General features: G+C 54.7%; 205 protein-coding genes, 3 tRNA genes, 6 pseudogenes and 1 riboswitch (2 of these 215 only partly in view). Of the genes and pseudogenes, 116 read left to right on the top strand and 98 right to left on the bottom strand.

The window, feature by feature from the left end; translation table 11 throughout:
* The 14 genes from AC1XYH_RS08105 to AC1XYH_RS08040 form a co-directional block, all read left to right on the top strand.
* Window positions 1-628: the 3' portion of a trypsin-like peptidase domain-containing protein gene (locus tag AC1XYH_RS08105; protein WP_483326085.1), read on the top strand. Its footprint begins 509 nt before the window's first position; the window shows 628 of its 1,137 coding nt (coding positions 510-1,137); its start codon lies off the left edge, out of view; it ends in the stop codon at window positions 626-628.
* Between the two features lie 73 nt (window positions 629-701).
* Window positions 702-1,835, top strand: coding sequence for a phosphoribosyltransferase domain-containing protein (locus AC1XYH_RS08100; protein ID WP_096346770.1), 1,134 nt, complete (start codon window positions 702-704; stop codon window positions 1,833-1,835).
* Entirely contained in the window at window positions 1,825-2,583 is a 759-nt protein-coding gene (locus AC1XYH_RS08095) for an HAD family hydrolase (protein ID WP_096346769.1), read from the top strand. Before AC1XYH_RS08100 ends, AC1XYH_RS08095 begins: the two co-directional genes overlap by 11 nt.
* 10 nt (window positions 2,584-2,593) lie before the next feature.
* Window positions 2,594-3,670: a cysteine protease StiP domain-containing protein gene (locus tag AC1XYH_RS08090; protein ID WP_174959119.1), complete on the top strand. Its 1,077-nt coding sequence runs from the start codon at window positions 2,594-2,596 to the stop codon at window positions 3,668-3,670.
* The gene (locus tag AC1XYH_RS08085; protein WP_096346767.1) at window positions 3,671-4,612 is read left to right on the top strand and encodes an HpcH/HpaI aldolase/citrate lyase family protein; all 942 of its coding nucleotides are present in this window, start codon (window positions 3,671-3,673) and stop codon (window positions 4,610-4,612) included. It abuts the gene before it with no gap.
* Window positions 4,613-4,786: 174 nt separating this feature from the next.
* Window positions 4,787-5,395, top strand: coding sequence for a TerD family protein (locus tag AC1XYH_RS08080; RefSeq protein ID WP_096346766.1), 609 nt, complete (start codon window positions 4,787-4,789; stop codon window positions 5,393-5,395).
* Window positions 5,395-6,600: a TerD family protein gene (locus AC1XYH_RS08075; RefSeq protein WP_483326084.1), complete on the top strand. Its 1,206-nt coding sequence runs from the start codon at window positions 5,395-5,397 to the stop codon at window positions 6,598-6,600. Before AC1XYH_RS08080 ends, AC1XYH_RS08075 begins: the two co-directional genes overlap by 1 nt.
* 48 nt (window positions 6,601-6,648) lie before the next feature.
* Window positions 6,649-7,098, top strand: coding sequence for a tellurite resistance TerB family protein (locus tag AC1XYH_RS08070; protein WP_096346764.1), 450 nt, complete (start codon window positions 6,649-6,651; stop codon window positions 7,096-7,098).
* 10 nt (window positions 7,099-7,108) lie between these two features.
* A complete protein-coding gene (locus AC1XYH_RS08065; protein ID WP_096346782.1) occupies window positions 7,109-8,158 on the top strand; it encodes a TerC/Alx family metal homeostasis membrane protein in 1,050 nt (349 codons plus the stop codon).
* A 19-nt stretch (window positions 8,159-8,177) separates the two neighbouring features.
* Window positions 8,178-8,753 carry a TerD family protein gene (locus AC1XYH_RS08060; protein ID WP_096346763.1) on the top strand — a complete coding sequence of 192 codons (576 nt, stop codon included), beginning with the start codon at window positions 8,178-8,180 and terminating at the stop codon, window positions 8,751-8,753.
* Window positions 8,754-8,780: 27 nt separating this feature from the next.
* On the top strand, window positions 8,781-9,359 hold the full coding sequence (locus AC1XYH_RS08055) for a TerD family protein (RefSeq protein ID WP_096346762.1): 579 nt from the start codon (window positions 8,781-8,783) through the stop codon (window positions 9,357-9,359).
* A gap of 259 nt (window positions 9,360-9,618) precedes the next feature.
* Entirely contained in the window at window positions 9,619-10,755 is a 1,137-nt protein-coding gene (locus AC1XYH_RS08050; RefSeq protein WP_096346761.1) for a lysozyme inhibitor LprI family protein, read from the top strand.
* A 134-nt stretch (window positions 10,756-10,889) separates the two neighbouring features.
* Window positions 10,890-12,074 (top strand): DUF4236 domain-containing protein, encoded by a 1,185-nt coding sequence (locus tag AC1XYH_RS08045; protein WP_483326083.1) that lies wholly within the window; start codon window positions 10,890-10,892, stop codon window positions 12,072-12,074.
* Window positions 12,075-12,163: 89 nt separating this feature from the next.
* Window positions 12,164-12,532: a hypothetical protein gene (locus AC1XYH_RS08040; protein ID WP_096346759.1), complete on the top strand. Its 369-nt coding sequence runs from the start codon at window positions 12,164-12,166 to the stop codon at window positions 12,530-12,532.
* 294 nt (window positions 12,533-12,826) lie between these two features.
* On the opposite strand, the pseudogene AC1XYH_RS08035 reads toward AC1XYH_RS08040, so the two are convergent.
* Window positions 12,827-12,992 (bottom strand): annotated as a pseudogene (locus AC1XYH_RS08035) (integrase); the annotation flags it as partial.
* A pseudogene (locus AC1XYH_RS08030) lies at window positions 12,993-13,196 on the bottom strand (3-oxoacyl-ACP reductase); the annotation flags it as partial. It lies immediately after the preceding pseudogene.
* Window positions 13,197-13,288: 92 nt separating this feature from the next.
* Here AC1XYH_RS08030 and AC1XYH_RS08025 point away from each other — a divergent pair.
* Window positions 13,289-13,525, top strand: coding sequence for a DUF4113 domain-containing protein (locus tag AC1XYH_RS08025; RefSeq protein ID WP_483326082.1), 237 nt, complete (start codon window positions 13,289-13,291; stop codon window positions 13,523-13,525).
* Window positions 13,526-13,616: 91 nt separating this feature from the next.
* Here the strand turns inward: AC1XYH_RS08025 and AC1XYH_RS08020 are convergent, their stop codons facing one another.
* Window positions 13,617-14,993 (bottom strand): tyrosine-type recombinase/integrase, encoded by a 1,377-nt coding sequence (locus AC1XYH_RS08020; protein ID WP_096344917.1) that lies wholly within the window; start codon window positions 14,991-14,993, stop codon window positions 13,617-13,619.
* A 432-nt stretch (window positions 14,994-15,425) separates the two neighbouring features.
* Between AC1XYH_RS08020 and AC1XYH_RS08015 the strand changes: the two genes are divergently transcribed.
* From AC1XYH_RS08015 to AC1XYH_RS08005, 3 genes are all read left to right on the top strand, one after another.
* Window positions 15,426-15,770 (top strand): 50S ribosome-binding protein YggL, encoded by a 345-nt coding sequence (locus tag AC1XYH_RS08015; protein ID WP_483326081.1) that lies wholly within the window; start codon window positions 15,426-15,428, stop codon window positions 15,768-15,770.
* Between the two features lie 169 nt (window positions 15,771-15,939).
* The gene (locus AC1XYH_RS08010) at window positions 15,940-16,398 is read left to right on the top strand and encodes a DUF2147 domain-containing protein (RefSeq protein ID WP_483326080.1); all 459 of its coding nucleotides are present in this window, start codon (window positions 15,940-15,942) and stop codon (window positions 16,396-16,398) included.
* 6 nt (window positions 16,399-16,404) lie between these two features.
* Window positions 16,405-16,902 carry a M48 metallopeptidase family protein gene (locus AC1XYH_RS08005; RefSeq protein ID WP_483326079.1) on the top strand — a complete coding sequence of 166 codons (498 nt, stop codon included), beginning with the start codon at window positions 16,405-16,407 and terminating at the stop codon, window positions 16,900-16,902.
* A gap of 86 nt (window positions 16,903-16,988) precedes the next feature.
* Here the strand turns inward: AC1XYH_RS08005 and AC1XYH_RS08000 are convergent, their stop codons facing one another.
* Both AC1XYH_RS08000 and AC1XYH_RS07995 read right to left on the bottom strand, forming a co-directional pair.
* Window positions 16,989-18,167: an MFS transporter gene (locus tag AC1XYH_RS08000; RefSeq protein WP_483326078.1), complete on the bottom strand. Its 1,179-nt coding sequence runs from the start codon at window positions 18,165-18,167 to the stop codon at window positions 16,989-16,991.
* Between the two features lie 141 nt (window positions 18,168-18,308).
* A complete protein-coding gene (locus tag AC1XYH_RS07995; protein WP_483326077.1) occupies window positions 18,309-19,241 on the bottom strand; it encodes a LysR family transcriptional regulator in 933 nt (310 codons plus the stop codon).
* An 84-nt stretch (window positions 19,242-19,325) separates the two neighbouring features.
* Here AC1XYH_RS07995 and AC1XYH_RS07990 point away from each other — a divergent pair, with 84 nt between their 5' ends.
* From AC1XYH_RS07990 to AC1XYH_RS07980, 3 genes are all read left to right on the top strand, one after another.
* The gene (locus tag AC1XYH_RS07990; RefSeq protein WP_483326076.1) at window positions 19,326-19,754 is read left to right on the top strand and encodes a DMT family transporter; all 429 of its coding nucleotides are present in this window, start codon (window positions 19,326-19,328) and stop codon (window positions 19,752-19,754) included.
* A gap of 15 nt (window positions 19,755-19,769) precedes the next feature.
* Window positions 19,770-20,240, top strand: a complete 471-nt coding sequence (locus AC1XYH_RS07985) for a DMT family transporter (protein WP_483326075.1) — start codon at window positions 19,770-19,772, stop codon at window positions 20,238-20,240.
* A 163-nt stretch (window positions 20,241-20,403) separates the two neighbouring features.
* Complete coding sequence (locus AC1XYH_RS07980; protein WP_483326074.1) at window positions 20,404-22,272, top strand: carboxylesterase/lipase family protein; 1,869 nt, start codon at window positions 20,404-20,406, stop codon at window positions 22,270-22,272.
* Between the two features lie 75 nt (window positions 22,273-22,347).
* On the opposite strand, the gene AC1XYH_RS07975 is transcribed toward AC1XYH_RS07980, so the two are convergent.
* From AC1XYH_RS07975 to AC1XYH_RS07965, 3 genes are all read right to left on the bottom strand, one after another.
* Window positions 22,348-23,160, bottom strand: a complete 813-nt coding sequence (locus AC1XYH_RS07975) for an alpha/beta fold hydrolase (protein ID WP_483326073.1) — start codon at window positions 23,158-23,160, stop codon at window positions 22,348-22,350.
* A gap of 157 nt (window positions 23,161-23,317) precedes the next feature.
* A complete protein-coding gene (locus AC1XYH_RS07970; protein ID WP_483326072.1) occupies window positions 23,318-23,836 on the bottom strand; it encodes a hypothetical protein in 519 nt (172 codons plus the stop codon).
* Window positions 23,837-23,916: 80 nt separating this feature from the next.
* Window positions 23,917-26,220 carry a bifunctional diguanylate cyclase/phosphodiesterase gene (locus tag AC1XYH_RS07965; RefSeq protein WP_483326326.1) on the bottom strand — a complete coding sequence of 768 codons (2,304 nt, stop codon included), beginning with the start codon at window positions 26,218-26,220 and terminating at the stop codon, window positions 23,917-23,919.
* Window positions 26,221-27,051: 831 nt separating this feature from the next.
* On the opposite strand from AC1XYH_RS07965, the gene AC1XYH_RS07960 reads away from it, so the two are divergent.
* On the top strand, window positions 27,052-27,873 hold the full coding sequence (locus tag AC1XYH_RS07960) for an alpha/beta fold hydrolase (protein WP_483326071.1): 822 nt from the start codon (window positions 27,052-27,054) through the stop codon (window positions 27,871-27,873).
* 152 nt (window positions 27,874-28,025) lie between these two features.
* Here AC1XYH_RS07960 and AC1XYH_RS07955 read toward each other — a convergent pair whose 3' ends face one another.
* Both AC1XYH_RS07955 and AC1XYH_RS07950 read right to left on the bottom strand, forming a co-directional pair.
* Entirely contained in the window at window positions 28,026-28,958 is a 933-nt protein-coding gene (locus tag AC1XYH_RS07955) for a formate/nitrite transporter family protein (RefSeq protein WP_483326070.1), read from the bottom strand.
* A 173-nt stretch (window positions 28,959-29,131) separates the two neighbouring features.
* Window positions 29,132-29,761 carry a glutathione S-transferase family protein gene (locus AC1XYH_RS07950; RefSeq protein WP_483326069.1) on the bottom strand — a complete coding sequence of 210 codons (630 nt, stop codon included), beginning with the start codon at window positions 29,759-29,761 and terminating at the stop codon, window positions 29,132-29,134.
* 211 nt (window positions 29,762-29,972) lie between these two features.
* On the opposite strand from AC1XYH_RS07950, the gene AC1XYH_RS07945 reads away from it, so the two are divergent.
* Entirely contained in the window at window positions 29,973-31,025 is a 1,053-nt protein-coding gene (locus AC1XYH_RS07945; protein ID WP_483326068.1) for a DNA topoisomerase IB, read from the top strand.
* On the opposite strand, the gene AC1XYH_RS07940 is transcribed toward AC1XYH_RS07945, so the two are convergent.
* Complete coding sequence (locus AC1XYH_RS07940) at window positions 31,022-31,924, bottom strand: LysR family transcriptional regulator (protein WP_483326067.1); 903 nt, start codon at window positions 31,922-31,924, stop codon at window positions 31,022-31,024. The two genes, AC1XYH_RS07945 and AC1XYH_RS07940, sit on opposite strands and share 4 nt — an antisense overlap.
* 115 nt (window positions 31,925-32,039) lie before the next feature.
* Between AC1XYH_RS07940 and AC1XYH_RS07935 the strand changes: the two genes are divergently transcribed.
* The 9 genes and pseudogenes from AC1XYH_RS07935 (at window position 32,040) to AC1XYH_RS07895 (ending at window position 39,525) form a co-directional block, all read left to right on the top strand.
* Window positions 32,040-32,468: a VOC family protein gene (locus tag AC1XYH_RS07935; RefSeq protein ID WP_483326066.1), complete on the top strand. Its 429-nt coding sequence runs from the start codon at window positions 32,040-32,042 to the stop codon at window positions 32,466-32,468.
* The gene (locus AC1XYH_RS07930) at window positions 32,465-33,052 is read left to right on the top strand and encodes a glutathione S-transferase family protein (RefSeq protein ID WP_483326065.1); all 588 of its coding nucleotides are present in this window, start codon (window positions 32,465-32,467) and stop codon (window positions 33,050-33,052) included. Before AC1XYH_RS07935 ends, AC1XYH_RS07930 begins: the two co-directional genes overlap by 4 nt.
* Window positions 33,053-33,110: 58 nt before the next feature.
* Window positions 33,111-33,370: pseudogene (locus tag AC1XYH_RS07925) on the top strand (YtoQ family protein); the annotation flags it as partial.
* Window positions 33,371-33,663: 293 nt separating this feature from the next.
* Complete coding sequence (locus tag AC1XYH_RS07920) at window positions 33,664-34,146, top strand: restriction endonuclease (RefSeq protein ID WP_483326064.1); 483 nt, start codon at window positions 33,664-33,666, stop codon at window positions 34,144-34,146.
* Window positions 34,143-34,499: a restriction endonuclease gene (locus tag AC1XYH_RS07915; RefSeq protein WP_483326063.1), complete on the top strand. Its 357-nt coding sequence runs from the start codon at window positions 34,143-34,145 to the stop codon at window positions 34,497-34,499. The genes AC1XYH_RS07920 and AC1XYH_RS07915 overlap by 4 nt, the downstream gene beginning before the upstream one ends.
* Before the next feature lie 90 nt (window positions 34,500-34,589).
* Entirely contained in the window at window positions 34,590-35,846 is a 1,257-nt protein-coding gene (locus AC1XYH_RS07910; RefSeq protein ID WP_483326062.1) for an SIR2 family protein, read from the top strand.
* Window positions 35,839-37,713, top strand: coding sequence for an ATP-binding protein (locus AC1XYH_RS07905; protein WP_483326061.1), 1,875 nt, complete (start codon window positions 35,839-35,841; stop codon window positions 37,711-37,713). The genes AC1XYH_RS07910 and AC1XYH_RS07905 overlap by 8 nt, the downstream gene beginning before the upstream one ends.
* Window positions 37,714-37,723: 10 nt before the next feature.
* Window positions 37,724-37,933 (top strand): KTSC domain-containing protein, encoded by a 210-nt coding sequence (locus tag AC1XYH_RS07900; protein WP_483326060.1) that lies wholly within the window; start codon window positions 37,724-37,726, stop codon window positions 37,931-37,933.
* Window positions 37,934-38,115: 182 nt separating this feature from the next.
* Window positions 38,116-39,525: a DUF2130 domain-containing protein gene (locus AC1XYH_RS07895; protein WP_483326059.1), complete on the top strand. Its 1,410-nt coding sequence runs from the start codon at window positions 38,116-38,118 to the stop codon at window positions 39,523-39,525.
* 322 nt (window positions 39,526-39,847) lie between these two features.
* Here AC1XYH_RS07895 and AC1XYH_RS07890 read toward each other — a convergent pair whose 3' ends face one another.
* Complete coding sequence (locus AC1XYH_RS07890) at window positions 39,848-40,657, bottom strand: hypothetical protein (protein ID WP_483326058.1); 810 nt, start codon at window positions 40,655-40,657, stop codon at window positions 39,848-39,850.
* A gap of 244 nt (window positions 40,658-40,901) precedes the next feature.
* Between AC1XYH_RS07890 and AC1XYH_RS07885 the strand changes: the two genes are divergently transcribed.
* The gene (locus tag AC1XYH_RS07885; protein WP_483326057.1) at window positions 40,902-41,957 is read left to right on the top strand and encodes a flavin monoamine oxidase family protein; all 1,056 of its coding nucleotides are present in this window, start codon (window positions 40,902-40,904) and stop codon (window positions 41,955-41,957) included.
* 221 nt (window positions 41,958-42,178) lie between these two features.
* Here AC1XYH_RS07885 and AC1XYH_RS07880 read toward each other — a convergent pair whose 3' ends face one another.
* A complete protein-coding gene (locus tag AC1XYH_RS07880) occupies window positions 42,179-42,760 on the bottom strand; it encodes a hypothetical protein (RefSeq protein WP_483326056.1) in 582 nt (193 codons plus the stop codon).
* Between the two features lie 226 nt (window positions 42,761-42,986).
* Here AC1XYH_RS07880 and AC1XYH_RS07875 point away from each other — a divergent pair, with 226 nt between their 5' ends.
* Window positions 42,987-43,598, top strand: coding sequence for a LysE family translocator (locus tag AC1XYH_RS07875; protein WP_483326055.1), 612 nt, complete (start codon window positions 42,987-42,989; stop codon window positions 43,596-43,598).
* 127 nt (window positions 43,599-43,725) lie between these two features.
* Here the strand turns inward: AC1XYH_RS07875 and AC1XYH_RS07870 are convergent, their stop codons facing one another.
* Complete coding sequence (locus AC1XYH_RS07870) at window positions 43,726-44,124, bottom strand: RidA family protein (protein ID WP_483326054.1); 399 nt, start codon at window positions 44,122-44,124, stop codon at window positions 43,726-43,728.
* Between the two features lie 142 nt (window positions 44,125-44,266).
* Here AC1XYH_RS07870 and AC1XYH_RS07865 point away from each other — a divergent pair.
* The 5 genes and pseudogenes from AC1XYH_RS07865 (at window position 44,267) to AC1XYH_RS07845 (ending at window position 47,524) form a co-directional block, all read left to right on the top strand.
* Window positions 44,267-45,201, top strand: a pseudogene (locus AC1XYH_RS07865) (LysR family transcriptional regulator).
* 3 nt (window positions 45,202-45,204) lie between these two features.
* Window positions 45,205-45,558, top strand: a pseudogene (locus AC1XYH_RS07860) (DUF1810 domain-containing protein); the annotation flags it as partial.
* A gap of 75 nt (window positions 45,559-45,633) precedes the next feature.
* A complete protein-coding gene (locus AC1XYH_RS07855; RefSeq protein ID WP_483326325.1) occupies window positions 45,634-46,260 on the top strand; it encodes a class I SAM-dependent methyltransferase in 627 nt (208 codons plus the stop codon).
* Between the two features lie 170 nt (window positions 46,261-46,430).
* Window positions 46,431-46,832, top strand: coding sequence for an antitoxin Xre/MbcA/ParS toxin-binding domain-containing protein (locus tag AC1XYH_RS07850; RefSeq protein WP_483326053.1), 402 nt, complete (start codon window positions 46,431-46,433; stop codon window positions 46,830-46,832).
* On the top strand, window positions 46,826-47,524 hold the full coding sequence (locus AC1XYH_RS07845; RefSeq protein ID WP_483326052.1) for an RES family NAD+ phosphorylase: 699 nt from the start codon (window positions 46,826-46,828) through the stop codon (window positions 47,522-47,524). Before AC1XYH_RS07850 ends, AC1XYH_RS07845 begins: the two co-directional genes overlap by 7 nt.
* 155 nt (window positions 47,525-47,679) lie before the next feature.
* Here the strand turns inward: AC1XYH_RS07845 and AC1XYH_RS07840 are convergent, their stop codons facing one another.
* Window positions 47,680-48,300: a DUF4142 domain-containing protein gene (locus tag AC1XYH_RS07840; RefSeq protein WP_483326051.1), complete on the bottom strand. Its 621-nt coding sequence runs from the start codon at window positions 48,298-48,300 to the stop codon at window positions 47,680-47,682.
* Window positions 48,301-48,425: 125 nt separating this feature from the next.
* A complete protein-coding gene (locus AC1XYH_RS07835; protein WP_483326050.1) occupies window positions 48,426-48,875 on the bottom strand; it encodes a hypothetical protein in 450 nt (149 codons plus the stop codon).
* Between the two features lie 188 nt (window positions 48,876-49,063).
* On the opposite strand from AC1XYH_RS07835, the gene AC1XYH_RS07830 reads away from it, so the two are divergent.
* Together AC1XYH_RS07830 and AC1XYH_RS07825 are read left to right on the top strand one after the other, a co-directional pair.
* Window positions 49,064-49,225 (top strand): hypothetical protein, encoded by a 162-nt coding sequence (locus AC1XYH_RS07830; RefSeq protein ID WP_483326049.1) that lies wholly within the window; start codon window positions 49,064-49,066, stop codon window positions 49,223-49,225.
* A 137-nt stretch (window positions 49,226-49,362) separates the two neighbouring features.
* Entirely contained in the window at window positions 49,363-50,664 is a 1,302-nt protein-coding gene (locus tag AC1XYH_RS07825; RefSeq protein WP_483326048.1) for a serine hydrolase domain-containing protein, read from the top strand.
* Between the two features lie 65 nt (window positions 50,665-50,729).
* Here AC1XYH_RS07825 and AC1XYH_RS07820 read toward each other — a convergent pair whose 3' ends face one another.
* Window positions 50,730-51,425, bottom strand: a complete 696-nt coding sequence (locus tag AC1XYH_RS07820) for a DUF4197 domain-containing protein (RefSeq protein WP_483326047.1) — start codon at window positions 51,423-51,425, stop codon at window positions 50,730-50,732.
* A gap of 91 nt (window positions 51,426-51,516) precedes the next feature.
* Between AC1XYH_RS07820 and AC1XYH_RS07815 the strand changes: the two genes are divergently transcribed.
* The 3 genes from AC1XYH_RS07815 (at window position 51,517) to AC1XYH_RS07805 (ending at window position 56,405) form a co-directional block, all read left to right on the top strand.
* A complete protein-coding gene (locus tag AC1XYH_RS07815) occupies window positions 51,517-54,027 on the top strand; it encodes a membrane-bound PQQ-dependent dehydrogenase, glucose/quinate/shikimate family (protein ID WP_483326046.1) in 2,511 nt (836 codons plus the stop codon).
* Between the two features lie 325 nt (window positions 54,028-54,352).
* Window positions 54,353-54,619, top strand: a complete 267-nt coding sequence (locus AC1XYH_RS07810; RefSeq protein WP_483326045.1) for a DUF4212 domain-containing protein — start codon at window positions 54,353-54,355, stop codon at window positions 54,617-54,619.
* A gap of 16 nt (window positions 54,620-54,635) precedes the next feature.
* Entirely contained in the window at window positions 54,636-56,405 is a 1,770-nt protein-coding gene (locus AC1XYH_RS07805; RefSeq protein WP_483326044.1) for a sodium:solute symporter family protein, read from the top strand.
* 73 nt (window positions 56,406-56,478) lie between these two features.
* Here AC1XYH_RS07805 and AC1XYH_RS07800 read toward each other — a convergent pair whose 3' ends face one another.
* From AC1XYH_RS07800 to AC1XYH_RS07790, 3 genes are all read right to left on the bottom strand, one after another.
* The gene (locus AC1XYH_RS07800) at window positions 56,479-57,720 is read right to left on the bottom strand and encodes an OmpP1/FadL family transporter (protein ID WP_483326043.1); all 1,242 of its coding nucleotides are present in this window, start codon (window positions 57,718-57,720) and stop codon (window positions 56,479-56,481) included.
* Between the two features lie 142 nt (window positions 57,721-57,862).
* Entirely contained in the window at window positions 57,863-58,579 is a 717-nt protein-coding gene (locus AC1XYH_RS07795; protein WP_483326042.1) for a 3'-5' exonuclease, read from the bottom strand.
* Window positions 58,576-60,510, bottom strand: coding sequence for a DUF294 nucleotidyltransferase-like domain-containing protein (locus tag AC1XYH_RS07790; protein ID WP_483326041.1), 1,935 nt, complete (start codon window positions 60,508-60,510; stop codon window positions 58,576-58,578). Before AC1XYH_RS07790 ends, AC1XYH_RS07795 begins: the two co-directional genes overlap by 4 nt.
* Before the next feature lie 299 nt (window positions 60,511-60,809).
* On the opposite strand from AC1XYH_RS07790, the gene uvrY reads away from it, so the two are divergent.
* The 7 genes from uvrY (at window position 60,810) to AC1XYH_RS07755 (ending at window position 64,964) form a co-directional block, all read left to right on the top strand.
* A complete protein-coding gene (gene uvrY / locus AC1XYH_RS07785; protein WP_483326040.1) occupies window positions 60,810-61,454 on the top strand; it encodes a UvrY/SirA/GacA family response regulator transcription factor in 645 nt (214 codons plus the stop codon).
* Window positions 61,455-61,456: 2 nt separating this feature from the next.
* A complete protein-coding gene (uvrC, locus tag AC1XYH_RS07780) occupies window positions 61,457-63,286 on the top strand; it encodes an excinuclease ABC subunit UvrC (RefSeq protein WP_483326039.1) in 1,830 nt (609 codons plus the stop codon).
* Between the two features lie 30 nt (window positions 63,287-63,316).
* Complete coding sequence (gene pgsA, locus AC1XYH_RS07775; RefSeq protein ID WP_483326038.1) at window positions 63,317-63,886, top strand: CDP-diacylglycerol--glycerol-3-phosphate 3-phosphatidyltransferase; 570 nt, start codon at window positions 63,317-63,319, stop codon at window positions 63,884-63,886.
* Between the two features lie 368 nt (window positions 63,887-64,254).
* Window positions 64,255-64,330, top strand: a tRNA-Gly gene (locus AC1XYH_RS07770).
* A gap of 49 nt (window positions 64,331-64,379) precedes the next feature.
* Window positions 64,380-64,453 (top strand) — tRNA-Cys (locus AC1XYH_RS07765).
* Between the two features lie 20 nt (window positions 64,454-64,473).
* Window positions 64,474-64,560, top strand: a tRNA-Leu gene (locus tag AC1XYH_RS07760).
* 227 nt (window positions 64,561-64,787) lie between these two features.
* A complete protein-coding gene (locus tag AC1XYH_RS07755; RefSeq protein ID WP_483326037.1) occupies window positions 64,788-64,964 on the top strand; it encodes a hypothetical protein in 177 nt (58 codons plus the stop codon).
* Between the two features lie 76 nt (window positions 64,965-65,040).
* On the opposite strand, the gene AC1XYH_RS07750 is transcribed toward AC1XYH_RS07755, so the two are convergent.
* Both AC1XYH_RS07750 and AC1XYH_RS07745 read right to left on the bottom strand, forming a co-directional pair.
* Window positions 65,041-67,173: a TonB-dependent siderophore receptor gene (locus AC1XYH_RS07750; RefSeq protein WP_483326036.1), complete on the bottom strand. Its 2,133-nt coding sequence runs from the start codon at window positions 67,171-67,173 to the stop codon at window positions 65,041-65,043.
* Between the two features lie 149 nt (window positions 67,174-67,322).
* Window positions 67,323-68,222, bottom strand: a complete 900-nt coding sequence (locus tag AC1XYH_RS07745) for a GyrI-like domain-containing protein (RefSeq protein WP_483326035.1) — start codon at window positions 68,220-68,222, stop codon at window positions 67,323-67,325.
* A 164-nt stretch (window positions 68,223-68,386) separates the two neighbouring features.
* Between AC1XYH_RS07745 and AC1XYH_RS07740 the strand changes: the two genes are divergently transcribed.
* From AC1XYH_RS07740 to AC1XYH_RS07730, 3 genes are all read left to right on the top strand, one after another.
* Window positions 68,387-69,757, top strand: a complete 1,371-nt coding sequence (locus tag AC1XYH_RS07740) for a UDP-glucose dehydrogenase family protein (protein ID WP_483326034.1) — start codon at window positions 68,387-68,389, stop codon at window positions 69,755-69,757.
* 71 nt (window positions 69,758-69,828) lie between these two features.
* Window positions 69,829-71,193, top strand: coding sequence for a glutathione-disulfide reductase (gene gorA, locus AC1XYH_RS07735; protein WP_483326033.1), 1,365 nt, complete (start codon window positions 69,829-69,831; stop codon window positions 71,191-71,193).
* A gap of 26 nt (window positions 71,194-71,219) precedes the next feature.
* The gene (locus tag AC1XYH_RS07730) at window positions 71,220-71,858 is read left to right on the top strand and encodes a trimeric intracellular cation channel family protein (protein WP_483326032.1); all 639 of its coding nucleotides are present in this window, start codon (window positions 71,220-71,222) and stop codon (window positions 71,856-71,858) included.
* On the opposite strand, the gene AC1XYH_RS07725 is transcribed toward AC1XYH_RS07730, so the two are convergent.
* Window positions 71,852-72,331: a copper chaperone PCu(A)C gene (locus AC1XYH_RS07725; protein WP_483326031.1), complete on the bottom strand. Its 480-nt coding sequence runs from the start codon at window positions 72,329-72,331 to the stop codon at window positions 71,852-71,854. The genes AC1XYH_RS07730 and AC1XYH_RS07725 overlap by 7 nt on opposite strands.
* Window positions 72,332-72,597: 266 nt before the next feature.
* Here AC1XYH_RS07725 and AC1XYH_RS07720 point away from each other — a divergent pair, with 266 nt between their 5' ends.
* A complete protein-coding gene (locus AC1XYH_RS07720) occupies window positions 72,598-72,897 on the top strand; it encodes a PilZ domain-containing protein (RefSeq protein ID WP_483326030.1) in 300 nt (99 codons plus the stop codon).
* Window positions 72,898-72,972: 75 nt separating this feature from the next.
* Here the strand turns inward: AC1XYH_RS07720 and AC1XYH_RS07715 are convergent, their stop codons facing one another.
* The 4 genes from AC1XYH_RS07715 to AC1XYH_RS07700 all read right to left on the bottom strand — a co-directional run bounded on the left by AC1XYH_RS07715 (window position 72,973) and on the right by AC1XYH_RS07700 (window position 78,039).
* Window positions 72,973-74,094, bottom strand: coding sequence for a DUF1513 domain-containing protein (locus tag AC1XYH_RS07715; RefSeq protein ID WP_483326029.1), 1,122 nt, complete (start codon window positions 74,092-74,094; stop codon window positions 72,973-72,975).
* A gap of 4 nt (window positions 74,095-74,098) precedes the next feature.
* Window positions 74,099-75,124 (bottom strand): imelysin family protein, encoded by a 1,026-nt coding sequence (locus AC1XYH_RS07710; protein WP_483326028.1) that lies wholly within the window; start codon window positions 75,122-75,124, stop codon window positions 74,099-74,101.
* A gap of 13 nt (window positions 75,125-75,137) precedes the next feature.
* Window positions 75,138-76,553 (bottom strand): di-heme oxidoreductase family protein, encoded by a 1,416-nt coding sequence (locus tag AC1XYH_RS07705; RefSeq protein WP_483326027.1) that lies wholly within the window; start codon window positions 76,551-76,553, stop codon window positions 75,138-75,140.
* 118 nt (window positions 76,554-76,671) lie between these two features.
* On the bottom strand, window positions 76,672-78,039 hold the full coding sequence (locus AC1XYH_RS07700; RefSeq protein WP_483326026.1) for an imelysin family protein: 1,368 nt from the start codon (window positions 78,037-78,039) through the stop codon (window positions 76,672-76,674).
* A gap of 180 nt (window positions 78,040-78,219) precedes the next feature.
* On the opposite strand from AC1XYH_RS07700, the gene AC1XYH_RS07695 reads away from it, so the two are divergent.
* Window positions 78,220-78,435 (top strand): dodecin, encoded by a 216-nt coding sequence (locus AC1XYH_RS07695; RefSeq protein ID WP_483326025.1) that lies wholly within the window; start codon window positions 78,220-78,222, stop codon window positions 78,433-78,435.
* A gap of 17 nt (window positions 78,436-78,452) precedes the next feature.
* Here AC1XYH_RS07695 and AC1XYH_RS07690 read toward each other — a convergent pair whose 3' ends face one another.
* The gene (locus AC1XYH_RS07690; protein ID WP_483326024.1) at window positions 78,453-78,938 is read right to left on the bottom strand and encodes a 6,7-dimethyl-8-ribityllumazine synthase; all 486 of its coding nucleotides are present in this window, start codon (window positions 78,936-78,938) and stop codon (window positions 78,453-78,455) included.
* 82 nt (window positions 78,939-79,020) lie between these two features.
* Window positions 79,021-79,175, bottom strand: a riboswitch (FMN riboswitch).
* Window positions 79,176-79,294: 119 nt separating this feature from the next.
* Here AC1XYH_RS07690 and AC1XYH_RS07685 point away from each other — a divergent pair.
* The 3 genes from AC1XYH_RS07685 (at window position 79,295) to AC1XYH_RS07675 (ending at window position 82,517) form a co-directional block, all read left to right on the top strand.
* Complete coding sequence (locus AC1XYH_RS07685; RefSeq protein ID WP_483326023.1) at window positions 79,295-79,741, top strand: hypothetical protein; 447 nt, start codon at window positions 79,295-79,297, stop codon at window positions 79,739-79,741.
* Between the two features lie 227 nt (window positions 79,742-79,968).
* Window positions 79,969-81,168, top strand: a complete 1,200-nt coding sequence (locus AC1XYH_RS07680) for an alpha/beta hydrolase (RefSeq protein WP_483326022.1) — start codon at window positions 79,969-79,971, stop codon at window positions 81,166-81,168.
* A gap of 122 nt (window positions 81,169-81,290) precedes the next feature.
* A complete protein-coding gene (locus tag AC1XYH_RS07675; RefSeq protein ID WP_483326021.1) occupies window positions 81,291-82,517 on the top strand; it encodes an MFS transporter in 1,227 nt (408 codons plus the stop codon).
* Window positions 82,518-82,539: 22 nt separating this feature from the next.
* Here the strand turns inward: AC1XYH_RS07675 and AC1XYH_RS07670 are convergent, their stop codons facing one another.
* Together AC1XYH_RS07670 and AC1XYH_RS07665 are read right to left on the bottom strand one after the other, a co-directional pair.
* Window positions 82,540-84,042, bottom strand: a complete 1,503-nt coding sequence (locus tag AC1XYH_RS07670; protein ID WP_483326020.1) for a flavin-containing monooxygenase — start codon at window positions 84,040-84,042, stop codon at window positions 82,540-82,542.
* A gap of 160 nt (window positions 84,043-84,202) precedes the next feature.
* Entirely contained in the window at window positions 84,203-85,591 is a 1,389-nt protein-coding gene (locus AC1XYH_RS07665) for a sodium:solute symporter family transporter (protein WP_483326019.1), read from the bottom strand.
* Window positions 85,592-85,887: 296 nt separating this feature from the next.
* Between AC1XYH_RS07665 and AC1XYH_RS07660 the strand changes: the two genes are divergently transcribed.
* From AC1XYH_RS07660 to AC1XYH_RS07650, 3 genes are read left to right on the top strand one after another with little or no spacing between them, the layout of a single operon-like run.
* Window positions 85,888-86,757 (top strand): D-hexose-6-phosphate mutarotase, encoded by an 870-nt coding sequence (locus tag AC1XYH_RS07660; protein WP_483326018.1) that lies wholly within the window; start codon window positions 85,888-85,890, stop codon window positions 86,755-86,757.
* 56 nt (window positions 86,758-86,813) lie between these two features.
* The gene (locus tag AC1XYH_RS07655; protein WP_483326017.1) at window positions 86,814-89,180 is read left to right on the top strand and encodes an ammonia-forming cytochrome c nitrite reductase subunit c552; all 2,367 of its coding nucleotides are present in this window, start codon (window positions 86,814-86,816) and stop codon (window positions 89,178-89,180) included.
* 5 nt (window positions 89,181-89,185) lie between these two features.
* Window positions 89,186-89,674: a GNAT family N-acetyltransferase gene (locus AC1XYH_RS07650; protein WP_483326016.1), complete on the top strand. Its 489-nt coding sequence runs from the start codon at window positions 89,186-89,188 to the stop codon at window positions 89,672-89,674.
* Window positions 89,675-89,772: 98 nt separating this feature from the next.
* Here AC1XYH_RS07650 and AC1XYH_RS07645 read toward each other — a convergent pair whose 3' ends face one another.
* Window positions 89,773-91,800 carry a hypothetical protein gene (locus AC1XYH_RS07645; RefSeq protein ID WP_483326015.1) on the bottom strand — a complete coding sequence of 676 codons (2,028 nt, stop codon included), beginning with the start codon at window positions 91,798-91,800 and terminating at the stop codon, window positions 89,773-89,775.
* A 57-nt stretch (window positions 91,801-91,857) separates the two neighbouring features.
* Window positions 91,858-93,084: an ATP-grasp domain-containing protein gene (locus AC1XYH_RS07640; RefSeq protein WP_483326014.1), complete on the bottom strand. Its 1,227-nt coding sequence runs from the start codon at window positions 93,082-93,084 to the stop codon at window positions 91,858-91,860.
* 275 nt (window positions 93,085-93,359) lie between these two features.
* Between AC1XYH_RS07640 and AC1XYH_RS07635 the strand changes: the two genes are divergently transcribed.
* Window positions 93,360-93,572, top strand: coding sequence for a hypothetical protein (locus tag AC1XYH_RS07635; protein ID WP_483326013.1), 213 nt, complete (start codon window positions 93,360-93,362; stop codon window positions 93,570-93,572).
* A 14-nt stretch (window positions 93,573-93,586) separates the two neighbouring features.
* On the opposite strand, the gene AC1XYH_RS07630 is transcribed toward AC1XYH_RS07635, so the two are convergent.
* A complete protein-coding gene (locus tag AC1XYH_RS07630) occupies window positions 93,587-93,916 on the bottom strand; it encodes a globin domain-containing protein (RefSeq protein ID WP_483326012.1) in 330 nt (109 codons plus the stop codon).
* An 805-nt stretch (window positions 93,917-94,721) separates the two neighbouring features.
* Here AC1XYH_RS07630 and cyoA point away from each other — a divergent pair.
* From cyoA to cyoE, 5 genes are read left to right on the top strand one after another with little or no spacing between them, the layout of a single operon-like run.
* Complete coding sequence (gene cyoA, locus AC1XYH_RS07625; RefSeq protein WP_483326011.1) at window positions 94,722-95,651, top strand: ubiquinol oxidase subunit II; 930 nt, start codon at window positions 94,722-94,724, stop codon at window positions 95,649-95,651.
* A gap of 1 nt (window position 95,652) precedes the next feature.
* The gene (gene cyoB / locus AC1XYH_RS07620) at window positions 95,653-97,665 is read left to right on the top strand and encodes a cytochrome o ubiquinol oxidase subunit I (protein ID WP_483326010.1); all 2,013 of its coding nucleotides are present in this window, start codon (window positions 95,653-95,655) and stop codon (window positions 97,663-97,665) included.
* Between the two features lie 3 nt (window positions 97,666-97,668).
* On the top strand, window positions 97,669-98,289 hold the full coding sequence (locus AC1XYH_RS07615) for a cytochrome o ubiquinol oxidase subunit III (RefSeq protein WP_483326009.1): 621 nt from the start codon (window positions 97,669-97,671) through the stop codon (window positions 98,287-98,289).
* On the top strand, window positions 98,286-98,624 hold the full coding sequence (locus AC1XYH_RS07610; RefSeq protein WP_483326008.1) for a cytochrome o ubiquinol oxidase subunit IV: 339 nt from the start codon (window positions 98,286-98,288) through the stop codon (window positions 98,622-98,624). The genes AC1XYH_RS07615 and AC1XYH_RS07610 overlap by 4 nt, the downstream gene beginning before the upstream one ends.
* Window positions 98,621-99,511: a heme o synthase gene (cyoE, locus tag AC1XYH_RS07605; protein WP_483326007.1), complete on the top strand. Its 891-nt coding sequence runs from the start codon at window positions 98,621-98,623 to the stop codon at window positions 99,509-99,511. Before AC1XYH_RS07610 ends, cyoE begins: the two co-directional genes overlap by 4 nt.
* A gap of 63 nt (window positions 99,512-99,574) precedes the next feature.
* Here the strand turns inward: cyoE and AC1XYH_RS07600 are convergent, their stop codons facing one another.
* A complete protein-coding gene (locus AC1XYH_RS07600; RefSeq protein WP_483326006.1) occupies window positions 99,575-100,543 on the bottom strand; it encodes an alpha/beta fold hydrolase in 969 nt (322 codons plus the stop codon).
* A gap of 185 nt (window positions 100,544-100,728) precedes the next feature.
* Between AC1XYH_RS07600 and zigA the strand changes: the two genes are divergently transcribed.
* A complete protein-coding gene (zigA, locus tag AC1XYH_RS07595) occupies window positions 100,729-101,928 on the top strand; it encodes a zinc metallochaperone GTPase ZigA (protein WP_483326005.1) in 1,200 nt (399 codons plus the stop codon).
* A gap of 391 nt (window positions 101,929-102,319) precedes the next feature.
* Here the strand turns inward: zigA and AC1XYH_RS07590 are convergent, their stop codons facing one another.
* Window positions 102,320-104,218 (bottom strand): putative bifunctional diguanylate cyclase/phosphodiesterase, encoded by a 1,899-nt coding sequence (locus tag AC1XYH_RS07590; RefSeq protein ID WP_483326004.1) that lies wholly within the window; start codon window positions 104,216-104,218, stop codon window positions 102,320-102,322.
* A 379-nt stretch (window positions 104,219-104,597) separates the two neighbouring features.
* Here AC1XYH_RS07590 and AC1XYH_RS07585 point away from each other — a divergent pair, with 379 nt between their 5' ends.
* Window positions 104,598-107,177, top strand: a complete 2,580-nt coding sequence (locus AC1XYH_RS07585) for a hybrid sensor histidine kinase/response regulator (protein WP_483326003.1) — start codon at window positions 104,598-104,600, stop codon at window positions 107,175-107,177.
* A gap of 54 nt (window positions 107,178-107,231) precedes the next feature.
* Here AC1XYH_RS07585 and tpx read toward each other — a convergent pair whose 3' ends face one another.
* The 3 genes from tpx to AC1XYH_RS07570 form a co-directional block, all read right to left on the bottom strand.
* Window positions 107,232-107,729, bottom strand: coding sequence for a thiol peroxidase (gene tpx, locus AC1XYH_RS07580; protein WP_483326002.1), 498 nt, complete (start codon window positions 107,727-107,729; stop codon window positions 107,232-107,234).
* A gap of 96 nt (window positions 107,730-107,825) precedes the next feature.
* Entirely contained in the window at window positions 107,826-111,530 is a 3,705-nt protein-coding gene (locus tag AC1XYH_RS07575; protein WP_483326001.1) for a translocation/assembly module TamB domain-containing protein, read from the bottom strand.
* Window positions 111,530-113,236 carry an autotransporter assembly complex protein TamA gene (locus AC1XYH_RS07570; RefSeq protein WP_483326000.1) on the bottom strand — a complete coding sequence of 569 codons (1,707 nt, stop codon included), beginning with the start codon at window positions 113,234-113,236 and terminating at the stop codon, window positions 111,530-111,532. Before AC1XYH_RS07570 ends, AC1XYH_RS07575 begins: the two co-directional genes overlap by 1 nt.
* 148 nt (window positions 113,237-113,384) lie before the next feature.
* Between AC1XYH_RS07570 and xthA the strand changes: the two genes are divergently transcribed.
* A complete protein-coding gene (gene xthA, locus AC1XYH_RS07565; RefSeq protein ID WP_483325999.1) occupies window positions 113,385-114,200 on the top strand; it encodes an exodeoxyribonuclease III in 816 nt (271 codons plus the stop codon).
* Window positions 114,201-114,255: 55 nt separating this feature from the next.
* On the opposite strand, the gene clpA is transcribed toward xthA, so the two are convergent.
* Together clpA and clpS are read right to left on the bottom strand one after the other, a co-directional pair.
* A complete protein-coding gene (clpA, locus tag AC1XYH_RS07560) occupies window positions 114,256-116,523 on the bottom strand; it encodes an ATP-dependent Clp protease ATP-binding subunit ClpA (protein WP_483325998.1) in 2,268 nt (755 codons plus the stop codon).
* 37 nt (window positions 116,524-116,560) lie between these two features.
* The gene (gene clpS / locus AC1XYH_RS07555) at window positions 116,561-116,905 is read right to left on the bottom strand and encodes an ATP-dependent Clp protease adapter ClpS (RefSeq protein WP_483326324.1); all 345 of its coding nucleotides are present in this window, start codon (window positions 116,903-116,905) and stop codon (window positions 116,561-116,563) included.
* Window positions 116,906-117,157: 252 nt separating this feature from the next.
* Here clpS and cspD point away from each other — a divergent pair, with 252 nt between their 5' ends.
* Entirely contained in the window at window positions 117,158-117,427 is a 270-nt protein-coding gene (cspD, locus tag AC1XYH_RS07550) for a cold shock domain-containing protein CspD (RefSeq protein ID WP_483325997.1), read from the top strand.
* Between the two features lie 102 nt (window positions 117,428-117,529).
* Here cspD and icd read toward each other — a convergent pair whose 3' ends face one another.
* Window positions 117,530-118,786 carry an NADP-dependent isocitrate dehydrogenase gene (gene icd, locus AC1XYH_RS07545; RefSeq protein WP_483325996.1) on the bottom strand — a complete coding sequence of 419 codons (1,257 nt, stop codon included), beginning with the start codon at window positions 118,784-118,786 and terminating at the stop codon, window positions 117,530-117,532.
* A 352-nt stretch (window positions 118,787-119,138) separates the two neighbouring features.
* Here icd and AC1XYH_RS07540 point away from each other — a divergent pair, with 352 nt between their 5' ends.
* The 10 genes from AC1XYH_RS07540 to AC1XYH_RS07495 all read left to right on the top strand — a co-directional run bounded on the left by AC1XYH_RS07540 (window position 119,139) and on the right by AC1XYH_RS07495 (window position 129,393).
* Complete coding sequence (locus AC1XYH_RS07540) at window positions 119,139-119,573, top strand: NUDIX hydrolase (RefSeq protein ID WP_483325995.1); 435 nt, start codon at window positions 119,139-119,141, stop codon at window positions 119,571-119,573.
* A gap of 1 nt (window position 119,574) precedes the next feature.
* Entirely contained in the window at window positions 119,575-120,708 is a 1,134-nt protein-coding gene (gene mnmA / locus AC1XYH_RS07535; protein WP_483325994.1) for a tRNA 2-thiouridine(34) synthase MnmA, read from the top strand.
* Entirely contained in the window at window positions 120,705-121,325 is a 621-nt protein-coding gene (gene hflD / locus AC1XYH_RS07530; RefSeq protein WP_483325993.1) for a high frequency lysogenization protein HflD, read from the top strand. Before mnmA ends, hflD begins: the two co-directional genes overlap by 4 nt.
* 34 nt (window positions 121,326-121,359) lie before the next feature.
* Complete coding sequence (locus AC1XYH_RS07525; RefSeq protein WP_483326323.1) at window positions 121,360-122,196, top strand: DMT family transporter; 837 nt, start codon at window positions 121,360-121,362, stop codon at window positions 122,194-122,196.
* Between the two features lie 54 nt (window positions 122,197-122,250).
* Complete coding sequence (purB, locus tag AC1XYH_RS07520) at window positions 122,251-123,621, top strand: adenylosuccinate lyase (RefSeq protein WP_483325992.1); 1,371 nt, start codon at window positions 122,251-122,253, stop codon at window positions 123,619-123,621.
* 143 nt (window positions 123,622-123,764) lie between these two features.
* On the top strand, window positions 123,765-124,937 hold the full coding sequence (locus AC1XYH_RS07515) for a JmjC domain-containing protein (protein WP_483325991.1): 1,173 nt from the start codon (window positions 123,765-123,767) through the stop codon (window positions 124,935-124,937).
* A complete protein-coding gene (locus tag AC1XYH_RS07510; protein ID WP_483325990.1) occupies window positions 124,927-125,934 on the top strand; it encodes a GNAT family N-acetyltransferase in 1,008 nt (335 codons plus the stop codon). Before AC1XYH_RS07515 ends, AC1XYH_RS07510 begins: the two co-directional genes overlap by 11 nt.
* Window positions 125,931-126,752, top strand: a complete 822-nt coding sequence (locus tag AC1XYH_RS07505; RefSeq protein WP_483325989.1) for a secretin N-terminal domain-containing protein — start codon at window positions 125,931-125,933, stop codon at window positions 126,750-126,752. Before AC1XYH_RS07510 ends, AC1XYH_RS07505 begins: the two co-directional genes overlap by 4 nt.
* Window positions 126,753-127,200: 448 nt before the next feature.
* Entirely contained in the window at window positions 127,201-128,799 is a 1,599-nt protein-coding gene (locus tag AC1XYH_RS07500; RefSeq protein ID WP_483325988.1) for an isocitrate lyase, read from the top strand.
* 147 nt (window positions 128,800-128,946) lie between these two features.
* Complete coding sequence (locus AC1XYH_RS07495) at window positions 128,947-129,393, top strand: acyl-CoA thioesterase (protein ID WP_483325987.1); 447 nt, start codon at window positions 128,947-128,949, stop codon at window positions 129,391-129,393.
* A gap of 72 nt (window positions 129,394-129,465) precedes the next feature.
* Here AC1XYH_RS07495 and AC1XYH_RS07490 read toward each other — a convergent pair whose 3' ends face one another.
* The 6 genes from AC1XYH_RS07490 to ppsA form a co-directional block, all read right to left on the bottom strand.
* Entirely contained in the window at window positions 129,466-130,425 is a 960-nt protein-coding gene (locus AC1XYH_RS07490) for an OmpA family protein (RefSeq protein WP_483325986.1), read from the bottom strand.
* Between the two features lie 90 nt (window positions 130,426-130,515).
* Window positions 130,516-131,103, bottom strand: a complete 588-nt coding sequence (sigX, locus tag AC1XYH_RS07485) for an RNA polymerase sigma factor SigX (RefSeq protein ID WP_483325985.1) — start codon at window positions 131,101-131,103, stop codon at window positions 130,516-130,518.
* A 39-nt stretch (window positions 131,104-131,142) separates the two neighbouring features.
* Entirely contained in the window at window positions 131,143-131,964 is an 822-nt protein-coding gene (locus tag AC1XYH_RS07480; RefSeq protein WP_483325984.1) for a mechanosensitive ion channel family protein, read from the bottom strand.
* A 9-nt stretch (window positions 131,965-131,973) separates the two neighbouring features.
* Window positions 131,974-132,231 carry a CrfX protein gene (locus AC1XYH_RS07475; RefSeq protein ID WP_483325983.1) on the bottom strand — a complete coding sequence of 86 codons (258 nt, stop codon included), beginning with the start codon at window positions 132,229-132,231 and terminating at the stop codon, window positions 131,974-131,976.
* 93 nt (window positions 132,232-132,324) lie between these two features.
* Window positions 132,325-132,810 carry a ribonuclease E activity regulator RraA gene (gene rraA, locus AC1XYH_RS07470; protein ID WP_483325982.1) on the bottom strand — a complete coding sequence of 162 codons (486 nt, stop codon included), beginning with the start codon at window positions 132,808-132,810 and terminating at the stop codon, window positions 132,325-132,327.
* Between the two features lie 33 nt (window positions 132,811-132,843).
* Window positions 132,844-135,213 carry a phosphoenolpyruvate synthase gene (gene ppsA / locus AC1XYH_RS07465; protein WP_483325981.1) on the bottom strand — a complete coding sequence of 790 codons (2,370 nt, stop codon included), beginning with the start codon at window positions 135,211-135,213 and terminating at the stop codon, window positions 132,844-132,846.
* A 157-nt stretch (window positions 135,214-135,370) separates the two neighbouring features.
* Here ppsA and ppsR point away from each other — a divergent pair, with 157 nt between their 5' ends.
* A complete protein-coding gene (ppsR, locus tag AC1XYH_RS07460) occupies window positions 135,371-136,189 on the top strand; it encodes a posphoenolpyruvate synthetase regulatory kinase/phosphorylase PpsR (RefSeq protein WP_483325980.1) in 819 nt (272 codons plus the stop codon).
* A 28-nt stretch (window positions 136,190-136,217) separates the two neighbouring features.
* On the opposite strand, the gene AC1XYH_RS07455 is transcribed toward ppsR, so the two are convergent.
* Window positions 136,218-137,249, bottom strand: coding sequence for an AraC family transcriptional regulator (locus tag AC1XYH_RS07455; RefSeq protein WP_483325979.1), 1,032 nt, complete (start codon window positions 137,247-137,249; stop codon window positions 136,218-136,220).
* The gene (locus AC1XYH_RS07450) at window positions 137,246-138,169 is read right to left on the bottom strand and encodes a GGDEF domain-containing protein (protein WP_483325978.1); all 924 of its coding nucleotides are present in this window, start codon (window positions 138,167-138,169) and stop codon (window positions 137,246-137,248) included. Before AC1XYH_RS07450 ends, AC1XYH_RS07455 begins: the two co-directional genes overlap by 4 nt.
* Window positions 138,170-138,499: 330 nt before the next feature.
* Here AC1XYH_RS07450 and AC1XYH_RS07445 point away from each other — a divergent pair, with 330 nt between their 5' ends.
* From AC1XYH_RS07445 to AC1XYH_RS07415, 7 genes are all read left to right on the top strand, one after another.
* Window positions 138,500-141,010 carry a TonB-dependent receptor gene (locus AC1XYH_RS07445; protein WP_483325977.1) on the top strand — a complete coding sequence of 837 codons (2,511 nt, stop codon included), beginning with the start codon at window positions 138,500-138,502 and terminating at the stop codon, window positions 141,008-141,010.
* Between the two features lie 55 nt (window positions 141,011-141,065).
* Entirely contained in the window at window positions 141,066-143,024 is a 1,959-nt protein-coding gene (locus AC1XYH_RS07440) for a phytase (protein WP_483325976.1), read from the top strand.
* Between the two features lie 83 nt (window positions 143,025-143,107).
* Window positions 143,108-143,791, top strand: a complete 684-nt coding sequence (gene tolQ, locus AC1XYH_RS07435) for a protein TolQ (RefSeq protein ID WP_483325975.1) — start codon at window positions 143,108-143,110, stop codon at window positions 143,789-143,791.
* Window positions 143,792-143,796: 5 nt separating this feature from the next.
* A complete protein-coding gene (gene tolR, locus AC1XYH_RS07430) occupies window positions 143,797-144,234 on the top strand; it encodes a protein TolR (protein ID WP_483325974.1) in 438 nt (145 codons plus the stop codon).
* A 9-nt stretch (window positions 144,235-144,243) separates the two neighbouring features.
* Complete coding sequence (locus AC1XYH_RS07425; protein WP_483325973.1) at window positions 144,244-145,074, top strand: energy transducer TonB; 831 nt, start codon at window positions 144,244-144,246, stop codon at window positions 145,072-145,074.
* Window positions 145,071-147,044 (top strand): PhoX family protein, encoded by a 1,974-nt coding sequence (locus AC1XYH_RS07420; RefSeq protein WP_483325972.1) that lies wholly within the window; start codon window positions 145,071-145,073, stop codon window positions 147,042-147,044. Before AC1XYH_RS07425 ends, AC1XYH_RS07420 begins: the two co-directional genes overlap by 4 nt.
* Window positions 147,045-147,123: 79 nt before the next feature.
* Window positions 147,124-147,282 carry a YqaE/Pmp3 family membrane protein gene (locus AC1XYH_RS07415; protein ID WP_483325971.1) on the top strand — a complete coding sequence of 53 codons (159 nt, stop codon included), beginning with the start codon at window positions 147,124-147,126 and terminating at the stop codon, window positions 147,280-147,282.
* A 118-nt stretch (window positions 147,283-147,400) separates the two neighbouring features.
* Here the strand turns inward: AC1XYH_RS07415 and AC1XYH_RS07410 are convergent, their stop codons facing one another.
* Window positions 147,401-147,751, bottom strand: coding sequence for a YkvA family protein (locus AC1XYH_RS07410; RefSeq protein ID WP_483325970.1), 351 nt, complete (start codon window positions 147,749-147,751; stop codon window positions 147,401-147,403).
* 136 nt (window positions 147,752-147,887) lie between these two features.
* On the opposite strand from AC1XYH_RS07410, the gene AC1XYH_RS07405 reads away from it, so the two are divergent.
* Window positions 147,888-148,178, top strand: coding sequence for a hypothetical protein (locus AC1XYH_RS07405; protein WP_483325969.1), 291 nt, complete (start codon window positions 147,888-147,890; stop codon window positions 148,176-148,178).
* Here AC1XYH_RS07405 and AC1XYH_RS07400 read toward each other — a convergent pair whose 3' ends face one another.
* The 19 genes from AC1XYH_RS07400 to AC1XYH_RS07310 form a co-directional block, all read right to left on the bottom strand.
* Window positions 148,179-148,634, bottom strand: coding sequence for a GGDEF domain-containing protein (locus AC1XYH_RS07400; protein ID WP_483325968.1), 456 nt, complete (start codon window positions 148,632-148,634; stop codon window positions 148,179-148,181). It lies immediately after the preceding gene.
* A 75-nt stretch (window positions 148,635-148,709) separates the two neighbouring features.
* Complete coding sequence (locus tag AC1XYH_RS07395; protein WP_034396199.1) at window positions 148,710-151,697, bottom strand: Tn3 family transposase; 2,988 nt, start codon at window positions 151,695-151,697, stop codon at window positions 148,710-148,712.
* Between the two features lie 56 nt (window positions 151,698-151,753).
* Window positions 151,754-153,088 carry a site-specific integrase gene (locus AC1XYH_RS07390; protein WP_003118403.1) on the bottom strand — a complete coding sequence of 445 codons (1,335 nt, stop codon included), beginning with the start codon at window positions 153,086-153,088 and terminating at the stop codon, window positions 151,754-151,756.
* Between the two features lie 79 nt (window positions 153,089-153,167).
* Entirely contained in the window at window positions 153,168-153,914 is a 747-nt protein-coding gene (locus AC1XYH_RS07385) for an EamA family transporter (protein WP_483325967.1), read from the bottom strand.
* Between the two features lie 96 nt (window positions 153,915-154,010).
* Window positions 154,011-154,778, bottom strand: a complete 768-nt coding sequence (gene phnP / locus AC1XYH_RS07380) for a phosphonate metabolism protein PhnP (protein ID WP_003118405.1) — start codon at window positions 154,776-154,778, stop codon at window positions 154,011-154,013.
* The gene (phnN, locus tag AC1XYH_RS07375) at window positions 154,769-155,338 is read right to left on the bottom strand and encodes a phosphonate metabolism protein/1,5-bisphosphokinase (PRPP-forming) PhnN (RefSeq protein WP_003118406.1); all 570 of its coding nucleotides are present in this window, start codon (window positions 155,336-155,338) and stop codon (window positions 154,769-154,771) included. The genes phnP and phnN overlap by 10 nt, the downstream gene beginning before the upstream one ends.
* A 13-nt stretch (window positions 155,339-155,351) precedes the next feature.
* Window positions 155,352-156,506, bottom strand: a complete 1,155-nt coding sequence (locus AC1XYH_RS07370; RefSeq protein WP_003118407.1) for an alpha-D-ribose 1-methylphosphonate 5-triphosphate diphosphatase — start codon at window positions 156,504-156,506, stop codon at window positions 155,352-155,354.
* A complete protein-coding gene (phnL, locus tag AC1XYH_RS07365) occupies window positions 156,503-157,228 on the bottom strand; it encodes a phosphonate C-P lyase system protein PhnL (RefSeq protein ID WP_003118408.1) in 726 nt (241 codons plus the stop codon). The genes AC1XYH_RS07370 and phnL overlap by 4 nt, the downstream gene beginning before the upstream one ends.
* Before the next feature lie 13 nt (window positions 157,229-157,241).
* On the bottom strand, window positions 157,242-158,072 hold the full coding sequence (locus AC1XYH_RS07360; protein WP_034396209.1) for an ATP-binding cassette domain-containing protein: 831 nt from the start codon (window positions 158,070-158,072) through the stop codon (window positions 157,242-157,244).
* Window positions 158,069-158,974 (bottom strand): alpha-D-ribose 1-methylphosphonate 5-phosphate C-P-lyase PhnJ, encoded by a 906-nt coding sequence (locus tag AC1XYH_RS07355; protein ID WP_003118411.1) that lies wholly within the window; start codon window positions 158,972-158,974, stop codon window positions 158,069-158,071. The genes AC1XYH_RS07360 and AC1XYH_RS07355 overlap by 4 nt, the downstream gene beginning before the upstream one ends.
* Window positions 158,971-160,092 carry a carbon-phosphorus lyase complex subunit gene (locus tag AC1XYH_RS07350; protein WP_003118412.1) on the bottom strand — a complete coding sequence of 374 codons (1,122 nt, stop codon included), beginning with the start codon at window positions 160,090-160,092 and terminating at the stop codon, window positions 158,971-158,973. The genes AC1XYH_RS07355 and AC1XYH_RS07350 overlap by 4 nt, the downstream gene beginning before the upstream one ends.
* Window positions 160,092-160,679 (bottom strand): phosphonate C-P lyase system protein PhnH, encoded by a 588-nt coding sequence (phnH, locus tag AC1XYH_RS07345; RefSeq protein WP_079263529.1) that lies wholly within the window; start codon window positions 160,677-160,679, stop codon window positions 160,092-160,094. Before phnH ends, AC1XYH_RS07350 begins: the two co-directional genes overlap by 1 nt.
* On the bottom strand, window positions 160,669-161,148 hold the full coding sequence (gene phnG / locus AC1XYH_RS07340; RefSeq protein ID WP_003118414.1) for a phosphonate C-P lyase system protein PhnG: 480 nt from the start codon (window positions 161,146-161,148) through the stop codon (window positions 160,669-160,671). The genes phnH and phnG overlap by 11 nt, the downstream gene beginning before the upstream one ends.
* Before the next feature lie 26 nt (window positions 161,149-161,174).
* Window positions 161,175-161,288, bottom strand: a complete 114-nt coding sequence (locus tag AC1XYH_RS07335; protein WP_483325966.1) for a LysR family transcriptional regulator — start codon at window positions 161,286-161,288, stop codon at window positions 161,175-161,177.
* 4 nt (window positions 161,289-161,292) lie between these two features.
* Window positions 161,293-162,294: a phosphonate dehydrogenase gene (locus AC1XYH_RS07330; RefSeq protein WP_026485313.1), complete on the bottom strand. Its 1,002-nt coding sequence runs from the start codon at window positions 162,292-162,294 to the stop codon at window positions 161,293-161,295.
* Window positions 162,291-163,115: a phosphonate ABC transporter ATP-binding protein gene (gene phnC, locus AC1XYH_RS07325; protein ID WP_233752591.1), complete on the bottom strand. Its 825-nt coding sequence runs from the start codon at window positions 163,113-163,115 to the stop codon at window positions 162,291-162,293. The genes AC1XYH_RS07330 and phnC overlap by 4 nt, the downstream gene beginning before the upstream one ends.
* 33 nt (window positions 163,116-163,148) lie before the next feature.
* Window positions 163,149-163,997, bottom strand: coding sequence for a phosphonate ABC transporter, permease protein PhnE (gene phnE, locus AC1XYH_RS07320; RefSeq protein WP_013743895.1), 849 nt, complete (start codon window positions 163,995-163,997; stop codon window positions 163,149-163,151).
* Window positions 163,998-164,120: 123 nt separating this feature from the next.
* Window positions 164,121-165,017, bottom strand: coding sequence for a phosphate/phosphite/phosphonate ABC transporter substrate-binding protein (locus tag AC1XYH_RS07315; RefSeq protein ID WP_483325965.1), 897 nt, complete (start codon window positions 165,015-165,017; stop codon window positions 164,121-164,123).
* A 24-nt stretch (window positions 165,018-165,041) separates the two neighbouring features.
* Window positions 165,042-165,902: a phytanoyl-CoA dioxygenase family protein gene (locus tag AC1XYH_RS07310; RefSeq protein WP_003118418.1), complete on the bottom strand. Its 861-nt coding sequence runs from the start codon at window positions 165,900-165,902 to the stop codon at window positions 165,042-165,044.
* Window positions 165,903-166,219: 317 nt separating this feature from the next.
* On the opposite strand from AC1XYH_RS07310, the gene AC1XYH_RS07305 reads away from it, so the two are divergent.
* From AC1XYH_RS07305 to AC1XYH_RS07290, 4 genes are all read left to right on the top strand, one after another.
* A complete protein-coding gene (locus AC1XYH_RS07305) occupies window positions 166,220-166,447 on the top strand; it encodes an SRPBCC domain-containing protein (RefSeq protein WP_121739573.1) in 228 nt (75 codons plus the stop codon).
* A 399-nt stretch (window positions 166,448-166,846) separates the two neighbouring features.
* A complete protein-coding gene (locus AC1XYH_RS07300; protein WP_023121726.1) occupies window positions 166,847-168,352 on the top strand; it encodes a class I SAM-dependent methyltransferase in 1,506 nt (501 codons plus the stop codon).
* Window positions 168,353-168,466: 114 nt separating this feature from the next.
* On the top strand, window positions 168,467-171,382 hold the full coding sequence (locus tag AC1XYH_RS07295; RefSeq protein WP_003049965.1) for a Tn3-like element IS1071 family transposase: 2,916 nt from the start codon (window positions 168,467-168,469) through the stop codon (window positions 171,380-171,382).
* 162 nt (window positions 171,383-171,544) lie between these two features.
* Entirely contained in the window at window positions 171,545-171,832 is a 288-nt protein-coding gene (locus AC1XYH_RS07290; protein WP_003118420.1) for a hypothetical protein, read from the top strand.
* Here AC1XYH_RS07290 and AC1XYH_RS07285 read toward each other — a convergent pair.
* The 9 genes from AC1XYH_RS07285 to AC1XYH_RS07245 all read right to left on the bottom strand — a co-directional run bounded on the left by AC1XYH_RS07285 (window position 171,829) and on the right by AC1XYH_RS07245 (window position 179,458).
* Window positions 171,829-172,419, bottom strand: a complete 591-nt coding sequence (locus AC1XYH_RS07285) for a hypothetical protein (RefSeq protein ID WP_483325964.1) — start codon at window positions 172,417-172,419, stop codon at window positions 171,829-171,831. The genes AC1XYH_RS07290 and AC1XYH_RS07285 overlap by 4 nt on opposite strands.
* Window positions 172,420-172,639: 220 nt before the next feature.
* The gene (locus AC1XYH_RS07280; protein ID WP_483325963.1) at window positions 172,640-173,059 is read right to left on the bottom strand and encodes a SufE family protein; all 420 of its coding nucleotides are present in this window, start codon (window positions 173,057-173,059) and stop codon (window positions 172,640-172,642) included.
* 100 nt (window positions 173,060-173,159) lie between these two features.
* Window positions 173,160-173,693, bottom strand: coding sequence for a putative Fe-S cluster assembly protein SufT (gene sufT / locus AC1XYH_RS07275; RefSeq protein ID WP_483325962.1), 534 nt, complete (start codon window positions 173,691-173,693; stop codon window positions 173,160-173,162).
* Window positions 173,694-173,711: 18 nt separating this feature from the next.
* Entirely contained in the window at window positions 173,712-174,068 is a 357-nt protein-coding gene (locus tag AC1XYH_RS07270) for a HesB/IscA family protein (RefSeq protein ID WP_483325961.1), read from the bottom strand.
* An 11-nt stretch (window positions 174,069-174,079) separates the two neighbouring features.
* Window positions 174,080-175,321, bottom strand: coding sequence for an aminotransferase class V-fold PLP-dependent enzyme (locus tag AC1XYH_RS07265; RefSeq protein ID WP_483325960.1), 1,242 nt, complete (start codon window positions 175,319-175,321; stop codon window positions 174,080-174,082).
* Entirely contained in the window at window positions 175,314-176,621 is a 1,308-nt protein-coding gene (sufD, locus tag AC1XYH_RS07260; RefSeq protein ID WP_483325959.1) for a Fe-S cluster assembly protein SufD, read from the bottom strand. Before sufD ends, AC1XYH_RS07265 begins: the two co-directional genes overlap by 8 nt.
* Window positions 176,622-176,625: 4 nt before the next feature.
* A complete protein-coding gene (gene sufC / locus AC1XYH_RS07255) occupies window positions 176,626-177,375 on the bottom strand; it encodes a Fe-S cluster assembly ATPase SufC (protein ID WP_483325958.1) in 750 nt (249 codons plus the stop codon).
* Window positions 177,376-177,432: 57 nt separating this feature from the next.
* Window positions 177,433-178,869 (bottom strand): Fe-S cluster assembly protein SufB, encoded by a 1,437-nt coding sequence (sufB, locus tag AC1XYH_RS07250; RefSeq protein WP_483325957.1) that lies wholly within the window; start codon window positions 178,867-178,869, stop codon window positions 177,433-177,435.
* A gap of 106 nt (window positions 178,870-178,975) precedes the next feature.
* Window positions 178,976-179,458, bottom strand: coding sequence for a Fe-S cluster assembly transcription factor (locus AC1XYH_RS07245; protein WP_483325956.1), 483 nt, complete (start codon window positions 179,456-179,458; stop codon window positions 178,976-178,978).
* A gap of 229 nt (window positions 179,459-179,687) precedes the next feature.
* Here AC1XYH_RS07245 and AC1XYH_RS07240 point away from each other — a divergent pair, with 229 nt between their 5' ends.
* A complete protein-coding gene (locus tag AC1XYH_RS07240) occupies window positions 179,688-181,124 on the top strand; it encodes an aldehyde dehydrogenase family protein (RefSeq protein WP_483325955.1) in 1,437 nt (478 codons plus the stop codon).
* An 82-nt stretch (window positions 181,125-181,206) separates the two neighbouring features.
* On the opposite strand, the gene AC1XYH_RS07235 is transcribed toward AC1XYH_RS07240, so the two are convergent.
* The 4 genes from AC1XYH_RS07235 to AC1XYH_RS07220 all read right to left on the bottom strand — a co-directional run bounded on the left by AC1XYH_RS07235 (window position 181,207) and on the right by AC1XYH_RS07220 (window position 185,013).
* Window positions 181,207-182,634: an NAD(P)(+) transhydrogenase (Re/Si-specific) subunit beta gene (locus AC1XYH_RS07235; RefSeq protein WP_483325954.1), complete on the bottom strand. Its 1,428-nt coding sequence runs from the start codon at window positions 182,632-182,634 to the stop codon at window positions 181,207-181,209.
* Window positions 182,635-182,637: 3 nt separating this feature from the next.
* Window positions 182,638-182,964: an NAD(P) transhydrogenase subunit alpha part 2 gene (locus AC1XYH_RS07230; RefSeq protein ID WP_483325953.1), complete on the bottom strand. Its 327-nt coding sequence runs from the start codon at window positions 182,962-182,964 to the stop codon at window positions 182,638-182,640.
* A complete protein-coding gene (locus tag AC1XYH_RS07225; protein WP_483325952.1) occupies window positions 182,964-184,097 on the bottom strand; it encodes an NAD(P) transhydrogenase subunit alpha in 1,134 nt (377 codons plus the stop codon). The genes AC1XYH_RS07230 and AC1XYH_RS07225 overlap by 1 nt, the downstream gene beginning before the upstream one ends.
* 76 nt (window positions 184,098-184,173) lie before the next feature.
* Window positions 184,174-185,013 carry a metal-dependent hydrolase gene (locus AC1XYH_RS07220; RefSeq protein WP_483325951.1) on the bottom strand — a complete coding sequence of 280 codons (840 nt, stop codon included), beginning with the start codon at window positions 185,011-185,013 and terminating at the stop codon, window positions 184,174-184,176.
* Window positions 185,014-185,201: 188 nt separating this feature from the next.
* Here AC1XYH_RS07220 and AC1XYH_RS07215 point away from each other — a divergent pair, with 188 nt between their 5' ends.
* On the top strand, window positions 185,202-186,614 hold the full coding sequence (locus tag AC1XYH_RS07215; protein ID WP_483325950.1) for an alanine/glycine:cation symporter family protein: 1,413 nt from the start codon (window positions 185,202-185,204) through the stop codon (window positions 186,612-186,614).
* Window positions 186,615-186,679: 65 nt separating this feature from the next.
* Here the strand turns inward: AC1XYH_RS07215 and AC1XYH_RS07210 are convergent, their stop codons facing one another.
* Genes AC1XYH_RS07210 through AC1XYH_RS07200 form a run of 3 tightly spaced genes read right to left on the bottom strand, consistent with a single transcriptional unit; the run spans window position 186,680 to window position 190,520 of the window.
* Entirely contained in the window at window positions 186,680-187,453 is a 774-nt protein-coding gene (locus AC1XYH_RS07210) for an SDR family NAD(P)-dependent oxidoreductase (protein ID WP_483325949.1), read from the bottom strand.
* A 14-nt stretch (window positions 187,454-187,467) separates the two neighbouring features.
* Complete coding sequence (cysS, locus tag AC1XYH_RS07205; protein WP_483325948.1) at window positions 187,468-188,853, bottom strand: cysteine--tRNA ligase; 1,386 nt, start codon at window positions 188,851-188,853, stop codon at window positions 187,468-187,470.
* Window positions 188,853-190,520, bottom strand: a complete 1,668-nt coding sequence (locus AC1XYH_RS07200) for a glutamine--tRNA ligase/YqeY domain fusion protein (RefSeq protein WP_483325947.1) — start codon at window positions 190,518-190,520, stop codon at window positions 188,853-188,855. Before AC1XYH_RS07200 ends, cysS begins: the two co-directional genes overlap by 1 nt.
* Before the next feature lie 163 nt (window positions 190,521-190,683).
* Here AC1XYH_RS07200 and AC1XYH_RS07195 point away from each other — a divergent pair, with 163 nt between their 5' ends.
* Together AC1XYH_RS07195 and AC1XYH_RS07190 are read left to right on the top strand one after the other, a co-directional pair.
* A complete protein-coding gene (locus AC1XYH_RS07195; RefSeq protein ID WP_483325946.1) occupies window positions 190,684-191,178 on the top strand; it encodes a peptidylprolyl isomerase in 495 nt (164 codons plus the stop codon).
* 14 nt (window positions 191,179-191,192) lie between these two features.
* Window positions 191,193-191,942 carry a UDP-2,3-diacylglucosamine diphosphatase gene (locus AC1XYH_RS07190; RefSeq protein ID WP_483325945.1) on the top strand — a complete coding sequence of 250 codons (750 nt, stop codon included), beginning with the start codon at window positions 191,193-191,195 and terminating at the stop codon, window positions 191,940-191,942.
* 74 nt (window positions 191,943-192,016) lie between these two features.
* On the opposite strand, the gene AC1XYH_RS07185 is transcribed toward AC1XYH_RS07190, so the two are convergent.
* Window positions 192,017-192,946 carry an electron transfer flavoprotein subunit alpha/FixB family protein gene (locus tag AC1XYH_RS07185; RefSeq protein WP_483324157.1) on the bottom strand — a complete coding sequence of 310 codons (930 nt, stop codon included), beginning with the start codon at window positions 192,944-192,946 and terminating at the stop codon, window positions 192,017-192,019.
* A gap of 1 nt (window position 192,947) precedes the next feature.
* Complete coding sequence (locus AC1XYH_RS07180; protein ID WP_483325944.1) at window positions 192,948-193,697, bottom strand: electron transfer flavoprotein subunit beta/FixA family protein; 750 nt, start codon at window positions 193,695-193,697, stop codon at window positions 192,948-192,950.
* Between the two features lie 292 nt (window positions 193,698-193,989).
* Between AC1XYH_RS07180 and AC1XYH_RS07175 the strand changes: the two genes are divergently transcribed.
* Window positions 193,990-195,654 (top strand): electron transfer flavoprotein-ubiquinone oxidoreductase, encoded by a 1,665-nt coding sequence (locus AC1XYH_RS07175; protein ID WP_483325943.1) that lies wholly within the window; start codon window positions 193,990-193,992, stop codon window positions 195,652-195,654.
* A gap of 354 nt (window positions 195,655-196,008) precedes the next feature.
* Here the strand turns inward: AC1XYH_RS07175 and AC1XYH_RS07170 are convergent, their stop codons facing one another.
* The 4 genes from AC1XYH_RS07170 to AC1XYH_RS07155 form a co-directional block, all read right to left on the bottom strand.
* Window positions 196,009-198,135, bottom strand: a complete 2,127-nt coding sequence (locus tag AC1XYH_RS07170; protein WP_483325942.1) for a TonB-dependent receptor family protein — start codon at window positions 198,133-198,135, stop codon at window positions 196,009-196,011.
* A gap of 234 nt (window positions 198,136-198,369) precedes the next feature.
* Window positions 198,370-199,272, bottom strand: a complete 903-nt coding sequence (locus tag AC1XYH_RS07165; protein ID WP_483325941.1) for a transglutaminase family protein — start codon at window positions 199,270-199,272, stop codon at window positions 198,370-198,372.
* Window positions 199,273-199,284: 12 nt separating this feature from the next.
* Window positions 199,285-201,876: a circularly permuted type 2 ATP-grasp protein gene (locus tag AC1XYH_RS07160; protein WP_483325940.1), complete on the bottom strand. Its 2,592-nt coding sequence runs from the start codon at window positions 201,874-201,876 to the stop codon at window positions 199,285-199,287.
* 60 nt (window positions 201,877-201,936) lie between these two features.
* Window positions 201,937-205,272, bottom strand: coding sequence for a transglutaminase family protein (locus AC1XYH_RS07155; protein ID WP_483325939.1), 3,336 nt, complete (start codon window positions 205,270-205,272; stop codon window positions 201,937-201,939).
* A gap of 239 nt (window positions 205,273-205,511) precedes the next feature.
* Between AC1XYH_RS07155 and AC1XYH_RS07150 the strand changes: the two genes are divergently transcribed.
* Genes AC1XYH_RS07150 through AC1XYH_RS07140 form a run of 3 tightly spaced genes read left to right on the top strand, consistent with a single transcriptional unit; the run spans window position 205,512 to window position 209,204 of the window.
* Window positions 205,512-206,966, top strand: coding sequence for a circularly permuted type 2 ATP-grasp protein (locus AC1XYH_RS07150; RefSeq protein WP_483325938.1), 1,455 nt, complete (start codon window positions 205,512-205,514; stop codon window positions 206,964-206,966).
* Between the two features lie 3 nt (window positions 206,967-206,969).
* Complete coding sequence (locus AC1XYH_RS07145; protein WP_483325937.1) at window positions 206,970-208,001, top strand: alpha-E domain-containing protein; 1,032 nt, start codon at window positions 206,970-206,972, stop codon at window positions 207,999-208,001.
* Between the two features lie 12 nt (window positions 208,002-208,013).
* Window positions 208,014-209,204 carry a zinc-binding metallopeptidase family protein gene (locus AC1XYH_RS07140; RefSeq protein WP_483325936.1) on the top strand — a complete coding sequence of 397 codons (1,191 nt, stop codon included), beginning with the start codon at window positions 208,014-208,016 and terminating at the stop codon, window positions 209,202-209,204.
* On the opposite strand, the gene AC1XYH_RS07135 is transcribed toward AC1XYH_RS07140, so the two are convergent.
* A complete protein-coding gene (locus tag AC1XYH_RS07135; RefSeq protein ID WP_483325935.1) occupies window positions 209,191-209,568 on the bottom strand; it encodes a YkgJ family cysteine cluster protein in 378 nt (125 codons plus the stop codon). The two genes, AC1XYH_RS07140 and AC1XYH_RS07135, sit on opposite strands and share 14 nt — an antisense overlap.
* A 203-nt stretch (window positions 209,569-209,771) precedes the next feature.
* Between AC1XYH_RS07135 and AC1XYH_RS07130 the strand changes: the two genes are divergently transcribed.
* The 4 genes from AC1XYH_RS07130 (at window position 209,772) to AC1XYH_RS07115 (ending at window position 215,632) form a co-directional block, all read left to right on the top strand.
* Window positions 209,772-210,989, top strand: coding sequence for a serine hydrolase domain-containing protein (locus AC1XYH_RS07130; protein WP_483325934.1), 1,218 nt, complete (start codon window positions 209,772-209,774; stop codon window positions 210,987-210,989).
* 799 nt (window positions 210,990-211,788) lie between these two features.
* Window positions 211,789-212,835: a DUF2817 domain-containing protein gene (locus tag AC1XYH_RS07125; protein ID WP_483325933.1), complete on the top strand. Its 1,047-nt coding sequence runs from the start codon at window positions 211,789-211,791 to the stop codon at window positions 212,833-212,835.
* An 88-nt stretch (window positions 212,836-212,923) separates the two neighbouring features.
* Window positions 212,924-214,675, top strand: a complete 1,752-nt coding sequence (locus AC1XYH_RS07120) for an alkaline phosphatase D family protein (protein WP_483325932.1) — start codon at window positions 212,924-212,926, stop codon at window positions 214,673-214,675.
* Between the two features lie 99 nt (window positions 214,676-214,774).
* Complete coding sequence (locus tag AC1XYH_RS07115; protein ID WP_483325931.1) at window positions 214,775-215,632, top strand: PA4780 family RIO1-like protein kinase; 858 nt, start codon at window positions 214,775-214,777, stop codon at window positions 215,630-215,632.
* A 96-nt stretch (window positions 215,633-215,728) separates the two neighbouring features.
* Here the strand turns inward: AC1XYH_RS07115 and AC1XYH_RS07110 are convergent, their stop codons facing one another.
* Entirely contained in the window at window positions 215,729-216,349 is a 621-nt protein-coding gene (locus tag AC1XYH_RS07110; protein WP_483325930.1) for a TetR/AcrR family transcriptional regulator, read from the bottom strand.
* 82 nt (window positions 216,350-216,431) lie between these two features.
* On the opposite strand from AC1XYH_RS07110, the gene AC1XYH_RS07105 reads away from it, so the two are divergent.
* The 5 genes from AC1XYH_RS07105 (at window position 216,432) to AC1XYH_RS07085 (ending at window position 220,622) form a co-directional block, all read left to right on the top strand.
* On the top strand, window positions 216,432-217,907 hold the full coding sequence (locus AC1XYH_RS07105; RefSeq protein WP_483325929.1) for a flavin-containing monooxygenase: 1,476 nt from the start codon (window positions 216,432-216,434) through the stop codon (window positions 217,905-217,907).
* Window positions 217,908-217,920: 13 nt separating this feature from the next.
* Window positions 217,921-218,736 carry an SDR family NAD(P)-dependent oxidoreductase gene (locus AC1XYH_RS07100; RefSeq protein ID WP_483325928.1) on the top strand — a complete coding sequence of 272 codons (816 nt, stop codon included), beginning with the start codon at window positions 217,921-217,923 and terminating at the stop codon, window positions 218,734-218,736.
* Between the two features lie 28 nt (window positions 218,737-218,764).
* Window positions 218,765-219,715 (top strand): alpha/beta fold hydrolase, encoded by a 951-nt coding sequence (locus AC1XYH_RS07095; protein WP_483325927.1) that lies wholly within the window; start codon window positions 218,765-218,767, stop codon window positions 219,713-219,715.
* Between the two features lie 230 nt (window positions 219,716-219,945).
* Window positions 219,946-220,164, top strand: coding sequence for a YgdI/YgdR family lipoprotein (locus tag AC1XYH_RS07090; RefSeq protein WP_483325926.1), 219 nt, complete (start codon window positions 219,946-219,948; stop codon window positions 220,162-220,164).
* A gap of 239 nt (window positions 220,165-220,403) precedes the next feature.
* A complete protein-coding gene (locus tag AC1XYH_RS07085; protein WP_483325925.1) occupies window positions 220,404-220,622 on the top strand; it encodes a YgdI/YgdR family lipoprotein in 219 nt (72 codons plus the stop codon).
* 218 nt (window positions 220,623-220,840) lie between these two features.
* Here AC1XYH_RS07085 and AC1XYH_RS07080 read toward each other — a convergent pair whose 3' ends face one another.
* Window positions 220,841-222,451, bottom strand: coding sequence for a putative bifunctional diguanylate cyclase/phosphodiesterase (locus AC1XYH_RS07080; RefSeq protein WP_483325924.1), 1,611 nt, complete (start codon window positions 222,449-222,451; stop codon window positions 220,841-220,843).
* A gap of 160 nt (window positions 222,452-222,611) precedes the next feature.
* Between AC1XYH_RS07080 and AC1XYH_RS07075 the strand changes: the two are divergent.
* Window positions 222,612-222,726: pseudogene (locus AC1XYH_RS07075) on the top strand (IS3 family transposase); the annotation flags it as partial.
* A 43-nt stretch (window positions 222,727-222,769) separates the two neighbouring features.
* Complete coding sequence (locus AC1XYH_RS07070; RefSeq protein ID WP_483325923.1) at window positions 222,770-223,093, top strand: DUF1428 domain-containing protein; 324 nt, start codon at window positions 222,770-222,772, stop codon at window positions 223,091-223,093.
* Between the two features lie 168 nt (window positions 223,094-223,261).
* On the opposite strand, the gene AC1XYH_RS07065 is transcribed toward AC1XYH_RS07070, so the two are convergent.
* From AC1XYH_RS07065 to AC1XYH_RS07050, 4 genes are all read right to left on the bottom strand, one after another.
* Window positions 223,262-225,721, bottom strand: coding sequence for a TonB-dependent siderophore receptor (locus tag AC1XYH_RS07065; protein WP_483325922.1), 2,460 nt, complete (start codon window positions 225,719-225,721; stop codon window positions 223,262-223,264).
* A 111-nt stretch (window positions 225,722-225,832) separates the two neighbouring features.
* Window positions 225,833-226,828, bottom strand: coding sequence for a FecR domain-containing protein (locus AC1XYH_RS07060; protein WP_483325921.1), 996 nt, complete (start codon window positions 226,826-226,828; stop codon window positions 225,833-225,835).
* Window positions 226,807-227,319 carry a sigma-70 family RNA polymerase sigma factor gene (locus tag AC1XYH_RS07055; protein WP_483325920.1) on the bottom strand — a complete coding sequence of 171 codons (513 nt, stop codon included), beginning with the start codon at window positions 227,317-227,319 and terminating at the stop codon, window positions 226,807-226,809. The genes AC1XYH_RS07060 and AC1XYH_RS07055 overlap by 22 nt, the downstream gene beginning before the upstream one ends.
* A gap of 313 nt (window positions 227,320-227,632) precedes the next feature.
* The gene (locus AC1XYH_RS07050; RefSeq protein ID WP_483325919.1) at window positions 227,633-228,451 is read right to left on the bottom strand and encodes an HDOD domain-containing protein; all 819 of its coding nucleotides are present in this window, start codon (window positions 228,449-228,451) and stop codon (window positions 227,633-227,635) included.
* 387 nt (window positions 228,452-228,838) lie between these two features.
* Here AC1XYH_RS07050 and AC1XYH_RS07045 point away from each other — a divergent pair, with 387 nt between their 5' ends.
* Both AC1XYH_RS07045 and AC1XYH_RS07040 read left to right on the top strand, forming a co-directional pair.
* Window positions 228,839-230,539 (top strand): sensor domain-containing diguanylate cyclase, encoded by a 1,701-nt coding sequence (locus AC1XYH_RS07045; protein WP_483325918.1) that lies wholly within the window; start codon window positions 228,839-228,841, stop codon window positions 230,537-230,539.
* A gap of 9 nt (window positions 230,540-230,548) precedes the next feature.
* Window positions 230,549-230,686: the beginning of a hypothetical protein gene (locus AC1XYH_RS07040; RefSeq protein ID WP_483325917.1), read on the top strand. Its footprint extends 294 nt past the window's final position; 138 of the gene's 432 nt are visible here — the first part of the coding sequence; its start codon is at window positions 230,549-230,551; its stop codon lies beyond the right edge, outside the window.

Genomic DNA, 230,686 nt, shown 5'->3' with positions numbered 1-230,686 from the left:
GACACAGCGGACAGAAGCTACGAAATCTGAGACGGCTACCGGAACAGGTTTTGCCGTCAGCCCAGTGCACATTATGACTTGCGCCCACGTTATCGATAGGATGAGTGCCATATCGATCGCTTCTTTCGAGGGTCGATACCGGGCGGAGCCGGTGGTTGTGGATGAGCGGAACGACATCGCTTTGTTACGAGTCGATGGCGCAAAGCCACTGTTTCCAGTTACGTTCCGAGAAGGAAAAGGGTGCGAACTGGGCGAGACGGTCGTTGCGCTGGGTTACCCTTTGTCCGGGCTGGCTGGCCGAGGACTACACGTCACGAAGGGGGGTGTTTCGGCACTCTTTGGTATTCGTGACGACTCCAGTCTCCTCCAGTTTACGGCAGCGATCCAGCCTGGCTCAAGCGGTAGCCCGTTGTTCGACAGTTCGGGATTAGTAGTAGGTCTGGTCAAATCTTCCATGGCTGACGCGCAGAGCATGAATTTTGCTGTAAAGGCAGCACTGGTGTTGGCATTTCTAGACGCATCAGGCACGGGGGCATTGCGGAAGGTAGCCAGTACGCAGAGGTCCACTACGGAAATAGCCAGGGATGCGCAAGCGTCGTTATGGCGCATTGAGGCAAGTGCTTTTTAAGGCAGCTCTTTGATTTAAAAAAGTATCGGCAGGCTGTTAAGGCCCCCTGCCTCAACAAACAGGGAAGAGTGCTATGAATAACGGTACTACGGCAGACGTTCAGACGCTGCAAGCAGAACTCACGCGCGGCCGACTCGAAGTTAGAATTGAGCAAACAGACGTCGATCCCAATTCCTTATTTGGTTTCGCAGAGCGTTGCAATCCAAAGCGTGCGTTTCTTTTTGTCTCAAAAGTCCTTGGGCGCCACATCCCAGCACGGCCCTCCGTTATTTCAGAAAATTTTGACAAACTCGCCGCGCAAATCCCCGAAGACTTGCCGGGGCCGGTTCTCGTGATGGGCATGGCTGAGACCGCAGTCGGGCTTGGCGCTGGTGTACACCGGGCGTTGAGTCGAACTCGTACAGACTCCGTTTACATTGTGAGCACGCGCCACCCCGTCGGCACCGAAATCTTCGCTCGGTTTGAGGAAGAGCACAGCCATGCCAGTGCGCACCTCGTTCACCTCCCAGTAGATTTAAATGCTCGTGAAATGATGCTAAATGCCAGATCTTTGGTAATGGTGGATGACGAAGCCTCGACGGGCAGAACGTTTGTCAACTTGCATAAATCGTTGGTTGATGCTGGCCTGACACAAATAGAACGTGTTGTTACCGCGACCCTTACCGATTGGTCTTCGGGTGCGGTTATCAAAAGTATGGGTGCTACCGCGGTACAAGTTTCACTACTTGAAGGCTCGTACGCATTTCATACAAACCACGATGCCAAGCTACCAGAGATGCCAAAAGTTGGCACTGTGGCAGCTGGTGAATGGCCGATTCACGCAGAACGGGACTGGGGACGACTTGGCGTCCGTGGTGACAAAGACACGCTGGGTCTGGACCTAGTGGTGAGCCCTGGTGAGCGCGTCTTGGTAGTTGGGAACAGCGAGTTCGTCTGGCGTCCATTTCTGCTTGCGGAACGCCTTGAACGCGCTGGCGCTGACGTGCATTTTAGCTCCACCACCCGATCGCCGATTGCTTTAGGGCATGCGATAAAACATGCCCTTTCATTCTCTGATAGCTACGGCTTGGCGATACCGAATTTTCTTTACAACGTGGCTCCAGGTCAGTTTGATCGCGTCCTGATCTGTAGCGAGACCCCTAGTGATGCAGTGGATAAAACTTTGATCCAAGCTCTCAATGCCGAGGTGATTGTTGATGCCTCCTAATCGTCCCCTTGCCTTCGTAGATCTCGATGACACGCTTTTTCAGACAGCCCGTAAAATGATCGACGGAGCGCCACGTCATGTTGCAACCGTAGACATGGAGGGCAAAGCCAACGGTTATATGTCGCCTGTTCAGAAAGCATTTGTCGAATGGCTGCTAGCAACTGCTGATGTGGTGCCGGTGACGGCACGCAGTGTTGAGGCCTATAGTCGGGTGCAGCTGCAATTTACGCATGGCGCCATCTGTGCCCATGGTGGTGTGCTTCTTGCCCCGGATGGATCGCCTGATGCCGACTGGCATGCCTTGATGACGACATCTTTGGATGATTTCCAAACTCGGCTAGTCGATCTCAGCGAGGCGACGCTTGCGATTGGTAATGAACTCGGTATTTCGCTGCGAGGTTGGGTTGTTGAGGAGGCGGGATTGCAAAATTATGTTGTGACCAAACACAACGGTAATGACGACGATGTGCTTATTCAAATTCTCGAGGCTGTTCAGGCACGAGCTTTACTTGAAGGTATGTATGTACATCGCAACAGCAACAATCTTGCTTTTATACCCCTGGGTCTTGAGAAGCGCTTGGCAGTTCAGGAGTGGTTGCGCCGCGACCGTGCTGTGAATGGCGAGCGGCCGGTCCTTGGCTTCGGGGACAGCATTTCAGATCTCGGCTTCATGAGTGACTGCCATTTCTGGGGCGCGCCTGGTAACAGTCAGCTGACGAAGGTTGTCAAAGGTGTCGCTCTTGCATAGCTCCTTTGCCATGATGGAGACCGTCGGGAGCGGAAGTTACGACGCAACGGATGTTCATTTCCTACTACGCAAAGTCGACATTGAGCCGACAGATGTGATGGAAAAGGAGCGACTGATTCAAAGTCGACGGCGTCACTATTCTGAGATGATCAGCCAAGAGAAAGCTCCCAGCGACGTACACAAGCAGCTGTACGCGAGTGCTATGCTGCAAAATAGCAGGCGCATGGCGACAGACGTTCAAGCCTTGGCCCTTGCGCTGGATCGTGAATACAACGGTCCTTCAGTAGCGCTTGTCTCATTCGTTCGTGCCGGAATACCGCTTGGTGTCCTCCTGCGGCGGGCGCTCGCGGATTTAGGTCGCGAAGCGCATCATTACGGTATCAGCATAATCCGGGATCGTGGGATTGATAAGATTGCCTTGGAGGCCGTGATAGAAGCGCATGGCGCCGAGAACATCGTTTTCGTTGATGGCTGGACCGGAAAAGGGGCGATATCCGGTGAGGTCAAGCGCAGTCTTCAAGGCGATGCCCGTTTCCCTGAGCAGCCGCGGCTTGTGGTACTAGCAGATCCGTGCGGTAAGGCATGGCTATCAGCCTCCGCGGACGACTGGGTCATTCCTTCAGGTATTCTTGGAGCAACCGTTTCGGGCCTTGTATCTCGCTCGATTTGGCCGACTAACGGTGGGTTGCACGGTTGCATTGTTTACGAGCACTTGCGTGAGCACGACGTAACCCGGGCTTTCGTTGACAAGATAAACAACCTGCGAATTAATGTCTGCGGTATCGAGGCGGCAACGCCGTGGTCCGAGTCGCAACGCGGGGTATTGCAAGAGGCTGCTTTTGGGGTGATCCACCAAATTGCAAAGAAATTGAGCATCTCTGATCTAAATCATTTGAAACCAGGTATCGCGGAAGCGACCCGCGCAGTGCTGCGGCGGGTCCCGGAACATGTTTTAGTCAGGGACAAGAGCGATAATGATGTTCAGCTTTTGATGCACCTGGCAGAGCAAGCAGGCGTTCAAGTGGAAGAGGGCGGGGCTTCTTTAGGGCCTTACCGAGCTGTGACGGTGATAAGGAGTGTCAGCTAAATGAATTTGCTCTCGCCGTATGCGCTTGGGGCTACTTTGTATATGCCTGCAACTCGACTGGACATCTTGGATGTCGTTTATGGCGGAAAATTGCCAGAACTGCGGTCGCTTGTCGTTTGTTTGGAAGATGCAGTTTCTTCAACTGACGTGCATGTTGCTCTACACAACTTGGATCGATTGCTAGTGAATATCCAGGCGCGGGGAGGTCGTTCTGCACATGGTCCGTTGCTATTTGTCAGGCCCCGGGATTCAAAAATGGCAGCAATCTTGAATGATTGGCCACTGATTGGCTTGGTGGATGGCTTTGTTGTTCCTAAGCTGACTTTAATTAACCTATCAACTTGGGAAGCAGCGGTGACTAATCCTGGGATCGCTTTAATGCCAACCCTGGAAACACCTGATGTCTTCAACCCGGCGGTGATGGCGGAGTTAGCCCAAGCACTGAAGGGGGAGTTCGATCAACGCATTATCGCGCTCCGTATTGGTGGAAACGACCTGATGGGCTGCTTAGGCTTGCGCCGCAGTCCATCGATGACCCTATACAAAAGCCCGATGAGCTATGTTATTCCGATGCTCGCCGGTGTAATGGGTGCGGCAGGATTCTCTCTGACGGCACCTGTCTTCGAGCAGCTTTCCAGTCCTGCTCTATTAGAGGAGGAGCTGGAGCTTGATATCGCGCACGGCCTCGTTGGTAAAACTGCCATTCACCCTTCACAGATCCCTATAATCCATAGAGCATTGCGGGTGAGCGTAGACGATCTCAATAGCGCGCGAAGCATCGTCGACGAATCTGCGCCTGCGGTGTTTCAGTTCAACGGCGCAATGTGCGAACCTGCTACACATTACAAATGGGCGCAAAACATTCTGGAGCGAGCAAAATGGCACGGTGTCCGCCAAGAGATAACCGAGGCCAGCTTGCGCTTAGCTGAAGCAGTTCAATAGGTATTTCGGCCGCCCTGTTCGAAGCCAATCATACAATGGCTTCGGCAATGGACAGCCAAAGCAAGGTTCGACTGCGCCGCTGTCTGGTGACGCTGATGGGAAGTACAGAGACAACTGCCGTTAGGTGGGCCTCGTGCAATAAACGAAAAAAAATTTACCGACAAGGAGTGTAACATGGCGCTTTCACTGGCTAAAAACCAAACGATTTCACTTGAGAAAACGGCCGGCAATGGACTGAAGAAAGTTCGCATGGGAGTGGGCTGGGACCCCGTTCAGAAAGCGAAGTCTTCCGGTGGCTTCCTAAGCCGCATGCTGGGCGGCGGCGGTAGTAGCGACTCTATCGACCTCGACGCTTCCTGCATCATGATGGATGAAAACAAAGCAGCGATCGATGTTGTAATGTTCTCCCAGCTCAAATCGAAAGATGGATCGATCAAGCATTCTGGAGACAATCTGACCGGAGAAGGTGACGGTGATGATGAAACCATCTTTGTCGACCTGCTGAAGTTGCCTACTGCGGTAAAGTACCTGGTGTTCACCGTCAACTCATTCCGAGGCCAGACGTTTAACGAAGTTGAAAATGCATATTGCCGCATCGTTAACGAGGAAGGGGATGAAGAGCTCGCTCGCCTAACGTTGTCCGAGAAAGGTAGCCACACAGGGATGATAATGGCTTACCTCACGCGTACTACTGGGGGCTGGGACATGACTGCGGTGGGCCGAGAAGCAAACGGGCGTACTGCTCGTGATCTCGCTACCGAGGCTGCTGGAGTTATCGTCTGATGACCACTTTGACTCCAGGGGCAAACGCCCCTCTATCTACCGCATCTATATCGGTGACCGTCAGCTACTCACCGGACGTGGGTGCGGATATCGACGTGTCCGCATTCCTTCTTGGCAGCGACAGCAAGGTTCGTAGCGACGAAGATATGTGTTTTTACGGCCAGAAAACCATTAGCAACGGGCTGGTGCAGATGACTGAGGCAAGCGCCGGTCGAGCGGTTTTTACACTGGACCTTTCACGGATTGAAGCTGCGGTGGAGAAAGTTGCGCTAACCGCAACGATCCATGAAACTAAAATTAGTTTCGCCTCAGTTTCACATCTCTCCGTGAGCGTTACCGGGGGCATTGAAGCACCAATCCCGACAGCAGGCATGCGTGAATCAGCCTTGATCCTTGGCGAGTTCTATCGCCGTCAGGGCGCATGGAAATTTCGTTGTGTGGCACAGGGTTTTGAAGGCGGTTTGGAACCACTGGCAAAACACTTCGGTGTAGAAGTTGCCGCAGCTCCATCTCCATCTCCAGAACCCAAGCCGGCTCCGGCTCCGGCTCCGGCTCCGGCGCCATCTGGCACACCAGCTTCGACCCCGACCCCGTCTCGTGTGAATTTGAACAAGATTACTCTCGACAAATCACGCTCCAGTATTAGTCTCGAGAAGAAGGCTGGTGGTCAATATGGACAGATTCGAATCAATCTGAATTGGGCTCAGCAGCAAACCAGTGGCTTTCTGGGTTTTGGTAAGAAAGCTTCGGTCGATCTTGATCTGGGTTGCTTGTTCGAGTTGCAAAATGGTCGTAAGGGTGTAGTCCAAGCTCTCGGCAAAGGCTTCGGCGCGTACAACCAGGCACCGTTCATTCAGCTTATGGGCGACGACCGCACGGGCTCGGTTAGCGACGGTGAGTGGCTGCATATCAACGGTGACCGTTGGAGCGAGATCAAGCGAATTGCGGTTTTTGCGTTCATCTATGATGGCGCACCTAACTGGTCGGCAACCGACGGCGTTGTCACACTGTTCGCACCAAACCAAGCCCCGGTTGAAGTACGAGTTAGCGAGGAGGGCGGAAAGCTTGGATGTTGTTGTATTGCTCTTCTTGAAAATATCGGAGGCGACGTTAAGGTCACCCGTAGAGTCGACTTTCACCGGGATCAGGAAAAGCTCGACCATGCCTATCAGTGGGGACTGTCCTGGCGCGTAGGTTCCAAGTAAACAAATGGCTGTGCCTTACCGGCTCGCCTTCATCAAAAGGAGTGCTCAATGCTCGACTGGCTAAAGAAAAACGCTACAGAAGCACGTGAACGGTTGGCAACTGAAGTGACTAAATTCAAGAATCGAGAATTTATGGAAGCCGTTGTCGCCGGTTGTGCCCTGGTGGCCGCTGCTGATGGAAACATCAGCGCGGAAGAAAAACAAAAGATGATCGGCTATATCCAGAATTCGAAGGAGCTCAAGGTTTTTGACACAAAGGACGTGATTCAGTCATTCAATGAGGTCTGCAGCAACTTTGATTTCGATCCTGCGATTGGACGAGCTGAAGCTCTGAGTATCGTGGGCAAGCTCCGTAAGAAAGAAGATGCTGCGCGTCTGCTGGTGCGTGTATGTTGCGCCATAGGCGGTGCAGATGGGGATTTCGATCAAAGCGAGCAAGCTATCTGCCGAACGATTTGCAACGAGCTCGGCTTGAAGCCGAGCGAATTTGATCTTTGAGGGTATTACCTTGGAAAACACAGTAATCGGCTTTCCTCCGCTCACTATGGCAGTTTTCGCTGGCCTTGCGATATTCGCGCTGGCAGTCGACCTGTTTACCCACAAAAACGACAAGCCAGTAACGTTGCTCAACGCTTCGCTCTGGTCGATCTTCTGGGTAGTTATCTCGCTCGCATTTGCGGGCTTCCTGTACTTCGATCATGGCCCTGAGGTCGCTAGTCTTTTCATCACGGGTTACGCTCTTGAGAAAGTACTAAGCGTCGACAACCTCTTCGTCTTTATGGCTATCTTTGCTTGGTTCAAAATACCAGACGCCCTTCGACATCGTGTCCTTTATTGGGGCATCATCGGAGCGATCGTTTTCCGTATGATATTCGTCGCGATCGGCACCGGTCTGTTGGCTTTCGGACCGTGGGTAGAAATCGTGTTCGCACTGATCGTTGCCTGGACGGCGGTGATGATGCTGAAAAGTGGTGGTAACGATACTGAAGAGGAAGACTATTCCAAGCACATTGCTTATCGTTTCGGGAAAAAGCTGTTTCCCGTTTGGCCAAAGCTGTATGGCCATAACTTCTTCGTCCGTCGTGAGGTTTTAGAGGACGAGCTTAAGAAGCCAGAGAATAAGGGCATGTCCCTGGCGACCAAGGGTACCGTGTTTGCCACGCCGCTATTTTTATGCGTATTTGTCGTCGAGATCTCTGACGTTCTGTTTGCATTCGACTCGGTACCTGCAGTTATTGCGGTGAGTCGTGAGCCACTGATTGTCTATTCGGCTATGATATTTGCAATTCTTGGTCTACGGACGATGTATTTCGTCCTTGAAGCATTGAAGCGGTACTTGGTGCACTTGGAAAAGGCTGTTGTAGCTCTGTTGTTCTTCATCGCTGGTAAGCTGGCTTTGAACGCAACCAACCATCTGTTCCACCATGGATACGATATCGACCCCAATACCAGCCTGATTATAGTGCTGTTTGTACTGATGATCGGTATCGTAGCTAGCGTCATCTTTCCCGAAAAAGAAGACGACTCGAACGTAAGTAATCCCAACGAAAACGTTTAACCATAAAAGGATTTGTCAAATGGCTCTCTCATTGCAAAAAGGCGGAAACCTGTCCCTCTCGAAAACAGACCCAGGGATGACTAAGACTCTGATTGGTCTGGGCTGGGACCCTCGCGCGACTGATGGCGCTGAGTTCGATCTTGATGCCAGTGCCTTCCTTATAACTGCTAGTGGCAAGGTTCGTGGCGAAACCGATTTCATTTTTTACAACCAACTGAAGAGTCCGGATGGCTCCGTAGAACATACTGGTGACAATCGTACGGGCGAAGGCGATGGCGACGATGAAATTCTGAAGGTCGACCTGTCCCGCGTGCCGGCTGATATCGACAAAATAGCTTTCACAGTTACCATCCATGAAGGCCAAGCGCGTAACCAGAATTTTGGCCAAGTTGCCAACGCGTACATTCGTATTGTTAACGAAGTATCCGGGTCCGAAGTCGTGCGCTATGACCTGGCTGAAGATGCCAGTGTCGAGACTGCAATGATCTTCGGCGAGCTTTACCGTAATAACGGTGAATGGAAGTTCCGGGCGGTTGGTCAAGGTTACGCTGGCGGCCTGAAAGCGATGGCTAATCAGTTTGGAATCAACATCTGACGCATCACCACGACAAGGAATATCGCAATGGCTGTAAGTCTAAGCAAAGGCGGCAACGTTTCTTTATCCAAAGAAGCCCCGGGCTTGTCCGAAGTACTTGTTGGATTGGGCTGGGATCCAAGAGTGACCGACGGTGCTGAATTCGACCTCGATGCTTCAATTTTCGTTTGCGGCGAGAACGGCAAGGTATTGAACGATTCTTCATTCATCTTTTACAACAACAAAATGTCGCAAGACGGTACTATCGAACATTTGGGCGACAATCGCTCCGGTGCTGGCGAAGGTGATGACGAACAAGCTGCGATAAAGCTGACCGGGCTGGCTGCCGACGTGAAAAAGCTCGTGTTCGCGGTAACAATTCATGAAGCTGAATCCCGCAAGCAGAGCTTTGGCCAAGTTTCAAACGCGTTTATTCGTGTGGTCAACAAGGCTGACGGTAAAGAAATCGCTCGCTACGATCTTTCGGAAGACGCGAGCACCGAAACCGCAATGGTGTTCGGCGAACTGTATCGCCACGGCGATGAGTTCAAGTTCAAGGCAATCGGCCAGGGCTTTACGGGTGGTTTGAAGCCGCTGGCTGAAGCCCATGGCGTAGCCATCGGCTGATCTATAGCAGCATGAGACCCCTGTCCCTTGGCAGGGGTTTTTTATGGACAAAGGAATGTACCAGTGGAAAAAAACCATGATTGCCGCCATAGCTTATCTTTGCGCAAGGCTCGTCTATATGAGCAATGTTGATCGTGTTGCGTGCCTTTCGGGACCGATGTGCGATGACAAGCTGCTCGATTCGCTAACCAAGCACTACTAAAGGGCCCAGCCATCCGCAGACCAACGGGACTGTGGACGGGGTTAAAGAAGAATAAAGATGAGAATGAATCTTATAGTAGGTCTAATGGTACTGTGTGGTTTGCAAGCCGCCCAAGGGGCGAGTTTCGATTGCGGGAAAGCATCCAATTTTGCGGAGAGAACAATTTGTACGGTGGAGAGCTTGTCTTTAATCGACGATCAATTAGCCAGCATTTACCAAGAGTCGCTTTTGTACTCATCGGACCAGGAAGCATTGAGACAGGAGCAGCGCGATTGGTTGAGGTCGCGCGACGCGTGCGAGGCGGATGCAATTTGTCTACAGCGAGAAATGAGCGATCGGCATATCGCTTTACTTGGTATCGTTCAACAACAAGGGGAAGATCAGCAACGGGTGGCTCCAGCGGTATCAACACAATCCAGCAGTCACTCCCTAAGTCCTGCTACGGCCGTAATTGAGCAGCCGCTTGTAAATCCGCCCGGTCATAACGTAACAACTCAAGACCTAATCCCAGAATCGAATTCGAGCCAATTGGGCAGTCTTGCGGCTGAACCAATTATTCACACTGCGGCATATGTGCCACCCATGCGGGGATCTGATTCACCTGTGCCTAACTTCGACGTGCCGATTGAAGCGACGTCGAATGGAAACGATCAGTCGATGCTGTTGAAGCTTGCTTTGAAGCTCACTGCAGTCGCGCTTTTATTGATCGTGCTGGTGTCGATTTGGCTGCACCATGACGGGCGCCTGACCATCTATAGCGACTACACTGATGCAGCATACACAAGCGCAGCGCCTCTCATTGGGCTTTTAGTTTATTGGCTAGCATCGTGGCTTGAAGTGCCGGAAGCACCAGCTAAGATCACTGGCATTGTTGTATTCGCTGGACTAATGGTTCAAGTAGTGAAATCTACATACCAGCAGAATGGAATGTCAGGACGTTTTGTTCTTGCCCTGGTCACCAAGATGGCGGTCATAGGGGTTTACTACATCATCATGGCTGTGCTGCTGGCAGGGATGTGTAGTAATGGTCGGAAGAAAGGAGAAAGCCAGCGCGCTTACGAGGCGAGGTGCCGGCGAGAGGCGAGGGAGGCTAGAGCGGGGATGGTAGCCGTCACTACAGGGTTCGTTTTTCTCTCCGGCTGGATCTGCAGAGATAAGCAATTTACTGACTTCGGAAGATACCTCAAACCCTGAGTTTGTAATTTCAATCAGGTGAGCGCGTATTTGGCTTCAACGATCTTGTACGAAGCGGCCAAGGTAACTGTCGCTTTATAGCGCGTCTGACTCGGCGCGCACATTGGCCTATGAATATATGGACAGGAAGTCTTATGGGATTTCGATTTCAAAAGCGAATCACGATCGCACCTGGGATTCGTCTCAACATCAGTAAGAGTGGGGTAAGTACGTCATTTGGGCCAAGAGGCTTAAGCGTGACCGCCGGAAGGCGAGGCACCTATCTGAATATGGGTGTGCCTGGGACTGGACTCTCCTATAGGGAGAAGCTTGATAATCAGTTAACCGGTATTTTGGTTCGAGGTGGCGGCGGCTATTCAGGCGTGGTGAATATCGATGTGGACTCGGGTGGAGTTCTTCGATTCACCGACGGTTCAGGTAATGACCTGCCGGCTTCGGCGGCGAAGAGGGTCAAAGCAGAGCGCGCGACCGAGATTGGAGAGCTACTCATCAGGGCGGCTGAGAAAATCAATAGCGATCTCGAAGCTTGTGTAGATATTCACCTCAGCACCCCATCGCCAACTTCTTCACCGCTTGGCCTGCCAGCTTTTGATAAAGCTCCGCCACGATCGCCGATTAGGGAATCTATTTCGCTGATGGATAAACTGCTGCTCCGGTCAGATAAGATCGAGCAGGCCCATGCTGCAGCGGTCGCCAAGTATCAGATTGATGTGTCAGCCTGGCGAGCTGAGCGAGAAACACACAATACTAAGAAAGCTGAAGTGGAAAAAGTGTTCCGTCTTGCTTCGAAAGGTTTTAGCGCCCAAATGGAAAATGCACTAGATTTCGTTCTGAGCAGAATGAAATGGCCAAAGGAAACCCAGGTTACGTACATATTCAGCCACGACAACACGGGGATCGCCGTGGATGTGGACCTTCCTGATGAAGATGAGACGCCCAGAACCTCTGCTGAGGTGCGTGCTACAGGCAAACTAGCGATAAAAAGGCGCTCAGATGCCCAGTGCCGCAAGGATTTTATCGCATTAGCTTTTGGGAGTTTGTTCAGAGTTGCAGGTGAGGTTTTTACGGTGCTGCCAGGTATTCAGAAGGTCTTAGTCTCTGGCTACATTCAACGTACTGATCTAGCGACGGGCAACGAATACAATGAGTACTTGATATCTGTAGTTATTGGCCGGGAAAAATGGTCCCAAATTGATTTTGAATGCTTGGAGAAGGTTGACCCAGCAGCAACTTTCAGGGGCTACAATGCGGGTTTCAAGCTTGACCGTTCATCAAGATTAAAAGGTATTGAACCTTACAACATTAGTGACCTAGGCTAAGCCAGATACTATCGGAACCCGCCATAAGGTATTGGAAAGTAAATAAAATCTCTGCATCGCCAGGCAATTGAGTACAGGAGCCATTGGGAATGAATAAATCAATCAAGGTAAATTCGGTGCGAGGCTTAATGATCCTCTTTTTTGCTGGCGCCGTAGCCTCACAAGCGTTGGCTCAAACCTATGTGATTCCGCCATCTGATAGCACCACGCGTCACGTGCCTGTTATCTCCGATTTGGCCATGGAACAGTGCGTCAGCGATTACAATGAATCCAATTGGCTTGAGCAAGACATCAAACGCACGACTATTGATGAATACAGCCAAGCGTCAGTGGATGCCTATAACGCCAAAATTGAACGGCTTAATAACATGACCAGCGCCTTCAACCAAAACTGCGCTGGAAAGCAGTCAGCATCAGCAGCAAAGGCCGCCGAGAAGCTCAATCAGTCCAGACGGTAGGTTTTGCTCTCTAATCCTGAACTAGGCTGACGCCTATTTCATTATAAAACGCCTGACGCATCGCATCTTAGTAAATCAATGAATTGCGCTCCGTCTGGTAATGTCTGCGACCCAAACCTGATTCGGTCGATAGGCCACCACTTCCGGCGGATCCGCTGCCTACTTATCCATGACGCCTTCACGTCACATGAAGTAGTTTCTATCACCTGATAGCCACAACCTTCTTTGAATACCCTCGTTGCTGGCAGTCACGGATAGGCTGGCGTTAGCTGCCTAGTCAATGTGTTGACTTCACCACTCCATCATCGACCGGCGTCGCTCAATATAGTCGGCACGGTTGTAAGCGCTTCGTACCTTATCTTTATCCACGTGCCAGAGCTACTTCAATCAGCTCTGGCTCAAACCCATGCTCGTTGAGCGTGGTGCTGGCATTGGAGCGCATACAGTGGCTGACCAGTCGACCAGCGTTGTTTACCAGGCCATCGAACGTAGTTACACCCCAGGTTGTCTGCAGGGTCAGTCTTACCGATTCTCGAAACGCGTCGAAACAGCTTACGTCGGCCACGTCCAGTTCAAGCGCCACGGCCTTGCCTCCTGATGCCGCAATACGACGAACAACCGCGGCGGCTGCCTCAGCATTCCTCTTGTAAGTCAGGATGACACCAGGTTGATCGTCCGTGCTGCCATGCAGGGGCTGGAAGCGATATTCTGGCCTGGCCTGGCCTGGCCTGCCATGCCTACGCCAAGGCAGAGATCATGCTGCTGGATCTGCGGCAGCAGGGCGAGTTTACCGATGACCTGTTCGCCGAGGTGCAGCCCGCTGCAGCTGAGAAGGTGATGAGTGTGCTGGATGAGATCAACGGGCGGTGGTGCAGGGGTACGCTACGGCGGGTGCGTGTGCCGGTGACGCCGGGGTGGGGGATGAAGCGGGAGCTGAAGAGCCCGAGCTATAAGACCAAATGGGCTGAGTTGTGGGGGGTGGGGTGCAGGTGAGCCTGAGCCCGGACGGTTGGGAGACCCATTTGCCGAGCGGTAACAGACTCAGCAATACGACTGCCGAGCGTGCAAAGCCGATATATCGAGATCAATTACCTCGGTTGATCATCACCACATTATCAATATCAGGTCTGGATAAAAGCTCCAGTCTTTCCCCGAGCAGGCTCCATGCGGCGGCCATTTCCTTCGCGTAGGTGTGGTGTTGGTAGATGCGCTTGAGCTTATTCTCTTCGGTGTGGTTGAGGCACCGGTCGGCAACCTCAGGTAAGACACCTAAGGCTGTCATTATCGTTGCGCCTGTGCGCCGAAGGTCGTGAGGAGTCCATTTGCCTCCAGGTAAGAGCAGGGCTGAGGACTTTGAACTCCGGTTTGTAATGATCGTTTGATCTGACTTTCTTTGTCGGTCGCCAAGCTGCTTGGTAACAGTTTTGGATGATACGGTCCCGCTCTTGTGCCGGTTTGGGTAGCACCATTGGGTACCGCCATTTACTTCCCGCAGTCGCTGGAATTGCCGAGCTGCAAAGGGTGATAAATAGACCGTAAGGGGTTTTCCGTTCTTGCTGTTTTCGGCCGGTATTAGCCAGATACCCTTGTCCAAATCTAGATGTTCCCAATGAGCACCAAGTAGTTCGCCAATGCGGCAGCATGTAGATAGCGCAATCCAGACAGCTGCTTGCGTTGTGACCAGAAGGCCTGCATCTGGAATCATTTTGACTAAGTACGTGATTTCGTCTTCGCTAAGCACTCGATCTCGCTCCGTATCCTTGCCGCCTATCTTAGCTTTGCGAATACTGGCGCTTGGGTCGTGTTCAATAAGGTCTCTATCGACCGCGAAGCGAAACATCTGGCGGATCAGCGAAAAAATCTGCTTTGCCATTCTGTTGACACCTCTGGCAAGAAGGGCATCGGTTACCTCAACAATATGGCCCTTTTTGACATCTGCTACCGCTAGCTTCCCAAGCGTCGGTAATACATCCTTCTTGAACATGCGGCGGACTTCTGCTCCACCGTCCTTTCTATTAATCAAATCTATTTTTGCCCAGTGCTCAAACAGGTCGTTCACTGACTTCCGTGCAGCCTGGTAGTGGGCTTCAGCTACCGATTTGGCTTTATTTGCAGCCAACCGTGCCATTTCGGCTTCACGCCCGGCTATTCGAGCGGCTTCTTCGGCTTCAAGATGTTCGCGTAAATCGGTTGTGCCAGCCAGATATAGAGTGGCTAACTCCCTTGCACGTTGGCGAGCGACCTTTAGCGTGATACCTGAGGTCCCATCCCGATCATAGGCGCCTATAGGTAACCGTATGCGCTTGCCTTCGGAGGTGGTGTAGCGGAAATAGAACAGCCGGTCACCGGATGGCATTATCCGAGCAATGAAACGGCCATGCCCTTTCGGGGCGGACTCATTTATCCAGATATCCTTATCGGAAGGTTTCACGTTCATTTGTCTGTCAGTTATTTCGCCCATCATTCCCTCGCTGGTGACCGTTTAGAATCTGCCGTGACCGTTTGGTGACCGTTTGAGCGTAGCTTAAGGCGGAACGCCATAGACGTCTATAGACATCAATCTTACGTAAGCTACTGTTAATAATGTAAATGACTAAAATTGACGAGCAACGGTAGACCCCAGGAGACAAGCATTTACCTATATGGGGTGCAAGGGGTCGAGTGTTCGAATCACTCCGTCCCGACCAAACAATTAAAAATCCAGTCACTTTGAGGTGGTTGGATTTTTTTGTGCGCGCTTGTTTTTCCATCGACAAGACTGCTCGGTTTCAGTGCTGAGATATATTCGTATGGATATCAGTATTGCCCATTCGGCGGCTTGATCAGCAATAGGCAGGAAGCCTCACCCGTTGGCTGCTACAATCCGCGCTAACATCATCCAAGAGGAACTTTCATGGCTACTAATCGCTCGCGTCGTTTGCGCAAAAAACTCTGTGTTGACGAATTTCAGGAATTGGGTTTCGAGCTAAATCTGGAATTTAAAGATGATTTGGAAGTTGAGGACGTTGATAATTTCCTCGATCAATTTTTGACTGAAGCTATGGACGCCAATGGGCTGGATTACGTTGGCACTGAAGGCTTCGGCATAGTTTGCCTAGATGAGCGTGGCTCTGTCAGTGAAGAGCAGCGTGCATCCGTCGAAGCTTGGCTGAAGGGCCGCAGTGAACTGGCAGTTGTCGAAGTAAGCCCGCTGCAGGATGCTTGGTATCCAGAAAAGCCGATTTCTCCGGCAGCATGAAGTCATTCCAAGGCCATCCACTGAGATGGCCTTTTTTATGAGTCTAAACAAATGCTTGGCGGAGCGATCCAATAAATTTCCGTCTCCTGCCTCTCACGGTAATCTGCGATAATTCCAGCACCTGTTTATATTAGTTCGACGGTCTTTGAACCAAAGCGAGATGCATACCATGCTGAATACATTCCAAATCCTGCGAGCCATTTTTGCGCTAATGATCGTACTCGCATCTTCGTTGGCTTGGCCGGGCGGCGACTCGCCTGTTGGCCTATGGAAGAGTATCGATGATGTCAGCGGCAAGCCGAGGGCCCTGATACGCATAAGCGAAGAGAGCGGCGCTCTACAAGGCACTATCGAACAGGTATTTCCCCAACCCGGTACAGAGGCAAGCCCCACATGCAAGGCATGTGAGGGCGAAAACAAAGATATGCCCGTGGTCGGGCTGACCATATTGACTGGTTTGGTTAGGGAAGGTGAGGAATATACCGATGGCCATATTCTCGACCCAGAGAATGGCAAGGTGTATCGCAGTAATGCTCGACTGATCGAGAACGGCAATAAGTTAGAAGTGCGCGGCTATATCGGTATGCCTGTACTCGGTCGCTCCCAAACCTGGATACGGCAGGACTAAACGCCAGTGACCGCACCTACGCTCAAATATCTCAGCGGTTACAGCCCCAGCCTGCAACAGCAGGTGCAACAGCTAGTTGAACGCGATCAGCTCAGTACCTGGCTTGAGCAGCGTTACCCAGCACAGGATCAGCACCCGATCCAAACCGATGCCGCACTCTACGACTACACTCAGCGCCTGAAGCAAAGACACATGCGCAGTAGCGATCCGGTCAGTAAGGTGTTTTTTGATACCCGCATGCACGTCATCGATAACGCACTGGGCCAGCATCAGTTTGTCAGCCGAGTGCAGGGCGGTAAGCTAAAACGCAAGAATGAGATCAAGGTATCGGCGCTGCTCAAAACCTTGCCGGAGCCTTTGCTGCGCATGGTCGTGGTACATGAACTGGCACACCTGCGCGAGAAGGAGCACAACAAGGCCTTCTATAAGCTGTGCCAGCACATGGAGGTGGACTATCACCAACTGGAGCTGGATCTGAGGTTGTTTCTAACGCTGCGGGGCTAGAGGGAGCATTACATTCAGTGTCTTGAATGGAGATTCATCCTCTCTATGCGCACCAGCATCTTATCGTAGATATCGCTGCAAATGCCTCATACACAAGCCTCGACCTTCGGCCTAAATACCACTGGACGCCAAACGCTGAGCAAACCAACAAAGGCGATGGCGGCTCCCACCCAGAGTGGGGCGCGCAAACCATAACCCTGTTCGATAACGGCACCGCCGGCCCAGCTACCAAATGCCAGACCTGCCGTGATCACCGATGTATGTAAGGTATTGACCATCGCAATAGGCTCGGCAGCTTTCATCACTCGCGCTGCCATGGCTGGGTTCAGCGCTACACCGGTCAAGCCCAACGCAATAAAACAAACTAGGTTGAGCCAAGTGTGTTCACCGGCCAGGGCAAAACCAGCTAGCACCAAGACCATCAATGCTAAACCCCAGCCTAGGGCAGACATGGTATGACGATCGGAAATTCGGCCAACAAGCGTGTTACCCAGCAAATTCGCTACGCCATACAACGCGAGCAACGGGGCCACATGGCCGGGCTTTACGCCAACTTCTTCGATCAAAATGGGCGTGCAATAACTAAATGCTGCGAATGTGGCACCGATGATCAGGCCGCTAGTGAGATAAGCACCCCACAAACTGCGGTTCTTTAACTGAGCCCACTGGCTACTCAACGGCGGTTCGCCGCCAGGAGTAGCAGTAGGGAGGCGTAAAGCGGCGATTGAAGTGCAAATTACCGCCAGTAGCACGACGATCCAGGCGCTGACACGCCAGCCAAAATGTTGCTCAACCCAGGCCGTCATCGGAACGCCAGCGACGGGAGAAAGCATCAGGCCGGCCAGTACCACTGAGATGGCGCGGCCCCGTTCATGTTTTGCCACTAGGCCCGCACATATCGTAATGGACAGGCCAATGCAGGCTGCGCTGGACACCCCCATAACTACTCTCGCTACTGCCAGGATCAAGTAGCTCTGCGCCGCAGCCCCCAGTGCGCTAGCGCAAACATAAAGAACCAATAGCCCAACCAATGCGCGCTTATTGCTCACGCGCCGAGCCAGCAACATTATAGTGACCGGCGGACCACCTAACGCCATACCCACGGCATAGAAGGCAATCAGGTTACCGACCTCGGCAAGGCTTACCGAAAAGGCCTCGGCCAGGGCGGGCATCATGCCCGCTACCATAAACTCGGCAGTGACCAACGAGAAGATAGTTAACCCTAACAGATAGACTGTAGAGGGCAGTTTAGAGCGGTGGGTCATGGATGCCTCGGGGAGAATTTCGCCCGCCACCCTAGGCAGTGATAGCTTCAGGGTCAAGCGACTTTTGGTGTTATTGGTATTTGGGAGTGGGGCTTTAGACAACCGACCGAGAGGTCGGGTGCTTGCTTAACATCTGACGGTTCAACTATCCCAGTAAGGACGCTCGCCAATTGTCTGGAAAAGATGCTGCAGAAACGCGGCGACCTTTGAGGAGCGCAGGCGATTTTCTGGATAAATCACGTGTATGCCTTCCAGTGTCGGTTCGCCAGACGCTTCAAACTCAACCAGTATGGGCAGCAAAGTACGTTCACGCAGCGCCTCATACAGCAGCCATGTAGGAAACAACACAATACCTTGACCCTGTAGCGCCGCCTCAACCAGGCTCTGGGCGTTATTGCCATAGAGATTACCCTTAACGTCATAACGTTGAAACAGCTCAGGGTCTGCAGGCTGGCGAAAGTACCAGGGCTGGATGCCGCGGGTGCCTTTGTAAACCAGGCAGTTGTGTTGCGCCAATTGGTCTGGGTGCGATGGCTCACCGTGCCGCTCGATATAGGCCGGCGCAGCACAAGCAACAAAGCGTTGGGGTGCTAGCTTCCGCGCAACCAAACTGGAATCCCTTAACGCACCAACACGTATAACCACATCTGCGCCTTCTTGTACCGGGTCGATAAAGGCGTCGCTTAAGGTCAGCTCGACATCCAGTGCCGGGTGCTGCGATTGCAACTCGGCCAGCAACGGGGCGATATGCCGGTGACCAAAGGCCACAGGCGCGTTGATACGCAATAACCCGCGCGGGCCGCTTGCGCCGCTGCTGACCTGCTCATTGGCCAGCTCCAGATTCTCCAGTATCTGCCTCACATCCTGGTAGTAGCGCTCACCGGAATCGGTCAGGCGCACGGCGCGGGTATGCCGGAACAGCAGGCGCTGGCCTAGGTGCTTTTCCAGGTTGGCAATATGCCGCGATACCGAAGAGGCGGGCAGGCTGAAGAATCTTGCGGCCTCAGCGAAGCTTCCCGTCATGGCGACACGTACAAACAGGCGTAGCGCGAGCAAGCTGGGCGAGTTGTCCAAAATGCAATAGTCCTTTGTGATTTGCACGGATTGTAGCAACAACAGCTGCGCATTACGCTTGCGGGCTTAAGTAAAGGAGGCGGTATGCAACAGGCAATTATTTTGCTGATGGTGTTGGTAGCAGGCATGGGGCTGTCGGTGGAGGCAGGACTGCTGGGTCCGCTTGGCGAGCAGGTTGGTCATCTTTCCGCCACCTTGTCGATTTTTCTGGTCGGTGCACTGCTGCTGTCGCTTGTGTTGGTATTCACTCGGCGGCGCCTGCTTGGGCAGCTTTTCACGCAGCCTCGGTGGATGTTGACCGGCGGCATTCTTGGGCCGATCTACGTCATTATTCTGACCATCGCCACGCCGCTGGTGGGCGTCGGTATGACCATGGTCGGCATCCTATGCGGGCAGGTCGCAGCCAGTCTGCTGATTGATCATTTCGGTCTACTCGGCAGCGAAAAGCGTGCGGTAGATGGTTATCGCGGCTTGGCACTGGTGATGATTTTTGCTGCACTTTGGTTAATGTAAAAGGAGAGATAACGCATGTTACCCATTGTTTTTGCGTTGCTATTATTAGGCGGCGCTGTACTCGCAGCACAATCTTCGATCAACGGAAAACTCGGCGCGCAGACAGGTGTGGTCGAAAGCGCCTGGCTGACTTTCGCTATGGGGGCGGTTATCACCTTCCTGTTGATGTTCTTCTTTGAGTCACCGAAGGAAGCGACCTTGTTTAGCGTGCCCAAATGGCAATTGATTGGTGCGCTGTTTGGCGTGGTCTACATGTTGGCCATTGTTTTTGCTGTGCCTCGCGTGGGCACCGCAGCGGCGACTGTGGCGGTGATTTCAGGCCAATTGCTGATGAGTCTGCTGATTGATCATTTTGGCTGGCTCGGCAACAACCGTTTGCCGCTAGATCCATCGCGTTATCTGTCGATGGCCCTACTGATAGGGGCGCTGACGCTGATTTATCTGAGCCATCGCAGGCGGGCGTTTCGGCTGGCCGCTGCTGAGTAAAACCAAAGCACTAAGTAACAACCAAACATCAGCATAAGCTCACAACCATGCAGGACATAGGCGTCGCTTATGTCTCATGCGGTATCGCATCCCAGCACTACACTGAGTTCTGCCCGACTGGGCGCAAGTATTCAAACAATAATAAAGACTCAGGAGATAGCGAATGCGTTCTGGCACCCATAAACAAGGTAGTAACGCTTCATCACGTCCTATTTTCACAACCCTTGCGCTTGCTATTGCTGGATCGCTCGCACTGAGCGGGTGTTTTAGCAGTGACAGCGACGATGATGATGAAACCAACGAGCCTACCAGCGCCAAAATCACCCTCGCCAATGGCGAAGTTCAAGGCATAGTCGAAGACGACACACTAATCTGGCACGGCCTGCCCTACGCCAAACCGCCCGTAGGTGATTTGCGCTGGAGAGCTCCGCTGCCACCTGAAAACTGGACGGGGACTCGCGATGCCACGCAGCGTCACGCGGAATGCGTGCAAGCGGAAACCACCACACGCTGGCAGCGCACCTCTACCATGGTTGGCGACGAAGATTGCCTGATCGCCGATGTGTATCGGCCCAACCGCGCCGACTACCAAAGCGAGAAGCTACCCGTCTACGTTTGGATCCATGGTGGCTCAAACAACTTTGGTACCGCCAAGCAGTACGATGGCCGGGCCCTGGTAGAGAACTCTGATGTGGTGATGGTGGTGTTGCAATACCGCCTCGGACCCTTGGGCTGGTTCTTCCATCCTGATGTGCAAACCGGCGGCGCGGACCCGTTATCTGACTCAGGTAACTTCGGTACGCTGGACACTATTCAAGCATTGAAGTGGGTTAAAGCAAATATCGCCGACTTTGGCGGTGATCCCGATAACGTCACCATCACAGGCGAATCTGCCGGCGCACATAACGTGCTTAACTTACTGGTATCGCCTGAAGCAGACGGCGGTCTGTTTCACCAGGCGGTATCGCAGAGTGGTGCGATGACAACACGCAGCACCAGCAATGCGCGCACTGCGACGAATAACCATATCGAATGGCTGATTCGTTTGATTGAGGATCGCAAGACGCCCGCTACGCCAATCAGCCCAGCGCAAGCAACTCAGATGCGCCAGGATATGGAGGTTGCCGGCACACTGAACGCCTACCTGCGCGCTGCTCAAGGCCGCGACCTTTACCAGGCCGTATTCAACTACAGCCAGTTGAGTTCATACGGCGGTATAGAAGACGGCACCGTTATCCCTGTTGGTGGCTGGTTACCCGCGTTCACCTCCGGGGACTTCAACAATGTGCCGGTGATACTCGGCGCAAACGAGTACGAGCAGAAGTCGTTCATGCCACTGTATGGCGGAGCACTAAAGGCAACCGTAGGCGGCACTATCCCGTCCGCTGCAGGTAAGAGCTGGCTCGACCTCTTAGATGTCGCCTTTGAAGGTACTCAGACACTTGATGATGTTCTGCCCACCCAAAAAGACAAAGACACCTACGAAGTCACTGGCTATAACGGCGGCCGTGCTTGGCGCGCGAAGTATGTAGATGAACTAGCGCGCGTGATTACCACGCATCAGCCTGCTACGTACGCTTATGACTTCCGCTGGGGCACTCAGTCTGGTCCGGCACCATTCAATTTCATCTATGGCGCGGGACATGCCTCGGAAATTTCGTTCTTCCATGGTGCCGGTGAGGGGCTGTTCAATCTACCCTTTACCACACAGAACGAACCTGGCCGCAAGGACTTGCAGAACGCAATGATGGATTATCTTGCGGACTTCGCGCGTGGAGGTAATCCAAACGGCGAGTTCAGCAAAAACGAGCTGGCTTGGCAGCCCTGGTCCAATACGGCAGGCGCCGACAAGGTCATCGTGTTTGATGCCACCGACTCAGCCACCGATATCAGCATGTCCAACGAAGGTCTGACCTTGGATGGCGTCAACACCGCTTGGATCGCGGCAATGACCACCCTCGGGCTAACGCCGACCGAACAAGGTGCACTGCGTACTTTCTTTGGGCAGTCGGCGAGCTACTCCAACCCCTAATCAGCAACGCCAAAAGCAAAACGGGACCCTAGGGTCCCGTTTTTTTTGAAACTGATCTAAGGGCCTATAAACCCTTCAGCGACCCGCAGCTTCCGCCCGTTTGAAGTGAGCTTCCAGCGCTGTATTAACTGGCTCCGGGGCTTCGAGGCTAGCTGAGTGTCCGGCGGCCTTGATGACAACGCAGCGGCCGTCGGCAGCGCCCGCTGCTATCTGCTCCGAAAGGTCGATGCTGTAAGCGTGGTCTTCCTCGCCCGCAATCGCCAAAACCGGCGCCTTGATGAGATGCAGTTCATCGACCACGCTCTGACGCTCGACTACCGCTTCGGCTGCAGCGCCAATTTCGTGCGGTAGCGCGCCCATTCGGCTGCGCCAGGTTGATCGCAGAGTGGCCTGCGACTCGGCAGCAAGCGTAGCATCGCCAAACATGGTGTACATGAGTTGATCCATTACCGCCCCCGTACCGTGATCCTTCAAGGCCTGAACCAAGGGACGATATTGCTCGGTGTTGTGCTCTTTATCGGCGGACGAACCCACGGTCGTCACCGAGCGTACTAGCTCCGGATACCGTGCACCCAAGCGCAACGCAACAAAGCCTCCCATGGAATTACCGACCATATGCACAGGGCCCAACTCCAGGCTTTTGATCAGTGCTGCTGCATCATCGGCAAGCGCATCCATGCCGTATTCGCCGTTTTTAGGATTGGATGTAAAACCGTGACTGCGCTGGTCATAAGCGATCACACGGTAGTGCTCGGAAAAACGCTCTACCTGATGTTCAAACATGCGATGGTCAAAGAACAGCGAATGCGCGAGTAGTATTGCCTGGGCGCCGTGGGGGCCAGTGTCTTGGTAGGCGATCTCTACGCCATTTAACTCAATCATCGGCATAACATAAACTCCCTGATGCGAAGAAGGAGAGAGCAGCGATCATAATCGGCACGCGGACTCTCTGGCCGGTATATATGTGACAACGGCATGACCCCGTTCGTTTCGAGCGCCCAGGCAGAGCGAATAAAAGTTTGGAGGCATTCGCCCACGCTGTTAGCTACTGGATTACGCTGACAGCGCGTTCAACCTGGCTTATTTTGGCGGCATTTGGGTTGCCCTGAACGCGGGCAGCAATCTGCCCCTGTGTGTCCAAAACAAACACGAACGCATTCGTACTGTCACGCGGAACGTCCAAAGCGGCTTCAAGGCTGGACTCATTTAATAGCCAGGTCTGGTCATGATACCGCTCTGGTATTTTTGCCTTGGCGCGGCCAATCGCATCTTCCTCGCTCATAAAGAATGGCAGATCGATCGCCAATACATCACGGATGCGCACCATGCTGGGATCAATGTTTTCACGCAACGCGTTGGCCCATAAGCGGGTGTCTTCGGCGGCATCCTTGCTCGGGGTGACGATAAGGATGGTTGGCTGGCCGATCAGTTGCGTTGACTTGATTTGTGCGCCTGTCAGCACGGTCGCCGTGAATTCGGGAATAGGAGTGCCTGACAATTGTGACCAAACCTGCAGGGGAGCCAGTGCTAACAGTGTGAGGGTAAGGGTAAGGGAATGCTTCATAGGGTTTTTGCCTTTGTATTTGCCACAGGCAGCTTACGCTAACACGTGAGGCACCAATAACTAGCCGAGGCCGCTCAGGGCTAAGCTATAGGTGGCAAGTCTGTTTCAGCAAGCAGGGCACTAAACATTTGCGTATCCAATGGGCGGCTTAAAAAATAACCCTGCCCTTCATCGCAGGAGACAGTTCTCAGCCACTGCAAATGTTCAGCGGTTTCGATGCCTTCGGCAGTTACCGTAAGAGACAGCGCACGGCCCAGGCCGATCATCGCTTCAATGACAGATTTATCTTCCTCGCTGTTGGCTAGCCGGTTGAGAAAACTCCGGTCAATCTTGAGGCCGTCAAACGGGAACGTACGCAGGTTATTGAGTGACGAGTATCCTGTACCAAAGTCATCCATGGTGATGCGTATACCTAGCGCCTTCAGGGCTTTCATGGTCTCGAGGGTGCCCGCCGCATCTTCCAGCATGGTGCTTTCGGTAATCTCAAGCTCCAGCCGAGTAGGATCTATGCCCGTTTTCACCAGGTTGTTTTGAATACGCTCTACAACGTTGCTGCGCTTGAATTCGATCGGCGAGAGGTTAACGGACACAAACAGCCCTTCAGGCCAAGTTGCCGCGTGATTGCAGGCTGTTTCAAGTACCCAGTCGCCTAGTGGAACAATCAGACCGCTGTCTTCGGCAATAGGAATGAACATATCCGGCGGTATAAGCCCTCGAACTGGGTGCTGCCAGCGCACTAACGCTTCAGCACCCACCATCTCACCGTCAGAAATGCGGTAGCGCGGCTGAAAGTGCAGGCGTAATTCGCCGTGCTTGATCGCAAAGCGCAGATCACTCTCCATACGCCGACGCTCAATGATCTTTTCATTCATGTCACCGGCGTAAAAGCGCCAAGTACTGCGCCCGGCAGCTTTAGCTTCATACAGGGCAATATCGGAGTAGCGGAGCAGCTCAGCTACCTCGCGGCCATCATTGGGCGCTAGCGCGATGCCAAAACTGGCTCCTACGAAGACCTCTTGCTCTTCGACTTTAATTGGCTGCTCGATAGTCTCCATAATGCGGGCGCACAAATCTTCAATTTCTTCTTGTGAGCCCATGGCATCCAGCACCAGGATAAACTCGTCGCCGCCCACCCGTGCCACCAGATCTCCGTTGCGTACACAGCCAGACAGACGCTTGGCTACTAGATCCAGGACTAGGTCGCCGACCGCATGCCCCAGCAGATCATTCACCGGTTTGAACCGATCTAGGTCCAGGCTAATGACCACCAGTGGGTCATCTGCTGCGCTCAGAGAAGACAGTTTTTGCTCCAGGAAGGCTTGCAGGCGTGTACGGTTGGCTAAACCGGTCAACGGGTCGTGCTGAGACAGAAATTCAATTCGGCGGCGAGATTCTACCTCTTCGGTTACATCCGTTGCGGTGCCGCGAAGGCCGCCGCTCGCGATGGCGCGTGCAGAAAGGCGGGTTATACGCTCACGCCCCTGGTCATCAAAATAATGACACTGCAAAGCAAGACGGGATTTACGGTTAGGCGTGCTCAACCAATGTGAGATGGTTTCTACCTCGGTGTGCAGCAAATCATCAATTACTTTACCAATCCAACTGACTTTTGCCAGACCGGTTACGGTTTCGAAACGTTCGGACAGATAGGTAAAGCGACCGTCGCGATCCACCTCCCAGACCCAGTCTGAACTGGCTTCGACTACATCGCGAAATCGCTCTTCGCTAGTTGCAAGCGCAGCTTCGCTGCATTTGAGAGCCGCGTACCCAGCATCAAAAGCCTTGGCGGCAATAGTGGTACGACGCAGGATGACCCATGTCATCAGACACACAATCAAAGCTGCGAAGATGACCAAAGGCAGGGCTAATTCCAGTAAACGTGTGCTGGGTTTTTCTGGTGTCCAGTAAAGGCTGCCTGCCGCACCGCTTTTTCCCAGCGCCAGAGTAGATCCCGCGCTGACTTCTGCAGCGGTGGCGATGTGCAGGTTTTCAACGCCATACGTTGTACCGAGTTGCTCGAGCATGGCGTTGTCGAGGAGGGTAACGAAAATCAGCACCGAAGGACGCCGATTGTCGGGCAACACCATGGGGTCAGAGCCCGGGCCAATCGCAATTGCCGCGAGCAGGGCTGGAATACCATCGATAGTGATAAATTCGCTTATTGGCGTTTCAGCATCTGCAACGCTTCTCGCGCGCTCAACAAATGGCAAAACTGACTGGGCCAGCCATTGTGAGGCCTCAACAGGTGCCATCTCGCCCTTGATCACCGTGTAAACGGTGCGGTCCAGATCGTCTATTACGAAGAGGCCATCAATGGCAAAGTCAGTGTAGAGCGTAGGCCCTATGTTTTCTCGCACGAACGCCCAATCGGAATCTACTTGCAGGTGAAGGTGCGTATAGGCTTCGCCCTAAATGCCGTAGTCGCTGAGTATCGTAACCAAGGATTTTTCTAATGATTTAACCGCTGTTTCTGTATGAAACTCGCTCTCTTGGGCCTCAATACGGTCCAGGTCCTTGGCGATGTAAACCAACAAATAGCTGGTGAGTACAAATATCGCCACCAGTAGAAATACAAACTTGAAGAGTGAGTGCCGTATTAGCGTTGCGCTTGATTGAGTAGGCGGGGCAGTAGAATTATAGGGGGGAGGGCTCGGCATCTGGGTTCACTCGTAAAACAAGGGGCGATAATCCGGTTATCGGCCGAATCCGCGTGATATTAAGGTGCTACTTACTACATTCATCGGCTGTTGACGCGAAATGCAGCTAAAAGCGTTCTCACAGCTGGCGCCGACGCTAAAAATTGCGCGCCAAATGCTCCACGGTGACGGTACCCAATCGCTCGATCAGCAGGGCAAGAGTCACATCAATATGGTGAGGGCAAAGGAATGCTTTATAGGGTATTTTGCCTTTGTATTTGCCATAGGCAGCTTACGCTAACACGTGCGTTACCGACCAAGTAATTGACTCTACAGGAGTGAAACCCAAAATACGCTTGCGCGTGGCCAGGCTGTCGCGGACAAGCTTATTCAAAGCAACAGCATCGGCGATTGCCAAAATGTAACACCTCTCCCAACTGGGTCTTCGTAACCGTTTGCTCGTGAACTTCTGAAAGCTAAGGTCCTCCTAGTCTTTACACGCATAAATGACGATATCTCGTCATCGCCTTATTTCTATAAGACGTCACGATCTCTAATTCGTGTTTTTAGGAGGAATAAATGGCCACGCAAATGATCCAAAACCATACGTATATCGACGGTAACCAAATTGCGTTTTATGAGCAGGGTTCTGGTAGCGCTGTAATTCTGATTCACGGTATTCCGACGAATAGCCTCATGTGGCGCAACATCATTCCTCAACTTGCGAAAACTCATCGCGTCATCGCGCCTGACCTTCTCAATTACGGCGAATCCGCAAAGCCTGAAAATGCTGATGTGTCGATCAATGCCCAGAGCCACATGCTGGCAAAGTTCATGGACTCTATAGGTGAACGGAACGCTGACATCGTAGGTCATGACATCGGCGGCGGTATCGCTCAGCTTCTGGCGGTCAATTATCCAGAGAAGGTTAGCAAACTCGTTTTGATGGACAGCATCTGTTTTGACTCATGGCCCATACCCGAATTTGAGCCTCTACAAGAGTCAGGTGCAGAGTCAGAAATGAGCTTGAATGATTTCCTGGACATGATGCGTGGCTTCCTGCCGAAAGGCGTTAATGACAAAAGTGTCATGACTGAGGAACTCATTGATCAATACCTCAAGCCCTGGTCATCTGAAACTGGGAAAAAAGCGTTTTTCAGGAACCTAAGGCGTTTGAATAAGGAATACACGCTCGCCGTATCTGACCAACTGAAACAGCTGCCGCACAAAACGCTGGTGATGTGGGGCGAAAAGGATCCATTCCAAAAACCTGAATATGCTCCGAAATTGGCAGCAGAAATTCCGAACTCGGACCTTATTTGGGTTGCGGACGCGGGGCATTGGTTGATAGACGAAAAGCCTACTGAAGTAGGAGAGAACCTTATACGCTTTCTTGGGTAACCCTAGACGGGCGAGGTGGTGAACCCATCCCAGATACCTCAATGGAAGGTTCCACCTCGTGAATTAGCGTCATTTATTGGTATAGATCGCCCGCTCATCAACTGTGTTATGCCAACCCCTTAGGGTAAATAACATAGCTTGAGCGGGCTCTATCACATCTCTTCTCGTACCTGGCCGTGGGCGAGCATCGCGAACAGTCCGGTACCACCCAGCACGTTGCCGATGAGTACTGGGGAGATATGGTAAATCAGGGCTGTCAGCATATTCATATCCCCATTGAGCACTAACAAGAAAATCTCGTTCGACCCGGCGATCACATGAGTGAAACCACCTACCGCGATCAGCCACGTAAACATGACGATAACCAAGACCTCCGATCCCTTTGCCGAAGGCAGCATCCACACCAGTGCCGCGATAAAAAAGCCTGCAGGAATAGCGCGCAAAAAGGATTCGGCGGGCGTTAGCGTTGCCACGTGTTGTGATAATTCGAGTACTGCGCCCAGCGTGTCTGCGGGGATAACGCCTCCATAGAGGCTAATGGCAGCCGTCATGAAGGTGCCAAACAAATTGGCCGCCAGCACCACCCCCCATAGGCGAGCAGTGCAATAAAACCGACGCCGAGAAGGCTGAGCCAGCATAGGCAGCACAACGGTGATGGTATTTTCAGTAAACAATTGCAGACGGCACAGAATCACCAGCACAAAACCAAAGGAGTAACCCAGGCTTTGGATCAAGACCAGGTAGGGGTGATCCGCGCCCAGCTTGGCTTGGATAATTCCCTCGGTGAGCACTGATGTCGAAATCCCAACCCCTGCTGCCACACCGGACCACCAGAGTGACGTGACCGGGCGTTTTAGCTCACCTTCACCCTCGCGCAAGATAACGGCGTATACCGACAGCGCAGACAAACTGCCATGTTCGGTTACGGCTTCCCGTTCGCCCTCAGTCAGTGACTCTTCGCTGGGATTCTGGGGTCGGTTCCTGGCCTCGCGTTCGCTAACCGGCTCGCGAGGCTCATGTTGGTCTGGCGACGACTCGGAGGGTTTGTTCCGAGCGTCACTCTGATCAACTTCGTCATGCTTCATTCAAGCGTTCTCCTGCTACCCAATACGGGTATAAATTGTTGCCGGCTCTGGCCGTATTGATCGGCAAAACCGGTTATTACAACCGTTATAGAACTGCAGAGAAGCAAGCGCCGAGGAGTCTCTTCATACTACCCTCGTTGCCTAAACGCAGGGTTAGCGTGCGTTCAGACAAATCAACTTGGGTCTTTATCATGCTCTCGTTCCAGCGCCTCAGCTTTTTGCGCAGCAGGTCGTGCCAGAATACGCTGTAAATAGGATTCAATATGGGGGAACTGGCTTAGGCCGCGGGTTTCACTGATTTTCTCAAACACGAAGGAGTTTAGTATGTCTGCGCCGGAAAACTGCGCCCCGGTCAGATAATCTTTGTTAGCCAACTCGTCATTCACGTAGGTCAGCACGTCCAGCATCTGCTCGCGCGCAAAGTCACCTAAGAAGCATTTCTGACTGCTGTCGGCGCTCAACAGATAAAGGGTAATCAGCGGATAGGCGGCCGTGCCTTCGGCAAAATGCAGCCATTGAATATAGCGCCCGTGCTCAGGCGTATTCACTGCAGGCGCCAACGTGTCTGCACCGTAACGGCTGACCAGATAATCAACAATGGCGCCGGATTCCGACAGCACAAGATCGCCATCCTGAATCACCGGCGATTTAGCCAAGGGATGTACTGCTTTGAGCGCAGCGGGGGCACGGCGAGTGACACTGTCGCGTTGATAGGCAACCAGTTGATACTCGATGCCGAGCTCTTCGAGCAACCAGATAATGCGCTTGGAACGAGATTGGTTCAGGTGATGTAAGGTGATCATATTGGGCGCTTCCGCTGTTTTCTAAGGGAGGTGGGGCATGGATCAAGCTTTCATCGTATCTACATTTGCCTGCTGTTGAATACCTATGTTGAGCCAAGACGCGACACCCAAATATGATTTTCTTATTTTGGCTACGCTCTCTGGCACCACTGCAGCAGCTTGCGGTCAATCAGATAGTTGCACCCTGATTGGTTACCAAGGAAGCCGCCCAATGTCCGATGCCGAGCTACACGCAGACCTGCCGCCCGACCTGCATTATGTTGACGACAGCCAGCCCGGCATTAGTCGCAAAAAATGGCGGGATACGTTCAGGTATTTTGATGCCAAGGGCGAGCGCATTACAGACAAAGCCGAGATCAGTCGGCTCGACTCGCTCGCCGTACCACCTGCGTATACCGACGTGTGGATATGCACTGACCCGCGTGGCCACCTGCAAGCCACCGGCCGGGACGCCCGAGGCCGCAAACAGTACCGCTATCACCCACGCTGGCGCGAGGTGCGCGACGCGGACAAATACGCGCGTCTGCAGGAGTTTGGTAACGCGCTACCTAAGCTGCGTAAACAACTGGAAGCACAACTCGCCGAACGAAAATTCACCCGCGAAAAGGTCTTGGCTACCGTGGTGATGCTGCTGGATGCTACGCTGATTCGCGTTGGCAACACCCAGTACGCCAAGGCGAATAAGTCTTACGGCTTAACGACCCTGCGCAACCGTCATGTGGATATCAAGGGCAGTGAGATCCAATTTCAGTTTCGGGGCAAAAGCGGCGTAGAGCACCAAATCACCGTGAAAGACCGGCGCCTGGCAAACGTGGTCAAGCGTTGCCTGGATTTGCCGGGGCAGGACCTTTTTCAATATTTGGACGAAGAGGGCAATCGTCACACTGTCAGCTCCTCCGACGTGAACGACTACCTGCATAGCCTCACCGGGGCCGACTTCACCGCCAAGGACTACCGCACCTGGGCCGGCACCGCTATGGCGTTGGCCGTTTTGCGGGAGTTGGAATGGCAGCCAGAATCCGACGCCAAACGGCACGTTGTTACCATGGTCAAAGACGTTGCCAAACAACTGGGCAACACCCCGGCAGTCTGCCGCAAATGTTATATCCATCCAGCCGTACTGGAGCATTTCAACCTAGGTGAATTGACCAAGCTTCCCAAGCCTCGCGTGCGTAAAGGCCTCAAAGCCGAAGAAGTAGCGCTGGCGATGTTTCTGGAGCAGCTGAATGAAGAACTGCCAAAGAAAAAGTCGAAGGCGAGTTAGGTTTCATCCGGATCAGGTATTACCTTTTCTAGTTGCGGATATGCCCATTCAACAAAAGCCCGCATGCGTGGTGAGAGCTGCAGCGAATGCGGGTAAACCAGGTGAATCGGCAAGTCTGCCGGTTCAAAGTCTTTGAGCACCCTGACCAAGCGCCCATCGGCTAACTCATCGATCACTTGATAATGCATAAAACGCGCAATGCCAACGCCTTGCACGCAAGCCTGGCTGGCGGCGCGGATCTGGTTGCAAATCAGCCTTGGGGTAACTTCTGCAGCCAGTTGTTTGTCGTTGTGCCGGAAGTACCAGTGTTTACCTTGGGATGCCACCGTGATGCAGGCGTGGTCTTGCAGCGCTGCAGGGTTATCTATCGCGGTAGTAGTGCTGAGGTATTCGGGGCTCGCACAGGTCACCAGCCGGGTGGCACCTACCTTGCGCGCAACCATGGCAGAATCGGGCAAATGGCCGATGCGCAGGGCAAGGTCCAGCCGCTCATCCAGCAGCGGTAGCAACTGGTCGTTCAAGCTCAGCTCAACGCTCAACTCGGCATGCGTTCTGAGAAATTCATTCACCAGCGGCGCAAGGTAGCGTTGGCCAAACTCAACCGGCGCGGTCATGCGCAGCAGGCCGCGAATATGGCCGTCCTGCGCCTCCAGACGCTGCTCCATATCGTCAAAGTCCGCCAGCATGCGGCGGGTCCAGGCCAGGTATTGAGTGCCTTCGTCGGTCAGCGCCATGCGCCGAGTGGTGCGGTTCAACAAGCGTACGCCCAGGTAACGCTCCAACCCGGCAAGAGAGCGCACCAGCGAGGCCACCGACTGTCCAGTCGCATCGGCAGCCGAGCTCAAGCTGCCGTGATCGACAATACGAACAAAATTGGCCATTGCCTTGAGCCTATCCATCACCACCTTCCGATTTGTGCATTTAGTGCATAGGTATTGTCAGGCTCACACCATAGGTCAAACACGTTACCGAGCGGACACTGCAGCGACTGATGTCAACTGGAGTGCCCAACCCATGAATCACCCAGCAAACCCCGCGCGTATTCTTGCCTACGACCATATCGGAATTCGCGTCAGCGACAAATCCCGCGCGATCAATTTTTACCAATCACTTGGCTTTGTCGAGAGCGCAAGCTTCCCGCAGTTTGAAGCCAACGAAATGCTCAGCGTCGATGGCGTGCGCATCAACCTCATCTTTAACGGCACACGCACCGCCAACGCACACAACGCATTGCTGGATGAGCCCATAAAGCTGCCGGGTATCACGCACCCTGCCTTTATCGTCGACGACCTGCAGCGGCTGCAAACCTGGCTGGGCGAGCAGGGCATCACCATTACCGAAGGCCCACACCCCATCGGCCTCAGACGGGTCGCGCTCTTTATCCGCGACCCCGACGGCAACGTTCTTGAATTCAACCAACTCATCACCGGGGACGCCCAATGAAACTCTATGACCTAGAACCTTCAGGCAACTGCTACAAAGTGCGGCTGTTTGCCTCGCTGATAAACCTAAACCTTGAATTAGTCGCGGTAGACTTTGTAAACGGTGAGCACAAAAAGCCGCCGCTCTTAGATCTCAACCCACTCGGCCAACTGCCAGTGCTGCAAGACGGCTCGCTTGTGCTGAGAGACTCACAAGCGATTCTCGTGTACCTCGCCGGCACCTATGGCGGCTTAGCTTGGTGGCCCGCGCACCCCCAGGGTCAGGCAGAGATCATGCAGTGGTTGTCTTTCGCCGGCAATGAAGTAGAGCACAGCGTATGCGCCGCACGTCTGGTCACCCAGTTTGGTAATGACCTGGACAAGCCCGCTGCATTAGCGAGGGCCGCGGTAATTCTGCCAATACTGGACGCGCACCTTGCCCAGCACGACTGGCTAGCGATTGGTCGCCCCACCATTGCGGATTGCGCGGTGTACCCCTATGTAGCACTGGCACCGGAGGGTGATGTTGATCTAACGCCTTATCGCCATATTGCGCGGTGGCTTAAAAGGGTAGAGGCGTTGCCGGGGTATTTGGCTAAGCCTTGAACAAACACGCGTCTTTTTAAATGGCAAAAGTTGGTTAAAAAAGCAAGCAAGGCTATAGTCCGCCAAGGTAAGCGGTATTCGCACCAAGACGCTGCTGTAGCAGTGCGACGTGGCCGTGATCCGAGTCTGCGACAAATCAAACAGTGGAACGCCGGCTTTGATGCCGGCTACTGCGCCGCGCTGGGCACGCCCTACACCACGCTGCACGATAAAGACATCATCCATCCACTGAAAGAAGTTGACGCAACTGCGATGGCCTGGGCGCAGCCGCCCGAGCAGCTGTTCGAGTTATTTAAGTACGCTACTTCAGCTGCATAGTCCCTTTGTCCTATAGGTTTTGCTTAGTTTGAGCTCTATTGCCGTGTAACTGCCCGAGCAATTGACTAAAGACCGGCCAGACCAACTGAATGCACTGATGCGTGCCTACACGGTGGGCGCGCTGCTTGGCATACAGACGGTGGTCTGGCTGTCCCAACCACACTCTCTTTGAACAGTTGGCGTAGCAGGGCGTGACGCTGACAGATACCATTTGCAACAGAAAAGCCGTGACCCGCGATCCCGGAAGGTCTACCTTGGAAAAAAGGCATTGAGACACTGGTAGGAGCCCATGGATGGCGCGCAAACGTACCTCAACATTCGAAGACCTAGTAACCCTCCTTTCAAGACTGCCCTGGTGGGCAAGTTTGCTGATCGGCGCTGTCAGTTGGCTCATCCTCCGCCCTGTCGTCATCAGCCCCATGGTTGCTCCCGCTGGCGCAACTTCCGACGACTTTTCCACAGTAATGAGCAGTCAGGTATTGAGCACCTGTGCCATGTTTGGTCAATACCTGGCGCTGCTTATCTTTCTCTTTGGAGCCATAGGCTGCATCGCCGGGCGTTACCGCAGCAAGAAAATGCTCACCGCCAACCAACCGGGTGAAGCCATCGAATCCCTTAGCTGGTTGCAGTTCGAGCATCTCAGCGGTGAGGCTTTTCGCAGACAGGGCTACAGCATCACTGAAACCTGCGACAACGGTGCCGATGGAGGGGTAGATCTGGTCCTGCGAAAGGGTGGGGGTAGTATCTGTTGCAGTGCAAGCATTGGCGTTCCATGAAGGTGGGCGTACCGGTAGTGGGGGAGGTCTCTGGCGCGATGGCGGTTGAGGGCGCCGCGGGGGGCTGTGAATTCACTTCTGGGCAGTTTACTGCTTTTACTACTAAAGCAAAGGCCTTCTCGGATGGACGCAATATCAAGCTATTAGACGGTGACAAGCTCAAGCAACTTTTGACGAATCGCCACCCGACAAGCCCGGTCACTGAAAACATTAGAAGAGCTACTCCTGAAACGCACCTGAAGGTGACCGAGCCAGCTAGTCCCTTATGTAAGAGTGCGATGATCAACTTATGGCCAAAAAAGGTGCTAATGCCGGGAAGGCGTTTTGCGGTTGAGAACTTATTCCAAATGTAAGAATGCTCTAAAAGCTTAAAGAAAGAGGACATAAAAAAACATTCGCCTTTTTCTAAAATATTACTTAACTTGAAGGGAGCGAGATGGGCTATGCAAAACGAGCATGATCCGATTAGGCACTTGAAATACCTTAGGCAGTCGCTGTCACAAGACAACGAGGCAATAGGTTTTTTTATCTCAGCAGGCTGCCCTTTATCAGTAAAAATGCCTGACGATGAATGGCCATTAATTCCAGATGTTAAAAATCTTACCATTCATATTAACGATCAATTCAAAGAAGATGGTAAGTATCAGCTATTGTTAAGTATTCTGAAAGAAGCTGATAAAGATACAGAGAATATAGAGGATATTCTAAGCTTCTTGCGGAGTTTATTGTTGGTCTCTAAAGGCGGAAGCGTACGAGGCTTGATGGAACAGGATTTGATGGATTTGGAAAGAAAGATCTGCTCTGTAATTGTATCTAAGTTGGACGTGAGTTTGCCTAACAAAGACACTCCCTATCATCTTTTGTGTAAGTGGATGGGGTCTATAGATAGAAAAGTTCCTGTTGAATTGTTTACCACTAATTATGATTTGTTAATGGAGCAAGCTTTAGAAGATGCAGAGCTTCCTTATTTTGATGGTTTTGTCGGGTCTAGAAGATCTTTTTTTGATTTGAAAGCAGTAGAGGACTCTTTGATTCCTACACATTGGTCTAGACTCTGGAAGATACATGGATCCATTAACTGGTACCAAGAGGTAGAAAAAGATAAAGACGGTAAGGATGTAAAAAAAGTTTACCGATCTTCCGAGGTCAAAAAAAATGCCTCGCACTTAATATATCCATCGCACCTTAAATACGAAGAAAGTAGAAAGATGCCTTACCTTGCTTTGATAGATCGGTTAAATAAATTTATCAGGAAAAAGTCTTCACTATTAATATTGTCAGGCTATTCATTTAATGACGGGCATTTGAACGACGCTATCGTCAATGCACTAAAAGCCAACCCGACAGGAATGGTGCTTGGTCTGATGTTTGGGTCTTATGAGTTGAGGGACGATGACGGAGTGGTGGTTAAAAGTCGTGACGGTCAAATATTAGATCGTTATCCAGAAGCCTATAGATTGGCAAATGATCGACACAACCTTAATATCTGGACGTACGATAAAGCAATAATCGGAACAAATCTTGGTTGCTGGAGCGGTGTTCAAACTGATGAGGATGATCGGGATATTAAAAGCTTTATTCATAAAGCCAAGTTGGATGGGGCTGGGGAAAGTCTATTAATTAAACTGGGAGATTTTTCTGAGCTCACTAATTTCTTAAGGAAAATCATTGGCTCAGTGAAGGGCGGTACCGATGTCTAATCAAGAAACATATCTCGGGGATGTTCAAGATGTTAGTGGTACAACAGTTAGTATCACGTTATCGTCAGAGTCTCTTACCGGTTTCGTCTATATAGACGGGCAAGGGTACCGTGTAGGTCAAATCGGTAGTTTTGTTAGGATACCTATAGGGTATATCAATCTTTTTGGAATTATCAGCCAAGTTGGAGCTAGCGCCGCCCCAAAAAGTCAAAGCGAAAATACAGCGCTTGGTAACAGATGGATGACTATTCAGTTAATTGGTGAAGGACCTAAGAATGGAGTATTCCAAAGAGGTTTGTCTCAGTATCCTACTATTGGAGATGAAGTTCATTTGGTGTCAGAGAAAGAACTAAAGAATATTTACGGTCAACCCGATAAGCCATATTTCGTAAAGCTTGGGCATATATCCAATTCTGACTCTATACCCGCGTTGGTGGACGTAAATAAACTCGTCACCCGCCATTCAGCGGTGGTAGGCACAACAGGGTCAGGTAAGTCTACGACAGTAGCGGGCATTATGAACGCTTTGTCTGATATTAAAAAATATCCTTCTTCGCGAGTGATTATGCTCGACCTTCACGGTGAATACGGTCAAGCGTTACAAGACAGAGCGTACATATATAAAATTGATGGAGATGTTGTCTCTAAGTTGCAGGAAAAAAAGCTTTACATTCCCTTTTGGGCGCTTAACTTTGATGAGTTATGTGAGATTAGTTTTGGTGAGTTTAAAGATGAAAAAATTAAAAATATTGTCATGGAGCGGGTTTTAAAATACAAGCTAGAATCCTTGAAATTCACTCCGAGAAAAGGAGCGTCAGCTGACACACTCAGCGTCGACTCTCCTGTTCCGTTTAGTATTCATGAGTTATGGTATGAGCTGTATGTTGAGACCTTTGGGACGTATTATAAAGGGCAAGGTGGCCAGCCTATAAATAACTTAGCTTACGAAAAAGATGCATCTGGTATGGACTTAGTAGGTCATGCTGCTAAAGGTATTGCGCCAGTTTTTAAGCATGTGGAAACTGGGAAAGATGAGAATAAAATTCATTATTTACCAGGCTCTTTGGCAATAGGGAAGCAGCTTTTGCTCTTGGGTGCTAAGCTTAGAATTCCGCGGTATGATTTCATTTTTAAGCCCGGAAATTGGTTGCCTGATAAGAGCGGTTCTGTTGTAGAAGACTTGAGTTTGTTACTCAAAAACTGGGTAGGCAGTGATAGACCTGTTACTATTTTAGATCTTTCAGGTGTGCCGGCTGATATTTTGCAAACCACAATAGGCGCTCTCCTTCGTCTTTTATATGAAGCACTATTTTGGGCAAGGAATCTATCGCAAGGAGGGAGGTATAGACCTTTGTTAATTGTGATGGAAGAAGCGCATATTTATTTAAATTCTGATTCTAATGGCATGGCATCGCAGGTAGTTCAGAGGATAGTAAAAGAAGGTAGAAAGTATGGTATTGGGGCGATGATTGTCAGCCAGAGACCATCTGAAATTAACCCCACAATTCTTTCTCAGTGCGGCACATTTTTTGCTCTTAGACTATCTAACGCTGCAGATAGATCACACATTACTTCCGCTATGTCAGATAATCTTGATGGATTGACCGGAATGTTACCAATATTAAGGACTGGGGAAGCAATAATTCTAGGTGAAGCTGTTAAGCTTCCTATGCGAACAACCATCGAGGCCCCGCCTAAGAATAGGCGGCCCGATAGTCAAGATCCTGTGATATATGATGAAGTGCCGCTAGAAGAGACTCAGAATCCAGGCGGGTGGGGGGTTGGTATGGAATCCAACCCTAATTATGAAGAGCTGATTGAAACTTGGCGAAAGCAAAGTCCTAGAATTGACAAAGTGAAATTATGAGGAAAGAATCATGGATATAGTAAGCGTTGATTCAAGCAACATAGCTACTGTTGGCTATGATGAAGACAGTTCTACACTTCAAGTTGAATTCCATAATGGCGGCATTTATCAGTATTTTGATGTGCCGGAAAATTTGTTCCTTCAATTACGTGATTCAGAATCCCCAGGAGGTTTCCTTGCGGCGAATATTAAAGGGAGCTATCGCTACTCCAAAGTATAAGAGAAGAGATAAAGAAGCCCAGGTTGGGTCATGCTCTTTGGTTGTTGAAAACAAGCGTATACGATTATTCGTACTTTGAGTTTCAATTAGGTCTTCTGTAAGAACTCTAATTGGAAATATCAAGCGTACCGGAGGTTCGCCGCTTATAATCCTGCGGAAAGAAGACTTTAGAAAGAGGCAATATGCACGAGATCATTTGTCCGCATTGTGGCAAAGCATTCAAGATTGATGAGGCTGGGTATGCTGATATCCTGAAGCAGGTTCGCGACAGCGATTTTGAGAAGCAGCTGCATGACCGGCTTGAGTTGGCTGAACAAGATAAGCGAAATGCCGTCGAGCTTGCTCAAACGAGGTTCACAAACGAATCTCAGAAAATTGTCTCAACGAAAGATGCTGAAATTCAGGAGCTCAAGGCCAAGCTGGGCGCGACCGATGTGGAAAAGAAGTTTGCTGTGGCAGAGGCTCTCAGCGCTGTGCAGAAAGAGCGTGATGCACTTGCGAATGAGCTCGTGCAGGCGAAATACGAAAAGCAGACTGTCTCCCAGCTAGCAGAGGTCACGCTTGAGAGCGAACGGCAAAAGGCCGCCGCTACTCTAAACGCAGAAACACAGAGCTTGAAGGCCAAGCTTGATGCGAGCGAGTTTGCCAAGAAGCTTGCAATCAACGAGGCAGTTGGGTTGCTTGAAAAGGAGCGCGACTCATTGAAGAGCGAAGTTCAGCGAGCGGAGCTGCAAAAGCAACTTGCTGAGACAGCACTTAAGGATAAATACGAGACACAGATCAAAGACCGTGACGATGCTATTGAGCGGCTCCGGGACATGAAGGTTCGCCTTTCGACTAAGATGGTTGGTGAAACTTTGGAGCAGCATTGCGAAACAGAGTTTAATCGCATAAGAGCCACAGCTTTCCCGAAGGCTTATTTTGAAAAGGACAACGACGCACGCACCGGTAGTAAGGGCGATTATATATTTCGCGATCTGGATGAGTCTGGTACAGAAATTGTATCAATCATGTTCGAAATGAAGAATGAAAGCGATCGTACATCGACGAAAAACAAGAACGAGGACTTCCTTAAGGAGCTAGACAAGGATCGCAATGAGAAGGAGTGCGAATATGCAGTTCTAGTCTCTTTGCTTGAGCCGGATAGCGAGCTTTACAACACGGGTATCGTTGACGTTTTTCATAGATTTCCCAAGATGTACGTTGTCCGTCCGCAGTTCTTTCTCTCAATGATCACGCTACTGCGCAATGCGGCGATGAATTCGCTTAAGTACAAAACCGAGCTGGCATTGGTCAAGGCGCAGAGCATCGATATCACCAACTTTGAGAATGAGCTTGATTCGTTCAAAACTGCATTCGCTAAAAATTATGATCTCGCTTCTAGACGCTTCCAGACCGCAATCGATGAGATAGACAAATCGATTGACCACTTGCAGAAGACCAAAGAGGCGTTAATCGGTACCGATCGGAACCTTCGCTTGGCGAATGACAAAGCGCAAGACGTGACGATCAAGAAGCTGAATCGAGGTAATCCAACGATGGCAGATAAATTCGCTGAACTAAAGAGGGTTGTGCCTCTGGACGGCGAGTAAGGGGAGTTGAGCGGTGGCTTGTGCTTTGCTCTCCTTTTCGGATACTGCTTATTACTTTATAATTTAATCAAATAGTTAGGTCCCAACATGGTTTCGGCGCTGGGCTTTACACAGTATGAGCCTTTGATTTTCAATGGTGTAAGAGTCATTGATTACCCTTATGAAATGCCTACGTATCAAGATAGAACATCCATTCAGCAGCCGACCTATAAATAATCAGGATTCGGTGAACATCAATCTCCCGTTGATAAAAAACCTGAGTAATGAGGGTTAGATGAAAATCAACATTCAAAAAGTGCTCATCTGGCCCCAGCTTTCTGCTTCAGCGGGTGGGGCCGCCGATCAACCATGCACGCTTCAGTAGTTCTTGCACCAAACGCTCCCTACTTTGCACAGAACACTGTTTTTTATGTTTCTCGAGAAAGAGGGTGCAGGCTACACCGCCTACCAAAAAAACAACCCCTAACACCATTACAAGTAAAATAATTATTGATATAGTTAGTGCGCTCCACCCAATGATATCGTCAATAATAGTTACAGAGTCAGTAATGAGTCTTTCTACATCAAAGAGCGAAGACTTAATGATGGCGATAGTGATGGCGGCCAAGGGTGGTAGCAATGATATCTTTATTAGTGGTTTAAGATTAAAAAAGCTTGAGAAAAGGCGATCACTTAAATAACGGCTCGATTGCTTGGACCTGATTTTGAAGTCCCTGACTTCGCTTAAACTCCTAATTAGCTCTAGGTATTGGTAGCTCTGCACTTTAAGCTCGCGGTTAATCCAATCAGTTTTATAGCGTTCAATTTTCTTCTTGTTATACGAGATTCCGGCCGCAAGTAGTTTCGCCTGGTGTATGCGTTTCGACCTTGGTATCGGTTCATATAGCCTCCACCAAACGACTAGTCCCAGAATCTCGAAGATTAACAAAGGAAGCAGGTACAGCGCTTGTGTCATCAAACCTGTTCCGATTACAAACGCGTAAGGAAGCGCACTTAAAAGCATGCCAGCGAAACAATATAGCGAAACGCGGCACTGCCAATGTTTAAGTCCTTCCCATGTGAAAGCGTAGTGAAATACCTCGGCATACCTTAAAGCTACCTCATCAAAATCATTCAATGCGATTCCGCTCACTAAAACACTCCTTTGTATATGTAAGTCCGGGTGAAGAGTAAGATCTCTACCGAATCCTGAAGCGCTTTGGGCTGCTCGGACCGTTTATTAGCTCCCTTGCGCTGGTACTTCTACACATATCCACCCGCAGGGCGAAGAGCAGATTGGGGGCAGATGAACAATCCTATGAGACTACTACTACGACGAAGATAGCGGAATTAATATTCACCGTAAATTTACTACCTTTTCCCCTCCGAGGTAACCCGTGACTGAACCCAGAATTGCCATTATCGGCGGCGGCTTGGCCGGGCTGTATGCCGCGTACCGGCTACGTCAGCAGGGCATCGCGTTTGATCTTTTTGAGACGCGCAATCGGCTAGGCGGCCGCATTCTGTCAACCGAATCAGGTGGCTTTGATCTTGGGCCTTCGTGGTTCTGGCCGGACTTTCAGTTGCGTATGCATAATCTGGTGTCTGAGTTGGGTTTACCGGTGTTTGAGCAATACACCGCCGGAGCGACCATGCTTGAGGACCGGGCCACGGGTGCTGTGCGCGGCGCGGGGTATCTACCGGGTAATACGTCGATGCGCGTTGAGGGCGGAACCAGTCAATTGGTGCGGGCACTCGCGGGCTTGTTGCCGCGAGAGCATGTGCACCTGAACGCTGAGCTGAAGGCCGTGCATATGGAAGAGCAGGGGTTGCGCCTTGTGTTTGCCGATACGCCAGGCCAGCTGCCTCTCTACTCGCATGTTTGGCTGGCGTTGCCACCTCGAATGACTGCGAGCATTCAATTCAGCCCATCGCTGCCCGAGCAGAATGTGCAGCGGCTGATGGCAGTACCCACCTGGATGGCTGGGCACGCGAAATATGTCGCGCGCTATGCCACGCCGTTTTGGCGTGAGACGGGGTTATCGGGTGATGCCTTCAGTCGTATTGGCCCCTTGGCGGAAATTCACGACGCGTGCAATGAACAGGGCGCTGCGTTGTTTGGCTTTTTCGGGGTTAATGCCGCGCAGCGGGCAGGCCTGAGTGCGCTTGAGCTTAAAGCTGCTTGCCGTGTTCAGATGGTGCGTTTGTTTGGTGAGCAGGCGGCAGAGCCGATTGACGATTCCGTTTACGACTGGGCGGCTGATCCCTATACGGCAACAGCGCAGGACCGTATCTCATCGGGCGAGCATGGTTCACTGGATTCCAGGTTTACGTTCGCACCGCCATGGACAGGCCGCGTGCAATTGATCGGGAGCGAGGCAGCGGTTGAGCAGGGCGGCTATATGGAAGGCGCCCTGGCTGCAGTAGAGAGGGTGTTGGCGGGGCTAAAATGACGACAAGTAAACACCCGGTGTAACGCTGCTGCGCTTGCCATTCTCTTAGCTGTTGACCTGGCGCCAGCTGGGCAAGGATATGGAAGTTTAAAAACCGATCACGCCACAAGTGGTTAACGAGAGAGCGCATTGCACCCTCTTTGTTCTGCTTATTGAAGCTGACCGGCTCGACCATTCTCTCTATATAGCAGTCATCTAAGGTCGGTTCCCCGAGTTGCTTATTAATAGCGCCCTGAACCTTGCTGGCGAATATCGCTGCCGTAGTTGCGGTGCTGATTTCGCTGCGGGCTCTGCTCATACTGCTGTGGCCTGGCGTTTCGCAGCATGCTGTCGCGGTTCCGAATCTGAGTTTCACGCTCGTAGGCACGCTGCTCCTTGTACCGCTGTTGTTGTGCGCGGTAATTTGGCCGTTGATATTGGTTATTTTGCTGCTGACTGGGGCGCTGGTGCTGCGGCCAACGATCTCGAAGCTGATTGTATTGATTGTGCCTGTTGTACCCGGGTTGCTGGCCATAACTGGGCTGTTGATATTGTTGCGGCAACTGATGCTGCCTCGGCTGCTGATGTTGTAGGCCGGGGTAATAGTTGTATTGCTGCACTTGACCCTGCTGGCCGTAGATGCGCGTGGATTGGCCATAGGTCTGCCGGTTTGGCTGTACGATGATTACCCGCGGCTGAGACTGGTATACCTGAGCATGCTGTTGAGGCGCAGAGTTGTAGGGGCTGGCATAGAGGTCGTTTGCACAGCCACTGAGTAACAGGCTTGAAATGCCAAAAAGGGCGACACTACGAAGTATGTTCATTTGACTGTCTCGCTTAGGCTGACCGTATTCATACCGGCGTCGGATGTATCCTGCAGCGCGGGAATTATTCATATGACAACAAAGTGAACGTAAAAACTGCGTTTTAAATGTAACTTTACATTGATTCATTCAGGCCACGCCGTTGGCAGGAGGCTATGGGCGTTGCCCAAGCCATGAACGGCAGAACGAAAATATCAGAGTAGTGAGGCTGCCATGGAACCAATACATGCAATTTGAAACCTGGTTGGTCTACGTTCTGGCGGTGATTGGTTTGTCTCTCTCACCGGGGCCTAACGGCCTGTTGGCGCTGAGCCATGGTGCCTTGTACGGTCGCCGCATGGCGCTCTACACCATCATCGGTGGTTGCGTTGGCTTTGTCATGGTGATCGCGGTGTCGATGTTTGGCATCGGGGCCTTACTCAAATCATCGCTGTTTTGGTTAAGCGTACTGAAATGGGTGGGCGGTTCTTATCTGGTCTGGCTTGGCATACAAATCTGGCGCTCCCCGCCCATAGGGCTACCCGCTCACACAACGGCGGTAGCCAAATCCGGTAGGGTGCTGTTTAGGCAGGGCTTGCTGGCTGCAGTCAGCAATCCCAAGGTGATTTTGTTCTTCGTCGCCTTTCTGCCCCAATTCATTGATCCGACTCGTAGCCTGTTGATCCAGTTTTCCGTGCTGGCGGGCACCTTCGCCGTCGTCGAGTTCAGTATCGAGTTGCTGGTAGCCAGCTTGGCGAGCCGAATCAGCATCTGGTTGACCCGGGTCGGGCGTCGATTCAATCAGGGCTGTGGCGCAGCGTTTATCGCTATTGGTATCGCGCTCCCACTGCGTACTTAATGCGCCATGCGATTGATCGTTGCTCGGATACAAATGCACGGCTTAACAGTGAGAAGGCGGGCTAGTTGATGCTATCTGCCAGCAAAGCGCTGACAGATAGCTTTTGGCGTTGCGCGCTAGAACAGCGTTACGCCTCAGGCAGCTTGGCAATGACTTTGATCTCAAAGTCGAACCCAGCCAGCCAAGTCACACCCACGCAGGTAATGTTGGGGTAGGGCGCTGCGCCCCAATGCTCTTTCACTACTGTAGGCCAGATAGTTTCGAAGCGTGATTGCGGGTCGACGATAAACACGGTCACGTCTACCACATCGTCAAAGCTGCTGCCGGCCGCTTCCAGGATGGCATTCAGGTTCTTGAACGCCAGCGCTACCTGATCCAGCAGGTCTGCCTCGGGTGTGCCGTCTGCCTTGCTACCCACCTGCCCGGAGACGAATAGAAAGCCGTTGGAGCGAATGGCCGGCGAGTAATGGTGTTGCTCGTACAGGGCATGGCGTCCGGCGGGAAAGACTACGTCACGTTTGCTCATAACTACCTCTTCATTGGATTGTGGCGGGCTTGTTAAAGCCCGATGAGCAAACTTTAGGCGCTTGTGCGGGCGCGATAAACGCGCAACAGTAGCCTTCACTGTTTGTGAATCCCAAACAATACGCTGGTTAGCCGAGGCGAAAATGGACCGTTTTGATGCGATGCAGGCCTTTGCCAGAGTGGTGGAGGCGGGTAGTTTTACCAAGGCAGCTGAAACCCTGCACATGAGCAAGACGACCGTTACCCAGCTGGTGCAGCAGCTGGAAGCCCGACTGCGTGTCAAGTTGCTGAACCGTACAACTCGCAAGGTTAACGTGACTGCCGATGGCGCGGTTTACTACGAGCGGGTGATAAAGCTGCTGGCTGAGATGGAAGACGCTGAAACCAGCATCTCCTGTGCTTCGGCGTTGCCCAGAGGACGGCTGCGCGTCGACGTGCCCAGTCCGCTGGCGAGTATGGTTCTGGTACCTGCTCTGCCTTCCTTCTACCAGCGTTACCCTGATATCCAGATTGATATGGGCGTGAGTGATCGGGTGGTGGATATGATCGATGAAAACGTAGATTGCGTGGTGGCGAGCTAACGGATCTGTCGTTGATGGCTCGCAGGGTAGGTGATCTTGAACTGGGTGTGTTTGCCGCGCCCAGTTACTTAGAGCAATTTGGCACCCCGTTGCACCCGCAAGAGCTCGAAGGCACGCATCATCGTACCGTTGGTTTTTTATGGGCTCGCACTGGCCGGGCGCTGCCCTATGCCATGCGCAACAACACCGAGCAGCTGCACATCAAGGGCCAGCATATGCTGTCTGTGGACGACGGTGTTGCCTTCCTCGCAGCGGGTCTTGCCGGTCTCGGTGTGCTCTGGTTGCCCAAATATATGTCTCGTACACACGAGGCGGAGGGCAAGCTGGTGCCGCTATTTAAAAATTGGACGCTGGAGCCCATGCCGCTCTATGTGGCTTACCCGCCAAACCGGCATATCAGCCTGAAGCTGCGGGTTTTTATTGATTGGGTTGCCGAGCTGATGGCAGAGCACGCGCCCGTTGCCGACCGCCGCCCCAAGCCAACTGGAGACCTGTAGCTCATGCCCGACCAATACAAACTGCAACGCTTTCTCGATGCCCAAACTGACACTTACAATCACGCGCTGGACGAGCTGAAGGCTGGCCGCAAACAAACCCATTGGATGTGGTTTGTATTCCCGCAGTTGACGGGGCTGGGGCGCAGTGATACTGCGCAGCGCTACGCCATAAGCGATCTTGATGAAGCGAGCGCTTATGCCGCGCATCCGGTGCTCGGCCCAAGGCTGGAGGCTTGCGCACAGGCCTTGCTTGGCTGGCGGGAGCGCACGGCGGCGCAGATTCTAGGCTCGCCTGATGATATAAAGCTTCGCTCCAGTATGACTTTGTTCGCGCTGGCCGTGCCGCAAAATCCGGTTTTTACGGAGGTGCTCAAGGTGTTTTTTTCCGGTGAGCAAGATGAAGGAACGCTGGAGTTAGCTCAAGCAGGGCGAGTGTCGGGCGGGCGGGATGAACTGGCGCGGCTGGCCCAACTAACCTTGCAGCATTATCAGCACAACGCAGAAAGCTTTCGAGAAGGGACACGCGATCACGATGTGAGCCAGAACATGAATGCCCTGCTGCGGCATATTCAGGCGCCAGCACCCTTGCAGATTCTGGATGTGGGTTGTGGGCCGGGGCGTGACTTGCAGCGTTTTACCGCCCTTGGCCATCACGCGACGGGGCTGGATGGGTGCGAGCGCTTTGTGGCCATGGCCCGCGAAGACAGCGGATGCGAAGTGTGGCTACAAGACTTTTTGGCGCTGGATCTGCCAGGGCAGCGCTTTGATGGCATTTTTGCCAATGCCGCGCTCTTTCATATCCCGAGCCGCAAACTGCCTGCTGCGCTGCGGCAGTTACATCAGAGCCTCAAGCCAGGCGGCGTGTTGTTTAGCTCCAATCCACGGGGTGACGATCAGGAAGGCTGGACCGGCGACCGTTACGCGGCTTATTACCGCTTGGAAACCTGGCAGGCGCTAATGCAGGCTGCGGGTTTTAGCGAGTTGGAGCACTTTTACCGGCCAGCGGGGTTGCCGCGCGAGCAGCAGCCCTGGTTAGCGAGCGTTTGGCGGCGGCAGTGAACTAGGCCGCCATTCAGTCATTAGCTGGGCTTGAGCAAGCCACTTATGACGGCCTAGCAGCATGGGCTAGGTATTCAGGCGTAGACCGTCACTTGGCAACAAGCATGTATTTGAAAATACCTATTTACAGGTATAGTATTTGTAGGTACATGCTTAATGTGGATGTAAACATGCTGAAGCTGACCGCTACCGCCCCCGAAAAAACCACCGCTGCCACCGGCCTGCGCGCTGCCGTTGCCATCCTCGATAAGTGGGGTGCCACCGGGGAGCAGGGGGAGGCAATACTGCGGGTCTCGCACAGTACCTATGCTCGCGCAAAGCGTACGGATGGCCTGGCGGCGATTAATCTGGATCGCGATCAGCTTACCCGCGTTAGCTTCGTGCTGAACATGCACGGCGCGTTGCGCACGGTGTTTGATAATCCGGAAAACATCTACGGTTTTATGCGCATGCCTAACGAGAACGCCTTCTTTCTTGGCCGGTCGCCGCTTGAGGTGATGGGCAGCGGCGATATAGTCGCGGTGTATGAAACCTTCCGGCGCCTTGATGTGCTGCGTGGCAGCCAGTGGTAACGGCGGGTAGCCTCAAGGCACTGCCCGCAGCGGATATACGCGCTTACCGCTTGGTGAACTCCAAGTTTCCGCCGATTGCGATCTTTGATGACGTGGCCAGCGCGGACGAGTTTGAGTCACTTTATGCGCTGCAGGCACTCACTAATCCTCGGCTTGCCAATCAGGCCGGGCGGTTGGAGCTGATCCCGCGCGCGGATATTCCCTTCGGCATTCCCGGTTGTTCTTACGCGGCGGCGCCCTTTACCCACGTAAACCCCGATGGCTCGCGTTTCAGCGATGGCTCATTTGGGGTTTTATACCTGGCCGACAGCATGGAAACAGCCTTGGCCGAAGTGCGGCATCACCAGCAGACCTACTGGTCGCGCGTGCCGGACCTGCGCTATGAGCGCTTTGTGTTTCGCGGGCTCACCACGCGCTTTGATGAGACCGGTACGCTGGATGCCTTGGCCGTGCCGCGTCATGACGCCATCTATTCGCCCACCGATTACAGTGCGTCGCGGCTGCTGGGGCAGGGCGCTATAAAGGCGACTGCTGCTGCAATACGCTTTCATTCTGTGCGCCAACCTGAAGGTACTTGCTGGGGTTTGTTTACGCCACGGCAGGTAACCTCGGTGGTGCAGACAGCGCATTACGAGATGATCTGGAGCGGGGAGATCGCTGCGGTGCACAAACTTTCTACACAGATAGGTTAGGCGGCATTCCGACATCGTCACGTTGCGACCCCGGAGGCGAGCGCTGTGCACAACAACAGCAAAGCGTATCGCCTGGGGTTAAAGCTGAAGGCGAGCGGCTTAGAGCATAAAAAAACCCGGCGCGATGCCGGGTTATATTCACGTACAACTGAGGCTTATTCTGCATCGGCGCGCTCACGGGACAGTTTTTTCGCCATGTCCAGATGCGCTTCCAATCCGGATAACGCTTTTTCCGCCAAAGCGCTGACTTCCTGATCACGGCTTTGCTGCGCGCTTTTGAATAGCTCTATGCTTCGCTGGTGCTCGGTTATCTGGCTGTTGAGATAAGCCGCATCAAAGGACTCGCCATCGCGCCGCTCTAATATCCACTGTTTGCCTTGATCAACCAGGCTGGCATCGGTGGATACTTCAATGTCCAAGCGTTTTGCGAGGGCGGTGAGCTGTTCATTCAAGGCAGTGTGATCATCCAACACTGTCTGCGCAAATACACGAATGTCGGGCGAGCCCTCTTTCAAGGCAACCTTGGCACCTTCTATGGCAGCTATGTTGTTAGCCGTGGCTTTCTCAAAAAATGTCTCCAGATCCTCACCTTGCAGATAGTCCGAGTTTTCAGCGTCCATGCCTTCGGAGTCATTCGGCTCAGCTTCTTGCTGCATCTGTTGATTGCCATCACTGAGCGCGTGAGGCTGCTCGTCACTGGTGGCGTATGCAGTTAAAGCCGTGCAACCCAATAGCATTGCGGCAGCTGTCGCACAGGCAATAGGTAAATTTTTCATAGTCTTATCCTCTGTTCGGCATCAGCAGGTGTCCTACGCCATGGCTATCGTTCGGATAGAACCTTGAGTTTGCCGAGATAATTATCTCAAGCGCCACTCTAGAGCAGCGCTCGAGACAGTCGTTACTAAGGCGCGGTAGCTCCGGAGGTTCCTGTCGCGCCGCCACCGGCCGGACCGGGCCGTGTTCCCATTCCAGTGCCAGTGCCTGAGTTAGTTCCGGCTCCATTACCCATGTCGGTGCCAGGTCTGGTGCCATTACTCGTACCCGTAGCTCCGCCAGCGCCATTATTGATAGTGCCCGTGCCCGCTGGGTGTGTACTCCGGTTACTCTGGTCACGATCATCGGTCTGGATGTTGTCCAACCGTTTTTGGCGAGCGTCATCCATAGCATCACCCGCATCATGCTCTATCACATTGGTGCGGCTTTCAGCCGAATTTTGTGAGCTGGACGTGGCATTGCTGGTATTACGATCCATTGTTGGGGCGTTGTCATATTCGGTCGCGACAGCCGACAGGCTGCTAGCGAGGGCGACTGAAAATAGCGCTGAACTTAGTAGTTTGAGCTTGGTGTTCATCACATTCTCCTGAAGGCATTGGGTGTGCAAGGTCTGGGCGTGCATAACTGTAGAGCCCGGAGGCTGGGTAGTAGTTCAAGGTTTTTCGTCAGGGAGCGGCGTTGGATCGCCGCATTAAATCGAACCTCTTGGCTATTGTGTTATCACAACTACAGGGCCACTCCATTTTGGCCCACCAGGAGATAACCATGACAACTGATCAAAAGCATCCCGGTGAAAACGACCTGCCCCACAAGCCCACACCCGAAGAGGATGTGCCGCATACCAAGTGGGAAGGTGAAGTGAATAGCGAGAACCTTAAAGAAGTGGACGCGGGTGAAATTGCTAAAAAGGTAAAGGAAGACGACTGACCGCGCAGGCATTCATTTCGCTTATGGGCACCTAATCTTGTTGGCGTGGCAGCTGCCGATCACTTGCATTGCGGTTGAGTGCTGATTAGCTTCAAGGAAAGCTTACTCACACAACAACAAAACAGGATTGGCTAGCTATGTTCAACGCAGTCGGTTTCGCAGCGCGCCACTCGCGCGTTCTTTTTGCGTCGGAAGAGAAAGGTGCTCCCAGCTTTCCAAGTTCAGCCAGCATTCCACTGGCTGAACTGCGTTATATGCAGGGTTTTCCTGCGCCAGCTGATAAACAGATCAACCGCTCGGATTATCTAGTCGAGTACCCCAAGGTACGGTGGGCATTCCAGCATATGCGCGAGCTAATACCTTCTCGTCAGATTGGACGAGGGCATGGCCCGGTAACGGCATTACCCGCGAGCGCAGATATTTCAGCGAAAATTGATGCGCTGTCTATCGAGATGCTGGACGGTGAAAGTATCAGCTTTGCCGAATTCCTTGACCGTTCTTACGCCGACGCCATGCTGATCATCCATCAGGGCAAGGTGGTCTACGAATCCTACCCAAACATGGCAGATGCGCAGAGCCCCCACATGCTCTGGTCGGTCACCAAATCTTTCACCGGCCTAATTGCCAATATGTTGAGCCTGGAAGGCCTGCTGGACCTTAATTCACAGGTAACTGACCACATTCCCGAACTGGCTGAATCGGGCTGGGCCGGTGCGACAGTGCAACAGGTATTGGATATGACCGCGGATGTGAAGTATTCAGAGGTGTACGCCGATGGCACTTCTGATGTCATTCACTACGGTTTATCGGCGGGCATTACTCAGTCCTCACAATGGACGGGGCCAACCAGTCTTTATGATTACTTGCCATCCGTTGGCACCGCTCGTGGGCATGGTGAGCATTTTGCTTATCGCACTGTGCATACCGAGGTGCTGGGCTGGATCATCCGCCGCGTGAGCGGTAAAGAGCTGGCCCAGCAAATCAACGAGCGAATCTGGAGCAAACTGGGTGCCGAGCAAGACGCCTATATTTTGCTGGATGCCAAAGGCACCGAGTGGGCAGGAGCCGGCCTGAACGCGAGCTTGCGAGACCTTGGCCGCTTTGCGGAAATGTTACGGCTTGGTGGGCATTACAATGGCCAGCAAGTCGTGCCGGCAGAACTGATTACCGAAATACAGCGCGGTGGCGACCGTGACGCGTTTGCACGTTTTGGTCGTAAAGGTATGGATGGCTACTCCTACCACAACCAATGGTGGGTCTCGCATAACCCCGATGAGGTGTTTGAAGCCATGGGTGTGCACGGCCAGTTAGTGCATGTAAATTCAGCCGCGGAGCTAAGTTTGGTCAGGTTGGGGTCGCACCCGGTCGCGTCTAACGACTTTACTTATGAGATGACTCGTCGGGTCACCTCGGCACTGGCAGATTTGTTGCGAGGGTAAATAGCAAAGCGCCGCACTTGATAATGCGGCGCTGTCGATGCGGTAGATATTTGCTTATCTCGCTATTAGAGACTGCCGAATACCTTTTTAGCCAGGTTGGTAGCCGCCTCAGTTGGGTTGCTACGAATATCCGCTTCCTGCTCAGCGATCATCTCAAACAGACCATCAAGGGTGCGCTCGGTTACATAACTCTCAATGTTGGCGGCGTCGCTATCAACCACACCGAAGCTTGAGGCCTGCGAGGCGAACGTGTTGTATTGCTGGGCCAGTCCAACCTGGTCCGTGGCGTTTTTAACCACCGGTAGGAATAGAGCGCGAATCTGGTCGCGGCTGCTGCTTTCAAGATAGCGGGTGGCTGAATCGCTTGGGCCGGTCAAAACAGACTTTGCATCCTGCACACTCATCTTGCTGATGGCATCTACCAGCAGCGTCTGCGCTTGCGGTACTGCGGCTTCTGCCGCTTTGTTCATGCTGTCCTCGAGCTGGGTAATCTGACCGCCCATGCCCATCATCTTCAAGGTGCGCGACGCCTTGCCAAGGTTGCCGGGCAACTCAATACGCACATCCCGGTTATCGCTGAAACCGCCCGGAGCACTTAGCTCTTTTACGGCCATTTCGGCGCCTTGGGTCAGCGCGTCTTTCAAGCCTGCACTGGCATCCTGCTGACTCAAGTCGGAAAGCGAAAATGCACTTGCCGAGGTAGAAAGCAGAGCGGTGAATAACGCAGCGAAAAGTACAGAAAAGGGCATCAAACGGAGCATGGCAAGCCTCTGGAATAGTCAATGTAAAGCCAGAGCTTAGCTCATCAGCTACACTGGCGGCATTGAAACATTCGGAAATATTGGAGGAACTATGTTGCGTACCGTACTTGCCTTGCTGGTACTGCTCTGTGCCCTTGTTTGTATTGCAGGTGGCGCTTGGCTCGGTCTTTTAGGGGGCAGTTGGTTTTATCTACTGCTCGGCTTGCTGCTAGTTGCTGCTGGCGGCCTGTTGCTGGCCGGTCGTGCTGTGGGGATGATGGTCTACGCCGTAGCGCTTTTGGCAACACTTGCGTGGTCTGTATGGGAAGTCGGCTTCGATTGGTGGGCGCTCGCTCCCCGCGGCGGCCTACTGGTCGGACTAGGGCTGTTGCTGCTGATACCGTCAGTGCGCCGCAGCATGCGTTACAAAACCAGCCAGATTGCCTATACCGGCATGTTGGGGCTTTCTTTGCTGGTGGCCGCTGGCGTAGCGGGTTATGCCTTGACCCAACAGCAAGGAATCATGGGCGCATTCAGTGAAGAGCGCATGGCATCAGCCATTAGCACTCAGGTAGGTGCGGACGCAGTGCCAGATGGCGAGTGGCACGCTTATGGCCGCACAGCCGCAGGCCAGCGTTTCTCGCCACTGGATCAGATCACCCCCAACAATGTGAACGACCTGCAAGAAGCATGGCGCTACAACACCGGCCAAGTGCGCGATGGGAGTGATCCAGGTGAGACCACCTATGAAGTGACACCACTGGTGGTGGATGATCGCATGTACATCTGCACACCTTTCGGCACCGTTATCACACTGGATCCAACGACCGGCGAAGAGCTATGGCGCTTTGATCCAGAACTCAAACAACCCCCCACCGTAACCACCCAGCACATGACTTGCCGGGGGGTGTCTTACCATGATGCTGGGCCGGATGCAGAGCAGGGCGTTACGACTAATAACGACAGCGTAAGCGATGCAGAGCGACTGCAGATGAGCGTAGCTGAGGTGACGTCTAAAGCGGCGGGTGTAGCTCAGAATGTGGCTGCAGGGCAGGCGATGTCTGGCGATCCAAACCCGAAGGTGAAACGCGATGCAGGCTACGCGGGTGCAGCGGGCAACTGTCGTCAACGCTTGTTTGTGCCTACGTCGGATGGACGTTTGATTGCAATCAGCGCCATTAATGGCAGCATCTGCCCTGGTTTTGGTGGTGATGATGGCACCATCAACCTGTGGGCCAATATGCCCAACGTAACGCCGGGCTCTTATTACTCGACTTCGCCGCCGGTGGTGACCGATAAGGTGATCATCGTGGGCGGGGCAGTCAACGACAACGCCTCTACTACCTCACCTTCTGGGGTGATCCGCGCATTCGACATCTTCACCGGTGATCTGGTATGGAATTTCGACAGCAAGAAACCGGATAACACAGCACCGATCGCCGAAGACGAGACCTATTCAGAGAACGCACCCAACTCCTGGAGCGTATCCAGTTACGATCCCGAGCTAGATATTATCTATCTGCCGATGGGCAATCAGTCTCCAGACCAGTTTGGTGGCAACCGCAGTGAGGCTGTGGAGAAGTACTCATCATCCATATTGGCGCTTCACGCTAGTACCGGCAAAGTGGCCTGGGTATTTCAGACCGTGCATCACGACCTCTGGGACTACGACGTGCCAGCTCAACCGAGCCTGGTGGATCTGACTATTCAAGGCCAACGTATCAAAGCTTTGGTCGCAGCCACCAAACAGGGCGAGATCTACGTGTTGAACCGGGTAACCGGTGAGCCCGTGCTGCCGGTAACCGAGGAGCCAGTACCGCAGGGCGCAGCCAAGGGTGACTTTACCGCGCCGACGCAACCGGTCTCGGCTATCTCGTTCAACCCGCCAACCCTCACTGGCAAGGATATGTGGGGCGCGACCCTGCTAGACCAAATGGCTTGCCGCATCCAGTTCCAGCAGTTGCATTATGAAGGTCGTTTCACGGCACCATCGGAGCAGGGCACCTTGGTGTATCCCGGCAATTTTGGCGTCTTCAACTGGGGCTCGGTAGCGATCGATCCTGACCGTCAGATCATGTTCGCTATGCCGGTCTACCTGGCATTCACTTCCCAGCTGATGCCGCGGGGTAACGACACTAGCCGCTTCGTCACTAAAGATGGCGAGCCGATCATCAACGAAAACTTCGGCGCGCCTTACGCGACCAGCATGGCGCCCTTTATGTCGCCCGTTGGTTTGCCATGCCAGCAGCCATCCTGGGGTTATGTAGCAGGCGTTGATCTCACCACCGGCGAGACCCGCTATCAGCGCGTGAATGGCACAGTGCGCGATCTGGCACCTATTCCGCTGCCGTTCAAGATGGGCGTTCCGGGCATTGGCGGCCCGATAGTTACACGCGGTGGCGTGGCCTTCCTCAGTGGAACCATGGACTACTATGTGCGCGGTTATGATCTGCGTACCGGTGAGGAGCGCTGGAAATCTCGCTTGCCAGCTGGCGGCCAGGCAACCCCGTCGACCTATTTGGGCGCTGATGGCAGGCAGTATTTGGTAGTGGTTGCCGGCGGCCATGGCTCAACCGGTACCAAAGCCGGCGACGCCATCATTGCTTACGCCTTGCCGGAGTAAAGGGTCGCTAGATCGGCTTGGCATGTGAATAGTTGGCTTGCCGCAACGAGTCGACTGTTCATCGGTGCCGAGGTGGGTTCCGCTCAAGCGCGCTTGTAGGCCAAGCCTCTCTCTGCACATGAGGCTTTAGTCTAAGAATGCATAGAACAGCCATATAAATACCAAAATAAGTGATTTTTATCAGTGGCTTATATTGGTTGTTTAATCAATATTCCGCGATCTAAAAAAGCTGCACTACGCCGCACTCTACCAAAGTCTTAGTCTCTTACCACCCAACTGGGTGCTACCTTGTTGTGTGTAATAACAACAAAAATTGGAGACGCTAATGTCCTTGTCAAAAGAAGACGCTGCACGCGCCTACTGGCGGGAAAACCTGCGGTTCATGATGATCCTGTTGGTCATCTGGTTCTCAGTATCCTTCGGTGCCGGCATCCTGTTCGTCGATCTACTCAACAATATCCAGTTCTTCGGCTTCCCGCTGGGATTCTGGTTTGCCCAGCAAGGCGCCATCTATGCCTTCGTGGTACTCATCTTCGTGTACGTCTGGAAGATGAATAAGCTCGATCGCAAATACGACCTCCACGAAGAATAAGAACAGGAGTCCTGCAATGGATACGCAAACGTTGATTTACCTCTTTGTGGGGGCGACCTTCGCACTCTACATAGGGATCGCGATCTGGTCTCGCGCGGGCAGTACCAGCGAGTACTATGTCGCGAGCAAAGGTATACACCCAATCGCTAACGGTATGGCCACGGGCGCTGACTGGATGTCTGCCGCCTCCTTCATCTCTATGGCAGGTATTATTGCCTTCGCCGGTTACGACGGTAGCGTCTATCTGATGGGCTGGACCGGTGGTTATGTGCTGCTGGCGATGTGTCTAGCACCTTATCTGCGCAAGTTCGGCAAGTTCACCGTGCCAGATTTTGTCGGTGAGCGTTATTACTCACAGACGGCCCGTGTAGTGGCGGTTATCTGCGTAATCTTTATTTCCTTTACCTACGTAGCAGGCCAGATGCGCGGTGTTGGCATCGTGTTCTCACGCTACCTGGAAGTGGACATCGCGACCGGCGTCATCATCGGTATGGCGATCGTGTTCTTCTACGCGGTATTGGGCGGCATGAAAGGCATCACTTACACGCAAGTAGCGCAGTATTGCGTAATGATGTTCGCTTACATGGTTCCGGCCATCTATATCTCAATCATGATTACCGGCAATCCAATCCCGCAGCTCGGCTTTGGTAGCGAAGTGATAGGTACAGGGCAATCAGTTATCGAACGACTCGATGGGATAGGTGCCGAACTTGGCTTTGGCGCGTATACGGACGGCTCCAAATCGACGATTGATGTGTTCTTTATCACCATGGCACTGATGGTGGGTACTGCTGGTTTGCCGCACGTAATTGTACGGTTTTTTACTACGCCAACAGTAAGAGATGCTCGTAAATCAGCAGGTTACGCTCTGTTCTTCATTGCGATTCTTTACACCACAGCACCTGCTGTTGCCGCTTTTGCCCGCACCAACCTGCTGAATACCGTAGCTGATGCGCAGTACGAGCAGGTACCTGAGTGGCTGTCGACCTGGGAGAACGCAGGCTTAATCGCGTGGCAGGATAAGAACAACGATGGCGTGATTCAGTATGGCCCAGGTGCGCCGTTCGTGGGCAACCCAACGTTTACTGGCGAGCGCGGTGTTAGTGGTGAACGCTTGCTCAGTAACGCACCGACCGATGCCGCCACCGAACTATATGTAGACCGCGACATCATGGTGTTGGCAAACCCGGAAATTGCCGGCTTGCCTGGCTGGGTTATCGCTTTGATCGCCGCCGGTGGTTTGGCTGCGGCGCTGTCTACGGCAGCTGGTCTGCTGCTGGTGATCTCAACGTCGGTATCGCATGACCTGCTCAAGAGCAACATGGCACCCAATATCAGCGAGAAGAACGAATTGCTGGCTGCGCGGGTAGCTGCAGGTGTAGCGGTGGCGATTGCCGGCTTGTTTGGCATCTACCCACCGGGCTTTGTGGCACAGGTGGTCGCGTTTGCCTTCGGCTTGGCGGCAGCATCTTTCTTCCCGGTCATCGTGATGGGTATCTTCTCTAAGAAGATGAACAAAGAAGGCGCTATCGCCGGCATGGCAGTGGGTCTGACCTTCACCTTTAGCTACATCGTGTTCTTCAAGTTCATCAGCCCTGAGCTGAACACGGCTGAGCATTGGTGGTTAGGTGTGTCGCCAGAAGGTATTGGTACCTTGGGCATGGTCTTCAACTTCATTGCTGCTGTGACGGTTGCGTCCTTCACCAAAGCACCGCCGGAGCACATCCAGCACATGATTGAAGATATTCGCGTACCCCGTGGTGCAGGCGCTGCCATAGATCACTAAGGTCCAACGCAGTCGCTAGAAATGAAAACGCCCCGACTGGTTCGGGGCGTTTTTTATTGCGGTTACAACTGCTTTAAAAGCGGTAGGTCAGCTGTGTGGATACACCGTGGGCGCTGTTGCGGTAGTCAGCGCTGTAATCGGCATAGTTGACCGACCCTTCACTTTCGCGCAGGTACGAGTAAGCCATATCTAGCGTGACGTCATCATTGATATCCCAGCCAGCGCCCAACGATAGGATCTTACGATCCGATACAGGGATGCGTGCGGTGCGGTCGTCGTCATCGGTGGGTGAAGGATCCACGGTATAACCGGCGCGCAACACCCAGTTAGGGCTGACTTGATACGCGGCGCCAATAGCGGCAGACCAGACGTCTTTCCATTTAATGTTTTCGTTTATAGTGCCGAAGAGAGCTGGGGCGCCGCTGTTTTCAACCGTGATTTGCTGTAGCTGGCTCCAGCGAGTCCAAGTAGCACCGGCGTAGAGCGTCCAAAAACCGTTTAGCTGGTAGGTAAACGAGGTATCGACTGATTCAGGGGTTGTGAAATCCAAGCTGGCATCGTAGTTACCATTAAGGCCTGTGGCGCCTGGGAAACCCGAGACACGGGTACGACCCTCGAGGGTGTAATCGACTTTTGAGTGATAAGTCAGGCCCCAAGCGAGTTGGTTGGTAACATCGACCAGTACACCGGCATTGAATCCATAACCAACATCATCACCCTTGATATTGACTTCGGCATCGGCACCGCCGAGTGAGGGTGGCGTCTGCACAGCGCTGGTTAATTTCCCGTCGATTTTATTGATGGTAGGACCGAAGCCAATAGAAACACGATCATTTATGCGGTAGCTCAGCGTGGGCTGCAAGGTAACCACTTGCACCTTGCTGTAAACACCGTGGTAGCGGCCCTGGAAGTTATCTTCGTAATCATTGATAAGCCCGAAGGGTGCATAAATGCCGATGCCAAAATGCCAATCTTCGTTCAATGGCTTTACGTAATAGCCGAACGGTACGGCTGCGACTGGCACCATGTCACCATCGCTGGTGCCGGAAACAGTTGTGTTTACGTTGCTGATGTCGCTCTTGGCCTGGATTACTGCAAACCCGCCACTGACTTGCGCACGATCTAGCTTGGACATACCTGCAGGATTGCCAAACAGGGTGCTGGCGTCTTCAGCGGAAGAGGAACGTCCGGAAAAACCGGTGCCCATGCCGCTGGCGCTTTGTTCGTTAATGGAAAGTCCATTGGCGAGGACGGGGTGGGCGAGGGTGCTGATAGCAAGGGCTATAGAGCCACTAAGCCAAGGGTGCTTGATCATCCGATACTCCGGCGCAATGAGGTAAGGGCGCGCAAATTAACAGCCATTGTCTTTTCGTGCCAGTCTTGACTAGCGCGAAATGAGAGAATGGAAGGTAAAACCGGATTTTAAAAGGGTGTTTGGCGGTAGATAGCGATTTTATTCAAAAACTGCCAACTCGTGCATGGCGCAATCTGCGCCACTGACCCAGGCGGCTTTTGACTTCCGCCAGACTGGTTAACCCTTGGGCTTTCGCTTTAGCCAGCAATATCAACATAATTTCAGCAGTGGCCAATGCATCGGCCGCAGCGTTATGCCGCTGGCTGTTCTGCAACCCAAAGTAAGCTTGCCAATCGTCCAGGCCGCCCTGGGGCAAGTTGGCTTCTGGGCAAAGCATGGGGGCGAGCTCGGCAACGTCCAGGAATTTGTGGCGTAGTTTGTAGCCCAAATCTAGACGTAGCCCGCGCAGCAACATGCGCTGATCGAAGGCAGCGTGACAGGCTATAAAAACGCACTCGCCGGAAAACGTCATGAAATCCAGTAGGGCATCAGCTGCATCTACCCCCTGAGCAATTGCACTCGGGGCAATGCCATGGATAAGTATCGACTCGCTGACCTGGTGATTCTCTCGGTACAAGGTGCATTCATACTGGCTGCCGAGATCAATGCAATTGTTTTCAATGACCACAGCGCCGACCGACAATATGCGGTCACGATGGACATTCAAACCGGTGGTTTCCAGGTCCACAACCACCAAGCGTGTTGCGGCGAGCGCAGTGCTATCCAGTGGCTGCGCGCGAGGTAACTGCGTGCACCGCTGGCGCTGCTGGTCAGTCAACAAATCGGCTCGTCTTTTCGGCAGCCACCCGAGCGGGTTCATAAGTTATATCTCAACGCCAAGCTGGCTTGCAGACGTTTTGCCTGACGGAAAGATTCACGCAAAATGCGGCGGTCTAGATGATTCAAGCTTTCGGGGTCGATGCGGTTGCTCAGGGGCTGGCCTTCGCGATCTTGAACTTGGTGCTGTTGCATGCGCACCAGTTGAATGAACTGGTAGGCCTCGACGTAGGCGTCGGCATCCAGTGGCTCTATAACGCCAGCCGCGCGCAGTGCCTGCAAACGCGCCAGAGTATTGCTATTGGTAACGCCGTTGGCTAAGGCCAGCAGCCGCGCGCCGTCTACAAAAGGCCCCAAGCCTTGAATTTTCAGGTCTAAGGTGTCTTTTTCAGTACCACTGCGGGCCAAAATAAACTCACGTAAGCGACCAATGGGTGGCCGATGGAGTAGCGCGTTCTGTGCCATTTGATGCTGAAACAAGCTGTTGCCGTTGATGCGTTTTAGCACCGATTGAAACATGCGTTCTGCCGCGTCAGCGTCGCCCCAGACCACCCGAAAATCAAAGTAGATAGAGGAGGCCAAAAGGTTTTTTGGTGTAGTGCTCTCGATCATCCGGCCAAAACGCTCAGCCCATTCGCTAGCCGAGAGGCAAAGCTGCGGGTTGCCGGCCATGATATTGCCTTTGCACAGGGTGAAGCCGCATGCCGCCAGTGCTTGGTTGATGCGCTTGGCCAGGGGCAACAGTAGCTGACGAGTTTGCTCGGTTTGCTCGGCTGAGCTGGCGACAAACAGAATGCCGTTATCCTGGTCGGTATGCAGTGTCTGCTCCTGCCGACCTTCGCTGCCAAAGCACAGCCAGCTGAAGGCCACGCCGGGATCACCTTGCTCTTGGATACACAGCTCTATGGCGCGGCATACGCTGTGGTCATTGAGCAAGGTAATGATGCGAGTGACCTGCGTGGAAGAGGCGCCATGCGCCAACATGCTGTCAACCAAGCGGCGAATCTCGCTACGTAGCGCAACCAGCGTTTCTAGCGTAGGCGCCTCACGTAGAGTGCGGGCCATATGCACCAGATCTACCCGCTGCAGAGAGAACAGATCCCGCTCGGACACCACGCCAGTAAGGCGCCCCTGATCGACTAGGCAGATATGCGCTATGTGTTGGCGGGTCATGGCGATGGCCGCATCAAAAGCGCTGGCTGAGGAGGGCAGGTGACTGGGGTTGGCGATCATCACCTCGCTAATTGGCTGTTCAAGGTCGGTAGCGGCATCGGCAATTAAGCCGCGCAGGTCACGTAGGGTAAATATGCCGAGTGGCGCTTGTCGTCCATCGGTAATAACGATACTGCCCACGCTGGCCTCGTGCATCAGCCTGACCGCTGCGCGAATAGGTGTGTCTAATGTGCAGATGATCGGGGCGCGATCGGTTAATTCAGCCAGGCGCGCATCCAGAGAATAATGCGAGCCGAGGCTCTCGCTGGCTTGCTGCTGCGCCTGTTGGTTGACCTGGTCCAGCAGGCTGCTGACGCCGCGCAGGGCAAAATCGCGAAATGGTAACGAACGTCGGAACAGGCTGACAAAATCATTGCGGTTGATGGTCAGACAAAAGGTATCTTCACCGGCCAAGTGTACCGTCCGGGTGGCGCGTTCACCGATCAGCGCGGCCAGCGGAAAGCATTCACCAGTGCTGATTTCGAAGGTGGTATCGGGCTCCTGCTGGCCAGTAATCAACCGCTCGCCGCGAATCAGCCCTTGCTTGACCACAAAGAACTGCTGCACGGGCCCATCCTGCGGATGCAGTATCTGCTCACCTGCGGCATAAAAGCGCAATTGTGCATGCTCTACTAGCCATGCCAAGTGTGCGTGTTCCATGAGATTGAACGGCGGATAAGCCAACAGAAAACTGATGGTACCGTGAACATTCTGCATAACAGCGGTTTTACCCGCCTGCGCGAAGCGGTCTTCTCGGGTCATATCGGCCAACCTTGATGTTGCTCATCAGTGTGCCGTTTCGGCATTGCCCCGCCCATGCTACCTAAGTCTTGTAGAGCAGGTCTGTAGGTAAAATGCTGAAGTACTAGTCATTTCATCTGCTCGGCCGTTTTGCTATTGTGGCGGCTGCAGATGCGTCCGGACAGTTTTTTTAGCCATTTGTTCAAAGCTTTGATCCTGACGTTTACTGATTATAGAAAAGGCAACGAGCTAGGATGCCGCCACCGTGTAACAACGCGATGGAATAATAACGTACGGTTTTCTGCGCAAGGGGTTGGATCTTGATCAAGGTACTGGTAGTTGATGACCATGACTTGGTTCGCATGGGTATTAGTCGGATGCTGGGTGATGTGCCCGGTTTTACCGTGGTTGGCGAAGCCGACAGTGGCGAAGCCGCGGTAACTCAAGCACGTTCGTTGCGCCCGGATGTGGTGTTGATGGATGTGCGTATGCCTGGCATTGGTGGGCTCGAAGCTACCCGTAAGCTAGTGCAGCACGACAAACACATCAAAGTGATTGCCGTCACTGTCTGCAACGAAGAACCTTTTCCCTCCCGCTTGATGCAGGCCGGCGCCGCTGGCTATGTCACCAAGGGCGCTGCATTGGAAGAGATGGTCGCTGCCATCAAGCAAGTGCATTCCGGCCAGCGGTATATCAGCCCAAACATTGCCCAGCTGTTGGTACTTAAGCACCTTAATCCGGGCGGTGAATCACCTTTTGATTGCTTATCCGAGCGTGAGATACAGATCGCTTTGATGATTGTCGGCTGCGAGAAGGTCAACAGTATCTCTGACAAACTCTGCCTGAGCCCAAAGACAGTGAATACCTATCGCTATCGCATATTTGAAAAGCTTGGCGTTACCAGTGATGTTGAGCTGACGCTATTGGCTGTGCGCAATGGCATGGTAGATACCTCGCAACAGTGAGCATGGCTGACGTTATTTTTGACCCCAAAGCGTTTCTTGCAACTGCCAGCAACAAACCCGGCGTGTATCGTATGTTCGACGCTCAGGGTGAACTCTTGTATGTGGGCAAAGCGAAAAACCTGAAAAAACGCTTGGCCAGCTATTTTCGCGCTACCGGACTTAGCCCCAAGACGGCCGCTTTAGTCGCGCGCATTGGTCAGATAGATACCACTATCACTGCCAATGAGACCGAAGCTCTGCTCCTAGAGCAGAGCCTCATTAAGGGTAACCGTCCACCGTATAACATCCTGCTACGGGACGATAAATCCTACCCCTACGTGTTTCTGTCCAGTAACGACGAGTTTCCGCGCCTGGGCCTGCACCGTGGCGCAAAACGTGCCAAAGGCCGCTACTTTGGGCCGTACCCCAGCGCCGGTGCGATTCGCGAAAGCCTAAACTTGCTGCAAAAAACCTTTATGGTGCGCCAGTGCGAAGACAGCTATTACAACAATCGCACGCGACCTTGCCTACAGTATCAAATCAAACGCTGTAAAGCGCCTTGCGTTGGCTTGGTAGATCAAGCTGAGTACGCCGAAGACGTGCGCCACTCAGTTATGTTCCTTGAAGGACGTAGCAATTCGTTAGCCACCGAGTTGAACGAGGCGATGGAGCAAGCGTCGATGAGCCTGAATTTTGAGCGCGCAGCCGAATTGCGCGATCAAATATCACAACTGCGCCGCGTGCAGGATCAGCAAAGCATGGATACCGAGCAGGGTGACGTCGACGTTATCGCTGCAGAAGTCACCCCTGGCGGCGCCTGCGTGCACGTCGTTATGGTGCGCCAGGGCAGGGTGCTGGGAACCAAAAACCACTTTCCGCGGGTACCTATCGAGCAAACTTCAGGAGAGGTATTGGCCGCGTTTTTGCCGCAGTACTATCTGGGCACGGCCGAACGCGAAGTGCCGCCAGAAATCATCGTCAATGCCGAGCATGAAGATTTCCCGGTAATCATCCAGGCGCTGAGCCAAGCGCGCGGCTGCAGCCTGAACATCAGCCATAACGTGCGTGGTAACCGCAAACGCTGGCTGTCGCTGGCCGAGAGCAACGCCACACAATCACTGGCAAGCTTATTGGCCAATCGCCAACATACTCAGGCTCGCTTCGAGGCGCTGCAACAGGCGCTCAACCTGGATGAAGTGCCGACTCGGCTAGAGTGCTATGACATCAGCCATTCCAGTGGCGAAGCAACGGTCGCGTCCTGCGTGGTTTTTGGCCCTGAAGGCCCTCTGAAGAGCGACTACCGACGTTTTAACATCGAAGGCGTAACAGCAGGCGATGACTACGCGGCCATGCGTCAGGCGCTTGTCCGGCGCTTTAGCCGCATTCAGGATGGCGAGGGCAAGATGCCCGACATTCTGCTTGTCGACGGCGGTAAAGGGCAAATGAGCATGGCGATGGAAGTGATGCAGGAGCTGGCCATCCATGATCTGACGCTACTGGGCGTATCCAAAGGTGCGACCCGCAAAGCCGGCATGGAAACCCTTTACCTGAATGACCCGCACAATGAACTGGTATTGCCCGGACACTCACCGGCGCTGCACCTGATCCAGCATATTCGCGATGAGGCACACCGATTCGCTATTACCGGGCATCGGCAGCGGCGCGGCAAGGCACGTACCACATCTTCTCTCGAGGGTATTGCCGGAGTCGGCCCAAAGCGCCGCCGCGAGCTGCTCAAGCACTTTGGTGGGCTGCAAGAACTGAAGCGTGCGAGCGCTGCGGAGATGGCTAAAGTGCCGGGCGTCAGTAAAAAACTTGCGGAACAGATTTATGCTGCCCTGCATAGCGATTAGAATGCCCGCTTAGACGAGGTTGCATAAAATATGAACATCCCGAATATTTTGACCCTGACGCGAGTCGGGCTCATTCCTATCTTCATCCTGCTGTTCTACATGCCCTATCACTGGAGTTATGTTGCCGCCGCACTGATCTTTACACTGGCCGCCGTGACTGATTGGCTGGACGGCTATCTAGCGCGCAAACTGCAGCAGAGCACGCCGTTCGGCGCGTTTCTGGATCCAGTTGCCGACAAGCTGATGGTCGTCATAGCGCTGGTGTTGTTAGTACAGCATCACGCCAATTTTTGGGTCACGGCACCTGCGGCCATTATCATTGGCCGTGAACTGGTAATTTCAGCGCTACGTGAGTGGATGGCGGAAATGGGCGCGCGCGCTCACGTAGCGGTATCCCAGCTCGGCAAGTACAAAACCGCCTTGCAGATGGTCGCATTGGTGGTACTGCTAGCGAATCCACCATTGATTACCCATTGGGTAGTGATTGGTTACGTACTGCTGGCCATGTCTGCCGTCCTTACGCTTTGGTCGATGATAGTTTACCTAAAGGCCGCCTGGCCTCATTTGCGCCCCGACGCTGATCAAAATAGCAACAAATAACTTTTTTTGAATCAATGACTTGACAGGATCGCGCAGAAAGATAGAATTAGCGCCGTTCCAAAGCGGGAATAGCTCAGTGGCATGAGCACGACCTTCCGAGGTCGGGGTGAGGCGCATAGCCTCGCGATTTCTCGAGACTTTAGGGTCGAATGTTGTAAATGTGTGCGGGAATAGCTCAGTTGGTAGAGCACGACCTTCCGAGGTCGGGGTGGGGCGCACAGCCTCGCGGGTTCTCGAGACCTTAGGGTCGATTGTTGTAGGTATATGCGAGAATAGCCCAGTTGGTTGGGTACGACCTTCCGAGGTCGGGGTGGGGCGCATAGCCTCGCGAGTTCTCGAGACCTTAGGGTCGATTGTTGTAAATGTGTGCGGGAATAGCTCAGTTGGTAGAGCACGACCTTGCCAAGGTCGGGGTCGCGAGTTCGAGTCTCGTTTCCCGCTCCAGTTTTTATATTACGCTGACGTCATCCACAGCGTGATAGCCCCCTTATGAGGCCGGGTGGCAGAGTGGTCATGCAGCGGATTGCAAATCCGTGAACGCCGGTTCGATTCCGACCTCGGCCTCCATCTTTACATATGTATATTTAGCCCGGATGGCGAAATTGGTAGACGCAAGGGACTTAAAATCCCTCGATCGTAAGATCGTGCCGGTTCGACCCCGGCTCCGGGCACCAATTTCCATGCGGGTTTCAAAGCGTCGCTCCCTTCCTGATAATTGCCTTAAAACCCCACTACTCCGTAATTTCGCAATATTGTCCTGCCTTTCCTCTGATTAACCTGATCCGTTACCCTTGCAGCGCTAAGCGTTGATTTGGCTCAACCAATCGTTGATGGATATTTGATTCTATACTCAGGAGAGTTTGAATCTTTTACCTGCCTGCAGATGCTTAGGAGTCAAGATATGGAGCATGCGTTGTTTTGGGAAAGCCTGGTGATATTTTCGGCTGGGGCATTGCTCGTCTGCGTAGGATTCTCACGCCGCGATAATACATCCGGCATTGTGTTGCTGTGGATGGGGGCTGCTTGCATGCTGGCGTTAGTCTTTTACCTTATACCCAAACTGCTGCACCTGACCTGACCTGACCGGAACACAGGACAATGAATCAATAAAAAAAGGAGGCCTAAGCCTCCCTTTCTTTGTTAACGCCGCTGTATCAGAAGTCGTAACGCAGGCTAGCCTGCACATTGCGTTCAGAGCCGAACCAGCAGTTCAGCCCATCAAAACAGCTGTAGTAACGTTCATCGAACAGGTTGTTGGCTGTCAGTTTGACGCTGGCCCCATCCAGGGTGCTGTCGAGACTTCCAAGATCGTAGCCAACACTTACATCTACCAAGGTAGCTGAAGGAACTCTGTCGGAGTTAAGTGCATCCAGTTCTGCCTCACCGATGTAACGCACCCCTCCGCCTAGGGTGATGCCAGCCATCGGACCGTTGAATATGTCGTAACTGGCCCAGGTATTGAAGGTCTGATCAGGAATCCAAACCGGCGTTTTGCCTTCTAATCCGCTGTTGTCCTTGGTGACCTCCACATCTTGGTAGTTATAGCTGGCCATCAGGTTCAGGTTGCGGGTTATCTGACTGCGGGCCTCGATTTCTAAGCCTTGCGAACGCACCTCACCAGTTTGAATCTTGTCGTAAGCGGTGCCATTGGGGTCGCGGGTAAGTACGTTTTCCTTGTCGATGCGGTAAAGCGCAATTGCACCTGTGGTCTGTTTGTCCGGTGTGCTGTATTTGATGCCGGTTTCCCACTGATTAGCAGTGGAGGGCTCGTAGGTGCCGCCCAAGCGGTCTAATCCGCTGACGGGCTCAAAGCTTTCGGCGTAGCTGATAAAAGGAGATAGCCCGTTATCAAGCTCGTAGAGCGCCCCGGCACGCCAGGAGGTGTTGCTCTGATCCACTTTGCCATCGACATTCAGGCCGTACTGCACGCCATGCTCACGAGACTCGTAAGTGTCATAGCGTCCGCCAGCGATCAGAACCAGTTGGCCAATGCGTATCTGATCCTGGAAGTAAGCGCCGATCTGTTCCTTCTCGATGTTGAACTGGCTGCTGTACCCCGATGCAGCAAAGTCGAGCGCGTTGCCATTGATCTGATAATGGTTTGGGTTGTAGATATCAATTGAGGGCGCAGCCGCATCCTCGTAGCCGATATCGCTGTCTAGCTTGAGGTAATCCAGGCCAAACAGAAGGTTATGCTCAATCGAGCCGGTCATAACAATGCCCGACAGCTGGTTGTCGATGGTGATGCCTTCACTGGTTTCATCAGTGATATAGGCTCGACGGTCGAGGGTGCGCTGATCTGCTGCCAGACCGGTGGTGTAGGTATTTTCCTGATAGGCATCGCCGTGCTGATAGCGGAAGTTTTGCAAGAAATTCCAGTTATCACTGATCTGATGATCAATTTTGTAGCCGAGCATTAATACTTCGCGCTCGTAGGTGTTCCAGTTGGCGTCGCCGCTGTAGGCATCTTCGTCCAAGTCGCCATTGATGTTGTCCTGAAACAGGCCCTGAGCGGGCAGGGTGGTGTAAATCCCCATATCAGGATCTTTCTGGTAGTAGGCGTTCAGGTTGAGCAAGGTGGCATCGCTGATTTGCCAGTCAACCGACGGCGCTAGCATTAGTCGTTCGTTTTCAGAGGTTTCTGCCTGGCCGTCGCTGCTGTTGGCCAAACCATTGAAGCGATAGCTTAGATCCGAGTCGCCAAGCTGGCCGGCTGAATCGAGCGTGATCTCTTTCAGGTTATTGCTGCCGACACTCAACTCAAGGCTGTTGTAAGACTCTTGTAATGGTTTTTTGCTGATTAGATTGACCATGCCACCGGGTGGCATCGAGCCGTATAACGCTGAGGTGGGGCCCTTAAACACTTCTACCTGTTGGACCGCTTGCATATCGACCTGTGGCTGCAGGTTCCAGTCGTTATAGAGCAGCTGCAGGCCATCGTAGAAATTCTGATAGTTGATAAAGCCACGAATGTTAAACAGGTCTATCCGATTGACCGCACCGCCACGCAACTCGGTATTCACCCCCGGCACATAACGCAGCGCTTCTGCCACTGTGTCGGCGTCGCGCGCTTCCAGGGCTTGCTCGTCAACAATAGAAATACCCTGCGGCGTCTCTTCCGGACTCAACTGCGTTTTAGTAGCCGTGTTGCGGTAGGTACTGCCATAGACCGTAAGGCTATCTAGCAGTTTTCCATCTTGCTCCTGGGCATGCAGCGTGGGTAAGTACGCTGCACTGGAAATCGCCGTAGCGAGCAGGGTATGGCGAAAGAGAGGTTGCAGGTTCATCGCGACTCCGGACAGATAATGAATCAATGGTAATGCTAATGATTCTATTTTATAGGTTCTGTTAGAGCTGTGACTTAACATTTTGGGGCATGGCGCAACGTTACAGCGGCTGATTTGAGGGGAGGCGATCCGATTAAACCCAAACGCATTCAACGCGGACGCACGGGCACCCAATACTCCATGTAGCTTTGTGCATTGTCTGAACTGAAACGCTGATCGTAAATCTCCAGATCAAAGCCGTTTACGCCGCAATAACCTGACTCGGGCAACCAATGGCGAATAAACCATTCCAGCACCTTTTGCAGATTATCTAGCGAGCCGTGATGGGGGATAACGGCGTATTCCTGCGCCGGTACTGTCAGAGTCGCTAACCCTTTGGGTGAGGGGCTGGTGCTCGCCTCAAGACAGGCCCAGTAGGGAAAACAGCCCTGATTGTTCTCGACGCAGGTCAGATCGAGTACGCCGATCAGCGTCAGGCTGTCCGGGTCTCGCTTCGCGCTGCGCGCCAAGCTAGTCAGGCTATTCCAGACACGTGGCACGCTGCTGGCAAAGTCCGGTGCAGGTGAAAACAAGCCATTGACCGGGGCACTGATGCCCCAGACCTGGAATGCAGGGCGATTCTCCACCCGAATCGATAACATCGGCTTGCTCATATCCGACGGGAGACGGGGCACATCCTGAAGATTGATAGACGCTAGCATTCCAGTGCGCCGCCCACGTTGTCGATAAGTGCCAGGTGAGCAGCCAAACATCTGCCGAAAACTACGACTAAAACTGATCTCGGTATCAAAACCGCAATTAAGAGCGATATCCAACTGCCGCTGCGGGGTGCTGACCAATAACTCAGCAGCGCGGCTGAGGCGTAATTGACGGATGTACTGAGCGACGGTAAAACCGGTAGCCGCCGTGAATACCCGTTGAAACTGCCAGCGTGACCAGCAGCTTTGCGCCGCCAGGCGCTCTACTGTGAGTGAGTCGTCCAGGTTGCAATGTATGTAGCTGAGAACCCGTTCGATACGGGTCAAACGCTGATCAGTTGAGCTTTCCAAGAATGACTTCTCATGCACGCTAGGTGGGTCAACGATACCTAACACCACATTAAATGCAAGTCATTCGCATTTAATGTGGTGTTCATAAAGCTTTCATCTCTCGGTCATCCCTAAGTCATGCGTGACTGGCGCAATCGAATGTGTTCATTAAAGGAGAGCACATCATGCAGATATGCGTCATTGGCTGTGGCTACGTGGGGTTGGTAACGGCGGTCTGTTTTGCTGAGATGGGTAACCGGGTCACTTGTGTAGACAATAGCGTAGAGCGCATAACGCTGTTGCAGCAAGGTCGATCACCCATATTCGAACCCGGCATTGAAGCACTGCTGAGAAACAATATTGCCGGACAACGTCTTGGTTTCAGCAACCAACTGGATACTGCCTTGCACGACGCGGACGTGGTCTTTATTGCCGTCGGCACGCCGTCTGCCGAGGATGGTTCGGCAGACGTCTCGCAAATCCTTGCAGTGGCCAATCAACTGGCTCAGCAACTAGCCCAACCCAGCATAGTGGTGTGCAAATCCACCGCCCCGGTTGGCACTGCCTGCCGAGTTCAGGACATCCTTGATCAGCACTGTGTACAGCACAAACTGCATTGGCGGCATCGGGTGGTAAGTAACCCGGAGTTTCTCAAGGAAGGGGACGCATTAAATGACTTTATGCGCCCCGATCGGATTATTATCGGCACCGAAGACGATCGAGCTCAACGCGTGATGCATCAGCTCTACGAGCCTTTTGTGCGTAATCACGACCGCATTATTGTCATGTCACGCCGCTCGGCAGAGATGACCAAGTACGCCGCCAATGCGTTTCTTGCGACCAAGATCTCCTTCATAAACGAGATGGCTGCTTTCTGCGACGAGTTTGCCGTTGACATAGAGCAAGTGCGCAAGGGTATAGGTGCGGATCAGCGCATCGGCCACCACTTCATTTACGCCGGCTGCGGTTATGGCGGCTCTTGCTTTCCCAAGGATATTCGCGCGATTTTGCACATGGCCGCCAGCCAAGCTGCCCGCATGCCAATACTTGAGGCAGTTGAAGCGCGCAACCAGCTGCAGAAAAATTGGCCACTACGTAGCCTTCAAAACCAGCTTGGCCCCAATTTAAGCGGCCAGAGCATCGCCATTTGGGGGCTGTCATTCAAGCCGGGCACCGACGATGTGCGTGATGCGCCCAGCCGGGTACTTATCGAGGCGTTGCTGATCGCGGGCGCACAGATTCGCGCCTTTGATCCAATAGCCGCTGAGAATATCCAGCAGTGCTATCCGCACGCCGTTGCCGAAGGGCAGTTACAACTGTTGAAAGATCCCTATGAGGCATTGCGGCAGACCGATGCGCTGGTCCTGATGACCGAGTGGAAGCAGTTCCGTCAACCCGATTTTGCCCTCATGCGCAGTTTAATGCGTAACCCGTTGCTACTCGATGGTCGTAACCAGTACGAGCCGGCGTTGGTCGAGCGTGAAGGCTTTGTTTATATGGGCGTTGGCCGGCCAACCAGGCAGCCCGTTACGTTGCAGCTGCGCCAGGTAGTTTAAGCGCACTCGGGCTGCCCTTTGACTAGCTTTGCGTTATGCTGGTGCGCCTACTCAAACGCGAAAAGGCCAGTATGTCTGACTACGATTTTGATCTCTTTGTCATAGGCGCAGGTTCAGGTGGCGTGCGCGCCAGCCGAATGGCTGCTGGTTTTGGTGCGCGAGTGGCAGTTGCCGAAGACCGCTACTTGGGTGGCACCTGCGTCAACGTAGGTTGTGTGCCGAAAAAGCTGTTTGCTTACGCAGCGCATTTTGCTGAAGACATCGCCGACGCCGCAGGCTTTGGGTGGGACATAGCAGCACCTGAGTTCACCTGGTCACGTTTATTGGAAAACAAAAACCAGGAAATCACCCGTCTGAACGGCATCTATCATAACTTGCTGACATCCGCTGGCGTCACCCTGATCAACGGCCGTGCGCGACTGCAGGATGCGCATCATGTGGTGGTCGGTGATACCACCTATAGCGCCGAGCGAATTGTAATTGCTACTGGCGGCTGGCCTTTCATTCCTGAGTTTCCCGGTCGTGAGCATGTGATCAGCTCCAACGAGGCGTTCTTCATTGAAGCGCTTCCCAAGCGCACGCTAGTGGTAGGCGGCGGTTATATCGCGATTGAGTTTGCCTGCATTTTCGAAGGCTTAGGTTGCGAGTCTCGGCTGCTATACCGTGGCGATCTATTCTTGCGCGGATTTGATCAAGGCGTACGTGAGCACATGTCGCAAACACTCAGTGCCAAAGGTTTGGAACTGACGTTTAACGCTGATGTTGAGCGCGTCGAGAAGCAGTCCGACGGCAGCTTGCTGGTTACCTTGAACAATGGCGACTGCATCGAAACTGATCTAGTGCTTTATGCAACCGGCCGTCGCCCACATCTGGATGGTCTTGGGCTGGAAAACACCAAGGTCATGCTGGATAAAAAAGGTTTCGTGAAGGTAGACGAACACTATCAAACCACCGAGCCTTCGATTTTTGCTATTGGTGACGTCACTGACACTATGCAGCTTACCCCTGTTGCTCTGGCCGAAGGCATGGCGCTGGCACGCAGGCTGTATAAGCCGGATGAGTACGTACCGGTCGACTACAACGACATCCCCACCGCCGTATTCTGCATTCCCAATATCGCCACTCTGGGTTTAACGGAGGAGGACGCGCGTGCCAAAGGTCATAAGCTGCGCGTTTATGAAAGCCGCTTCCGTGCCATGCGCAACACCTTGGCAGGACGCAGCGAGCAAAGCTTTATGAAGTTGGTGGTTGATAAAGCGGATGACCGTATTCTCGGCATTCATATGATTGGCCCGGAAGCGGGTGAAATCCTTCAGGGGCTGGCAGTAGCCGTAAAAGCTGGCGCGACTAAAGCTGTGTTCGACGCGACCATGGGCATTCACCCCACGGCCGCAGAGGAGTTTGTTACCATGCGCACCCCCACCCGCGAGGATTGATCGCGGCTTGCTAGTTGAGTGTGCAAATGAACTGGTTCTACGCGTTTGATTTGTTCGGCGTCGCTGTATTCGCCATTACCGGCGCGCTGATGGCTGGACGCAAATCAATGGACCTGTTCGGCGTACTGGTGATTGCCATCGTTACCTCTTTGGGCGGTGGCACCCTGCGCGATGTGATTCTGGATCATCACCCTGTTAGCTGGATTGGCAACGACCTCTACATCCTGGTTGCAACGCTCGCGGCTATCGGCACGGTGCTTTGGGTGCGCTTTACCCGGCCGATCAATGAGCGTGGTTTACTGATTGCAGATGCCTTTGGTCTGGCCGTTTTTACTGTGCTGGGTACCCAAGTCGCGCTGGCGCAGCAAGTGCCAGTCAGTGCTGCGGTCATCATGGGGGTAATGACTGGCGTTGCCGGTGGGGTAATGCGCGATATCATCTGTAACGAGATACCGCTGATCTTCCATAAAGAAATTTACGCCACAGCCTGTATTGCTGGGGCGTTAATCTACATTGCGTTGCAACATTTTGCGCTGGGCGAGGGTCTTGCCGCTTTGGTAGCCATGCTGACCGTACTAAGCATTCGCTTGGCCGCCATCCGTTGGCATCTTGAGCTACCGCGTTTTCATTTGCTCGACCGGGAACCGAAAGACCCGGATCAATGATGCGCGTGTGCGTCGCCAGCTGATTTGGGCTCTTCATCGGCTTGAATATTTACCACCACTTCGACGTCACCTGCCTCGGCAAAATGCAGCGTTAGCGGGAAGTGCTCGCCGGCCACCAGCGGCTGCTCCAAGTTGAACAGCATCAGATGATAGCCGCCAGGCTGGAACACTAGGGTTTCGCCTGCGGCAACGGGTAATGTCTGCACCTGCTGCATTTTCATTAAACCATCCTGGTGCAGGTGCTCGTGCATTTCTACTTTGCCGGCAATAGGTGTGTCTGCGCCGAGCAGCTCGTCGTCATGTTTTCCGTGATTAGCAATAGACAGATAAGCAGCCCCGGTTTTTGCTACGGGGGGCAGCGCGCGTGACCAGGGGTGATCGATATGCAGTTCACCCGCATCAAATTCATGGGCAGCCGCCAAGGGCGCCATACAGCAGAAAACCAGCAACGCTAAAACTTTGTTAAATGACATCGGAGATCCTTGTGGTTCAGAGCCAAACAAGCCTAACCTTAACAGGCAACTATCGGTAAAATCGATGGCATCTTGTGTTTTTCAACCGCTGCGAGAAAAGATTCATAAAATGTCGATTGCTATACACATTCAAACTGAAGATGGCTGTTCGCCAGCATGAAATTGAACCACACTCTGAGTGTAGAATTTCAGTCTGGTAGACGAGGAAGACTGCCGTGGTAGACGAACAAAAATCTAAAGAACGCAGACGACTGGAGCGCCATTCAGTGAGCACAAGCCTTGAAGTTTTCGATTTGGACACCGGAGATCATTTGGGTCGTGTGGTAGATTTGCATGCAGAGGGGCTGATGTTGTTGAGCGAGCGTCCTCTGGATCTGTTCCGCTCTTTTGCCCTGCAAGTAAATCTGCCAATGACGCTCAACGGCATGAGTGAGTTTTTGTTCGATGCTGAGAGCCTCTGGAATCGGGCAAGCATCAGTGGACAGCAGTACTGGACCGGTTTGCACTTTACCAACTTGCCAGAAGAGTCGCGCCAATGCATAGAGCGCATGGTCGCCAGTCGCTGAGGCCTGGTCTGGTGTCTAGCGATAAAAAAGGCAGCTGATTAGCTGCCTTTTTTAATGCCTGCTCAAAGCGTTAGTTCAAGCCTGACGTAGCCTACCTGGGGTCAGATGGTTGTCCCAATGTACCGCGTAGCTGCCATGGGGCTGAGGTTGGTCACTCGCAGCGTCCAATAGAAACAAACCGCCCGTTCCCGACGATACCAAAAAGCCGTGCTGCCCAAAGGGCAGGGCGCCAGCCACATCGGGCACTGCTACGCGCTGCACCAATTCGCTTGTGTGGTGATTGATAATAATCGCACGACCACCACGGGGCGCGGTAATAACGGTGAACGGACTGGTTGGGCTTATGGCAATACTGGCTGTGTAGTTCTTCAACCCCATCACTTCTTCAAGCGGCAGCTCAGGTTCACTGAATTGCATGTCCCGCGTATCCAGCTTGGCAATCAACGGCGGCGTATCCCATTCGGGCCCTTCGTACTGATAACCTGCGATAACGATGCCTTCCGGACTGACGTCCAAGTGGCGACAGCTCAGTTGATGATGCGAAGGTTCGAAGCGCTGGGTTATACGGCCGCTTTGCCGATCCATTAATACCAGCGCCGGCTGCATGCTCGCGGTGTTGAGTTTTAAACGGTCGTAATCAGGATGCGTTTCAATACCGCCGAGCGCGACCACCAAGGTCACGCCATCAGGGTGCAGGCGCAGCTCGTGGGGACCAATACCGCCTAGCGGGTAGTCGGTTAAGGCGCGGTAGCCATTCATCGCGTCGTAGACCCGAATCAGCCCCTCGGAAGTGGTGTAGTCATTCATGGTGACATACAGATAGCGCGCATCTGGGCTATAGACACCGTGCCCGTAATAATGAAAACCCTCGCCAGCCTGGATACTGCGCTCCAGCTTGCCGCTGCGGGTATTGATTACGTGCATCTCCCGACCAGGTCGGCGTGCAAAGATCACCACATGATCGCCGTGTGGCTGCGGGCAGCCACCATGGCAACGTTCGCTTACTGGCACCATAAAGGCTTGCTCACCGCTCTGGCTGACGGCGGTGATGTAATGCTGGCCTTGATCATCATCAACAGCACTTAACAGCTGCAGAGGTGCGCTGCTGCTGTTGAGCTGCCGCGCTGAACAGCCGGCAAGCCCTAGCAAGGTGGCACCGGCAAAGCCCGCGCGTAAAACCTGGCGACGACTTAACAACGGATTAGTCCCCATCGCTGGAATTGAAACCGCGCACGACACTCAACGCACCCGATATGGGGCCGGTCAGCAGGGCTTTGGTAGCATTAACGTCGTCTAGCAACGCCTTAAGGCTTTTCTGCCCCTCCTCGGTTTCCATCAAGGGTGCGATGTCCGAGGGCAGTTGATCAAAGTGCGCCAACGTTTTATTCAGCTGCTGACTGAACTGTTCTGCCAAGGCGATTTGATCCGTCTCCGCCAGCAGTAAGTTCAAGCCAGGCACAAAATAATCAGACAAGCCCTTCAGTGACGCATGCAGGGTGTTGAGTGATTGGCCACTGCGCCAGGCATCGGCCACGTAGGGATTGGGCTTGCTGTTGCTGCGCTGACCAATTGGCCCGGCGAGACGCCAATCAGCTATCAACTCAAGAGACTGCATGGCGGATTGCAGCGTACCGCTGTCGTAATCCTCAACACTGAGGTAGCGCTCTTCCAGTGCAGCCCAATCAGCATTCAACGAATCTGCATTAGCATCCAGGTTGCTGCTGATAGCGGTCATTAGCGCGCAACTGCGCTCTGCTGGTAGCGCTTTATCGGTGGCGGTGATGCGCTCGTCGTACAAGAGGTATTCAACCGCGGGGAAACCCTGAAGCGCAACACTGTCTTTGCCAACGGCTTCAGCGGTGATGCTCTTATCGCTATTGAGCCAATAATCGACCTTACTGGCTGTGAGGTTCTTTGGATCTGGCCAAAACTGAAACTTCCACGCGCGGGTATTTTCTTCGATGGGACCGAAGCCCACAAAACGCACAGCCTGCCAGGCGCTGAATGCGGCTAGCCAAGTTTCTTTAAGCTGTTGCAGATTGGCAGGTGAGGGCGCTTCACAATAACTGCCTGCGGTCTTCTCCAGCTCGCTGGTAGCGTCCGCAAGCTGACTGTAACCGTGGCCAATCTGAGCGTGCCACGCGGCACGGGGTGTTTCTGCCTGGGCGGCGCTGGCACACGCGAGGGTCAGTAGTGTGCAACAGCCAATGCGATGCAGGAGTGTCATGGATAGTTCTCGTTCAAAGGGAGTTGAGAAAACGCAGTAACGCTGCACGCTCGATGGCAGGCAACAATCGGTACTGATCAATCGAGGCTTGCGCCTCACCTGCGTGCCACAAAATAGCTTCTTCCAGGGTGCGGGCGCGGCCATCATGCAGGAAGCCAGCTGTTGGGTTCACACCTTGCGCCAAGCCCATACCCCAGAGTGGTGGCGTGCGCCATTCGTTACCATCGGCAAGAAATTCATCGCGGCCGTCCGCCAGGCCAGGGCCCATATCGTGCAGTAACATATCAGTGTAGGGCCAGATAACCTGATCGCTTAGGTCTTCACGCTCAACCTTGGCGGTGGTATAGGTTGGCGTATGGCAACTGGCGCAGTTCAGCTGATTAAACAACTCAGCGCCTTGCATTACTTCAGGGGCATCCATATCACGTCGGGTAGGCACCGCCAGGCTCGCGGAATAAAAAGCGATAAAGTTGGCGATTTTGTCGCTGACTTCCAACTCGCCGCCATTAGGGAAAGTTTCGCATTTCTGTTCAGGCGTGCAGTCAGTTTGTGGGCTCAGCTTAGAGGTGAGCCCCATATCCCCGGCAAACGCACCCATCGCCTGTTGCAGAATATTAGGCTCAGCCGCTTTCCAGCCGAATCGACCCAGTACCGTGGTTTCGCTGGTTTTGTCCCAAACGCGGTTGGCCCGTCCGGAAATACCATCGCTATCTTTATCGTCGGGATCTTCACGACTTTGGATGTCAGTTTCAGCGATAGACTCCAGTAAGCCCAAACCAATCATCGGCGGAGCAACCCGGGGGGATATCAACAGGTTATCTGGTAGCGGGCCGTAGTTTGGCGACTCTATATGGTAAATCGGCTGGCGTAACATCACTACTGTGCCGTCAGCCAGCGTCTGCCCAACCGGCTGCCATTCGACAACCATATTGGCCTCCGGCTGCATGCCTGGGATGGCTGAGGTTTGTAGCTGGCTGCCGTACACCGGCGCCGGAACAAAGCCGTGACGCTTGAGTATTTCAGCATCGCGTTCAGCATCGGCCGGTACCGCCAAACGCAAAAACAGCGAGACTGAGGGCTCATCAATTGACGGAGGTGCGTGACCACGGCCATCTTTGATGTGACAGCCCTGGCAAGAGTTGGTGTTAAACAGCGGCCCAAGGCCATCGCGCGCATCGGTGCTGGACGGTGCCACCACCCAAGGGTTGCGAAAGAAGCTGTTGCCAACGCTGAAATCCAGACGCTTGGTAATCGAGAGATTGCCTTGCGGAAGAGAAAAGGCATTGTGATCGTGCTGCGTCACACTGCCAGCACCACCGGTCATAGGGGTGTCTTGAATAGGGTATTCCGACTGTGCAGCCATGGCAGCGCTGGATAGCAGCAGCAAGGGAGCAAACAGCCCGTTAAAGCGGGTAGTAGGGCGAGGCATAAAACGTATTTACCGTTTATCAGAGGAGTAACTGCGATTGCTGATCATACTCACTCAAAAAAGCCGATGGTAGCGGAAGGTACCGCACCACCGGCTTTTATTGTTACGACAGTTGGCCTTAGAAGTTGTGGCCAGCGTCGTCAGGTTGGAGCGAATCAACCCCTACAATAGCCGCTACTTTTTCGATTGAACCCGTTTGCTCAACCAGTGCTGCGATTGCGTTGTTGATGATCTTGGCGCCTTCGGCATTATCCGGGGCGATCATCATGTCGAACTTAACAGGATTTTCAGAGGCTTCGGCTGTTTTCTTCATTTCGCCCAACGCCGCCATCGTGGAGGCCAGCTCGGAGTTCAGCTTCTTGTCCAGTTCGGCATCGCTTGCAGCGACCAGATCAGACAAGGAAGCACCGTTCATCTCAGTACCATCAGCGCGCTGGTAAGTACCGGTGTAGACATTCTGGATGCCTTGCGCGTTGTAATAATGAGAGTTGTGGGTGTTGTCGCTGAAGCAGTCATGCTCGTCTTCATAGGAGTTGGCTTCTAGTGCCACCTTCATGCGCTCACCAGCCAGCTCGCCCAGTGACAGCGAGCCCATGCCGAAGAGCATTTTCTGGTAAGCAGCTTGAGGCTCAATGGCAACAAACTCAGCTCGATAATTACCTTCGGTGTCCGCCGTCCATTGACCCACCATCCACTCCAGGTCGCTGACCAGCAAATCGGTTACGGCATCCAGGTAGTCAGCACGGCGATCACAATGACCGTTAGTGCAGTCTTCGCCTTTAGCGTAGTCAGTCACAGGTCGCTCGCCGGCGCCTGCTTCAAAGCCATTCATATCCTGGCCCCAGAGCAGGAACTCAACAGCGTGGTAGCCGGTTGCAACGTTGGCTTCGGAGCCGCCCACTTCGTTCAGGCTGGCTAACAGCTCAGGCGTTAACGTGGTGAGGTCCATTGTTTCGCTACCAATGGTCAGCTCGGTGTTGGCAATGATGTTGGCGTTGGCGCCATCGTTGCCCAGCGCATGCTGGTAACCGTCAGTTTTAACGTAGTCGATCAAACCTTCGTCTAGCGGCCAGGCGTTGAGTTGACCTTCCCAGTCATCTACCACGGCGTTACCAAAGCGGAAAACTTCCGATTGCTGATAAGGCACGCGAGCGGCCAGCCAGGCTTGCTTTGCTGCAGCCAGTGTTTCGGCCGTAGGATTTTTGATCAGTTCGTCGGTTGCAGCATCCAGCGCTTTGGCGGTGGTCAGTGCATCTTCGTAGGTGGCGTGGGCCAGATCAGCGTAGTGGCTGACAACCGCTTCGGGTGCTACCGCGTTGTCATTTGATGCCGCAGCGGGTGCGGTTTCAGCGACCTCGGCTGGAGCGGTGGCAGTCGGCTCTGGAGCAGCAGACTGAGCAGCTTTGTCTTCGTCGCCACATGCACTCAGAAGAAAAGCGGTAGAAATTGCCAGCGCAAGCGCCTGCAGAGGAAAACGCGCAGCCATGGAGAACTCCCTGTTTTATTAGTCGCTTTCAATTAATGATAGTGATTTGCATTTCTAATTATAAGGAGCCTATAGCATATTGCAATGCGCCGCTGCTTTGATCCGTAAATGAACCTGAACCCTTGGGCGGCATAGCTGTCTTCCATAATGTGGACACACAACAGACAAATGGAGACCGCAATGTCAAACCATCATGTATACAAGAAAGTTGAAGTGGTAGGTTCATCCAGCAACAGCATAGAAGATGCGATTCAGGTTGCTGTCGCTGAATGCAGCAAGAGTGTTAAACATGTGGAGTGGTTTGAAGTAGTTGAAACCCGCGGCCACGTAAAAGATGGAAAAGTCGCCCACTATCAGGTTGTACTAAAAGTGGGCTTTCGAATTGAAGGTAGCTAGCGCATAAAAGCCAGCCTTCAGCTGGCCTTGGTCGCCAATGTGAGCGCAATCGCGCCATCTGCAGCGGCGGCCAACTCCTCACCTTTCTGAACGAAATGACGACTGTAGTACTGCCGGTGTTCATCATGCTCATGAAAGTTATGGGGCGTGAGTACGGCCGTCAAAACCGGAACTTCGGTTTCCAGTTGCACCTGCATCAAACCTGAAATAACCGCATTGGCAACAAAGTCATGCCGGTAAATTCCGCCATCTACTACCAGTCCACTGCAAACGACCGCAGCGTAGCGGCCCGTTTTTGCCAAAAGCTTGGCCTGCAGGGGGATTTCATAGGCGCCGGGAACCGCGATCACGTCTATATTTTCCGGATCATAGCCGCGTTCTTGCCACTGGCTTTTAAACCCATCCAGACAGCGCAGTACGATCTCTGCGTGCCATGAGGCATGGATAAAAGCAACCCGCTGGTTGCTGCGATCAAAAGTAAAATTCGTCGAGCTCTGATTCATCAGTTACTTCCTGGACAAAGGTGAATCAGGGCGAACGGGCAGGGCAGGGCCTAGCGTTTACACGCGGCGGCACAGGCAACTGACGCGTTCTCTCCTATCCGGACTATGACCGTCGGCTCTGGAGTCACACCAGATCTGCTGACCTCTGACTGAGAAATTCTGTCAGAGCGCTCGCGGGCTGAGGAGCTGACTCCTATCACCGCCGGTGGGGAATTGCACCCCGCCCCGAGAACGAAGCTGTTTGCACAGCGGGCAGCAATATAAGGGTTTCTGGGTAGGCACGTCAAAGCTGGGGGGCGCTATAAAGATAAGATCACTGATGCCGATATAGACCTATAGCCACACGTGAGGTCGGCATGCGCATAGATTCAACTCCTACTCTGGTAACGTCCACATCACCAGCTACGGCGCCTGTCGCCGCGCCTGAGGGACAGCAAGAACAAGCCAAATCGGTGCGCGAGCTGGGGCAGGGGATTAAGGTGACACTATCCGAACAGGCTCAGGCCAGAGCTGCGAGCAGCAACAAGGATCAGGCAGTCGCCGACAGTGATCTTCCCGACACCATCAAAAGTTTGATCGAGCATATCCGCGAACTTAAAGCACAAATTGCAGAAAAGCAGGCAGAACTTGCCGCGCTGCAACGCGCCGCCGCCGACCCGGAGCAGGTCAAGCAGGTGCAGCAACAGTTGAGCAGCCTGACATCCGCGCTAACCACTGCCTATGCAAGCCTGGCTACAGCATTGGATGACGATAGCTTAAGCGATGATCAGAAAATGGCAGCGCTGAATATGAGCATATCTTAAGGTCGGCCTTAGCTGATCTCCTTGCGCATATAAAGGTATAAACTGCCAAGAGATGAGCAGGTAAATGCTGCCTGTATCAAGGATCAACCGACTGCAAGGCGGTTATGCATCTTCAAGGAAAACCACCCTCCCACTGTCCGGTAAACGCTGACTGGCTCAAACGCGCTTGGCTTTGTTGCATGCTGTTACTGATGACCGCATGCGCAGCGCCCCAACCCTTGATGCTCATGCCGGCCCCCGTGCTCTACCGCGACGGCCTCGTCGACCCCTTTGCCCACTTGCTGCCGGCACGCCGCATACCACGCATGTCGATCTTTTACGCAACCAACCGCCAGCCGGAAATAACTGAACAAGGTCTCAGCTACGGCAACGACATCACCCAGCGTCTGCATCTGGGGCAGGCCGTAGTGCAACTCGGTGATGAAAATACCCAGTGGAACGACCTGTACGAAGCGTCAATTACCGACCAGACCGGCTTGTTACTGCCCCTCAAACTACATTCGGTAGCTCAACAAGCGCGTTTCCCAGTTGGCATGGCCACGCCCTCTGCTGCGCTCACAGATGAGGCGCAAACCTATTTCGCCGCAATCAATGCTGAGCTAGCCGAAGCCCAGGATCGCGAAATTCTGATCTATGTACACGGCACTAAAGTGGATTTTCTTAACTCAACCGCACTGACTGCGGAAATAGATCACTTTTCCGGTCGGGATTATGTTGGGCTTGCCTTCGCTTGGCCCTCTCATCAAAATATTTTTCGTTACCTGATCCGCGAAGATGTACATCGCGCCCAAGCATCGAGCGATGCGCTAGCGACCTTGCTGGAGCTACTTGCGGAGCATGCTGACACCCAACGTATCAACGTATTGGCATACAGCGCCGGTGCGCGAGTTACCTCCAAAGCCTTGGATCAATTACGCACCAAGTACTCTGATGAAAGCGCCTATCGGCTAAAAAGCCGTTTGCGCATTGGCACTGTGATCTTTGCTGCTGCTGATGTGGAACTGCAAACCTTTCTTGACCGGCTAGGCAGCATCAGTGATCTCTCCGAACAGGTTGTCATCACCGTCAGCGATGATGACAACGCCTTGATCGCGGCGCGGCACTACATGGGCGGCGGTAGTCGAACCGGGGAAGAGTTAGCAGAAAGTGCGGAGGAATTCTTCATCCACGAACATCAGATCACCAATATTGAGATTATTGATGTTTCTGCGGGTAAGTTGGCTCGGGGCTTTGATATCAGCGGCCATCACTATTGGTATCGCCATCCCTGGATCAGTAGCGATATGGTGTTCTTGCTGCGTACCGGTTTGCGGCCAGACAGGCGCGGGCTGGCTTTCTCAGAACTGGAAGGCATTTGGTATCTGTCGGACGATTACCCGGAGCAGGTCCAGCGAGCGGCTAAAAAAGAGATGCGCGGCAGCTGGTAATTGATGCCGTTGCTCTACAAATGCAACAGTGTTTTGCGACTGCCACAACAGATTATTTCGACTACTCTCGAACAAGTGTGCGTTAATACTCCGCTTCTGCACACCGCCGTTTTGGAGTAAGCATGTCTGCGTCGCCGCATTCCGACCATCACATCTCAGCCCGCATGACCTTTTTTCTGGCGTTATGTTGTGGCCTGATCGTCGCCAACCTGTACTACTCACAACCATTGGCAGGCCCCATCAGCCAAGCGCTGAACATGTCACCGGAGTCAGCCGGCCTGATCGTCACCCTGACTCAGATCGGCTATGTGATTGGCTTGCTGCTGGTAGTCCCTTTGGCCGACCTGGTAGAAAACCGCAAGTTGATTCTGGCCATGCTCGCGCTCTCCATTGTAGCGGTATTGGGCGCTGCGCTGGCCGATAACGCGGTGTTATTCCTGACTGCTTCGCTGCTGATCGGCGTGGGTGCCGTGGCCGTGCAGGTCATAGTCCCGCTGGCGGCGCATTTGGCTAGCGAAGAGCGGCGTGGTCAGGTGGTTGGTAATGTGATGAGCGGCTTAATGTTCGGCATCATGTTGGCGCGTCCGGTATCCAGTTTCATTACCGACCTTTACAACTGGCATGCGGTCTTTGTGTTCTCTGCGGTGGTGATGCTGCTTTTGGGTGTCGCTATCCGTGTTTTACTACCGCCGCGTGTACCACGCGCGACCTTAAGCTATGGCAGTCTGTTGGCATCGATGGGTGGTCTGGCGTTGCACACGCCGATTTTGCAGCGCCGGGCTTTTTATCAGGCAATGATGTTTGGCGCATTCAGTCTGTTCTGGACTACCACACCGCTCCTGTTGGCGGGCCCGGCTTTTAATATGTCGCAATCGGGTATCGCGCTTTTTGCCCTGGCGGGTGTGGCGGGCGCGGTCTCTGCCCCGTTGGCCGGGCGAGTGGCTGACGCTGGCTGGACGCGCTCGGCAACCCTATGCGCCATGCTTCTGGCGATTGGCTCCTTTGCCATTACCTTGCTGCTGCCTTTGGGTTCCACAACATCGCTGATGCTACTGGTGCTGGCCGCGGTACTACTCGATTTTGGCGTTTCCGCCAACGTCGTGCTGGGGCAGCGCGCGATCTATGGCCTGAGCGCTGATTTGCGTAGCCGTTTGAATGGGCTATATATGGCTACTTTCTTCGTTGGTGGTGCGATAGGCAGCGCTGTGGGCGTGTGGGGCTACGCGCACGGCGGCTGGCTGACGGCCGCATTGCTAGGCGGCAGCATGCCAGCATTAGCTTTGTTCGTACTCTGGTTGGTGGAACCAAAAACCGAAGCAACAGCGACGCTATCGACTTCGGTTGATTGAGCTATCTAATGAGGTCAGGTAATCAAGCCACCGCTTTGGATGAGCCGTGCGAAGGCGTTGGATTACCGCGTTGATGCGGTTCAAGTTCTAGGATTTCATCTTCGATGGGCTCCTCTAGCAGCATGGCTGAGTCCACTTCATAGGCGTTAAGTACTTGCCAAGGCAGCTCGGCTCCTTGGCGGGGCAGGACCGCATTCGCGCGCTGAATGTAGCCCGACTCCAATGCGCCCATCATTGAGTGAGACTGCCGATTAGCGCCACGATCGTTTGCCTGTGCGACCGCCAGGCCTGTTGCTTGCAGGTGGTTCAGTAAGCGGCACACATAGCGCGCAGCGATATCTGCCTTTAACGTCCAGGGTGCATTGGTATAACCAAAAATCCACGCCATGTTAGGTACGCCTTCGAGCAGCACGCCTTTGTAAGTCATTCGCTCGTTAATGTTGCAGGGCGCGCCATCCAGCGTCAGCTTGGTGCCACCGAGCACCTGCAACTGCAGGCCTGTAGCGGTAATGACGATATCAGCCTCCAGCTCTTGCCCAGACGCTAAGCGAATACCGTTTTCGGTAAATGCGGCGATCTGGTCGGTCACCACCGAAGCCTTGCCGCTGTTGATGGCGGTAAACAAATCTCCATTGGGTACCGCGCAGAGACGCTGATCCCAGGGCATATAACGTGGCGTAAAGTGGGGCATCAGGCTCTGGTCATTCAGCTTATTGCTAACGCCCTTGAGTAGGAAGCGTCGGGTCTTCTCCGGCCAACGCTTGGCGGCTTTATAAATCCAGCGTTGAATGGCGATGTTGCGTCGCCGCGCCAGTCGATAGGCCCAGCTTTTGGGCATCAAATGGCTCAGCACTGAGGTCAGCGTGTCATGCGCAGGCACCGACATAATATAAGAGGGAGAGCGTTGTAACATGGTGATATGCGCAGCGTCCTCAGCCATGGCTGGCACCAGGGTAACGGCCGTAGCACCGCTGCCGATCACCACCACGCGCTTACCGCGATAGTCGAGATCCTCTGGCCACTGTTGCGGATGAATGCAACGCCCTTTGAAAGAATCAACGCCGGGGAAGTTTGGCAGATGGCCCTGTTTGTGATCGTAGTAACCCGTGCAGCTAATCAGAAAGCGGCAGCTGAACTTCTGTTCCTCACCCTGGTTGTCGCGAGTAGTGACGGTCCAGCGCTGCGTAGCGGAATCCCAATCGGCGTCCTGGGTCTCTTGGCCAAAGCGGATATGCGGGCTAACGCCGTGCTCTTTGGCTGTATCGGAAATGTACTGACGAATCGCGGGGCCGTCAGCCAGTGTCTGCAGGGCATTCCAGGGACGGAAAGCGTAGCCGAAGCTGAACATATCAGAATCAGAGCGAATCCCGGGGTAACGGAAGAGATCCCAAGTGCCGCCCACGGCCTGCCTGCGTTCAAGTATCAAATAGCTCTGGCCTGGGCACTCGCGGGCGAGATGGCAAGCAGTACCGATGCCGGACAAACCGGCACCAATGATGATCACATCATGGTGTTCCATAGTCATCGCAGCCTTCTATTTTTGTTTTGGCTTGGGTGACTATAGATCGCTTGCGCGTACTTTGCCGTGATTGTCACAACACAACATCAAAGGGCTGAAGATATAAATCAATCTATGGCCAAGGCCGCTACGCAGAATCGCAGCGGCCTTGGCTGCTTAGCAGTGCTCAGGCCTGGGTTTGCAACGGCTGGCTGCGCGGCGCAAGAAGAGCAACCAGCGCGCTGACCAACGCAGAAGCCAACAAGGCACCTGCAAATGGTCCTAGACTTGGCACACCGCCAGGAAAGCTAGCGATTAACAAGCCCTGAACCAGACTGCCGCTCACAATCCAGCCCGGTAACACTGCGCCAAGTAAACCGGCTAACGCCCCAGCAATCGCCGCTGCGGGGGTCATTCGCGACCACAGCCCCAACAGCACTGGCACCACTGCGGTAGCGCACAGCAAATCCGCAATCAGGAACAGCCGCAGCACAGAGATCCCCTGCAGCGCAATCAGCACCACCGGCAGCATCAGTAGTACGGTGAACCAGCGAGCGGCGCTAAGCGAAAGGCCTTTTTTCTCGGTCACGGCCAGAGACGCTATGGCGTTTTGCAGAGTATCGACAGACGAGGCAACCAGTGTCATGGCCAACAGCAGAGCGAGCAAGCTGAGCCAAGCGGGCGCATCACTGAGCACGGCGAAGAACGGAATCGGCGGAGAGCCAATATCCGCACCGCTCATTACCGTGAGAATGGCCATGCCGCCCACGACAGCGACTACCAATATCGTGGTCAAACCACCAAGCAATGCACCTTTGCCGAGTGCGGTGGAGTCCTCTGCCGCCCACACGCGCTGCCAGTAACCTTGATGAAACAGGTTAGCCGCAGTGACCGCGATCACCAGCGTCAGTGCGACGCTCAGCGCCGCGCCTGTGGGTATGCCGGGCAGTGGAGTGCTGGTGTCTATGTGCGGCAAACGTTGCAGCGCAACATAACCGACCACTAACAACAGACCCAGCAGCATCCAGGCCTGCCAGCGGTCTGTCACCAGGCTGGCGCGCAGCCCGCCCCATACGGTGTAAACCAAGGTTGCCATGGCAACGCCCACAATCACCAGAGCGGGGTTAACGTCAGAAAGCATGCCGGTAATGGCACCGATGGCGGTCAGCTCGGCAATCAGAAAGCAGCTCATGTACAGCAATGAGATCAGCGCTACCCAGCGGCGTACGCCGCCGCCAAAGCAGGCTTGGGCGAACTCGCCAATGCTACGACCCTCAGGCAGCGCGCGGCGGATCGCCGGACCACAAAAGGCAAATACAATGAAGGGCAGGGCAGCACCCACGGCGTAACCCGCAAGCGCGATAGGGCCGACCAAAGCGCCGACTTCTGGCGGTGCAAAGAGGATCCAGCCACCCATACCCGAAGCCAAAAAAGATAGCCCCAGCGCCTGCGCGCCCTGGCTGTTGCGCGCGGTTATGTAATCATCCAGTCCGGCATCGGGTTGACGGGCCGTAAGGCCGACCCACACAAACAACAATAGAGCCGCTACTACAGCAGCCATACTCAAATACAGCATGTCGCGCTTCCTCCGCCGGTATTATCCGGATCAGGTTCCAGGGTTTGACCGCGATAGCGGTATGTTCTCAGCGCGGCACACGAGTACTGGTTGAAATAAAAGGATCATGTACAACAGGCTAGATTCCTGCTTACTTTCAACCGGCACTATTGATACCCGAGCTCCCCTGGCGACGTTAATGGGATTGTTATTAAAACAGCGGCGCTATCATCGCACAGAAGCTCGCATTGCCGCGCGGGCGTGCTACCTTGTAGGCTTCGCCTTTTCCACCACACATGCTCTGGAATGGACACCGCATGACATTTGACCCAAGCCGTTTGGCCGCCTGTTTCGCCTTAACCAGCAATGCCCAGGGCAAGCGTTTTCTTGACGTTTCCCACCCCATTGTTAGCGCCCGAATTGCCTTTGAAGGCGCCCACCTGCTGCAATGCATACCTACCGGTCAAGCGCCGTTATTGTGGGTCAGCCCTGATGACCCACAGCTGCCGGGTAAGTCTCTGCGCGGAGGCATTCCGCTGTGCTGGCCTTGGTTTGGCGGTGACCGCTCAACTTCAGCGCATGGCATAGCGCGACGCGCCCCTTGGCAGCTTAGCGCGGCAGAGGAAAGCGAACAGGGTGTGTATCTACGTTTTGATCTGCCCGCCAAATACATTAGCGAGCAACTACCGGGCGAGCCTTGGCAGGTATACGTCGAGTTTCGTTTGGGTGTGACGATTGATGTGCAGCTGACCACCACCAACCTGGGTCAACAGCCAATGAAACTGAGCCAGGCATTGCATACCTATCTGCCTGTCAGGGATATTCATCAAGCACGTATCGGCGGATTGGCGAACGCCGCGTATATCGACGCGCTAGATGATTGGACGCACAAAACCCAAACCGGCGATGTGCAGTTTGCTGCGGAGCTTGATCGCATTTATTACGGACACGCAGGCGACTTGCAATTGCACGATGCGGTTTGCCCCGTGGTGGTTGAGCGTCAAGGTAGTGAGTCTGTGGTGGTCTGGAATCCTTGGCAGGCAAAGAGTTTGCGTTTGACTGAGTTTCCGGCTGATGGCTACCTGAGTATGCTGTGCATCGAGGCGGCCAATGCAGGGCCCGATACACGCGTGCTGGAGCCTGGCCAGAGCCATACTTTGGGAACCCGTATCCGGCGCGCAGGCTAGCTGCACGTCAGCAGTGTGATTTAGGATTTAGCCCAAATAGAACAAGGCCGTTATCGATGAGCAGTCAGCACAACAACAACAAATCCCAGCAGCAGAAATCCGGCATCACGCAGAACGCCGAAGGCACCAAAAGCAACCGAAAAAATGCTGTTTACCTACTGGCTGCCATCTGTGTACTGCTGCTAGCCGTGACAGGTTGGTGGTGGACTCAGCACGCTGCGAAAGCGGTAACACCCGCTCTCGGCGTCGCGGCTCCAGCCTCCCCAGTCGCTGCGCCCGCTGCGGCCAAACCGGTTACCAAGCCGCAACCCACAGCCGATTTTGTCGGCATGGAAAACTGCGTGGGCTGTCACGCCGAGCAGGCTGAGCGTTTTACTGGTTCGCACCATGATCTGGCCATGCAGGAAAGCACCGAAAGCAGCGTATTGGGCGACTTCAACGACGTGAAGTTCGAGTTTGGTGGTGTAACTACGCGCTTTTTCCGTCGCGGCGCTGATTTCATGGTCAATACTGCTGACGATCAAGGCCTGTATCAAGACTACGTCGCGCGCTATACCTTTGGGGTTTATCCGTTGCAGCAGTACCTGCTGGCATTGCCCGGCGGGCGTTATCAAGCGTTCAGTGTGGCCTGGGATGCACGGCCAAAGGAGGAGGGTGGTGAGCGCTGGTTTCAGCTCAACCCCGAGTTCAATGGCGATGAGCCGGATAAAGCCTTTCACTGGACCGGCCGCAACTTCAACTGGAACCTGACCTGCGCGGAGTGTCACTCCACCAACCTGCAGCGCAACTATGACCCGGTCAGCAATAGCTACGACACCCAATGGGACGATATCGACGTGGCTTGTGAGTCCTGCCACGGACCCGGTTCGCTGCATCTGAAGTGGACGGCTGACCCAGAACAACTCAGTCCAGAGCAACTATCCCGCAAAGGTTTGACCCTGAACTTTGACGAGCGCCGCAAAGCTATCTGGCAACACAACCCGCAAAGCGGTCAGCCCGAGCGTAGTGTAGCGAAAACCACAGAAACCGAGATCCAAGCCTGCGCAGCCTGCCATTCCCGCCGCGCCCAGCTGTTTGATGACAACACCCCCGCGCAACAGTTGGTAGAGAGCTTTTTGCTGGCAAACCTGGATCAAGGCCTGTATCACGCCGACGGCCAAATTCAGGATGAGGTGTTTGTGCACGGCTCCTTTGTGCAAAGCAAAATGTATGACGCCGGCGTCACCTGCAGCGATTGCCACGACCCGCATAGCCTGGAGCTACGCGCGCCCGGTAATGGTGTTTGTCTGCAATGCCACGTAGCCGACGAATATCAGACCCCCAAGCACCACTTCCATGAAACGGACGTTGGCTCGCAGTGTGTGGATTGCCACATGCCCGCCACCACCTACATGGGCGTTGACCCTCGGCGCGATCACAGCCTGCGCATTCCTCGGCCAGATCAGACCCTAAGTATGGGCGTTCCCAATGCCTGCAACAGCTGCCACGAAGACCAGAGTCCGCAGTGGGCCGCGGATAAGGTTGAGCAGTGGTACGGTCATGTACCTCAGGGCCATCAGGACTTCGCGCAAACCCTGCATGACGCCCGCAATGGAGTCCAGCAATCACCTGATGCGCTGCTGACACTGCTGAGTAACGAAACCCAGCCCGTCATCGCCCGCGCAACAGCCGCCAGCCTGCTGCAAAACTGGCCACAGCCTGAAGTGCTGGGGGATCTGGTGCTCGCGTTGCGCGACCCCGATCCCCGGATGCGCCTTGGCGCGCTAGAGGGATTGGGCCAGTTGGCACCCGTAACCCGCTGGCAAATGGTTGCGCCGCTCTTGACCGATCCAGTTCGTACCGTACGTATGCAAGCGGCGGCACAACTGTTAGATATTCCACCGGACCAGGCACCCGCAGACAAGCGCGCAGACTTTCAGAAAGCACTGGACGAGTACGTGGAAAATCAGCACAGCAATGCAGACAACCCGTCAGCACAGCTCAACCTTGCGGTTTATTATCAAAGCCGCGGCCAGTTAGCACTGGCTGAAGAGGCTTATCAACGCGCCTTGCTGCTCGATCCTTACTTCGAACCTGCCTACGTTAACCTCGCCGATCTATACCGCTCCTCCTTGCGCGACCCGGATGGCGAGCGGCTGCTGAGTGAAGCGTTAGAGCGAGTCCCACAAGCAGCTTCTCTGCATTTCAGCCTGGGACTGTTGCAGGTGCGTCAAAAGCAGGTGAGTCAGGCGCTTTTGCCGCTTGGCCGAGCGGTAGATTTGCAGCCGGATAATCAGCGCTACCGTTATGTGTATGCAGTGGCTCTTAATTCAGTCGGCCAGCGTGAGAAGGCCTTGGCTGTAATAGAGGCTGGCTTGGCGTTAACGCCCGGCAATCAACAGCTGAGCACACTGAAAGCACAACTACAGGCCAGCCCGGAGTAAGTTATATGAATGAAAACATACTAATAGTGGCGGTTGATTTAAGCCTTTCTGATCATCGCGATGCGCTGGTCACGCTGCTTAACAGCTACGCGCTGGACCCGATGGGCGGTGGCGAGGCACTCACTGAACAAGTACGTGCAGCCTTGCCGGGTGCGCTCGAAAAGCGTTTAGATTATGTCGGAGTCATGGCGGCTAAAGATAACAAATACATTGGCTTGGTTAATTGTTTTGAAGGGTTTTCTACTTTTGATTGTCGGCCACTTTTGAACATTCACGACGTGATAGTCGCCAGCGAATCGCGCGGGCAGGGCGTTAGTCGTCTGATGCTGGAAGCGGTCGCAGATATCGCCCGTCAGCGCGGCTGCGGCAAACTGACATTGGAGGTACTGGAGGGCAACAAGCTGGCCCAATCCGCCTACCGCGCACTGGGGTTTGCGCCTTACGGACTGGACCCCAAGATGGGTAACGCGATGTTCTGGGACAAATCCCTCTGAGATGCTGTGGGTTGCTCTGAGCCTCCCATCGAGCTAGTGCTCGACGGGTGACAGGTAGCCGCCCTTTGGGTTGAGCACCTTGAAACCACAACGGCTGATCAGTCTGGTTGGCCGCTAGCGCCTTGTAAGCCACCTGCGGGCAGGCGATCAGCGCCCCAGCTGCGATGGATATAGCCAATGATTTCATCCAGTTCGCCGCGTGTCACGGTGGCCATTTCGCCATGTTCCAACGGATCGTAATGGAATATATACAAGCGCGAGAGAAACTGCTCAAAGGGCAATGAGGCTTCCCCGAAACGCTCGCCATTACCTGCTGTGCTGACGGTTACACCATCGCCCCAATTCTGGCCGCTATCGTTATTCGGGTTGAAGAAATAGACCCGCATCACGTCCTTTGGGTCGAGAGTGACGCGCAAGATGGTGATGGCATGCCAACCGATAAAACGGGCGGCGCTATCGGTTACCGCAATGCCGGCAGGTTGAGGATGAATCAACGGCTGATTGCCGTTGTGATACGGATGATAAGCAGCGTAGAAATGCCGCAGGAAGTCATCCAGATCTACCAGTTTACCGGTCGGCACATCGACACTGAGCCGAAAACCACGACCCGCCCACCAACCATGAAACTCAGGGTTGACCCAACGGTGAGGATCGCCCTCCCGACCGATACAGCGTCTACCCATCTCCGCATAAATACGGTCAAGGTGCGGCACTACAATCAGTGATACCGGGTCCAGGTCAATGGGTATGCTGGTGGCGACGCCCGACAGACTTTCCTGTGAAGAAATAGCCTGACCTTCAAAGTGCATGATAATTTCGTCATCGCGGGCGGCCCACGTCACCATCTGCAGCAGGTAGTCGGGGTCATTGTAGGCCCATATGGACAAAGCACGCGCCGATTGGCAAGTCGGGTTATTACCCTGACCCACGCCTAATGGCAGGCCCAACATACAGAGCACACCTTCGAGCAGAAATGCTTCGGGGCTGGCTTGGTTGCCGAAAGCCATCGCCAACTTCTCCCGTGAGTAGTTACTCAGCGGTAAGCCCAATTGCCGCCACATCGCCGGCGCGACGGGCGGTTGGTAAAGAATGCCACGCTCGAGCATCAACGACAGACCGTATATAGCCTGTGGTGTCGCCGGAAATACGCAGATATCTATCAGGTTTAGCGCAAGCTCGCGGTAACACATCAGGCAGTCGCGACCCGTCGAGGACAACCCTAGTGCTTCAGACAGCAGGTGCTCACCTTCGTTGAGCAGATACCGCACCAGTACCGTGTGATAGGCGGAAACCAAGCCAGTGTCGTGCATCGCACGCGCAAAACCAGTGGCCTCGCTTTGCAATGCTGTGTTGTCCATGTACTCAAGGCGCTGCTGATAAACCTCGATACCGGGATCTTCACGACACGCATGCGTGGGGCCAAATAGGCTGCTGACCAATCTATCGGCGCCCTGACCGCTGTTGCCAAGATCGATCTCAGGATTAGCCTGGCAAATGGATATCTGGGTAATCATGCGGCGCACCGAGCTGACCTGAATCGGCCTTTGCTGCTGAATTCGCCAAATCTCATCAATCAATTGATCGATGATGTACTCATAGCCAATACAATTGGCCAAATGATTAAGTAGATTGCGGGGCAGGGCTACCAACTTACCCTGATTTTCCCGTTCAGCTTCGTTGGGCGGGCTGAACAGTAAAACTAAATTATTGGCTAACACTTGAGTCAAAAAATGATGCGCCTGCTCGGCGCTCATCAATGGGTGCACGTAATCTTGCCGGGACACCGCCAATAGTCGCAGTTGGCTTAGTGCCTCAATAACCAGCGTATTAGCATCCGGGCTGCGCAGGGTGTTACCGGTCAGCGCAGGAATTAGCGTTTGCGGGCTATCCCAGTCCGAGCCCATAAACACACCGGCACTCTCCGTAGCCTGTGCACGAGCGGCCAAACCAACACAGCCGCCATCGTGCATCAAGACACGGCGAGCCGTATCGAATACCCGATCGAGCTTGCCGATTTTGGCAAACTCGGGCGCATTATCCAGCGCCTGAACGGCGTCATCAAACCGGGACAGCAACAGGGCGAGCTTGCTGTCATCAGCCTGATTCACGGTATCGCTGTTTGTCACACACTTCCCCTTGCCCAAACTATTGCGACCCATGATAGGGGTCCGGAACCCGATGTGCTACACGTAGAAGTCGAGTTCTTCCTGACGTTTGAGTAAGTCGTGCATGACTTTCGAGTCTTCGCCAACAAAATACAAGAGCCCCCAGTGGGTACCAAATGCCGTGCGCTTGGTTACCATCTCTTCTACCGGGGTAGTCAGCTCGTGTGACTCAAAGTAAGGGTGATCCTCGGTCTCTGCGGGCATCTCAAGCTTGCTGACTACCCGGCGACGGGGATACACGCCGAAGCAGCCGGCGAAACCGGTCGCATCTTCTATTTCCCTTGGGAAGTAAGCTTTAACTTCCGCCTCGGTCGATTTTGGATCGAAGACCAACATTGACGCGTGGTAAGCGTTAAAGCCCTTGTAAACACGCTCCAGCAGCTCAAATACCTTAAAGCCCGGTGGCCGGTAAGCAACCTCGCCGAAGTACATTTCCCCGTCGCTGGTAACAAAGTATTCAGGATGGATCATGCCGAACTCGATATCGAAGGTCTTGATCAGCTTTTCGATCTGTTTGACGATCTGCGGACGATAGGCTTCAAGCGCAGGAGAGGCGGGCACGTGCACTGAATAACCCAAACGTACGTATTCGGAAATATTCAGGAAGGAGATTTTGCCGTTGTGAATCCAGGCCTCTACTGCAAACTCCCAGCCGTCCAGATGCGATTCCATCAACGATGGGAATTCATCATCAGGGATGGCGTCCACATCATCCGGCGTGCGGATCACTCGATGCCCTAAGCAGCCAGCTTTATCGAAAGCCTTGAAGTGGATCGGGTCATTTGGATCGCCGTCGAGCTTAAGCAGCGTCTGATTAACTCGCTTAAGAAAGCGAATGACATCTTCACGATCATGCGCTTCTTCGAAGATACCGACGCGGATGCCGCCAAGCTGGGCACGGCGTTTCATCAGCGACTTATCGCGCATCAGCATGGCTTGGCCAAACAGGCGGGGATTGTCTAGCAATACAGAGTTGATCGCGCCAGCCCATTCTACGGTTTCTTCAAAAAGGGGAATGGCAACATCTACCCCCATATCTTTTAGGGTTTGTGCGATTTCCACTGAGCGATCATTCAAGCGCTCGAAATTCCAAGGTAAATAGGGAATGTCATGGGTCTTGCAATATTCTTCCGCCCACTCGGGGGCAACAACCACGTAGCGCCGATCAAAGGTGGCTGCGGCTTCGACCGCATTGGGTGCCCAGCCGAGTAGTGCGATAAAGCCTTTCGTGGGATCCTTCTTCATGTGTAGCCTCCTAGAGAGCGCTTAATGGGGTGATCTCAACTCCTGTTTCTGCTTTTCAGCAAGAAGCCTGATCGCTTACATATGTAACTATCATACATAGCTTGGTGGGTGACGGCTAATCAGCAGAGGCAGGAGGGCTGGCTATATTTGCTTATGGTTCGATGGAATTCGCCATAGAAAGTTATTTGAACACAAAGAAAAACTCCTGCCAGAGCAGTAATCCCAATAGCGTTTTTGGAGTAATAAACCCGTGATTCCGACAAGGTGAGCGTTACATGAAAATGGCTACGCGTAGCATTGGTATGAAGCATGCGACGCGGGTATACAAATGGCTGATAAGGCGAAGACAAACTCACCCTGATCTCTTTCTCAATGCCACCCCCGTTGGAATGGCTGCTTCGGCTACGCTGGCGGCCTTAAAGGCAGGAAAATACTTGTTTTCGCGTACTGAACCCGGGTTTGGAAGCATCGGCAAGCAGGCTGAATAGGCGGCGGCACACGTCTACTGCGCGGCTTGCTGCCGAGCTTGACTCGCCTGCACCACGCGGTTGGCCGGGATGCTCAATTGCGCCAGTAAATAGCGTTTGAAATCAGCACTATAGGGCTGCCGATCAATCGCTTGCTGCATGCAACCCAGCCAGGCATCACGTGCTCCGGCGTCAATTGACCACTGCGCATGGAAGGCCGGAATGCTGATTGAGCCGTAGCGCTCTTGATACAAGCGCGGCCCACCCAACCAACCGGACAAGAAGCAGGTCAGTTTGTCTTCAGACTGACTAAGATCCGCCTTGTGCATGGCGCGTATTTTCGCTGCCCCCGTCCAGCTGTCCATTATCTGGTAAAAATCAGCTACCAGCTGGTGAATACCCTCGAGTTCGCCTGCAGCCTAATAGGAAGCATCTGCGGTTCCAAACAGAGGAGGGGTGCTTTTTGTCATGTTAAACCTCGAAGATCTAGGCGCCTGGTAATAGCCGGTAATTGGATTTCATCCTGCCCCTGCTGCAAGCCCATAGCACGCAACAATGCAAAAAAGTATGACATGGATCAATCAGAAGCCCTGATACCTGAAAGACTCGCGCGACACATGGTCGCATAGTCGCACGGGCAGAAACCGCTGTTTTCGACCGCCTACCAAGCGGCCTGCAACCCAGCATATCCGGGGTTCTCGCTGACTTTAACAAACTCAAACCTATGCGAGTTATCTGCCTAGAATGCCTCGCCTGGGCGTCGCAAACCCTTGCTCTAGACGTATTCTCGGTTTGCAGTCTGCGCTGAAATATTTTGTAATATTTGCGCCCTGAGTCAGCGTGCTTGAGTTTCAAGTCACACGGATATCTGCCCTTGCCACAAGGTCAGTGCTTGGCTGCAGGCTGATTGGTTCGCTGCATGGCAATGTCGCTACCGCCGCAATCATCACCAGCGAGTGCCCGCCAGGACAGCGCACAGTTTTACCCATGCTGACTAAAAACGATTCCAACAGCGTATGACTCGATTTCGCCGTAGCGACTGTCGCGTGTCCCCGCGCGTCTGCCATTTACAGCTCGATTGATTCAAGAATCACCCGGTGAAACGGGAGAAATCAAGGCATCGTCGTCCGGCTCGCGGCGCGGCGCCAGTTCATTCAACAAGGCCGCAACATGAAAATAGAGCAGTTCTCTGGATATTTGAAACACCTGGTATGGCTGCCCCTGCTGCTGCTGGGCGGTTGCAAGATGGCGCTGCTGGATCCCAAGGGTCAGGTCGGCATGGACGAAAAGTCGCTGATCATCACCGCGACCCTGTTGATGCTGATTGTGGTGGTTCCGGTCATCGTTATGACTTTGGCATTTGCCTGGAAGTACCGTGCCAGCAACACCAAAGCGACCTATCACCCTAACTGGTCGCACTCCAACCGCATAGAGCTGGTGGTCTGGCTGGTGCCGTGCGTGATCGTTGCCATTCTCGGCACTATCACCTGGACCAGCACCCACGAACTGGACCCATACCGCCCGCTGGATTCCGACGTTAAACCGATCGAAATTCAAGTGGTTTCGCTGGACTGGAAGTGGCTGTTTATCTATCCGGAGCAGGGGATTGCTACGGTCAACGAGATTGCCTTCCCGAAAGATACCCCAGTGAACTTTAAGATCACCTCCCAATCGGCGATGAACTCCTTTTTCATCCCCCAACTGGGCAGCCAGATCTACTCGATGGCCGGCATGCAGACCAAGCTGCACCTGATCGCCAACCATGAGGGCAGCTTCGACGGAATTTCTGCCAACCTCAGCGGTGAAGGCTTCTCGGACATGAAGTTTCAGGCCATCTCCACCTCTGAAGATGGTTTTAAAAACTGGGTTGCCAAGGTCAAAAGTAACCCTGAGACCCTCGGCGTAAGCAACTATCCAGCACTCGCCGAGCCAAGCAAAGCTGACCCGGTTCGCTACTTCGGTGCGGTCAGCCCAACGCTTTATCAGCACATTCTCATGCAGTACGCCCACGGCGGTCATCACGCGATGAACCACGCTGAGCACGCAGATGCCGGTATGCCCGGCATGCACATGAACGCCCGTATTGAGGAGTCTCACTAAGATGTTCGGCAAACTTACCCTTGAGTCCGTGCCGTTTCACGAGCCCATCATCATGGTCACCATTGCCGTGGTGGCGCTGCTCGGTTTCGCTGTTGTCGCCGCGCTGACCTACTACCGCCAGTGGGGCTATCTGTGGTCCGAATGGCTGACCTCGGTTGACCACAAAAAAATCGGCGTCATGTACATCCTGGTCGCTTTGATCATGCTGGTGCGCGGCTTTGCCGACGCGATCATGATGCGTGCCCAGCTAGCAATGGCGCAGGGTTCTGAGCAGGGCTTCCTGCCACCGGAGCACTACGACCAGATTTTCACCGCCCACGGCGTGATCATGATCATCTTCATGGCCATGCCCTTCATGGTCGGTTTGATGAACATTGCCGTGCCGCTGCAGATTGGCGCGCGCGACGTGGCCTTTCCGTTCCTCAACTCATTGAGCTTCTGGCTGTTTGCCGCCGGTGCGATTCTGGTCAATATTTCGCTCGGAGTAGGGGAGTTCGCTCGCACTGGTTGGGTGGCATACCCGCCGCTGGCCGAGCTCGGTTACAGTCCGGGGGTAGGGGTCGATTACTACATCTGGGCGCTACAGTTATCGGGTCTGGGAACGCTACTGACGGGGGTCAACTTCCTGGTCACCGTGTTCAAGATGCGTACCCCTGGTATGACCCTGATGAAGATGCCGATCTTCACCTGGGCCTGCACCTTTACCAACATTCTGATTGTTGCCTCGTTCCCGATCCTGACCGCGACCCTGGGTCTGCTGACGCTCGATCGTTACCTGGACATGCACTTCTTCACCAATGAGCTTGGCGGCAACGCCATGATGTACATCAACCTGTTCTGGGCCTGGGGTCATCCCGAGGTGTACATCCTGATCCTGCCGGCGTTCGGTATTTTCTCTGAGGTAATTTCCACCTTCTCCGGCAAGAAGCTGTTCGGTTATACCTCCATGGTTTGGGCCAGCGGTGCTATTACCTTGCTTGGCTTTGTGGTTTGGCTGCATCACTTCTTCACGATGGGCTCGGGTGCCAACGTCAACGCCTTCTTCGGCGTGGCGACCATGATTATCTCGGTGCCCACCGGTGTGAAGCTGTTCAGCTGGCTGTTCACCATGTTCCGTGGCCGTGTTCGCTTCACCACGCCGGTACTCTGGACGTTGGGTTTCATGGTGACCTTCACCATTGGCGGCATGACCGGCGTACTACTGGCCGTACCCGGTGCGGACTACGTGCTGCACAACAGCCTGTTTTTGATCGCCCACTTCCACAACACCATCATTGGCGGCGCGGTATTTGGCTATCTGGCCGGCTTCACTTTCTGGTTCCCTAAAGCCTTCGGCTTCAAGCTCGACGAGCGCTTGGGCAAGGGTGCCTTCTGGTGCTGGATCACCGGTTTCTTCGTCGCCTTTATGCCGCTTTATGTACTGGGCTTCATGGGTATGACACGCCGCTTGAACCACTACGACAACCCCATGTGGCAGCCCTACCTGATCGTAGCTTTCTGCGGTGCAGCGCTGATCTTCTGCGGCATTTTGTTCCAGATCGCGCAACTGATCGTCAGCTTCAAGAACCGCGAGCAACTGCGCGACTTAACCGGCGACCCATGGGGCGGCCGCACGCTGGAATGGTCGACCAGTTCACCACCGCCTTTCTACAACTTTGCGGAGCTGCCTACTGTGCACAACATTGATGCGTTCTACGACATGAAAGAGAAGGGCACTGCCTACCAGCGCCCAGCTAGTTATAGCCCAATCCACATGCCGAAAAACACCGCTGCTGGCGTGGTCATTGGCTTGCTGGGCGCAGTCTTCGGGTTTGCCATGGTGTGGCATATCTGGTGGCTGGCTGGCCTGAGCTTCCTTGGCATGATCGCCACCTTCATTGTGCGCAGTTACAACCAGGACGTTGACTACTACGTGCAGCCCGATGAAATCGAGCGCATTGAAAACCAGCATTACGCGCGTTTTGAAGCGCACGGTCAGGCGCTGAACACCACCTCATTAGCAGAGCAGGTTTAAACCATGTCGACGGATGTAATGAGTTCCCATCACGCCGCAGGCCATGACCACGAGCATGACCACGACAGCGGCGGCAACACGGTATTCGGTTTCTGGCTGTATCTGATGACCGACTGCGTGCTTTTCGCCTGCGTATTCGCCACTTACGCGGTGCTGGTTAACCACACCGCGGGCGGCCCCAGCGGCAAGGAAATCTTTGAGTTGCCTTATGTGCTGGGCGAAACCTTTCTACTACTGATCAGTAGCTGCACTTATGGCTTCTCCATGCTCGCAGCCCATCGCGGCTCCAAGAGTCAGGCATTGGGTTGGCTCGCCGCCACCTTCTTGCTGGGCGCCGGCTTTATCGGCATGGAGATCAATGAGTTTCATCATTTGATCGTCGAAGGTTTTGGTCCTGATCGCAGCGCCTTCCTGTCATCCTTCTTTACCCTGGTTGGCATGCACGGTTTGCACGTAACCGCCGGTTTGGTGTGGATGCTGGTATTGATGGCGCAAATCAAGACGCGCGGCCTGACGCCGCAGAACAATACACGCCTGATGTGCCTCAGCCTGTTTTGGCACTTTCTGGATATCGTCTGGATCTGCGTGTTCACCATTGTCTATCTAATGGGAGTTGCCGCATGAGTCACGCATCTACTGACGCCGGCGCCGGGCACGGCAGTTACAGCGCTTACGCGATTGGCTTTGTACTCTCGGTGATTCTCACCGTGATCCCCTTCGGCATGATCATGAGCGGTGATTTCAGCCGCCAAACCGCACTGGTTACCATGCTGGCTATGGGGGTCGTACAGGTGGTGGTGCACCTGGTGTGCTTCCTGCACATGAACACCTCTTCGGAAGGCCGGTGGAATTTGTTGGCCTTCCTGTTCACCGTGCTGATCATCATCATGCTGGTAGGCTTGGCCATCTGGATTATGGTCAACGCCGATATGCTGATGATGCCCTGGATGTTCAAGTGAAGCTAAAACGTTATCTGTTGATCACCAAGCCGGGGATCATCTTCGGCAACCTGATCGCGGTGGCCGGCGGGTATTTTCTCGCAGCGCAGGGGCAGATTGATCTGACCCTGTTGCTGGCCACCGTGGTTGGTTTGTCGCTGGTGGTTGCCAGTGGCTGCGTGATGAACAACTGCATCGATCGCGATATCGACGGCCACATGCAGCGCACCCGCGAGCGGGTTCTGGTCACCGGGCAGATTTCTCTGCTGGCGGCCATGACCCATGGCCTAGTGCTCGGCGTGGCCGGCTTTGGCCTGTTGTGGTGGTTCACCACCCCCATCGCTACCTTGCTGGCGGCCTTTGGTTACATTATCTATGTGGGCTTCTACAGCCTTTGGCTCAAGCGCACCTCGGTCTACGGCACGCTGGTGGGCAGTCTCTCCGGCGCAATGCCACCGGTAGTAGGCTACTGCGCCGTCACCGGTCAGTTTGATACCGGCGCCGCCTTGTTGTTGCTGATCTTTTGCCTATGGCAAATGCCGCATTCCTACGCAATCGCGATTTTCCGCTTCGATGATTACAGCGCTGCGGGCATTCCGGTGTTGCCAGTAAAGGAAGGCATCAAGGTCGCCAAACAGCATATCGTCTGGTACATAGTCGCCTTTGCGGCTGCGGCGTTGACGCTGTCGCTCTCTGGCTTCGCGGGATACGGCTATCTGGTTATTGCCCTGCTAGTGAGCATCTGGTGGCTGGTGATCGCGTTATCGGGTTACAAGCAGGAAGTGGATGACCGTGTATGGGCGCGCAAGCTGTTCGGCTTCTCGATTATCGCCATTACCGCGCTGAGCTTGATGATGTCGATCGACTTTCGTGTATTGCCTACGCAGTCTTTGTTCGCTTTGCTCTAACTTTGTATTTGGCAATACAACAACCCTCGCCGCGTGCGGGGGTTGTTGTTTCTGGGTTGCCAATCAGGCTGGTAGAAACGCCAGCATGGCCGCATTGACGTCGGCAGTCGCCTCGCTTTGAATCCAGTGCCCCTTGCCCTGCAGCATTTTAATCTGCACATCGGGTAAGCGGTCACCCATCATCTCCCGCAGCTTGTCTTCACTTGCGCCCTGGATGGTCATATCGGCACTGCCGACAATAAACAAGACCGGACAGGTGATCGGGCTATCGCGCCAAGGCAGCATCAGTCGCCAGTTCTCATCTAAATTCCGATAGTAATTGATGCCGCCGGCAAAACCGCTGTGGCGGTAAGCGTTGATGAAGTAAGCCAGTGCTTCATCAGACAACCAGTCCGGTTGCTCTTTTGGCTTGCCCAGGCGACCAATCCAACCGCCACCTTCTTTCGTTGAGCGACCCAGCAGGGGAGGGTCACGGGGTGTTTCAGGGGAGCAGTACAGTGCCCGCAAAATGCCCTCTGGGTCAGCATCAAATTCTGCTTCAGCTACGCCCGGATCCTGAAAGTAAATCTGGTAGAAAAAGTTCTCATCGAAGTAACCACGCAAAAACTCAACCGGTGGAACATCAGCCACCGGACGCAGCGGCACACTCATATTGATCAACCGCGATACCGATTCGGGATGGCGTTGGATGAACTGCCAGCAGTTAATGGCGCCCCAATCATGCCCAATCAGCAAAACCGGTGCGCCAGCGTTGGCTTGCTCAACTAGACCCTGCATAAAAGCGCAAATACGTATCACGTTGTAGTCAGTGATCTCTGGTAGCGCCTCGGTTTCACCGAATCCTGGCATATCAGGTGCAACCGCCTGATAGCCGGCGTTAGCCAGAGCCACCATCTGCTCTCGCCAGCAGTACCAGCACTCAGGCCAACCGTGAATGAATAAGGCAACCGGGCCGCTACCCAGGGTCGCAACACGCGTTTGTAGGCCGGTGACTTGCCAGGTTTGCAGGGTGATGTCGTCAACGCTGTACATCAGCTTTCCTTATTCTTGTTTACCTATGGGCGAGGGTAACTGAGTAACGCACCGGCCTCGGCCAGGTCAAGATGTTCATGTTTTTGAATATCGCATCATGAGGGGAACAGGGCGTGGATTCGCCTTGATTAATGTTATGTTATAACTATAATTATCGATTCAATAATATGACGGATTAACCTTTGATGCCTGATCGTCTCCCCGTAACCGTGCTCTCCGGCTTTCTAGGCGCCGGCAAAAGCACCCTGCTAAACCAGATACTCAAAAACCGTGACGGCCTCAAAGTCGCGGTTATCGTCAACGACATGAATGAAATCAACATCGACGGCAGCGAAGTGCAACGCGACGTAAGCCTCAATCGCGCAGAAGAAAAGCTGATCGAAATGAGCAATGGCTGTATCTGCTGCACCTTGCGCGAAGACTTGCTCGAAGAAGTAGGGCGCTTGGCGAAAGAAGATCGCTTTGATTATCTGTTGATTGAGTCGACGGGCATCTCCGAACCGTTGCCCGTGGCCGAAACTTTCACCTTCAGAGACGAGAATGACATCGCACTAGCCGATGTAGCGCGGCTCGACACCATGGTAACGGTAGTCGATGGTTTGAGTTTTCTTGCCGATTACCAACAATCAGACAGCCTGCAAAGCAGGGGAGAGACGCTCGGCGAGGACGACGAACGATCAATTACCGATTTGCTGGTCGAACAGGTCGAGTTTGCCGACGTGCTACTGATAAGCAAAGCAGATCTGATCTCCCAGGCCGCCCGTGACGAACTGGCAGCCATATTGCGCGGTCTGAACCGCCACGCAAAAATCATCCCCATGGTCATGGGCCAGGTACCGCTAAACGAGATACTCAACACCGGCCGCTTTGACTTTGATCGCGCAGCGACGGCACCTGGCTGGCTGCAGGAGCTGCGCGGTGAACACGTTCCGGAAACCGAAGAGTACGGTATCGCCTCGACGGTATATCGCGCGCACAAACCTTTTCATCCACAGCGGTTTCACGATTTCATCAGCAGCGAATGGAGCAACGGCAAGCTGCTGCGCTCAAAAGGCTTTTTCTGGCTGGCCAGCAAATGGCAGGAGGCAGGTAGTTGGTCGCAAGCCGGTAGTTTGATGCGTTACGGCAAGGCTGGGCGCTGGTGGCGTTTCGTCGACAAATCCCATTGGCCACAAGACGAACAAACGCTGCAAGCAATCATGAAGCACTGGCAAACAGAAACCGGTGACTGCCGGCAGGAGCTGGTGTTTATCGGTCAGGGCATGGATATGGCGTTATTAAATGCAAACCTTGATGCCTGTCTGCTTACAGAAGAAGAACTGCAGCGCGATCCACAGAGCTGGCGGTTTGGCGAAGATCCTTTTGGTAGTTGGGTTGCTGAGTGAGTTAAACCCGGAATCACGCTAGAGGTTTAAGCGTTTGGCGTGAGTCCGGGGCTTATCTGTCTGCAGATAGGGTGTAAGAGTGGAAGGAAGCTTGGGGGCTGGTGAGTCAGTGGTATCTTTATAATTATCCTATTTAACATAATATATATTATGCGAACCGACAGATAAGGCACGCCAGGGTGATCAATGCTCCTATTACCAGCCACATCCCTAAACCCTTTCTAGATGGCTTAGCCGCTTTGGTCGCAACAAACAACACACGCGATCGCCGGCTGCTGTGTTGTTGCGCTGAGGATGCGCGCACGTCAGGCATCTGCGATCTTCGTTTAGCATCTTCGCGGTACCATTCCCGGTCATCAAGGCTCATGCGGTTGCCTGCTCATGTTAAGAGTTAAAGCGTTACTTCCTGCGCATAACGAAGAAACTCATCCGCGGGCATGGGTTTAGCAAAATAATAACCTTGGCCAAAGTTACTGCCCAAGGACGTCAGCATGTCTTGCACTTGCTGGTCCTCGATTCCCTCTGCCGTTGTCTGTAGATCCAGGCTGTGCGCCATCTGAATAATGGCTGTGACAATAGCTAGATTTTGTTCGCTATTACTGAGATTGGTGACGAAGGATTTATCGATCTTCAGCTTGTCGACCTGAAAACGCTGCAGATAGGATAGGTTCGAATATCCCGTTCCAAAATCATCGATAGACAGTTTTACGCCCAACTGTTTTAGGCTTTTAAGGCGCAGTTGAAAGCTGTCAGATTTCTCCAATAGCATCGATTCGGTTAGCTCCAGCTCCAGTAGCGAAGGATCAAGATCCGCGTCCTGCAAGGCTTTGCAGATACTCGCTTCAAGGTCGCCCCGTTGAAACTGCACTGCGGATAGATTCACTGAGACGGCTAATCCAGCGTGCCCAGATGTCTGCCAGTAAGCCGTTTCTCGGCAGGCCTCATTCAAAACCCATTCGCCTATCTCTGTTATCAGCCCCGACTTTTCCGCTACGTCGATGAATACATCAGGCCCTAGAAGTCCGCGTTCGGGGTGCTGCCAACGCAGTAGCGCTTCGGCGCCAACCATTTTGCGGCTGCTTAGGTCGATAATAGGCTGGAAATGCAGAACAAATTCTTTATGAATCAATGCTTGGCGAAGATCTTGCTCGATTCCCAAGCGTTCATGGGTGTTAACGTTCATGTGTTCATCAAACACGCAATAGGTATTGCGTCCCGTCAGCTTGGCTCGTTGCGTTGCCAGTTCCGCTTTACGCAACAGTGCTGAAAAGTCATCGCCGTCGCGAGGATACAGTGCGATCCCAATTGAAAGTGAGGTGACCAGCTGCATATCGCGCAACGCAAACGGCTGGCCAACGATTTCCTGGATGCGCCGAGCAACCGATACCGCAGTATCCTCGCCATCGAGATCAGACAGAATCATGATGAATTCATCACCGCCTTGACGGCTGACCGTGTCGGCACCGCGGATAGTCAGCTGCAACCTGGCTGCGATCTCCTGCAATAGTTCATCGCCGGCGGCGTAACCCAATGAGTCATTGATGTTTTTAAAGTTATCGATATCCACAAACAATAAGGCGAGCTGCCTACCCTGCTCCCCTGCCCTTTGGATTGCCTCTTGGACCAACTCCCCTATCGCCTTACGGTTCGGTAAATCAGTTAAGGCATCGTGCTGAGCAAGGTGCGAGAGCTGTGCTTCTGAGGTGCGCAGCCTTAGCATTTCCCGACGCAGGAGTGACCGGGTGGCGCGCAAGTCACTCATTAATAGCGAAATGGCGAAGGCTGAAACGATGAGAATACCGCTTATTACTACCAATCGACCTACGCCAATTGGGGCCGGTTGATAGGCCTTCAACCCGGTAACCGAGACGTAAGTGATCAAGGCGACTACGCTCAGCATAAAAACCAGCAACAACAAAAACAGACGGCGCGAGGTTACCGTACCTGCAACCACCAGCAACGCCGGGAACGCCAGCACAGCACCGCTATAAAGCCTCTGGTTGTTCCACATGGATAGGCTGACCACCAATGCGACAACCACCAGTACTAATGATACCGACAGGTCTACGCGGCCTGCGCGGTTGAGCTGGCGGGCAATCATCACCACCACAAAGGCAACAGCCACCAGGGCACTGTCCAGCCAATCACCGACACTCAGGGTGCGAAATGCGATCACCACCAAGACTACGGCCAAAGCGTTGGCGATTTGCATCAACCGATCGGCTTGCCGGGTTTTGTTATTGCTCTTCAACAGGGATTCTAAATCCGTTTCCAACTGCACGTCTGGCATACAGTGAAGGCTTCCTTGGTAGTAACGCTAGAAGGGTCTGCAATCCAACAAAATGCGAACGCTAACCAATCCCACGGTGTTTATGCAAGCCAGGATTCGGCTCGACTGTGGCGTCACTTTGATTAAACCTGTCTAACCCAAGGGGTTTCGTCAATAAATGAGCGTCAAAATAATCATCGGGAATTCCATAGCATAAGACACCAAGACGTGCAGTGCGTCATATCACATTATCATTAGATTTTTTTTGGGCTCCCCTGCTTTCCTCTTCATATATAGGAAATGCACCAGAGAATCAGAATTGCACTGCAATCATCGCGTTAGCCAACTATCATTGGCGTAGGTGCTCCTGCCGAGATTGTCATGATAAGTAGTTACATTAATGCCTTTTAGTCGAAGCGAGTCGTCCTTCAGTTTAGGGCGCGCCATTTTTAGCAAGCAGAACAGCTTATCGTGGTTCGCGTTCGCTATTGCCCTGCTGGCCACTCTGCTGGCCTGGCAATACCTGCATCAGCGTGAGCTGACTTTAGCCGAGCGTCAGTTTGAGACGCTGACCACCGATATTACTTCAGCTATCCGCAAGCGCATGGTGGATCACGAGCAAATACTGCTTGGCGCTGCTGGTTTAATCGACGCTAGCGAGCAAGTAAATCGTCATGAATGGAAAACTCAAATTGAGCGGCTGAGTTTGGCCGAACATTACCCTGGCATCATGGGTGTCGGTTACGCTGAGGTCGTAGCACCCGACCAGCTGAGCAGTTTTGAGGCACGGATACAGGCTGAGGGATTCCCGGGGTTTCGGGTTCACCCTGACGGTGATCGGCCCTTTTACACCTCGATTGTTTTTCTAGAGCCTTTTACTGGTCGTAATCTGGCCGCTTTTGGATACGACATGTACTCCGAAAGTACCCGCCGCCAAGCCATGCAGGCTGCTGTTGATAGCGCCCATACCACGATCACCGGACCCGTCACGCTGCTGCAAGAGACTCACGGCAAGGTGCAGGCCGGCATCCTCATGTATCTGCCGATTTACACCCAAGGTGCGTCTTTGGCAACTACCGCGCTACGCACCGCAGCACTTAAAGGATTCGTTTATAGTCCTTATCGCATGGGCGACCTGCTGCAAGGCATTATTGGTCGTGCAAACCCGCTCATTGGTTATCAACTCAGGGATATAACAGACCCGGCTGAACCCAAGCCGCTCTTTCAAACCTACGATGCGGGCCCGGCGGTCGCGCCGATGTTCTCGCGCCAAATTGAGCTGCAGCTATATGGGCGTGACTGGCAGCTGGGCTTTAGCAGCACACCGCTTTTTGATTCAGAGCTGCCCGGTCATGCGCTGTTGCTGACTGCCGGCATCGGCATTTCCCTGATGGTTTTTCTGCTGGCCTCGCTGATCAACTTCCGACGCGACCAGGCCGAGGCCCTGGCGTCTCGAATGACCGAGAAAATGCGCGCGAGTAACGAAGCGCTGCAACAGAGTGAGGAACGCCAGCGGCTGGTGCTTAAGGGCAGCAACGATGGCTGGTGGGACGTCAATATTGAGCAATGGCGCTTCATTGCATCGGCTCGTGCATGGGAAATGCTAGGATATCCGCAGCATCGTGGCTTTCAGGCATTGCACCGGTGGCAAGCGGTTATTGCGCCCTCCTCTCGTCATCTCTTATTGAAACAGTTACAAGACGCGGTCAATTCTGACGCGATGTCTTTTTCCTGTGAAACCCGTTTTACCCACAAGGACGGGACTGAAGTGCCGCTGCTGATCCGCGGCGCTTTTCAGCGTGATGGTGAAGGCATAGCCATCCGCGCGAGCGGCACCATGTTGGATTTAACGGAACAGAAACGCGTGGAGGCGATGAAGAGTGAGTTCGTGTCTACCGTCAGTCATGAGCTACGTACGCCGCTCACCTCCATCTCTGGCGCACTGGGTATCGTAAACAGCGGTACTTTAGGTGCCGTACCAGAAAAAATACAGAAAATGTTGGAGATAGCCCACGCTAACAGCTTACGGCTTAACCACCTGATCAATGACCTGCTAGACATGGAAAAGCTGGCGGCTGGAAAAATGTCCTTCGAGATGCGTGTACAGCGTATAGACACCTTGGTGGACGACGCCATCGCGGCCAACAAAGCTTACGCAGACAAGCATCAGGTACAGCTCTATCGCGAGCCCTGCGCAGAATATTGGGCGGAGATAGATGGCATTCGCCTACATCAGGTGATGAGCAACTTTCTGTCCAACGCCATCAAATTTTCGCCTGAATCAGGGAAAGTAAAGATACTCCTGCAGCGCAAATCTGGCGTGCTACGCATCAGCGTGAGCGATCAGGGGGCCGGTATTCCAGAAGCCTTCCAGGCAATGATTTTTGATAAGTTCGCTCAGGCTGACAGCGCTGATAATCGGCAGAAGCCGGGCACTGGCCTAGGCTTGGCGATCAGCCGAGACTTGATCGAACAAATGGCTGGTGAGGTAGGATTCCATTCCATACCCGGCCAAGGGGCAACTTTCTGGTTAGAACTGCCACTGGCTGAGACCGAAAGCGAAGTAGCGGTCGACGCTAAAATTGAGCGCGCAATGAAGGTGCTGGTACTTGATGATGACGAGACCTTTGCTCAATTTATGTGCTTGATGTTGCGGCGCAACGGTTATGAGCCTATCTCTGCCAACAGTATGCGGGCAGCTAAACAGATGTTTGCTGAACATAATCCGGGCGCCCTGGTGACCGATCTGCGACTTCCTGACGGCCACGGCCTCAGTCTAATTAGAGAGTTGCGATTGCACCCCGCTACGCGCCATTTACCGATACTGGTGGTATCCGCTTACTGTGATGAAGGTCAACGTTTGCTGGATGGTAGTGTTCAGGGCGTTGCCTGGCTGGATAAACCAGTAGAAGAATTCAAAGTCTTGCCAGTACTCGCTGACTTGGTCAAGCGCATGCAGGCATTGACAGCGCAAAGCTGAAAGATAATAGCAGCGGAGAGACTGAGCTCTCCGCCAGAGTGAGCTAACCTAAACTCAGAGCGCAGCCAGTGCCGCGTCGTAGTCAGGCTCGTTGCCAATTTCGCTGACCAGTTCACTGTGCAGCACCTTGTCGTCTTCATCCAGCACCACAACTGCGCGTGCAGTCAGACCAGCCAGCGGGCCGTTCTCAATATCAACGCCGTAGTTGCGGATAAAGTCGTTGCCACGCATGGTCGACAGATTAACCACACTTTCCAGCCCTTCCGCACCGCAAAAACGAGCTTGCGCAAACGGCAGGTCAGCCGAAATACACAACACAAGGGTGTTATCCAAAGCGCTTGCCTTGCTGTTGAAAGTACGTACGGAGGTCGCGCAAGTCGGAGTATCTACACTCGGGAAGATATTCAGAATTTTGCGTTTCCCGGTCAGGCTGGCGAGGCTGACATCGGACAGGTCCTTGGCAACCAGGTTGAAAGCGGGAGCCTTGTCGCCTTTGGCCGGAAACTGGCCGCCGACTGAGATTGGGTTACCGCGCATTGTGACGCTAGACATGATGACTCCTTATATGTGCTTCTGGCGCAACGAGTAATGCTGCGCGAAGCGAAACAACAACCAAATTGGCTGCCTTGATAGCTGGTAAAACGTTTATCAGAAGTCGATACGATAGAAGAAATCCAGCGAGCTGGCAAAGCCGCTGATGGCTTCCAGATACAGACGCTGGGTTAAGTCGTAACGCAGCGCCAACTGGTTGGCCGGTTCAAACACACCAACACCATAGCGGACACTGAGTTTATCGGTGATGCTGCCGCTGGCGACTACCTGAGTACCGGTACCCGACCCTTCAGACTCTACCGCAAAGTCTTGCAGCCCCAGGGTACTACCAATCTTCTGGGTGATCGGAGCAGTGCCCGCCAGGCCTAGCGCCAGAGCGGCTTGACCGACCAGATTGCTGTCCCCCTCATCGCTCAACGGACGTCCCAAAATCAGATAGGACATGGCTTCTTGCTGCGACATGGCCGGTTCGGAAAACACCTCTGAGGTAGGACTGGTGGCATTGCCAGTAAGCCGGAGCCCGGCAACCACATCATCCACTTCACGGATTGCTTCAATGTTCATGTAGGGCTGGCTGATCGGGCCGGAGAACAACAAAATCGCACGGCGCAGTTTCAGCTCTTGCCCCAACCGCTTGATGCGCCCATCCAATATTCGCAGGTCACCGTTGGCGGTCATATTTTCCTGCACCGCCAACTGCCCTTTCAAACGACCGGTTAAACCAAACGCAGAGAGCCGGAGTTGGTCGCCAATAATTAATTGAATGCGAGCCGTGATGTCCAGCGGCAAGGCCGGCTCTTCTTCAACCTCCTGGCCGACAATAATGGTGTCTGGCGATACTCTTACCGCCTGCGGAGGCAGCTCTCGTACGATGATATCACCTTCAGGAATGGCTATCTTGCCTTCCACATGCAAGGCGTTGTTTCGCAAGCTAACCTGTAGATCAGGACTAACCAGCAAATCTGCATAGGGCTCTACGGTGACGGGCAAGGCGTCACCTATTAACTCCAGGTCGACGTCGAGTGGAGCCCAACCGACCTGGCCTTGCAACTTGCCGGTGCCACGTTCACCACTGCTCCAGTTACCGTCAATTTTCGCGCTTTGGCCTTGCACCAGGATATCAGCGCTGAGCTCTTCCAGGCTGATGGGCAATGCGGGCCCGCTAACGTGTCCGTCGCTCAGACGCAGCTGTCCGTTAATGATAGGCGTGCGCAGTACGCCGCTTAACTGCCCTTGTCCGTTCAACTGGCCTTCGAGGCGTTGCACCTGCGCAATGAATGGGCGCAGGAAATCCAGTTTAAACCCGGATATCTGATAGGCACCATTCAGGGTCTGAGCACCGCCAGGGTCCTGCACCTGTGCTTGCACGTTCAACTGGCCGATGCTGTCACTGGTGAGCAGCAACTCGGCGTCTGCCTTCTTTTGTTGCAGCAACGTCGTAAATTGCAGCAGCTGATAAGGAAAGTCGACAGTTTGATCTTCGTCTTTGACATGAATAACGCCGTTGGCGCTATTGACCCGTATATCTGCCGTGGGCGTTTTACCTACCGCCTGATTGAACAATACTTTGGCATTTAGCAGCGCTTGCCAGTCGATATCTTTTGGCATCCAAGGCTGCAGCGAAGCGAGATCAAAATCGTCTAGCGTCAGATCTATCTTGCGATCGGGCATCAAGGTTTGCTGGCCGTTGAAACACAGCCGGGAGGCATCGTGCAACCAGCAGTGTTCGCTCAACTGCAAACGTCCGGGTGCCATTTGGTATTGCAGGTCTGCACCTTCTTGCAGCGTCCAATCAAACTGCTGGTAGGCGATCTCGCTTTGTGTCAGCCGACCCTGCCAGCGCGTGTCGTTCAGGTTTCCGCGCAAACGCACTGTGGCATCAATTAGACCGTCTTTCAGGTCTAGCGCCAGGGTATGGCTGGCGCGGTTCCCATCGACCTGCAGATCAAGTGTGCCAAAGTTACTCTCGCCACTGCGCAGGCCCTCAGCTTTGACCTGTAAGCTGACGGGGAGCTCATCCGACATCTGCACCCGAGCATCCAGTGTCAGCAGCTCAACCAGCGCATCGGCGTAGCCTGCACCCTCTCCCGCCAGGGTCAGACTGATGCCCGGAGCCTGCTCGGTCCCACTGAAGTTCGCCCGTCCAGTTAACTCACCGCGCAACTCTGGCCAGAGGCTTGCCAGTTGCTTGAGCTGGAGATCCAGGCCGCCACTGACCTGTTTACCCCATTGGCCTCGCCCGCTAATACGATTCTCACCCTGCTGGATGAGCAGATCGCTAACCTGCCAGGCTGTCTCCAGTTTATTAACACGACCTTCAACAGCAAGTGGTTGCTGCCGCAGGGTGCCTTCAATATCCCAGTTGGCCTGAAGCTTCAGGAGCTCGTCTTGCAGGCTACCTTCGCTGTTTATCTGCCCGTTGAGCCGACCGGGTAGCTCCGCGACGAAGATGCCGGGATTCAGATCGTGGAGCTCAAACTCGCCATTCCAGGCAATCGCCGGGCTGAGGGTAAGGTCGAGTTTGCCATCTGCACTGCCCGCTTCGGTCTTCACGCTCAAGGGAGCAATCGCCAGCGCCTGCTGATCACCCTGCACGCGCATATCGAGATCAATGCTTTGGCCTGCGACACCGCTCAATGTTGCCTTAAGCTCGCTGTCAATTTGCTCGCCACGCAGGCTTGCCTGCATATCCAGTTGCTGCAACACGATGTCACCCAACTCAACCGGGTACAGCCAATGCCACGGAAAGTCCCGCTGCAAGGTCAACGCGGCATCGGCGCTGAGTACGTCTTCCCAGTTAGCTTCGCCAGTCAGCTCCAGCTTGCGCTCCGGCGCCTCACTGACGTACAGCAAGACCCTGGCATCACTGACACCTGTCACCTTTCCCAATGCTGACAGCTCAAGCTTAACCTCGCCGCCCTGCCCCGGCATGCTGGAGCTGGCCTCTACCGCGAATCCGTCCTCAAGGCTTCCATCGACGTCTATGGTCAAATTGTTGAGCGTTAGTCCTGCTGGCAGACTCTCCAAGGCCAGGAAAGACTCTCCCTGCCAATGCAAGGTGGCAGGCAGTTTGCTGTCCAGGGGCGCCGCCTCACCCTGCAATTCGCCACGCAAGTAACCATCGCTTTGCAGCTGCACGCTGAGCTGTTGTTTAAGATTTCCACCTACATTGAGATCAATCCACCACTCACGTGAATCTACTGCGGGCAGATTGATGCGGCCCGCGAGCGTCAATGGCCACTCGCCCTGCATCTGCAATGCACCATTGAGGCGCCAATCCAGATCAGGCCCGACCCCGGAAAATTCGCTAATAATAAGCTGATCGCCATTGGCGTCTGCTTGCAGCACCAAATCACTCAGCAGCGTGTTTTCACCATCCAGCGAGATACTGTCAATGCGTACGTCGCCAAGCTCCACCGATAATGGAAGACTCAGCTCCGGTAACGTGAAGGGTTCGCTGGGTTCTGGTTCTTCGCTAGGCTGAGTAACCACGGTAATGCTGTGACTATATAACCGATCGATACACAGGCGCCGGCCAAACAGGCAAGAGGGTGACCAAACGAAGTCTAACTGTTCAATGTCTAGGGCCAGGCCGGTGTCATGCCAGCCAACATGTTCAAACTGCCAGCCGTGCCATAGATTGCCGCTGACAAACGCTAACTCAAGACGCGGCTCCAACGCCTGAGCCTTGGTGAATAACCAGCGGTTCACCCCTTCGCTGCCCAACAACAACAGCACCAGCAACAGCAAAACCGCAATTGCCAACAAACTGCGAAACAGTATTTTTAGAGCTAGGCGCATCAGAGCTCCGGCCCCATCGAGAAGTGAATGCGAAAGCCTTCGTCCGGATCAGAAAGCGAACGGGCGACATCAACACGCAGCGGGCCGATAGGTGAAACCCAGCGAATACCAAGGCCTACGCTGGTTTTCAGTGGATCGGTCAACGAATCTACCGCGTTACCGTAATCGACAAAAGTCGCCGTCCGCCAGTTTTCAATGAATTCGTACTGATATTCCATGGTCGAGGTCATGAGATATCGGCCACCGACGTTCTCGCCGGTGCTGTCTACCGGAGACAACGTTTGATAGCCGTAGCCGCGGATACTTTGATCGCCACCGGCAAAGAAACGCAGCGAAGGCGGAATATTGCTGAAATCGTTAGTCGCCACGGCGCCCAGTTGCAACCGGCTGAGCAGGCGATGCCGGTCAAATACCGTATACAAACCTTTGACCTGGCCGGTCACCCGAGCAAAATCGACAGTCGAGATAATGCCCTTCTTGGCTCCTTGGACATCAAACAGCATGCTGTAGCCCTGTGCTGGGTCGATGCCGCCGGAGGTTTTGGTACGCTGCAGCGCCAGGCTCGGGATCAATAACGTGCTATTACCCGAGTCGTCACCGAGCGAGAAAATCTCATTCTGGACGCGCAGCCCCAACACTCTCTCCCAACCGCTATCCAGCCTTTTACGCAACTCGGCTCCCGCGGCGACGCTGCGGGTCTCAACATCGTCAATATCTTCGTGTTGCCAGCCGACAAAATAACGCAGATTGCTGGTTAACGGCGGGTCCAGAGGTACCTGATAGAAAGCCGTCACCTCCTGACGAGGCAAGGATAGCTCCGCACTTGCACCGCGGCTATGACCCTGCGGATTGAGCCAGTGTTGATCCCAGGTCGCCTTGGTGCGTACGCCCACATCAGTAGAGAAACCACCACCAAAGCCTAAGGAATGCGGATCGCGCTCGGTCAGGCTCACCTGCACGGGAATCACGTCGCCCACTGCCTGATCGACCGGAGCAATCACTTGCACACCGTTAAAATAACCACTGGAAAGCAGGTCCCGGTTGAACTGCCCTACCAACTCGGCGTCGTAGGGCACGCCGGGCTCAAACGGAATGAAACGGTTGAGCAAATCGTCGCTGAATATAGTGTCGCTATAAGTGACTTCGCCTAACTTGTACCGCTGGCCGGTCAAATAGGCGATATCAACGTCTGCCTGGTTGGCATCTGGGTTTACTAGCAATTGATGTTGCAGGTATTGACCAGAAAAATAGCCGTAACGTAATGCACGGTTATTGATTTGCGTCTTGATGCTCTCGTAGTTGTCGTGATTCAGGCGCTTACCGGGAGCCAAATTTTCCGGCAACTTGAGTGCGAAGGCGTCGGTACCCTTGCCCTCGCCTTGAATATCCACGTTTATTTTGTTCAGACGCACCGATGTGCCTAGGTCGACTCGAATGATCAACGTAGGGTCGTCTTCAGTGCCGGAAAACCGCAGGTAATTACGCGAATGGTAAAACCCCAACGCTTGCGCCGCTAGAGTCGCTTGTTCATCGGCATGGTCAAACAAGCGACGCAACTCCTCGCGGCTGCCCGCTTCAACGGGTCCTACGTAAGCTTCTATGTTCGCTTTGACGGCGCGGTTCGCCGGCTCAACCTGTACTTCCAAGTCAGCCCCGGCAGTGGGGGCCAGCAGTATCAGACCTAGCAATATTTTGGGTCGTGCCATGCGCTCCTTCCTGAACTTTGCGGCTAAGCAATGCTAACATGCTCACGGTAGCTGATCGGGGTTCATCAGCCTGATTTTATTGTAATCTTTCATCTCCATGCCGCTTACCAGGCTATGCGCTGGTTGCACAGTAGCTCAGGAATTGCTCATGAAAATAGTGTCTTTCAACATCAATGGCCTGCGGGCACGCCCTCATCAGCTCAGCGAACTGGTGGAGCGTCATTCCCCCGATGTTATCGGGCTACAAGAAACCAAGGTAGATGATCCTCAGTTTCCCTTGGAGATAGTCGAAAAACTGGGCTACCACGTTTACTTTCACGGCCAAAAAGGCCATTACGGCGTAGCTTTGCTGTGCCGAAAAGAGCCCCTGTGGGTGCGAAAAGGTTTGCCCAAGGATAACGACGAGGCTCAGCGCCGCATGATCAGCGCCGCGATCCCCTGCGACGACGGCGAACCGCTGTTCGTTTTTAATGGTTATTTTCCGCAGGGCGAAAGCCGAGACCACCCCACCAAGTTTCCCGCTAAAGAGAAATTCTACGCTGATTTGCAGGCACATCTTGAGCAGGATTTCAGTGCCGATCAACGCATCGTCATCATGGGTGACGTGAATATTTCCGATACCGACGCTGACATCGGCATTGGTGCTGATAACGCCAAACGCTGGCTGCGCACAGGCAAGTGCAGTTTCTTACCGGAAGAGCGCGAGTGGATGCAACGCTTGAAGGCCTGGGGCATGGTCGACACCTTCCGCCATCTGCACCCACAGGTGAACGATCGATTCAGCTGGTTTGATTACCGCAGCCGGGGCTTTGAAGACAACCCCAAGCGTGGCCTGCGTATCGACATGGTCATGGCCAGCCAAGGCTTACTCGAAACCTGCACTGACAGCGGTATCGACTACGACATTCGGGCTATGGAAAAACCTTCGGATCACGCACCAATCTGGAGTAATTTCAAACTCTAGACAAAAAAACGCCCGAGCGATCGACCGCTCGGGCGTTTCTATTTCAGGGCTAAAATCAGGCCATTTCAGCTTCAGGCACTTCGATCTCAAGCTCACCATCACGCAAGGTGATGTGTACCGTACCGCCGTTCTCCGCCAGATCACCAAACAAAATCTGCTCAGCCAACGGCCGCTTGATTTTGTCCTGGATTAACCGCGCCATAGGTCGCGCGCCCATCAACGGATCGTACCCTTTCTCCGCTAACCAGTTACGTGCACTTTCATCCACCTCCAGCAACACGTGCTTATCTTCCAGTTGCGCCTGCAGTTCGGTAAGAAACTTGTCGACCACAAACTTGATGCTGTCGTGGGTCAGACGGCCAAACTGAATAATCGCGTCCAGACGGTTGCGGAACTCCGGCGTGAAAGACTTTTTGATGATCTCCGTACCATCGCTGCTGTGATCCTGATGAGTAAAGCCGATAGACGCACGCGTCATGCTTTCAGCACCGGCGTTGGTGGTCAGCACGATGATCACATTGCGGAAATCCGCCTTGCGGCCATTGTTATCGGTCAGGGTGCCGTGATCCATTACCTGCAACAGCAGGTTAAACACCTCAGGGTGCGCCTTCTCAATCTCATCGAGCAACAACACGCAGTGCGGGTTCTTGGTAACAGCCTCGGTCAGCAAACCGCCCTGATCAAAACCGACGTAGCCCGGAGGTGCGCCGATCAACCGCGACACGGTATGCCGCTCCATGTATTCCGACATATCAAAGCGCAATAGTTCGACACCAAGGCTCTTGGCCAGCTGTCGAGTCACCTCGGTTTTACCTACCCCTGTTGGGCCCGAGAACAGGAAAGAGCCAACCGGCTTATCCGCTGACTTCAGTCCGGCACGCGACAGTTTGATCGCAGTGGACAGAGCTTCGATCGCATCATCTTGACCAAACACCACTAACTTTAGATCGCGATCCAGGTTCTGCAGCAATTGCTTATCACTGGACGAAACGTGCTTCGGCGGAATGCGCGCAATTTTGGCAACAATTGCTTCCACCTCAGGCACATCAATGAACTCAGGACGATTCTCAGGCAACTGCAAGCGCTGATAGGCACCCGCCTCGTCGATCACATCAATCGCTTTGTCGGGCATATGGCGATCATTAATGTAACGATCAGCCAGCTCCGCAGCGGCCTTCAAAGCCTCATCGGTATAGCGGATACTATGGTGATCTTCAAAACGGCTCTTGAGCCCTTTGAGGATCTGAATGGTATCGGTCACCGAGGGCTCAACGACGTCCACTTTCTGGAAGCGCCGCGCCAATGCGCGGTCCTTCTCGAAGATGCCGCGGAACTCTTGGTAAGTAGTCGAACCGACGCAACGAATTTCACCTGATGATAGCAGCGGCTTAAGCAGGTTAGACGCATCCATAACGCCACCGGATGCGGCACCCGCACCAATGATGGTGTGAATTTCATCGATGAACAGAATCGCGTGAGGACGCTTGCGCAGCGCCTTCAGTAGTGCCTTGAAACGCTTCTCAAAGTCACCGCGATATTTAGTGCCAGCCAGCAAAGAGCCCAGATCGAGCGAATATACTACCGCTTCAGAGAGAATATCTGGCACCTCTCCGTCAACGATGCGCTTGGCTAAGCCTTCCGCGATGGCGGTCTTGCCGACACCTGCCTCGCCAACCAGCAATGGGTTGTTTTTGCGGCGACGCATCAAAATTTGCGCGACACGCTCAACTTCTGAAGCGCGCCCGACCAAAGGGTCAATGCGGCCTTTACGCGCTTGCTCATTCAGATTGCTAGCGTATGCCTCGAGCGGATTACTGGATGTGGCGCCTTCGCCACCTTCATCGTCCATTGACTCCTGCTCTTCGCCCATAGGCTCAGCATCGCCCGGTACTTTAGAAATCCCGTGCGAGATGAAATTAACTATGTCGATGCGCGCGATCTGTTGTTGCTTGAGGAAAAATACCGCTTGGCTTTCTTGCTCGCTGAAAATTGCCACCAGTACGTTCGCGCCGCTGACCTCTCCTTTCCCGGAGCTTTGCACGTGGAACACAGCGCGTTGCAGTACGCGCTGAAAGCCCAGCGTAGGCTGGGTTTCGCGGTCATGATCCTGTTTGGGAATCAACGGGGTGGTGGAGTCTATAAACTCAGTCAGCTCCCGGCGCAACCGATCCATATCGGCACCGCAAGCATTAATCACATCTACCGCAGCCTGGTTATCCAGTAGGGCTAGCAGCAAGTGTTCTACTGTCATGAATTCGTGGCGTTTGTTGCGTGCTTCCTTGAACGCCAGGTTCAGGGTGATCTCGAGATCTCTATTGAGCATTTTGCCACCTCATCTCACGCGATGAAAAATCGCTTTATTACGCTTCCCGTTCAATCTGACACATTAGCGGGTGCTGGCATTCTTTTGCATAATCATTAACTTCTGCTGCCTTGGTTTCAGCGATATCTCGGGTGTAGATACCGCACACCGCCCTGCCCTCAGTATGCACCTTCAGCATGATCTGCGTAGCACTTTCGCGGTTGTGCGAGAAAAAACGTTCGAGCACTTCGACCACAAAGTCCATCGGCGTGTAGTCATCATTAAGCAAGACGACCTTATAGCGCGACGGCGGTTTGAGCTCGGGCTTGCTGGTCTCTACGGCAAGCCCGTGATCATCCTCGTGCTCTGGATCGCCCGATCCTTTAATAACTGAACCTGTCATTAAGGTTAGTTGAAATTCTGTCATTGAAAACATCTTTCGCTTCGCTGGTTGCATTAGTAAATGGGCCGTTCATCTTAAAAGTGCGTACTGGTACACAGCTTGTCAGAGGCTGGCTTGACTTGCCTCAATTAGGTGATAAAAATTGTAAGTGTGCTTGACTGATCAGTCACGATTTAAATACCCCATTGACTCTCAGTCAGCACCGGACGATGCACATTCACATGACGTGACAAGTTATCAGAGGGATGCAGTATGGAGAACGGTAAGGTCAAATGGTTCAACAACGCTAAAGGTTACGGTTTCATTGTAGCTGACGGTCGGGAAGAAGACCTTTTTGCACACTACTCAGCTATCCAGATGGATGGTTACAAGACGCTGAAGGCCAGTCAACCCGTACAATTTGACATCATCCAGGGCCCGAAAGGATTGCATGCAATCAATATTCAGTGTCCAGCTGAACAAGCTAGCAAGAAACAACTGGAAAATGAAGACGTTTCAGCCGAGACCGCAATGAACCATTAAAGCTCTCATCTGATTCCAGTGCACATAACAAAGCCGGCGCAAGCCGGCTTTGTTGTTACTGCTACCAGCGCCAGGCCGGCGTTACCGGCCCAGTACCTTTTCTTACATGGAAGCGATCAGGTCATCACCGAACTCAGAGCACTTGCGCAGCTGGGCGCCATCCATCAGTCGCTCAAAGTCATAGGTCACTGTCTTGTTGGCGATAGCGCCTTCAGTGCCCTTGATGATCAGGTCTGCCGCTTCTAGCCAACCCATGTGACGCAGCATCATTTCTGCGGACAGGATCAGTGAACCAGGGTTGACCTTGTCTTGGCCTGCGTACTTGGGCGCAGTACCGTGGGTCGCTTCAAACATGGCGATCGAATCAGACAAGTTTGCGCCTGGAGCGATACCGATGCCGCCTACTTCAGCCGCCAGGGCGTCGGATAGGTAGTCACCGTTCAGGTTCAGAGTCGCAATCACGTCGTACTCAGCCGGGCGCAACAATATCTGCTGCAGCATGGCGTCAGCGATTACATCCTTAACGACGATGTTCTTGCCGGTTTTGGGGTTTTTGAACTGCATCCAAGGGCCGCCATCCAGCAGCTCAGCGCCAAACTCATCACGAGCAATGTCGTAGCTCCACTCTTTGAAGGCACCTTCGGTGAACTTCATGATGTTGCCTTTGTGCACGATAGTGACCGACTCGCGATCGTTGTCTACCGCGTACTGCAGAGCTTTACGTGAAAGACGCTTGGTGCCTTCCTCAGAAACCGGCTTGATGCCGATACCGCACATGTCGGTGAAACGGATCTTGGTAGCGCCCATTTCTTCGGTAAGGAACTTGATGATTTTCTTGGCTTCAGGAGTGCCAGCCTTGAACTCAACACCTGCGTAGATATCTTCGGAGTTCTCACGAAAGATGATCATATCGACGTCTTGCGGCTTCTTGACCGGGCTTGGTACACCGGTGAACCAGCGAACCGGACGCTGGCATACGTACAGATCCAGTTCCTGACGCAGCGCCACGTTCAAGGAGCGAATGCCACCGCCTACTGGGGTGGTCAACGGACCCTTGATGGATACAACGTAATCCTTGACCGCTTCCAGGGTTTCTTTCGGCAGCCAAGTATCTTGATCGTAAACCTGAGTGGCTTTTTCGCCAGCGTAAACTTCCATCCAGGAAATCTTGCGCTTGCCGCCATAGGCCTTTTCGACGGCAGCGTCGACGACCTTCATCATTACAGGGGAAATATCAACACCAATGCCGTCACCTTCGATATAAGGGATGACAGGGTTATTGGGTACATTCAGGGAAAGGTCAGCATTTACGGTAATTTTGTCGCCGCTAGCCGGCACCTGGATCTTTTGGTATCCCATTTTTGACTCCGTGTATGTTGTCGTTGTCACTAGCAGCCTACGAGCGGGTAACCCGAAGGCTCTGAATAAGAATACGGATTTTGAGCTGCGGTATTGTTGTAGTTTTCCTACAAAAAGTCACGCATTTTTCTTGAAACCTATCATGACGACCTACATGCTTGGGTTTAAACACGCTGATTGATCGCAAAAAACCAAAATCATGTAGTAACACTACAATCGTCACTACAAACCTTCGACTATCAGAATCCTAGACGCTTTTGCTGTCAATACTAGTCTTCATGTTATCCACCAGCGTGATGGTTCACCCAACAGCAGCTTTACGCTACCCTATGCCACCTGTCGAGGGCCCGTCATGCGCTTTACTCCCCATCTCACCGTTGCTTGCATTGTTGAACATAACGGCCGTTTTTTGATCGTTGAAGAACGCCGCGACGGCAAAGTTGTGCTCAACCAACCAGCGGGCCACCTGGAATCGGGGGAGACATTATTGCAAGCCGCGGTACGTGAAACCCAAGAGGAAACCGGCTGGAGCGTTGAACTGACCGCGATTACAGGGCTTTATCTGTTCACCGCAGCTAACGGTGTGACCTATCAGCGTACCTGCTTCAGCGCCAAAGCCTTGCGGCATGACGCTGCGCAAGCACTGGATGATGGCATTATTAGAGCGCGCTGGATGACCCTTGAAGAACTCGAAGAGCAACGCCATAAACTGCGTAGCTACTTAGTGCTCGACTGCATCACCGATTACCTGAACAAACCGCACCATTCATTGGATCTGATTCGTTGACATGAACACTTTTACAGACAAAGCCCCTGATCAAACCCGCGTTATTGTCGGCATGTCCGGCGGCGTGGACTCTTCTGTCTCTGCAGCGCTACTGCTGGAGCAGGGGTACCAGGTTGAAGGCCTGTTCATGAAGAACTGGGATGAAGACGATGGCACCGATTACTGCACCGCCATGGACGATCTGGCGGATGCACAAGCGGTCAGTGACAAGCTGGGCATCAAGCTGCATACGGCCAATTTCGCAGCCGAGTACTGGGACAATGTATTCGAGCACTTCCTTGAAGAGTACAAGGCAGGCCGCACGCCTAACCCGGATATCCTGTGCAACCGTGAAATCAAATTCAAAGCCTTCCTGGACTACGCCCTGGCCTTGGGTGCTGACCTGATCGCTACTGGACACTACGTGCGCCGTGCCGAACGGGACGGCCAAACGTTATTGCTGCGCGGCCTTGATGGCAACAAGGATCAGAGCTACTTTCTGCATGCCGTTGCCGCCGAACAGATCGCTCGCACACTGTTCCCGGTCGGCGAACTAGAAAAGCCAGAGGTGCGCCGCATCGCTGAAAGATACGAGCTGGCCACCGCGCGTAAAAAAGACTCGACCGGTATCTGCTTTATTGGCGAGCGCCGTTTTAGTGATTTTCTCAAGCAGTATTTGCCCGCACAACCCGGCGACATTCAAACGATCGATGGGGAAGTGATAGGCCGCCACCACGGTTTGATGTACCACACCATTGGTCAACGGCAAGGCCTCGGCATTGGCGGTTTGCAAGGAGCCGGTGACGAACCTTGGTATGTGCTCAAGAAAGACCTCAGCAACAACATATTGGTAGTCGGCCAGGGCAACAATCACCCCTGGTTATTTGCCTCCGCCCTCACCTGCTCACACATCTATTGGGTGAATGAGTCGCCCGCAACAACACAGCCCGTGCGTCTGACGGCCAAAGTGCGCTATCGCCAGCCCGACCAGAGCTGCGTATTGGAATCAACACCTGAAGGCTACCGCATTGTATTTGACGAACCTCAGCGGGCAGTCACACCTGGGCAATCCGTCGTGTTGTATCAAGACGACATCTGCCTGGGTGGCGGCGTAATCGAGACGGCTGAGCCGACGTTTGACGAGCGTGCAGCATGAACAGCATTCGCGAGCAGGCCATTGCCTTGGGTGCGATTTTTGAGGCGACATTGCAGGTAGATAAACTCGCCCGCAGCGGCCAGTCTGCAGAGGGCCCGACCCGCTGCCTGGCCAATAGCATCCTGATTACCTCGCCAGACGATGTACTGAGCGTGTACGGCGGCAGTGCGCACCAGATTCGCAGTGGCTTGCAAGCGCTGGAGGCCATGCTGGAACGCGATACCGCTGCATTGCAGCGCGATTCATTGCGCTATGTAATGAACCTTCTGACTCTTGAAAGGCAGCTCTCCAAGCGCAGCGACATGTTACAAGTACTAGGCCAACGCATTGGCCAGACGGAACACCAGGTCGAGCACTTTGGCATATTGCATGACAACGTCATGGCCTCACTCGGCGCAACCTATCAAGACACACTCAGCACATTGCGCTTGCGTATTCAGGTGCAGGGCGACATGCGCCATCTGCAGCAACCCGATATCGCCAACCGCATCCGTGCGCTGCTGCTGGCAGGCATCCGCGGCGCCACACTATGGCGCCAGGTTGGCGGCCATCGCTGGCAACTGCTGCTCCAGCGCAAAAAGCTTTTGGACGCGACCAAGGCCTTGCTGCGTGGTTGAACTAGTCCGTCAGGACAATCCGCGTCAGGGCGCGATGTTACTTGCGCTTTCCGCCCTATTGTTTGCCGTCATGGGCGTACTTATTCGCGAAGTCTCGGTCGGCGTTAACAACGAAACAGTCGTGTTCTTTCGCAATCTGGTGGGCGTGTTCTTCTTCATGCCGATGATGCTGATCAAGGGCTTTGCACCCTTTCGCACGCAACGCCTTGGCGGGCACTTCCTGCGCACCTTCTATGGCCTTGGGGCCATGTACTGCTTTTTCTATGCCATCGCTCACCTACCTTTGGCCGATGCCATGGTGTTTACCTACGCAGCACCGGTCTTTACGCCGTTGCTCGCTTGGTGGTGGCTACGTGAGAGTCTAACGCCACGCATCATTGGCATGGTGTTGATTGGCTTTGTCGGCGTGCTGATGGTCGCCAAGCCCACTGGTGCCCTGTTTGAGCCCAAAGCCTTCGCCGGAGTTGCCGCCAGCCTGCTTGCCGCTGCCGCTTTCGTCTCCATCCGCGCTATGAGCAATAGTGAGCCGGCCAGCCGTATCGTGTTTTATTTCGCCACTTTTTCCACCCTGCTCTCCGCTATCCCCATGCTTTGGGCGCGGCAAGCGCTAACGTCTCAGCAAATGTTGCTGCTGCTTGCTATTGGTTTGGTTGCGACTACCAGCCAACTGGTCATGTCCAAGGCCTACGCACTGGCACCTCCGGGTAAAATCGGGCCGCTGAGCTACCTAGCGATCGTTTTTTCTGGTGCTTTCGCTTGGTATCTGTGGGGTGAGCTGCCGGGCTGGTCTTCATGGGTAGGTGCAGGGTTAATTTTTGCTGCCAGCCTGCTGAGCATTTCGACCCCCTCAAGTCGGTCCAAAATCACGTGAATTGGTGTATGATTTGCGCCTTTTCCGCCAGCTTTTTTTGACGAGAACTCTTTTATGCAACTCTCCTCGCTGACCGCCGTATCTCCCGTTGATGGCCGCTACGGCAGCAAAACCGCCAGTTTGCGTCCTATTTTTAGTGAATACGGTCTGATCCGTTTCCGCGTGCAGGTGGAAGTCCGCTGGCTGCAGTGTCTGGCTGCTCACCCGGGCCTGACTGAGATCGGCCCTTTTTCAGCCGAGGCCAATCAGCTTCTCGATGTGCTGGCAGAGCAGTTCGATGTGGTTCACGCCGAGCGCATTAAAGAGTTCGAACGCACCACCAATCACGATGTGAAGGCCGTAGAGTATTTGCTCAAGGAGCAGGCCAAAAGGCTGCCGGAACTGGAGAAGGTAAGTGAGTTCATCCACTTTGCCTGCACCTCCGAAGACATCAACAACCTGTCGCATGCGCTCATGCTGCGTGCCGGCCGCGATGATGTTCTTCTGCCGCTGATGCGCCAGATCGCCAATAACATCCGTGCTCTTGCGGTGGAACATGCAGCTGTCCCGATGTTGTCACGCACCCACGGTCAGCCTGCCTCCCCCACCACCTTGGGCAAAGAATTAGCAAACGTGGTGTACCGTCTCGAACGCCAGATCAAGCAGGTGGAAAGCATCCCTCTGCTGGGCAAGGTCAACGGCGCGGTGGGCAACTACAATGCACACCTGTCGGCCTACCCCGATGTCGATTGGGAAGCCAACGCAAAGAACTTTATCGAAAATACCCTTGGGCTGGACTTCAACCCCTATACCACGCAAATCGAGCCGCACGACTATATCGCTGAGCTGTTCGATGCTGTAACGCGCTTTAACACCATCTTGATCGACTTTGATCGCGACATTTGGGGTTATATTTCGCTTGGTTACTTCAAGCAAAAAACCATCGCCGGCGAGATTGGTTCATCCACCATGCCGCATAAGGTTAACCCGATCGACTTCGAAAATTCCGAAGGTAACCTGGGCATCGCTAACGCCATCCTGCAGCACCTGGCAAGTAAGCTGCCGATCTCTCGCTGGCAGCGCGACTTGACCGACTCCACTGTGTTGCGCAATTTGGGCGTCGGCTTTGCCCATAGCGTCATTGCCTACGAGTCGTCACTGAAGGGCATCAGCAAGCTGGAGCTGAACGCTAAACGCATTGCTGAAGACCTCGACAACTGCTGGGAAGTGTTGGCTGAGCCGATTCAGACTGTCATGCGTCGTTTTGGTGTAGAGAATGCCTATGAGAAGCTCAAAGATCTAACCCGCGGCAAGGGCATTACCCCTGAGGCTCTTTTGGAGTTCGTCGAAGGGCTGGATATCCCTGATGCAGCCAAGCAGGAACTGAAAAGCCTGACGCCTGCCAACTATATCGGCAGCGCGGTAGAACAAGCGAAACGTATTTAATTTTTAGCGTGGGTAACTGGATACCAATCCATTGGCTGGTTATTGGTCAACGACCGGCTAGGCTTTGAATTCAGATCCACTTTTAAGCATCGCACCATAACGCCCGGGTCTTCCGGGCGTTTGCTATTTCAGGATTGCATAACATGAGTTCAGAATTTGACGCGTTACTCGGTGATGTAGGCGTAGAGCGTTTTCTCAGTGAGTATTGGCAACGTAAACCGCTACTGATTCGTCAGGCCATTCCTGACTACAGCAGCCCGGTGGAACCTGACGAGCTGGCCGGTCTCTCTCTGGAAGAAGAGGTTGAGTCACGCATTATCATCAAAAATGGCAGCCATCCTTGGGAGCTTCGTCGGGGGCCATTCAGCGACGAAGATTACAAACAGTTGCCGGAGCAAGACTGGACGCTACTAGTACAGGCAGTGGACCAATTTGTGCCCGAGGTTGCCGAGCTGTTGCAACGCTTCCGCTTCTTACCGAGCTGGCGCGTTGACGATGTCATGATCAGCTATGCCACGCCGGGTGGCGGTGTCGGGCCGCATTTCGACAACTACGACGTGTTTTTACTGCAAGTCGAAGGCAAGCGTCGCTGGCGCGTCGGCCAGCACTGCACCAGTGAAAGCGCCCTACAGGACAATCCTGATCTGCGCATTCTGCGGGACTTTGAGTGTCAGGATGAGTGGGTGCTTGAACCCGGCGACATGCTTTATATCCCGCCCGGCATCGCCCATGACGGTATTGCCGAAACCGATTGCTTAACTTACTCCATCGGCTTTCGTGCCCCCAGCCACCAAGAAGTGCTGGTGCATTTCACTGATTACCTTGCTCATCAATTGAGCGAAGACGTCCGTTACAGTGATGCAGGTCTCAAACAGCCACAAGATCCCGCTGCCATTGATCCGGAATCGATTGATCGTCTGCAACAAAGCATTCTTGAGCTGGTCCAAAATAAGGAAGCATTAGCCACTTGGTTTGGCCGCCACATGACCGAGGCCAAGTACCCGGAACTAGCGCAAAACTACATCGATGACGATGCTGATTTACTAGCCGGTCTCAATGCTGGGTACGGGTTGATTCACAACCCTTGCGTCAGGCTGGCTTACCGCGTCACTGAGAGTAGCGAAATTGAGCTTTTTGCCTCCGGCGAACATTGCCGGGTGCCCGGCGAACTAAAGGCCCTGGTGCAGCTGATCTGCAATCAGAGTTACTTGTCACCAGAGGCGCTGGAGCAATGGCAGCAAGACGCTGGAGCAATTGAACTATTGGAACAATTACTGGATAAGGGGTATCTCCTGTTGGAGAGGGATGATGAATGAGATACACATCACTACCGTTGCCTGGGTAGACGGCAAGGTATTAAGGGATATCCGGCAACAGGTGTTTATCGACGAACAGCACGTGCCGGAGGACATGGAGTGGGATTCGCAGGACGAAGGCGCGACCCACTTCCTGTTGTTTTACCAGCAGGAACCCGTGGCGACCGCTCGCCTGCTTGGCGACGGTCACATCGGTCGGGTAGCCGTGCTTTCTGAGCATCGCAGTAAAGGTCTGGGAGCCGAGCTGATGCAGCACATCATCAGGCATGCTCACAGCTCGGGCATGCAGGAGCTACACCTTTCTGCGCAAACTCAAGCCACGGATTTTTACAACAAGCTGGGCTTTAGCGTTTGCTCGGCTGAATACCTAGACGCAGGAATCCCCCACCAGGACATGTGCTGGCAGGCAAACGATCAAGTTGAAACGGACTTGCCTGATATCGAGTTCAACTCACTTGGACGCTTCGAGATATATAACCCGCAGGTGACCCAGCAGGAATTACCTTCCCCGAGCTTTGATTCCACCGGCCTGGCGGGTATTGGCGAGGCTGACGCGCCCTTGCAGGCTGCCACGCTGGTGGATCAATGCCGCCGCAGACTGCGCATCTACTCACCCGAACAGGCGCGATGGCTATTCAATCGTATTGACTTCATTAGCGCCTGCGAACGCCTTATTGCACGTGATCCAAAAGCCAAAATCCAGATATTGCTACAACGTGTCGACAGCGAATTTCTGCAAAAGCGCACATTACTCAGCCTTGCCCATCGCTTCCCGAGTCTGTGCGAAATACGCTGTCAGCATCCCGAACTAATGAATCACAAGTATGTGCAGCTAATGACAGACGCAGAAGGCTTTCTCATGCTGCCCGATAGCCGGCTGCGCGAAGGCTTTGTACGCCACCACACGCCTGATCAGGTCAAACGTTGGGCTAGCCAGTTTGACGAGCTCTGGGCCAGCAGCCAGAGCGATCCCGCCATTCGGAGATTCCTGCTATGAAACCGCGCTTTGTCATCAAACTCGTTAGCTGGATGTGTCTTTCAATTGTCGTGCTCTACGCCAATGCCGCGCCTACCACTGAAATCGTGCCGCTGGGGTATAACATGGCAGAAGACGTCATCCCGGCCATACAGCCTATGCTGCGCTCTGATGAGCGCGTTTCAGCCTACGGCAATCAACTACTGATTCGCGCCGAGCCAGCCCGTATTGTTGAAATAAAGGCACTCCTTAGCCAGATCGACAAGCAGCCATCGCGTCTGCTCATCAGTGTCTCAAATAGCGGAGGCAGCAGCGGCGTAGAGCGCGGTTACCAAGTAGACGGACGTATCAGCACAGGACCTGCCGACATCATCGTCGGCGACCCCAAAAACGGCAACCAAGCCAGAATCATCAACCGTCAGACGCATTCTGCCAACGATGGGGTGCGTCAAGTCACCGCGAATGAAGGATATCCGGTACTGATTCAGAGCGGCCAAAGCGTGCCACTCACCACCCGCACAACAGACGCCTACGGTCGAGTAGTGCAACAAACCCAGTACCAGGACGTCACACAGGGCTTCTACGCCACAGTACGACTTAACGGCAATATGGCGACCATCACATTGAGTGCCAACAACAATCGTTTGAATCGCAATAATCAGGGTGTGATCGATGTACAGCGGGCTGATACCGTGGTTACAGCTCGGCTGGGCGAGTGGATCACCGTTGGCGGACTCGATGATGCGAGCACCGGTAATGACGGCGATATCGGGCGGCGCATCTCGACTCAACGCCAATCCAGCAGCAGCATACGGCTCATGGTGGAGCGTGTGAATTGAGCTGTTCCGTGATGAATCAGGATATGTAGTGCGCCAAAAAAAACACTACACCTCATTGACTTATAAAACCTGAAGTCTCATCATTGCGTCGCTCCCGCTAGCCAGAGGCCTAAACCAGGTCTCCGAGTCGAAGCCTATACCAACGGCCAGACACGTGTCTTTACCGCTCACAAAGCTGTTTGACGAGGTGGCGACTGGAACGAAAGTTGTCCTGAGGGACGGGGAAGCGATTTAACCTAGACAATGGGTGTTAAGCAGCATTGATTTCGCAATGACGGTAACGTTATTTATGTGAAATTTGCCGCTTGTCGCACTTGTCATCCTCCCTCCTTGGCATTTCTCCAGTTTCCTCCTTTACTAGTCAAACTTTGTTTAAGCGGTGTTGCGGCCAGCGGGGCATGGGTCGACAAATCGTGCTGAACCTAACGCAAACTTTGAAGGATGGACCATGTCAGCTTATCAAAACGACATCAAAGCAGCTGCCGAGCTGAAAGAACAAGCAGGTAGTGGCTGGAGCGCTATCAACCCAGAATCCGTGGCTCGCATGCGTGCGCAGAACCGCTTCAAGACCGGCCTGGACGTTGCCAAGTACACCGCTGCCATCATGCGCAAGGATATGGCTGAATACGACGCCGACTCCTCTGTCTATACCCAATCTCTGGGTTGCTGGCACGGTTTCATTGGTCAGCAGAAGCTGATCTCTATCAAGAAGCACCTCAAGACCACCAACAAGCGCTACCTGTACCTGTCCGGCTGGATGGTTGCTGCTTTGCGCTCTGAGTTCGGTCCTTTGCCTGACCAGTCCATGCACGAGAAAACCTCCGTGTCTGCGCTGATCGAAGAGCTGTACACTTTCTTGCGCCAGGCTGACGCACGTGAACTGGACCTGCTGTTTGTAGCTCTGGACGACGCTCGCACCGCTGGCGACAAAGCCAAGGTTGCTGAAATCCAGGCGCAGATCGACAACTTCGAAACTCACGTTGTGCCGATCATTGCTGACATCGACGCCGGTTTTGGTAACGCTGAAGCGACCTACTTGCTGGCCAAGAAGATGATCGAAGCGGGTGCTTGCTGCATCCAGATCGAAAACCAGGTTTCTGACGAGAAGCAGTGCGGTCACCAGGACGGCAAAGTTACCGTTCCTCACTCCGACTTCCTCGCTAAGATCAACGCTGTTCGCTACGCGTTCCTTGAGCTGGGTGTTGACGACGGCGTTATCGTTGCTCGTACCGACTCACTGGGTGCTGGCTTGACCAAGCAGATCGCTGTAACTAACGAGCCAGGCGACCTGGGCGACCAGTACAACGCATTCCTCGACGGCGACTACATCACCAGTGCTGAAGACATTCAGAATGGCGACGTTGTTATCAAGTCCAATGGCAAGCTGCTGCGTCCTGCGCGTCTGGCTTCAGGCCTGTTCCAGTTCCGTAAAGATACCGGTATCGACCGCGTAGTACTGGACTGTATCACCAGCCTGCAGAACGGCGCCGACCTGTTGTGGATCGAAACTGAGAAGCCACACGTTGGCCAGATCGCTGACATGGTTAACCGTATCCGCGAAGTCGTTCCTAACGCCAAGCTGGTTTACAACAACAGCCCGTCGTTCAACTGGACTCTGAGCTTCCGTCAGCAGGCGTTCGACGCCATGTCTGAGGCAGGCAAAGACGTTTCTGCTTACGACCGTGCCAAGCTGATGAGCGTTGACTACGATGAAACTGAGCTGGCTCAAGTAGCTGACGAAAACATTCGTACCTTCCAGGCTGATGCTGCTCGCGAAGCGGGTATCTTCCATCACCTGATCACATTGCCGACTTACCACACTGCTGCGCTGTCTACCGACAACCTGGCAAAAGGTTACTTCGACAAAGAAGGCATGCTGGCTTACGTCAAAGGCGTTCAGCGTGAAGAAATTCGTCAGGGTATTGCCTGCGTTAAGCACCAGAACATGGCTGGCTCCGACATCGGTGACAACCATAAAGAGTACTTCGCTGGCGAAGCTGCTCTGAAAGCCGGTGGTAAAGACAACACTATGAACCAGTTCGGCTAATAGCTGACCGGGTTTTGGCCGAAAGGCCTGAGTGTTAAAAAGGGGCTACCTTCGGGTAGCCCCTTTTTTCTGTCCTGCAGTCTATTGCTCAGGTAGAATGCGCGCCAATCTACCCTCCCCGTTCTTCTAAACTAGGCTTTTTTTGCTATGGCACGTCTGCAACTCGAATTCCCCGAAAACCAATTTTATTTCACCACTCAACTGACCGTACGAATCACTGACATCAATTCGGCCAATCACTTAGCCAATGATTCCATGATCTCAATGATCTCCGAAGCGCGTGCTCGTTTTCTCTACCAGTTCGGCATCGAAGAAGTCAGCGAAAAAGGGGTTGGCATCATAGTGACGGATTTGGCGACAACCTATCTACGGGAAGCCTTTTCGCGGGATGCGTTGGTTTTTGAAGTAGGCCTGATGGATTTAAACAAGTACGGGGGCGACATCATTTTTCGCATAAGTAAGGCAGGTAACGGAGAGCAGGTGGCACTGGCAAAATCCGGTTTCGTTTTTTACCACTTTGAAAGCTCAAAAGTTCGCCCCATGCCGGATGACTTTCGCGTTCGTTTTCCCGGGGTCAACTCAGTAGATGAGTAAGCACGACCAATGTCATTAATACAGACATAAAAAAACCCGGCCTAAGCCGGGTTTTTCTGGTTTAGCACGCTATTAACGTACTTCAACCTCTGCTTCAACTTCAGCTTCAACGCGGCGGTTCATAGAACGACCTTCGTCAGTTGAGTTGTCAGCGATCGGGCGAGCTTCACCGTAACCGGCAGAGCTAACGCGCGAACCATCAACGCCTTCACCGATCAGCGCTTCGCGTACTGCGTTAGCGCGACGCTCGGAAAGGTTTTGGTTGTAGGTATCGCTACCGACGGAGTCAGTGTGACCTTCAACGGTAGTGGTAACCGATGGGTAGGTACGCATGAACTCAGCGAGGCTCTGGATGTCTTGACGGTATTCAGGACGGATAGTGTCCTTATCAAAGTCAAACAACACGTCCAGTTCTACGCGAACAGACTGCATTTCTGGAGCTGGTTCTGGCTGTGCCATTGCCACCGGAGCAGCCGCTGCAACAACAGCTTCTTCTTTCTTGGAGCCAAAGTTCAGACCCAAGCCAACGCCAGCTTGCCATTCAGTGTTGCCATGGTCAAAGCCGTACAGTGCATCAAGACCAGCCTTTACGAAGAAGTTTTCGTTCAGGTAGTTTTTGATACCAACACCGGCCATAGCCATAGTGGTACGGTCATCTTGGCTAGTTCCAACTTGCTCTAGCTCTTGATGAGCCAGGCCAGCGGAGATGTAAGGACGGATGTTGCTTTCGCCGAAGTGGTAAACCGCTTCAACTTGAGCCAGCTTGCCGTCGATGTCGGTGTTGGTGGCGTCTGTTTCCAGGCCTTTGTACTTACCCAAACCGATATTCAACAGCACGTCATCAGTCACGAAGTAACCGAGGCTACCACCCACCAGGGTACCGTCGTTCATGTCGTACTTACTGTCACTGAAGTAGCGATCCGCGAAGGCTTCTACTTCCACTGAACCCTGTTGGCTCATGGCCATAGCAGGGATGCTGGACGCAGCAATCACAGAACCAACAACGAGACCCACAGTGTTTTTCAATTTCATTCTTGAATCCCCATCAAATCCATTAGGACGTTAAGCTTACGCAAAACTCGCACGCAGTATAACTGAATTACGCTAATTACTATACAAGCCTTATATAAAAGGACTGTCAATCTGATTGCGCAATTTTTCTAAAGCACGCTTATAGCGCATTTTAGTCGCACTTAAACCCATGTGCATAATATCGGCAATTTCTTGGAACTCAAGTTCCGCAACAAAACGTAATACTAGGATTTCTCTATCGATCGGATTGACGTGAGCGAGCAATAAATTTAGCCCCTGGGACTCACCCACGGGCGCCTCAGGTTCGGACTCATCCTCTTGCCCATCCAGGCTTAAGGCCTCTAGCAAGCGCCTTTTACGCTTTTCTTTACGGTACTGAGTGATGCATTCATTATAGGTAATGCTGTAAAGCCAGGTCTTGAACTTTGCCTTCCCTTCAAATTGTTTCAAGCCATGTAAAACTTTCAGCATTACTTCCTGGCATACGTCATCCGCATCCCTTTCGTTGCCCAAATAGCGCGCACAGACGTTAAACAACGTGCGTTGATAGCGTCGCATGAGCTCTTCGTAAGCAAGCGTAACGTGAAGCAGTTCACCTTTTGCCACGGTAACTAGCTCTTCATCACTGAGCGTTACCGGGTCATAGCGGCGGCGAGGTTGCTGATTACGACTGGTCAAGGCTGGTCGGTCTTTGCTGAAAAACGGAGTTCGTCACGATCAACGCGACACTTTTTCGTTGACCAAGGTGCTATTGGCCAACGACACCATTTGACCATCATCAGTCAAAATTGAGGTTTTAATCGTACCGATTTCCTCAATGCTACCGACTAGGTCGCCGACCTTTATCCGGTCACCAACCTGATAAAGCTCACGTACATAAATGCCGGCAATGATCTGGCTTACCGTGTGACGACTTCCCAGCCCCAAAGCCAATGCAGCCGCCCCACCGAAAGTGATCAAAACGATACCAATCACCATGTTTAGCAGAGCTGTTTCTATTTGCAGTTGGCCGATGGCGAGCGAAACAGTAATGATAACCAAAAGGCCTTGTACAAACCGACCCAAGCCGCTGGCATACTCTACGCCCATGCTCTCTGCTGCGCCCCGTACCACCCCATTAACCAGGTGGGACAACAGCAAGCCGGCAAGTAGAATCAGTGCCGCTCCAAAGACCTTGGGCAGATAAAGCGTAAATACGTCGAGTGTTGAAGACACCCGCGCCAGCCCCAGCGACTCTGCGGCTGAGACTATAAAGGTCAACACCACAAACCAGTAAACCACCTTGCCTATGATGACCGACACCGGAGCGTTAATTCCGATGCGAGCCAGCATTTTGTTAACACCAGCTCCGCCCATCAAGCGATCAAGCCCCAGTTTCGCTAACCCCTTGCTCAAGACGGCATCAACTATTTTAGCGATAACAAAACCAAGCAGGATGATGAACAGCGCTGCTATGAGATCCGGCACAAAAGAGGCCACCTTGCTCCACAGGGTAGTCATCGCTGCTACGAAACTCTGACTCCAGACGTCAAATTCCATAATGCCCTCTTATTGATTGTCGTCTTTGGATGGGATGATCGCCGAGACGCGGCTGACTGGCTTGATATGCCGTGCGCCACGCGCACCACCCTCTGACAGCACCCAACCCCAACGGGTAAACAGGTTGATCAAATCAAACGCGCCGCCACGAATATGAGCTTTGTGTAGAACTCGGTCCAGACGGCGAACGTCACGATCAGCCTCAGCGCTTTCTGAAGGATCTTGCATGAGGTTACGCAAACGGCTTTCTAGAGGATCTTCAGACATGGTGGCTCCTGGCAAAAAAGCGAACTCTAGATATACCAAAGGGGAAGGCAACACAGCCTTCCCCTTTGATTTACCCATTACAGAATCTGTTGCTTATTCCGGCATGCGCAGCGCTTTGGGCGATACGATAATGCCGTTATTGTCAGCATAGACGTACTCACCTGGGCGGAAGGTCACACCGGCAAAGCTCACCACCACGTTGAGATCGCCAATACCACGCTTGTCGGTCTTCATCGGATGACTTGCCAGCGCCTGTATGCCCAACGGAGTCTGCGCCAGGACATCCACGTCCCGCACACAACCGTAAACGATGATACCTTCCCAACCGTTCTTGGCTGCTTTCTCTGCCAGCATATCGCCCAGCAGAGCACGACGGAACGACCCGCCGCCATCGACGACCATGACCTTGCCGGTACCATCATTGTCGACCTGCTCCTTCACGATGGAGTTGTCTTCATGGCACTTCACGGTGACGATTTCGCCACCGAAAGAATCATGACCACCGAAGTTGCTGAAAATAGGCTCAACAACATCGACGTCCGGGTAGGCATCGCACAGATCTGGCGTTACATAGTGCATTGCGTTCTCCTCGAAAACTGGGTTGCAATCGCGTTACTTGCCATTCTCGGCCAGGAAGAACCAGGTGTCCATGACCGAATCCGGGTTCAACGAAAGACTCTCAATACCCTGCTCCATCAGCCAACGCGCAAGATCGGGGTGATCCGAAGGTCCCTGACCACAAATACCAATGTATTTGCCTGCGTCACGACAAGCCGAGATCGCCATGCTCAAGAGTTTCTTGACCGCCGCATTACGCTCATCAAACAGGTGAGCAATGATGCCGGAGTCACGATCCAGGCCAAGAGTCAGCTGGGTCAGGTCGTTGGAGCCGATAGAGAAGCCGTCGAAATGCTCCAGGAATTCATCGGCCAGCAGCGCATTGGCGGGCAACTCGCACATCATGATCAGGCGCAAGCCATTTTCGCCACGCTTTAAGCCATTCTCGTCCAGCAGCTCGACAACCTGCTTGGCTTCGCCGACGGTGCGCACGAAGGGAATCATAATCTCGACGTTGGTCAGCCCCATCTCGTCGCGCACACGCTTCATCGCCCGGCATTCCAGCTCGAAGCAATCACGGAACGAGTCACTGATGTAGCGCGAGGCGCCCCGGAAACCCAGCATTGGGTTCTCTTCTTCCGGCTCGTATAAGCGGCCGCCGATCAGGTTTGCATACTCGTTGGACTTGAAGTCCGACATCCGCACGATAACCTTTTTCGGCCAGAATGCTGCCGCCAAGGTGCTGATACCTTCAACCAGTTTATCAACGTAGAAACCAACTGGATCGCCGTAACCGGCGATACGCTTCTGTACGCTGTCCTGGACATCACTAGGCAAGCTGTCGAAATTCAATAGCGCCTTGGGGTGAACACCAATCATGCGGTTGATGATGAACTCGAGACGCGCCAGACCTACGCCTTCGTTTGGTAGATTGGCAAAATCAAAAGCGCGATCAGGGTTGCCGACGTTCATCATGATCTTGAACGGGATCGGCGGCATCGCATCAACGCTGTTTTTCTTGATGTCGAATGACAGCTGGCCAGAGTAGATCAGGCCTGTGTCGCCTTCGGCACAAGATACGGTCACTTCCTGGCCTTCCTTCAACTCAGTGGTCGCGTTGCCGCAACCTACCACTGCCGGAATGCCTAATTCGCGCGCGATAATTGCAGCGTGGCAAGTACGACCGCCTCGGTTAGTCACGATAGCGCTAGCGCGCTTCATGACCGGCTCCCAGTCAGGGTCGGTCATGTCGGAAACCAACACATCGCCCGGCTGAACCTTATCCATTTCAGAGACGTCGTTGACGATACGCACAGGGCCAGAACCGATACGCTGGCCAATTGCACGCCCCTCAACCAATACAGTGCCCTTCTCTTTCAGCAGATAGCGTTCCATAACGTTGGCGGTGGTGCGGCTTTTAACGGTCTCGGGACGCGCCTGAACGATATACAACTGGTTATCATCGCCGTCTTTGGCCCACTCAATATCCATCGGGCGGCCATAATGCTGCTCGATGATCACCGCCTGCTTGGCTAGATTGGTGATCTCTTCGTCAGACAAGCAGAAACGGCTGCGGTCAGCCAGATCAACATCAACGGTCTTGACCGAACGACCCGCCTTGGCTTCGTCGCCGTAAATCATTTTGATCGCTTTGCTGCCCAGGTTACGGCGCAAAATTGACGGACGACCAGCGGCAAGCGTGGGCTTGTGCACGTAAAACTCATCAGGATTCACCGCACCCTGCACGACGGTTTCACCCAAGCCGTAAGCACCGGTAATAAAGACCACGTCGCGGAAACCCGATTCTGTATCCAGGGTAAATATGACGCCAGCAGTACCTGTTTCAGAACGCACCATGCGCTGCACGCCAGCAGACAGAGCAACCAGCTTGTGGTCAAAGCCCTGGTGTACGCGGTAAGAGATAGCGCGATCATTGAACAGCGATGCGAACACTTCCTTGGCGGCATAAATGACGTTATCAACGCCACGGATATTAAGGAATGTTTCCTGCTGGCCAGCAAACGACGCATCGGGCAGATCTTCTGCGGTAGCGGAAGACCGAACCGCAACGGCTAGATTAGGGTTGCCGTCGGAAAGCTTGGCGAATTCGTCGCGGATGGCCTTGTCGAGAGCAGGCGGAAAATCAGCTTCCATTACCCACTGACGGATCTGCGAGCCGGCTTGAGCCAAGGCGTTAACGTCATCTACATCAAGCTTATCCAGCACGGCATTAATGCGATCATTCAGGCCACTTTGCTGGAGAAACTCGCGGTAGGCATCTGCCGTGGTAGCAAAGCCACCGGGAACCGAGACACCGGCGTTAGCCAGGTTACTGATCATTTCGCCGAGGGATGCATTTTTGCCCCCGACCCGCTCTACATCGTCGACACCCAGGTGCTCGAAGGACACTACGTACTCTAACAAGGTGATCTCTCCGTCAATCAATGAATTAGTCGGCGACCGCAACGGGGACGACTGGTCTGCCCGTAACAAATGCGCCACAATGCCGTTTTTACGAGTGTGCCGGGCCTGAGCTCACAACCACGCTCTTCATGGAATACGACATCTTAAGGCTTCGCGAATGAAACGCACTGCTTTTTTCATTTCTGATGGCACCGGCATAACCGCCGAAACGCTTGGTCAAAGCCTGCTGGCTCAGTTCGAGAACATACAGTTCACCAAGCTGCTACGGCCCTACGTCGACACCGTTGAAAAAGCGCGAGACATGGTACAACAAATCAATGCCGCTGCCGAGAAGGATGCAGCACGGCCGATCATTTTTGATACCGTGGTCAACCATGACATTCGCCAGGAGCTGGCGAAGTCCAGTGGCTACATGATTGATATTTTCTCGACCTTTCTCGCTCCGCTTGAGCAAGAACTCGGTGACGGATCATCTTACTCCGTCGGCAAAACTCATTCGATTCAGCACAATACCCATTACAAAGACCGTATTGATGCGGTGCACTACGCCATGGATAACGACGATGGCGCCCGGACTCACCACTATAAGCAAGCTGACATCATCCTGGTTGGCGTATCGCGTTGCGGCAAAACGCCGACCTGTCTGTATATGGCATTGCAATACGGTATTCGGGCAGCAAACTACCCGCTGACCGAAGACGATATGGAAAGCCTGCAGCTGCCCAAAGCGTTGAAGGAGAACAAAGCCAAGCTCTTTGGTTTGACCATTGATGCCGAACGGCTCGCTGGCATTCGTAACGAACGCCGCCCCAACAGCCGCTATTCGAGCTTTGCCCAATGTGAGTTCGAGGTGCGGGAGGTAGAGAACCTCTTCCGTAAGGAAAATATTCCTTATATCAACTCCACGCATTTCTCAGTGGAAGAGATTTCAGCCAAAATCTTGATGCAGATGGGTATCGAGCGTCGCTTGAAGTAATCAATGCAATCTGATGATTTAAATGAATTTAGGCACCAAGCCATTGACGTAAATCATTAGGTGACCGACCTGTCAGGCGTTTGAGAAAGCGCCTGAAGTTGGTACGGTCATTGAAACGCAGATAACTGGCAACCGCTTCATTACTAAACCCACGGCATAAATACAAATCCACCGCAATCAATGTTCTGGCACGATCAAGCTGCGCCTGAAAGTGCGTACCCTCACGCTGCAAGCGACGTTTGAAGGTGGCAGTGCTCATGCCAAAATCCGCCGCAACCTGTTCCAGCCCAGCCAGCCGCGGCATATATTCGCAAAGGTAGTCGAACAAGCGGTCGGTCATACTTTCCTCTCCCGCCAGTTGCTCCTGTTGCTGCCTGCTTTGCTGTTCAGCAATCTGCCCTACGACTGCCGAAGCCTGCCTTACTCTGCCAGCCAAATGCTCGCGCGGTAGACACATGAAACTGGCCGGGCTTTGAAAGCGTAAGTGCTCCCCCAAGTGCACCCAATACTGTTCTATATAACTGGGTTCAGCGTATTCCAGATGGTAATGCCAAGGCAGATTTGGACCCGCTAACTGACGGGTGAGCGCGGTGACCGCGGCCATACTGGCCACAAGTAAAAACTGTCTGTTCTGGCCGGACTCAAAGCTGTCCAGCCAGTATAGGTAAAGCATCTGCTCGTCCATCCGCATCACGGGAGCACACAGTGGGCTTAGTAGCGTCTTGAAACGCTGCAAGTACTGCAAGGCCTGCAACAGAGTATCAGCGTGCAGCAGCACATTGCTGGTAGGACCATAGTGGCCGGGCAACAGCTGTTGGCCGAACAAAAAAGCGCTGTCGTCGGCCGCCAGCAATTGCTTACTGTTATCGATCAGTCGATGGAACTGCCGGGCACTAATGTAGGGTTCATTACTGAGCAGGTCATCGTAAAACAGCCCGGTACCCTTGAGTATGCGGTGGCTATCGATATCCCGGGATAGTGCCAGGTCAATTAGGCAGGCTGGCTGGCCGCGCGCGGCAATAAAGCGCGTTTCACGGTCAAGCCACGGGCGCGCACTCATGCACCCACTCGCTGCAGCTGTGGCGCCTGCTTTGCCCGCGCCATGACAACATTGATTCGTTTGAGCAGCGCATTTGCGTCCTCCTGTCTGGCCATCAGGGCTACCGTGGTAGCGCTAATTCGAAGACGCTCGCCCTGTCCCGCACTTTTCAACGCCAGGTGCGCGACTGAATCTTCAAGCTCCTTGGCCAGTGTCTGTGCCTGCGCCTCCAGGGTGGCCGGCAACAACACGATAAAACGGTCGCCCGCCAGACGGCACAGCAAATCATGGCTGCGCAGGTTAAGCAGTATCTGCTGGGTTACCAATTGCAGCACACGATCACCCTCGCGGTGGCCATGCGCGCGATTGATGGCACTGAACTCGTCAATATCCAGCATTACCAGCGACAGCGGCTCCTGGTTCAACTGCGCCGCAGGGAGCGCCTGCTCTAGCTGACGCCGAAAATAACCTGCATCGCCCAGCGGCGTTACCTTGTCGAAGTGCCGGTGCTCGCGAAAGTGCCTTTCGCGATTAATCATCTGTGCGCTGATCGCGAGCTGTTCACAATGCCAGTGATAGATACCCATAGTCAGCAACACAAAGCCCAGCGGCATGGGCGCCGATTCGAGCCAATGGTCCAGCAGCAGAGTGTCCGGCAGGGCGATGAACTCGTCCAGACTGTCCATCCACAGCGAAAAGAACAGGCAGGCAAGCCCTAGAAACAACAGATTAGTAACCCTGCCCGCTGGCCGCCCTTTGAGCAGCAGTCCGGCCCACACCAGAACCAGCAGCGCGGACCCGCCCTCCCCGGCAATATCCGTCCATGACCAGATTGCCAGCGGTTTGATGTCGCCAAGGCTCAGGTAAAGCAATGCGCCGCCGTTAGCGAGTAACAACAGGCTTAACAACTTGAATCGGTGGAGGGCAAACATGGTCGACATAGGCTGGGTATCCGGTTGCAATATGCAGGCAAGGACAGCAGAACAATATGACGATCAGGTTTCAGGCCACGGGTCATTTCAGCTCAGATCAAATGTACTGGTTTGCTCGCTTTATTGAGAAGAACCTAGCGCGGGCACCATAAAATCAGCCCTCGCGACCTTTCTTAGCCTTTAAAACGGGGTGCTAACAGCTCATTTATCACGGCTTTGATGGCAAATACCACGACACAGACCCTTACGGCCAAACACCGTCACAGAATAGACATAAAGCACGCTTAAGTTCTCTCCACATCAGGGCAAATGCCCGCTTGTCAGCAGAGGACTTTGTAGATGTTAGCCACCCATTCTTTGTGTCGTGCCGGTTTTCGCTGGAGCGCGCTGGCGTTGTCGATTACCACCGCCAGTTACGCCACCGCGCAAACGCAGCCCGAAATTGTCAACGTGATCGGTCAGGGCGCCCAGCTGCAACAGGCATTGGAAGAACAGCGTATGTCCGACAGCGTAGAGAGCGTGGTTCATGCCGATGCGATCGGCCAGCTACCCGACGATAACGCAGCCGAAGCTCTGCAACGCGTTCCAGGCGTATCGGTTGAACGTGATCAAGGCGAAGGTCGTTTCGTGCGTGTCCGTGGCCTGGGAGCTGATCTCAACTCAGTCACCATCAACGGCACCCTGGTCCCTGCACCGGAAGATGACCGCCGCGCGGTGGCCATGGATGTATTGCCGAGCGAGTTGATTCAGTCGCTGTCTGTGGTCAAGACGCTAACCCCGGACATGGACGCCAATTCGTTGGGCGGCACAGTTGAGGTCCAAAGCCTTTCCGGCTTTGACCACCCGGCCGCTTTCTACAGCCTGACAACCGAAGCCAGTTATGACGACAACACCGGTGACACCAGCCCGAAAGTGTCCGGTGCCGTCAGCAATCGCTTTAGCCTCGGTCAGGGAATAGACAATTTTGCAGTAGCGGCGGCGCTCAGCTGGGAAGACCGCAGCTTCGGATCCGACAACGTCGAAACCGGTGGCGCTTGGGACTTCGACGACCCCAGTGGCGCACGCTTGGAAGAGCTAGAGGAGCGTCGCTACGACATCAATCGCGAGCGCACTGGCGCCGGTCTCAACTTCGACTACCGGCCAGATGACGATACCGAACTGTATCTACGCACGCTGTATAGCCGTTATCAGGATAGTGAGACCCGCCAGGCTAACGTGATCGAATTCGCCGACGCGCAACTGCCCGGTGAACGTGGCGACGCTGAGGGCAGCCGTGAACTCAAGGATCGCTCAGAAACTCAGGAAGTGAAGAGTTTGGTCATCGGCGGAAAACGCCGCCTGGGTGACTGGACGCTGAGCAGCCAGTACGGCTACAGCGAAGCCAGTGAAGACAGCCCCCTGCATATTCCGGGAGCCAGCTTTGCGGGCAATGACGACTTTACCGATGCTGGCTACGACAGCAGCCGTAAACCCGATCTGCAGATCAACGATGCTTTTTATCAGGCCAGCAATTTCACGCTGGATGAAATTGAGCGCGAGAAACAGCTAACTACCGATACCGAGCAGAATATTCGCTTGGATCTCGCCCGTGACTACTTTTGGCAAGGGCTGCCGTCACAGCTCAAATTTGGCACCAAATTCAGCACTCGTACAAAAGACAATGACCTTGAGGTTTGGGCCTATGAAGATCTCGGCGATTACGGCTTTACCGATGCTCAGTTAAATATGGCTAATTTCATCGACGGTGACGGTAATCTCGGACCAGAAATCTCCGCCAGCGCACTTGAGCGCCTGATTGCCGGACTGGACGCGAACGATTTCTATGATGACGAGCAATCACGTATCAATGATTTCGAGATGCAAGAAAACATCAACGCTGCCTACATCATGAACACCATCGATATTGATGATCTGCGCATTATCGCTGGCCTGCGTTATGAGGGCACGAAGCTCAAGGCGGAAGGCACCGGGCTTAACGACGGCGCCTATGAAACAGTCAATGAACGCAATGACTATCATCACTGGCTGCCAGGTCTGCACGCGATCTATCAGCTAGGCAATAACAGTCAGTTGCGCGCGGCATGGACCAATACCGTGGTCAGACCTACCTTCGGGCAGCTGTTTCCCGGATTTGTCATTGACGGCGACGAGGCCGAATTCGGTAATCCTCAGCTTAAGGCGCTGGAGTCCAGCAACTTTGATCTGGGTATCGAGCATTACATGGGCAAGGCCGGTGCGGTATCTGCCTTTGTGTTCTACAAGGACATCGAAAACTTCGTTTACAACGCCAACCTGGCTGGCACTGCCCAGTACGCTGCCTTTGACGAAGCCTACACCTACGTGAATGGCGATGAAGCCAGCGTCTACGGCCTGGAGCTGGCTTACTCCCAGCAGTTCAGCTGGCTACCCTCCCCCTGGAATGGCCTGTTGATGAGCGCCAACGGCACTTTCAGCAAGTCCGACGCCGATATCGAGCAGCTCAATACTGATACCGCCAGCATGACCAAACGCAGCATCAGCCTGCCGGGCCAGTCAGACACCACCGGCAACCTGACCCTGGGCTGGGAAAACAGCAAGTTCGGTATGCGTGTCGCTGCCAACTATCAGTCCGACTACCTCAGCGAAGTAGGCGATGTGCTCGACAAGCGCTACGACTACCGCGTGGACGATCAGTTGTTTATCGACCTAAGCGCGCACTACTTCCTTACCGACAATTTACAGCTGTTTGCCGAAGCTCAAAACATTACCGACGAGAGATACTACGTCTACACCGGTGATCGCAGCTACAACGCGCAATACGAAGAGTATGGCCCTACCTACAAGATAGGCCTATCGCTGACCCACTTCTGATACCTCTGGGCGTGCGTCAGCGCGCCCGGTTAACCGAGTTGATGTGAGAATCTGAATGCGATTTACATTGCTGATCGCCGGCACCCTGCTGCCAGCCTGTTTTGCCCTGAGTGGTTGTTTCAATGATGAAGCGATCTCCGCTGAGAACCGTGACACCAGCGAGAAGGTGGTCGCTAGCGATACACAGCTGACGCCTTGGACCGCCCCGGAACTGCCTTCCGATCTGAACAGTTGGGTGTTACTGCCGGCCGGCAATAACGTTCCAGCGGATCGCGTCGCCGTAGGTACTTCGGGGCTCTGGTTGCTAGACGCTACCGGCAACCCCATAACCGAGCCGTACAGCGGTCGCTTTTCCGCGCTGGATACCCGGCCGTTGGGCAGCACATTGCTGAGCGCTACACTGGATGAGGAGCGCGATCAAACTCTGCTGTTAGGCTGGAATGTAGAACAACAGGTCTTTTCTGCGCCCAGCTGGCTGCCAGCGACCGACTATCCGGTTGAGAGCTTGTGCTTCTATCAAGACCCAAACGACTATCTGTACCTGTTCCTGATCGGTGAAGAAGGTAGCGGACAGCAATGGCTCGTCGCCGAGCAACAGCAATTGCTGACTAAGCCCCAACTGATGCGTGACCTGCATTTGCCCGTGGGCGCGCAATACTGCGCGGTTAACGACCAATTGCATACGCTCTTCATCAACGAGGAGGACGTTGGCATCTGGGCTTACCCTGCCAACCCGGAAACCAACGGCGAACGCCAAATTGTCGATCTAGTCGCACCCTATGGGCTCCTTCAGGACAGCGCCCAGGGCCTCGCCGCCAGTTCCGATGGCGTGCTAGCACTGAATGGCAATGCAAGCCTGCACCGATATCACATAGAAGCCGAAGGCTGGCAGGCAGGCGCCCCATTGGCACTGCCGCCACTGCGCGACGCCGAACGCGTATTCTCACGCCAGTCCTCCGCATCCACTGAAGTCTTGCTGGCCGACGCTGCCGACCAGCAGCTCTATCAGGCCAAAGTCCCCCAGGCTGCTTTGCCGGTAGCCGCACCGCCTATCGTAGAAATACCTGCGCAGGCTCAGACCGACTCGGTACCCCACGGCGGCGACGCGGCCGATGATCCAGCCATCTGGGTCAATCCCAGCGATGCCAGCCAGTCGCGCATTCTCGGAACCGACAAACGTGGCGGGCTAGGCGTCTACGATCTGCAAGGAAAGCAGCTGCAGTACCTGCCGGTCGGTCGCATTAACAACGTCGATTTGCGTAGCGGATTTACTCTTGGCGAGCAGCAAATAGATCTGGCCGTCGCCAGCAATCGGGATAGCAACAGCCTGGAGCTGTTCGCCATCGACCCGCAAACCAGCAAGGTAAGTAGCTTGGGGCGCATTCCCTTGCCGCTGTCCGATATCTACGGCCTGTGCATGGCCAAAGGGCCGCAAGGCGATATCTACGCCATTGCAAACGACAAGAGCGGCCGATTTTTGCAATACCGGCTGCAAGCAGAGAACGGTGAAGTCACCGGCGCGTTGGTTCGCGAGTTCAGTACCCAAACCCAGCCAGAAGGCTGCGTTGCGGATGATGCGCGTCAGCGTCTGTTCATTGGCGAAGAAGGTGTTGCCGTTTGGACCCTCGGCACCGATCCCAACCAACCGGGCGAGCTGAGTGAAGTGATTCGCGCTGAAGGCCCGCTGCATGCAGATGTTGAGGGCATGGCCATCTATCAGGCCGAAAAACCCTATTTGGTGATTTCCAGCCAGGGTAACGACAGCTACTTAGTACTGGACGCCGAACCGCCCTATCAGCTTCGCGGCGTTTTTCGAGTGGGCATCAATACCGCTGCTGGTATAGACGGTGTGTCTGAAACCGACGGTCTGGAGGTCAGTTCTGCCAACTTCGGCAGCGTATTTCCACGCGGCATGCTGGTGGTGCAGGACGGCCGCAAGCGCATGCCGCAGGGTAATCAGAACTTCAAGCTGGTGTCCTGGGAGCAAATAGCCAAGGCGCTGAATTTGCCCTGACAGCCGCTACGTCATCAAACCGAAATCTTGTTGTCATCCAATAGACAGGCGGGAGCTAGCTCAGGCCCGCCAGCGAGGAAAGCATGCCATCCACGAATGAAACACACACTATTTGGTCACTGGTGCTTGAAGCCAGTCTGCTAGTCAAAGGCGTTATGTTGATATTGCTGCTGGCCTCTGTGGCCACCTGGTTCCTGATTGCCCAGCGCAGCAACCTGTTTAATCATGCCAAGCGCGCCATCAAGTCATTTGAAGATCAGTTCTGGTCCGGCAAGGATCTGAGCCAGCTGTACAACACCAGCCAGGATCACGCGGGCGTCGAGCAAATCTTTCGTGCCGGTTATAGCGAATTCGCGCAGCTCAACCAGCACAATCGCAGCGAACCGGAAGCTGTTATGCAAGGCGTAGAGCGCGCCATGCGTGTGGCCATTGCTAGAGAGGAAGAGCGCCTTGAACAGCACTTGCCGTTTCTCGCTACCGTGGGTTCGGTAAGCCCCTACGTAGGCCTGTTTGGCACGGTGTGGGGCATCATGAACTCGTTCATCGGTCTTTCGCAGGTACAACAGGCTACCTTGGCGACTGTCGCACCGGGCATCGCTGAAGCGCTGATCGCCACAGCCATCGGGTTGTTTGCTGCGATTCCGGCCGTAGTCGCTTACAACAGGTTCAGCACTCGCAGCGAGCATCTGCTCGATCAGTACTACAATTTTGCTGAAGAATTCAGCGCCATTCTGCACCGCCGCGTGCACAACCGCGCGGCGGGGTAACTCAGATGCGCCCTCCCCGCCAGAAACGCAAACCCAAGGCTGAAATGAATGTGGTGCCCTACATCGATGTGATGCTGGTGCTGCTGGTGATATTCATGGTGACCGCACCCATGCTCACCCAGGGTGTACAGATCGATCTACCCAAGGTCGCTAGCGAAACGCTGAACAATGAAGATCCATCAATAGTCACCCTCTCCATCGACAACGCCGGTAGCTACCACTGGAACCAGGGCAGTCACGTACAAACCGATAGCTACGAATACAGCGCCAACGCACTGGAAGAACTGACAACCCAACTCGCCCGTATTTTACAGCAGCAACCAGAGACCCAAGTGATGATCCGCGCCGACGCCGGCGTGGATTACGGCAAGGTAGTCAGCGGCATGGCAGCGTTACAACAAGCCGGCGTGACCAGCCTTGGCCTGATCACTGAATCGCCATGAGGGAGCGCAATGTCGAGCGATAACAGTCTGAACGACACCTTGAACGCGGCCGAGCGGTCAGTGCCCTCCAGCCCACGCGTTTGGCTCATGCCGTTAAGCGCGACGCTGTTACTGCACGCTGGCGCTGCCGGCCTTATCTACCTGGGCTGGCAGCCAGCACCGCCACCTGCACCGGAGGCCAGTCGTAGTATCAAGACGCAGCTAGTAATGATGCCCGCCCAAGCCGCTCCCACACCTGAGCCAACGCCCATAGTCGAATCGACGCCCGAACCCGTTCCCGTTAAACCGTTGCCGGAGCCCGTCGTACAAACACCGGCGGTACCCAGACCTGCACCTAAACCTACACCACAAGTTAGCAAACCCGATCTCGCCGCTATCGCACGCAAGGAGCGTGAGCAGCAACAACGGGAGGTGACGCAGCAGCGGGAAGATCAGCGAGCTGCTGCCGAAGCACAACAGGTCGCGCAGCAGGCAAGGCAACGCGCAGCAGAGCAGATGGCCGAACAACAGCGTGCGCAGCTAGCGGCCGCAGCTGCAGAAAAAGCAGAGATCCGCAGCTACGCACCCATTAACAAGTCCGCTCCCGACTATCCCAGACGCGCGCTAAGTCGCCAGCTGGAAGGTGATTGCACAGTAGAGTACACGGTGCTCCAGAATGGTCAGGTGAAGGACCCTCGAATAGTGCCCGGCGCTTGTGAAGAACAAATATTCGTTCGCCCTTCGCTCGCAGCAGCCAAAGACTTTATCTATAAACCCCGCATGATCAACGGGCAGGCGGTATCCGTACCAGGCGTGCGCAACACCTTCCGTTACCGCATGGAAACAGTGAGCAGACCATGAAACAGAATCAGTCCTTCCACGATGCACTGGAATCGTTGGACGATAAAAGCATCAATACCTCACGGCAACCAAGTCTTAACCAGTTGGTTAATGAGGGGCGGAGAAATCTGCTTAAGGGGGGCGCCGCACTCGCCATAAGCAGCCTCTTCCCCTCGTTATTCAGCCCTTTAGCGCATGCGATATCAGCTAATATAGAAAGAAATTCTCTTATTAATTTTCAATCAGTTGAAGCGGTAACCTCATCTGATTTCGACATTGTGAGCGTACCGCCAGGCTATCGTGCCCAAGCCTTTTTCAGCTGGGGTGATTCGGTCATGCCGGGCGCGCCTGCCTGGCGCGAAGATGCCAGCAATACCTGGCAAGACCAACTGCTGCAGGCCGGCGATAACAATGACGGCATGCACTTCTTCCCGTTTGCCGAAGCACCCAATGAACGTGGTCTGTTAGTTGTAAACCACGAATATGTGAACCCTACGTTGCACCCAGAAGGCATGCTGTTTACTGACAATCCAGATGGCAGTCGCACACGTCCGGCGGATCAGGTTCGCAAGGAACTGGCAGCGCACGGCCTCAGCGTGATCGAAATACATAAGAATGCCGATGGTCAGTGGCAACGCGTGACGGATTCCGGCTTCAATCGTCGTATTACCGGATTCAGTCCATTCAGGATCAGCGGGCCGTTAGCCGGTGACCCGCGTATGAAAACCGCAAGCGATCCCGAAGGCGATGAAATACTCGGCACCCTGAACAACTGTTCGATGGGCGTCACGCCATGGGGCACTTATTTGGCCTGTGAGGAGAACTTTCACAATTACTTCGTCAACCGAGACAAGAAAGATTACGCCAACAGACCAGAACACAAGCGCTATGGCATAGGGCTGGGAGGCAGCAGTCGTTATTACGCATGGGAGTCGACAGAGCCGCGATTCGACGCCACACCGGATCCCAGCCAAGCGCACGATGGGCATGTCAACGAGCCCAATCGGTTTGGCTGGGTAGTTGAACTCGACCCCTTCGCGCCTGAAAAATCCCCCGTCAAGCGCACTGCCATGGGTCGCTTGGGTCGCGAATGTGCGGTCTGTTCCTTGGGTGACGACGGACGCATGGCGTTTTACTCAGGCGACGACGCGCGCGGCGAATACTTGTACAAGTTTGTCCCGGACCAGGCCTATCGTCCAACAGACCAAGCACACAACCAGAACCTGCTAGACAGCGGCACCCTCTACGCCGCCCGCTTTATGGCCGATGGCTCGGGGCGCTGGCTGCCACTGCGGTTCGGCGATCCAGGGCTAACGCCTGCAGAGGGTTTTGCAGACGCGCAAGCCGTGCTGCTTAACTCCCGCGGTGCAGCCGATGCGGTTGGCGCAACGCCTATGGACCGTCCTGAATGGGTCGCAGTACACCCGCATACCCGAGAGGCCTACGTCACCCTGACCAACAATACGGATCGCGGCAAGCAGCAGCCGGTTGATGCCGCCAACCCACGTGAGCAAAACCTGCATGGACAGATTTTGCGCTGGCGTGAAGCCAGACGCGACCCAACTGCTGTCGAATTTGAGTGGGATATTTTCGTTCTCGCGGGCGAACGCCAGGATGCTGACCACAGCATTCCGGCTAACCGCGTCGGCACTATCAAAGGCGACCTGTTTTCATCCCCTGACGGCCTCGCATTCGACAGCGCCGGGCGCTTGTGGATACTCACCGACGCAGATGAAACCGCGCCCTACATGAACAAAATCGGCTCCAATCAGATGCTGTGCGCTGACCCGATCAGTCGCGAGGTACGCCGCTTTCTGGTCGGTCCTTGGGGTGCCGAAATTACCGGTATCACCTGGTCGCCAGATGAAAAAGCCATTTGGGTTAATGTGCAGCATCCGGGCATCAGTTATCCAGCCAGTGACGGGCACTCACGGCCGCGCTCAACCACGGTGCTGATAACCCGAGAGGATGGTGGCGTGATTGGTAGCTGAATAGGGCGAATGAACAAAACCAGTGCCACGGGGTCTCACATTCAGTGACGTTTATTAATCAACAAAAGGACTCTATGCCATGGATCTTATTCGCATTCTAATTGCCATACTGCTGCCACCTTTGGGCGTATTTCTCCAGGTCGGTTTTGGCGGCGCTTTCTGGTTGAATGTGCTGCTGACTATTTGTGGTTATATTCCGGGCATCATTCATGCCGTGTGGATCATCGCCAAGCGCTAAAGCAAAACCAATCTAAATTAAAAGACCGAGCTCGGTATTCACTCCGAGCTCGGTCTTTTTTTGCCCTCTCTTCCTGCATATAAGATGAGCCACGCGCCTCCATTTGCTGCCTTACCTCTTAGCTCACAGGCTCCGGCATCTTAGGCTGACCAAACCAACGCTCTGCGGTAGCCGCAGCTGTCGTTTTAACTTCGTCATCGATGTACATGGAAACCATAGCCAATGCGCCGGCGAATACGCCTAAATCATCGGTAAAACCCACAAAAGGCGTAAAATCAGGTAACGCATCAAGCGGGGCAATGAAATACGCCAATACGCTGACGATAACCGCTTTGGCCCAACCGGGTGTTTCTGGACGGCGAGCCGCGTAATACAGGCATAGGGCTTTTTCTACTACTTCACGCCCGGCGGTCTTAGCGTACTGCGCCAATTTCTGCCAAAAAGCTTTTTCACTGTATTGATGTGCCATGCTGCTCACCTCGCTGGCTGCCCGGTACGGCAGCAATTTCAGTGTGTGGGTAAAATCAGTATCTGTGACTAGAATGAGATATTAATCGCCATTTTACAATGACGATACATTCAACCACCCGATGGAGAACGTCCCCATGCTGAAGAAATTGCTGTTCATCGCTCTTTGCTTTAATGCCTCTGCAAGCCTCGCCGACCTAAAACCCGATATCATGGGTTGCGACGCACAAAAAGCCACGCGCAATGCGGCTATGGAGGCGACGGTAGGCGTGAGTGGCGGTTGCGATGCGAGCAAAGCCGCAGGCAACGCCAAGGATAATGCGGTAGACAACGTGACAGACCACGTCGATGACGCCCGAGACAGTCTGCCACAAAACCCAATGCACGATGACGAACGGCCTGCTGGCAAGGCCCTGGACCGCGATTGATCAATCTACTGGTGTTTCCAGTCCTTTGATCACAGTGCAGTTCCGGCCGGCGTCTTTAGCCTGGTAGAGGCAGACGTCGGCATCCCTCAGCCATGCCTCGCGGCTACCCTGATCTTCCAGCACGCAGCCACCAATTGATACCGTAACCGGCCAACCGGGAGAGCGGAGCTGATTGGCAACACTGCGCTGAATATGGGTCGCCGCTCCTGCCAGCGCTTGTCGATCGACCTTGGGGACCAGTAATACAAACTCTTCACCACCCAGACGAAATATGCGGTCCGAGGCGCGGCAGGCACTTTTTATTACGCGGACAAAATCGACCAAAACCTGATCGCCCACACTGTGCCCAAACTGATCATTCACTGATTTAAAGTGGTCGAGATCCAGGACCAGAAGGCCAAAGCTCATACCATAGCGCTGACTATCCGAGATGGCGATATCCAACTCGTCATCCATGGTTCTGCGATTGCCAATGCCGAGGGTCGGCAGGGATTCATGTAAAAAACCGCAGAAACGAACCTAACCTTATGATTATATTGGAATAATGGTGACTTCGAAATCCAGCGGACCGATCTTCCGGCGGAAGTCGAGTGTGTAGTCTCCAAATCGGTTGATATGGGCCGTGCGGAACGGCGCAAGGCCGCCCAATATCTCCGGCGTGATCTCGGTGCCTTCGTCGCGAAGCTCTCGCAGTACACGTGTCATGCCCACCACGTTGTGCAGGATGATCATGTTGGCCACGAGGTGGTTGTACTTGATGACCTTGCGCTGCTCGTGCCGGATGTTTTCGGCAATGATCCCCTCTCCCCCGAAAAACGACCAGCCGGCAAAGCCGTTGAATTGTTCGCTCTTGTTGGTTTCGGCGTGGATCACCTTGCGCAGTCCGACGTCCCCGATGTAGCTCAGCAGAAACATGGTCCGGATCACTTTGCCGAGTTCGACGAAGGCGAAGTACAGCTTGTTCTTGCGGCTGTAAGTGCCAAGTCGGCGCAGGATGGCCGATGGCGTGATCTTTCCCGTCTTGATAGACACAGCCACCCGCAGCATCGCCGGCAGATGCAGTTCAATCAACTGCCAGTCGATCACGTCGCTGAACAGCGTATTGATGTTCTGGTACACGGTGCCCGCCTGCGGGCGATGGAATTTCAGGTCCTGGATGCCTCGGATGCGCGGCATGAGCTGGATGCCAAGCAAGTGAGCCAGCGCAAAAACCGGGTAGCTCTGTGCCTGCGTGTCACCGTGGATCGTGTCGGGCCGAATGTCGGACTCGTTGCTCATCAGCCCATCCAGGATGTGGATCCCCTCATAGGTGCCACAAGAAATGAAGTGACTGAACAGTGCGATGAACTTGTCGGAGACATGGTAGTAGCCGATGCCGCCGTAGCCGCCATAGCGGATGTGGTGCTCGGACAGTAGGTTCTGCTCGTACAGGTTCCACTTGGTGCCATCGGCCGATGCGTGTTTGCCGGTGCCCCAGTAACCGGGCAGTTCGAACTTGTTGTAGGCGTTAATCACCTTGACGATGGCCTTGTCCAGAAGGTCTTCGCTGACGTATTTCAGGTTCAGCCAGGAAATCTGACGCCGACTCAGACCTTTGATCGATTTGGCGGTCTGAACGGGTCCCAGGTTGCAGCCATAGCAGAACAAGGTCGTGATCACGCGCATGCGCAAGTCCTCAAGGCGACTGTCGGTCCCCGCCAGCGGACGAAACAGCTTGTGAAGGTCCAGCCACCGCTCGGTGTCGATCATCACGTCCACAATGCTGGCCGCCTCCATCCGCTCGGTGATCATGCCGTCGATGCGCGCGGCGGCCTCGACAATGTCTGAGCGAGGCGGTTTTCTGAGGATCAGGCGTCCATCGACGATTTCAGCATGGGCGTTTTCTGGAAATCCGGCATCGATTTCCATGGCTCGCAGCGCCATGGACGATTTCAGCTTCGACACGAAGGCGCCGGGCTCCGTCTCGATGCCCGTGACCTGCCCATAGTCGCCCAGCTCGCGTTCAAAGGTTTCGTCATCGACCAACTGCTCGCGGTAGTCGTCGTAGCGCTCCCCGAACTTGATGAAGAGGTCTCCGGACTTCAGATCGTCCTTGACGGCGTGCATGACGGCCAGCTCAAAATACCGGCGGCGGACGGACTCCGCGCGGCCCTTGCCTGCCGGTTTGACCAGCACAAGCTTTCTCCACTGGGCCGACATCCAGCGCAAATCCGTGTCTTCACTCAGGCCCAGCATGTCCAGCGGTACGGTGTCGGCACGGTTGTCGCGCAGTTTGGAGAGGGCTTCCATCAGCCGCTCCACCACCAGGTCCTCGCTGCTGGCCTTGGGCGACGCGATGTCGATGCAGTTGAGCAGCTGCGCTCGCACCATCTTGTACGGCTGCAGCAGGAACGGCAGGTGGTTGCGCCCGGCATAGGCCAGATGCTGTTCGCATTCGTTCAGCAGCTCGTCCACTTCGGCCACCAGGGTCGTGCTGATGGCTTCGACGCGTTGGGTGTCGGTCCCAACCAACTGGTAGGCACCCAGGATGTCCTTGAGCTGCCCGACCAGCATGTCGGTCTTGTGGACGCGCTCCTGCTGGAAGGACAACAGTTTCTGCCGGGCATTGTTCTCCAGGTTCTGCATGAGACGGATGAACAGGTCGGCAGCGTCGTCCAGCGATTGGGCATGCTGCGCCCGAATGAAGATCACCACCAGCGCATAGCGCTTTTGTGGCTTGAGTTCAGCCATCTCAGTGGCATTGAGCGCGCGCGCCAGCAGCCGGAACTGCTTGAGCTTGGGCACGGGCACGTCGGGCTTGGGAAGTTGCTCCACCAGGTGCTGCAGACGCCGGATGTGCTGGATGTAGGTCCGTGTTTCTTTGTTGGTGGGCCGCTTGGGCTCGCGCTTGAGCATTTGCCAGGGTGACGCCGACTCGCCCGTGGCCGTCTTGAGCAAGCCATCGATCAATGTCTTCGTCTGTGACGTCAGTTGCCCAGCGATGGCGGAGAAATGCTGGTTGTTGCTCTTTTCCCGGGCACGAAACGCCATCCGATCCAGCGTCGAGAAGGCGGGCAATTCGCAGCGATGGTGGACCAACTCCTCCAGCATCACGTTGATGATGTCGGCCACGGCGTGTTTCGTCTCGGCCGCGGTGTCCGCCACAACGCCCAGCCAGGCGTACCCCGCCGGGTTGAGTGGTTTGACGTTCAGATAGCGACGCAATGCTGTGAAGACCACCATGCGCGAGCCCGAGGCCTCAAAGCGCTTGAGGTCCGCCAGCGCTGGCGCCCGCGGAACACCCGCGTGCTGTGCAACGTGTTCCCTGATCACCTGCGGCACATCGGACAGTGTCAGAAAATACCCCAGGCGCTGGAAAACCTTCAGGTGAATGAGGGCGGCCACGCGAGGTAAAGGCCGTTTGCCGACTCCCGCCACCAGCGCCCGTTCCGCCTCGGTGGGTGTGAAGAGTTCTGCCAGCTCCCTCTCAGTGGGGTCGGGCTTCAGATGGGGATAGGCCGTCTCATGAAGCGTAGTCATTCGTGAGGCCTCCCCCGCTGGTGCGTCGTGCCATCCGCCGTCATCATCCCAGCCCTTCAGTCCCAATACGAGTCGGTGGCCGGCTCGTGAAACGCAGCCTCCAGCAGGCACTGGTTGTCCTCGGCGATGCGGTACATGTCATCGAGCAAAGCGGCAATCGCCTCTTCCAGTGAATCCCTGGATTCGTAGGGCACTGTCAGTTCGTACTGTGTGCCCTCGGTATTCAAGCGCTGCATGGCGTAGCGCTCGAAGCAGGTCTGCTCGATCAGCCGCCGGCCTCTCGTCAGCCCGCGCGATTGTGGGCTGAACCGGGCCAGCAACACTGTGACGCGCAGGATTGCCGATGGTGTTGCGAGCTCAGGCAGACGGGGCCTCTGGGCCTGTTCCTTGGTTTGCTCGGCCGGCGCGTGCATCGAAGGCGGTGGTGACCGATCCGCTCGATCTGCTGGGGCCAGTGTTGCGAGACCCGCCTCAAACCGGGCCTGAAGTGCGCTGCCGGAGGCATCCAGATAACGCATGGCCGATTTGACATCCTTCCAGCCCACGTACTCCATGAGTTCCTTGATGTCCCAACCGCTGGCGCGAGCCCAACCGGCAAATCCGCGACGCAGGGAGTGGCTGCTGTATGCCTCGGAAGCGGCGACCCCGGCCTCAGCCAAAAGGCTGCGCAACAATGGGATCAGGCTGTTGGCATGCAGCCCTTCTTGACCGATTCGCCCCCAGCGGTCGATCTTGCGAAACACCGGGCCTTGGGTCAGGCCGACCAGACTGACCCATGCCGTGAAAGCCGTCACAGGACACAGGCGGGACAGCGCCGGACATTTGTATACGCGGCCCAGCATCTGCCGATCGCCCTTGCTGCGGCTCAGGTAGCACGACAGCCCTTCGCCAGGCGAGACTTCCACGTTCTCCACCCGCAGGTTGACCAACTCGTCCGATCGAAATCCCCGCCAGAAACCCAGCAGCAGCAAACTGCGGTTGCGGGTGTGGCGAAGCAGCGCCAATCGGTCATCGCTGCGTTCTGCGTTGCCGATGGCCACCCCCAGCCATTGATCGATCTGCTGGACGACATCGATTTCAAGGGGGCGTGCCCGCTTTTCTGCAACCGAGTGAATGGAGCGAATGCCTTTGAGAACCTGGCGCACCAAGGGTGCCTTGGTCGGGTCTGCAAAACCATGGTCGATGTGCCAGCGCGAGAGCGCGGCGAGCCGCTGACGGAGGGTGCTGATCGCCAGCGTGGCCGCGTGGTCAGCCAGGTAACGGGAGGTTGCATCAGCGGTCGTTGGCAGCAAGCCTTTCCACTCCACCTCGAAATGGCGAATGGCTGCGGCATAGCTTCGACGCGTGTTGTCACGCTCGGCGGCCTCGACGTATCGGGAAATTTGGGACATATCGGAAGTCGCTTTTACTTCACCGGCAGGTCGCGAGCCGGGTTGGAATGCTGGTGTGCGATGGTTGGTATTGTGTCGCTCACCTCATGGCAAGCACCCCCAAACCACTCGTGATGATCACGACCCCCATGATTCTCTTTTGCCATCCGACTTTGTCATTGAACAAAAAAATGGAGAGAACTGCAGCGAGCACGATACCGGCGTTGGTGTACGACACGACCTCCGCCGCAGGCAACTGGCGCATGGCGTGGATAACCAAGGCGTAGGCGAGACCGATACAGGTTCCGCCAAGAGCCAGCGACGCGAGATCAATGCGCTGTGCCGGCACCCAACTGCGGGTGTGCCGATGCATGCGCAAGGTCATGCTGATCCAGGATGCCAGGTAGCCGACGGACAGAAAACCCACGAGCCCCATGAAGCTTGGGATGTGTTCGGTGGCCGCCTTGTCACTCAGGGAATAAACGCTTGTCGCCAACATGGCCAGCATGGCCCATCGGAATGCTCGTCGATCCGACCCCTGTTGAGCACTCGATGCCATGACGAGCAAGCCCAGCACGCTGATGCCAATGCCCAGCCAGGCAATGGGCGGGAGATTTTGACCGAAGAACAGCGTGCCCCAGATCGCAATGAAAAGAGGTGAACTGCGCACCAGAGGATAGACCAGTGCGACCGGTGCGTGCTCGTAGGCCCTGGCCAGACCGGAGAAATAAACCACATTCGCAGTGGCCGATACGATCAGTAGCAGCGTCATCTCCAGTGACCAAACGACGGTTGTCGCCAGCTCCCAGAACCCCCAGGGCGCAAACAGCACCAGATGGGCGAGCAACACCCACCACAGCGGGTTCGATTCCCTGGGCAAATGCCGTGCCAAGGTTCCAGGTGACGTGCATGGCCACCGACAGGGCCAGTGCCAGCGGCGCGTTCATTGCGTTTGGGACGGTATGTCGGCCGTGCTGCCGTCCCGGGCCAGCCGGATATGACTTGCGACGCTCGGCGTCTCTTCCATCATCCAGTCGTCCAGCGCATGACCGGCATGGGTGAGCCAGGTGATGCGGGCACCAGATTCGATGGCACACCGATGTGCTTCGTCCCAATCGTTGTGGTTTTTCGGGGTCGGGTGCGGCGGATAGGAACAGTCGATGGCCATGTCAAAGTCGCCCCAGGCGCGCAGGAACTTGGCCGACTTCGGCGGCAAACCCAGGGTGTCTGTGAGGTAGGCGAAGCGTTGGCCCTGGGTGCCCTCGATGGCATAGCCCAGCGTGGGTTTGGAGTGAAGCAGCGGCAGGGGCGTCAGGCGCAGCGCCCCGACGGTGAAGGCCTCGAACTTGTGCACCGTCTCGAAGGCCAGTACACCAGGGTGCTTGAACAAATCGGCGCAGCCTTCGCTGTCTGGTGGGCCATAGACTGTGATGGGCGTCCCCTTACCCCAGCGCAGATGAAAGAGTCCCTGCACGTGGTCGGGGTGGTAGTGCGTGAGAACAATCGCGTCCAGGCTACCCGGCGCAAACCGTTCGTGAAGGTCCATCAGCCCGGCATCCAGTAGCACCCGGGTACCTCCGGATTCAATCAGGGCGCTGCAAGGGCGGCGGACGAAGTGTGGCTCGGTCCTTGCGCGTTCACAGGCCCGGCAGGTGCAACCGTAGAGCGGAACCCCGCCCGCAGCGCCCGTGCCCAGAAAACTCACACGCATACTGGCGCTCCTTGGGTGTGTTCTGCGATCAACCGGATCAGCGCTTCGCCGGCCACCTCGACGGGTCCGTTGTTCTGGATGAGCACACCGGGCACGGGCTGCAGGCGCAACGTTTCATGGCGGTGCAGGCGCTGCTCAATGGATTCGGCATCCTCGCGGCCACGGGCCAGCAGCCGATCACGCAGCACGGTGGTGGCCACGTCAATCGTCACCGGCAGCAGCTCCGGGTAACGTTGGCGGGCCTCGTCCAGGTATTCCCGCGAGCCGTTGATCACCACCGTGATGCCTTTGCCCAGCCACTGGTTGATCTCGATGCCGATTCCGTAATGCAGGCCGTGGCTGGACCAGTGCATGGCAAAGAGCTTGCCGTTCTGGCGAGCGGTGAATTCCTCCGTGGTCAAGGCCACATGGTTTTCGCCGCCTGCCGTTGCGGGTCGGGTGATGTAGCGATGGGCAAAACACACCCTGGGATCACCCGCCAGCTTCTGGCGGGCATGGCCCATGAGCGTGTCCTTGCCGCTGCCCGAGGCGCCGACCACGTAGATGAGGCGAGTTCGCATGTGCCAGTCCCTCTCAGGCGTGGTCAAAATGCGCGACCAGCGAAGCTTTACCGCCCGACCAGACCCGCTCGGCCTGTGGCAGTCCGCCCATGGTTTTGACCGCAATCAGGTCTGCGCGCTTGCCCACGGCGATCTCGCCCCGGTCGTGCAAACCTGCAGCACGAGCTGGGTTGCACGTGACGAGGGCCACAGCCTCGGCCAGGGGGATGCCGGCCAGATCGGGCAAGCGCATGACCGACGGCAACAGCGCCGCTGGCGAGTAGTCACCGCACAGGCAGTCGGCGACACCGGCCAGCACGGCATCGAGGGCACGCATGTTGCCCGACTGGGACTTGCCGCGCAGGATGTTGGGAGCGCCAAACAAGGTGGCCAGGCCTTGTGCACGGGCGGCCTGTGCCGTCTCCAGGTTCACCGGAAACTCCGACACCACAGCGCCCAGGGCCTTGACGGTCGCCACTTTCTGCGGGCTGTCGTCGTCGTGGCTGGCAATGGACACGCCGCACGCACGGGCCAGTTCCGCAAGCTGCTCCATGCGCCGCATGGCGCCCTGTGCGGCCCCGGCTTTGCGCGCCAGGATGTCGTCGATCTGCGCCTCATCGGTCTTGTAGGTCTTGGCCAGGTAGGCGCGGTACGCCTCGACATCGCGGAACTGACCCTGACCGGGGCTGTGATCCATGAAAGACATGAGGTGCGCATGACCGTCCTGCAGCAGCGCCGACAGCACCGGCGGCGCCGTTTCGTCCGTCACCTCGTAACGCACATGCACCCGGTTGTCGATCAGGGCATGGGCCTGCCAGTCGCCAATCGAACGGGCGATCTCGGCGGCGAAGGCGTTGTTGCGCACGCCCAGCTCGTGGTTGGCAAAGGACAGGGCATGAAACACCGTCGTGATGCCGGCCGCCGCATTGCGCTTGTCGGCCTGGGCACAGGCGAACTCCAGCGGGAAGTGCACGCCGGGCCGCGGCTCCACCTCTTTCTCCATTGCGTCGCAGTGCAGGTCGATCAGACCTGGCATCAGGGTGCGACCGCGCAGGTCGATCTCGGTGGCACCTGCGCTGCTGGCCGGGTCGATGGCTGTGATGGTGTCGCCTTCGATCAGGATGGCCACGTTGTCACGGACTTCGGTGGGGAACACCACGCGGGCATGGGTCAGCAAAATGGGATTCATGAGGCACAGGTCTCCAGCAATGCCGCCGCAGACACCGGGGGCGTGAGGGTTACGACGCGATCGGCCAGGCGTCGGACAAGTTCGGGGTCGTGGAAGATGGCCAGCATGGCCACGCCTTCGGCCTTGATGGACTTCAACAGCTCCACCACGCGGTCGGTGGTGGACGGGTCTAGGCTGGCCGTGGGTTCGTCAAGCAACAGCAGCCGAGGCCGGGCGATCAGCCCGCGTGCCAGGTTGACGCGCTGTTTCTCGCCGCCCGAGAAGGTGGCGGGTGGTACCGCCCACAAGCGTTCCGGCACGTTGAGCAGGGCCAGCAGTTCGCGCGCGCGCTCGGCAGCAGCTTCGCGCGGGCTGCCCCGCTGCACCAGCGGCTCGGCCACTACCTCGACCGCCGACTTGCGCGGTAGACAGTGCAGAAATTGGGTGACGAAACCCAGGTCCTGCTTGCGCAGCTCCAGCATGCGGTGTTCGCTGGCCTGGGCCAGATCGGTGATGGCACCGTTGGCGTCCCGGTAAAGGATGCGCCCACTGCTGGGCAGGTAGGTGCGGTAAATGGCCTTGAGCACCGACGATTTGCCGGCGCCGGTCGGGCCGATCAGCGCGGTCAGCTCGCCGGCAAACACCTCCAGTTGAACCTGTGCACACGACGGGATCAGTTTGTTCTGGTCGTGCAGCTGGAACTGTTTGGAGAGACCTTCGATTTTGAGGATGGCTTCTTGCATGATTCAGGTTTCCTCAGAGAGCCGACGCGACCAGGCGCTGGGTGTAGGCGTGCTGGGGGTCTTCGAGGATCTGGTCGGTCAGCCCGGACTCGATGACGCGGCCGTATTTCATGACGATCGTGCGTCCGGTCAGCAGGCGGATGACACCCAGATCGTGGGTGACCACGATCATGGCGGTGCCCAGCTCCTGCTGGATTTCCAGAATCAGGTCCAGGATGCGCGCCTGCACCGAAAGGTCCAGGCCGGTGGTGACCTCGTCGAGGTAGAGCAGCGGCGGCTGGGTGGCCAGTGCCTTGGCGATCTGCACGCGCTGCTGCATGCCGCCCGAGAACTTCTTGGGCGACTCGTCCATGCGTTCTGCCAACACCTCAGTGCGCGCCAACAAGCTGCGCGCCCGTTCGCGGATTTCGCCGTAGTGGGCCAGGTCGCTCATCAGCAGGCGCTCGGCAATGTTTCCGCCGGCCGAGACGTTGAAATTGAGTCCCAGATGCGGGTTCTGGTACACCATGCCAAAGCGGTGGTTGCGCAGCCAGCGCTGCTGCGCGGCGTTGAGCGCGAACATGTCCCACTGGCGCTCGCCGTCAAAAAACAGGGCTTCACCAGCGGTGGGCGCATCGTCGAAGAACAGCGTCTTGACCACGGTGGACTTGCCGCTGCCGGACTCGCCCATGATGCCGAGGATCTCGCCCTCGTGCAGGTCCAGGCTGATGTTGTGGCAGGCCACCACCGAGCCACAGTGTGGGCAGATGTTGGTGTCCATGTCGGGGCCAGTGCTCTCCAGGCAGAGTTCGCAACCCCGGCCGTGGATCTTGGTCAGTCCGCGTACTTCCAGAATTTTTTTCATACCGTGGTCTCCTGAGCTTGTTCAGCCTGGCGGGCCATACGGCTATTGCAAAAATCCGAGTCCGAGCAATGCCAGTGCTTGCCGCCATCGTCGGCAATGAGCTCGTCGAGGAAGCTGTCGGTGGCGCCGCACCGTTCGCAGGCGCGGCGCTGGCCGTGTTCGTTGGTGAAGTCTTCGGTGCGGAATGGCACGTCGTCGAACGCCAGCGGGTCGGCGCGGGTGTACGGCGGCACCGCATAGATTTTTTTCTCGCGCCCCGCACCCAGCAGGATCAGCGCCGGGCTCTGGTGCAACTGCGGCACGTCGTAGCGCGGGATCGGGCTGGGGTCGATCACATAGTGGCCGTTGATGCGCGTGGGGTAGCGGTGCGAGATGGTGATCTCGTCAAACTGCACGATGTCCTCGTACAGCTTGGTCAGCAGCCGCGAATAGTCGCCTTCGCCGTGCATGACCTTGCGTCGAGCCTCGGAGGGTTCCACCACCACCAGTGGGTCCGGATACGGCACTTGCAGGATCAACACCTGCGCTTCGGTCAGCGGCGTTTCCGGAATGCGGTGGCGCGACTGGATCAGAGTGGCATCAAGCGTGTGTTCTGTGGTGTCCACGCCCGGGCAGGTCAGTTCCACAAAGTGACGCAGGTTCACCGCGTTGACGGAGTCGTCCGCGCCCTGGTCGATCACCTTCAGGGTGTCGCCCTCGCCAATCAGCGACAGCGTAACCTGCAGACCGCCGGTGCCAAAGCCGCGCCCCATAGGCATTTCGCGTGAGGCATAGGGCGTCTGGTAACCGGGGATGCTGATCGCCTTGAGGATGGTGCGGCGCACCTCGCGCTTGGCGTATTCGTCCAGGAAGCCGAAGCTGTAGCCCGCCTCGTCCAGGGGCAGTTCGTAGCCCGGGTTCATGATGGCGCTCCTTCTTGGGTCGGTTGTGCGGTTGCCTTGTCCTGCGTGGTGCGCAGCCGGTCCATGTCGGACTGGAAGGTCACGTAGTGCGGCATCTTGTAGTGACTGGCAAAGCCCATCGAATCCACGCCATCGACGTGCAGCAGCACGAATTCCGGGTCTTCCGACGGGTTGCTGGGACCGTCGCGCATACCCTTTTGCAGGGCGCGGTCGAGGATGGCCATGGCGATGGCCTTGACTTCGTTGTGACCGAAACAGGCGCCATAGCCTAGGGTGAAAGTGGGTGGGCCGTCGGTAGCATCACCCTCAAACATGGCCACCACTTCGCATTCGGTCATCAGTACCTCACCGGCTTCGATGGGCTCGCCTGTCACCGGGTGCGGCAGCATCACCGGCACATAGCCCACGCGCAGCTCGGCGATGGTGGGGTGCACGTCGCCATAGCCACGCATGTTGGAATACGCAATCGCCAAGAGCGAGCCGGTTTCGGCGCGTGCCATGGTGGCCAGGGCCGCCGAACGCGGCACTGGGAAAACCAGCGGGTCGCGGGTGATGTCGAACGCCGCATGGGCGCGCCGGGTCAGCGGCGGCAGCAAGCCTTCGTCACGCAAGGCATCGACCACCTTGGGGAAGCTGTCGGGCAGGTCGGTGTCGGCCACGCTGTCCAGAAACCGCCGCGAGACCGCGCGAAAGTCCTCGGGCGACTCGTTGGCCAAATCCAGACGCATCAGGCGCAGCGCGTAGTCGGTGGTCGGGCCCAGCATCTGTCCGCCGGGGATGTCCTTGAAAGCGCTCGAAATCCGGCGGATTAGGCGCATGCGGCTCGTGTCCTGCACCGGCACATCCATCAGGCGTGGCTTGGTGGAGCGGTAGGCGCGCAGAGCGAACGCCGCTTCCAGTGTGTCGCCCTGCATCTGTTTGATGGCCAGAGCGGCCAGGCGTGGGTGGTAGAGGCCCCCTTCCGACACGACGCGCGATGTCAGCAACCGCAACTGCTGTTCGATGGCCGACAGCGTGAGCGGCGTACCCGCTGGCCCTTCGGCGCAGCGCAGGGCTTCGACGGCGGCTTCGGCACCGGCGATGGCCCGGCCACCGCCCTTGATGGCAACGTATCCCATCAGTGGGCTCCTTTGAGGTTGATGTGGGTGGTTCGGGGCAATACCGCGACCTCGTGCCCGCTCACCAGAATCAGGTCCACGCCCAGCGGGAAGTGGGCATTCCATTCGGACCGTTGCTTCCACCAGCCCGGATCGATGCCGCTGACCTGCAGCACCTGCTCGTGTTGAATACCCGGCCCGGTGAGCCGCAGATGGGGACCCTCACCGAAACGGGAGACGCGCATCACCACGGTCGCGCCTTGTTCGGGGTTTTCCAGCGATCCCAGGCGCGGCGTGGCCTCCAGCAAACGGTTGCCATCGGCCAGCACGAACTCGGCCGCCTCCACACTGGCCGAGCGCACGCCCAGTCGGCGCAGATCGTCGCTTGATAGCGCGTGCAGCGGATCGGCCAGCGCACAGGCGCTGTCCACCAGGGTGGTCAACACCAGCAGGAGCGCCGATTCAGCGCCATCGGCCAGTGGCACCACGCGGCCCGGATAGGAAAACGCGGTCATCAACTGGCGAAACGCCGTTTGCTGGCGCGGCGCTTGCCAGATGCGCCACGCGGCTTCTGCCGGTGCCGCCGCCATCCCAGTCTCATTCATCATCGTCCTCCTCGTTCGTTCCCAGCAGGGCAAAGTCCACCCGCGTGGCCGCGAGTAAGGCGCGGCGCTGGCGGCCTTGTTCCGCCACGGCGGTCGCACCCTGGGTGAGCAACCGCAGGGCCGCTTCACAACCTGGCATGCGGGCCGCCAGCACCGCGTCCAGGATGGCCATGGAACGGGCCACACCGGCACGGTCGTCCACCAGAATGGCCGCGCCTTCGATCGACTGCCCTTGGGTGGTCGTGACCCGCACATGCGCTTGTGCCAAGGGAATCTCACCGATGAAATAGGTATCGCCCAGGGCGCTGTCGGTCAGCGGCAGCAGGCCCAGACCGGATTGCGGCAACGCCAGGTCTTCGACCCGGTGCTGGCCCGCCAGATCGGCCGCCAGGGCCTTGACCGCTGCGGCCGGCAAGGCCGACCACAGCCGCAGCCACTGCGCACGATCCGGTGCTTCAGAAGTGTTTGTCATGTTGTTCCTTGTTGTCAGCGGTCGCCTCAGATATGCTGCGTCACCGTCGACTGCGAAATGTCGAGTTGTTTTGCGGCGTCGCGGAAGCCCCCGGCTGCGACTACGGCCAGAAAACTCTCAACGTGATCGAGATTAATCACTCAGTCATCTCCCCGCTCCAACATGGTTGACCGCTCCGCGTGGAATGCGCCCTTGCAACGCTTCGAGGATACTGAGGGCGGCTTCACGCTCGATTTCCATCCGTACCGATTTGACCGCCGAACCCAGGTGAGGCGTAAAGAATGTGGGTAAAGCAGGATCAAGCAATTCGTCAGGAATAGAATGCGGCCTGTCGGGACGCGCCCATTCCTCCATCTCGAAGACGTCTGCGGCGTAACCGCCCAGATGCCCCGTCCGAAGCGCATGCACCACGGCCCGCTCATCTACGATGGAGCCGCGACAGGCATTGACGAGGTACGCACCGGGCTTCATGCGGTCTAATGCCCGAGCATTTATGGTGTGGTGGGTATCTGACGACATCGGCAGCATGGGAATGATGAAATCGCTTGTCGCCAATAGCTGGTCCAGCGATGTTCTGCTCGCATTCCATGCCCTTTCCGACTCTTGCGGCAAAGGCTGCGGATCCGTGTACTGAATTTGCATATCGAAGGCGGCCAGCCGCTTTGCGACCGCCCGCCCGACCGCTCCCGTCCCAATGATGCCGGCGGTTTTACCCGTCAAACCTGTGCCATAAAACCGCGGGGTCCAACCATTGAACTGGCGTGATCGAATGTAATTATCACCTTGCAGCATATTCCGTGTGATGCTCAGCAACAGGCCAATCGTTAGTTCAGCTGTGGGACTCGTAAGCAAATCAGGAACAATCGTAAACCAAATCCCATGGCGGGTACATGCCTCGACATCAAAGTTGTCATATCCTTTAAGCGCGGCGCCGATGACCTTCAGATTGGGGCACGCGGATAGAAAATCCGCATCTATGCTATCCGGCATAAACACCATCATCCCGTCCGCATCATTGGTGCGCAACAGTACCTCTTCCCGCGACATGGTTGAATCGGACTGATTGGAAATTACTTCAGCGGCGGTCTCAAGGAGGGCCAGCGTGTCAGGGTGGATTCGATGCGTTGTTACGATTCTTGGTTTCATGGGACCTCTGAGGAACGAACTACGCGACATGCCGCTGCAACGGGCTCGTCTCTGTCGCTGTGTACGGCACGCTGCTGATAAATGGATCGTATCTTTTGCATCATGCCTTGATCATTCGGTTGGTTAGCCATATTCAAACTGATTCGCCCATCCCGCAATCCCACGACTCGATCAGACACTTCAAGTGCCAGGTCTACCTGGTGCAGGCTGCACAGGACCGCGACATTAAGATCTGTAGCCGCGGCTTTCAGCGTTTGCAGAACCGAGCGCGCCGTCAGCGGATCGAGGCTGGAGACGGGTTCGTCCGCAATAATAATCTTGGGCTTCTGCGCCAAGGCTCGCGCTATCGCAATACGCTGTTGCTGACCGCCTGACAGCAGTTGCGTAGGCGTGTTTGCATAATCGAGCATGCCGACCCGGTCCAGACATTCGAACGCGAGCACTTTGTCAGCCCGGCTGAAGCTTTTCAATGTGACGCGCCAAATGGGCATCTCTGCCAGACGCGCACCCAATACATTCTCGAGTGCTGAGAACCTTTTCACCAGGTGCAGTTGTTGGAACACGAACCCGATCTGGCCACGTACTGCCCGCAGACGCGCCGGAGACAGTTCATGTATGGATTCTCCGAGCGCCACGATAGAACCGGAGTCAATCGGCTCAAGGCCAGTGAGACATCGGAAAAGCGTCGACTTCCCTGCCCCGCTTGTGCCGAGCAAGGCAACCATTGAGCCGTGACGTACTTCGAAGTCAATCGATTCCAGGACAACTTTATTGCCGTATGACTTACCGACATTCTTTAACTGCAACGCTACATCTTTCATTGCGAACCGCCCTTCCAGTAATACGTGAAGCAATCAGTTATTCGCAGGGAGAGTTTCGAATCCCTCGCGTTTTGTGTCCAATATCAAGTACCTGAGCCGGTCACTGATGAAATCGATTGCCGACACCATCAGCAATACAACCGCCAGTACCGTAATCATCTTGTTGAATTCCAACAAGTCCACAGTATCTTTCAGGGTCTGCCCAATTCCACCTGCGCCTACGATGCCCAGTACTGTGGACGTTCTGACACTGAATTCCCAAATGTATAGAACGCTCGCGATCAGGTGCGGCATAACATCCGGGATCAGACCGTAGCGGATAATCTTTGCCCTGCTGGCACCGGTCAAGGCGAGCGCATCCAATGGCCCTTGGTCAACGGGCTCGATGGCTTCAGCAAACATTTTGCCGATTGCCCCTACCATGTGGAAAGTAATGGCCAGTACGCCGGAGAACGGACCGAAGCCCACTGCTGCTACAAATACAAGTGCATAGACAAATGTCTCCGTGCCGCGGCTGGCGTTCAGGATGGCGCGGGATACCCGATAGGTCCACTTGTTCGGACAGGTATTACGCGCAGCCATGAGTGCCAGCGGAAATGCCATGATTGTGGCGAATATCGTGCCAATCGTCGCCATGGCGAGCGTCTCGCCAGCCCCTTTTAGAATGACGTCCAGGTCGCTCAGGTCGGGTGGAAACATCTGCACGACGAATGACCATAGTCTCGGTAAACCGGCGCCTAGCTTCTGGAATTCTATCTGACACACGTACCAGGCCACTGCCAGCAAACTGAGTACTACGACCGACGTTGCAAAATGCCGCTTTCTCCTGGCTACGTCCCTCTTGACATTAGCCAGCATGACTTCTTCGATTCGCTGATTCATTGGTTCATCCTCTGTGGTATCGCGATGCGCGCCCGTATGTTCGTGCAGCGGAGACAAGGAGCTGGCGTGCGTCAGTCCACCTTGTCGTCCGCTGCCCTCATCCAAGAACGGACCCCTCGTGCTTTATAGTTTTCCCAGGATGCGGCCGGCGTCTTCGATTACCTTGTAATCGCTGTGCTTTGCCTTCACGAAGCCGTTATAGCCCGAGCCCATCAGCGACTGTGCTTTCTCTTCGGACAAGGACGTCAGTATTTCCGTGATGCGCGCTTTCAGAGCAGGATCAAAATCCTTCGGCACGGATATCGCGTCGTTCGGCAGCTTGCTGGATTCCCACACGATCTTGGACTTCGAAGGATCGATTTGACCCGCTTCGATCATCCCGTTCCGGCCCCGATCCATATCGGATCCGAGGTCGATCAGTCCGTGCTGAATCTGTGATTCGTTCTGGCCAAACGTGGCACCTTCACGATATTCAAAATAGCTCGCAGGGTCGATGCCGATGCTCTTGAAGTACGCCATCGGGATGAGCCAGCCAGAAGTGTTGCCCTGATCACCGAGTGACAGCTTCAAACCCTTCGCGTCCTCGGGCCATTTTTTGATCGGCAGATCGGCGCGACCGACAATGAGGGCTTTGTAGAACTTCTCCCCGCGGTACTTGGCCATTGCAATCACTTCGGTGCCGGCCTTTTTATTCGCCAAGACATAGCCCCAGGGTCCGAGCCAGCCCACATCGACATGGCCATTTGTCATTGCCACAGATATTGCCGCCCAGCTTTCCGGGGAGACGATTTCATAGGTCGCGCCGAGCTGGTCGGCGAGATACTTGAATATCGGCTCAAACTCTTTGATGGTCTGGCTAGGCGTTGGACTCAACGGCGCAATTGCAAAACGCAGGTGAAGTTTACCATTGACAACCTCAGCTGCCTGCGCGGGTGTGCACACTATGATTGTGGCGATAAAGGCAAGAATGGCGCGCGTTAACGCCTTCTTGAATTTCGAAAACAGAGTAAAAACTTGCATTATGACCTCAGTGAGTTAAAGACTTCAGTAGTACTTTTGAGTCAAAGCTCGTTGACTTTCAAAGATGCGATCACCGTACATCGACAACGGATACGGGACAGTCAAAGGGAGTTCCACCATGCGCGGGAATACGGTGGATCGGCCAGAGACCATGAGGCTTTCATAATCCCCATAGTTGCCACAGCCCAGAAGTGGCCAGGCATCAGCCGCGGCATAGCCGATGAGCAGAAAACGCCGCCTGATCGTTGAGTGGTTTGGGCCTGAACCATGAAGGGTCCGGACGTGATGCAACGTGACAGTTCCTACGGGTCCCGTCAGTAACTCCCCTTCTGTCGGGTCGAGCGCTTCGTCCCAGTTGGAGCGAGAGATCGCGTGGCAAAACTCGCCCGTCTCGACGTTCCGGTGGTCGTACACTTTTCCTTTGTGGGAGCCTGGCAAGCATGCCATCGCGCCATTTTTCTCACTTGTCTCGTCGAGGAAAATTCCGAGAGTAAGAAAATCATCGTTTGTGTGGGGATAGAATGCCCAGTCCTGATGCCACTGGACTGGCGCGCCTGATGGCGGCTTGAAGTTGATTTTGCTATTGTGCAAACGGATGTTTTCGCCCAGGAAATGCCGAAGCAAATCGACGATTTTTTCCGACCTGACCAAAGAATCTATTGCATCGAAATAAAGGTGAGGATTCTCGACGCGACGCAGTAGCTTCGTCGTCTCGCCATTCTTCTTTTCGAACTGGTAAGTCTCATTGTCCGAAGCTACGCCAATAGCTCCCAATTCAATTTGCTTGACGTCTTCAAGAATCTTCGCTACTTCCTCCGCGGAGAAAAAGCTTTCAATCTTCGTATATCCCTTGTCGAGATATTCGCGTTGCTGCTCTGCAAACATGGTGATGCTCCAAGGTCTTCCAACGAATAATCGGGAGGGCAAACTGCGGCTCCTTCCGGCATGCTGATTCGATCATGTAATCAATAAGTAACTTTGATCTACAGATCGATCATGAAAGGATGGTAGATCGTCGGTATGACAGCGGCATGACAGCGGGACGCGGAATGCAACACAGAAGGATGGTCGCAGCGCCTGGCAAGCGCCGCCCGTGTCGCTTTCTGCCTACGTCACAATAGGCCTTTGCACGATAATATCTGCTGTTCACCCCCGCAAATGGCAGTGAACAACCCGCTGCCACCAAACTGGAGAGAGCCGCTATGCAACTCACCGTCGAGACGAACGTACGAGCCCCGATTGAACGGGTGTGGGAGGCGTACACCACACCCGACGAGATAATTCGCTGGAATGCGGCCTCAGATGACTGGCACACCACCAGGGCCATTGTGGAGGAGTGCATGCGGTGCCATCAGTGGCGGTCGCTCAGAGGACGGCGCCGAGTATGTGACAGAGGCCATCCTTTACTTGGAGGATTCCAATCCGCATGACAATCGAGCCGTTCGAGTGACTATTGAAGGACAGAGAGTAGGGTATCTGTCGCGACAGAATGCGCGCCTTTATCGAAAGCAATTAAAACAATTGGGCCATGCGCAGATCGTCTGTAAGTGTGATGCAATGATAGTCGGCGGGTGGCACCGTTCACCTGCGGATGCGGGGCACTTCGGTGTCAAGCTTGATCTGCCAGTTGTATAGTTCCTGCCTGTCCATTCAAGCCTATACGCTTCACGGGTTCGTGGAGGACTGTAAACAACCTCGTTGGTCGGTCGGCATTTGTTTACATAAACTTTTTCTCAGTGCTCTCCCTATTGAGAAAAGCCCCATTGTTGCTGGGGAAATTTAGAAGTTTACAAACTTAGGTATACATAACCCTTCTGAGTGACCGCTCCATGGACGCATCGACGGCTCGCTTCTACGAAGACAACGCCCAGGACATAGCCACCCGGTACGAATCGGTGGGCAGCCCTGTGGCCAAGTACTTCCCGCTGGCATTTGTGCCAGGGGCCCGGTTGCTTGATATCGGGGCAGGATCTGGTCGTGACTTGGCGCACCTCCTCAAGAGCGGCTACGAAGCCTACGGCGTGGAGCCCACGGACGGTCTGCGCGCGGCGGCCAAGGTCGCCCACCCCGAGCTTGAAAACCGGCTTGCTAGCGCAGCGCTGCCCGAGCTGGGCATGCCCTTTGATGGCAAGTTCGATGGGATCCTCTGCAGCGCAGTCCTGATGCACGTTCCAGACCACCAACTGTTCGATGCTGCGCTGGCCATCCGTGCGCTGCTCAACCCGCACGGCCGCCTGCTGCTGTCCCTGCCACTGACCCGTGGAGACAACCTGGTGGAGCAGCGCGATACCAGTGGTCGGCTGTTCCAGGGCTACACCGCCGAAGAGATCCAGCTGCTGTTCGAGCGCTTGGGATTTCAGTGCATCGGCCGCTGGGATTCCGACGACGCCCTGGCCCGGGCTGGCACCAGCTGGTACACCTTGCTGCTGGAACTGCGCACCACCGGCACCCTCCGGGCTATCGACCAGATCGAGGGTGTGCTCAATCGGGATAAGAAGGTGGCCACCTACAAGCTGGCCCTGTTCCGTGCCCTGGCCGACATCGCCATGCACGAGAGCAAGACCGCCGTCTGGCAGGCCAGCGGCCAGGTGGGTGTTCCTCTCCTGTGCATCGCGGAGAAGTGGCTGATGTACTACTGGCCGATCTTTGCATCGCAGCAATTCACCCCCCAATCCCAGTCCGAAGGGGCAGGGGGCATCAAGCCCGTCAAGTTTCGCGCAGCGCTCACCGCCCTCATGCAGCCCTACCGTGACCAGGGGGCGCACGGAGGACTCAGCGCCTGGCACCTAGACTGGCTTGCCGGGCGCCTGAGCGGAGGCATGCAAGATCAGCTCAGATCCGTGCTTCGCTTGATCGCCCAGACCATCCGCTTGGGCCCGGTCGAGTTCTCGGGCGGAGCCCTGGAGTCAGGGACCGTCTTCGAATACGACAGCCCGTCAGGCCTCGTGCTGATGCCCGCGGACATCTGGAAAGAACTGAGCCTGCTCGGGCACTGGATCGCCGATGCGGTCGTGCTGAGATGGGCAGCACTCACGGAACGCTTCGGATACCGGCAGGGAATCACATCCGGCGCCGTGCTGCCGCTGCTGCTTGCGCGCCCCGACCCGGAACGCGCGACCATGCTCGCCCGCCAGGCCTACGAAAGAGCCGGCGTCACCCGGTGCACCTGGTCCGGCCGGCCGCTCAACCAGCGCTTCGCGGTCGACCACGCTATTCCGTTCTCCCTGTGGGCCAACAATGACCTGTGGAACCTTCTGCAGGTCGACCAACAGGTCAACGCCAACAAGTCCGACAAGCTGCCCTCGGGGTCTCCTCGTTTTCAGTGCAATAAGTGACGGTACGCAAAGCTAGCACTGGCGCGGGGGTGGTCTGGGTAGACCGTTGATTTCATTGACTTTCCTGTTCGCTTTGTAAACGGGTATGGTGGCCTCCCACTTTTGAGGTTCACGATGCAGGGTTGGCACACAACGTTTTTGGGGATGCGTGGGCTCCCCCGCGATATCAGCGACTTCGAGATGAAGGCATTTTTCACCTTCGATGGTGCCGAGCGCGACGCAATCAATGCACGCCGAGGTGATTCCCACAAGCTTGGTCTGGCGCTCCATATTGGTTTCCTGCGCATGAGTGGGCGTTTGCTCGGTGCCTTTCGGGTAATTCCAGTAGCCTTGTGGCGCCACCTTGGCAACGAGCTTGGCATTGCAGCACCAGAAGTCGCCTCGCTGAGAGCCATGTATGAACGCGGGCGCACGCTATTCGATCACCAACAAGTAGCCTGCACGGTCCTTGGATTCCAGTGGATGAGCGAGCACCAGCGCCGCTCACTGGTACGTGAACTGCGCGACGAAGTGGCGCGCTGCGCCGACCGCGATCAGCTACTCGTGCGGGCGCGTCAATGGCTGTACAAGAACAAGCTGGTGATCGTGCACGAGCGGGCAATTCGGACACTGATTGCGGCGGCACTTGCCCAGCTTGAAGTTGAAACAGGCACCGCCATCGCCGCCAGCGTTGATCCAGCAACACTTGATCGCTGGCGAGCCTCAGTTTCAGAGCTGCGCCCAGATGGACAAACCCAGCAGAGTTGGCTATGGGCTGCACCGGCGAAACACTCAACCCGCCAAATCAGCGAGGTACTGGAGCGCATCGACCTGCTTTACACGCTGGACGTTCATAAGCACCTGGCAGACATCCCCGATCTCATCTTGCGCCGCTACGCGCGCCGACTTGTCTCCAGGCCGCCCTCAGCCGGAGCCAAGATCAAAGAGCCAGCGCGCACCGTGGAGGTCGCATGCTTTCTTCGGTATTGCCTGTTCACCACCACAGACCAGTTGATCCTTATGGTGCAGCGCCGGATCGCCGATCTGTGGCGTCAGGCTGCCGCCGATGTCCCCGCTACCGTCAATTGGGCCGCAATGTACAAAACGCTGCTCGGCGAACTTGTTGCCTTGAGCGCGCAAGGTGCGGTGCCAGATGCTGAGTTGCGTGCCCGTCTTGAAGCCTTGATCACCGAAACCCAGAAACGCAAACCACCGAGCAGGGCCTCCCTGGTCCGCGAGGGATTGATTGATGGAATTCGCCCCGTGCGGTCGTTGCTCGTCGCCATTGCAAAGCTGCCCTGGCAGGCCACCGGCGAGCATCCTGCCATCGAGTACCTTGCCAAGCTGCAAGCTTTATATCTCAAAGGATCCAGAAAGCTGCCAGTTGAAGTGGTGGCACCAAGTCTGGGAATGATCTGGCAGGTTTCGATCTCCAGCCCAGACCGGGAACGGGCGTTTCAGGCGTTGGAGGTGGCCACCCTGTTTGCCCTGCGCCGCGCGGTGCGCAATGGCTCGGTCTGGATTGAGCACAGCCTGAGCTTTCGGGGTCGTGCGCGCTTGTTCTTCACGGACGAGCGTTGGCAGGCAGAGTCCAAGAAACACTATGCCCGTCTATCGTTACCCAGCAAGGCTGCCACTTTCTTGAAGCCTTTGCTGGCCAGAGTAACTGCCGGTGTCGATGCGGTGGCCGCTGCAGCCCGCAGTGGCGTACTGCGCGTGGATGATGAACTCCATTTGTCGCCATTGCCCGCAGAGGACGAAGACCCAGAAGTGACCAAGCTGCGCGCGGCTTTGGATCACCGCATCGGTGAGGTTCAATTGCCGGAAGTGATTCTGGCCGTTGACGCCCAGGTGCGCTTTAGCTGGATCATGCTCGGACGTGAGCCGCGCTCTACCGACGAGCTGCTGATGGTCTATGCCGGCATCATGGCCCACGGCACCAGTCTGACTGCGGTCGAATGCGCGCGCATGATTCCGCAATTGTCTGCCACCAGCATTCGCCAGGCCATGCGCTGGGCGCGGGACGAACGGCGTCTGAGCCAGGCCTGCCAGGCTGTGCTGGAATTCATGCAGCGACACCCGATTGCCGCCACCTGGGGGCGGTCCGATTTGGCATCTTCTGACATGATGAGCATGGAGACCACCAAACGGGTGTGGCAAGCCCGGCTTGATCCTCGGCGCAACACACCTTCCATTGGAATCTACTCCCATGTAAAAGACCGGTGGGGCATCTTCCATGCGCAGCCCTTTGTGCTCAATGAGCGCCAGGCGGGCGTGGCCATTGAAGGTGTCATCCGCCAAGAAAAGCTGGAGACCAGCCAGCTTGCTGTGGATACCCATGGCTACACCGACTTTGCCATGTCACATGCCCGTTTGCTTGGTTTTGATCTTTGCCCGCGGTTGAAGGAACTCAAACAGCGCCACCTCTTTGTGCCACGCGGCACCAAAGTGCCCGCAGAAATCGCTGCGGTGTGCGAAGCCAATGTCGACGTCGCTTTGATCGAAAAGCATTGGGATAGTCTGGTGCACCTGGCAGCCTCGGTCATGAGCGGACATGCCAGTGCGGTGGCAGCTCTTGCGCGGTTCGGTTCTGCCGCCCAGGGCGATCCAATCTATGAGGCTGGCGTGCAATTGGGGCGGTTGCTGCGTACGGCGTTTTTGGCTGACTACTTTGTCAAGGACGCTTTCAGGAACGAGTTGCGCCGGGTGCTCAATCGGGGCGAGGCTGTTAACGCCCTCAAGCGCGCCATTTATACCGGCCGGATCAGCCCGGCGCAGGCCAAACGTGTCGATGAAATGCAGGCTGTGGCCGATGCGTTGAGCCTGATGGCCAACATCGTGATGGCGTGGAATACCTCACAGATGCAGGCGGTCCTGGATCGCTGGTCGAACCGCCGCCAGGTCATTCCACCGGAACTGATCGGGAAGATTGCGCCCACCAGGCTGGAGAGCATCAACTTGCGGGGTGTGTTTCGCTTCCCGGTTGACCGCTATGCTGACCAAATCCTGCCTTCGCGGCCAAATGCATCGATAACTGGCACCAATGGATGAAACCGACCACGGTTTGACGCCACGAATCGCAGATTTGAAAGTGAACAGGAAAGTCAATGAAATCAACGATCTACCAACACCACCTCCGCGCCAGTGCTAGCTTTTCGTACCGTCACTTATTGCACTGAAAACGAGGAGACCCCACAACGGCGCACCGAGGAGTTGGGTCGGCGCCTGGTTGAGCAGGAGGCGGCCGTCAAGCAACTCAACGCCTCGAACGAACAGTTGGAGGCCAAGGCCAACGAACTGCTCACGGCAAAGCAACAGCTGGAACTGGCGCTGACCGCAGCCAAGTCATCCGTCACGGCGCAAGAGCAGGTCGTGGTCAGCATGCTGGAGCGTTTCAGCGCTACGGTGCCCAGTCCTGATGCGTCCGCGAAAGACCCTGTTGAAGGGGCAGAAAAAATGACACAGAGGAATGATAAAAACCCAACTGTGACAGGGACTTAAGCCTGTTTCTGCGGTTTTTTACATGAATCCCTGCCGACCCTCATGCCGGTCAATGGATCGAGGGTGGCGAGCAGAGCCAACTGTCTACGTTGAAAGCGGCTGCGATATGCAAAAACAAAAGCAAACAAACTCGCCAACAAATAGGTGACCACAAAAGACATCATCTGATAATGACTTTCAAAAATGTCCCCCGGCTGCTGCCAACCATAGATACAGGTGGCAACCAGGGTCGTCAGCGTAGCGGCCAGGCTTTGCACAGGGGGCACTACAAAGAAATTGAATAACACCAGGCAGTAAAGCCAGAACAGACCATTGATGCCTAATTTGATAGTGACGAGAAAACCGCCGAGAGAATAAATAACTGCGAGAAACTGGCCGGGGCGAACCGTATTGCCAGTTCGCCAAGCATAGAACACCGCGAACGAGGTGCCGAGCACCAGAAAGGTATCAGTAAAACCGACTATCCAATTCTGTTGATGGAGGCGATACACAGCATAGGGTGTTACTCCGAAAACGGAGCAGATGCCCACCAACGTCACTATCGATAGCTGGAAGTCGTTTCTCAGTCTTCCCCATAAACCGGACATCACGCGTTACCTTGGATAACTTATTGTTATTGTAGTTTCTATCTACAAAGTAGCGACGCGTTGAACAACACCTTAAACGCGACACCAATCCATCAACGCCTTTGTATCACGGAGGTGACCCCGAACGAAACGCGTCAAACAGTAACCATTGATTCGAGGAAAGACAACAGACTAATAGCAAAGTGACACTTATGCCGTGTTACGCAGCGAATATGTCGTATCAGCTGGCAGCGGCCGTGCCCTGAATGCGGGTGACCATGGCGCGAAGTCCATTGCCACGGGTTACGCTTAGGTGTTTTAGCAGGTTAAGTTCAGCGAAATAGGCCTCTACATCAAAGTCTGAGACTTCCTGCGGCGTTTTTGCGTTATACGCAGCTAGCACAACCGCCAGCAGGCCCTTGACGATGAAGGCGTCGCTATCAGCCTCAAAGAAGAGTTTGCCGTCACGCGCATCACTCACCAGCCAGACCTGGCTTTGGCAGCCGCGTACCAGGTTGTCTTCGGTACGGCGCGCCTCATCCAGCGGCGGCAGCTCTTTACCCAAATCGATGATGTATTTGTAACGATCTTCCCAGTTGTCGAAAAAAGACAGGGTATCGACTATATCGTCGCTGGTAATCTCGGTGCCAAATCGGCTCATGTGCAAGGGCCCTAGGGATCAGTTTGTCTAAATTGGTGAATCAACAGCGGCAATCAGCTCGCGTCAACGGGCGGATTACCGATTACTTGCCCGCGAGAGGCTAAAAAAACATGCCTGTTTCAAGCTGAGCTTCTTCACTCATCATCTCGCGCTGCCAGGGTGGATCGAATACGAGTTCAACCTGGACGATTTCCACGTTAGGAACCCGGCGCACGCGATACTCAACATCACCCACCAAAACGGGGCCCATGCCGCAACCCGGCGCAGTCAGCGTCATAGTGATGGTGACTGTGTGCTCAGATTGAGAAATTGCCAGCGAATAGATCAGGCCAAGGTTGACCAGGTCGACCGGAATCTCTGGGTCGTAAACGGTTTTCAAAGCCTCCCAGACCTGCTCTTCATTGATCTGGTCATCTGTGGGTTCCGGGAATGACAGCAGCTCAGGCTCTAGGCCCAACGCAGCGGCATCGGTTCCATCAACACGCACCATTTGCCCGTTATAGGTCACCGTGTAATTGCCACCCAGTGCCTGAGTGATGGTGACAAAAGTGTCTTTCGGGATGGTCAGCGGAGTGCCATCGGGCACCCGCCGCGCAGGACAATCAGCCTGCGCTACTACCATACGTCTTTCCATACTGATCAGCGCCCTGCCCTAGTTAACACTGAAGCTTTCACCACAACCGCACTCGTCTTTGACGTTCGGGTTAATGAACCTGATTTGCTGATTAACGCCTTCACGCACCAGATCAATCTGAGTGCCGGAAAGGACTTGCAAGCTACTGCTATCGATCAGCAACTCGACCTGCTCATCCAGCTGATAATGCAGATCACTGGCGCCCGCTTTCTCAACCAGGTCAATGGCATACATAAAACCAGTACAACCGCTTTTTTTGACACTCAGCCGCACTGACTTACCCTGCTCACTGCTCAGCTGGCGACGAAAATGCGCCAACGCTGACGGGCTTACTGTAACTACCTGACTGCTTGGGTCAAAAGATTCAACACTCATTTCATGCACTCCTAAACCAGGAATTGCCTTGCTTTGTCCAACGCTTCAAACAGCCGATCAACGTCTGCTCGAGTATTGTAAAAACTAAAACTCGCGCGCACCGTACCAGAGATACCAAACTGCTCCATGATAGGTTGTGCGCAGTGATTGCCGGTGCGCACCGCAACACCCTGCTGGTCCAGCAACAGACCCACATCGTTAGGGTGGGCGCCCTCCAACAGAAAGCTCATGACACTGGTCTTTTGTTGAGCAGTGCCGACAATACGAATGCCAGGCGTTGCCTTGGCGCGCTCTTCGGCATAGCTCAATAACGCTGCTTCATGCACAGCTGCGCCGGCACGATCCATACTTTGCAAGTAGTCTACCGCCGCGCCAAGACCAATAACCCCTGCGATATCTGGCGTGCCGGCTTCAAACTTATAAGGCAACTGGTTGAAGGTAGTACCTGCAAAGCTGACTGACTCAATCATCTCGCCACCGCCTTGGTAAGGCGGCATAGCGTCCAACAGCGATTCTTTGCCGTAAAGCACGCCTAACCCAGTCGGGCCGAACAGCTTGTGCGAGGAAAAGACGTAAAAGTCACAATCCAAAGCCTGCACATCAACCGCCCAGTGGCCCACTGCTTGAGCACCGTCAATCAGCGCGAGAGCACCAACCGCGTGGGCCATACGAACCACATCCTGAACCGGGTTAATGGTTCCGAGCGCATTGGAAACATGACCACAAGCGACTAAGCGAACCCGTTCATCCAACATGGCGGCAAAAGCATCCAGGTCAATCGAGCCATCTTCCAATACCGGTACCGGTTCAACCGATGCGCCCTTCTCTTCAGCAATCAGCTGCCACGGCACAATATTGGAGTGATGCTCCATCGCAGACACTAAAATGCGATCGCCGGCCTTCAGATTACTCCGACCCCAGCTGCTCGCCACCAGATTAATACCTTCGGTGGTGCCGCGCGTCCAGATGACCTGTCGCGCTTGAGGTGCGTTGATGAAGTCAGCAACCTTCACACGCGCACCTTCAAATTTCTCAGTAGCGCGATCAGCTAGCGCGTGAGCGCCTCGATGCACGTTGCTATTGTCGTGCTCGTAGTAGTCAACGATGGCTTGAATTACCGCACGCGGCTTCTGCGTGGTCGCTGCATTATCCAGATAAACCAGCGGATGACCGTTCACTTCCTGATTAAGAATCGGAAAGTCGGCGCGCACACGCTCTGCGTCAAAGGTGACGGGGTTGATCTGCTCACTCATAACTAAGATGCCCTACCCGCTCACTGGCTTGACCAAATAAGGACGACAGTCGCGGGCGCAGGTAATCCTGGATCGCCTGTTCCGGGACTTGATTGAGCAGTTCATTAATAAAGCCAAAGCTCAACATAGTAGTTGCGTCAGCGGCGGAGATACCCCGGCTTTGGAGATAATAAAGGGAAGTCTCGTCCAGCTGTGAAATGGTCGCACCGTGGGCGCAACGTACGTCATCAGCGTAGATTTCCAGCTCGGGCTTGGTATTGATCTCGGCAGTACGTGAGGTCAACAGGTTTTTGTTGCTCAGCTCGGCCAGCGTCTTCTGTGCCTTGGGGTGAATATGGATTCGCCCGTTAAACACTGCCTTGGCTGAGTCACCAATGATGCCGCGAAACACTTCATTGCTGGTGCAATTTGGCACGCAATGCTCAACATTGGTGTGGTAATCGATAACCTGCTTGTTACGCGGCAGATACACCCCATTCAGCTCCATGTGGGCACCTTCGCCACGCATGTTGAGCTGATAGTCGATACGCTTCAGTCGACTGCCCTGGGCCAGGGTGAAGCCATGAAAGCGCGCATCACGGTGCAGGTCGACGTGCACGCCGCCCACATGCAGCAGATTCTCTTCTTCCAGGTTGATACGGTAATGCTGCAGACGAGCATTGGCGCCAATCACGACTTCAGTGAGGCTATTGACGAAGCCGTTCTGCTCCCGTGCATCCGAGGCAAAGTGCTCAATCACTTCAGCTTCGCTGCCTTCCTCCAACACCACCAATAAACGTTGGCTGGCCACCGCAGACTCTGCTTCTGGCGTAGCAACATTGAGAATATAAAGAGGCTTGTCGAGCTTCTTGTTGCGCGGTACATAAACCAGAATACCGTCTTCAACCCATGCGTTGCTCAAAGCAGCGAAGAGGTGCCGTTCGCTATCTACAACCTTGCCAAGATGCTGCTGAATCAGTGGCTGCTGCTCCGCGTTAGCATCAGAGAAACGCACGACTCCAGCCGGCAGTGCACTAGAGCGCGCCGCATTGAAACGACCATTGACGAAGACTAGACAGGTCGCATCCAACTCAACCTGCTCAACCGAATCAACGGCGCTGTCATCCGCGTCGGTGCCCCAACGTAAATTACTCTGCTGTTGCAAAGGCGCGAGCGAAATGTACTTCCACGCTTCAGTCTTGCGACCAGGCCAGCTGGCAGCTGACCAATTGGCCGCGCCCTGCTCACGTAACGGTTGCAACCAGGTCGCAGCCTGTTGCTTGTTTGCCAGTTGCAATGCGCTTTGTTGAAAATCTGTCATGTGTTCAGGCAACCTCGTTTTCCAACCAGCCGTAGCCTTTGGCTTCCAGCTCGAGTGCCAGGCTCTTGTCGCCGGACTTGACGATGCGGCCACCGGCCAGCACGTGAACATAATCAGGAATAATGTAATCCAGCAGGCGCTGATAGTGAGTTACTACCAGGAAGCTGCGGTTACCATCGCGCATAGCGTTGACACCATTCGCGACGATTTGCAGGGCATCGATATCCAGACCAGAATCGGTTTCATCGAGGATGCACAGGTCAGGTTCGAGCAACATCATCTGCATGATCTCGTTGCGCTTCTTCTCACCACCGGAGAAGCCTTCATTAACGCCCCGCTTGAGAAAGCTGGCATCCAAATCAACGCGCTTGCAAGTCTCACGTGCCAACTTGAGGAAGTCTACTGAAGACAAGTCAGGCTGAGCATGGTGTTTGCGCTTGGCATCGACTGCTGCCTTAAGGAACTCCATGTTGCTCACACCGGGGATTTCTACCGGATACTGAAAGGCCAGAAATAGACCCTCACGGGCACGCTCTTCGGTGCCCATCTCCAGCAAATCCTGACCTTTGAAGGTCACGCTGCCAGCGGTGGCTTCGTAGCCAGGACGACCAGAAAGAATATTGCCCAAGGTACTTTTACCGGAGCCGTTCGGCCCCATAATGGCGTGAACTTCACCCGGCTTCACGTCAATCGATAGGCCTTTCAGGATATCTTTCTCTTCAACTTTGCCGTACAAATCACTGATATTTAACATATTAATATCCAATAAATTACTTTAGCTGTTTGCGCTACTCGGTTGCTTGCGCAAGCTTTAACCTACTGAGCCTTCTAGGCTGACCTCAAGCAGCTTGCCGGCCTCAACCGCAAACTCCATGGGCAATTCCTTGAACACTTCTCGGCAGAACCCGTTGACGATCATCGACACTGCTTTTTCAGCATCTAGGCCGCGCTGCTGGCACAGAAATAACTGATCATCGCTGACTTTCGAGGTAGTGGCTTCGTGCTCAATGACCGCGCTGGGGTTCTTGCTTTCGATATAAGGGAAGGTGTGTGCGCCACAACGATCACCGATCAGCAGCGAATCACACTGGGTAAAGTTACGCGCGCCTTCAGCACCCGGGTTCATACGCACCAGTCCACGATAGGAGCTATTACTGCGGCCAGCGGAAATGCCCTTAGCGATGATGGTAGACCGAGTATTTTTACCCAGATGAATCATCTTGGTGCCGGTGTCAGCCTGCTGAAAGTTATTGGTTAACGCGACCGAATAAAACTCGCCGACGCTGTTATCGCCTTTCAGTATGCAACTAGGGTATTTCCAGGTTACCGCAGAGCCGGTTTCGACTTGCGTCCAGGATATTTTGGCATTCGTATGCGCAATACCGCGCTTGGTAACGAAGTTGTAGATGCCGCCCTTGCCTTCCGCGTTACCTGGATACCAGTTCTGTACCGTGGAGTACTTGATCTGGGCATCATCCAGCGCGACCAACTCTACTACCGCAGCGTGCAGCTGGTTTTCATCGCGCATGGGCGCGGTACAGCCTTCCAGATAGCTGACATAAGAGCCTTCATCAGCAACGATCAAGGTGCGTTCAAACTGCCCGGTGTTCATCTCGTTGATGCGGAAATAGGTAGACAGCTCCATTGGGCAACGTACGCCCTTGGGAATGTAGACAAAGGAACCATCAGAGAACACGGCCGAGTTGAGCGCGGCGTAGTAGTTGTCTTTCTGCGGCACCACACTACCGAGGTACTTTTTCAGCAGCTCGGGATACTTGTGTACCGCTTCGCTGATCGGGCAAAAAATGACGCCTGCCTCAAACAACTTCGCGCGGAAGGTGGTGACAACCGAGACAGAGTCGAAGACGGCATCAACCGCAACGCCAGCGAGCATTTCCTGCTCGTGCAAAGGGATGCCGAGCTTCGCGTAAGTAGCGAGCAGCTCGGGGTCGACTTCATCGAGGCTTTGCGGCTTGCTGTCCATGCTCTTGGGCGCGGAGTAGAAAGACACCGCCTGGAAATCGATTTCCGGGTAATGCACATGAGCCCAGGTAGGTTCTTCCATTTCCTGCCAGGCGCGGAAGGCTTTCAGACGCCATTCCAGCAACCACTCGGGCTCTTCCTTCTTGGCGGAGATAAAGCGGACCACATCTTCGTCGAGACCTGGTGGCAGCGTCTCTGACTCGATGGCGGAATGGAATCCAGCCGCGTAATCCTTCTTGATCAGGCTTTCGACTTGTTCAGTCACGGTATCACCTCAATCCTGCCGCCCCGGTTAATCGGGCAGCCACTTTCATATTCAGGCATTGCACTACCTGGCCGGTAATGCATCGATGGAAGGCTCTACGGCCTCTTTAGATAATGCGTTCCAGTTCGTTTACCGTCTGGCGTGCAGAAACGGAGCAACTGTCTTGGCGCGTTCTGATACGCTGAATGTCTTCACGGGAGACCAGGTCCGCCAGCGTGATATCACTCAAAAACTGATGCAGTCGGGCACTTAGATCCGACCACAGATGATGGGTAAGGCAAACTTCGCCATGTTGGCAGTCGCCTTTGCCCAAACAGCGCGTTGCGTCCATTGAGTCGTTAACCGCCTCAACAATCTGCGCTACGCTGATGGCTGCGGGTCCACCAGACAATCGATAACCGCCGCCGGGGCCCCGAACACTCTCAACCAGCTTACTGCGCCTGAGCTTGGCAAACAGCTGCTCCAGATAGGAAATGGAAACACCTTGGCGTAATGATATATCTGCCAAAGTAATAGGTCCTTGGTCTTCGTGCAGTGCCAAGTCCAGCATGGCTGTCACTGCGTAACGACCCTTGGTGGTCAGTCGCATAAGCGCTCTCAAGCGGTTGAAATCTGAGTGCAACTATGCAATATCCAAGCAAAACAGTCAAGTATTCGGCCCGCCCTACCGAGCGCATTATAAAGGGGAGATGGAACTGTCGGAAGCCATATGGCGTCGTAACATTTACATTGATTCAACACAAAACCATTCAAGCATTGACAGAGACAGTGCTAAGGTTTGAAGGTTTTGCACACCCATAAAAAGGAGCCACATCAGAATGAGCCATCACAAGCAGTTCTATATCAATGGTAAGTGGGTCGAGCCCAAGGGCGACAACACGCTGGACGTGATCAACCCCGCCACCGAAGAAGCCGTTGCGACCATCGCATTGGGCAACAAAGAAGACGTTGATTTGGCTGTCGCTGCCGCCAGAAGCGCTTTTGAGTCCTATTCCAGTACTAGCCGTGAAGAGCGCATTGCACTGATCGAGCGTGTTATGAGCGTTTTCCAGCGGCGCATGGGCGAAGTTGCAGAAGCTATCTCTATCGAAATGGGCGCGCCGGCCAAATTATCCAAAGTTGCTCAAGCACCTTCTGGACTTGGCCATTTCGCCGCCGCCCTAGACGCTCTGAAAGAATTTGAATTCGAAGAGCAGATTGGTAACACCTTGGTCGTTAAAGAGCCCATCGGCGTATGCGGCCTGATTACCCCTTGGAACTGGCCGATCAACCAGCTGACGTGCAAAATCGCACCTGCGCTGGCTACCGGCTGCACCATGGTACTGAAGCCGTCCGAAGTCGCTCCGCTGTCCGCTTTGCTGCTAGCCGAAATACTCGACGAAGCTGGCGTTCCTGCTGGCGTATTCAACCTGGTTAACGGCGATGGCCCCACCGTCGGCGCGGCCATGTCTGCCCATCCGGATATCGACATGATGTCGTTCACTGGCTCCACTGGCGCGGGTCGTCAGGTGATGCAAAACGGTGCACAGACTATCAAGCGCGTCGCGCTGGAGTTGGGCGGTAAGTCGGCCAATATTCTGCTGGACGATGTCAATTTCGAGAAAATGGTTGCTCACGGTGTCATGTCTTGCATGAACAACAGCGGTCAATCCTGCAACGCGCCGACTCGTATGCTGGTGCCAAACAGCCGTATGGACGAAGTAGCCGCCATCGCCAAAGCCGTCGCCGCCAAGGTAAAGCCGGGCGATCCGAATGCTGAAGATACTGTCATCGGTCCAGTCGTCTCCAAAGCGCAGTGGAACAAGATTCAGGATCTGATCAGCGCCGGTGTTGAAGAAGGCGCCAAGGTAGTTGCTGGCGGTCCAGGCCGACCAGAAGGCTTGGACAAAGGTTATTACATCAAACCTACGGTATTCAGCCACGTAAACAATGAGATGAGCATTGCGCGCGAAGAAATCTTCGGGCCTGTGCTGTCTATTATTGGTTACGAAAACGAAGATGATGCGGTGCGCATTGCTAACGACACCAACTTCGGTCTATCCGGCTATGTGTCATCCGGCGATCTGGATCGTGCCCGTAAAATTGCTCGTCGCATCCGTACCGGCATGGTTCACCTCAATGGCGCAGCGCTAGACAACAAAGCCCCTTTTGGTGGCTACAAAGAGTCTGGCAACGGTCGCGAGTGGGGCCATTACGGCTTTGAGGACTTTCTCGAAGTTAAGTCTATCTTCGGCTACAACCCGAAGCAGGCCTGAGCTTTAGCGTAGCTATAAGCCAGACATAAAAAAACCCCGGCATACGCCGGGGTTTTTCTTGGCTTGAAGCTTACCGCTGGGCTTAACCCAGCGACTTGATCGCTTCAATCATCTGCACCATTACCTTCTGCGCATCGCCATACACCATCGAGGTGTTTTCTTCGAAGAACAGCTCATTCTCTACACCAGAATAACCTTTACCCTGGCCGCGCTTGACTACATAGGCCTGACGCGCCTGATCCACGTTCAGAATCGGCATGCCGTAGATAGGGCTAGACTTACGGGTACGCGCCGCGGGGTTAACCACGTCGTTGGCACCCAGTACGATGGCAACATCGGCCTGCGGGAAGTCTTCGTTGATGTCTTCCAGGTCATAGATGATGTCGTAAGGCACGCCGGCTTCAGCCAGCAGTACGTTCATGTGACCAGGCATACGCCCAGCTACCGGGTGAATCGCAAAACTCACCTCGACGCCCTGCTTCTGCAGCAGCTTCACAAACTCGTACAGCTTGTGCTGCGCCTGCGCTACGGCCAGACCGTAACCCGGCACGATGATTACCTTGCTGGCGTAATACATGGCAATGGCCGCGTCAGACGCGTCCGCTGCTTTCATGCTGCCGCTGATTTCGCTGTCATCGCTATCATCACCGCCACCGAAGTCACTGAAGATGATGTTGCTGACATTGCGGTTCATCGCTTTGGCCATCATTAGCGTCAGCAGCGTACCTGCAGAGCCCACTACAGTACCGGCGATAATCATCGCGGGGTTCTGCAGCACAAAACCTTCAAAGGCTACAGCAAGGCCTGTAAATGCGTTGTACAGCGAGATAACCACCGGCATATCAGCGCCGCCAATGGGCGTAGTGAGCATCACACCCAGAACCAGAGCAACAATGAAGAACAACGCAATCACAAATACCGGCGCTTGAACCACATCCATCAAACCCATAACTACCAGCGCAGCACCCATTGCGAGCGCAGCACAGAACAGCCCCAAGTTAACGTATTGCTGATTAGGCAAACGCCAGGTCTTGTTCATTCGGCCATCAAGTTTGGCCCAGGCAATCAGCGATCCTGACAGTGCAACTGCACCAATCAAACCACCCAGCACTGCTAGTAGCGTCACTACCGGCCCGTGTGCCAGTGCGTTGCCCGAGAACAGCTCAGTCGCGGCAATCGCAGCAGCAGCACCGCCACCCATACCGTTATACAAGGCAACCATCTGTGGCATATCGGTCATCGCAACGCGCTTACCGCTGTACCAAGCCCAAGACACACCAAGCCCCAGTGCAATTACCAGGAGCAGTAGGTTCATGCCCAGATGAGGCTGCGCCCGCGGGCTGACATCAAAGCCATACAAGAAAGCCGCGGCAACAGCCAAGACCATACCACCGCCAGCAATAACAATACCGGAGCGTGCAGTAACCGGACTGGCCATCCGCTTGAGACCAAACAAAAACAGAAAAGCAGCGATAAAGTAGGCCGCATCAATCAAAAAAGCGCTGAACATGGCTTACTCCTTATCTTCCGTGGATGGCGCAACTTTGGTGCTGGGCTTGAACATCTCCAGCATGCGCTCGGTGACCACGTAACCACCCGCCGCGTTACCCGCGCCCAGCAGTACCCCAAAAAATCCGATTACCTGTTCCAGTGTGGAACCCGCATTAAGCAGCGCCCACATCGCACCAACCACCACAATACCGTGGATGAAATTGGAGCCTGACATCAACGGCGTGTGCAGAATGGCTGGCACTCGGCCGATAATTTCATAACCAGCGAAGGCCGCCAGCAAAAAAATATAGAGGGCTACAAACCCGGTAATGGTTGTAGTGATTTCCATTAGAGAGCTCCTTCTGACTGGTTCTCGACTGCTTCACGGGCAGCATCATTGCGGATCTCACCCTCGTGGGTGAGCACGCTCTTGGCCAACACTTCGTCTTCCCAGTCCAGCTTCAACTCGCCGTCTTGGACCATCAAGGTGACCAAGGCAAGCAGGTTGCGCGAGTACAGTTCAGATGCGTGTTCAGCCAGATGGCTGGTGATATTTAGCGGCGCGATAATCGATACCGGACCCACTTCAATCGTTTCGCCTGGCTTGGTCAGCGGCGTATTACCGCCGCCTTCGGCTGCCAGATCGATAATGACCGCGCCGTCCTTCATGCCCATAATCTGAGCTTCAGTAAGGATCTTGGGGCTGGGCTTACCGGGAATAGAAGCTGTCGTGATAACCGCATCAGCTTGTTGAACATGACGAGTCAGTACAGCTTCAACCTGCTGTTTCTCTTCGTCAGTCAGCTCACGGGCATAACCGCCTTCGCCTACCGCGTTAACCCCGGTATCAACGAACTTGCCACCGACCGACTGAACCTGCTCTTTTACTTCAGGGCGCACGTCGTAACCTTCAATCATGGCACCCAGGCGTTTGGCAGTCGCCAGCGCTTGAAGACCGGCTACGCCGGCACCCATAACCAGAATACGCGCGGGGCGTAATGAGCCAACGGCGGTCGTCATCATTGGCAAAATACGGTTCAGCTGAGTTGCTGCTAGCAACGCAGCATAGTAGCCAGCCAGAGCGGCCTGCGAGGACAGAGCGTCCATCGCCTGCGCACGAGTGATGCGCGGAATCAGCTCCATGGCAAAGCAGGTAATGTTGCGTTCCTGCAAAGCCTTAACTACCGCAGGTTCGCGCTGCGCATAGATAAAGCTGCACAGCACAGCACCTTCCGGCATTTGCGCGATGTCTTCGAGGCTAGGCGGTTGAACCCGGAAGATCAACTTGGCACCCTCGACAGAACCCAGACTGACGCCTGCATCGGTATAGGCACTGTCGGGGATCCGCGCTGCCTTACCAGCACCGGACTCCATGGTAATTTCCAGTCCCAGCTTCTGCAGCTTGGCAGCTACAGAAGGCACGAGCGCAACACGCTTCTCGTGTTCCTTGGTTTCTTTGGGCACATATAAAGGAAGGGGCATATTGACTCCTTATCGACAAAATGGCGCACATGATAGCCTAGGTTTTACACATAATGCGACAAATTACCCTGGTGTCTCAGGCAGCCACTCCCGTCTCAGCCACAGCAAATTCCTTCTGATACTCGCGCATCAGCTGTTGATTATCATGCTGCCATGGATGGAAATCTTCGCGGTAAAAATCGCGGTAAGCCCCAAAAAGGCTGGAAAAAAAGCCTCCCTTGCCCCACAACCAGCCTAGGCCCTGGCGCCACATGCGTAGATTGGTCAACTCCCCGTCGCGGCGTAGCATGTGCCACATGCCAAGCGTCACATCCTTAAGGAAAAAGAAAGTGGATTGCCGCATCGCGGCGCGCAACATTTTACGATCACCACAGACCTTCATATAAACATCGAAAGCGACTGCTTTATGCTCGGTCTCTTCCAGTGCATGCCAGCGCCAAATACGCTGCATCGGCTCAATCGCACCATCGAACCAGCTTCGTTCGCGCAATATTGAGTCAGCCAAAATGGCAGTGAAATGTTCCATGGCGACCGTGCCAGCTAACTGCCGCTCCGGGCTGAAATGCTTTTGCACATAGCGAATCCGTTTCTTGACGGGTTGCATGAGTTTTTCCACGTCATAGCCAAGATCACTAAGCCGCTGGTTGTATTCAATGTGCTCGCGACTATGATGCCCTTCCTGGCCAATAAACCCTTTAATCAGAGCGAGCTGTTCGGGGTCGTCAATTTCAGGTCGATAGTGGCGTACCGAATCAATAAAGAACCGCTCGCCATCCGGAAACAGAATGGACATCGAGTTAAAAAAATGGCTCTTAAACGGGTCATTGGCGTGCCAATGACGCGGCAATTGATCTGGCAGGGAAAAATCGATACGTCGGGGCTGGATCGTCAGGCCTTCCGGCTGTTGTGTATTCATGTGTCACCTCGTACTAATCTGCTTTCATTATTGTTGGGGAGCAACGAGATTCATCAACTTTCTATCCTCTGCTCAGCGCAGCGGAAACACAAGTCTGTTTCATTTCGCTTACGGCTGGCACAATCGCTGCGAACATCTACTGTTACTAAACATTTCCGCAGTAGCCATTTATACTTGGGGGGTCCGCGATGGATGCAGTAATCGGCTTTTTGAACACGGTTTTCTGGGGCTACGTACTGATTTACGGCCTTCTCGCTGTCGGTATTTTCTTCACCATTAGATTGGGCTTTCTGCAGTTTCTGCACTTTGGCGAGATGGTTCGCTCTATTCTGGGATCAAGAAAAAGTGACAAAGCGGGCATTTCGCCCTTCCAGGCCTTATGTACCAGTTTGGCCTCCAGGGTAGGGACCGGAAACCTCGCTGGGGTGGCAGTAGCCCTTTATCTTGGCGGTGCTGGCGCGATTTTCTGGATGTGGATGGTGGCGTTGGTGGGCATGGCGACAGCCTACTCTGAGAGCAGTCTCGCTCAGCTGTATAAGGTGCGTGACGGCGAAGGCCAATACCGCGGCGGGCCAGCGTTTTATATCTCCAAGGGGCTCAAGGCACCCTGGGCCGGCAGTATCTTCTCGGTCTGCCTAATTATTTCGTTCGGTCTTGTATTCAACGCGGTACAAGCCAACTCGATTGCTGACGCGATGGAAGGTGCTTTCGGCTTCTCCAAGCTGGCGGTTGGTATCGTAATTGCGATATTGGCTGGTGTAGTGATTTTCGGTGGATTACGTTCCATCGCCCGCTTCGCCGAGATCATCGTGCCCTTTATGGCTGCCGCTTACGTATTAATGGCGTTGTATGTGTTAGCGATGAACATCAGCGAAGTGCCCGGCGTGATCGCATTGATCTTTAAAAGCGCCTTTGGCCTGGAGGAAGCTGCTGGCGGTGTTGCCGGCTCGGTTACCGCGGCTATGCTCAACGGCATCAAGCGAGGTCTGTTTTCCAACGAAGCCGGCATGGGCTCGGCTCCTAACGTCGCGGCAACAGCCACCCCTGCACCGCATCACCCTTCGTCACAAGGCTTCGTGCAGGCCATGGGCGTGTTTATTGATACGCTGGTGATCTGTACCGCCACGGCAATAATGATTTTGCTCTCCGGCGTACTAGAGCCCGGTAACGGCGTCACCGGCACTCAGTTGACGCAACTGGCAATGGAAGCCCATATCGGCGTTGCCGGTAAGTATTTCATTGCCGTCGCCATTCTATTCTTCGCCTTCACCTCCATCGTCGCCAATTACTCCTATGCAGAGAACGCCATGATATTCCTGGGGATAGGTAACAAAGCAGGCATGCTGACATTACGTTGCGCAGCATTAGGCATGGTTGTATGGGGCGCATATCAGGCTGTCGGCACTGTATTCAACGCTGCCGATGCGTCTATGGGACTGATGGCGACGATCAACCTGATCGCAATTCTGATGCTATCGGGGACGGTGGTGAAGCTAACCAAAGACTATATGGCACAGCGCAAAGCCGGTGAAGAACCCACTTTCAAAGCGGCCGACTATCCTGAACTGAAAGAGAAAATCAGCTCAGATATCTGGTACTAAGATGAAAAAAGGCCAGCACCCCTGATTCGGGTACTGGCCTTTGCTAACCAATGTTTAATCACTGGTCAGCCTTTCATTTCCTGCAGCGAATTCCCGCCATCGACCACCAACATCTGGCCGGTCATATAACTACAGCCCTCACTGGCAAGAAATAACGCAACGCGTGCGACTTCTTCAGGCCGCCCAGGCCGCCCTATAGGTGTGCGCCGCCCCGCGTCCAGCTCTGCTGGCATACTTGAGGGGGTCTCTATCCAGCCTGGCGCAATCGCGTTAACAGTAATCCCTTGCCCCGCCACTTCATGAGCAATTGAGCGGGTCAGACCCACCATAGCGGATTTTGCCGCGCTATAGCCGGCGGTGCCAGGGAAGGTAACCAACGGCCCTGTAACAGAAGCAATATTGATCACCCGGCCAAACCCAGCCTGTAACATATGTTGCAGCACGAGCTGACTGATATGTACGCAGGTATTGAGATTTAAGTCGAACTCACGCTGCCAGTGCTGGAAAGGCATTTTGTGGAATAGCTCTCCAATCGGCGAGTCGATGCCCGACTGCGCCATCCCCGCGTTATTGAGCAAAATATCCACCCGTCCAAAACGCTCCATCACTTGATCAATCAGCTCAGCTGCCTGCTCCGGGTGCGTCAAATCTGCGACCAGTGCCAAGCTGCGCTCGCGGTCGGGATCAAGTTCGTTCTGACGTTGAAAGATGCGGTTGGTGGTCGAAGTGAGCACCACCTTTGCGCCGGCTGCATAAAACATCTTCGCCGTCGCAAAACCGATACCGTCAGGACTGCCGGCACCGGTCACCAGTGCCACGCGCCCAGTGAGGTCTGTCATGCTATGTGGCATCACTATTCAGCCAGCCGCCAGGTCGTACCGCCCTTGCCGTCTTCCAACACAACACCCATAGCCGTCAGTTCGTCACGGATGCGGTCAGACTCAGCCCAGTTCTTATCGGCGCGGGCCTGCAGGCGTGCTCGAATCAGCGCATCGATGGCAGCTGCGTCAACTTTACCGTCGGCACCCGCCTGCAGAAAGGCGTCAGGTTCGAGTTGCAGTACGCCCAATACTTCAGCCAACTGCTGCAAACGTGCGGCCAGCGCCGCAGCTGCTAGCATATCGGTGTCTTTGAGGCGATTGACCTCGCGCACCATTTCGAAGAGCACCGCGCACGCCTCGGGCGTGTTGAAGTCATCGTCCATCGCCGCCGCAAAGCGCACTGCATACTCATCACCGCCGAAAGCTTTAGCCTGTGGCAAGCCTTTGAGGGCGTGGTAAAACCGCTCCAACGCGCCCTTGGCTTCCTTTAGGTTGTCTTCGGAATAGTTAATTGCGCTGCGGTAATGGCTCGATACCAGCAGATAACGCACCACCTCGGGGTGGTACTTTTCCAGCACCTCGCGAATGGTGAAAAAGTTGCCCAATGATTTGGACATTTTCTCGCCATCTACGCGCACGGCACCGGCGTGCATCCAGGATGCAGCATATTGCTCGCCGGTTGCTGCTTCGCTCTGAGCAATCTCATTTTCATGGTGAGGAAAAACTAGATCCGGACCACCACCATGAATATCGAAGGTATTACCCAAGCAGCAAGTCGACATCACCGAGCACTCAATGTGCCAGCCTGGCCGTCCTTCGCCCCAAGGTGAAGCCCAGCTAGGCTCGCCAGGCTTTACTGCTTTCCAGAGCACGAAATCCAGTGGATCTTCTTTGGCCTCATCAACATCAACCCGCGCACCACTGCGCAGATCTTCAGTCTTCTTGCGTGACAGTTTGCCGTATTCGGCAAAACGACTGACCCGGTAATACACGTCGCCATTACCCGGCGCGTAGGCAAAGCCCTTATCGATCAGCGTTTGGATCATGCTGTGCATGCCCGGAATATGCTCGCTGGCCTTGGGCTCTTGATCCGGACGCAATACGCTCAAACGGGTTTCGTCTTCGTGCATGGCGTCGATCATGCGGCCGGTCAGCTGCTGGAAGGTTTCGCCGTTCTCATTTGCCCGGCGAATAATCTTGTCGTCGATATCGGTGATATTGCGGATGTAATTCAGCTCGTAACCGCTATGCCGAAACCAGCGCGAAACCACATCGAAAGCCACCATGACCCGCGCGTGACCGATGTGACAGAAGTCATACACCGTCATGCCACACACGTACATGCGCACCTGATTACCAACCAATGGCTTAAAGGTTTCTTTGGTTTTGCTCAGCGTGTTGTAAATCGTCAGCGCCATCAGTTACCCCAAGAGTCGCGCAAGGTGACGGTGCGGTTGAACACCAATTTATCAGCGGTAGCGTCTTTAGAATCCAGGCAAAAATAGCCCTCGCGTTCGAACTGGAAACGCTCGTCCACGCTGGCTGAAGCCAGCGATGGCTCAGCACGGCACCCTTTAAGAACAACTAGGGACTCGGGGTTAATGTTTTCCAGAAAGCCCGCGCCCTCCTCGCCTTTATCCGGATTGGCCGTCTTGAATAGACGATCGTACAGTCGCACTTCACATTCGATGCTGGTACTCGCTGGCACCCAATGCACGACGCCCTTAACCTTGCGGCCTTCAGGATTCTTGCCCAAGGTTTCGGGATCGTAAGAACACAGCAGTTCGACGATGTTGCCGTCGGCATCAGTTATCGCTTCATCGGCACGAATCACATAGCTGCCGCGCAGACGCACTTCGCCACCCGGAACCAGGCGCTTGTAGCCCTTTGGCGGCTCAACCATGTAATCGTCCTGATCGATATAAATCTCACGTTCGAAAGGCAATTCGCGCACGCCAATATCGTGTTTCGGGTGGCGCGGCAGACTCAGCAGCTCGGTGTTACCTTCCGGGTAGTTGGTAATAGTCACCTTCAGAGGCTTGAGTACGCACATCGCACGCGGCGCACTGGCATCCAGATCATCACGGATGCAGAACTCGAGCACACCCATATCAACCACACCGTCCGAGCGAGTCACGCCGATACGCTCGCAAAACTCGCGTATAGAAGCAGGAGTGTAACCACGACGACGGAACGCACTGATGGTCGACATGCGCGGATCATCCCAACCATCCACGTGCTTTTCTTCAACCAACTGCTTGAGCTTGCGCTTGCTGGTTACCGTGTAATTCAGGTTCAAACGAGCAAACTCGTACTGGCGCGGAGTGGCTGGCACAGGCAAGTTATTTAAACACCACTCATACAGCGGACGGTGATCCTCAAACTCCAGCGTGCAAATGGAGTGAGTCACGCCCTCGATTGCATCAGACTGACCATGGGTAAAGTCGTAGCTCGGATAAACGCACCATTTGTCACCGGTCTGATGGTGATGCGCATGACGAATACGATACAAAATGGGATCGCGTAGATTCATATTAGGCGCGGCCATGTCGATCTTCGCACGCAGCACTTTGACGCCGTCGGTGAACTCACCCGCTGTCATGCGAGCAAACTGATCGAGGTTATCGTCCACACTGCGATCGCGGAAAGGGCTGTTCTTGCCAGCCTCGGTCAGAGAACCGCGATACTCACGCGCCTGCTCAGGCGACAATTCGCAAACATAAGCTTTGCCAGACTTGATTAGCTCAATCGCCCAAGCATGCAGCTGATCGAAATAGTCAGAGGCGAAGCGCACTTTACCGGCCCATTCAAAGCCAAGCCATTCAACATCTTGCTTGATCGCATCGATGTACTCCTGCTCTTCTTTGGCGGGATTGGTATCGTCAAAACGCAAATGGCAATCGCCGCCAAACTCGCGGGCCAGACCAAAGTTCAAGCAAATCGACTTTGCATGACCAATGTGCAGATAGCCGTTGGGCTCAGGAGGAAAACGGGTAACTATGCTGCTGTGCTTGCCGTCATTTAGATCCGACTGGACGATCTGACGCAAAAAATGACTGGGCGGCGTGGCTTCGGGTTTGTTCATAAGGTCAGCAAAACTCGCTACGGGTGAAGCCTGAGGCATCACGGATTTTGGCTAGGCCGAATTGGCCAAAACCCGTATCATACCCGAAACTGTCAAGCGCCTGAATGCGACAACGCACTCAGCGCGACTATACCCACGAGATTTTCTGCCCGAGGACTGCCCCATGGTCAAGCTGCACACAAACTACGGCGTTATCACCCTTGAACTGTTCGCCGACAAAGCCCCCGCGACAGTCGAAAACTTCAAGCAGTACGTTAAAGATGGCCACTATGACGGCACCATCTTTCATCGCGTCATCAGCAACTTCATGGTCCAGGGCGGCGGTTTTGAACCCGGCATGACGCAGAAAGACACCCGCGCGCCCGTTAAGAACGAAGCCGATAATGGTGTCAGCAACGCCGTTGGAACTGTCGCTATGGCTCGCACCTCTGATCCACATTCCGCCAGTGCTCAGTTCTTCATCAACGTGTCTGACAACGACTTCCTCAATCACAGCGGAAAAACAGCCCAAGGCTGGGGTTACGCCGTATTTGCCAAGGTCACCGATGGCATGGACGTGGTCGAGAAGATCAAGGCAGTTAAAACCACGTCACGCGGTGGCCACCAGGATGTCCCTGCAGATGACGTCATGATCGAGCGCGCTGAGCTGGTCGACTGAGCTAGTTTAAGTAGATGCGCTATCTATTTATTTCTGATCTGCATCTCGAAGCAAAACGCCCGGATATTACCCGGGCGTTTTTGCAATGCCTGCGTGATCAAGCGCGTGGTGTCGACGAGCTCTACATTCTCGGTGATTTTTTCGAGGTATGGCTTGGCGATGACGCGATAGATGAATTGGGTCGACAGGTGACCGACGCCTTGGCCGCCCTGAGCGATCAAGGCGTTCGTGTGTACGTCATGCACGGCAATCGCGACTTTTTGCTCGGCCGAGCCTTTTGTCGCCAGGCAAAATGTACGCTGCTACGCGATCCCAGCATCGTTGATCTAAATGGCGAACCCGTTTTGTTGATGCATGGCGATAGCCTGTGTACCGATGACCTCGACTACATGCGCATGCGCAAGTGGCTACGCAACCCGCTAAGCCGCTTCACCTTACGTAATCTTCCGTTGCGTACTCGACAGAAGATCGGCCGTAAACTGCGCGATGAAAGCCAGAGCAGAACCCGCTTAAAGGCCGCGGACATCACCGACGTAAATCTGGGCGAAGTTGCCCAAGTAATGCGTAATGAAGGTGTTCGCACCCTAATCCATGGCCACACCCACCGCCCTGCCCGCCACGAATTGGTTATCGACGGCGAACCTTCGCAGCGTATCGTGCTGGGCGATTGGGATCAGGCTGGCTGGTATTTGTTGGTGGATGACGAAGGCTATCACTTAGAGTCATTCGCGCTAAACACGACAGACTCCAGCGGCACGCTATAAGCACCACGTTAAAATAAGCACAAAAGCAAAAAACCCGGCACGAGGCCGGGTTTTTTGTAGCACAAAGCAGCCTATTACAGCTTGGCTTCCAACTCAGGTACCGCTTCAAACAGATCTGCAACCAGACCGTAATCAGCCACCTGGAAGATGGGTGCTTCTTCGTCCTTGTTGATCGCAACGATCACCTTGGAGTCTTTCATACCGGCCAAGTGCTGGATGGCGCCGGAGATGCCGACCGCGATGTACAGCTGCGGTGCAACGATCTTACCGGTTTGACCCACCTGCATGTCGTTCGGTACAAAGCCTGCGTCAACCGCGGCGCGTGATGCACCCACAGCAGCGCCCAGCTTATCGGCCACTTTGTAGAGCATCTCAAAGTTGTCGCCATTCTGCATACCACGACCGCCGGAAACGACGATCTTGGCACCGGCCAGTTCAGGACGGTCAGACTTGGCCAGCTCTTCACCCACAAAGCTGGAAACACCCGCATCCTGCACAGAAGCAACCGCTTCTACGCTGGCGCTACCGCCTTCGGCTGCAACAGGGTCAAAACCCGTGGAACGCACGGTCAGGACTTTGATGGCAGCAGAGGACTGCACGGTAGCAATGGCGTTACCGGCATAGATCGGACGCTTGAAGGTGTCAGCACTTTCAACCGCGATGATCTCGGAGATCTGGTCAACATCCAGCAACGCAGCAACGCGCGGCAGGTAGTTTTTACCGTTGGTGCTGGCGCAAGCCAGAATATGGCTATAACCCTTGCCCAGTTCGGCAACCAGCAGCGCAATGTTTTCTGGCAACTGGTGCGCATAGGCAGCGTTGTCAGCCAGCAGTACTTTGCTTACACCAGCCGCTTTGGCAGCAGCGTCGGCAACAGCGGAGCAACCTTCGCCAGCAACCAGTACGTCGATATCACCACCGATGGCCGTGGCAGCCGCCAGGGTGTTCAAAGTAGCTGCGTTCAGCTCGGCGTTGTTGTGTTCAGCAATAACAAGAATCGTCATTTCAGATCACCTTGGCTTCGTTCTTGAGTTTATCGACCAGTTCGTCGACGCTCTTAACTTTGATGCCGGCGCTGCGAGCAGCCGGAGCTTCAACCTTCACGGTGGTCACAGTTGAACTGGTGCTAACGCCCAGGTCTTCCGGCTTGAGGGTTTCCATCGGCTTCTTCTTGGCCTTCATGATGTTCGGCAGCGACGCGTAGCGTGGCTCGTTCAAGCGCAGGTCAGTGGTCACAATGGCCGGCAGCTTCAACGCAACGGTCTGCAGGCCGCCGTCGATTTCACGGGTGACCTTGACGCTGTCGCCGTCAACATTCACTTCAGAAGCGAAAGTGCCCTGGGCGTAACCGCTCAGCGCAGCCAGCATCTGGCCAGTCTGGTTGTTGTCGGAATCGATTGCCTGCTTGCCAAGAATGACCAGCTGAGGCTGTTCTTTATCGACAACGCCTTTCAGCAGCTTGGCGATGGCCAGCGAGCTCAGTTCGTCAGTAGTCTCGACCAGCACAGCGCGATCAGCGCCCAGTGCCAGTGCGGTACGCAGCTGCTCTTGAGCAGCAGTCGGGCCGACGGTGACGGCGATAATTTCAGTCGCGACGCCTTTTTCTTTCAGGCGAACGGCCTCTTCTATTGCGATTTCGCAGAAGGGGTTCATCGACATTTTGACGTTGGCGAGATCGACGCCGGAGTTATCCGCTTTGACGCGAACCTTGACGTTGTAATCAACGACTCGCTTAACCGCTACAAGTACTTTCATGATTGCCTCATTTTTGGATGGACCAAAACAAAACTCGTTAAAAAATGACCAGAAAGAAGATTTTATTCACGTTCAGACTGGAGCGAGCCCGTCATTCAAAAGCCCTTTATCATGACGGCCAGCTCACAGGCGGTCAATACTCGCAACCCGACCATAGGCGTAAAGGCGAGACAAGTCGCCATCTTTGCATTGGAGCCGAAACAACTGGCTGTTATACTTCACGGCTAATCGATCATGGAAGATCATACGAAAAATCGATACTTGTGACCGGCCTAAAAGTAGGAGATACATAGTGGAACGCGAATTCATGGAGTTTGACGTTGTCATCGTAGGTGCTGGCCCTTCCGGCCTGGCAGCTGCATGTCGAATCAAAAAGCAGGCAGCTGAATCCGGCCAGGAAGTCAGCGTCTGCGTTGTAGAAAAAGGTTCCGAAGTCGGCGCCCACATCCTCTCCGGCGCCGTGTTTGAGACTCGCGCCCTGGATGAGCTGTTCCCCGACTGGAAAGAGCTTGGCGCACCATTGAACACACCGGTCACGCGTGATGACATCTATATGCTCACCAGCGCTGAGAAAGGTAGCAAGATACCTGACCTGTTCGTGCCCAAGACTATGCACAACGAAGGTAACTACATTATCTCCCTCGGCAACCTGTGCCGCTGGTTGGCTGAACAAGCTGAAGCACTTGAGGTTGAGGTGTATCCGGGCTTCGCCGCTCAGGAAGCGCTGATCGATGAGAACGGTGTAGTACGCGGCATTCTGACCGGTGACTTGGGCGTTGATCGCGAAGGCAACCCAAAAGAAGGCTTCTATACTCCTGGTATGGAGCTGCGCGCCAAATACACACTGTTCGCTGAAGGCTGCCGTGGTCATATCGGCAAGCAGCTGATCAAGCGCTACAACCTGGATTCCGAAGCTGATGCTCAGCATTACGGTATCGGCATCAAAGAAATTTGGGACATCGACCCCGCCAAACACGAGCAGGGCCTGGTAGTACACACTGCTGGCTGGCCGCTGGATATTATCGGCACCGAGAACACCGGCGGTTCCTTCCTGTATCACATCGAGAACAACCAGATTGTTGTGGGTCTGATCATCGATCTGTCCTACTCCAACCCGCACCTATCGCCGTTCGATGAGTTCCAGCGCTACAAGCATCACCCCGTTATCAAGCAATACCTGGAAGGCGGCAAGCGCGTTTCCTACGGCGCACGCGCCATCTGTAAAGGCGGCCTGAACTCACTGCCGAAGATGGTTTTCCCAGGCGGCGCGCTCATTGGTTGTGATTTGGGCACCTTGAACTTTGCCAAAATCAAAGGCAGCCATACTGCGATGAAATCCGGCATGCTGGCAGCTGATGCGGTAGTTGAAGCGCTGAAAGCGGGCCGTGAAGGCGGCGATGAGCTCACCGGTTACGTTGACGGCTTCAAAGCCAGCTGGTTGCACGATGAGTTGTTTGCTTCACGCAACTTCGGCCCAGCTCTGCACAAGTTTGGCCCGTTGATGGGCGGCGCGTTCAATTACATCGATCAGAACTGGTTCGGCGGCAAAATTCCATTCACGCTGCACGATACCAAACCCGATTATGCTTGCATGAAAAAAGCTGCTGACGTCGCGAAGATCGCTTATCCCAAGCCGGATGGCGTGATCAGCTTCGACAAGTTGTCTTCGGTGTTCATCTCCAACACCAACCATGAAGAAGACCAGCCAGTTCACCTCACGCTGAAAGATCCAAGCATTCCGCTGGAGAAGAACCTGCCACTGTACGATGAGCCAGCGCAGCGTTACTGCCCGGCCGGCGTTTATGAGATTGTTACCGAAGACAATGGTGACAAGCGCTTCCAGATCAATGCTCAGAACTGCGTGCATTGTAAAACCTGTGACATCAAGGACCCATCCCAGAACATCAACTGGGTGGCTCCTGAAGGTACTGGCGGCCCGAACTACCCGAACATGTAACGCGCCTATGCGTTACAGCGGCAAGTTGCGAGCTGTAAGCGACAATAAAAAACCCGGCCTCTGTGCCGGGTTTTTTATTGTCTCCAAAGCGAAGCCCGGAAGGACAGAAACAAGAACGACCACTCCATCGATAATATCAGTCGAGAAAGCCAAGCTACAAAGCTGTCAGTCGTACTCGTCTCATTCACGAGCGGCCTTACGAGTGAGTATGCATCCAGGCCATATAGAGCAGATGCATTTGCGGCGGGTTATTTGCAATGAATTGAAGTACTACTGACTCAGCTTTCAGCCACGCAGAGCCCGCTCCATGTTCCGGTTGCCAGGATGAGCGGGGACTCCGCCCCCGCCCTGCCCTTAGAGCCAACTCCAGGAGAACCCAGTGTAGACTCCAAAACCTTCGCCGGGGGTAAGGCGCGCTGCCTCAACACCGTTATCGTTATAACCTGGCGTGACCGTCGCAGCGTAGCGCTCATCCGTCAGATTGCGCAGCTCAAGCCATGTTTGCCAGTCGCGCTTGGGCGAATCGTAACCCAGGGTGGCGCCAAAGGTGCGGTAGGCATCAGCGTGCCGTGAGTTGGCGTAATCCACCGGCACCTCGGAAACATACTGTGCGTTCAGGCCAACATAAACACCCGCCGGGTGCTGATAGCGCAGCTCACCCTGATAGTAGTGTTGCGGCAGGCCAGGCAGGCGGTTGTCGCCAAAGGTGTCGTCATCGCGGTAATGGAAATCGCTGAAGGTATAGGCCTGACGCAGCGCCAGCGCGCCCAGCTCGTCACCCTGCCAGAGCTTACTAACCAGCCCAACCTCAAGCCCCTGATGCACAGTCGGGCTGGCGTTCGACTCGGCAAAAATATTCGGCTCAATCTCGATGCTCAGCAGCTCATGCTTCACCTGCGCGTAGTAGTACGCCATATCCCACAGACCGATCAGCGAGTCACCGCGGGCGCCAATTTCAAAGGTCGTCGCGGTCTGATCATCCAGACTTACCGGTGTGCTTTGGCGATTACTCCAGGGCTGATTACTGACCGGGAAGCGGGTCGGCGAACCCCAGATCATCGACCACGGGTGCGGCGGTTCAACCGAACGGGACAGGTTACCGTAGACCTCGGCACCGGAATCCAGTTTATACCGCAGGCCCAAACGCGGCGCGTAATCCCAGGTGCCTTCGTTCAGCTTTTCATTGTCGTCAGGCCAAGTTACCTCAACCTCACGTTCTGTATAAATCAACGCGAGCCCACTGGTTAACCATAGCTTGGGCGCCAGCTCCAGATCGTTGCTGACATGCAGCACGTTGTCCGAGCCCTGATGGATATATTTGCGCATCAGAGTACCCGCCGGATACGGCGTGCCGTCGGCAGTAAACGGCTGATAAGCAGTTTCCTTGGCCTTGCTGCTGGGCAAGTTAGTCGTGGTCCGCCAACCGACCGTGGTATTGGCGCTCAGCCCAAACAGCTCGTGCTCACGCTTGTAGTTCAGTGTTGCACTGACATCACTGTAATCAACCCGGATGCGATACGGACTCTCCATCAGATCCATCGGATAGTGGTGATAAACCAGGCCCATCTCCAGCGTGCTCACGTCGTCCAGTCGCAGTGTGGTCTTGTTCGCAAGCCAGGTGCTGCCGGGCTGCTCACGCTTAGCGTCCCGGGCGATGTTGGCGGCGCTGGCCTGAGTCGGGTCATCGTCGATTTGGCTCTGGGTCAGACGCCCCGGCGACTGGTGCTCGGTCTCGCGGTATCGCAGGAAGAAACGGGTTTCTAGATCGGGACTCAGCTGCAGGCCGAAGTTGGCCACCACCCCCTTGCCACTGCCGGCAGCCTGATCCTGCTGCCCGTCGTAGTGCAGGTCGGTTAGGCCGACGTAGTAATCCAGGTTGCCAACCACCTGGCCTGAGGCGATGTGGCGCTTTAGGTAGCCGTCGCTGCCCGCCTCCATACGCAGCTGCAGACGCGGCGCATCAAAACCACTGCGAGTGATGTAATCCACGGCGCCACCCAATGCTAGTGCGCCCCGGTCAAAACCGTTGGCGCCGCGCAGCACCTCGGCGCGATTCAGCCACAACGGCTCCAGCAGCTCATAGGGGGTGCCCCCAGAGCCGGTCAGCGGCAGACCGTCGAGCATGATGTGATTGCCCGAGGCATGCGCGCCGGGGCCACGGTTGATGCCCGAGCCCCGGATGCTGATCTTCACCCCTTCGTTGCCCGGTGATTGAGCATACACGCCCGGCTGGTAGGCCAGCACATCGGCCACACCGGCAACACGGCCCTGCTCTACCCGCTGCATGTCGACCACATTGGTGCCACCCGGCACCTTATCCAACAGCTCACGCGCCAGCGCCACCTCATCCAGTGCCTTACCGGAAATGGTAATGGCATCGAGCTGTGCCACGTCCTGCTCCTGCGCCAATGCAGGTGAGGCCAGCAGACACGACAGATACAGCGGCGCCAGATGGATCGGAGGGGTTAACAGATTGGACATGCAGCAACTCCAGCATCGGATAAACACAACGTAGACCGTGGCCTGCGGCTATGTAGAATCGGCGCATTTTACGGGTTTAACCGGAACCGACAACCAGCGCGTGATCTCGCAGTCTGTTCAACGCCCTGCTGAGTGCTGGAGTTTTAGATTGAAAGGCAGGCGCGTCGCGCGTCCGCGCATCGAGAGCAGAACGTCTGAAGGCTTAACGCCGGACAACATTTAGTCTGCTCGCCGCTAAAGCAGCGAAGCTTCTTCACGCAGCGGAATAACATCCACCGCCACGCTGAGTACGTGCTCCCCGCCGCCGGTCATCACGCCTTTAAGCGGCGTAACATCAGCAAAGTCACGCCCCCAGCCGAGCACAATGTAGCGTTCATCCGGCATGCAGCCGTTGGTAGGGTCTATTTCCAACCAGCCCCAGCCGGGTATGAAAACAGAAGCCCAAGCATGGGTCGCATCAGCGCCCAGCAGCTTCACTTCGCCTGGCGGCGGCGAGGTTTCCATGTAACCGCTAATATAACGTGCAGCCAAGCCCAACGAACGCAAGCAGCCAATCGCTAGGTGGGCAAAGTCCTGGCAAACCCCGCGCTTACTTTTGAGAACGTCAGCCAGCGGCGTCGCGACCGTGGTGAATTCCGGGTCATAAACGAATTCATTGAAAATTTTGCTATTAAGCTGCAGCACAGCATCGACCAAATTGCGCCCTGGTGAAAAGCAATCCCGGGCATAATCTGCCAACCAGCTTTGCTGGTAAATAAAGGGCGAACTGAGCACATACAGACGCGCTTCGAGACAGTCGCGGTTGGTTCTGCGCGGATCCAACTGCAACTCCCCTACGGCAGCTTCCCAGCCAATATTGCTGAAAAAATCAGCCGCTAAGCGTGGCCGGGTAACGATGTCGCTACGCACGGTCACATCCAAGCTTTCATGCAGTGACTCGATGGAAAAGTACACCACCCGATTACCGAAAAAGTCGGTTCGCTCACGCAGGCGATCCGGCGTGGGTGAGATCACCAGCTGGGTATTGCTGCAATCCTGCCACGGCAGATCACGGGGCAGGATGCGCGCCTCGTTATGGCTCAGCGTGACCGCGCTGCTGTATTCATAATGGGTGGTATGGCGTAACTGGTATTTCATTCACTGCCTCGGTCAGGGTTGCCCGCTGTGCTGCATGCTTACCAGCTGACGCGGGGCTTCAACGTGGCTGAAATGACTATGAGAGATCGCATTCGACAACTCAGACATTGGCTCAATCAATTGATCGAGTAACTCAGTCAGTGCTTCACGGGCGGTCGCAGACGCTTCCAGGTCAGCGAGCGTAGCAATATCGACCAGATGCAAGGTACTGGTAGCCTGGATCACCAAACGTTGTTCGGTATTGCGATACGGCGAACTGCCCGGCGAAGGTAACTTGGCAATCTGCCGATCCAAGCGTTTGAGCATATAACCAATCGAGCGCGGGTTGGTCTCATCAAACAGCAAGAGATCTAGAATTGCCAGCGGATGCAGCTGAGAGCGATAACGTCGGCGATAAACCGTCAGGTTATCGGTGGTCGCGAGAACCACTTCCCATAGAGGGATACCTGGCTCCTCCGCTGTCACCAGCGCCAACTTCAACAACTGTAACGAGCTGAGGGTGCGCTCGATAAAGCGGCCGATATCCAGAAAGCGCCACCCATAATGATGCGGCATAGTCTCATTGCACAAGCCAAAAAACGCCGCCAAATCCAACACCATGCCCTCTAGATGGCGTTGGCCGACCACCACACCTCGGGTGCGCGACATGTTATTGAACTGTTGCCGGAGACTATTGATCGCGCGCCAGGTATCGTCGCCAAGATGATCACGCACCGCCCTGCTGTTGCGCACAAAATGGCCAAATAATGCGGGTAGGCCATCTGGCAGGTCATCAGAGAACATTTGCAACAGGCGATCCCGGGTCATGATGTACTCGCGGGAAACACGACCAGGGACCGGAGAGGACTCCCCCTCTTCCTGCTCATCCAACTCCAGTGGAATCTCCAGCGCGGTGAGCAAGTCAGGTAGCAAGGTAAAACCGCTCTCCTGTCGATCATCCTGTAACAGACGCGCCAGCGACTCGCGCAACAAACGTCCGCGCGTATCCAGGCGTTCACCGTAACGACCTAGCCAAAAGAGGCTTTCAGCCACTCTGCAGGGCAGGTCTTTGCCATCACGCGTGACAACGATGGGCCCCTGCGCCTGACGCAGCAAACTAATATGCGGTTGCGGCACCGGTGCCAGCACCCACACATCCTTTACCAGACGGCTTTTCATTAAAGGTGCACCGGCCTCGCCAAGCCACGCCAAACCACCCGGCATAACCCGGTAATTGCGCTCGGACACAGGCTTGAGCAGGTCATCTGGCTCCACCAGGCTGAAAAAACGCAAGGTGATATTTTGTCGTTCAAGGCGGCGTGTTTGCGGATTAAAACCAGGAGTCGTTGCGCTGGTCACCTGTCGCTGGGCGGTGAACAAGTACGGGTGTTGATGCAGGCTGGAGCGCAGATCCCGCAGTGCTCCGAGGCCCATCTGGTCAGCTCGATAGACTTTTCCAGGACGACTGATATCGCGCAGCACCCAGTCATCCAGCTCATCCTCGACTTGCGCCAAACTATCAGGCGAACCGCACCACAAGGTTTCCCGGCACGGCAGCAGCAACTCTTCACCCAGCAGCGAGCGGCATAAATCAGGAAGAAACGCTGACAGGCCAGGATGCTCAAGAATGCCCGCGCCCACCGCATTGGCGATATGCACAGTGCCGCTGCGCGCCGCTTGCAGTAAGCCCGGCACGCCAAGCAGCGAATCCTGACGTAGCTCCAGCGGATCACACCAAGGGTCATTGATCTGTCGAAGAATGACATCAACCTGAGTCAGCCCGCCCAGCGTACGCATGGATACTTGGCCATCGCGCACGACCAGGTCATCGCCTTCTACAAGAGAGAAGTTCATGTAGTTGGCCAGCCAAGCGTGTTCAAAATAGCCAGGGCTACCAGGGCCGGGGGACAACAACACTATGTTGGGCTGCTCGCGATTCGTCTTCGCCAAGCTGGCGAGGCACCTATGCTGCGCTTGCAGGAAGCCCGCCAAACGTTTGATCGGGGCGTCGCGATAAATACTCGGCAGTGCCCGCGCTAAGGTAATGCGGTTTTCTAATGCATACCCCACACCGGCTGGTGACTGAGTAGAGTCACTGAGTACCTGCCAGCCACCCCGTTCATCGCGGATGACGTCGGTACCGTGAAATATCAATAACGGGCGATCGACTTGCGAAGGGTCGTCAGCCGCTGAAAACAAAAAACCGGGATGAGTGAAAATTAACTCTGGCGGCAACAAGCCGTCCAGAATAACGCGTCGCTCACCGTAAATGTCATCCAACAGGTGTTCGAGCAAGCGGCTACGTTGCCGCAAACCGGCTTCTAGCTCCTCCCACTCTTCAGTACTAATGACCCAAGGTACGCAGTCCAGCTGCCAGGTGCGCAGCTGCCCCGGGTCATCTTCATATGGATTGAAGGTGACGCCGTTCTCATGCAGCAGGTTTTGGACTTCTTCACTACGACTGACTAGCGTATCTGGCCCCAGACTGACGATATCGTCCAGCAAGCCCTGCCAATGGGCGCGAGGCTGCTGCTCGGCATCAAGAAGCTCGTCATGCCCGGAATGACCGGCATAGTCACCCAACAGGGTTTGAAGCGGTGAGACTGCGTTACCTGCCTGTTGCATGCAAAGCTTCCTGAAGGCCGCTGATACCAGCGGCCCAGCACTATGGGATTGAGTCAGGCATTATAAACCAGGGTCGGCAACTCCGGCACGACGCAAATCCAGTGTATGAGGATATTCTTGCCCGGTTGCTTGCTGAATATCCGCCATTGAGCCCTGCGTGTGGCCATAATCCCAAAATCGCGTCCTGCGCCGTGCTTCTGCCTCATTGGCATTGACCGGGAACGTTTCATAGCCACGACCACCCGGATGCACCACGTGGTAAGTACAGCCGCCAACCGAACGCTGATTCCAGTTATCCACCAGATCAAACACCAGCGGTGCATGAATGGTAATCATCGGATGCAGCGCCGACGGCGGCTGCCAAGCACGGAATCGGACTGCAGCCACAGCTTCGCCAGCAACGCCAGTCGGTTGCAGTGGCACTTTGAAGCCGTTACAGGTCAATGTGTAGCGCGCTGAATTGAAGTCGCGCACCTTCACTTCCATGCGCTCTACCGACGAGTCGACATAGCGCGCAGTGCCGCCACCACTGACCTCTTCACCGAGTACGTGCCAAGGCTCAATGGCCTGACGCAACTCTACGCGCGCATCGCCATACTGCACCTCACCAGCATGCGGAAAACGAAATTCCAGAAACGGCGCAAACCATTCGTTCTTAAACGCAAAACCGTGGCTACGCAGGTCCTCCAGCACATCACAAATGTCACCCCAGATGTAATGCGGCATCATCCACTTGTCGTGCAGTGCAGTACCCCAGCGAGCCAAAGGCTTACGGTAGGGCTCGGCGAAGAAGCGCGCTACCAAAGCGCGGATCAGTAGCTGCTGCATCAAGCTCATGCGTGCGTGCGGCGGCATCTCGAAGCCGCGCAGCTCCAACAGCCCCAAGCGCCCGGTAGAGCTATCCGGCGAGTACATTTTGTCGACACAGAATTCGGCGCGATGGGTGTTGCCGGTAATATCGGTCAACAAGTTACGCACCAAGCGGTCGACCAACCAAGGCTGCGGCACTTCGCCTTTGGGGATTTGCGAAAAGGCGATCTCTAGCTCATAAAGTGCTTCATGCCGAGCTTCATCAATCCGCGGTGCCTGGCTGGTTGGGCCTAGGAACATGCCGGAAAACAGGTACGACAGGCTTGGATGGTGCTGCCAGAAAGTAAGCATGCTGGCCAATAAATCAGGTCGGCGCAGGAACGGCGAGTCTGCCGGAGTGCGCCCGCCAAGCGTTACATGATTGCCGCCACCAGTCCCCGTGTGACGACCATCAAGCATGAACTTTTCCGTACCCAGACGGGTGAGACGCGCCTCTTCATAAAGGATCTCGGTGTTTTTGACCAAGTCAGGCCAGTTGCCGGCCGGCATCACGTTGACCTCGATCACGCCCGGATCTGGGGTAATCATAAACTTCTCGATGCGTGTATCCGAAGGCGGAGCATAGCCTTCGATACAGATCGGCATTTTCAACTCTGCCGCAGTCTGCTCCAAGGTAGCGAGCAGAGACAGATAACTCTCCAGCTGGGTCAGCGGCGGCATAAACACAAAAAGTTTGCCGTCGCGTGGTTCGATACACAGCGCGGTGCCGATAATCCCTTCTTCTTGCAGCGTCGGGATTTGCTCTTGCCATACTTGCCCGGTCGTGGCCTGGTGACTGCCCTGCCCTCTGCCTAACGTATTCACCTGTTGTCTGGCACTGTACAGGCGCGCAACCTCACCATGGATATCGGTGAGTTCCTTGGCCTGCTCGAACAATGACGTGGGCTGCGGCTCTTCGCGTTTTTTCTCCGGCAACGCCGATAACGGTAAGCGCAGACCCATTGGCGAGTCACCGGGAACCAGATAAAGATTTTCACGACGAAGCGGCCACTCAGTAGTTTGCCAAACATTCTTGGCAGTACCCGCAGCGAGCGGTAGCGCAAAGCCGGTCACTTCATCGAGGCCACGCTCAAGCAATCGCGATAGCCGAATCCGGGTTTCCTCGTCTTTCAGATCTTCTTTAATCAGGTCTATATCGGCAGGCAGCGTTTGCTCGATCCACAGGTAGTAATAAGTATCTTCATAACAAGGGATCAAATACTGGGCAGACAACCCCAGCCGCTTAACCAGCGTTTCAGCAAACAGCTGCGCTTGCGTGTCGTCGTAACCGTAGTCTTTATCGATATCTGCCAACCACTGGTCATCCTGCCACATGGGCTTGCCATCACGACGCCAGTAACAAGCCAACGCCCAGCGCGGCAACGGCTCACCCGGATACCACTTGCCCTGCTGATAATGAATCAGCGAGTTGGGGGCATAGTGTGGACGCAAGCGCCGTAATAGCGCTTCGGAAAGCCCTCTTTTGGTGGGCCCCTGCGCAGCAATGGTCCACTCTGGTGCATCCATGTCATCAACAGACACGAATGTGGGCTCGCCGCCCATGGTCAAACGCACGTCTTGTTCGTCTAGACGCGCATCTACAACGGCGCCCAGGGCATTAATTTCTTCCCATTGCTCTTCGCTATAAGGCAGGGTCACGCGAGGGTCTTCGTGCACCCTGGTGACGCTCATTTGAAAATCAAAGGTCACTTCACACTTATCGGTTGCCCCGGTAATGGGCGCAGCGCTGCTCGGCTCAGGCGTGGCGGCCAGTGGCAGGTGACCTTCGCCGGCGAACAGACCTGACGTAGGGTCGAGACCAACCCAGCCGGCACCCGGCAGGAATACCTCAGTCCAAGCATGCAGATCGGTAAAATCCACATCCGTGCCAGAGGGTCCATCCAGCGCTTTCACATCAGCCGTCAATTGGATCAGATAACCTGAGGCAAACCGCGCTGCAAGCCCCAGGTTACGGAGTATCTGCACCAGTAACCAAGCCGAATCGCGGCAGGAGCCGCGCTTGAGTTTAAGGGTCTCTTCAGCGCTCTGGACGCCAGGCTCCATGCGAATTAGATAGTCGATATCCTGCGATAAGCGCTGGTTTATTTCGACCAAAAAATCGCTGACCGTCATCTCCCTGGTACTTACCCCCTGCAGCCATTCCTGCAGTAGCGGCCCCGGTTGCTCGGTATCAAGGTAGGGCTCTAACTCGTGCTTCAGCTCCTTGCTGTACTTGAACGGAAAGTTCTCCGCATATTCCTCCACAAAGAAGTCAAACGGGTTTATGACCGTCATCGGCGCGAGCACTTCCACGTCGATATGCAGCTTTTCCATCTTGTCCGGAAACACCAATCGAGCAATATGATTGCCAAAAGGATCCTGTTGCCAGTTGATATAGTACTCACCTCCGCTAACCTTGAGGCTGTAGGCCTCGATTGGCGTACGGCAGTGCGGGGCTGGCTTGAGTCGAATTTGATGAGGCCCGACATTGATAGGACGATCGAAGTCGTAGTGCGTGGAGTGCCTTAGAGCTACACGGATTGTCATGCTTGATGATCCCGGTTATGTATTCGGCAAATGCGTTACTAGAGCAAAGCAATGGCTATGCCAACAGCTTAGGTGATGTGGCCGATAACGCACCAGCACTCTAACGGGCTAATGTGACTTTAATTATCCGATACCAGAGCACCACCGTCGTAAAGCGCGGTCTGACATTCATGTGTTGTTATTTGGTATGGCAATTGCAACATATCTACCATCCCTCCTCTAGCGGACAGAGTAGCTGAATGAGCAAAGTAAACTGGGACGATTATTTATCCAAAGGCTTCTACGACGAACTCATCAAGGCTCCCGGCCAGGCTAGGCCGGAAGCCGAGTTGTTATGCCATTACCTCGCTAACCTCGACGCCCGCGAGCTGGCTGAGCACAAAACTGCTGCCGAAGTCGCAATCCAATTAATGGGTATCACTTTCACCGTCTACACCGAAGGCAACATGATCGATCGCGCTTGGCCGTTCGACATAGTGCCGCGGATTATTCCGCTGGAAGAATGGCGTAAAACAGACGCTGGGTTGAAGCAGCGTGTTCAGGCGCTGAACATGTTTATTGATGATCTTTACCACGACCAAAAAATCATCAAGGACGGCGTATTTCCTGCGGAGGTACTAGCGCAATCGGTTAACTTTCGGCCGCAGTGCGTCGGCATTTCGACGCCGCATAACGTTTGGGCACACATCTGTGGGTCTGATTTAGTCCGCGACGATGACGGCACGCTCTACGTGCTGGAAGACAACCTGCGAGTGCCTTCCGGCGTGTCTTACATGCTGGAGAATCGTAACGTTACCAAACGCGTGTTGCCGGAACTGTTCGCGGGCGGTCGTATCCAGCCAGTCGATGATTACACCTCGCAGCTTTACGACATGCTTGCGTCGCTGTCGCCACGACCGGGCGATGATCCCAATATTGTCATTCTCACCCCCGGCATTTATAACTCGGCCTATTACGAGCACTCCTACCTCGCTGCGCAAATGGGCGTGCAGCTAGTCGAAGGCCCCGACCTGATGGTTGGCGACGACGACTGCGTCTATATGCGCTTAATCGACGGCTTGCAACGAGTAGATGTTATTTACCGGCGCGTTGACGATATGTTCATCGATCCAGAAGTATTCAATCCCGACTCCATGCTGGGCGTACGCGGACTCATGCGCGCCTGGCGTAAAGGCAACGTTGCACTGGCCAATGCGCCAGGCGCGGGGGTGGCCGATGACAAAGTGGTCTATGCCTTTGTACCCAAGATCATCGAATATTATCTGGGGCAACAACCGTTGCTGCCCAACGTGCCCAGCTACCTGTGTATGTTTGAGGAAGACAGGAAGTATGTACTGGCCAACCTCGACAAGCTGGTGGTCAAACCCGCCAATGAGTCAGGTGGTTACGGGATGTTGATCGGCCCGCATTCAAGCGCTAAGGAGCGCGCCAAGTTTGCCGAGCTAATCAAGGCTGACCCACGCAACTACATGGCGCAACCGACCCTTAACCTGTCCACATCACCCACCCTGTGTGGCAATCAGATGGAGCCACGCCATGTTGACCTGCGCCCCTTCATTTTGTCCGGTGAGAGCAACTGGGTGACCACCGGCGGCCTAACCCGCGTGGCACTGACCAAGGGCTCGCTAGTCGTCAACTCATCACAAGGCGGCGGCAGCAAAGACACCTGGATCGTAGACCTGGCGGGGAACTGAATTATGCTTTCACGTGTAGCCGAAAATGTGTACTGGCTGGCCCGCTACTTAGAGCGCGCGGAAGACACCGCGCGTCTATTGAGCGTCAATAGCCACCTATTACTCGACCTGCCGCGCCCTACTCAGCTGGGTTGGTCGGAAATCATTGCGATCACCGGCAATGACGAACTGTTTGATGAACACTACCCAACCCGCGACGAAGCCAGCGTGCTGACCTTTATGTGTGGTGATCGCCGTTACACCGGCTCCATTCTCAGCTCACTGAGCGCCGCGCGGGAGAATCTGCGGACTACCCGTGACGTCATTCCCCGCGAGATATGGGAAGAGGTCAATCAGATGTATCTCAACGTCAAGGAGCAAGTCGGGTCGGGCATCACGCCACGTCGCCGCGATGCCTTTCTCGGTCGGGTAATTCGGAGCTGCCAAACGGTCAACGGGTTAATCGAGAGCACGCTGAGCTACACCGAGGTGCGTTCATTTCTGATGCTCGGCCGACAACTCGAACGCGCCGACATGACGACGCGCATTCTAGATGTGCGTTCTGCCAACCTGCTGCCGCGCAGTCCGGAAGACCTGACTCCGTTCGAAACCCTGCAGTGGATGAGTGTACTCAAATCATTGAGCGGCTATCAGATGTACCGTCAACATGTGCGACTGCGCATCCGTGGGCCTGACGTACTGCAATTTCTACTACAGAATCAGAAGTTTCCACGTAGCGTCGCCTGCGCATTGGAGCGGTTAGCTAATGCCTTGATCACCCTGCCCCGTCATGAAGCGGCATTGAATGAAGTAGAAACCTGCCGCCAAGACCTGGCCAACGCAGAGATCGCCGTGCTTGCCGCCGAGCCCGATCGTTTGCACGCTTTCGTCGATGATATTCAAGTCGATTTTGAAGAGTTGCACGAAGCTATTCGGCAAACCTATTTTGCGCAGCCGGAAGACGGCGCGCAGACTCAGACTCAGACTCAGTCTCAAACACAGACACAGACGCAATCACAATCGAGCAGTGGCGCATCCACGCCCAAGCATGGTTAGGGACAAAGGCAAATGAGCTATTTTGACCAGTTGGTCCGCGCGACTCAGGGCCAGCAGCTGTTCGATTACCAGCCGACAGGCCAGGTTCAGCGCTGCCAATGCGGACAGGCCGTGTTCTTCAACAACACCAAGTGCCTGCGTTGCGGCTCAGAGCTCGGTTATCACCCACTGCAAACCAGTTTGTTCAGCCTGGAACCAGCCTCCGAAAAAGGCCTCTGGAACCTGCAGAAAGACACCACAGAACCCAAACGCAGCTACCAACGCTGCCAAAATCTGACTGCGCCGGCTGCCTGCAACTGGCTCGTCACCGGCAATAGCTCCGAGCCCTTCTGCCTTGCCTGTGCGCTAAACGAGACTATTCCCGACCTGAGCCTGAATGAGAATGCCGAGCTCTGGCACGAAACAGAAGTCGCCAAGCGACGATTAGTCGCCCAGTTATTGATGCTCGGGTTGCCGGTCATCCCGCGTAGCGCAGACCCTCAGCAGGGTATGGGATTCAAGTTCTTGCGCCAGCAACCCGGTGCTGACCCGGTTATGACCGGACACATGGACGGCATCATCACGCTCAACATAGACGAGGCAGACCCGGCGCATCGTGAGCGCATGCGAAAGAACATGCACGAGCCTTATCGCACCTTGCTGGGCCATTTTCGGCATGAAAGCGGCCATTATTACTGGGATCGGCTGGTGCGCGACACACGCTGGTTAGAGCCCTGCCGCGAGCTCTTTGGCGATGACCGCGAGGATTATCAGCAAGCCTTGAAACGTCACTACAACGACGGCCCGCCAGCCAACTGGAAAAACCATTTCATCAGCAGTTACGCCGCAACGCATCCCTGGGAAGACTGGGCTGAGACCTGGGCTCACTACCTACATATGACCGACACATTAAACGCGGCGCTGGACTTCGGATTACAGCTAGACACTCTGACACTGCAGACCGACCCCTTCGACAGCAGCCAGCTGGCGGCGCATGAACAGGGTGAGGATGATCGCGCGCGGTTTCTTGCGTTCATTAACCGTTGGGTGCAACTGAGCAGTGTGCTTAATGTCTTGGCGCGCAGCATGGGGCAACAAGATATTTACCCCTTTGTGCTCACCGTCGACAGTATGCGCAAGCTCTACCTGGTGCACTCTGTTGTGGCCAGCGCCGGCCAGGCCGCTCCCTTGGCCGCAGCCGACACTTCAATCAAGCCGCGATAACCGGGATTAGCTTGGGCCGCATCGGGCTATCAGGTAACGGAGGCAAGCCATGGGCAGCTCTGGCTTGCTGGCAACCCGGGCTGTCCTCACCGTATTCGCCGTGAAACGGAAAGTCGCGGCATGGACTCGAGCGTTTCTCATAAATGCTGCACCGCACACCGTCGCCCACAGTACCTAGCAAAGCGACACAGCGCGGCTTGGGCTGATTGGTGCCCTGCATGCAGGAACGGTACGGGGAAATTTGTTCGGTAAGCTGGGTGGGTACGTCACCGCCGGGCGCGCTATCTGTCTCGCCCCAATAGAAAGAAACCCTGAAAGTGGCGCAGCAAGCACCGCAGTTCAGACAGGGCGAATTTTCGCTCATTTCATCGCAATCCTCATTTGCTTCGGTGCCGCTTTTTACACCTATTCCAGGGCTTTCCACAATGAGGATTTGCGTTTACAGGCAAGTATTTTCAGAGGGCCTATCCACACGCTGCATAAGCTGTCATTCGCAGGCTACAGAGGTTTCTGTTGAGCCGCGTTACGGGCTAGTATCAAGTCTTTGATCAACCTATGGAATTTCCAATGGAGCAGAACAATAGTGTTGCCGGCATGGACCTCAGCCGCCTGGATCGCATCGGCGATCACCTCGACCGCGCCTATCTACAACCGGGCAAGTTGCCGGGTACGCTGACACTGGTTGCTCGCCGTGGCGAGATTACCTGGATCAAGGCGCAAGGGCTACGCGATGTAGAACGCCAGTTACCGGTAGAGCGCGACACCCTGTTCCGCATCTACTCCATGACCAAGCCGATAACCTCTATTGCCCTGATGCAGCTGTATGAACAAGGCCGATTCCTGCTGGATGAGCCTGTGCACAAGTACATCCCGGCCTGGAAAGATCTGCGGGTGTACAAGACCGGCAGCTATCCGCAGATGCTGACTACCCCCACGCAGCGTCCAATGACCATCCGCGATCTGCTCACGCACCAGTCCGGTCTCACCTACGGCTTTATGAATCGCACCAACGTGGATGCGGCTTACCGCAGCCTGAAGCTGGACGGCGGCCCAGGTCACACGCTGGACCGCTTGATTGATGAGTTGTCACGGTTGCCCCTCGAGTTTTCCCCCGGCACAGCCTGGTGCTACTCGGTGGCAACCGACGTGTGCGGCTATTTGGTGCAGCTGCTCTCCGGCATGAGCCTGGATGATTACTTCAGCAAACACATTTTCCAGCCACTGGGCATGCCGGATACCTTCTTTACCGTGCCGCAAGAAAAGCTATCTCGCTTTGCTGCCTGCTACCAGTATCAGCCGGGCGACACCTTCAGCCTGCAGGATGACCCGCAAAACTCGTCCTTTGCCAAAGCACATGGGTATTTGTCAGGCGGCGGCGGACTGGTTTCTTGCATCGACGATTATTATCGTTTTTCCCAGGCCTTAGCCAACGGCGGTGAGCTCGATGGCGCACGCATTATCGGCCGCAAGACGCTGGAATTTATGCGCATGAACCATCTGCCAGATAACAAAGGCTTGCCTGACGTCGCCATCGGCTCGTTCAGCGAAACGCCTTATGACGGTACGGGATTTGGTTTGGGGTTTTCGGTCAAGACTGACGTCGCCAAATCGCAGACCAATGGCTCGGTGGGTGAATATGGCTGGGGCGGTATGGCCAGCACTAACTTCTTCATCGATCCGGAAGAAGACCTGCTGATGATCTTTATGACGCAGCTGATTCCGTCTTCTACCTATGCGGTGCGGCAGGAGTTGAGGGCGATCATTAATGGGGCGTTGGTGGATTAATCGTTTTTTTTGGTGAAAAAAAATGACTGAGCTGGATACAGATCTCTAATTTCCAGCTTATTACCGCTTTCGCCTCTAGGCGAGCCAAGGGGGGCATGCTTGCCCATGCCCCCTTAGCGATCCCCCAGGGCACCCAGCTGCGCGGCCCTTCGGGTTCGCTGCGTTGCTCAAGCTGCCGGGGGCACACCTAGCCGGCCGCTCACAAACTCGGCGCTACGCACCTCAGACACCGCGAGCATCTTTTTCCCGACACCTTTGCGCTACTCGCCCGCTCAGATGGGACGTTTTAGGCTGTGCAGCAGCGGGTTTTGAGGTCCAAGGTTGGACCAAACAACCAAACCCGAAAACCACGCCGTGCTCGACCAGTGATTGCCCGTTCCAAGCTGTCGAGTAACGCAGGGGTTGGGCGAATAGCGGGGCGGACTGTTTGAGCGAAGCGAGTTTCCGCGACGCCGGCTAGGCGCCCCCGCTCAACACCGAGTAACGCAGAGAAGCCGCAGGCCAGCTTGGTGGGGGCCCAAGCTGGTCGCGACCTTTCTTTTGGTTACTTTTCTTTGGCCACGCAAAGAAAAGTGACTCGCCAGCGAGGCGAAAATCGGGCTCAACCGAAACAAATAAATCATATGCAACAAGGACGTAGCTTAGATAGATCATCAAGATCCACAAAACAGGTGTCACCCATGTATTTAAATAACGAGCCTAACAAAAGAAAGGCCCAATAGATCAGCAAACAACACAACCTTCATCCAACTGTAATGCTTAACGGCTAGGGTAATGACACAAAACACCCGAGCCAATCATGACCAACGCGCTCCACCAAATCCAACGCCACCTCCCTGAACACACCCAGCTGGAAAGACTGCTGCACCAGGCCGCACGCCACATTCGAGTAACCACCCCGCTACATGTGCCTATCGGCGATATCGACATTCCTGTACGTGTTATCGAACTGGGTAGCCGCTCCCCCAGCGCGCCGGTAATCGGCTTCTTTGGCGGTGTGCATGGCGTCGAGCGAATTGGCACGCAGGTGCTGATTTCCTGGCTGCACAGCTTGGTACATCGCCTGGATTGGGATGATCAACTGCGTGAGCAGCTGGAGCGCGTGCGATTGCTGTTTATGCCTATGATTAACCCGGGTGGCATCTGGCATCACCGGCGCAGCAACCTCAATGGCGTTGACCTAATGCGCAACGCTCCGGTGGACGCGATGGGGCCAGTGCCTTGGCTGGTCAGTGGGCATCGCATCAGCAACCGGCTGCCATGGTATCGCGGCAAGCTGGGTGCGCCGATGGAGGCCGAATCCGCCGCTGTAGTGCGAGTAGTGCAGGAACGCATGCACCAGTCACCTTTCGCTATCAGCGTGGACTGCCACAGCGGCTTTGGACGGCGTGATCGACTTTGGTGTAGCTACGCACGCAGCCACAAACCTATAGCGCATATTGCCGAGGTCCTGAGTCTCAAGCGGCTGTTTGAGCAAACCTATCCAAACCATCACCCTTACATCATCGAGCCGCAGTCGATCAATTACACCACCCACGGCGACCTTTGGGATCATCTGTACGACAGCTCATTGGAAAGCCATCCAGACAATCTGTTTCTGCCCTTCACGCTGGAAATGGGCTCTTGGCTCTGGGTACGGAAAAACCCACGGCAGATGTTCGACTACTTCGGTTACTTCAATCCGGTCATCAGCCACCGTAAAGAACGTGTGCTACGCCAGCATTTGCCATTATTCGAGTTTCTCACCAATGCCACACGTTGCTGGCGCAACTGGACGCCGCGCCCTGACCAGCGTGAAGAACTGACCCGGCAAGCGATCGAGCAGTGGTTCATAGAGCCTCAATAACGCCATCGTTCCGACCTCAACTTGTCACACAGCCTTGCCATCATCCCTTGCGTTCATATCAATCTGAGTCAGCAAAGGGAGCAATAACATGGCTGGTTTTACTCGGCGGGATTTTTTACGTGCGTCGGCATTCGCACTCGGTGGCGTGGTGGTATCCACCGGTTTACAGGGTTGCCTTAGCAGCAGCTCATCGTCGTCAGACCCCGCAGTTGAGCGTAATTTGGCATTCGAGCATGGCGTTGCGAGTGGTGATCCACTAGCAGATCGCATCATGGTCTGGACGCGGGTCACACCTTTGGATGCATCAACTGCGGATATTGAGGTCAGCTGGGAGGTCGCCAGCGACCTAGCCTTCACTGAGCTGTTGCACAGCGGCAGCGCCAGCACCGGCGAAGCCCGCGATTTCACGCTGAAAGTAGACGTACAAAACCTGACGCCAGGCCAAAGCTATTACTACCGCTTCAAGGCCAACGGTGCAGTTTCGCCTGTCGGAAAAATGAAAACCCTGCCCGCCGCTGGCATCGAACAAGTGCGCTTTGCCGTGCTGTCGTGCTCTAACTTTCCGGCCGGCTACTTCCACGCCTACGCGCAAGCCGCACAAGAATCCGAACTCGACGCCGTGCTGCATCTTGGCGACTACATCTACGAATACGGTACTGGCGGCTACGCCACAGAAGACGCCGCCGCATTGGGCCGCAGCCTGCCCAGCGATAATAACGGCGAGCTGTTCAGCCTCAGCGACTATCGCAAGCGTTACGCCTTGTATCGCACCGACACAGACCTGCAAGCGCTGCACGCCGCTGCGCCTTTTATTGCCGTTTGGGACGACCACGAAGTCGCCAACGACACCTGGATGGACGGCGCAGAGAATCACAACGAGGGCGAAGGCGACTTCACCGAGCGTAAGCTGGCAGCCCTGCAGGCGTACTTTGAGTGGTTGCCGGTACGCCCAGCCAGCGAAGATGACGAACTAACCATTTACCGCAGCTTCGATTTTGGTGATCTGGTCAGCCTGCACATGCTGGATACCCGCATCATCGGCCGCGATGAACAACTCAACTACGCCAATTACTACACGCCCAGTGGATTCGATGCTGCGCGCTTTACCGCCGATGTCAGCGACAGTAGCCGAAGCTTGCTCGGCCAGTCGCAGATGAACTGGCTACAGAGTCAGATCGCCGTGTCCAGCGCTACGTGGCAAGTGCTCGGCCAACAGGTGTTAATGGGCCGCATGCTATTGCCAGCAGAAATGCTCACCGCGCTCGCCAATCCCGCCGGCGCAGACCTGGGGACTGCACTTACCGAGCTGGTTACCCTCAAGCTGCGGGTACAGGCCGGTGACCCCACACTCACGCCAGCCGAGATTGCCCGCGTGCAAACCGTCATCCCCTACAACCTGGACGCCTGGGATGGTTACGCCTACGAACGCGAAGTGATTTTTGGTCTTGCGCGCAGCCTCGATAAAAACCTGGTGGTGCTCGCGGGTGACACTCACAACGCCTGGGCCAATAATTTACAAACGTTGGCCGGCGAGCCTGTGGGTGTTGAGTTTGCTACCGCAGGCGTTACGTCACCGGGGCTGGAAAGCTATCTCGGACTGCCCGCAGAAGCCATGCCACAGGCAGAACAGGCGATTACCTTGCTGGTCGACGATCTACAGTATCTCAACGCCAATCAGCGCGGTTATTTGCTCGTTACCTTTACTGCAGATGAAGCTCGCGCAGACTGGCGCTACGTCAGCACCATCAAGTCCCGCGACTATGTAATGGACACTGCCCGCAGCAAAGCACTCACCACCCTGCCCGGTCGCACCAATCGCACGCTGAATCCGATTGTGTAACCCAAGCAAGGGGCTGCTTTATCAGTTAATTCAACGCAGTAAGGGCTACATTTACAGTGCCACTTAACACCCTATACCCATTTAGGGTATAAGGGCGCTATGAAGATCCCTACACGTTTGCAACCCCTGGTAGAAGACGGCCTTATTGATGAGGTCGTACGCCCCCTGATGAGCGGCAAGGAAGCCGCCGTCTTCGTCGTGCGCTGTGGTAATGAGATTCGCTGCGCCAAGGTCTACAAGGAAGCCACCAAACGTAGTTTTAAGCAGGCAGTGCTCTACCAAGAGGGCCGCAAGGTGCGCAACTCGCGGCGCGCACGCGCCATGGAGAAGGGCTCCAAGTTTGGCCGCGACCAACAGGAATCCTCCTGGCAGAACGCCGAGGTAGACGCACTCTATCGCCTCGCAGCCATCGGCGTACGGGTTCCTACGCCCTATGGTTGTTTCGACGGCGTGTTGTTGATGGAGCTGGTAACCGATGACGAAGGCGGAGTCGCGCCGCGCCTCAACGACGTGTCCATGTCAGTCGAGCAAGCCCGCGAAGACCACGTGGTCGTGATGGAGTACGTAAAGCTCATGCTCTGTGCCGGCCTGGTGCACGGTGACCTATCCGAGTTCAACGTACTGGTAGACGCCTATGGTCCGGTCATCATCGACCTGCCTCAGGCGGTAGACGCCGCCGCCAACAACAATGCCCGTAAAATGCTGGATCGCGACGTGCGCAACATGACCGAATACTACGGCCAGTACGCCCCAGATCTGCTTGAAACCCGCTACGCCGCAGAAATGTGGTCGCTCTACGAGGAAGGCAAACTCACACCTGAAAGCGAGCTTACCGGGCACTTTGATGACCCTGAAGGCGATGCCGATGTCGACAGCGTAGTAGCCGAAATTCGCGCAGCCTTTGAAGAGGAAGAAGAGCGTCTGGAACGTATGCGGGACGCCGACGAAGACGATTAAGTCTGCGGATGTGATGGTTGCAGCGCAGCTGTACCAAAAATGGCTACCGTTCGGGAGGTCCGCCCACCATTATAGGCTGGCCTCCCCTACCTTCAGTCAAACCTCCAACAACGAGCCACTCAGCTTAAAGGCTGTCTCAACCACCTCTTCTACAGGCGCTCGGTATTGAGTGGCCATCCAGTGCAGCGCAATGTGGATGACGCCGCCCAGAACACCCGCCAACAGCAACTCATCGCTCAAGTCTGTTTTCTGCCCAGGGCTGGTGAACATCCGCGCCATATCGTCACTCGTCGCTTTCAATGCTTCGTCAATGGCGCAATCGACCGCTGGGCTGATACCGCGAATTTCGATCAGCAGTAGGCGTGCAATCAAGGGTTTATCCTTGAGCGATTGAAAATAAGCCAAGAGCATCGCCTTGCTCCGCGCCGCTGGGCTGATGCCCGCCGCCTGTGCAGCGTTCGCATTCTCCTCCCGCAGGCGCCGCGCCGCCTGCTCGTAGCAGGCAATCAGCAACTCATCACTATGTGAGAACGATTCGTAGAAGTAACGCTGAGTTAATCCCGCGGCATCACAAACCTGCTTTACCCCTGAATGGCGATAGCCGTTGCGACCGTATACCTCAGTAGCCGCGTCGATCAGCAACTGACGCCGCTCGGCCTTGCGCTCTTCTACCCCGGTACCGCGGTAGCGTCTTTTGGCTGTGGTGGTTGTATTCATGAATTGAATTCTGACAATTTAGATTGCCAAATTGTAAATGACAATTTAGATTGTCACCACCACCCATTAACGGGATACCACCATGAGTGCATCACAAAAACAATTTCAGCCGACTCCTCTGGACGTTCTCATCATCGGCGCGGGGCTTTCCGGCATTGGTGCCGCACGCGCCCTGACCGACCAGTGCCCAGACAAGCGTTACCTTATTCTTGAGCGCCGCGAAGCCATCGGCGGCACCTGGGATCTGTTTCGCTATCCGGGCATCCGCTCCGATTCAGACATGTATACCCTGAGCTACAGCTACAAACCCTGGACTCATCGCAAAGCAATTGCCGATGGCGCAGACATCAAGAGCTATATAGAAGACATAGCCGAAGAATCCGGCATTACTCACAACATCCGTTTTAAGCGAAAAGTCACCAACGCCAGCTGGTCGACCGCTGATGCCCTTTGGACAGTGACCGCTGTACACACTGACGCCCAGGGCAATGAACAAGAAGAGACTTTCCAGGCACGGCTGCTGTCGGTGTGTGCCGGTTATTACAGCTACGATGAAGGCCACCGTCCCGAGTTTCCGAACGAGAAAGCCTTTAGTGGCGAGATCGTGCACCCCCAATTCTGGCCTGCTGACCTGGATTACAGCGGCAAGCACGTTGTCGTCATCGGCAGCGGTGCTACCGCCGTTACGCTGGTGCCTGCGATGGCGCAAACCGCTGCCCACGTCACCATGTTGCAACGTTCACCCAGCTATATAGCATCACGCCCCCAGCGGGACGCCATAGCGCAGACGTTGCAAAAATGGTTACCCATGCAAACGGCGCACTCGTTGACTCGCTGGAAGAACGTGGCGTTGACCGCCTTTTTTTACCGCGTTGCGCGCAATAAACCTGATATGTTCAAAGAGCGGCTGATCCACATGGCTAAAACCCAGGTCGGGCCAGACGTGGACATGAAACACTTCACGCCGTCCTACAAGCCTTGGGATCAGCGTCTTTGCGCCGTGCCTGACGGTGATCTGTTCCATGATCTTCGTGCCGGCCGGGCCTCTGTTGTCACCGACACCATAGAGTCCTTTACTGAAAAGGGTATTCGCCTGACCTCCGGCGAAGAGTTGCAAGCCGACATTATCGTCACCGCCACCGGCCTCAAACTGAATGCCATGGGCGACGTGAAGATGACCATAGATGACAAGCCTGTGGCCTTCGGCGATTGCATGTCCTACAAGGGCATGATGCTGAGCGACATTCCCAACCTGGTTTTGACCTTCGGTTACACCAATGCCTCTTGGACGCTCAAGGCTGAACTGACCTCCAACTACACCTGTCGCCTGCTGCGCTATATGGACAGCAAAGGCCATCGCATCGCAGTCGCACGGCGCGACCCATCGGTGGGTATCCAACCCTTCCTCGACTTCACCTCGGGCTACGTGCAGCGCGCCGAAGGGATGCTACCTAAACAGGGCGACCGTAAACCCTGGCAGGTTCATCAAAACTATTTCGCAGACAAAATGACCATCCAGTACGCTCGCGTAGATGACGGCGTCATGCAGTTCCAATAATAAGGATAAAAAAATGCAGGTACAGAATTGTGTTGCCGTACTGACCGGCGCAGGTAGCGGTATCGGTCGCGCGCTCGCGCTGGCTTTAGCTGAGCAGCAGTGTCATTTGGCTTTGGCCGACCTCAATGCTGGTGCACTGGCAGAAACCGCTGCGCTGGCTCGCGCCAAAGGCGTGCGGGTGAGCGAACATCCGTTGGATGTTGCCAGCCGCGCAGCCGTTGCCGCCCTACCCCAGGCGGTCATGGCAGAACATGGCCAGGTTGATCTGGTGATCAACAACGCCGGTGTCGCCCTCGGCGGTAACTTTGAGCAGGTCAGCATCGAGAACTTCGACTGGCTAATGTCGATCAACTTCGATGCCGTGGTGTGCATGTGTCGCGCGTTTCTGCCGCTACTCAAGCAACGCCCAGCCGCCCGCATCGTCAACGTCTCCAGCCTGTTCGGGCTGATCACACCTGCAGAGCAGACGGCTTACTGTGCGAGCAAATTTGCGGTGCGCGGATTTTCCAATGCGTTGCGTCTGGAGCTACTCGATACCCCAGTCGGCGTAACCGTGGTGCACCCCGGTGGTGTTGCTACCGCCATTGCTACCAGCGCGCGCTCGCCCGAAGGGACTACAGAACAACAGCAGCAAGAAAAAATGGCGCGTGCAAAACGGCTGCTACGCATGCCGCCGCCCAAGGCAGCGCAGATCATCCTGCGCGCAATTGAGCGTGACAAGGCCCGCGTACTGGTTGGTAACGATGCGCGCATAATCTCGTGGCTGGAGCGGCTGATGCCGGTCAACTACTGGCGATTACTGCCCGGTATTGCGACCAAAACCGACTGATACCGCCCAACAGCACAAGGACTTAATCGTGAGTTATCTGTTCAGCACCGTTGTCATAATCTTGCTGGTGATTGTCGCCGGTCTTTTTTTATTCACGCTATTCATCAAAAAACGCGTAGAGCTGGGTATGCCACCCGAAGGCCGATTTTTACAAGTTCAGGGCACCCGGGTGCATTACCTTGAACAAGGAACCGGCCCCTGCATTTTGATGATCCACGGCCTCAGCGGCGTCGCGCAGAACTTCGGTTATCAAGTGATGGGCGAACTAGCCCGAGATCACCGGGTTATTGCGGTAGACCGTCCAGGCAGCGGCTACTCGGTACGCCACCCGCGCTCGTCAGCCGCGCTTGATGTGCAGGCCGACGTGATGGCTGGCGCGATAGACGCGCTCAAGCTTGACAAACCGCTCATTGTGGGCCATTCACTCGGCGGCGCTGTGGCGCTGGCAACCGCGTTGCGCTATCCAGACAAAGTCTCAGGTTTAGCTTTGGTCGCCCCACTAACCCACATGCCAAGCGAAACCTCAAAAGCCTTCGCCGCGCTGAATATCCCCTACCCTTGGCTGCGGAAACTGGTCGGCTGGACCTTGGCTATACCACTGTCCATTCGCAATCGCGAAAAGGTAATGGATATCGTCTTCGGCCCCGAAGCAGCGCCGGAAGATTTTCCACTGCGCGGTGGTGGCTTTCTCGGCATGCGGCCTAGCCAGTTCGTAGCCGCCTCCACCGATATGCATGCGCTGCCTGATGTACTTCCGACGATGCAGCAAAGCTATGGCTCGCTCAAGCTACCGGTAGGAGTGCTCTATGGTCGTCAGGATCGTATTCTGAATCCACAGGAGCAGGGTCAAGGGCTAGTAGATGCTTTGCCAGATACAGAGCTGGAGCTGATCGATGGCGGTCACATGCTGCCGATCACACAACCCCAGGTGACCAGCGAATTCATACGTCGGGTGCTGTTGAAGGTTCAGAACGCCTGACCGCTACTTGTCACTAAAGCCAACTAAGCCACTGCTAGCCTAACTAGCTAGCAGTGGCTTGCTTCTCCTAAGGACGACCAATCCTGTATCTTTTGTATACACATCTTTCCGCTATTTTGTGAACCAGTCGACGAGTCAGCTTCATTTTCAGCGAAAAAGTGAACCTTGTGCGTTATCGGCTGGTCATCTATGTGTCTATTTTGCATAAACCACAGTGAGAGGATGTCGTTATGAAACTATGGAAAATTACCGCACTGGGTGCCATTGCCATGCTGGGTGTTGTTGGTTGCTCCAACGACCATATCATCCGCACTGAAGATGGCCAGATGATCCAAAGCAATGAGAAGCCCGAAATCGACGAAGATACCGGGATGATGGAATACGAAGATGAGCAAGGCTACGATAACCAGATGAAGCAAGACGACGTTAAAGAAGTCATCGAGCGCTAGGTTATTATTTTGGGCTGGCCACTGCGCCAGCCCAAAACTTCTTTTCTTCCCTTTCGTACCCCCGCTTCATCTACTGCTCCCTACGTACGCCCTCTGTTGTTCAGCATGATTTTGCATGCAACTCTCAAAAAAACAGATCCCGCATTACTCCTTGCAGCTTTTCTGAAAATTACGTCTATTCTTGAAAATGTAATAACCACAACAGCAGGAAAGCTTGATAACCGTACAGGAGCGTTACCATGAAGCATGCAATCCTTGTCGCCTTTGCACTATTCGCGGCCATCACCATGACGGCGTGTTCCAGCGAGTACATCATCGCCACTAATAGCGGCGAGATGATCACCACCGCTAATAAACCTAAATTGAACGACAACACTGGCATGGTTGAGTACGAAGACGCCGAAGGCCGCAAAGCCAACATTCGACAGGAAGATGTGAAGTCTGTCATAGAGCGCTGATTATCCCAGAGCGATGGCGCGCGGCTAAAGCGCCATCGCTTAATACTCTCCTCTCTCTTGTTTTCCCTGTTCTCTACTATTCTTGCCGCTTGAATCCGCTGTAACCACAGACCCATTTTACTCTGCCCACTCGCTAGCGGATCGGAGGCCAATATGAGTTATATCGATGGATTTATCGTGCCCGTGCCACGGCCAAACGTGAGCATCAGGTGATCTCATCATGAGAAAGGAGTGGGTCGTGCGAAGTAGTATCCCTGCTGGAAAAACACTCCCGCGTCGTGCAGCCAGGTCCGCTCATCTTCCGTCTCAACGCATTCTGCAATAATTGTAATGCCAAGGGTCTTTGCTAATGGCACAAGACCTGTTACCAGATTCTGGGCACGCGGATCCAGCGCCGCCGCGCGGATAAAAGAACCATCGAGTTTGAGCTTATCAAGCGGATATTGCCAAAGGGAAGACAGCGACGAATAGCCCACGCCGAAGTCATCGGCCGCAATCTGAATCCCGCGTTGGTGTACTGCCTTTAAAGGTTCCAACATCATTTCCGGTGAACCGAATACTCTCTCGGTAAGCTCCAGGGTCAGCCAGCCAGGCGGCAACCCGCTACGCATCAAGACTTTGTCCAGCTTGTTTAAAAAGTCCGGGGCAACAATGGTATTGGCTGTAATGTTGACAGCCACAGGCTTGCCCATGGACATCGCTTCATGACACGCGCGCTCAAGGACCCAAAGATCAAGATTGACGATAAACTGCATTTCTTCGATCACTGGAATAAAGTGTCCGGGCAGGATCATCCCCCGCCACGGGTGTTGCCAGCGGATCAGGGCCTCCGTAGACACGGTTTCCCCGGTTCGCGTGTCAACCACAGGCTGGTAGTAGAGTTGAAACTCGCACTCACTAAGGGCCCGGTGGACTTCGGCCGGCACCCAGCTATAGGCTAATACATGGTCCTCTTGAGCGAGGGTGAATAACGAGTAGCTGAGGCCGGAACGGCGGGTTCGTTCAAGGGCGATGGTGGCCCGCCGCTCCAGATCCTTTGCCGTTGAGCCGTCTTGGGGAAAGCGGGCGAGGCCCATATTGAGGCGAAGCATGAACTGCAGCAGGCCAACCTTCAGTGGTTCATCGAACAACCGATCCATGGCCTGCATACGCTCAGCGGTATGATCGTCACTTTTATGGCGGATGAGTAGAATAAACTCGTTGCCCCCTATCCGGCCAATGCTCTCACCCTCGGCTAGCGAACGCGTGATGCGTCCGACAGCCTGATGGAGCGCGTGATCACCCAGATCCTGGCCCAGGGCTTGGTTAATGCGCCTCATGCCTACAATTTTAAGCCGAAGAACGGCCCATTGGGCGCTGGGATGGCGGTGGAATATTTCTTCAGCTTTTGCAAGGGTCACCCACCGAGCTGGAATGCCCGTAGCCCGGTCAATCTTGGGTATTTCGCCCATGCTAACCTTCTGGTCCTGGTCGTCATCCATTGCAATGGCTAACGCGATCACTTCCCGGCCTCTCGTCGTATTCACAGGGATGAGTTCCCAGGCTACATCCTTGCCACCAACTCTCTGGCGACAACTCTGTAGATCGCCTTTTAAAGCCTTGGTGTGGGCCTCTCGAAGGCCACGGTTTCCCGTTGTTTCGGGGAATAAGTTGTCGATGTTTTCCCCTAGCGAATGCTGGTCTGAATCAAGAATCTTGTCGATATTGTCGCCACCGCCGGCCATAAGCACGCCAGCACTGCTGAGCAAAAGCTTTACACCGGGGGTATCTTCGATTGGAAAATCATCGAGGAACCTGTTCGGATCCCATCCCAATGTGCCATTCGGCATCGGTTTGATTCCTTGATTGTGACGTGAATACGTACAGGGAAGTATGGCACCAATACCAGCGAGTGTATGAGCACCGCTAAATCGACATCTTTATTCTTATAATCATCCCTTAAATTCGGTGCACTCGTAATTCGCGTTCTGCGGCCAAACGGAGAACGACATAAAGAAATCACCGTACAGCGAGCCGCAGGCCGTCAAGATCCTGAAAGAGGTCGAAGGCGGTCGCCTTGGTCAAGGGAGTGCGTCGGGAGTACGGGATCTCCGATGCGTTTTACTAAAACCGGAAGCCGACTATAACTGACAAGGTGTTATGCCCGGTTGCTTACAGCCAAACTTGATGACTGGCGCGTCGCCCAAGTAGCCAAAACCGTATGGATGGGCCATGGCGCGCTGGAATATATTGAAGCGGTAGGCGATGACGTACCGGAGGGTAAACTCACCTCTTTTCCGATGAGCGTGAAACTGGAAGAAGGTGAAGTTGTCGTGTTTTCCTGGATTCGCTACACCTCGCGGGAAGAGCGTGATCGCATTCTTGCGCTCGTGATGGCCGACCCAAGATCGCAAGACCACATGAGCCCCGAATCGATGCCCTTTGACGGCAAGCGAATGATTTTTGGTGGCTTCATAATCCTTGTTAGTTAAATACTATCCCTGCGCGTAATCGCCCGCGCGCAGGGATTTCACTAGATGGGCCAATAACTCAGCCCATCAACAACGAGCGTCTCGCTCAGCGCACCACTACTCGTCAACTCATGCCACTCTTAGTGCGGCAGAAAAATGATCAGAAGATACTTGATGCAATACCCGTCTTTACCAGTTGTACTTCACCTCAGCGGTAACCACCCGGCCCCCTTCGTAAAAGCAACCTGTCGAGGAGATGCACCAGGATACGTATTCCTTGTCCATCAGGTTATTAGTTTTTAATGACAACTGCGCACCGTCCATCGACTGACTCAAAGCGCCCACGTCATAACTCAACGCGGCATCAAACAAAGTGACGCTGGACGATTCGAAGTTATTGGCCACCTCGCCGAAAGACTCACCGATGTAACGCACCCCGCCGCCCAGCCCAAGCCCGCGCAAAGCGCTGTTCTGGAATATATAATTCAGCCAGGCACTGCCCTGCTTGTTCGGAACAAAGGGCTGCTCATTACCTTCTATCGCCCGGTTGCCGTCTTTGGTAATTTCACTGTCAGTCAGGGCATAGGCCACGCTGGCATCCAGCCCTCGCGCAAGCGCCATTTTGCCTTCCAACTCCAGCCCCCGTACGCGCACTTCACCGGTCTGCGAGCGGACATTGGTGAGTGCATCACGGGTGAGCACTTCTTGTTGAGTCAGATCATATACAGAGAGCGCCAACAAGCCGTTTCCGGAGGCTGGCTGATAGCGAACACCCAGTTCGTACTGCTCACCTTCGGTGGGCTTCAATGCATTGCCGGTCGCATCTACGCCGGCCGTAGGGGCGAAGGATTGCGAATAGCTGGCATAGGGCGCTATGCCGTTGGCGAACTCATAAACCACGCCCAGACGACCGGTAAAGGCCTCGTCATCCTGATCTACCGTGTTGCTGGTGCCGGCCAGCACATCGGTGGTTTTGCTCTCGGCCTTCGCCATGTCGTACCGACCACCCAGATTGAAGGTCCAGCCGCCCAGATTCAGCTCCTCCTGCAAATACAAGCCAGCCTGATAGCGGTCCTGCTCACGGCGCGTGGTCAACGGCGGCTTTACCGCATCGCCGGTGTATTCCAGCGTGGTCAGATCAATGGGGCTGACGCTGAGGCCCTGGAAATGTTCATCGTAGGTGGCGTCTTCTTTCTGATAGTCGAAGCCGACTAGCAAAGTGTGATCTGCCGCACCGGTAGCAAAGCGTGCAATGGCCTGGTTATCCACAGTGAAAGAGGTCGAGTCCTCCGGGAAAGCCCAGGCATAGCGCACCAGATTGTTACCGACCAGGGTGTAGGCTTGAACCCGCTGGGTGTAAGTATCCACCCGCGAGACGCGCAGATTTTGACGTAGCTGCCAGACGTCATTGAGCTGATGCTCAAACTCGTAGCCAGCCATGAGCTGCTCATTGCTGAAAAAGTCGTAACCTGGCTCGCCAATGAAGGTGCTGGCCTCCAGTTTTCCGTAGGGTGAACCGCCATAAAGGGTGCCTACCGCAGGCAATGCCGGTTGCGCACCGCCGCCATCAGAGTCGATATTCTGGTACTGGGCGAGAAAGGTAACCTGGGTGACATCATTGATGATCCAGGTCAGCGACGGCGCAAGGAACTGCCGCTCCTCACTCAGATAATCCACCCGCGAGTCAGCCTCACCCAACTGGCCGACCAGGCGGTATAGCAGATTACCGCTCTCGTTCAGCGCGCCACCCAAATCAAAGCCTATCTGCTGAGCATCGTAACTACCGTACTGGGCATATACCTCATGGACGGCATCCGCACTCGGGCGCTTGCTCACCATGTTGATCATGCCACCCGGCGAGTTCTGGCCATACAGCACCGAGGCAGGGCCCTTGAACACCTCGACCCGCTCCAACCCATACGCGGCAATCTTCGGCTGCGCGTAACCCAATACGCCAAAAGGAAGCCGCAAGCCATCGAGATAGCGCCCGGGGGTAAAACCCCGCACAGTGAACCAGTCGTGCCGCACGTCGGAGTTACCGTACTGGCTCACTAGTCCCGGCGTGTATTGAAGGGCTTGGGTCACGTTGGTCGCACCGTGTTCATCCAACTCTTCACGAGTCACTACATTGACCGCTTGTGGGGTACGCATCAGCGAGGTGCCGGTCTTGGTCGCGGTGGCGCTGCTGGTGGCCACTATGCTGCCAGCTGACTCAGTGGGTGACCGGCCATTACGGTTACCCATGACAGTCACCGCTTCCAGCAATGCCGCATCGCCCACTTCTGGGCTTAGCACATACACCCGGTTGCCTCGCTCGGCAGCACTCAAACCGCTGCCCTGCAGCAAGCGAACAAAGCCTTCGTTAACGCTGTACTCACCCGATAGGCCAGCCGAACGCAGGTCGTCGGTCAGGGCTGGTTTAAATTGCACCGTGACGCCCGCCTGGCTGGCAAAGTCAGTCAGTGCATTAGCCAACGGGCCAGGCGCTACCTGATAGCTGTGGCGCGTAACGCCGCTACTCGCGTTGCTGCTCTGTGCATACAGCTGCGGTGCTACTGTGGCCAGTGCGATGGCCATCACCACGGCGCGTACCGGCAGCATTGCCGGCGTAGAGAGAGCGGTCTTTCGGCGGGTCGAGTAATGCGTCATTCCATAGATTCCTGAAACTGAGAAAAATGAGTTGTCTATGGGAATGACACGCGAGACTCAAGAAGGGGCCAGATCACCGCGAAGTTTTTTGCGACGGCGCTGCGAAGGTCACTACGTCGCCGTTACCGATACCCAGAACCGTGTGCGGTAAACGACATTAACCGGCAACGTCTCCGGCAAGGCAGCCAGTACCTGATCGGTGTTATCCAACTGAAAGGCGCCGCTGATGCGCAGATCCGCAATCGCCGGATCACAGCGCAGCAGGCCCGGGCGGTAGCGTGCCAGTTCACGAGTGAATTCACCCAAGGGCATCTGCTGCGCCACCAAGAGGCCACGAGACCAATCTGCGCCATGTGGATCAACCGGCCGAGGTAACTGCACCGCATCCGCGCTGAAGCTCAGTTGCTGCCCAGCTTGAATAACCTGGCGCGTAGCCGTATGCCTGGGCTGCACTTCAACCGCACCGTCATATACCTGCACGCGGGTAATATCATCGTCCCGGCGTACCACAAACCGCGTACCCAAGGCGCGAATACGACCTTGGCGTGTCTGCACCCAAAAGGGCCGGAAAGATTCATCCGCTCGGCGCGGATCAGCGCCGGTATCAATCAACACTTCACCTCGATGCAGCTTGATTAGCCGCTGCACCGCATCAAACTGCACATCCAATGCTGTGTCGGTATTGAGTTCAAGTTCGGTACCGTCGTTTAATGACAAGCTGCGCCGCTCACCCGTGCGGGTGGCGTAATCAGCCGCCCACTCGCGCCACGGCGTGCTGCGATACGCTACGTAAGATGCTGGTACAAAGGTCATCAGCAGTACCAAAGCTTTGATTGCCCGTCGCCGGGAGCTGTCGGTCGCATGACCGAGAACCGGTAGTCCAAGCTGGGCTGGAATCAATCCGAATTTATCGTTAACCAGCTGCGCACGTTGCCAAGCACGTTCATGCTCGGGGTCAGCCACACGCCATTGCGAGAGCCCTTCCAGCGTTTGCGGATTCTGCCTATCTTCATGCAGCAGCACCAACCAGCCTGCTGCCTCGCGGACTGCCGCACGATCGAGCTTATCGCTGCTATCCAGCGGGCTCAAAGACTCAGCATGATGCATTGTTCGTATGCCTCCGCCATGTAGCGTTTGACCGTACGCACGCTGATACCCAAGCGCTCCGCGATCCTTGCGTAAGTAAGCCCTTCCAGTTGCGCCAGAAGAAAGGCCTGACGCACACGTTGTGCCAAGCCATCCAGCATAAGATCGATCTCATGCAAGCTCTGCAGCAAACTGGCCTGCACTTCTGGCGAGGGCACCTGTTGCTCCGGTAGTGCGGCCAAAGTCTCCAGCCAAGCGTGCTCAAGCGAGCGTCGGCGAAAATGGTTGGATACCAGTCGTCCGGCCACGGTGAGCAAAAACGCGCGCGGCTCTTGCAACTGTTGGTCTGTCTGCAACTCGCGAGAAGTCAGCACCCGAACAAAGGTATCTTGCGCCAGGTCAGCAGCGTCGTGCGTGCAGCCGAGCTTGTAACGCAGCCAACCGAGTAGCCAACTGTGGTGCGCTACGTAAAGCGCTCCGCACTGCTGTTTTGCGCTATCGCTGGACGGCATGGGTTCCCTATCGTGTAGCTTAACGGATTAATCATGAATGAGACTTATTCGCATTGTATGCAGATAAAATTGCACATGCAAACGCTGCGATAAGAAAGGGGGGGGGATTAACGCTTATTGTGGCCCGCAGACCGCAGGGAGATACTTATCCAAAGCTTGATGTACCCACCAGCCCGGACAAAAATGCACTCCCTATCAACGTCTCCGGGAAAACAGCCTATTCAGCATTGAGGCTGGTTAAAAAGACGACCGCTTACCAATAAAAACTGCCGGGCGCTGCGCAAAATCCCTCGGCTGCCCGGCAGCTATCAAACTAGGCGATTCTCATAGGCTCCAGATTAACCACCTGCTCGGCGATATCAGCCAGCCCATCTTTGACACCCGCCAGCGAAATCAGCGGAAATGAGACCGCATCAACAATGTCTTTCGCAGTGGCGCCCTTTTTGCGTGCTGCCATCATTTTTTTGGCCAAACAGATGACCGCAGACAACGGGCTTGGCTCAGGATGTGCGAGCGGCGCGCGCTGCTGCAACACAGCCACGCACAGTTCGGTTGGCAGCTTCCATTCTTCGAGCAAAGCGGCTCCGGCTTGCGGGCTGGTGAATTGGAATCGATCCAGCTCAGCTTGATTGCGATCACCACCCTCGTCTACCGCCGTCTGGACGGCCTTGGCACGATTGGGGGTCGTCAGGTGCAGCAGCAGGCGACCGATATTACTGATGATGCCGGCAGTAAAAGCAACGTCTGCTTCAACGGCGTTGGTTTTCTTTGCAATGATTTTGCAGATTTCGCCAGTCTCGAACGACTCGTTCCAGAAGCGCTTAACATCCAGCCCCTCTACCTCGCCAGTTACCGAGCCTGATAGGCCTGATGAAATAACCAGAATCTTCAATCGATCCAGCCCAATACGCACTATGGCCTCGTCGATAGAATTAACTGTGCGCGGCAAGCCATAGTAGGACGAGTTAACCATCCGGAGTATTTTCACCGACAAGGTCGGATCCTTCGCTACCTTGCTGGCTATCGCATCGAGATTAGCGTTGTCATCAGACAACACCTGAATCAGTTCTTTAACCACCTCTGGCACGTTGGGCAGCTTATCTTTTTGCGCCAACAGCTCGCTTATATTCATTATTCAAACTCCTTTGCGATCGGGCACAGCAAAATGTGTTTCTCATTTGCCAGAAACGATCTTTTTTTATAGGTAACCGGAACATGTTTGAATCAGCGCCCCTAGCGAAATGCGCCAGAACACACAAAGCCCGTGGTGCAAGCCCTACGGACAAAACAAAATAGTTGGCCACCGAAGGTAAAGCAAGCAAATCGGCGCTAACTTATTGACCCAAGGCAATGCGCGTACTGTACCTCTCTCCTACCATGTCACTGCATTGATACGCCAAAACCAACGAAGCCGCCTTTGCGCACTCACAGGGCTTGGTCCACGGGGCTACTTTGGCTACCATAGGCTCATTGGAGCCAATGATGGCGCCTGCAGTTAAACCAATCTGGACGGTCGCAGATGACGCGAACTCGCACTTTGTTCTTTCTGACTTTGCTGGTACTGCTGCTATCCACAAGCGCAGTGCAAGCCGAGCCAATCGTCACGATCAATTCACCGACAGTTAACCTCACCGACTTCAAAATCGGCTATTACGTCGATGATTCCCGCGAACTGGAATACCAGCAGGCGCGCGAGCAGACTTACCGTGAAACCACCAGCACCACTACGCTCGGCACCAATGCTCGGGTAACCTGGTTCAAGGTCATAGTGGATAACGCTTCTGGCGAGACCCGAACCCTCGATGTGCACCTACCACACGCCTACCACGTGCAAAGCGTTGACTTCTACGAAGAGCGCGACGGCCAGCTGATACGCACTGAAACCCTTGATTTAGAAAAAGTCGAAGAAAGTAATCTGATGTACCGCGGCGTCGCGGTATATCCCTTAACGCTGCCTGCCGGCGAAACCACCACACTCTACGTGCGCAGTTTCGCCTATTCGCATCAATGGTTCTCGCTCGATATTCTGGATGAAGAGCATTCGCGGCAAGCGCTGGTTGGCACCAGTAACGATATCGCTTTGCTGGTTGGCATGATGCTCGCGTTGGTGTTCTATAACTTCCTGCTGTACTTCGCTACCAGCAAGCGGGAGAACATTTATTACTCTCTTTACCTGATTTCTGGCCTGGTGTGGATCGCACTCTCCTACGGGTTAGTAGTAAGCATGTTCGATATCTACGGCTCGGAAATCTTCATGCTCAACATCTCGTTAATCACCATGCCGATATTCCTAGTGCTGTTCATGATGGCAATCTTCGAGACCAAGCGTTTCTACCCCACTGAGCATCGCTTTCTGCAGGCACTGTTGATTCCGCTGTGCGGCATGCTGGTATGGGGCTTTTTTGATATCTCGGCCGCGCTCAAACCCGCCAGTACAGCTGCCGCCATCATGATGGTCGTTACCTTTTCGGTCAGTATCTCGCTGCTACGCAAGGGCAACCCACTGGCCAAGTTCTTCCTGATTGGCCACAGCTTTTTCGTCATCTTCAACACCATGGCGGTGATCTTCTATAAAGGCTTGATCGAGCCCACCTACTTGGCCAGTCACGGCGTGGGCATCGGCATCATGCTCGAAGCCATCATGTTGGCGTTCATCATTTCCTATCGCATCAAGATTCTCGAAGACATCCGCTCCTCACAGGATGAGCTGAAAAAACAGGCTTCCACTGACCCTCTCACCAAGCTTTACAACCGTCGCTACTTCTTCTCGGAATCTGACTACCTGCTGCAAGTTGCAAAGAACAAACAGCAGCCGCTGGCCGTACTCGCCATCGACATAGATCACTTCAAACGGGTGAACGACAGCCACGGCCACCAGATTGGTGATCAGGTCATCATCAAACTAGCGCAAACGCTGAAAGCACAAAGCCGCAGCAGAGATCTGCTGGCGCGCTTTGGTGGCGAAGAATTTGTCATGCTGTTACCTGAGACCGATCAGGAACAGGCTCTGGTCTGCGCCGAGCGCATTCGTACCGCCGTAGAGAAGCAAATCATCGCCATCACCCCAGAGCAACAACTGAGCCTGGCGGTAAGTATCGGTGTGGCGGTAATCAATGCGGAGCATGAAAGCATAGAGGCCGCACTCAACCGCGCAGACAAAGCCCTGTATGAGGCGAAAAACGCCGGGCGCAATCGCGTGTGCATTAATGTCGAAGGCTAGGGTCTACTCGTGCTCCACCCCGTCATTCAGGAAGAAGCCACTGGCTGCGGCATAGCGGCCGTCGCCACCATCCTGGGCAAACCCTATGCGGACATGCGAGCGATGGCGAATGCCATAGGCATTTATGCGACAGACACATCGCTATGG

It is taken from the genome of Pseudomonas sp. GW-45 (genome assembly GCF_056896675.1).
This window is presented reverse-complemented; position numbering and strand designations above follow the sequence as displayed.

Bases quoted from the DNA above. Each gene is read 5' to 3' on its own strand.
- AC1XYH_RS08100 (WP_096346770.1), top strand. From the start codon at position 702: ATGAATAACGGTACTACGGCAGACGTTCAGACGCTGCAAGCAGAACTC.
- AC1XYH_RS08095 (WP_096346769.1), top strand. From the start codon at position 1,825: ATGCCTCCTAATCGTCCCCTTGCCTTCGTAGATCTCGATGACACGCTT.
- AC1XYH_RS08090 (WP_174959119.1), top strand. From the start codon at position 2,594: ATGATGGAGACCGTCGGGAGCGGAAGTTACGACGCAACGGATGTTCAT.
- AC1XYH_RS08085 (WP_096346767.1), top strand. From the start codon at position 3,671: ATGAATTTGCTCTCGCCGTATGCGCTTGGGGCTACTTTGTATATGCCT.
- AC1XYH_RS08080 (WP_096346766.1), top strand. From the start codon at position 4,787: ATGGCGCTTTCACTGGCTAAAAACCAAACGATTTCACTTGAGAAAACG.
- AC1XYH_RS08075 (WP_483326084.1), top strand. From the start codon at position 5,395: ATGACCACTTTGACTCCAGGGGCAAACGCCCCTCTATCTACCGCATCT.
- AC1XYH_RS08070 (WP_096346764.1), top strand. From the start codon at position 6,649: ATGCTCGACTGGCTAAAGAAAAACGCTACAGAAGCACGTGAACGGTTG.
- AC1XYH_RS08060 (WP_096346763.1), top strand. From the start codon at position 8,178: ATGGCTCTCTCATTGCAAAAAGGCGGAAACCTGTCCCTCTCGAAAACA.
- AC1XYH_RS08055 (WP_096346762.1), top strand. From the start codon at position 8,781: ATGGCTGTAAGTCTAAGCAAAGGCGGCAACGTTTCTTTATCCAAAGAA.
- AC1XYH_RS08050 (WP_096346761.1), top strand. From the start codon at position 9,619: ATGAGAATGAATCTTATAGTAGGTCTAATGGTACTGTGTGGTTTGCAA.
- AC1XYH_RS08045 (WP_483326083.1), top strand. From the start codon at position 10,890: ATGGGATTTCGATTTCAAAAGCGAATCACGATCGCACCTGGGATTCGT.
- AC1XYH_RS08040 (WP_096346759.1), top strand. From the start codon at position 12,164: ATGAATAAATCAATCAAGGTAAATTCGGTGCGAGGCTTAATGATCCTC.
- AC1XYH_RS08025 (WP_483326082.1), top strand. From the start codon at position 13,289: ATGCTGCTGGATCTGCGGCAGCAGGGCGAGTTTACCGATGACCTGTTC.
- AC1XYH_RS08020 (WP_096344917.1), bottom strand. From the start codon at position 14,993: ATGGGCGAAATAACTGACAGACAAATGAACGTGAAACCTTCCGATAAG.
- AC1XYH_RS08015 (WP_483326081.1), top strand. From the start codon at position 15,426: ATGGCTACTAATCGCTCGCGTCGTTTGCGCAAAAAACTCTGTGTTGAC.
- AC1XYH_RS08010 (WP_483326080.1), top strand. From the start codon at position 15,940: ATGCTGAATACATTCCAAATCCTGCGAGCCATTTTTGCGCTAATGATC.
- AC1XYH_RS08000 (WP_483326078.1), bottom strand. From the start codon at position 18,167: ATGACCCACCGCTCTAAACTGCCCTCTACAGTCTATCTGTTAGGGTTA.
- AC1XYH_RS07990 (WP_483326076.1), top strand. From the start codon at position 19,326: ATGCAACAGGCAATTATTTTGCTGATGGTGTTGGTAGCAGGCATGGGG.
- AC1XYH_RS07985 (WP_483326075.1), top strand. From the start codon at position 19,770: ATGTTACCCATTGTTTTTGCGTTGCTATTATTAGGCGGCGCTGTACTC.
- AC1XYH_RS07980 (WP_483326074.1), top strand. From the start codon at position 20,404: ATGCGTTCTGGCACCCATAAACAAGGTAGTAACGCTTCATCACGTCCT.
- AC1XYH_RS07975 (WP_483326073.1), bottom strand. From the start codon at position 23,160: ATGCCGATGATTGAGTTAAATGGCGTAGAGATCGCCTACCAAGACACT.
- AC1XYH_RS07970 (WP_483326072.1), bottom strand. From the start codon at position 23,836: ATGAAGCATTCCCTTACCCTTACCCTCACACTGTTAGCACTGGCTCCC.
- AC1XYH_RS07960 (WP_483326071.1), top strand. From the start codon at position 27,052: ATGGCCACGCAAATGATCCAAAACCATACGTATATCGACGGTAACCAA.
- AC1XYH_RS07955 (WP_483326070.1), bottom strand. From the start codon at position 28,958: ATGAAGCATGACGAAGTTGATCAGAGTGACGCTCGGAACAAACCCTCC.
- AC1XYH_RS07950 (WP_483326069.1), bottom strand. From the start codon at position 29,761: ATGATCACCTTACATCACCTGAACCAATCTCGTTCCAAGCGCATTATC.
- AC1XYH_RS07945 (WP_483326068.1), top strand. From the start codon at position 29,973: ATGTCCGATGCCGAGCTACACGCAGACCTGCCGCCCGACCTGCATTAT.
- AC1XYH_RS07940 (WP_483326067.1), bottom strand. From the start codon at position 31,924: ATGGATAGGCTCAAGGCAATGGCCAATTTTGTTCGTATTGTCGATCAC.
- AC1XYH_RS07935 (WP_483326066.1), top strand. From the start codon at position 32,040: ATGAATCACCCAGCAAACCCCGCGCGTATTCTTGCCTACGACCATATC.
- AC1XYH_RS07930 (WP_483326065.1), top strand. From the start codon at position 32,465: ATGAAACTCTATGACCTAGAACCTTCAGGCAACTGCTACAAAGTGCGG.
- AC1XYH_RS07920 (WP_483326064.1), top strand. From the start codon at position 33,664: ATGGCGCGCAAACGTACCTCAACATTCGAAGACCTAGTAACCCTCCTT.
- AC1XYH_RS07915 (WP_483326063.1), top strand. From the start codon at position 34,143: ATGAAGGTGGGCGTACCGGTAGTGGGGGAGGTCTCTGGCGCGATGGCG.
- AC1XYH_RS07910 (WP_483326062.1), top strand. From the start codon at position 34,590: ATGCAAAACGAGCATGATCCGATTAGGCACTTGAAATACCTTAGGCAG.
- AC1XYH_RS07905 (WP_483326061.1), top strand. From the start codon at position 35,839: ATGTCTAATCAAGAAACATATCTCGGGGATGTTCAAGATGTTAGTGGT.
- AC1XYH_RS07900 (WP_483326060.1), top strand. From the start codon at position 37,724: ATGGATATAGTAAGCGTTGATTCAAGCAACATAGCTACTGTTGGCTAT.
- AC1XYH_RS07895 (WP_483326059.1), top strand. From the start codon at position 38,116: ATGCACGAGATCATTTGTCCGCATTGTGGCAAAGCATTCAAGATTGAT.
- AC1XYH_RS07880 (WP_483326056.1), bottom strand. From the start codon at position 42,760: ATGAACATACTTCGTAGTGTCGCCCTTTTTGGCATTTCAAGCCTGTTA.
- AC1XYH_RS07875 (WP_483326055.1), top strand. From the start codon at position 42,987: ATGCAATTTGAAACCTGGTTGGTCTACGTTCTGGCGGTGATTGGTTTG.
- AC1XYH_RS07870 (WP_483326054.1), bottom strand. From the start codon at position 44,124: ATGAGCAAACGTGACGTAGTCTTTCCCGCCGGACGCCATGCCCTGTAC.
- AC1XYH_RS07850 (WP_483326053.1), top strand. From the start codon at position 46,431: ATGCTGAAGCTGACCGCTACCGCCCCCGAAAAAACCACCGCTGCCACC.
- AC1XYH_RS07840 (WP_483326051.1), bottom strand. From the start codon at position 48,300: ATGAAAAATTTACCTATTGCCTGTGCGACAGCTGCCGCAATGCTATTG.
- AC1XYH_RS07835 (WP_483326050.1), bottom strand. From the start codon at position 48,875: ATGAACACCAAGCTCAAACTACTAAGTTCAGCGCTATTTTCAGTCGCC.
- AC1XYH_RS07830 (WP_483326049.1), top strand. From the start codon at position 49,064: ATGACAACTGATCAAAAGCATCCCGGTGAAAACGACCTGCCCCACAAG.
- AC1XYH_RS07825 (WP_483326048.1), top strand. From the start codon at position 49,363: ATGTTCAACGCAGTCGGTTTCGCAGCGCGCCACTCGCGCGTTCTTTTT.
- AC1XYH_RS07820 (WP_483326047.1), bottom strand. From the start codon at position 51,425: ATGCTCCGTTTGATGCCCTTTTCTGTACTTTTCGCTGCGTTATTCACC.
- AC1XYH_RS07815 (WP_483326046.1), top strand. From the start codon at position 51,517: ATGTTGCGTACCGTACTTGCCTTGCTGGTACTGCTCTGTGCCCTTGTT.
- AC1XYH_RS07810 (WP_483326045.1), top strand. From the start codon at position 54,353: ATGTCCTTGTCAAAAGAAGACGCTGCACGCGCCTACTGGCGGGAAAAC.
- AC1XYH_RS07805 (WP_483326044.1), top strand. From the start codon at position 54,636: ATGGATACGCAAACGTTGATTTACCTCTTTGTGGGGGCGACCTTCGCA.
- AC1XYH_RS07800 (WP_483326043.1), bottom strand. From the start codon at position 57,720: ATGATCAAGCACCCTTGGCTTAGTGGCTCTATAGCCCTTGCTATCAGC.
- AC1XYH_RS07795 (WP_483326042.1), bottom strand. From the start codon at position 58,579: ATGAACCCGCTCGGGTGGCTGCCGAAAAGACGAGCCGATTTGTTGACT.
- AC1XYH_RS07790 (WP_483326041.1), bottom strand. From the start codon at position 60,510: ATGACCCGAGAAGACCGCTTCGCGCAGGCGGGTAAAACCGCTGTTATG.
- uvrC (WP_483326039.1), top strand. From the start codon at position 61,457: ATGGCTGACGTTATTTTTGACCCCAAAGCGTTTCTTGCAACTGCCAGC.
- pgsA (WP_483326038.1), top strand. From the start codon at position 63,317: ATGAACATCCCGAATATTTTGACCCTGACGCGAGTCGGGCTCATTCCT.
- AC1XYH_RS07755 (WP_483326037.1), top strand. From the start codon at position 64,788: ATGGAGCATGCGTTGTTTTGGGAAAGCCTGGTGATATTTTCGGCTGGG.
- AC1XYH_RS07750 (WP_483326036.1), bottom strand. From the start codon at position 67,173: ATGAACCTGCAACCTCTCTTTCGCCATACCCTGCTCGCTACGGCGATT.
- AC1XYH_RS07740 (WP_483326034.1), top strand. From the start codon at position 68,387: ATGCAGATATGCGTCATTGGCTGTGGCTACGTGGGGTTGGTAACGGCG.
- gorA (WP_483326033.1), top strand. From the start codon at position 69,829: ATGTCTGACTACGATTTTGATCTCTTTGTCATAGGCGCAGGTTCAGGT.
- AC1XYH_RS07730 (WP_483326032.1), top strand. From the start codon at position 71,220: ATGAACTGGTTCTACGCGTTTGATTTGTTCGGCGTCGCTGTATTCGCC.
- AC1XYH_RS07725 (WP_483326031.1), bottom strand. From the start codon at position 72,331: ATGTCATTTAACAAAGTTTTAGCGTTGCTGGTTTTCTGCTGTATGGCG.
- AC1XYH_RS07710 (WP_483326028.1), bottom strand. From the start codon at position 75,124: ATGACACTCCTGCATCGCATTGGCTGTTGCACACTACTGACCCTCGCG.
- AC1XYH_RS07705 (WP_483326027.1), bottom strand. From the start codon at position 76,553: ATGCCTCGCCCTACTACCCGCTTTAACGGGCTGTTTGCTCCCTTGCTG.
- AC1XYH_RS07700 (WP_483326026.1), bottom strand. From the start codon at position 78,039: ATGGCTGCGCGTTTTCCTCTGCAGGCGCTTGCGCTGGCAATTTCTACC.
- AC1XYH_RS07695 (WP_483326025.1), top strand. From the start codon at position 78,220: ATGTCAAACCATCATGTATACAAGAAAGTTGAAGTGGTAGGTTCATCC.
- AC1XYH_RS07690 (WP_483326024.1), bottom strand. From the start codon at position 78,938: ATGAATCAGAGCTCGACGAATTTTACTTTTGATCGCAGCAACCAGCGG.
- AC1XYH_RS07685 (WP_483326023.1), top strand. From the start codon at position 79,295: ATGCGCATAGATTCAACTCCTACTCTGGTAACGTCCACATCACCAGCT.
- AC1XYH_RS07680 (WP_483326022.1), top strand. From the start codon at position 79,969: ATGCCGGCCCCCGTGCTCTACCGCGACGGCCTCGTCGACCCCTTTGCC.
- AC1XYH_RS07675 (WP_483326021.1), top strand. From the start codon at position 81,291: ATGTCTGCGTCGCCGCATTCCGACCATCACATCTCAGCCCGCATGACC.
- AC1XYH_RS07670 (WP_483326020.1), bottom strand. From the start codon at position 84,042: ATGACTATGGAACACCATGATGTGATCATCATTGGTGCCGGTTTGTCC.
- AC1XYH_RS07665 (WP_483326019.1), bottom strand. From the start codon at position 85,591: ATGCTGTATTTGAGTATGGCTGCTGTAGTAGCGGCTCTATTGTTGTTT.
- AC1XYH_RS07660 (WP_483326018.1), top strand. From the start codon at position 85,888: ATGACATTTGACCCAAGCCGTTTGGCCGCCTGTTTCGCCTTAACCAGC.
- AC1XYH_RS07655 (WP_483326017.1), top strand. From the start codon at position 86,814: ATGAGCAGTCAGCACAACAACAACAAATCCCAGCAGCAGAAATCCGGC.
- AC1XYH_RS07650 (WP_483326016.1), top strand. From the start codon at position 89,186: ATGAATGAAAACATACTAATAGTGGCGGTTGATTTAAGCCTTTCTGAT.
- AC1XYH_RS07640 (WP_483326014.1), bottom strand. From the start codon at position 93,084: ATGAAGAAGGATCCCACGAAAGGCTTTATCGCACTACTCGGCTGGGCA.
- AC1XYH_RS07635 (WP_483326013.1), top strand. From the start codon at position 93,360: ATGAAAATGGCTACGCGTAGCATTGGTATGAAGCATGCGACGCGGGTA.
- AC1XYH_RS07630 (WP_483326012.1), bottom strand. From the start codon at position 93,916: ATGGACAGCTGGACGGGGGCAGCGAAAATACGCGCCATGCACAAGGCG.
- cyoA (WP_483326011.1), top strand. From the start codon at position 94,722: ATGAAAATAGAGCAGTTCTCTGGATATTTGAAACACCTGGTATGGCTG.
- cyoB (WP_483326010.1), top strand. From the start codon at position 95,653: ATGTTCGGCAAACTTACCCTTGAGTCCGTGCCGTTTCACGAGCCCATC.
- AC1XYH_RS07615 (WP_483326009.1), top strand. From the start codon at position 97,669: ATGTCGACGGATGTAATGAGTTCCCATCACGCCGCAGGCCATGACCAC.
- AC1XYH_RS07610 (WP_483326008.1), top strand. From the start codon at position 98,286: ATGAGTCACGCATCTACTGACGCCGGCGCCGGGCACGGCAGTTACAGC.
- AC1XYH_RS07600 (WP_483326006.1), bottom strand. From the start codon at position 100,543: ATGTACAGCGTTGACGACATCACCCTGCAAACCTGGCAAGTCACCGGC.
- zigA (WP_483326005.1), top strand. From the start codon at position 100,729: ATGCCTGATCGTCTCCCCGTAACCGTGCTCTCCGGCTTTCTAGGCGCC.
- AC1XYH_RS07590 (WP_483326004.1), bottom strand. From the start codon at position 104,218: ATGCCAGACGTGCAGTTGGAAACGGATTTAGAATCCCTGTTGAAGAGC.
- AC1XYH_RS07585 (WP_483326003.1), top strand. From the start codon at position 104,598: ATGCCTTTTAGTCGAAGCGAGTCGTCCTTCAGTTTAGGGCGCGCCATT.
- tpx (WP_483326002.1), bottom strand. From the start codon at position 107,729: ATGTCTAGCGTCACAATGCGCGGTAACCCAATCTCAGTCGGCGGCCAG.
- AC1XYH_RS07575 (WP_483326001.1), bottom strand. From the start codon at position 111,530: ATGCGCCTAGCTCTAAAAATACTGTTTCGCAGTTTGTTGGCAATTGCG.
- AC1XYH_RS07570 (WP_483326000.1), bottom strand. From the start codon at position 113,236: ATGGCACGACCCAAAATATTGCTAGGTCTGATACTGCTGGCCCCCACT.
- xthA (WP_483325999.1), top strand. From the start codon at position 113,385: ATGAAAATAGTGTCTTTCAACATCAATGGCCTGCGGGCACGCCCTCAT.
- clpA (WP_483325998.1), bottom strand. From the start codon at position 116,523: ATGCTCAATAGAGATCTCGAGATCACCCTGAACCTGGCGTTCAAGGAA.
- clpS (WP_483326324.1), bottom strand. From the start codon at position 116,905: ATGACAGGTTCAGTTATTAAAGGATCGGGCGATCCAGAGCACGAGGAT.
- cspD (WP_483325997.1), top strand. From the start codon at position 117,158: ATGGAGAACGGTAAGGTCAAATGGTTCAACAACGCTAAAGGTTACGGT.
- icd (WP_483325996.1), bottom strand. From the start codon at position 118,786: ATGGGATACCAAAAGATCCAGGTGCCGGCTAGCGGCGACAAAATTACC.
- AC1XYH_RS07540 (WP_483325995.1), top strand. From the start codon at position 119,139: ATGCGCTTTACTCCCCATCTCACCGTTGCTTGCATTGTTGAACATAAC.
- mnmA (WP_483325994.1), top strand. From the start codon at position 119,575: ATGAACACTTTTACAGACAAAGCCCCTGATCAAACCCGCGTTATTGTC.
- hflD (WP_483325993.1), top strand. From the start codon at position 120,705: ATGAACAGCATTCGCGAGCAGGCCATTGCCTTGGGTGCGATTTTTGAG.
- AC1XYH_RS07525 (WP_483326323.1), top strand. From the start codon at position 121,360: ATGTTACTTGCGCTTTCCGCCCTATTGTTTGCCGTCATGGGCGTACTT.
- purB (WP_483325992.1), top strand. From the start codon at position 122,251: ATGCAACTCTCCTCGCTGACCGCCGTATCTCCCGTTGATGGCCGCTAC.
- AC1XYH_RS07515 (WP_483325991.1), top strand. From the start codon at position 123,765: ATGAGTTCAGAATTTGACGCGTTACTCGGTGATGTAGGCGTAGAGCGT.
- AC1XYH_RS07510 (WP_483325990.1), top strand. From the start codon at position 124,927: ATGATGAATGAGATACACATCACTACCGTTGCCTGGGTAGACGGCAAG.
- AC1XYH_RS07505 (WP_483325989.1), top strand. From the start codon at position 125,931: ATGAAACCGCGCTTTGTCATCAAACTCGTTAGCTGGATGTGTCTTTCA.
- AC1XYH_RS07500 (WP_483325988.1), top strand. From the start codon at position 127,201: ATGTCAGCTTATCAAAACGACATCAAAGCAGCTGCCGAGCTGAAAGAA.
- AC1XYH_RS07495 (WP_483325987.1), top strand. From the start codon at position 128,947: ATGGCACGTCTGCAACTCGAATTCCCCGAAAACCAATTTTATTTCACC.
- AC1XYH_RS07490 (WP_483325986.1), bottom strand. From the start codon at position 130,425: ATGAAATTGAAAAACACTGTGGGTCTCGTTGTTGGTTCTGTGATTGCT.
- AC1XYH_RS07480 (WP_483325984.1), bottom strand. From the start codon at position 131,964: ATGGAATTTGACGTCTGGAGTCAGAGTTTCGTAGCAGCGATGACTACC.
- AC1XYH_RS07475 (WP_483325983.1), bottom strand. From the start codon at position 132,231: ATGTCTGAAGATCCTCTAGAAAGCCGTTTGCGTAACCTCATGCAAGAT.
- rraA (WP_483325982.1), bottom strand. From the start codon at position 132,810: ATGCACTATGTAACGCCAGATCTGTGCGATGCCTACCCGGACGTCGAT.
- ppsR (WP_483325980.1), top strand. From the start codon at position 135,371: ATGAAACGCACTGCTTTTTTCATTTCTGATGGCACCGGCATAACCGCC.
- AC1XYH_RS07455 (WP_483325979.1), bottom strand. From the start codon at position 137,249: ATGAGTGCGCGCCCGTGGCTTGACCGTGAAACGCGCTTTATTGCCGCG.
- AC1XYH_RS07450 (WP_483325978.1), bottom strand. From the start codon at position 138,169: ATGTCGACCATGTTTGCCCTCCACCGATTCAAGTTGTTAAGCCTGTTG.
- AC1XYH_RS07445 (WP_483325977.1), top strand. From the start codon at position 138,500: ATGTTAGCCACCCATTCTTTGTGTCGTGCCGGTTTTCGCTGGAGCGCG.
- AC1XYH_RS07440 (WP_483325976.1), top strand. From the start codon at position 141,066: ATGCGATTTACATTGCTGATCGCCGGCACCCTGCTGCCAGCCTGTTTT.
- tolQ (WP_483325975.1), top strand. From the start codon at position 143,108: ATGCCATCCACGAATGAAACACACACTATTTGGTCACTGGTGCTTGAA.
- tolR (WP_483325974.1), top strand. From the start codon at position 143,797: ATGCGCCCTCCCCGCCAGAAACGCAAACCCAAGGCTGAAATGAATGTG.
- AC1XYH_RS07425 (WP_483325973.1), top strand. From the start codon at position 144,244: ATGTCGAGCGATAACAGTCTGAACGACACCTTGAACGCGGCCGAGCGG.
- AC1XYH_RS07420 (WP_483325972.1), top strand. From the start codon at position 145,071: ATGAAACAGAATCAGTCCTTCCACGATGCACTGGAATCGTTGGACGAT.
- AC1XYH_RS07415 (WP_483325971.1), top strand. From the start codon at position 147,124: ATGGATCTTATTCGCATTCTAATTGCCATACTGCTGCCACCTTTGGGC.
- AC1XYH_RS07410 (WP_483325970.1), bottom strand. From the start codon at position 147,751: ATGGCACATCAATACAGTGAAAAAGCTTTTTGGCAGAAATTGGCGCAG.
- AC1XYH_RS07405 (WP_483325969.1), top strand. From the start codon at position 147,888: ATGCTGAAGAAATTGCTGTTCATCGCTCTTTGCTTTAATGCCTCTGCA.
- AC1XYH_RS07400 (WP_483325968.1), bottom strand. From the start codon at position 148,634: ATGGATGACGAGTTGGATATCGCCATCTCGGATAGTCAGCGCTATGGT.
- AC1XYH_RS07395 (WP_034396199.1), bottom strand. From the start codon at position 151,697: ATGACTACGCTTCATGAGACGGCCTATCCCCATCTGAAGCCCGACCCC.
- AC1XYH_RS07390 (WP_003118403.1), bottom strand. From the start codon at position 153,088: ATGTCCCAAATTTCCCGATACGTCGAGGCCGCCGAGCGTGACAACACG.
- phnP (WP_003118405.1), bottom strand. From the start codon at position 154,778: ATGCGTGTGAGTTTTCTGGGCACGGGCGCTGCGGGCGGGGTTCCGCTC.
- phnN (WP_003118406.1), bottom strand. From the start codon at position 155,338: ATGCGAACTCGCCTCATCTACGTGGTCGGCGCCTCGGGCAGCGGCAAG.
- AC1XYH_RS07370 (WP_003118407.1), bottom strand. From the start codon at position 156,506: ATGAATCCCATTTTGCTGACCCATGCCCGCGTGGTGTTCCCCACCGAA.
- phnL (WP_003118408.1), bottom strand. From the start codon at position 157,228: ATGCAAGAAGCCATCCTCAAAATCGAAGGTCTCTCCAAACAGTTCCAG.
- AC1XYH_RS07360 (WP_034396209.1), bottom strand. From the start codon at position 158,072: ATGAAAAAAATTCTGGAAGTACGCGGACTGACCAAGATCCACGGCCGG.
- AC1XYH_RS07355 (WP_003118411.1), bottom strand. From the start codon at position 158,974: ATGAACCCGGGCTACGAACTGCCCCTGGACGAGGCGGGCTACAGCTTC.
- AC1XYH_RS07350 (WP_003118412.1), bottom strand. From the start codon at position 160,092: ATGGGATACGTTGCCATCAAGGGCGGTGGCCGGGCCATCGCCGGTGCC.
- phnH (WP_079263529.1), bottom strand. From the start codon at position 160,679: ATGATGAATGAGACTGGGATGGCGGCGGCACCGGCAGAAGCCGCGTGG.
- phnG (WP_003118414.1), bottom strand. From the start codon at position 161,148: ATGACAAACACTTCTGAAGCACCGGATCGTGCGCAGTGGCTGCGGCTG.
- AC1XYH_RS07330 (WP_026485313.1), bottom strand. From the start codon at position 162,294: ATGAAACCAAGAATCGTAACAACGCATCGAATCCACCCTGACACGCTG.
- phnC (WP_233752591.1), bottom strand. From the start codon at position 163,115: ATGAAAGATGTAGCGTTGCAGTTAAAGAATGTCGGTAAGTCATACGGC.
- phnE (WP_013743895.1), bottom strand. From the start codon at position 163,997: ATGAATCAGCGAATCGAAGAAGTCATGCTGGCTAATGTCAAGAGGGAC.
- AC1XYH_RS07315 (WP_483325965.1), bottom strand. From the start codon at position 165,017: ATGCAAGTTTTTACTCTGTTTTCGAAATTCAAGAAGGCGTTAACGCGC.
- AC1XYH_RS07310 (WP_003118418.1), bottom strand. From the start codon at position 165,902: ATGTTTGCAGAGCAGCAACGCGAATATCTCGACAAGGGATATACGAAG.
- AC1XYH_RS07305 (WP_121739573.1), top strand. From the start codon at position 166,220: ATGCAACTCACCGTCGAGACGAACGTACGAGCCCCGATTGAACGGGTG.
- AC1XYH_RS07300 (WP_023121726.1), top strand. From the start codon at position 166,847: ATGGACGCATCGACGGCTCGCTTCTACGAAGACAACGCCCAGGACATA.
- AC1XYH_RS07295 (WP_003049965.1), top strand. From the start codon at position 168,467: ATGCAGGGTTGGCACACAACGTTTTTGGGGATGCGTGGGCTCCCCCGC.
- AC1XYH_RS07285 (WP_483325964.1), bottom strand. From the start codon at position 172,419: ATGTCCGGTTTATGGGGAAGACTGAGAAACGACTTCCAGCTATCGATA.
- AC1XYH_RS07280 (WP_483325963.1), bottom strand. From the start codon at position 173,059: ATGAGCCGATTTGGCACCGAGATTACCAGCGACGATATAGTCGATACC.
- sufT (WP_483325962.1), bottom strand. From the start codon at position 173,693: ATGGAAAGACGTATGGTAGTAGCGCAGGCTGATTGTCCTGCGCGGCGG.
- AC1XYH_RS07270 (WP_483325961.1), bottom strand. From the start codon at position 174,068: ATGAGTGTTGAATCTTTTGACCCAAGCAGTCAGGTAGTTACAGTAAGC.
- AC1XYH_RS07265 (WP_483325960.1), bottom strand. From the start codon at position 175,321: ATGAGTGAGCAGATCAACCCCGTCACCTTTGACGCAGAGCGTGTGCGC.
- sufD (WP_483325959.1), bottom strand. From the start codon at position 176,621: ATGACAGATTTTCAACAAAGCGCATTGCAACTGGCAAACAAGCAACAG.
- sufC (WP_483325958.1), bottom strand. From the start codon at position 177,375: ATGTTAAATATCAGTGATTTGTACGGCAAAGTTGAAGAGAAAGATATC.
- AC1XYH_RS07245 (WP_483325956.1), bottom strand. From the start codon at position 179,458: ATGCGACTGACCACCAAGGGTCGTTACGCAGTGACAGCCATGCTGGAC.
- AC1XYH_RS07240 (WP_483325955.1), top strand. From the start codon at position 179,688: ATGAGCCATCACAAGCAGTTCTATATCAATGGTAAGTGGGTCGAGCCC.
- AC1XYH_RS07235 (WP_483325954.1), bottom strand. From the start codon at position 182,634: ATGTTCAGCGCTTTTTTGATTGATGCGGCCTACTTTATCGCTGCTTTT.
- AC1XYH_RS07230 (WP_483325953.1), bottom strand. From the start codon at position 182,964: ATGGAAATCACTACAACCATTACCGGGTTTGTAGCCCTCTATATTTTT.
- AC1XYH_RS07225 (WP_483325952.1), bottom strand. From the start codon at position 184,097: ATGCCCCTTCCTTTATATGTGCCCAAAGAAACCAAGGAACACGAGAAG.
- AC1XYH_RS07220 (WP_483325951.1), bottom strand. From the start codon at position 185,013: ATGAATACACAACAGCCGGAAGGCCTGACGATCCAGCCCCGACGTATC.
- AC1XYH_RS07215 (WP_483325950.1), top strand. From the start codon at position 185,202: ATGGATGCAGTAATCGGCTTTTTGAACACGGTTTTCTGGGGCTACGTA.
- AC1XYH_RS07210 (WP_483325949.1), bottom strand. From the start codon at position 187,453: ATGACAGACCTCACTGGGCGCGTGGCACTGGTGACCGGTGCCGGCAGT.
- cysS (WP_483325948.1), bottom strand. From the start codon at position 188,853: ATGGCGCTGACGATTTACAACACGCTGAGCAAAACCAAAGAAACCTTT.
- AC1XYH_RS07200 (WP_483325947.1), bottom strand. From the start codon at position 190,520: ATGAACAAACCCGAAGCCACGCCGCCCAGTCATTTTTTGCGTCAGATC.
- AC1XYH_RS07195 (WP_483325946.1), top strand. From the start codon at position 190,684: ATGGTCAAGCTGCACACAAACTACGGCGTTATCACCCTTGAACTGTTC.
- AC1XYH_RS07190 (WP_483325945.1), top strand. From the start codon at position 191,193: ATGCGCTATCTATTTATTTCTGATCTGCATCTCGAAGCAAAACGCCCG.
- AC1XYH_RS07185 (WP_483324157.1), bottom strand. From the start codon at position 192,946: ATGACGATTCTTGTTATTGCTGAACACAACAACGCCGAGCTGAACGCA.
- AC1XYH_RS07180 (WP_483325944.1), bottom strand. From the start codon at position 193,697: ATGAAAGTACTTGTAGCGGTTAAGCGAGTCGTTGATTACAACGTCAAG.
- AC1XYH_RS07170 (WP_483325942.1), bottom strand. From the start codon at position 198,135: ATGTCCAATCTGTTAACCCCTCCGATCCATCTGGCGCCGCTGTATCTG.
- AC1XYH_RS07165 (WP_483325941.1), bottom strand. From the start codon at position 199,272: ATGAAATACCAGTTACGCCATACCACCCATTATGAATACAGCAGCGCG.
- AC1XYH_RS07160 (WP_483325940.1), bottom strand. From the start codon at position 201,876: ATGCAACAGGCAGGTAACGCAGTCTCACCGCTTCAAACCCTGTTGGGT.
- AC1XYH_RS07155 (WP_483325939.1), bottom strand. From the start codon at position 205,272: ATGACAATCCGTGTAGCTCTAAGGCACTCCACGCACTACGACTTCGAT.
- AC1XYH_RS07150 (WP_483325938.1), top strand. From the start codon at position 205,512: ATGAGCAAAGTAAACTGGGACGATTATTTATCCAAAGGCTTCTACGAC.
- AC1XYH_RS07145 (WP_483325937.1), top strand. From the start codon at position 206,970: ATGCTTTCACGTGTAGCCGAAAATGTGTACTGGCTGGCCCGCTACTTA.
- AC1XYH_RS07140 (WP_483325936.1), top strand. From the start codon at position 208,014: ATGAGCTATTTTGACCAGTTGGTCCGCGCGACTCAGGGCCAGCAGCTG.
- AC1XYH_RS07135 (WP_483325935.1), bottom strand. From the start codon at position 209,568: ATGAGCGAAAATTCGCCCTGTCTGAACTGCGGTGCTTGCTGCGCCACT.
- AC1XYH_RS07130 (WP_483325934.1), top strand. From the start codon at position 209,772: ATGGAGCAGAACAATAGTGTTGCCGGCATGGACCTCAGCCGCCTGGAT.
- AC1XYH_RS07125 (WP_483325933.1), top strand. From the start codon at position 211,789: ATGACCAACGCGCTCCACCAAATCCAACGCCACCTCCCTGAACACACC.
- AC1XYH_RS07120 (WP_483325932.1), top strand. From the start codon at position 212,924: ATGGCTGGTTTTACTCGGCGGGATTTTTTACGTGCGTCGGCATTCGCA.
- AC1XYH_RS07115 (WP_483325931.1), top strand. From the start codon at position 214,775: ATGAAGATCCCTACACGTTTGCAACCCCTGGTAGAAGACGGCCTTATT.
- AC1XYH_RS07110 (WP_483325930.1), bottom strand. From the start codon at position 216,349: ATGAATACAACCACCACAGCCAAAAGACGCTACCGCGGTACCGGGGTA.
- AC1XYH_RS07105 (WP_483325929.1), top strand. From the start codon at position 216,432: ATGAGTGCATCACAAAAACAATTTCAGCCGACTCCTCTGGACGTTCTC.
- AC1XYH_RS07100 (WP_483325928.1), top strand. From the start codon at position 217,921: ATGCAGGTACAGAATTGTGTTGCCGTACTGACCGGCGCAGGTAGCGGT.
- AC1XYH_RS07090 (WP_483325926.1), top strand. From the start codon at position 219,946: ATGAAACTATGGAAAATTACCGCACTGGGTGCCATTGCCATGCTGGGT.
- AC1XYH_RS07085 (WP_483325925.1), top strand. From the start codon at position 220,404: ATGAAGCATGCAATCCTTGTCGCCTTTGCACTATTCGCGGCCATCACC.
- AC1XYH_RS07080 (WP_483325924.1), bottom strand. From the start codon at position 222,451: ATGCCGAATGGCACATTGGGATGGGATCCGAACAGGTTCCTCGATGAT.
- AC1XYH_RS07065 (WP_483325922.1), bottom strand. From the start codon at position 225,721: ATGACGCATTACTCGACCCGCCGAAAGACCGCTCTCTCTACGCCGGCA.
- AC1XYH_RS07060 (WP_483325921.1), bottom strand. From the start codon at position 226,828: ATGCATCATGCTGAGTCTTTGAGCCCGCTGGATAGCAGCGATAAGCTC.
- AC1XYH_RS07055 (WP_483325920.1), bottom strand. From the start codon at position 227,319: ATGCCGTCCAGCGATAGCGCAAAACAGCAGTGCGGAGCGCTTTACGTA.
- AC1XYH_RS07050 (WP_483325919.1), bottom strand. From the start codon at position 228,451: ATGAATATAAGCGAGCTGTTGGCGCAAAAAGATAAGCTGCCCAACGTG.
- AC1XYH_RS07045 (WP_483325918.1), top strand. From the start codon at position 228,839: ATGACGCGAACTCGCACTTTGTTCTTTCTGACTTTGCTGGTACTGCTG.